Source organism: Lachnospiraceae bacterium (assembly GCA_025758065.1).
Lineage (GTDB): Bacteria > Bacillota > Clostridia > Lachnospirales > Lachnospiraceae > Enterocloster.
This window is the reverse complement of record CP107199.1, coordinates 3629971-3860656: the sequence shown is the minus strand read 5'-3', so window position 1 is coordinate 3860656 and position 230686 is coordinate 3629971. Positions and strand designations below refer to the sequence as shown.

Annotated in this window: 184 protein-coding genes, 2 tRNA genes, 3 rRNA genes, 2 other RNA genes, 7 pseudogenes, 2 riboswitches and 2 other annotated features (2 of these 202 running past the window's edge); of the genes and pseudogenes, 152 read left to right on the top strand and 46 right to left on the bottom strand. The window is 43.4% G+C overall.

Annotated features, from left to right (window positions below; translation table 11 throughout):
• Both OGM16_18000 and OGM16_17995 read right to left on the bottom strand, forming a co-directional pair.
• Positions 1-1293: the 5' portion of a nicotinate phosphoribosyltransferase gene (locus OGM16_18000; protein ID UYJ46634.1), read on the bottom strand. It extends 165 nt beyond the left edge of the window; the window shows 1293 of its 1458 coding nt (coding positions 1-1293); the start codon lies at positions 1291-1293; its stop codon lies beyond the left edge, outside the window.
• A 180-nt stretch (positions 1294-1473) separates the two neighbouring features.
• Positions 1474-2310 carry an RNA methyltransferase gene (locus OGM16_17995; protein UYJ46633.1) on the bottom strand — a complete coding sequence of 279 codons (837 nt, stop codon included), beginning with the start codon at positions 2308-2310 and terminating at the stop codon, positions 1474-1476.
• Positions 2311-2586: 276 nt separating this feature from the next.
• On the opposite strand from OGM16_17995, the gene hcp reads away from it, so the two are divergent.
• The 7 genes from hcp to OGM16_17960 all read left to right on the top strand — a co-directional run bounded on the left by hcp (position 2587) and on the right by OGM16_17960 (position 15245).
• Positions 2587-4218 (top strand): hydroxylamine reductase, encoded by a 1632-nt coding sequence (gene hcp / locus OGM16_17990; protein UYJ46632.1) that lies wholly within the window; start codon positions 2587-2589, stop codon positions 4216-4218.
• 520 nt (positions 4219-4738) lie between these two features.
• The gene (gene ileS, locus OGM16_17985; protein ID UYJ46631.1) at positions 4739-7867 is read left to right on the top strand and encodes an isoleucine--tRNA ligase; all 3129 of its coding nucleotides are present in this window, start codon (positions 4739-4741) and stop codon (positions 7865-7867) included.
• Positions 7868-8089: 222 nt separating this feature from the next.
• Positions 8090-10546 carry a glycogen/starch/alpha-glucan phosphorylase gene (locus tag OGM16_17980; GenBank protein UYJ46630.1) on the top strand — a complete coding sequence of 819 codons (2457 nt, stop codon included), beginning with the start codon at positions 8090-8092 and terminating at the stop codon, positions 10544-10546.
• A gap of 157 nt (positions 10547-10703) precedes the next feature.
• Positions 10704-11564, top strand: a complete 861-nt coding sequence (metF, locus tag OGM16_17975) for a methylenetetrahydrofolate reductase [NAD(P)H] (GenBank protein ID UYJ46629.1) — start codon at positions 10704-10706, stop codon at positions 11562-11564.
• 200 nt (positions 11565-11764) lie between these two features.
• The gene (locus OGM16_17970) at positions 11765-12415 is read left to right on the top strand and encodes a Vitamin B12 dependent methionine synthase activation subunit (protein ID UYJ46628.1); all 651 of its coding nucleotides are present in this window, start codon (positions 11765-11767) and stop codon (positions 12413-12415) included.
• Between the two features lie 27 nt (positions 12416-12442).
• The gene (locus tag OGM16_17965) at positions 12443-14881 is read left to right on the top strand and encodes a homocysteine S-methyltransferase family protein (GenBank protein ID UYJ46627.1); all 2439 of its coding nucleotides are present in this window, start codon (positions 12443-12445) and stop codon (positions 14879-14881) included.
• Between the two features lie 112 nt (positions 14882-14993).
• Positions 14994-15245, top strand: a complete 252-nt coding sequence (locus OGM16_17960) for a hypothetical protein (GenBank protein ID UYJ46626.1) — start codon at positions 14994-14996, stop codon at positions 15243-15245.
• 111 nt (positions 15246-15356) lie between these two features.
• On the opposite strand, the gene OGM16_17955 is transcribed toward OGM16_17960, so the two are convergent.
• Entirely contained in the window at positions 15357-16088 is a 732-nt protein-coding gene (locus OGM16_17955) for a Crp/Fnr family transcriptional regulator (GenBank protein UYJ46625.1), read from the bottom strand.
• Between the two features lie 124 nt (positions 16089-16212).
• Here OGM16_17955 and deoD point away from each other — a divergent pair, with 124 nt between their 5' ends.
• The 12 genes from deoD to OGM16_17895 all read left to right on the top strand — a co-directional run bounded on the left by deoD (position 16213) and on the right by OGM16_17895 (position 30313).
• Positions 16213-16926, top strand: coding sequence for a purine-nucleoside phosphorylase (deoD, locus tag OGM16_17950; GenBank protein ID UYJ46624.1), 714 nt, complete (start codon positions 16213-16215; stop codon positions 16924-16926).
• Between the two features lie 102 nt (positions 16927-17028).
• Complete coding sequence (locus tag OGM16_17945) at positions 17029-17865, top strand: DUF368 domain-containing protein (protein ID UYJ46623.1); 837 nt, start codon at positions 17029-17031, stop codon at positions 17863-17865.
• A gap of 140 nt (positions 17866-18005) precedes the next feature.
• Positions 18006-19760 (top strand): adenine deaminase, encoded by a 1755-nt coding sequence (ade, locus tag OGM16_17940; GenBank protein UYJ46622.1) that lies wholly within the window; start codon positions 18006-18008, stop codon positions 19758-19760.
• Positions 19761-20123: 363 nt separating this feature from the next.
• Positions 20124-21212: a response regulator gene (locus tag OGM16_17935; protein ID UYJ46621.1), complete on the top strand. Its 1089-nt coding sequence runs from the start codon at positions 20124-20126 to the stop codon at positions 21210-21212.
• Positions 21213-21225: 13 nt separating this feature from the next.
• The gene (locus tag OGM16_17930) at positions 21226-23070 is read left to right on the top strand and encodes a histidine kinase (GenBank protein ID UYJ46620.1); all 1845 of its coding nucleotides are present in this window, start codon (positions 21226-21228) and stop codon (positions 23068-23070) included.
• 113 nt (positions 23071-23183) lie between these two features.
• Complete coding sequence (locus OGM16_17925) at positions 23184-24518, top strand: extracellular solute-binding protein (GenBank protein UYJ46619.1); 1335 nt, start codon at positions 23184-23186, stop codon at positions 24516-24518.
• A 113-nt stretch (positions 24519-24631) separates the two neighbouring features.
• A complete protein-coding gene (locus tag OGM16_17920) occupies positions 24632-25537 on the top strand; it encodes a sugar ABC transporter permease (protein UYJ46618.1) in 906 nt (301 codons plus the stop codon).
• Between the two features lie 11 nt (positions 25538-25548).
• Positions 25549-26382, top strand: a complete 834-nt coding sequence (locus OGM16_17915) for a carbohydrate ABC transporter permease (GenBank protein UYJ46617.1) — start codon at positions 25549-25551, stop codon at positions 26380-26382.
• Positions 26383-26398: 16 nt separating this feature from the next.
• Entirely contained in the window at positions 26399-27553 is a 1155-nt protein-coding gene (locus OGM16_17910) for a Gfo/Idh/MocA family oxidoreductase (GenBank protein UYJ46616.1), read from the top strand.
• Complete coding sequence (locus tag OGM16_17905) at positions 27550-28569, top strand: Gfo/Idh/MocA family oxidoreductase (protein UYJ46615.1); 1020 nt, start codon at positions 27550-27552, stop codon at positions 28567-28569. The genes OGM16_17910 and OGM16_17905 overlap by 4 nt, the downstream gene beginning before the upstream one ends.
• Positions 28562-29428: a sugar phosphate isomerase/epimerase gene (locus tag OGM16_17900; protein ID UYJ46614.1), complete on the top strand. Its 867-nt coding sequence runs from the start codon at positions 28562-28564 to the stop codon at positions 29426-29428. The genes OGM16_17905 and OGM16_17900 overlap by 8 nt, the downstream gene beginning before the upstream one ends.
• An 18-nt stretch (positions 29429-29446) precedes the next feature.
• Entirely contained in the window at positions 29447-30313 is an 867-nt protein-coding gene (locus OGM16_17895; protein UYJ46613.1) for a sugar phosphate isomerase/epimerase, read from the top strand.
• 13 nt (positions 30314-30326) lie between these two features.
• Here OGM16_17895 and OGM16_17890 read toward each other — a convergent pair whose 3' ends face one another.
• On the bottom strand, positions 30327-31682 hold the full coding sequence (locus tag OGM16_17890) for an MATE family efflux transporter (protein UYJ46612.1): 1356 nt from the start codon (positions 31680-31682) through the stop codon (positions 30327-30329).
• A gap of 226 nt (positions 31683-31908) precedes the next feature.
• Between OGM16_17890 and OGM16_17885 the strand changes: the two genes are divergently transcribed.
• From OGM16_17885 to OGM16_17835, 11 genes are all read left to right on the top strand, one after another.
• Positions 31909-32586 carry an HAD family hydrolase gene (locus OGM16_17885; GenBank protein UYJ46611.1) on the top strand — a complete coding sequence of 226 codons (678 nt, stop codon included), beginning with the start codon at positions 31909-31911 and terminating at the stop codon, positions 32584-32586.
• A gap of 109 nt (positions 32587-32695) precedes the next feature.
• Positions 32696-33706 carry a metal ABC transporter substrate-binding protein gene (locus OGM16_17880; GenBank protein UYJ46610.1) on the top strand — a complete coding sequence of 337 codons (1011 nt, stop codon included), beginning with the start codon at positions 32696-32698 and terminating at the stop codon, positions 33704-33706.
• A 15-nt stretch (positions 33707-33721) separates the two neighbouring features.
• Positions 33722-34573 (top strand): metal ABC transporter ATP-binding protein, encoded by an 852-nt coding sequence (locus OGM16_17875; GenBank protein UYJ46609.1) that lies wholly within the window; start codon positions 33722-33724, stop codon positions 34571-34573.
• Positions 34560-35378: a metal ABC transporter permease gene (locus tag OGM16_17870; protein ID UYJ46608.1), complete on the top strand. Its 819-nt coding sequence runs from the start codon at positions 34560-34562 to the stop codon at positions 35376-35378. Before OGM16_17875 ends, OGM16_17870 begins: the two co-directional genes overlap by 14 nt.
• A 236-nt stretch (positions 35379-35614) precedes the next feature.
• Positions 35615-36796: a CobW family GTP-binding protein gene (locus tag OGM16_17865; protein ID UYJ46607.1), complete on the top strand. Its 1182-nt coding sequence runs from the start codon at positions 35615-35617 to the stop codon at positions 36794-36796.
• Positions 36797-36808: 12 nt separating this feature from the next.
• Complete coding sequence (locus OGM16_17860) at positions 36809-37768, top strand: GTPase (GenBank protein ID UYJ46606.1); 960 nt, start codon at positions 36809-36811, stop codon at positions 37766-37768.
• A gap of 493 nt (positions 37769-38261) precedes the next feature.
• A complete protein-coding gene (locus tag OGM16_17855; protein UYJ46605.1) occupies positions 38262-39959 on the top strand; it encodes a DEAD/DEAH box helicase in 1698 nt (565 codons plus the stop codon).
• Between the two features lie 120 nt (positions 39960-40079).
• Positions 40080-40529, top strand: a complete 450-nt coding sequence (ybaK, locus tag OGM16_17850) for a Cys-tRNA(Pro) deacylase (GenBank protein UYJ48510.1) — start codon at positions 40080-40082, stop codon at positions 40527-40529.
• Between the two features lie 134 nt (positions 40530-40663).
• Positions 40664-41116: a cytidine deaminase gene (gene cdd, locus OGM16_17845; GenBank protein ID UYJ46604.1), complete on the top strand. Its 453-nt coding sequence runs from the start codon at positions 40664-40666 to the stop codon at positions 41114-41116.
• Positions 41117-41226: 110 nt separating this feature from the next.
• A non-coding RNA gene (gene ssrS / locus OGM16_17840) (6S RNA) lies at positions 41227-41406 on the top strand.
• A 146-nt stretch (positions 41407-41552) separates the two neighbouring features.
• Positions 41553-43877, top strand: a complete 2325-nt coding sequence (locus tag OGM16_17835) for a SpoIID/LytB domain-containing protein (GenBank protein UYJ46603.1) — start codon at positions 41553-41555, stop codon at positions 43875-43877.
• A 371-nt stretch (positions 43878-44248) separates the two neighbouring features.
• Here OGM16_17835 and OGM16_17830 read toward each other — a convergent pair.
• Positions 44249-44551, bottom strand: a pseudogene (locus OGM16_17830) (3D domain-containing protein).
• A gap of 491 nt (positions 44552-45042) precedes the next feature.
• Here OGM16_17830 and hrcA point away from each other — a divergent pair.
• The 5 genes from hrcA to OGM16_17805 all read left to right on the top strand — a co-directional run bounded on the left by hrcA (position 45043) and on the right by OGM16_17805 (position 50628).
• Complete coding sequence (hrcA, locus tag OGM16_17825) at positions 45043-46089, top strand: heat-inducible transcriptional repressor HrcA (GenBank protein ID UYJ46602.1); 1047 nt, start codon at positions 45043-45045, stop codon at positions 46087-46089.
• 50 nt (positions 46090-46139) lie between these two features.
• The gene (gene grpE / locus OGM16_17820) at positions 46140-46688 is read left to right on the top strand and encodes a nucleotide exchange factor GrpE (GenBank protein ID UYJ48509.1); all 549 of its coding nucleotides are present in this window, start codon (positions 46140-46142) and stop codon (positions 46686-46688) included.
• Between the two features lie 144 nt (positions 46689-46832).
• Positions 46833-48704, top strand: a complete 1872-nt coding sequence (gene dnaK, locus OGM16_17815; GenBank protein UYJ46601.1) for a molecular chaperone DnaK — start codon at positions 46833-46835, stop codon at positions 48702-48704.
• Positions 48705-48886: 182 nt separating this feature from the next.
• Complete coding sequence (gene dnaJ, locus OGM16_17810; GenBank protein ID UYJ46600.1) at positions 48887-50029, top strand: molecular chaperone DnaJ; 1143 nt, start codon at positions 48887-48889, stop codon at positions 50027-50029.
• A gap of 35 nt (positions 50030-50064) precedes the next feature.
• On the top strand, positions 50065-50628 hold the full coding sequence (locus OGM16_17805; GenBank protein ID UYJ46599.1) for a hypothetical protein: 564 nt from the start codon (positions 50065-50067) through the stop codon (positions 50626-50628).
• 118 nt (positions 50629-50746) lie between these two features.
• Here OGM16_17805 and OGM16_17800 read toward each other — a convergent pair whose 3' ends face one another.
• Positions 50747-51652, bottom strand: a complete 906-nt coding sequence (locus OGM16_17800) for a 3-methyladenine DNA glycosylase (protein UYJ46598.1) — start codon at positions 51650-51652, stop codon at positions 50747-50749.
• Between the two features lie 203 nt (positions 51653-51855).
• On the opposite strand from OGM16_17800, the gene OGM16_17795 reads away from it, so the two are divergent.
• The 5 genes from OGM16_17795 to OGM16_17775 all read left to right on the top strand — a co-directional run bounded on the left by OGM16_17795 (position 51856) and on the right by OGM16_17775 (position 58480).
• Positions 51856-53928 (top strand): sigma 54-interacting transcriptional regulator, encoded by a 2073-nt coding sequence (locus OGM16_17795; protein ID UYJ46597.1) that lies wholly within the window; start codon positions 51856-51858, stop codon positions 53926-53928.
• Positions 53929-54180: 252 nt separating this feature from the next.
• The gene (locus OGM16_17790; protein UYJ46596.1) at positions 54181-55356 is read left to right on the top strand and encodes a pyridoxal phosphate-dependent aminotransferase; all 1176 of its coding nucleotides are present in this window, start codon (positions 54181-54183) and stop codon (positions 55354-55356) included.
• Positions 55357-55437: 81 nt separating this feature from the next.
• Positions 55438-56673 carry a dicarboxylate/amino acid:cation symporter gene (locus OGM16_17785; GenBank protein UYJ46595.1) on the top strand — a complete coding sequence of 412 codons (1236 nt, stop codon included), beginning with the start codon at positions 55438-55440 and terminating at the stop codon, positions 56671-56673.
• Positions 56674-56779: 106 nt separating this feature from the next.
• Positions 56780-57031, top strand: a complete 252-nt coding sequence (locus OGM16_17780) for a glutaredoxin (GenBank protein UYJ46594.1) — start codon at positions 56780-56782, stop codon at positions 57029-57031.
• Between the two features lie 171 nt (positions 57032-57202).
• Positions 57203-58480 carry an L-serine ammonia-lyase, iron-sulfur-dependent, subunit alpha gene (locus OGM16_17775; GenBank protein UYJ48508.1) on the top strand — a complete coding sequence of 426 codons (1278 nt, stop codon included), beginning with the start codon at positions 57203-57205 and terminating at the stop codon, positions 58478-58480.
• Positions 58481-58751: 271 nt separating this feature from the next.
• Here OGM16_17775 and OGM16_17770 read toward each other — a convergent pair.
• The 4 genes and pseudogenes from OGM16_17770 to OGM16_17755 all read right to left on the bottom strand — a co-directional run bounded on the left by OGM16_17770 (position 58752) and on the right by OGM16_17755 (position 63902).
• Positions 58752-59507 (bottom strand): annotated as a pseudogene (locus OGM16_17770) (hypothetical protein).
• Between the two features lie 36 nt (positions 59508-59543).
• Positions 59544-60656: an anaerobic sulfatase maturase gene (locus OGM16_17765; GenBank protein UYJ46593.1), complete on the bottom strand. Its 1113-nt coding sequence runs from the start codon at positions 60654-60656 to the stop codon at positions 59544-59546.
• An 11-nt stretch (positions 60657-60667) separates the two neighbouring features.
• Complete coding sequence (locus OGM16_17760) at positions 60668-62212, bottom strand: response regulator (protein UYJ46592.1); 1545 nt, start codon at positions 62210-62212, stop codon at positions 60668-60670.
• Entirely contained in the window at positions 62187-63902 is a 1716-nt protein-coding gene (locus OGM16_17755) for a sensor histidine kinase (protein UYJ46591.1), read from the bottom strand. Before OGM16_17755 ends, OGM16_17760 begins: the two co-directional genes overlap by 26 nt.
• A gap of 238 nt (positions 63903-64140) precedes the next feature.
• On the opposite strand from OGM16_17755, the gene OGM16_17750 reads away from it, so the two are divergent.
• From OGM16_17750 to OGM16_17735, 4 genes are all read left to right on the top strand, one after another.
• Positions 64141-65508, top strand: a complete 1368-nt coding sequence (locus OGM16_17750) for a sugar ABC transporter substrate-binding protein (GenBank protein UYJ46590.1) — start codon at positions 64141-64143, stop codon at positions 65506-65508.
• A gap of 15 nt (positions 65509-65523) precedes the next feature.
• Entirely contained in the window at positions 65524-66414 is an 891-nt protein-coding gene (locus OGM16_17745; GenBank protein UYJ46589.1) for a sugar ABC transporter permease, read from the top strand.
• A gap of 143 nt (positions 66415-66557) precedes the next feature.
• The gene (locus tag OGM16_17740; GenBank protein UYJ46588.1) at positions 66558-67259 is read left to right on the top strand and encodes a carbohydrate ABC transporter permease; all 702 of its coding nucleotides are present in this window, start codon (positions 66558-66560) and stop codon (positions 67257-67259) included.
• Positions 67260-67281: 22 nt separating this feature from the next.
• Positions 67282-68757 (top strand): sulfatase-like hydrolase/transferase, encoded by a 1476-nt coding sequence (locus OGM16_17735; GenBank protein ID UYJ46587.1) that lies wholly within the window; start codon positions 67282-67284, stop codon positions 68755-68757.
• Between the two features lie 388 nt (positions 68758-69145).
• On the opposite strand, the gene OGM16_17730 is transcribed toward OGM16_17735, so the two are convergent.
• The gene (locus OGM16_17730) at positions 69146-69949 is read right to left on the bottom strand and encodes an AraC family transcriptional regulator (GenBank protein UYJ46586.1); all 804 of its coding nucleotides are present in this window, start codon (positions 69947-69949) and stop codon (positions 69146-69148) included.
• A gap of 284 nt (positions 69950-70233) precedes the next feature.
• Positions 70234-73275 (bottom strand): DUF4981 domain-containing protein, encoded by a 3042-nt coding sequence (locus OGM16_17725; protein UYJ46585.1) that lies wholly within the window; start codon positions 73273-73275, stop codon positions 70234-70236.
• 164 nt (positions 73276-73439) lie between these two features.
• Here OGM16_17725 and OGM16_17720 point away from each other — a divergent pair, with 164 nt between their 5' ends.
• Together OGM16_17720 and tnpA (OGM16_17715) are read left to right on the top strand one after the other, a co-directional pair.
• Complete coding sequence (locus OGM16_17720; GenBank protein UYJ46584.1) at positions 73440-74306, top strand: AraC family transcriptional regulator; 867 nt, start codon at positions 73440-73442, stop codon at positions 74304-74306.
• 514 nt (positions 74307-74820) lie between these two features.
• Complete coding sequence (tnpA, locus tag OGM16_17715; GenBank protein ID UYJ48507.1) at positions 74821-75237, top strand: IS200/IS605 family transposase; 417 nt, start codon at positions 74821-74823, stop codon at positions 75235-75237.
• A 210-nt stretch (positions 75238-75447) separates the two neighbouring features.
• Here the strand turns inward: tnpA (OGM16_17715) and OGM16_17710 are convergent.
• Positions 75448-75768 (bottom strand): annotated as a pseudogene (locus tag OGM16_17710) (integrase core domain-containing protein).
• Positions 75769-76375: 607 nt separating this feature from the next.
• Between OGM16_17710 and OGM16_17705 the strand changes: the two are divergent.
• From OGM16_17705 to OGM16_17690, 4 genes are all read left to right on the top strand, one after another.
• Positions 76376-77293, top strand: coding sequence for a sensor domain-containing diguanylate cyclase (locus OGM16_17705; GenBank protein UYJ46583.1), 918 nt, complete (start codon positions 76376-76378; stop codon positions 77291-77293).
• Positions 77294-77390: 97 nt separating this feature from the next.
• Positions 77391-78560: a diguanylate cyclase gene (locus OGM16_17700; GenBank protein ID UYJ46582.1), complete on the top strand. Its 1170-nt coding sequence runs from the start codon at positions 77391-77393 to the stop codon at positions 78558-78560.
• Positions 78561-78636: 76 nt separating this feature from the next.
• A complete protein-coding gene (locus OGM16_17695) occupies positions 78637-78978 on the top strand; it encodes a transposase (protein UYJ46581.1) in 342 nt (113 codons plus the stop codon).
• On the top strand, positions 78975-79883 hold the full coding sequence (locus OGM16_17690; protein UYJ46580.1) for an IS3 family transposase: 909 nt from the start codon (positions 78975-78977) through the stop codon (positions 79881-79883). The genes OGM16_17695 and OGM16_17690 overlap by 4 nt, the downstream gene beginning before the upstream one ends.
• A gap of 100 nt (positions 79884-79983) precedes the next feature.
• Here OGM16_17690 and OGM16_17685 read toward each other — a convergent pair whose 3' ends face one another.
• From OGM16_17685 to OGM16_17675, 3 genes are read right to left on the bottom strand one after another with little or no spacing between them, the layout of a single operon-like run.
• Positions 79984-80928, bottom strand: a complete 945-nt coding sequence (locus tag OGM16_17685; protein ID UYJ46579.1) for a TlpA family protein disulfide reductase — start codon at positions 80926-80928, stop codon at positions 79984-79986.
• 52 nt (positions 80929-80980) lie between these two features.
• Entirely contained in the window at positions 80981-81856 is an 876-nt protein-coding gene (locus tag OGM16_17680) for a 4Fe-4S binding protein (GenBank protein UYJ46578.1), read from the bottom strand.
• Positions 81849-81989: a CD1871A family CXXC motif-containing protein gene (locus OGM16_17675; protein UYJ46577.1), complete on the bottom strand. Its 141-nt coding sequence runs from the start codon at positions 81987-81989 to the stop codon at positions 81849-81851. The genes OGM16_17680 and OGM16_17675 overlap by 8 nt, the downstream gene beginning before the upstream one ends.
• Before the next feature lie 77 nt (positions 81990-82066).
• On the opposite strand from OGM16_17675, the gene OGM16_17670 reads away from it, so the two are divergent.
• The 3 genes from OGM16_17670 to OGM16_17660 all read left to right on the top strand — a co-directional run bounded on the left by OGM16_17670 (position 82067) and on the right by OGM16_17660 (position 84514).
• Entirely contained in the window at positions 82067-82807 is a 741-nt protein-coding gene (locus tag OGM16_17670; GenBank protein UYJ46576.1) for a response regulator transcription factor, read from the top strand.
• Positions 82804-83982 (top strand): HAMP domain-containing histidine kinase, encoded by a 1179-nt coding sequence (locus OGM16_17665; protein ID UYJ46575.1) that lies wholly within the window; start codon positions 82804-82806, stop codon positions 83980-83982. Before OGM16_17670 ends, OGM16_17665 begins: the two co-directional genes overlap by 4 nt.
• Positions 83983-84046: 64 nt before the next feature.
• Positions 84047-84514 (top strand): hypothetical protein, encoded by a 468-nt coding sequence (locus OGM16_17660; protein UYJ46574.1) that lies wholly within the window; start codon positions 84047-84049, stop codon positions 84512-84514.
• A 237-nt stretch (positions 84515-84751) separates the two neighbouring features.
• Here OGM16_17660 and nagB read toward each other — a convergent pair whose 3' ends face one another.
• Positions 84752-85480 (bottom strand): glucosamine-6-phosphate deaminase, encoded by a 729-nt coding sequence (gene nagB / locus OGM16_17655; GenBank protein UYJ46573.1) that lies wholly within the window; start codon positions 85478-85480, stop codon positions 84752-84754.
• Positions 85481-85761: 281 nt separating this feature from the next.
• Between nagB and OGM16_17650 the strand changes: the two genes are divergently transcribed.
• The 7 genes from OGM16_17650 to nagA all read left to right on the top strand — a co-directional run bounded on the left by OGM16_17650 (position 85762) and on the right by nagA (position 92512).
• Entirely contained in the window at positions 85762-86451 is a 690-nt protein-coding gene (locus tag OGM16_17650) for an N-acetylmannosamine-6-phosphate 2-epimerase (protein UYJ48506.1), read from the top strand.
• A 41-nt stretch (positions 86452-86492) separates the two neighbouring features.
• The gene (locus OGM16_17645) at positions 86493-87410 is read left to right on the top strand and encodes a dihydrodipicolinate synthase family protein (GenBank protein ID UYJ46572.1); all 918 of its coding nucleotides are present in this window, start codon (positions 86493-86495) and stop codon (positions 87408-87410) included.
• An 82-nt stretch (positions 87411-87492) separates the two neighbouring features.
• Positions 87493-88998, top strand: a complete 1506-nt coding sequence (locus OGM16_17640; GenBank protein UYJ46571.1) for a sodium:solute symporter — start codon at positions 87493-87495, stop codon at positions 88996-88998.
• 16 nt (positions 88999-89014) lie between these two features.
• The gene (locus OGM16_17635) at positions 89015-89467 is read left to right on the top strand and encodes a YhcH/YjgK/YiaL family protein (protein UYJ46570.1); all 453 of its coding nucleotides are present in this window, start codon (positions 89015-89017) and stop codon (positions 89465-89467) included.
• A 133-nt stretch (positions 89468-89600) separates the two neighbouring features.
• On the top strand, positions 89601-90494 hold the full coding sequence (locus tag OGM16_17630; protein UYJ46569.1) for an ROK family protein: 894 nt from the start codon (positions 89601-89603) through the stop codon (positions 90492-90494).
• A gap of 10 nt (positions 90495-90504) precedes the next feature.
• The gene (locus OGM16_17625; protein UYJ46568.1) at positions 90505-91344 is read left to right on the top strand and encodes a MurR/RpiR family transcriptional regulator; all 840 of its coding nucleotides are present in this window, start codon (positions 90505-90507) and stop codon (positions 91342-91344) included.
• Positions 91345-91357: 13 nt separating this feature from the next.
• A complete protein-coding gene (gene nagA / locus OGM16_17620) occupies positions 91358-92512 on the top strand; it encodes an N-acetylglucosamine-6-phosphate deacetylase (GenBank protein UYJ46567.1) in 1155 nt (384 codons plus the stop codon).
• 257 nt (positions 92513-92769) lie between these two features.
• Here nagA and OGM16_17615 read toward each other — a convergent pair whose 3' ends face one another.
• Complete coding sequence (locus OGM16_17615; GenBank protein UYJ46566.1) at positions 92770-93651, bottom strand: AraC family transcriptional regulator; 882 nt, start codon at positions 93649-93651, stop codon at positions 92770-92772.
• A gap of 159 nt (positions 93652-93810) precedes the next feature.
• Between OGM16_17615 and OGM16_17610 the strand changes: the two genes are divergently transcribed.
• The 16 genes and pseudogenes from OGM16_17610 (at position 93811) to OGM16_17535 (ending at position 110404) form a co-directional block, all read left to right on the top strand.
• On the top strand, positions 93811-95337 hold the full coding sequence (locus OGM16_17610; GenBank protein ID UYJ46565.1) for a sulfatase-like hydrolase/transferase: 1527 nt from the start codon (positions 93811-93813) through the stop codon (positions 95335-95337).
• Entirely contained in the window at positions 95318-96265 is a 948-nt protein-coding gene (locus tag OGM16_17605) for a sugar ABC transporter permease (protein UYJ46564.1), read from the top strand. Before OGM16_17610 ends, OGM16_17605 begins: the two co-directional genes overlap by 20 nt.
• A 30-nt stretch (positions 96266-96295) precedes the next feature.
• On the top strand, positions 96296-97120 hold the full coding sequence (locus OGM16_17600) for a carbohydrate ABC transporter permease (GenBank protein ID UYJ48505.1): 825 nt from the start codon (positions 96296-96298) through the stop codon (positions 97118-97120).
• A 44-nt stretch (positions 97121-97164) separates the two neighbouring features.
• Entirely contained in the window at positions 97165-98664 is a 1500-nt protein-coding gene (locus OGM16_17595) for an extracellular solute-binding protein (GenBank protein UYJ46563.1), read from the top strand.
• 115 nt (positions 98665-98779) lie between these two features.
• Entirely contained in the window at positions 98780-99352 is a 573-nt protein-coding gene (locus OGM16_17590) for a chromate transporter (GenBank protein ID UYJ46562.1), read from the top strand.
• Positions 99349-99903 carry a chromate transporter gene (locus OGM16_17585; protein UYJ46561.1) on the top strand — a complete coding sequence of 185 codons (555 nt, stop codon included), beginning with the start codon at positions 99349-99351 and terminating at the stop codon, positions 99901-99903. Before OGM16_17590 ends, OGM16_17585 begins: the two co-directional genes overlap by 4 nt.
• Before the next feature lie 313 nt (positions 99904-100216).
• Entirely contained in the window at positions 100217-101587 is a 1371-nt protein-coding gene (locus tag OGM16_17580) for a glycoside-pentoside-hexuronide (GPH):cation symporter (GenBank protein UYJ46560.1), read from the top strand.
• 58 nt (positions 101588-101645) lie between these two features.
• On the top strand, positions 101646-103547 hold the full coding sequence (locus tag OGM16_17575; GenBank protein ID UYJ46559.1) for a beta-galactosidase: 1902 nt from the start codon (positions 101646-101648) through the stop codon (positions 103545-103547).
• A complete protein-coding gene (locus OGM16_17570; protein ID UYJ46558.1) occupies positions 103531-104484 on the top strand; it encodes a beta-galactosidase small subunit in 954 nt (317 codons plus the stop codon). Before OGM16_17575 ends, OGM16_17570 begins: the two co-directional genes overlap by 17 nt.
• Positions 104485-104560: 76 nt before the next feature.
• A complete protein-coding gene (locus tag OGM16_17565) occupies positions 104561-104716 on the top strand; it encodes a hypothetical protein (GenBank protein ID UYJ46557.1) in 156 nt (51 codons plus the stop codon).
• 103 nt (positions 104717-104819) lie between these two features.
• Positions 104820-105743: pseudogene (gene galE / locus OGM16_17560) on the top strand (UDP-glucose 4-epimerase GalE).
• 15 nt (positions 105744-105758) lie between these two features.
• A complete protein-coding gene (locus tag OGM16_17555; GenBank protein UYJ46556.1) occupies positions 105759-106064 on the top strand; it encodes a hypothetical protein in 306 nt (101 codons plus the stop codon).
• Between the two features lie 522 nt (positions 106065-106586).
• Positions 106587-106670, top strand: a tRNA-Leu gene (locus OGM16_17550).
• Positions 106671-106785: 115 nt separating this feature from the next.
• Positions 106786-107535 (top strand): ATP-binding cassette domain-containing protein, encoded by a 750-nt coding sequence (locus OGM16_17545; protein ID UYJ46555.1) that lies wholly within the window; start codon positions 106786-106788, stop codon positions 107533-107535.
• Complete coding sequence (locus OGM16_17540; protein ID UYJ46554.1) at positions 107535-108455, top strand: SufD family Fe-S cluster assembly protein; 921 nt, start codon at positions 107535-107537, stop codon at positions 108453-108455. Before OGM16_17545 ends, OGM16_17540 begins: the two co-directional genes overlap by 1 nt.
• Positions 108456-108541: 86 nt before the next feature.
• Positions 108542-110404, top strand: coding sequence for a S8 family serine peptidase (locus OGM16_17535; GenBank protein UYJ46553.1), 1863 nt, complete (start codon positions 108542-108544; stop codon positions 110402-110404).
• On the opposite strand, the gene queF is transcribed toward OGM16_17535, so the two are convergent.
• The gene (gene queF / locus OGM16_17530) at positions 110401-110898 is read right to left on the bottom strand and encodes a preQ(1) synthase (GenBank protein ID UYJ46552.1); all 498 of its coding nucleotides are present in this window, start codon (positions 110896-110898) and stop codon (positions 110401-110403) included. The genes OGM16_17535 and queF overlap by 4 nt on opposite strands.
• Positions 110899-110910: 12 nt before the next feature.
• Positions 110911-111411 carry a QueT transporter family protein gene (locus tag OGM16_17525; GenBank protein ID UYJ46551.1) on the bottom strand — a complete coding sequence of 167 codons (501 nt, stop codon included), beginning with the start codon at positions 111409-111411 and terminating at the stop codon, positions 110911-110913.
• A 367-nt stretch (positions 111412-111778) separates the two neighbouring features.
• Here OGM16_17525 and OGM16_17520 point away from each other — a divergent pair, with 367 nt between their 5' ends.
• Positions 111779-113422: a SulP family inorganic anion transporter gene (locus tag OGM16_17520; GenBank protein ID UYJ46550.1), complete on the top strand. Its 1644-nt coding sequence runs from the start codon at positions 111779-111781 to the stop codon at positions 113420-113422.
• A gap of 46 nt (positions 113423-113468) precedes the next feature.
• Here the strand turns inward: OGM16_17520 and OGM16_17515 are convergent, their stop codons facing one another.
• Entirely contained in the window at positions 113469-114779 is a 1311-nt protein-coding gene (locus OGM16_17515) for an MATE family efflux transporter (GenBank protein ID UYJ46549.1), read from the bottom strand.
• A 474-nt stretch (positions 114780-115253) separates the two neighbouring features.
• Between OGM16_17515 and OGM16_17510 the strand changes: the two genes are divergently transcribed.
• Positions 115254-116126, top strand: a complete 873-nt coding sequence (locus OGM16_17510) for a DUF3137 domain-containing protein (protein ID UYJ46548.1) — start codon at positions 115254-115256, stop codon at positions 116124-116126.
• 46 nt (positions 116127-116172) lie between these two features.
• Positions 116173-116709, top strand: coding sequence for a hypothetical protein (locus OGM16_17505; protein ID UYJ46547.1), 537 nt, complete (start codon positions 116173-116175; stop codon positions 116707-116709).
• Positions 116710-116808: 99 nt separating this feature from the next.
• On the opposite strand, the gene OGM16_17500 is transcribed toward OGM16_17505, so the two are convergent.
• Positions 116809-118521 (bottom strand): IS1634 family transposase, encoded by a 1713-nt coding sequence (locus OGM16_17500; GenBank protein ID UYJ46546.1) that lies wholly within the window; start codon positions 118519-118521, stop codon positions 116809-116811.
• A gap of 266 nt (positions 118522-118787) precedes the next feature.
• Positions 118788-118902, top strand: a riboswitch (FMN riboswitch).
• Between the two features lie 326 nt (positions 118903-119228).
• On the opposite strand from OGM16_17500, the gene ribD reads away from it, so the two are divergent.
• The 4 genes from ribD to ribE all read left to right on the top strand — a co-directional run bounded on the left by ribD (position 119229) and on the right by ribE (position 122833).
• Positions 119229-120317 (top strand): bifunctional diaminohydroxyphosphoribosylaminopyrimidine deaminase/5-amino-6-(5-phosphoribosylamino)uracil reductase RibD, encoded by a 1089-nt coding sequence (gene ribD / locus OGM16_17495; GenBank protein ID UYJ48504.1) that lies wholly within the window; start codon positions 119229-119231, stop codon positions 120315-120317.
• Positions 120298-120969: a riboflavin synthase gene (locus OGM16_17490; protein ID UYJ46545.1), complete on the top strand. Its 672-nt coding sequence runs from the start codon at positions 120298-120300 to the stop codon at positions 120967-120969. Before ribD ends, OGM16_17490 begins: the two co-directional genes overlap by 20 nt.
• 80 nt (positions 120970-121049) lie before the next feature.
• On the top strand, positions 121050-122267 hold the full coding sequence (locus OGM16_17485) for a bifunctional 3,4-dihydroxy-2-butanone-4-phosphate synthase/GTP cyclohydrolase II (protein UYJ46544.1): 1218 nt from the start codon (positions 121050-121052) through the stop codon (positions 122265-122267).
• Positions 122268-122365: 98 nt separating this feature from the next.
• A complete protein-coding gene (ribE, locus tag OGM16_17480) occupies positions 122366-122833 on the top strand; it encodes a 6,7-dimethyl-8-ribityllumazine synthase (protein ID UYJ46543.1) in 468 nt (155 codons plus the stop codon).
• Positions 122834-122888: 55 nt separating this feature from the next.
• Here ribE and OGM16_17475 read toward each other — a convergent pair whose 3' ends face one another.
• On the bottom strand, positions 122889-123548 hold the full coding sequence (locus tag OGM16_17475) for a GntR family transcriptional regulator (GenBank protein ID UYJ46542.1): 660 nt from the start codon (positions 123546-123548) through the stop codon (positions 122889-122891).
• Between the two features lie 376 nt (positions 123549-123924).
• Between OGM16_17475 and OGM16_17470 the strand changes: the two genes are divergently transcribed.
• From OGM16_17470 to OGM16_17405, 14 genes are all read left to right on the top strand, one after another.
• Positions 123925-124611: a cyclase family protein gene (locus OGM16_17470; protein ID UYJ46541.1), complete on the top strand. Its 687-nt coding sequence runs from the start codon at positions 123925-123927 to the stop codon at positions 124609-124611.
• A gap of 127 nt (positions 124612-124738) precedes the next feature.
• Positions 124739-125653 carry a ketopantoate reductase family protein gene (locus OGM16_17465; protein UYJ46540.1) on the top strand — a complete coding sequence of 305 codons (915 nt, stop codon included), beginning with the start codon at positions 124739-124741 and terminating at the stop codon, positions 125651-125653.
• Between the two features lie 33 nt (positions 125654-125686).
• Positions 125687-126151, top strand: a complete 465-nt coding sequence (locus tag OGM16_17460; protein ID UYJ46539.1) for a YhcH/YjgK/YiaL family protein — start codon at positions 125687-125689, stop codon at positions 126149-126151.
• A 229-nt stretch (positions 126152-126380) separates the two neighbouring features.
• Positions 126381-127385, top strand: a complete 1005-nt coding sequence (locus OGM16_17455; protein UYJ46538.1) for a TRAP transporter substrate-binding protein — start codon at positions 126381-126383, stop codon at positions 127383-127385.
• Positions 127385-127864: a TRAP transporter small permease gene (locus OGM16_17450; protein UYJ46537.1), complete on the top strand. Its 480-nt coding sequence runs from the start codon at positions 127385-127387 to the stop codon at positions 127862-127864. The genes OGM16_17455 and OGM16_17450 overlap by 1 nt, the downstream gene beginning before the upstream one ends.
• A gap of 3 nt (positions 127865-127867) precedes the next feature.
• Positions 127868-129172 carry a TRAP transporter large permease gene (locus OGM16_17445; protein UYJ46536.1) on the top strand — a complete coding sequence of 435 codons (1305 nt, stop codon included), beginning with the start codon at positions 127868-127870 and terminating at the stop codon, positions 129170-129172.
• 282 nt (positions 129173-129454) lie between these two features.
• Positions 129455-130462, top strand: a complete 1008-nt coding sequence (locus OGM16_17440; protein ID UYJ46535.1) for a deoxyguanosinetriphosphate triphosphohydrolase — start codon at positions 129455-129457, stop codon at positions 130460-130462.
• A 34-nt stretch (positions 130463-130496) separates the two neighbouring features.
• Positions 130497-132386: a DNA primase gene (dnaG, locus tag OGM16_17435; protein ID UYJ46534.1), complete on the top strand. Its 1890-nt coding sequence runs from the start codon at positions 130497-130499 to the stop codon at positions 132384-132386.
• 17 nt (positions 132387-132403) lie between these two features.
• Positions 132404-133513, top strand: coding sequence for an RNA polymerase sigma factor RpoD (gene rpoD, locus OGM16_17430; protein ID UYJ46533.1), 1110 nt, complete (start codon positions 132404-132406; stop codon positions 133511-133513).
• A gap of 62 nt (positions 133514-133575) precedes the next feature.
• On the top strand, positions 133576-134352 hold the full coding sequence (locus OGM16_17425; protein UYJ46532.1) for a class I SAM-dependent methyltransferase: 777 nt from the start codon (positions 133576-133578) through the stop codon (positions 134350-134352).
• On the top strand, positions 134339-135148 hold the full coding sequence (locus tag OGM16_17420) for a Nif3-like dinuclear metal center hexameric protein (protein UYJ46531.1): 810 nt from the start codon (positions 134339-134341) through the stop codon (positions 135146-135148). Before OGM16_17425 ends, OGM16_17420 begins: the two co-directional genes overlap by 14 nt.
• Positions 135149-135358: 210 nt before the next feature.
• A complete protein-coding gene (locus tag OGM16_17415; GenBank protein ID UYJ46530.1) occupies positions 135359-137011 on the top strand; it encodes a nucleoside kinase in 1653 nt (550 codons plus the stop codon).
• Positions 137012-137660: 649 nt separating this feature from the next.
• Positions 137661-138014: RNase P RNA component class A (gene rnpB / locus OGM16_17410), an RNA gene on the top strand.
• 240 nt (positions 138015-138254) lie between these two features.
• On the top strand, positions 138255-138779 hold the full coding sequence (locus OGM16_17405) for a transcription repressor NadR (GenBank protein ID UYJ48503.1): 525 nt from the start codon (positions 138255-138257) through the stop codon (positions 138777-138779).
• Positions 138780-138951: 172 nt separating this feature from the next.
• On the opposite strand, the gene uxaC is transcribed toward OGM16_17405, so the two are convergent.
• Together uxaC and OGM16_17395 are read right to left on the bottom strand one after the other, a co-directional pair.
• Positions 138952-140367: a glucuronate isomerase gene (gene uxaC, locus OGM16_17400; protein ID UYJ46529.1), complete on the bottom strand. Its 1416-nt coding sequence runs from the start codon at positions 140365-140367 to the stop codon at positions 138952-138954.
• Positions 140368-140396: 29 nt separating this feature from the next.
• Entirely contained in the window at positions 140397-141401 is a 1005-nt protein-coding gene (locus OGM16_17395) for a LacI family transcriptional regulator (protein UYJ46528.1), read from the bottom strand.
• Between the two features lie 560 nt (positions 141402-141961).
• Here OGM16_17395 and OGM16_17390 point away from each other — a divergent pair.
• The 6 genes from OGM16_17390 (at position 141962) to OGM16_17365 (ending at position 148673) form a co-directional block, all read left to right on the top strand.
• Complete coding sequence (locus OGM16_17390) at positions 141962-143446, top strand: altronate dehydratase family protein (GenBank protein ID UYJ46527.1); 1485 nt, start codon at positions 141962-141964, stop codon at positions 143444-143446.
• A gap of 182 nt (positions 143447-143628) precedes the next feature.
• Entirely contained in the window at positions 143629-144387 is a 759-nt protein-coding gene (locus tag OGM16_17385; protein UYJ46526.1) for an IclR family transcriptional regulator, read from the top strand.
• Between the two features lie 133 nt (positions 144388-144520).
• On the top strand, positions 144521-145171 hold the full coding sequence (locus OGM16_17380; protein UYJ46525.1) for a bifunctional 2-keto-4-hydroxyglutarate aldolase/2-keto-3-deoxy-6-phosphogluconate aldolase: 651 nt from the start codon (positions 144521-144523) through the stop codon (positions 145169-145171).
• Positions 145172-145245: 74 nt separating this feature from the next.
• Positions 145246-146277 (top strand): sugar kinase, encoded by a 1032-nt coding sequence (locus OGM16_17375; protein ID UYJ46524.1) that lies wholly within the window; start codon positions 145246-145248, stop codon positions 146275-146277.
• Between the two features lie 281 nt (positions 146278-146558).
• Entirely contained in the window at positions 146559-147593 is a 1035-nt protein-coding gene (locus OGM16_17370; GenBank protein UYJ46523.1) for a sugar kinase, read from the top strand.
• A 348-nt stretch (positions 147594-147941) separates the two neighbouring features.
• Complete coding sequence (locus tag OGM16_17365; GenBank protein UYJ46522.1) at positions 147942-148673, top strand: hypothetical protein; 732 nt, start codon at positions 147942-147944, stop codon at positions 148671-148673.
• Between the two features lie 105 nt (positions 148674-148778).
• Here OGM16_17365 and OGM16_17360 read toward each other — a convergent pair whose 3' ends face one another.
• Genes OGM16_17360 through OGM16_17350 form a run of 3 tightly spaced genes read right to left on the bottom strand, consistent with a single transcriptional unit; the run spans position 148779 to position 151605 of the window.
• Positions 148779-149552, bottom strand: coding sequence for an ATP-binding cassette domain-containing protein (locus tag OGM16_17360; protein UYJ46521.1), 774 nt, complete (start codon positions 149550-149552; stop codon positions 148779-148781).
• Positions 149545-150486: an ABC transporter permease gene (locus OGM16_17355; protein ID UYJ46520.1), complete on the bottom strand. Its 942-nt coding sequence runs from the start codon at positions 150484-150486 to the stop codon at positions 149545-149547. Before OGM16_17355 ends, OGM16_17360 begins: the two co-directional genes overlap by 8 nt.
• Before the next feature lie 27 nt (positions 150487-150513).
• Positions 150514-151605 (bottom strand): ABC transporter substrate-binding protein, encoded by a 1092-nt coding sequence (locus tag OGM16_17350; protein ID UYJ46519.1) that lies wholly within the window; start codon positions 151603-151605, stop codon positions 150514-150516.
• A 74-nt stretch (positions 151606-151679) separates the two neighbouring features.
• Positions 151680-151912: a binding site (T-box leader), on the bottom strand.
• Between the two features lie 220 nt (positions 151913-152132).
• Here OGM16_17350 and OGM16_17345 point away from each other — a divergent pair.
• The 4 genes from OGM16_17345 to OGM16_17330 all read left to right on the top strand — a co-directional run bounded on the left by OGM16_17345 (position 152133) and on the right by OGM16_17330 (position 154892).
• Positions 152133-152771 (top strand): cytidylate kinase-like family protein, encoded by a 639-nt coding sequence (locus tag OGM16_17345; protein ID UYJ46518.1) that lies wholly within the window; start codon positions 152133-152135, stop codon positions 152769-152771.
• A 109-nt stretch (positions 152772-152880) separates the two neighbouring features.
• Positions 152881-153654, top strand: a complete 774-nt coding sequence (locus tag OGM16_17340; GenBank protein ID UYJ46517.1) for a ZIP family metal transporter — start codon at positions 152881-152883, stop codon at positions 153652-153654.
• A gap of 354 nt (positions 153655-154008) precedes the next feature.
• A complete protein-coding gene (locus OGM16_17335; protein UYJ46516.1) occupies positions 154009-154542 on the top strand; it encodes a methylated-DNA--[protein]-cysteine S-methyltransferase in 534 nt (177 codons plus the stop codon).
• A gap of 35 nt (positions 154543-154577) precedes the next feature.
• Entirely contained in the window at positions 154578-154892 is a 315-nt protein-coding gene (locus tag OGM16_17330) for a TfoX/Sxy family protein (GenBank protein UYJ46515.1), read from the top strand.
• Between the two features lie 93 nt (positions 154893-154985).
• Here the strand turns inward: OGM16_17330 and aroA are convergent, their stop codons facing one another.
• The 4 genes and pseudogenes from aroA to OGM16_17310 all read right to left on the bottom strand — a co-directional run bounded on the left by aroA (position 154986) and on the right by OGM16_17310 (position 159081).
• The gene (gene aroA / locus OGM16_17325) at positions 154986-156260 is read right to left on the bottom strand and encodes a 3-phosphoshikimate 1-carboxyvinyltransferase (protein ID UYJ46514.1); all 1275 of its coding nucleotides are present in this window, start codon (positions 156258-156260) and stop codon (positions 154986-154988) included.
• A gap of 23 nt (positions 156261-156283) precedes the next feature.
• Entirely contained in the window at positions 156284-157435 is a 1152-nt protein-coding gene (locus OGM16_17320) for a prephenate dehydrogenase (protein UYJ46513.1), read from the bottom strand.
• A gap of 256 nt (positions 157436-157691) precedes the next feature.
• Complete coding sequence (gene aroF / locus OGM16_17315; GenBank protein UYJ46512.1) at positions 157692-158714, bottom strand: 3-deoxy-7-phosphoheptulonate synthase; 1023 nt, start codon at positions 158712-158714, stop codon at positions 157692-157694.
• Positions 158715-158880: 166 nt separating this feature from the next.
• A pseudogene (locus tag OGM16_17310) lies at positions 158881-159081 on the bottom strand (excinuclease ABC subunit A).
• 133 nt (positions 159082-159214) lie between these two features.
• Here OGM16_17310 and OGM16_17305 point away from each other — a divergent pair.
• The 4 genes from OGM16_17305 (at position 159215) to OGM16_17290 (ending at position 163112) form a co-directional block, all read left to right on the top strand.
• Positions 159215-160795, top strand: coding sequence for an acyl CoA:acetate/3-ketoacid CoA transferase (locus tag OGM16_17305; protein ID UYJ46511.1), 1581 nt, complete (start codon positions 159215-159217; stop codon positions 160793-160795).
• 13 nt (positions 160796-160808) lie between these two features.
• Complete coding sequence (locus OGM16_17300) at positions 160809-161255, top strand: MaoC family dehydratase (protein UYJ46510.1); 447 nt, start codon at positions 160809-160811, stop codon at positions 161253-161255.
• A 65-nt stretch (positions 161256-161320) separates the two neighbouring features.
• Entirely contained in the window at positions 161321-162238 is a 918-nt protein-coding gene (locus OGM16_17295) for a hypothetical protein (GenBank protein UYJ46509.1), read from the top strand.
• On the top strand, positions 162228-163112 hold the full coding sequence (locus OGM16_17290; protein ID UYJ46508.1) for a hypothetical protein: 885 nt from the start codon (positions 162228-162230) through the stop codon (positions 163110-163112). Before OGM16_17295 ends, OGM16_17290 begins: the two co-directional genes overlap by 11 nt.
• Before the next feature lie 58 nt (positions 163113-163170).
• On the opposite strand, the gene OGM16_17285 is transcribed toward OGM16_17290, so the two are convergent.
• Both OGM16_17285 and OGM16_17280 read right to left on the bottom strand, forming a co-directional pair.
• Positions 163171-163410 carry a hypothetical protein gene (locus OGM16_17285; GenBank protein UYJ46507.1) on the bottom strand — a complete coding sequence of 80 codons (240 nt, stop codon included), beginning with the start codon at positions 163408-163410 and terminating at the stop codon, positions 163171-163173.
• Positions 163391-163819, bottom strand: coding sequence for a DUF3842 family protein (locus tag OGM16_17280; protein UYJ46506.1), 429 nt, complete (start codon positions 163817-163819; stop codon positions 163391-163393). The genes OGM16_17285 and OGM16_17280 overlap by 20 nt, the downstream gene beginning before the upstream one ends.
• Positions 163820-164000: 181 nt before the next feature.
• Here OGM16_17280 and OGM16_17275 point away from each other — a divergent pair, with 181 nt between their 5' ends.
• Positions 164001-164750, top strand: coding sequence for a FadR family transcriptional regulator (locus OGM16_17275; protein ID UYJ46505.1), 750 nt, complete (start codon positions 164001-164003; stop codon positions 164748-164750).
• A gap of 148 nt (positions 164751-164898) precedes the next feature.
• On the opposite strand, the gene OGM16_17270 is transcribed toward OGM16_17275, so the two are convergent.
• Positions 164899-166611 (bottom strand): IS1634 family transposase, encoded by a 1713-nt coding sequence (locus OGM16_17270; GenBank protein ID UYJ46504.1) that lies wholly within the window; start codon positions 166609-166611, stop codon positions 164899-164901.
• Between the two features lie 408 nt (positions 166612-167019).
• Between OGM16_17270 and OGM16_17265 the strand changes: the two genes are divergently transcribed.
• The 11 genes and pseudogenes from OGM16_17265 (at position 167020) to thrS (ending at position 183032) form a co-directional block, all read left to right on the top strand.
• On the top strand, positions 167020-168228 hold the full coding sequence (locus tag OGM16_17265) for a DUF3798 domain-containing protein (protein UYJ46503.1): 1209 nt from the start codon (positions 167020-167022) through the stop codon (positions 168226-168228).
• 173 nt (positions 168229-168401) lie between these two features.
• Positions 168402-170015 carry a sugar ABC transporter ATP-binding protein gene (locus OGM16_17260; GenBank protein UYJ46502.1) on the top strand — a complete coding sequence of 538 codons (1614 nt, stop codon included), beginning with the start codon at positions 168402-168404 and terminating at the stop codon, positions 170013-170015.
• Positions 170012-171094, top strand: a complete 1083-nt coding sequence (locus OGM16_17255; GenBank protein UYJ46501.1) for an ABC transporter — start codon at positions 170012-170014, stop codon at positions 171092-171094. Before OGM16_17260 ends, OGM16_17255 begins: the two co-directional genes overlap by 4 nt.
• 2 nt (positions 171095-171096) lie before the next feature.
• Entirely contained in the window at positions 171097-172434 is a 1338-nt protein-coding gene (locus OGM16_17250) for an ABC transporter permease (GenBank protein UYJ46500.1), read from the top strand.
• A gap of 70 nt (positions 172435-172504) precedes the next feature.
• Positions 172505-173902 (top strand): Sapep family Mn(2+)-dependent dipeptidase, encoded by a 1398-nt coding sequence (locus tag OGM16_17245; GenBank protein UYJ46499.1) that lies wholly within the window; start codon positions 172505-172507, stop codon positions 173900-173902.
• Positions 173903-173935: 33 nt separating this feature from the next.
• Positions 173936-175012 (top strand): Xaa-Pro peptidase family protein, encoded by a 1077-nt coding sequence (locus OGM16_17240; protein UYJ48502.1) that lies wholly within the window; start codon positions 173936-173938, stop codon positions 175010-175012.
• A gap of 30 nt (positions 175013-175042) precedes the next feature.
• Positions 175043-176452, top strand: a complete 1410-nt coding sequence (locus OGM16_17235; GenBank protein UYJ46498.1) for a Sapep family Mn(2+)-dependent dipeptidase — start codon at positions 175043-175045, stop codon at positions 176450-176452.
• Between the two features lie 155 nt (positions 176453-176607).
• Positions 176608-177600: an ABC transporter ATP-binding protein gene (locus OGM16_17230; GenBank protein UYJ46497.1), complete on the top strand. Its 993-nt coding sequence runs from the start codon at positions 176608-176610 to the stop codon at positions 177598-177600.
• Positions 177584-179677, top strand: coding sequence for a Gldg family protein (locus OGM16_17225; protein ID UYJ46496.1), 2094 nt, complete (start codon positions 177584-177586; stop codon positions 179675-179677). The genes OGM16_17230 and OGM16_17225 overlap by 17 nt, the downstream gene beginning before the upstream one ends.
• Complete coding sequence (locus OGM16_17220) at positions 179674-181047, top strand: DUF4340 domain-containing protein (GenBank protein ID UYJ46495.1); 1374 nt, start codon at positions 179674-179676, stop codon at positions 181045-181047. The genes OGM16_17225 and OGM16_17220 overlap by 4 nt, the downstream gene beginning before the upstream one ends.
• A gap of 374 nt (positions 181048-181421) precedes the next feature.
• Positions 181422-183032: pseudogene (thrS, locus tag OGM16_17215) on the top strand (threonine--tRNA ligase).
• Here thrS and OGM16_17210 read toward each other — a convergent pair.
• Complete coding sequence (locus tag OGM16_17210) at positions 182946-184370, bottom strand: transposase (GenBank protein ID UYJ46494.1); 1425 nt, start codon at positions 184368-184370, stop codon at positions 182946-182948. The pseudogene thrS and the gene OGM16_17210 overlap by 87 nt on opposite strands.
• 572 nt (positions 184371-184942) lie before the next feature.
• Between OGM16_17210 and OGM16_17205 the strand changes: the two genes are divergently transcribed.
• From OGM16_17205 to OGM16_17190, 4 genes are all read left to right on the top strand, one after another.
• A complete protein-coding gene (locus OGM16_17205) occupies positions 184943-187036 on the top strand; it encodes an elongation factor G (GenBank protein UYJ46493.1) in 2094 nt (697 codons plus the stop codon).
• A 368-nt stretch (positions 187037-187404) separates the two neighbouring features.
• Positions 187405-189717 carry a hydratase gene (locus OGM16_17200; protein UYJ46492.1) on the top strand — a complete coding sequence of 771 codons (2313 nt, stop codon included), beginning with the start codon at positions 187405-187407 and terminating at the stop codon, positions 189715-189717.
• A 50-nt stretch (positions 189718-189767) separates the two neighbouring features.
• Positions 189768-191111, top strand: coding sequence for a citrate synthase (locus OGM16_17195; GenBank protein ID UYJ48501.1), 1344 nt, complete (start codon positions 189768-189770; stop codon positions 191109-191111).
• Positions 191112-191113: 2 nt separating this feature from the next.
• Positions 191114-192112 (top strand): isocitrate/isopropylmalate dehydrogenase family protein, encoded by a 999-nt coding sequence (locus OGM16_17190; protein ID UYJ46491.1) that lies wholly within the window; start codon positions 191114-191116, stop codon positions 192110-192112.
• 119 nt (positions 192113-192231) lie between these two features.
• Here OGM16_17190 and OGM16_17185 read toward each other — a convergent pair whose 3' ends face one another.
• Positions 192232-193140, bottom strand: coding sequence for a LysR family transcriptional regulator (locus OGM16_17185; protein ID UYJ46490.1), 909 nt, complete (start codon positions 193138-193140; stop codon positions 192232-192234).
• 203 nt (positions 193141-193343) lie between these two features.
• Here OGM16_17185 and OGM16_17180 point away from each other — a divergent pair, with 203 nt between their 5' ends.
• A complete protein-coding gene (locus OGM16_17180) occupies positions 193344-194504 on the top strand; it encodes a 3-methylitaconate isomerase (protein UYJ46489.1) in 1161 nt (386 codons plus the stop codon).
• Positions 194505-194522: 18 nt separating this feature from the next.
• Here OGM16_17180 and OGM16_17175 read toward each other — a convergent pair.
• Positions 194523-195815 (bottom strand): annotated as a pseudogene (locus OGM16_17175) (endonuclease Q family protein).
• Positions 195816-195933: 118 nt separating this feature from the next.
• On the opposite strand from OGM16_17175, the gene OGM16_17170 reads away from it, so the two are divergent.
• The 4 genes from OGM16_17170 (at position 195934) to tnpA (OGM16_17155) (ending at position 200744) form a co-directional block, all read left to right on the top strand.
• Positions 195934-196281 carry a hypothetical protein gene (locus OGM16_17170; GenBank protein UYJ46488.1) on the top strand — a complete coding sequence of 116 codons (348 nt, stop codon included), beginning with the start codon at positions 195934-195936 and terminating at the stop codon, positions 196279-196281.
• Positions 196282-196303: 22 nt separating this feature from the next.
• Positions 196304-196578, top strand: a binding site (T-box leader).
• A gap of 66 nt (positions 196579-196644) precedes the next feature.
• Positions 196645-199059, top strand: coding sequence for a leucine--tRNA ligase (gene leuS / locus OGM16_17165; GenBank protein ID UYJ46487.1), 2415 nt, complete (start codon positions 196645-196647; stop codon positions 199057-199059).
• A gap of 229 nt (positions 199060-199288) precedes the next feature.
• Entirely contained in the window at positions 199289-200071 is a 783-nt protein-coding gene (locus OGM16_17160) for a hypothetical protein (protein UYJ46486.1), read from the top strand.
• Between the two features lie 217 nt (positions 200072-200288).
• On the top strand, positions 200289-200744 hold the full coding sequence (gene tnpA, locus OGM16_17155) for an IS200/IS605 family transposase (GenBank protein UYJ46485.1): 456 nt from the start codon (positions 200289-200291) through the stop codon (positions 200742-200744).
• Positions 200745-200984: 240 nt separating this feature from the next.
• Here the strand turns inward: tnpA (OGM16_17155) and OGM16_17150 are convergent, their stop codons facing one another.
• The 3 genes from OGM16_17150 to OGM16_17140 all read right to left on the bottom strand — a co-directional run bounded on the left by OGM16_17150 (position 200985) and on the right by OGM16_17140 (position 203367).
• A complete protein-coding gene (locus OGM16_17150) occupies positions 200985-202340 on the bottom strand; it encodes a sodium:alanine symporter family protein (protein ID UYJ46484.1) in 1356 nt (451 codons plus the stop codon).
• 46 nt (positions 202341-202386) lie between these two features.
• Positions 202387-202503: riboswitch (glycine riboswitch) on the bottom strand.
• A 100-nt stretch (positions 202504-202603) separates the two neighbouring features.
• Entirely contained in the window at positions 202604-202891 is a 288-nt protein-coding gene (locus OGM16_17145) for a hypothetical protein (protein ID UYJ46483.1), read from the bottom strand.
• A 47-nt stretch (positions 202892-202938) separates the two neighbouring features.
• Positions 202939-203367 (bottom strand): hypothetical protein, encoded by a 429-nt coding sequence (locus OGM16_17140; GenBank protein ID UYJ46482.1) that lies wholly within the window; start codon positions 203365-203367, stop codon positions 202939-202941.
• A gap of 105 nt (positions 203368-203472) precedes the next feature.
• Between OGM16_17140 and OGM16_17135 the strand changes: the two genes are divergently transcribed.
• The gene (locus tag OGM16_17135; protein ID UYJ46481.1) at positions 203473-203616 is read left to right on the top strand and encodes a hypothetical protein; all 144 of its coding nucleotides are present in this window, start codon (positions 203473-203475) and stop codon (positions 203614-203616) included.
• A gap of 42 nt (positions 203617-203658) precedes the next feature.
• On the opposite strand, the gene OGM16_17130 is transcribed toward OGM16_17135, so the two are convergent.
• Positions 203659-203901 carry a hypothetical protein gene (locus OGM16_17130; GenBank protein UYJ46480.1) on the bottom strand — a complete coding sequence of 81 codons (243 nt, stop codon included), beginning with the start codon at positions 203899-203901 and terminating at the stop codon, positions 203659-203661.
• Between the two features lie 238 nt (positions 203902-204139).
• On the opposite strand from OGM16_17130, the gene OGM16_17125 reads away from it, so the two are divergent.
• The gene (locus OGM16_17125; GenBank protein ID UYJ46479.1) at positions 204140-205318 is read left to right on the top strand and encodes an alanyl-tRNA editing protein; all 1179 of its coding nucleotides are present in this window, start codon (positions 204140-204142) and stop codon (positions 205316-205318) included.
• A 57-nt stretch (positions 205319-205375) separates the two neighbouring features.
• Here the strand turns inward: OGM16_17125 and OGM16_17120 are convergent, their stop codons facing one another.
• Together OGM16_17120 and OGM16_17115 are read right to left on the bottom strand one after the other, a co-directional pair.
• Positions 205376-205612, bottom strand: coding sequence for a polya polymerase (locus tag OGM16_17120; GenBank protein UYJ46478.1), 237 nt, complete (start codon positions 205610-205612; stop codon positions 205376-205378).
• A 201-nt stretch (positions 205613-205813) separates the two neighbouring features.
• Complete coding sequence (locus tag OGM16_17115) at positions 205814-206659, bottom strand: PHP domain-containing protein (protein ID UYJ46477.1); 846 nt, start codon at positions 206657-206659, stop codon at positions 205814-205816.
• A gap of 213 nt (positions 206660-206872) precedes the next feature.
• On the opposite strand from OGM16_17115, the gene OGM16_17110 reads away from it, so the two are divergent.
• From OGM16_17110 to nifJ, 8 genes are all read left to right on the top strand, one after another.
• On the top strand, positions 206873-208669 hold the full coding sequence (locus OGM16_17110) for a VanW family protein (GenBank protein UYJ46476.1): 1797 nt from the start codon (positions 206873-206875) through the stop codon (positions 208667-208669).
• Between the two features lie 515 nt (positions 208670-209184).
• A 16S ribosomal RNA gene (locus tag OGM16_17105) occupies positions 209185-210714 on the top strand.
• Between the two features lie 168 nt (positions 210715-210882).
• Positions 210883-211000, top strand: a 5S ribosomal RNA gene (gene rrf, locus OGM16_17100).
• Between the two features lie 311 nt (positions 211001-211311).
• Positions 211312-211548, top strand: a complete 237-nt coding sequence (locus tag OGM16_17095) for a hypothetical protein (GenBank protein ID UYJ46475.1) — start codon at positions 211312-211314, stop codon at positions 211546-211548.
• Positions 211538-214425, top strand: a 23S ribosomal RNA gene (locus OGM16_17090). The genes OGM16_17095 and OGM16_17090 overlap by 11 nt, the downstream gene beginning before the upstream one ends.
• Together the 16S, 23S and 5S rRNA genes with 1 tRNA gene alongside form the textbook arrangement of a ribosomal RNA operon.
• Positions 214426-214502: 77 nt before the next feature.
• Positions 214503-214576 (top strand) — tRNA-Asp (locus tag OGM16_17085).
• Between the two features lie 532 nt (positions 214577-215108).
• A complete protein-coding gene (locus OGM16_17080; GenBank protein ID UYJ46474.1) occupies positions 215109-215246 on the top strand; it encodes a hypothetical protein in 138 nt (45 codons plus the stop codon).
• 311 nt (positions 215247-215557) lie between these two features.
• The gene (gene nifJ, locus OGM16_17075) at positions 215558-219094 is read left to right on the top strand and encodes a pyruvate:ferredoxin (flavodoxin) oxidoreductase (GenBank protein ID UYJ46473.1); all 3537 of its coding nucleotides are present in this window, start codon (positions 215558-215560) and stop codon (positions 219092-219094) included.
• 375 nt (positions 219095-219469) lie between these two features.
• Here nifJ and OGM16_17070 read toward each other — a convergent pair whose 3' ends face one another.
• Positions 219470-220351: a methionyl aminopeptidase gene (locus OGM16_17070; GenBank protein UYJ46472.1), complete on the bottom strand. Its 882-nt coding sequence runs from the start codon at positions 220349-220351 to the stop codon at positions 219470-219472.
• A gap of 115 nt (positions 220352-220466) precedes the next feature.
• Positions 220467-220724 carry a helix-turn-helix transcriptional regulator gene (locus OGM16_17065; protein ID UYJ46471.1) on the bottom strand — a complete coding sequence of 86 codons (258 nt, stop codon included), beginning with the start codon at positions 220722-220724 and terminating at the stop codon, positions 220467-220469.
• A 191-nt stretch (positions 220725-220915) separates the two neighbouring features.
• Between OGM16_17065 and OGM16_17060 the strand changes: the two genes are divergently transcribed.
• The 10 genes from OGM16_17060 to OGM16_17015 form a co-directional block, all read left to right on the top strand.
• The gene (locus tag OGM16_17060; protein UYJ46470.1) at positions 220916-221056 is read left to right on the top strand and encodes a hypothetical protein; all 141 of its coding nucleotides are present in this window, start codon (positions 220916-220918) and stop codon (positions 221054-221056) included.
• Positions 221057-221446: 390 nt separating this feature from the next.
• Complete coding sequence (locus OGM16_17055; GenBank protein UYJ46469.1) at positions 221447-223066, top strand: mannitol dehydrogenase family protein; 1620 nt, start codon at positions 221447-221449, stop codon at positions 223064-223066.
• A gap of 406 nt (positions 223067-223472) precedes the next feature.
• Positions 223473-224057 (top strand): DUF1653 domain-containing protein, encoded by a 585-nt coding sequence (locus OGM16_17050; protein UYJ46468.1) that lies wholly within the window; start codon positions 223473-223475, stop codon positions 224055-224057.
• Positions 224058-224059: 2 nt separating this feature from the next.
• Complete coding sequence (uvrC, locus tag OGM16_17045) at positions 224060-225979, top strand: excinuclease ABC subunit UvrC (GenBank protein UYJ46467.1); 1920 nt, start codon at positions 224060-224062, stop codon at positions 225977-225979.
• Positions 225980-226069: 90 nt separating this feature from the next.
• The gene (gene hprK / locus OGM16_17040) at positions 226070-227008 is read left to right on the top strand and encodes an HPr(Ser) kinase/phosphatase (GenBank protein ID UYJ46466.1); all 939 of its coding nucleotides are present in this window, start codon (positions 226070-226072) and stop codon (positions 227006-227008) included.
• 245 nt (positions 227009-227253) lie between these two features.
• Complete coding sequence (gene murB / locus OGM16_17035; GenBank protein ID UYJ48500.1) at positions 227254-228159, top strand: UDP-N-acetylmuramate dehydrogenase; 906 nt, start codon at positions 227254-227256, stop codon at positions 228157-228159.
• On the top strand, positions 228156-229025 hold the full coding sequence (rapZ, locus tag OGM16_17030; protein ID UYJ46465.1) for an RNase adapter RapZ: 870 nt from the start codon (positions 228156-228158) through the stop codon (positions 229023-229025). The genes murB and rapZ overlap by 4 nt, the downstream gene beginning before the upstream one ends.
• A 27-nt stretch (positions 229026-229052) precedes the next feature.
• On the top strand, positions 229053-230003 hold the full coding sequence (whiA, locus tag OGM16_17025; protein UYJ46464.1) for a DNA-binding protein WhiA: 951 nt from the start codon (positions 229053-229055) through the stop codon (positions 230001-230003).
• A gap of 53 nt (positions 230004-230056) precedes the next feature.
• The gene (locus OGM16_17020; GenBank protein UYJ46463.1) at positions 230057-230311 is read left to right on the top strand and encodes an HPr family phosphocarrier protein; all 255 of its coding nucleotides are present in this window, start codon (positions 230057-230059) and stop codon (positions 230309-230311) included.
• Positions 230312-230595: 284 nt separating this feature from the next.
• Positions 230596-230686, top strand: the beginning of a protein-coding gene (locus OGM16_17015) for a DNA polymerase III subunit alpha (GenBank protein ID UYJ46462.1). 3389 nt of this gene lie beyond the right edge of the window; 91 of the gene's 3480 nt are visible here — the first part of the coding sequence; the start codon lies at positions 230596-230598; the stop codon falls past the right edge of the window.

The window sequence follows — 230686 nt, the reverse complement described above, 5'->3', positions numbered from 1 at the left end:
ATAAACGCATTCGCCGTTTAAGAAGACTGGTACTAACAGCTCACGCATGGTGTAGCTGCCAGGTGCTAATAAGGTTTTCTTCCATGTTTCCTGTGGGTCGAAGAGGAGGAGAGAATTGTTAGTATCAAACTTCTCACCTACCAGACAGATCAGATCTGCGATGATCTTGCCGTTTTCCTTGTCATAAATACGATAAATGGTCTTGTTTCCTGGATTGGTGATCTTTTCAGCATTTTCAGATAATTTGATCTTTGGAATGAACTCACCGGTGGTCTTGTCCTTTACAGCAGCTAACTTGTAAACACCGCCAAAGGAGGGGCAGTCCTTCGCTGTGATCAGGTTGGTGCCAACGCCCCAGGAATTGATGGTAGCGCCCTGTACCTTTAAGCTGTCGATCAGGTATTCATCCAGGTCATTGGATGCGGAAATAACTGCATCCGGGAATCCTGCTGCATCCAGCATCTTCTTTGCCTTCTTTGATAAATATGCCAGGTCGCCGCTGTCTAAACGGATTCCGTAGAAGGTCAGCGGGATACCGGCTTCTCTCATTTCCTTAAATACTTTGATCGCATTTGGAACACCGGATTTTAAAGTATCATAAGTATCTACTAACAGGATACATGCAGATGGATACAGCTTTGCATAGGTACGGAAAGCAGTCAGTTCATCTGGGAAGCTCATGATCCAGCTGTGTGCATGGGTTCCTTTTACCGGAACATCAAACATTTTTCCGCAGAGTACATTGGAAGTACCAATACAGCCTGCAATCATGGCAGCTCTTGCGCCGTAAGTACCGGCATCAGGGCCCTGGGCACGGCGGAGACCGAATTCCATAACACCGTCACCCTTTGCAGCGTGAACAATACGCTCTGTTTTAGTTGCGATCAGACTCTGGTGGTTGATAATGGTAAGAAGTGCTGTTTCAACCAGCTGTGCCTGCATGATCGGCGCGATTACTTTAATTAAAGACTCTCTTGGGAATACAACGGTACCTTCCGGGATAGCGTAGATATCGCCTGTAAAACGGAAAGTACTAAGATACTCTAAGAAGTCTTCTTCAAATATATTTAAACTTCTTAAATATTCAATATCACTTTCGTCAAAATGGAGTCCTTTAATATATTCAATGGCCTGTTCCAGACCGGCACAAATGGCAAAACCATTTCCATGGGGATTGGTACGGTAGAACATATCGAAGATGACAGTTTCGTTTGCGTCTTTTTCCTTAAAATAGCCCTGCATCATCGTCAGTTCATACAGGTCAGTGAGTAATGTGAGATTTCTGTGATCCATAAGTTGGCTCCCTCCTGGTACACAGTCTTTGGTTTCAAATAAATGGCTGTGTGCGGTTGTTTGTAAAGTTTCCGTAACAATATAGCATATTTATGTAAAAAAGGAAATATATCGTTACAAATTTCACAATACTATATTCACATGACAAGACACCTGTGCTGTTCATATGAACCTAAATGTTTATTTTCTGCGTCCAAGCTGCCAGAAAGCAACAGCGCTGGCAGCTGCCACATTTAGTGAATCTACTCCGTGGAACATAGGGATGAGAACCGTGTAGTCACAGGCTGCAATGGTGGCATTTTTAAGTCCTTCCCCTTCTGTGCCAAGGACGATAGCCAGCTTTTCATAGGAAGCTAAAACCGTATCGTCAATAGATACGGAATCGGTTTTTAATGCCATGGCAGCAGTTTTAAAGCCCATATTTTTAAGTGTATCCAGAGTGGCACAAGGCCAGGAATCCTTAGGCAGAATGGTCCATGGGATCTGGAATACAGTTCCCATGCTCACACGGGAGGCGCGGCGGTATAATGGATCGGCGCAGCCATGGGTGAGGAGCACGGCGTCCATGCCAAGGGCAGCAGCGGAACGGATAATGGCTCCCACATTGGTTGGATTTACTACGTCTTCAAGAATGGCAATGCGGCTGGCATTTTTACATATTTTTTCCACAGAAGGAAGGACAATGCGCTTCATGGCACAGAGCATGCCCCGTGTCAGTGCAAATCCGGTAAGTTTTGTAAGCACATTGTATTCAGCAGTAAAAACCGGGACATCCGGGTATTTTTCAAGAAGCTGTCTGGTTTCACCTGCATCCGCTGTAACCAGGCGTTTCTCAGCCAGAAAAGAAATGGGAACATATCCGGCATGTAATGCCCGTTCAATCACCTTGGGGCTTTCAGCAATAAAAATGCCGGGAGCCGGTTCAAAATAATGGAGAAGCTGGGCCTCATTGCATCGGGCGTAGATGTCAAGCTCCGGGGAGTTAAAATCTGTGATCTCGATTTCATTTAATTTCATAAAATAAAATTCCTTTAATAAATGATAATAATAAACGATAATAATAAACCATAAGTAATATAGTATGGTATTTTTCCTGTAACTGCGGGAAAGCAGTTTTGCAAAAATGTGAAAGCATACCTGTTTCTTAGTATAAAAGAAATATATATTCTTGGCAACCAGTACATCGTTTCGCAAATGATGTACCAGACACCGGTACATGGTTTCAGGAAAAATGGTTATCCTAAATTCATCAAAGAACTATAAAAATTTATTAATGCAAAGGAGACCAGATCCATGGAAAATAAAATGTTCTGTTACCAGTGTCAGGAAACTGCCAACTGTACCGGTTGTACGATCACCGGCGTCTGTGGCAAAAATCCCCAGGTTGCGGCAGCTCAGGATCTTTTGGTGTATGTGACAAAGGGGTATTGTGAGGTAACAACCAAACTGCGTAAGGAAGGCACGAATATCAGTGATGCTGAAAACCGCATGGTGGTAATGAACCTGTTTATGACCATTACGAATGCTAATTTCGATAAGGAGGCTATTGAGAACCGCATTCATGATACTCTCCATGTGAAAAAAGAATTATTAAAGAAAGTAAGAGATACTTCTGGACTTACGGAAGCCGCTTTGTGGGACGGAAGCGGAGACTGGGAGGCAATCGCCAGAAAAGTGGGAGTCCTTTCCAACCCAGATGAGGATATCCGCAGCCTTCAGCAGCTGATCACCTATGGCATTAAGGGGCTTTGCGCTTATACCAAACATGCCAATGCCTTGATGCATACAGATCCCAAGCTGGATGCATTTATACAGGAAGCTCTGGCAAAGACATTGGATAACAGCCTGACGGTAGAGGAATTAGTGGCATTGACACTAAAAACAGGAGAGTACGGCGTAAAAGGAATGGCCATGTTAGATGCTGCCAACACCGGGGCTTATGGAAACCCTGAAATCACGGCGGTGAATATTGGTGTTAGGAAAAATCCGGGGATCCTGGTTTCAGGTCATGACCTGCGGGATCTGGAAATGCTTTTGGAGCAGACAAAGGGCACTGGCGTGGATGTGTATACCCACTCAGAAATGCTTCCCGCCTGCAGTTATCCGGCGTTTAAGAAATATCCTCATTTCGTAGGTAATTATGGCAATGCCTGGTGGCAGCAGAAAGAAGAATTTGAAGCATTTAACGGGCCGATCCTTATGACCACCAACTGTATCGTACCGCCAAAGGTCAGCTATAAAGACCGGCTTTATACTACTGGCGCAGCAGGATATCCAGGCTGTACCTATATTCCAGGAGGATTAGGAGAAAAGAAGGACTTTTCCCGGATCATAGAGCAAGCAAAGAAATGTCCGCCGCCAAAAGAACTGGAATTCGGCACAATCCCAGGTGGTTTTGCCCACGCCCAGGTGATCGCGCTGTCAGATAAAGTAGTGGCAGCGGTAAAGTCCGGGAAAATAAAGAAATTCGTAGTTATGGCGGGCTGCGACGGACGTATGAAGAGCCGTGAATATTATACAGAATTTGCCAAAGCACTGCCAAAAGATACCGTGATCCTCACAGCCGGCTGCGCCAAGTACCGCTACAATAAATTAAAACTGGGAGACATTGACGGCATTCCAAGAGTCCTGGACGCAGGCCAGTGCAACGACTCCTATTCTCTGGCAGTAATCGCCATGAAGCTTCAGGAGATATTTGGCCTGGATGATATCAACGACCTTCCTATTATTTATAACATCGCATGGTATGAGCAGAAAGCCGTGATCGTTTTCCTAGCCTTGTTATCTCTGGGAATCAAAAACATCCACCTGGGCCCAACACTGCCCGCCTTCCTGTCGCCGGCGGTGCTGAAAGTGCTGGTGGAAAAGTTTCATATTGCGGGAATCACGACGGTGGAAGAGGATATGAAGTTGTTTTTTGAATAAAAAAATCAATGGATGTAGGACTACAAATCGGATTATTGACACCTTTGGCGAATATAGCGGAAAAGTTTTAGAAAAAATGCACAGTATGATTTTTCTGCGAAAGAAGGTCTGAGAAAGTATATTAGAGATATTCTTCAATAAGTATCTTACGCATGAAACATCAGTTTAGCCGTTGACATTTCCATTTCCAGTCATTATAATGGAATCGTTGTAATAGAATTTATAAAAGAAAAGCCAAGAAGGAGACAGTATCCTTTTCCAAACATCACAGAGAGCCGGTGCAGGTGGGAATCCGGTATTAGTAGGAGAGAGGAGAAGATCACTCCGGAGCTGCCAGCTGAAGGTTTAAGTAGGCCGGGCCGCATTTCCTGCGTTAAGGGAACTCATATGATGGTATGCAGTAACAGGTGGTTGAACGAATCTAAGCTTTCGTCCTTTTACGGGGATGGAAGCTTTTTTATTTTCTAAAGAATAGTACCTGTGAGACATTCTTCAAAACTAGAAATGGAGGAAAGCAAGGATGTATGACAAAGTCCCCACAGACCTGAAGTTTGTGGAAAGAGAAAAAGAAGTTGAAAAGTTCTGGGAAGACGAACACATTTTTGAAAAGAGTATTAAGATGCGTGAAGGCTGCCAGCCATATGTATTCTATGATGGACCGCCAACCGCAAACGGCAAGCCGCATATCGGCCATGTTGAGACCCGTGTAATTAAGGATATGATCCCAAGATTCCGTGCTATGAAGGGCTATATGGTTCCAAGAAAGGCCGGATGGGATACCCACGGACTTCCAGTAGAACTGGAAGTAGAAAAGAAGTTAGGTCTTGACGGAAAAGACCAGATCGAAAAATACGGTCTGGAGCCATTTATCAAGCAGTGCAAGGAAAGTGTCTGGAAATATAAGGGCATGTGGGAGAATTTCTCCGGCACTGTTGGTTTCTGGGCTGATATGGATAATCCATATGTTACCTATCATAATTCCTTTATTGAGTCAGAATGGTGGGCATTAAAGCAGATCTGGGACAAGGGCCTGTTATACAAGGGCTTTAAGGTAGTTCCTTACTGCCCACGCTGCGGTACCCCTCTTTCCTCTCACGAGGTAGCTCAAGGATATAAAGACGTAAAAGAGCGTTCTGCAGTAGTACGTTTCAAGGTAAAAGGTGAAGATGCTTATATTCTGGCATGGACCACAACTCCATGGACCCTTCCAAGCAACCTGGCACTTTGCGTAAACCCAAATGAAGAATACGTAAAAGTGAAGGCAGCAGACGGCTATACCTATTATATTGCACATGCATTAATGGAAAAGGTATTAGGAGAAGGCTGTGAGGTTCTGGAAACTTATGTAGGCAAGAATCTGGAATTTAAGGAATATGAGCCATTATATGACTGCTCTGTTCCATACTGCGAGAAGCAGCACAAGAAGGCGTTCTATGTTGTATGTGATACCTATGTAACCTTAACAGATGGTACCGGAATCGTACACATTGCTCCTGCATTTGGTGAAGACGATGCCAATGTAGGCCGTAAGTACAACCTGCCTTTCGTCCAGTTAGTTGATGCAAAGGGTGATATGTCAGCAGATACCCCATTTGCAGGCAAGTTTGTAAAGGATGCTGATCCATTAGTATTAAAAGACTTAAAGGAAAAAGGCCTGTTATTTGACGCTCCTGCATTTGAGCACAGCTATCCACACTGCTGGAGATGCGGTACTCCACTGATCTACTATGCAAGAGAATCCTGGTTCATTAAGATGACTGCTGTTAAGGATGACCTGATCCGCAATAACAACACCATTAACTGGGTACCTGAGTCTATTGGTAAAGGCCGTTTCGGTGACTGGCTGGAGAACATCCAGGACTGGGGTATTTCCAGAAACAGATACTGGGGAACTCCATTAAATATCTGGGAATGCGAGTGCGGACATCAGCATTCTATCGGAAGCATTGAAGAATTAAAGAGCATGTCTGATAACTGCCCCGATGATATTGAACTTCACCGCCCATACATTGACGCTGTTACCGTCCGCTGCCCGAAGTGCGGAAAGCAGATGAAGCGTGTACCGGAAGTTATTGACTGCTGGTTTGACTCTGGTGCAATGCCATTTGCACAGCATCATTATCCATTTGAAAATAAGGAACTGTTTGAGTCCCAGTTCCCGGCACAGTTTATTTCTGAGGCTGTAGACCAGACCCGTGGATGGTTCTATTCCCTGTTAGCTGAGTCTACCTTACTGTTTAATAAGGCTCCTTATGAAAATGTAGTTGTAATGGGTCTGGTTCTGGATGAGAACGGACAGAAGATGAGTAAGTCCAAAGGAAATGCAGTTGACCCATTTGATACATTACAGAAGCATGGCGCAGACGCCATCAGATGGTTCTTCTATACCTGCTCTGCTCCATGGATCCCAAAGAGATACCAGGATAAGGCAGTGACTGAAGGACAGAGAAAGTTCATGGGTACTTTATGGAATACCTATGCATTCTGGGTACTGTATGCAAATATCGATAAATTTGACGCTACTAAGTACAGCTTAGAATATGATAAGCTGCCGGTAATGGATAAATGGCTGCTTTCCAAGATGAACTCTATGGTCAAGGCAGTAGATGACAATCTGATGAACTACCGTATCCCTGAGGCTGCAAAGGCTCTTCAGGAATTCGTAGATGATATGAGTAACTGGTATGTGCGCAGAAGCCGTGAGCGTTTCTGGGCAAAGGGCATGGAGCAGGATAAGATCAATGCTTATATGACTCTGTATACCGCTCTTGTAACTGTTGCAAAGGCAGCTGCGCCTATGATCCCATTCATGACAGAGCAGATCTACCAGAACCTGGTAAGAAATATCGACAAGAGTGCTCCTGAAAGCGTACATCTGTGTGACTTCCCTGCAGTAAAGGAAGAGTGGATCGATGAGAAGTTAGAAGCAGATATGGATGAAGTCCTTGATACGGTTGTTATGGGCCGCGCAGCCAGAAATACAGCAAATATCAAGAACCGTCAGCCCATCGCCCAGATGTACGTAAAGGCAGACCATGCATTATCTGATTTCTACGTAAAGATCATTGAAGAAGAGTTAAATGTAAAGAAAGTAACCTTTACAGATGACGTAAGAGCCTTTACTTCTTATACATTTAAGCCACAGTTAAAGACTGTAGGACCAAAATACGGCAAGCTGTTAGGAAAGATCCGTGAAGCATTGACCAACTTAGATGGAAGCGCTGCCATGGATACCTTAAATAACACCGGTGCTTTAACCTTCGACTTTGATGGACAGGAAGTTGTTCTTACAAAGGATGACCTGCTGATTGATGTAGCAAAGAAAGATGGCTATGTAACAGAAGAAGATAATTATGTAACAGTTGTCCTGGATACCAACCTGACTCCAGAGCTGATCGAAGAAGGCTTTGTCCGCGAAGTTATCAGCAAGATCCAGACCATGCGTAAGGAAGCAGGTTTCGAGGTTATGGACCATATTAGTGTATATCAGGCCAATAACGACAAGATCGCTGAGCTGATGAAGAGCAACGCAGATGAGATCAAGAACGAGGTTATGGCTGATCATATCCACTTAGGTGAGATGAAGGGCTTCACTAAGGAATGGAATATCAACGGCGAGACTGTTATGTTAGGTGTGGAAAGACTGTAATGAGACTGTAATAGCGAGGTAAAAACTGGTTTTATCTGGTTTTATATCCGTATTTAAGTTGAAATGGACCAGAAAAAATGGTAATATGAGGGGCAGGACAGAATTGTTACCTGTCCCTTGTGCTTTTTTAGATTTGAATGTGCTTTTGGTGAAGGATGTATGCCTCCGGGTTTTAGTACACCTGCATAAGAGGGAGCACATTGGAAAATGAGGAGGAAGGCTATGAAAAATACAGGCTTTGACAAGGCTTTGTTCAAAAATGCAGTAATCTTTAATGTAAAAAACATGTTCCGCCGTACTATCGACGAAGCAACCCCTCAGCAGATCTTCCAGGCTGTGGCTTATACAGTAAAGGACGATATCATTGACCAGTGGATAACAACCCACAAGGAATATGAGAAAAAAGATGTAAAGACCCTTTATTATCTGTCTATGGAGTTTTTAATGGGTCGTGCCCTTGGAAACAATATGATCAATCTTTGTGAATATAAGGAGATCGCAGAAGCATTAGACGAAATGGGCTTTGATTTAAATGCCATTGAAGACCAGGAACCGGATGCAGCATTAGGAAATGGTGGTTTAGGACGTTTAGCAGCATGCTTCCTTGACTCTTTAGCAACCTTGGGCTATCCGGCATACGGTTGCGGTATCCGTTACCGTTATGGTATGTTTAAACAGAAGATCGAAGATGGTTATCAGGTAGAAGTTCCGGATAACTGGCTGGAAAATGGAAATCCATTTGAGATCCGTCGTCCGGAGTATGCAGTAGAAGTAAAATTCGGCGGCTATGTACGTATTGAAGACCGCAATGGTATGAGCCATTTCGTACAGGAAGGTTATCAGTCTGTAAAAGCTGTTCCATATGACCTGCCAGTTGTAGGCTATGGCAACCACATTGTAAATACACTTCGTATCTGGGATGCAGAACCGGTAAACACCTTTAACCTGGATTCCTTTGACCGCGGTGATTACCAGAAGGCAGTTGAACAGGAAAATCTGGCTAAAAATATTGTTGAAGTTCTTTATCCAAACGATAACCATTATGCAGGTAAAGAACTGCGTTTAAAACAGCAGTATTTCTTTATTTCTGCCAGCGTCCAGAGAGCTGTCCAGAAATTTAAAGAAAAACACGATGATATCCATCAGTTCCCGGAGAAGGTGGTATTCCAGTTAAATGATACACATCCAACTGTAGCAATCCCTGAGTTAATGCGTATCCTTTTAGACGATGAAGGCCTTACCTGGGAAGAGGCATGGGATATTACTACCAGAACCTGTGCATACACCAATCATACTATTATGTCTGAGGCACTGGAGAAGTGGCCGGTAGACTTGTTCTCCCGTCTGCTCCCACGTATTTATCAGATCGTAGAAGAAATCAACCGCCGTTTTGTAAATGAGATCCAGCAGAGATATCCTGGCGATCAGGACAAGATCGCAAAAATGGCAGTTGTATACAACGGTCAGGTTAGAATGGCTTACATGGCGATCGTAGCAGGCTTCTCAGTAAACGGCGTTGCAAGACTGCATACAGAGATCTTAAAGCATGAGGAGTTAAAAGACTTCTATGAGATGATGCCTGAGAAATTCAACAATAAGACTAATGGTATTACCCAGAGACGTTTCTTGCTTCACGGCAATCCGTTATTAGCTGACTGGGTAACAGATAAGATCGGTGATGACTGGATCACAAATCTGCCTCATATTAAAGAACTGGCAGCATTTGCAGGTGATAAGGAATGCCAGAAGGAATTCCTGGATATCAAATATAAGAATAAAGTCCGTCTGGCTAAGTACATTAAGGAGCATAACGGCATTGACGTTGATCCAAATTCTATTTTCGATGTACAGGTAAAGAGACTTCATGAGTATAAACGTCAGCTGATGAACATTCTTCATGTTATGTATCTTTACAACCAGTTAAAGGATGATCCAAACATGGATATGGTTCCAAGAACCTTTATCTTCGGTGCAAAGGCAGCAGCAGGTTACCGCCGCGCAAAACTGACGATTAAGCTGATCAATTCAGTAGCAGATGTGATCAACAATGATATGTCCATTGGCGGTAAGATCAAGGTGGTATTTATTGAAGATTACCGGGTATCCAACGCAGAGATCATCTTTGCGGCAGCGGATGTGAGCGAGCAGATCTCCACAGCCAGCAAAGAGGCTTCCGGTACCGGTAACATGAAGTTTATGTTAAACGGCGCTCTTACATTAGGAACTATGGATGGTGCAAACGTTGAGATCGTAGAAGAAGTTGGACAGGAAAATGCCTTTATCTTTGGCCTTTCTGCAGACGAAGTTATCAATTATGAGAATAACGGCGGCTATAATCCAATGGATATCTTCAACAATGATCCTCAGATCCGCAGAGTGCTGATGCAGCTGACCAATGGATATTATTCACCAAAGGATCCACAGATGTTTAAGGAAATCTATGATTCTCTGTTAAATAACTTTGGAGGCAGCCGTCCGGATACTTACTTTATCCTGAAAGACTTCCGTTCTTATGCAGAGGCTCATGAGAAGATCGACAAGGCTTACAGAGACAGACAGTGGTGGGCAAAAGCAGCTCTTATTAATGTTTCCCATAGCGGTAAGTTTACATCTGATCGTACCATTGAAGAGTATGTAAGAGATATCTGGCATCTGAAAAAGGTGACATTAGAGCAGTAAAATTGGTTCATGCAAGTGCATGAATGATAATGAAAACTGTGATTTAGGGGGTGTTGCAGAAGCTTGTGTTTTTGCGGCATCCCTTTTTTTTCATTTAGGATTATGCCACCCTCAGGTGACATGTCAGTTTATTTACACCAAAGAGAGGAACAATAATATGAAGATAAGAGATATACTGGCAGAGGGAAGACCAACACTTTCATTTGAAGTGTTCCCGCCAAAGACAGCAGATGCGTATGAATCCGTGGAGAAGGCGGCTTCTAAGATCGCTGAGTTAAAGCCGGATTTTATGAGTGTTACTTACGGTGCCGGAGGCGGAACCAGTGAGTATACAGTAAAGATCGCATCTACTATTAAAGAAGAGTATGGTGTAACACCATTGGCACATCTTACCTGTGTTTCTTCAACAAGAGAGAAAGTGCATCATGTATTGGAGGAATTAAAGGCGCATAAGATCGAAAATGTTCTGGCGCTAAGGGGGGATATCCCGCAGGATGGGAAAACACCGGAAGTTTATCACTATGCTTCTGAACTGATCCGTGAGATCAAAGAAGCAGGAGATTTCTGCATTGGTGCAGCCTGCTATCCGGAAGGACATCCGGAATCTTCTAATAAATCTGTGGATATGGACTATTTAAAGCAGAAGGTGGACGCCGGCTGTGATTTTGTCACTACCCAGATGTTTTTTGACAACAGTCTTCTTTACAGCTATTTATACCGCATCCGTGAGAAGGGCATCACCATTCCTGTGATCGCAGGTATCATGCCTGTTACCAGCGGAAGTCAGTTAAAGCGTATTGCACAGATGTCAGGAAGCTATATGCCGGCACGTTTCTTATCATTAGTAGATAAATATGGAGATAACCCGGCAGCTATGAAGCAGGCTGGTATTGCTTATGCTACAGACCAGATCATAGATCTTCTGGCAAATGGCATTAAGGGAATCCACGTATATACCATGAATAAGCCAGATGTGGCTGCACAGATCCAGAGCAATATTTCAGAGTTATTGAAGTAACGTAATGAGTCCAAAAGAAAAACAAGCGGCTGCGTAGCAGACATTTGTTGCCATGCATATCGAGGAGGCGCCAGTGACGCGTCCGCTGATTTTTCTTGGACCATTAACGAAGGTCCAGCCTGCGAATGCAGGCAGTAGAGCACATAAGTGCGAGGACCTGAGTCTGGCGTTTGGTTTGACAGCAGGAGGATATACAGGAAATGGAACTGGCAGATATTAACAGAAGAGAGATTCTGCGTTATCTGGGCTATAAAAACCAGGAAGCAGATGAACATATAAACAGGATCGTGGAAGACTGCCTGGAGCTTTTGTGGAAAAATGTTTCGCCTAAATACCGGGTACGGGAATTTTCACTTACTCTTGGAGAAGATAACATGATCGACGGGGAGGTTTTTCAGGCAAAAAGCAAGAACCTTTCTGTTAATTTAAAAGATTGTGAAAAAATACTGGTTTTTGCTGCTACCCTGGGAGTGGGAGCGGATTACCTGCTCCAGAAGTACAACCGCCTGGAAATGAGCAGGGCAGTGATCTTACAGGCAGCTTCCGCTGCTATGATCGAGGAATATTGTGACCAGGTATGTGAAGGCCTAAAAAGAGAATATGAAGAAAAGGGCCTTTACCTGCGTCCAAGGTTCAGTCCCGGATATGGGGATTTTTCTCTAAACTGCCAGAGGAATGTTTTAAATGCCCTGGATGCAGGAAAGCACCTAGGGATCAAACTGACAGACAGTTTCCTGATGATGCCTTCCAAATCCGTGACAGCAGTGATCGGAGTGAGCAAAAAGCCCCACCGCTGTGATGTGAAGGGCTGTGAAGCATGTGGCAAGACAGACTGCCTTTACAGACGATGATCGATGAAAAATAAAAGAGGTTCACATATGAATGTTTTAGATGCAATGAAAGAACACCGCCTGTTTTGTGACGGCGGTATGGGAAGCCTGCTTCAGGCGGCAGGCCTTGCAGCTGGAGAATTGCCGGAACGCTGGAATCTTTCCCACCCGGAAGTGATCACAAATGTACACAGAAAATATCTGGCAGCAGGTGCAGATATTATGACTACGAATACCTTTGGCGCTAACCGGTTAAAATTTGACAAGGATGGGGAGTTAAAGGCCATTGTAGAGGCGGCTGTTGCCAATGCAAGAAAAGCAGTAGATGAGGCTGGCAGAGGCTATGTAGCCCTGGATCTGGGCCCTACAGGAAAGCTTTTAAAGCCACTGGGGGATCTGCCTTTTGAGGCAGCAGTATCTTTGTATAAAGAAGTAGTTTCTATTGGTGCGGCAGCAGGCGCTGATCTTGTGCTTATCGAGACCATGAGTGACAGCTATGAGTTAAAAGCAGCTGTTTTAGCTGCAAAAGAGGCGGGCATTGATCCAAAAACAGGAGAAAGACTGCCTATTTTTGCTACGGTCATTTATGATGAAAAGGGAAAACTTCTTACAGGCGGTAATGTAGAGTCTACAGTGGCACTGTTAGAAGGTCTTGGAGTAGATGTACTGGGGATCAACTGCGGCCTTGGCCCGGAGCAGATGAAAGATATTCTGGCAGATATCCTGAAAGTTTCCTCTACACCGGTACTGGTAAACCCAAATGCAGGACTTCCAAGAAGTGAAAATGGAAAAACGGTTTATGACGTAGATCCAGAAGATTTTGCTGCTGTTATGGAAGAAATTGTAAAAATGGGTGCTGTGGTAACCGGCGGCTGCTGCGGTACTACCCCAGATCATATCCGGGCAATGGTAGAACTGACAAAGGATATTCCGGTACAGCTGCCGGAAAAGAAGCACCGTACTGTTATTTCTTCTTATTCCCAGGCTGTTGTATTTGATAAAAAGACCATTATTATTGGAGAACGTATTAATCCTACAGGAAAATCCAAGTTTAAACAGGCTTTGCGTGACCATGATCTGGAATACATCCTTCGTGAAGGCGTGACCCAGCAGGATAATGGTGCAGATGTCCTTGATGTTAACGTAGGTCTTCCGGAGATTGATGAGCCTTCTATGATGGAAGATGTAGTAAAAGAACTGCAGGCAGTGATCGACCTGCCATTACAGTTAGATACTTCCAGTGCAGAGGCAATGGAGCGGGGGCTTCGTGTATACAATGGAAAACCGCTGATCAACTCCGTTAATGGTAAAAAAGAGGTTATGGAACAGATATTCCCGCTGGTTGCAAAATACGGTGGAGTAGTTGTAGGACTTTGTCTGGATGAAGACGGTATTCCTGAAACTGCACAGGGAAGAATTGCAGTAGGTAAGAAGATCATTGATACAGCTGCCACTTACGGAATTGGGCCGGAAGATATTATTTTAGATGGTCTTTGCATGACTGTAAGTTCTGACAGCCAGGGAGCTATTGTTACTCTTGAAACCCTTAGAAAGATCAGGGACGAACTGGGCGGAAAGTCTGTTTTAGGTGTATCCAATATTTCCTTTGGACTTCCACAGAGAGAGATCATCAACGGCGCTTTCTTTACCATGGCAATGGAAAGCGGTTTAAGTGCTGCTATTATCAACCCCAATTCTGAGGCTATGATGCGGGCTTATTATAGCTTTAATGCATTGATGAACCTGGATCCCCAGTGCAGTGAATATATCAGCATTTACAGTGGTCAGACGGCAGGTCTGGGACAGACTATTGGAAAAGGCGGAAATGGTGCCGGAGGTTTAGGAACAGCCGGAAATGGCGGGGCAGGTGCCGGAAGCCTAGGAAATGCCATTGAAAGAGGCTTAAAAGAAGTGGCAGTAGAAAGTGTGACTGCTCTTTTAAAAGAGAAAGAAGCACTGGATGTGATCAACGAAGAGATCATTCCGGCACTGGACCATGTAGGAAAAGGCTTTGAAAAAGGGACTGTTTTCCTTCCTCAGCTGTTAATGAGCGCAGAAGCGGCTAAAGCAGCTTTTGAAGTGATCAAAAATGCCATGGCAGGCAGCGGGGAAACCCAGGAAAAGAAGGGAACCATTATTCTTGCAACTGTTAAGGGTGATATTCATGACATTGGAAAGAACATTGTAAAAGTTCTTCTGGAAAACTACAGCTACGATGTGATCGATCTTGGAAAAGATGTTCCACCGGAAACTGTAGTAGAAGAAGCTGTAAGCCGCCATGCGCCATTAGTAGGTTTAAGCGCTTTGATGACCACAACTGTTCCCAGTATGGAAGAAACCATTAAGCAGCTACGTGAAAGCGCACCATGGGTAAAAGTTATGGTTGGCGGGGCAGTACTGACCCAGGAATATGCAGATACCATTGATGCAGATGCTTATTGCAAAGATGCCATGGCATCTGTACACTATGCGGAGACTATCTTCTAACCAGCGACAAACTACCATTTATTACCAGGTGATTTTCCAAAAAAATGTGATAATATAATTTGGTAACAAAAACACAACAAAATTGTAACAAAATGAAAGCGAGGACAAAATTATGTTATCAGTATCCACAATGGCACTTGCAGCAATGCTCGGCTCCGCATGCGTACCAAACGCAAATCAGGCATGCAATGTAAATACCTGTACATACGATCAAGCAAACTGCATCCAGGCAGAGTGTGCAGCCAATGGCGGACAGGACTTAAACTGCCTGTTAAATGGCCTTGGCGCATGCCTTCCAAATGGCTGCCAGGATGGAAATGTAAGACCAGTTGGCGGATTTGGTCAGGGAAGCTGCAGAAGATAAGCACATTGGATCCTATAATACGTAATGTTACAAAAGAAGAATAGATAAAAAATATAAGAAACATAGGAAAAGGCCGTCTGCTGAAAATAAAGAGCAGGCGGTCTTTTCGTTTTATAGCAGTTTTTTTGTCTGTGGTTCACTGATAAAGATTTTCCCCTTATTCAAATAAATCATATTTTCTTCTGCCAGTTCCTGTACTGTCCGGTTTACTGTACGTACTGAGCAGCCAAGGTGTGCGGCAATCTCCGGTCTGGTGAAGGGGATACGGATAGGATAAATAGATTTGGATTTTGCATTGCCTGCGTTGCTTTCAATATGTGTGTTGTCATTTACAGCCTGTGTTACCTGTTCTTTCAGAAAGACCAGCATGCGGGTGCGGTTGTCGGCAAAAAGGTTCTGGCGCTGGAACTGTGCCTGGACTACTAACTGGGAGATGATCATGCGGCTTCTAAGGAAAAGGGCATGGGGATCTTTTCGCAGCCAGGTCATATATTCTATGGCAGGGATCACCAGGCAGAGGGAATCTTCAAGTGTAGCAAGTGTTACCAGACGGGGCTGTTTTTCAGTGAAAAATTCGTAATCACCAACTATGTCCAGAGCACGTATCTCCGTAAAATGATAAGGTATATTTGCCACATGTTCTTCAACTGCTTCCAGACGGCCTTTTAAAAGGATGTACACATGGGCGCAGCTGTCCCCGGCAGCTACCAGGCGGCTGTCTTTTTTATAAGAGCGCAGCATCAGCACCGTCTGTATATAAGGCGGTGCAAATTTAAAGAAATTTTCTAAAAAGCTTTTTTGTTTTAAGGTAAATGGATAATTAAATTTATTGATATTCAACAAAACTGCCACATGTCCTTTTTTTAATTATGATATCATTTTATAATATAAGTGTCAAAAGGTCTTTTTATAGAGGAATATAAAAAGACTCCGGGAGTACATAAAATAAAAAAAGGAGGAGTTTATTATGGGAACACCACACAATCAGGCGGAAAAAGGTGAGATTGCAAAAAAGGTATTGATGCCGGGGGATCCTCTTCGTGCTAAATTCATTGCAGAGAAATTCCTTACAGATGCGAAGCTGGTCAATGAAGTCCGCGGGGCATATGCGTATACAGGTACTTATAAAGGGGAAAAAGTAACTGTTATGGCAAGCGGAATGGGAATGCCATCTATAGGAATTTATTCCTATGAGTTGTTTTCTGTTTATGATGTAGACCAGATCATCCGTATTGGTTCTGCAGGCGCTTATGTACCGGAATTGAATTTAGGCGATGTAGTGCTGGAAGAAAGTGCATGGAGTGAGTCTACTTTTGCGCATACCCAGAACGGCTACGATAAAGACACGATCTATCCAGATCCGGAATTAAATGCCCATATTTTAGAGGCTGCAAAGCGTAATAACATTACTGTAAAGCCTGTAAAAGTACATTCCAGTGATGTATTTTACACAGAGCCAAATGTAGACGGTTACAAAGAGATCAGCGCAAAACATGGTTGTGCCTGTGTGGAAATGGAAAGCTTTGCTCTGCTCCACAATGCAAATGTGCTTCATAAAAAAGCAACCTGTATGCTGACTATTTCTGATTCCATGCCAAAGAAAGAGCATGCCACAGCAGCAGAACGCCAGACTTCCTTTACAGATATGATGACCGTCGCTTTAGAGGCTTGTCTGGATTAAGATTTTGACGTATAAAATCCTGTAATATTTCATAAAATCCCCATAGGAGTAAGATATGCTCTGACAATTTAAAAATGTTGGGGCAAAAGGGGATCATATAAAATGGAAAAAACTGGAAATAAAGAAAAAATCAAAGAATCTGAAAATGGAAAAATTCTGATCAAAGGTCTTGTGATCGGTTCGACCATGACTTTGCCGGGAGTCAGCGGCGGTTCCATGGCTATGGTTCTGGGGATTTATGACCGTCTTTTAAAACATGTTAGTGAAATAACAAAATATCCAAAAGAAAGTCTCACATTTCTGCTCTGGTTTGCAGCCGGAGCAGGAAGCGGGGCTTTTTTGTTTTCCAGAGGGATCAGCTGGCTTTTAACTACAAGAGCTGAGGGCGTTTTGCGTTTTTTCTTTCTGGGAGCGGTAGCAGGTGGAATTCCCATGATCTTAAAAAGCGCCAGTGTAAGGCGTATCAGGGGGAGAGAACTGATATGTATCCTTACAGGAATCCTTACAGCCCTTCTTATTGCCCTGATCCCTCAGGGGATGTTTGCCCCTGAAGTGGAAAATGCCCCTTTAAATATGCTTTTTCAGTTTGCAGGCGGCTTTATCATAGCAGTCGCCTTAGTCCTTCCAGGCATTAGCGCATCCCAGATGTTATATATGCTGGGAATTTACGAAAGCACATTAAAAGCAGTCGGCAGACTGGATTTTTTTGCACTTTTTCCCTTAGCTACTGGCGGGATTCTTGGAACGTTTCTCACAGCCCGCATACTGGAACAGCTGATCAAAAAGCACAGGGAAGCCACATTTTTAATAATATTAGGCTTTATGCTGGCATCATTGCGGTCACTGCTGCCAGGCCGGTTAATACAGGAAAACCTACTGTTTTGCGGCATAGCGCTGGTAGCAGGTTTTGTAAGTCTTTATTTTTTGTCAGCAAAGTGAGCAGTTGAAAAATTGAAAGATATTTTTGCAATAATACGGAAAAAGAGTTGCAACATTCTGGATAAATGGTAAAATAAAAGTAAATTTTCGGGGATAAGTTAACAGTATTAATTTGTAATACAGGAGAAGGAGGGGAATACATGGAAACTTTAAAATCTCTTACAGAGCAGGTGGCAGCAGCCACAGGAAGCAAAAAAGCGGAATTGGTGCTGAAAAATGCACGTATCGTCAATGTATTTACCCAGTCAGTGGAAGAAGGGGATATTGCAATTGAAGAAGGGCGTATTGTGGGGATCGGAACCTATGACGGGGTGATGGAGTCAGACCTGAAAGGGGCTTATGTCTGCCCGGGCTTTTTAGATGGTCATATCCACATAGAAAGTTCTATGACTTCCCCCGGGGAATTTGAACGGGCTGTAGTACCACATGGCACTACGGCTGTGATCACAGATCCCCATGAGATCGCAAATGTGGCAGGAGAAGCGGGGATCCGGTTTATGATGCAGTCGGCAAAGAAGCTGAATCTGGATGTATATTTTATGCTTCCTTCCTGTGTGCCGGCCACAGATCTGGATGAATCCGGGGCAGAGCTTCTGGCAGCAGATCTGGAACCATTTTACATAGAAGAAAAGGTTCTGGGACTGGCAGAGGTAATGAATGCTTACGGCGTGACCCATGGGGATAAAGATTGCCTGGAAAAACTGATACAGGCACGTTCTTTAAGGAAAGCCATTGATGGCCATGCGCCGTCTCTTTCCGGGAAAGAGTTAAATGCCTATGTGACTGCCGGGATCCGCTCTGACCATGAATGCTCTGATTTTGAAGAAGCAAGGGAGAAGTTTGCCAGAGGCCAGTGGATCATGATCCGTCAGGGAACAGCGGCAAAGAATCTAAAAGGCCTTATAGGAATGTTTGAAGATCCTTATTATCAGCGGTGCCTTCTGGTCACAGATGATAAGCATCCGGGAGATCTGATCCGTATCGGTCATATTGATGCCATTATAAGAGAAGCGGTTTCCATGGGCGCTGATCCCATCCGGGCGATCCGCATGGGCACTTTAAATACCGCTATGTATTTTGGACTTTCAGATATGGGGGCAGTAGCGCCGGGATATTTTGCAGATCTGGCTGTTTTTGATAATTTGAAGGATTTTCATGTAAAACAGGTATACAAAGGCGGAAAACTGGTGGCAGAAAACGGAAAAATGCTCCACCAGAAAGAAAAAGCCACAGACTGGTCTGATGAGATTAAAGAACGTGTATTCCATTCCTTCCACAGAGGTCCTATTACAGTGGAAGAACTGCAGTTAAAAGAAAACATAGGAACCCATCAACGGGTCATTGATATGGTAGCCCATGAACTGATCACAAAAGAGCGGATCGAAGAGTGGAAAGAACTGCCAGGTGTTGCTCCCGGCGTAGATATAAGCCGCGACATTGTAAAACTGGCTGCCATTGAACGGCATAAAAATACCAGTCATGTGGGACTGGGCTTTTTAGGAAAATATGGCTTAAAGAGAGGAGCCGTAGCCACCAGCATCGGCCATGATTCCCACAATCTTGTCATCGCCGGAGTTACTGACGAAGACATAGTCATTGCCGGCAACCGTGTGATCGAAAATGGAGGGGGACTTGCCATTGCCCTTGATGGAAAAGTATTAGCAGACCTGCCTTTGCCTATTGGCGGACTTATGGCAGATGAACCGGTAGAAGTGGTAGATGAAAAGCTGGAGCATATGAAAAAGATTTCTACGGAACTGGGCATTTCAAAAGATATCGATGCTTTCATGACACTGGCATTTATCAGTCTTCCGGTGATCCCTAAACTGAGGCTGAATACATATGGAATTGTGGATGTGGAGAAGCATCAGGTGGTAAAAGCCAGGTTTGAGTGAGAATAACAATTTAAAAACAGTTTAAATTGATTAAAAAATCAATCGTAAATTTTTGCGATTGATTTTTTTGTGCTTCTTCAGATGATGATAAGGAGGATGCCTTTTTTGTTTATTTCTGTTATACTTGGTATAGTTATTTCGAAAACGATGTACTAGTATAATCCACGATAATTACCGATCCATTACACGTAGGATAAATTTTCATGTGCAAGGAAGCTGAATGAGGCGATGCCGGTAGCATCGTCGATTGAAGCTGACGCGGCAGATGGAAAATTAGACAAGTGAAAGGGGCGGATAATTATTGTGGATTATACTAGGCATTAAGCTAAGAATATATGAGAGAATAAAAGGGGATATTGGATCATGTATAAAGTGTTGATCGTAGATGATGAGATCATGATACGCCGTGGATTAAGCAAGATCATTCACTGGGAAGAAATAGGATTTGAAATGGCGGGGGCAGTTGGAAATGCGATGGAAGCGCTGGAACTGATCAAAAAGACACCAGTTGATGTCCTTTTAACAGACATCAGCATGCCGGAGATGACAGGACTGGAACTGATCCATCAGGCAAGAAAGATATTGCCGGGGTTAAAGACAGTGGTGATCAGCGGGTACAGCGAGTTTGATTATGCCAGGGAAGCCATTGAACTGAAAGTGGAAAATTATATCTTAAAGCCCCTGGATCCTAAAAAGATCACAGAAACTTTTCAGAAGATCTGCAAAGAGCTGGATCAGGAACAGCGCAGGGAGCGCAGGGAACAGTACCTTCAGTCAGAGTATGAGGTAAGAAGAGGTGCAGACCCGGAAAAGAAAGGCTGTGATGATGAGTGGCAGACTAAAATGATACAGGTTCTGGAAGAAGGACGGTATAAAGAATTGGATGGATTTGTAGATCAGTGGTTTTTGCAGATGGAAAAAATGGACAGCAGGCAGATAAGGGAATACTGCTATAAATCCCTGCGCAAAGCAGCCATGTATTTTCATATGGATACACCGCCATTATTTAAGATTTATCAGTTATCAGATCAAGACCAGGAAAAATTTTCAAAGATATTAAAAGAAGACATGCAGATGCTGGCGTCTTGCCTGAAAGATAATTCAGAGTCATTTACTATTTTGATCAGCAGCAAGGCGAAAAATTATATTGATGTAAATTACAGCAAAAAAGATCTGTCTTTACGGGAGATCGCTGATAAGCTGAATGTAAGCTATGGTTATCTGTCCACGGCATTTACAAAGACATATGGAGAGAACTTTAAATCCTATCTTGTATCTGTGCGTATGGAAAAAGCCAGGGAATTTTTAATGGAACGGAAATATAAAATTTATGAGATCGCTGATAAGACCGGCTATACCAGTTCACGTTATTTTACAGATGCCTTTAAAAAACGGTTCGGGATCTCGCCGGGAGATTATATCCTTCGGTTAAACGGGGAAAGCGAGGTATGATATGAAGCGGGCAATGACATTAAAAACACGTTTTATCCTTACATCTTACTGCTCAATTGTGATTTCCGTTTTTTTGATCTGCATTGTAAGCTATGTTCTTCTGGGAAATCTGTCCCGGAAATTTGCTATACAGGCCAATCAGGAAGCAGTCCGGCAGAAAAATGAAGATATCAGTGGGAGAGTAAATGGTATTGAGGTAACAATACGGGATATTATTTATAATTCAGAGCTTCAGAAGCTTTTAAATGAGCGTAATATGGAAGAAGGACAGGAAAGTAAAGATGTTTATGGAATGCGCATGGCTGTAAACAGCAGTATTGCCCGCGCTTCCAGTTCTTTATATATGATCGATAATATTGCTGTTTTTGCAAAAGATGGAAGTATGATCGGAAGCCTGTATGAGTTTAATACACTTAAAAAGTCTGCAGAATATAGCTGGTTTGAAAAAATGGACCGTTCAAAAGGAGAAACTGTGTGGCTTAGTGATACGATCCATAAATCCAGGGATAATTACGGCTACCATATGACCATTTCGGCAGTAAAAAAGATCCGTTCAATATCCAGTATGGATGGTTCACGTATGGGCGAAGAATTAGGCTGTGTTTATTTTACGGTGAACCTGGATGGATTACTGAATTTTGAACAGGAATATACAGGCAGTGAAGACAGGAAAATGATGGTTGTCAATGAACGTTACCAGATCATAGGGGGAACGGACGATAAGAAAAACGGGACGACTTTTAAAACACGGTTTTTGAAAAATCCTGTGAATAATATGTATATTATAAATGATGATCAAAAAGAATTATTTACATATGGAAAATTATCACAGAATATGAACTGGTATATTATCTGCATGGTCCCGGAGCAGTCGATCTTAAAGAATTTTTACATGTCCATTCTGATCTGTGCCGTGATATCTGTCCTTTTACTGATCGGTTTTCTTCTGGTTTCCCTGCGTAATGCAGAATCCATCAGCCGCCCGGTACGCCTTTTGGAGAAAAAATGTGAGCTGGTAGCAAAAGGCCGCTTTGATATAAGAAATGAAAACAGCGGTATCCTGGAAATAGACCGGTTATTTACCCGGTTTAAGGATATGGCAGAACAGCTGGATAATCTGATCCATAAGGTATATGAAGCGAAGATCAAAGAACAGAGCCTGATCGCTGAATCACGACAGGCACAGATGCAGGCACTCCAGATGCAGATCAATCCCCATTTTTTATACAACACCCTTGATTCTATCAATTGGATGGCATTGATGGCAGGAAATGAAGAGGTTTCTGAAATGATATTGGCTTTAGGCCAGCTGTTCCGCAGCAATATGAATACATCCGGTATTTATGCAAAGGTGAGCAATGCGGTTGAAAATGTAAGACTCTATATGTATTTGCAGCAGGTCCGTTTTGAAGAAGGACTGGAATATCAGATTGAAGTAGAGGATGATGTAAAGGATGCCATGATCTTAAAAAATCTGATCCAGCCATTAGTAGAAAATTCTATTAAGCATGGTATCGAACCCTGGAATATAAAAGGTTCTGTCCATATATCCATTAAAAAATCAGGAGACCTGATCAGTCTGGCAGTCCAGGATAACGGACATGGGATCGCAAAAGAGCAGCTGGATCATTTAAGGCAGCAGTGGAAAGATATTGATAAAGAAGAGGAAGAAGGTAATACAGGAAAGGGGAGCGTGGGACTTCGTAACATTATGCGCAGGCTGTGGCTGTGTTATGGAAGCAAGGCCTCTTTTGTTATAAGCAGCAGTAAAGAAAAAGGTACAAGTACACTTATAAATTTCCCATTAGAATATCAGATTGTTCAGATAAATGAAGATACAATGAAAAAATCTGACTAAAATGAAAACTTTTCACATTGTCCTTTTGTATAAAACTTGTAATAATATACACACGATGAACGTAAAGTGACAACATAAGTCACAAACAAGAAAATTTCAGGAGGACAATACGTATGAAAAAAACAGTTGCTTTTCTCATGTGCCTTTCAGCAGCAGGTCTGCTTGCAGGATGCGGAGCAAAAACCGAGGCTACTACAGCTGCAGCAGATACCACAGGAGCTGCTTCTACAGAAACCAAGGCAGAGGCAAAGGGTGATCCTGTAGTGATCAATTATTATGACTGGGATATCCCGGATCAGAAATTCATTGATGATTTCAATGCTGCAAATCCTGATATCCAGGTAGTAGCACACAGCATTCCTGCTAATGGTGAGCGTCTTACAAAGTTGGACATCCTGGCAATGAGCGGCGGCGATATGGACGTAATGCCTATTTCTGACGGTGATCAGTTTACCCGTTTTGAATCCGGTATGCTGGCTCCACTGGATGATTTTATTGCAAAAGACGGCGTAGATATGGACAAGTCTTTTGGAAAATATGCAATCTGGGGACAGTATGACGGTAAATATTACGGAATCCCATTCCGTGCAACACAGAGCGTTGTTTATTACAACAAAGACATGTTTGACAAGGCCGGAGTTGAGTATCCAAAGGATGACTGGACATTAGACGAATATATCGAAACAGCACGTAAAATGGCTGAATGGGGAAAAGATCAGGGAATCTACGGAACCTATACCCATACTTATGCAAATGAGTGGGCAACCATTGCAGCACAGAAGGGCCAGTGGTATACAGAAGACGGTAAATGTAACATTAAGGATCCAGCATGGCAGAAAGCACTGGAAACACGTAAGATGTTAGACGATGAAGGAATCCAGATGCCTTACGGACAGATCGTAGCAGCAAAGGCAGCTATCAACAGCTCCTTCTTAGGCGGAAAAGAAGCAATGGTAACAGCAGGAAGCTGGCTGGTAAGAGATATGAAGAACAAAGAAAAGTTCCCATTTGATTTCCAGGTAGGTGTTGCTTATATGCCAAGATTTGATGAATCCGTAGAAGGACTGCGCAGCAACTATTCATGTTCTGTACTGGGTATTCCTGAGAATTCAAAGCATAAAGAAGAAGCATGGCGCTTTATCCGTTACTATGTAGAAAATGCATCCAATTACATTGCAGCTTCAGGAAATCTTCCTACTTATCTGCCAGCATACAATGATGATATGGTAAATATCTACTGCGAAGGTTCAGGACTTGATGTTTCCTACGCAAAGAAGTTCTTTGATCCGGCTGTACAGCTTACAACCAACAAGATCATTGGCAATAAGGGTGCTGAATATATGCAGATCGGCAAAGAAGAGATCGAACAGTATTTTAATGGTGAGAAATCCCTGGAAGATACTTTAGACAGTATTGAAAGCCGTGTAAACGAGGCACTTGGTAAATAAAGAAAGTCAGTTGCCAAATGTCTATACGCACTTGCGTGCAGCCACGTAGTTCGTATAGCCGCTTGGCAACGCTTTTATCTTAAATATTTAAAGAGAGGAAGCTGAAAACGGCTATGAAATCGAGACACAAGCTGAACAGGATGGAGTTGAGAGAGGAGAGAGCTGCTTACGGCTTCCTCTTTCTCAGCTTGATTGGAACAACTGTTTTTATTTTAGTACCGATCCTGATGTCCATGTTTTTGGGATTTACTGCCTGGAATCCAATGAAAGGAGTTGCAGGTGTAGAATTTACAGGACTTGAAAATTTTCAAAACATATTAAAAGATGACAGAGTATTATCTGCAATACGCAATAACCTGATATATTCATTTTCTTATGTACCTTTGACCATTTCAATCGCTCTGGTCATGGCATCTCTTCTGAACAAATTTGTGTTCTGTAAGATACCGATCCGTATGATGACCTTTATGCCTTATATTTCTTCCCTGGTTTCCGTAGCAACTGTATGGATGGTGCTGCTGTATCCAGACAAAGGACCGGTAAACTCAATTTTAACCAATGTATTCCACATTGCAAACCCGCCCCAGTGGTTTATCAGTTCAAAATGGGCCCTTAAGGGTATTATCATGATGTCTGTATGGCATGATGTAGGTTATTACTGCATTATCCTTCTTGCAAACATGCAGGGACTTTCCGCAGAAGTTTACGAGTCTGCGGCAGTAGACGGAGCTAATAATATCCAGACATTTTTCCGGATAACCATTCCTATGATGGCATCCAGCATTTTCTTCTGTATCACACTGGCAACTATCAACTCTTTTAAGATCTTTGACCAGGTAAATATCATTACAGAGGGTGGACCGGGATTTTCTACTACGGTTCTGGTACAGGCCATTTACTATTATGCATTTAAGGAATATAAGATCGGTTATGCAGCAGCAGTAGCTATTGTGCTGTTTGTGATTATATTTATCTTTTCTACCGTGCTTCAGAAGCTGGAAGAAAAATTCACATACTAGGAGGCTGTATCATGGGATATCAGAGAAAACGTCTGGTAATACGTATCATTACCACGATCATTGTAGGGATATTTGCCCTTATGTTTATATTTCCATTTTTATGGATGCTTTCCACCTCCTTTAAGTATGAAATTGATGTAATGGAATTTCCGGTGCATCTGATCCCGCAAAGGTGGAATTTTCAAAATTATGTAACTGTATTTACAAAAAGTGACTTCCCTGGATATTACTTAAATTCTATAAAAGTAACTTTCATTACGATCATTGGAGAGCTGTGTATCACCACTATGGCAGCATATGCCTTTGCAAGATTAAAATTCAGGGGAAAGAAAATTTTATTTATGGTGTATCTGTCAACTATGATGGTACCGGGACAGGTTTTGCTGCTTCCAAAGTATATTTATTTTCAAAGTATGCACATTACCAATACCCATCTGGCATTGATCCTTCCAGGTCTGTTTTCAGTATTTGGGGTATTGTTAATGCGTCAGGTATTTATGCAGATTCCCTTTGAGTATACAGAGGCGGCTTATCTGGATGGAGCTTCCCATCCAGCAATTTTCTTAAAGCTGATTTTGCCTCTGGCAAAGCCAGGACTTATGACAGCACTGCTTCTGGCATTTAGCTGGAGCTGGAATGATTATATTAATCCGTTAGTATTCTTATCTAATGATAAGTTGTTTACACTTACAGTTGGTCTTCAGCGTTTTCAGGAAGATGCATCTACAAACTATGCACTGATCATGGCGGGAGCTACTGTTTCATTGATCCCACTGATCATTTTGTTCCTGTTTACACAGAAATATTTTATTGAAAGCTTTGCTTCAGCCGGAGTAAAGGGCTAAGAGAGGAGAATAGTCTATGGAAAAAGTACGTTTTGGTGTGATCGGTATTGGCAATATGGGAACCAGTCATTCTGGCTGGTTGGTTGGAAACCGGATCGAAGGGGCCGAGCTTACAGCTGTTTGCGATATTGATGAAAAAAGAAGAGAATGGGCAAAGGAAAATCTTCCCGGGACAGTAACTGTTTATGATGACTACAAAAAGCTTTTAGACAGTGGAAAAATAGATGCGGTGATCATTGCTGTGCCTCATTATTTACATCCGGAAATAGCGATTGAAGCATTAAAGAGAAATATTCATACAATGGTGGAGAAACCGGCGGGAGTTTATGTATCCCAGATCCGTAAGATGAATGAGGAAGCAGAAAAACACCCGGATGTTAAATTTGCCATGATGTTTAATCAGAGGACCAATCCTTTATATCAGAAGGTAAAAGAGATCCTGGATGCAGGAACCATTGGAAATCTGCGCCGTGTCAGCTGGATCATAACAAGCTGGTGGAGAACACAGAAATACTATGATTCCAGTGCATGGCGTGCTACCTGGGCCGGCGAAGGCGGTGGTGTTCTGGTAAACCAGGCGCCTCATCAGCTGGATCTTTTACAGTGGCTGTGTGGAATGCCATCTCTTATGGAAGCCCATTTAAAATATGGTTCTCACCGCAATATTACAGTAGAAGATGATGTAACTGCTTATTTTGAATATCCAAACGGTGCAACAGGTACTTTTATCACCTGTACTCATGATGCACTGGGAACAGACCGTCTGGAGATCCATGGAGATAACGGAAAAATCATTATTACAGACAGTAAGTCCGTTGTTGTTAAGAAAATGGATAAGCCGGAAGATGTATGGAATCATGAACTGGATTTCAGACAGATGCTTGCACTGGTGAAAGGCCAGACACAGCAGAAGCTGTATACAGAAGAAACTTTTGAATGCCCGGAAAACTGGGATCAGCAGCATATTGATGTTCTTATTAACTTTACTAATGCAATTGCAAAGGGAGAACAGCTGATCGCTCCGGGAGCAGAAGGAATCAAGGCAGTTGAGATTGCAAATTCTATGTTTTTATCTGACTGGTTAGGCCATTCAGTGACTCTTCCTGTGGATGATGATCTTTTCTATGAAAAACTTCAGGAAAAGGTGAAGGAGGAGAAAGAAAACAAATGAGAACAGTGATCATTGGCCTGGGAACCGTATCAAGGACCCATAGAAAAGCTTTGGCTTTAATGGATGACGTAGAGCTGGTCGCAGTAGCAGATGTAAAACCAGAGAAAAAAGAAGAACTGCCGGAAGGTGTCCATTTCTACGAAGATTATAAAGAAATGCTGGACAAAGAAAAGCCGGATGCAGCTCATATCTGCCTTCCACATTATCTTCATCTGGAAGCAGCTACAGAGTGTGCAAAGAGAGGGATAAATATTCTTTGTGAAAAGCCAAGCAATATGAATGGAGAGCAGCTTCGCCAGATGCAGAAACTGGAAGACCAGTATCAGGTTAAACTGGCTATCTGTTTCCAGAACCGTTTAAATCCTACTTTTGTAAAGCTGCAGGAAATGATCGGTTCAGGTGAATATGGAAAGCTTTTAGGAATCAAAGCTGTGGCGATCTGGTCCCGTGATATGAATTATTATCAGGCGTCACCGTGGAGAGCCAGTATGGCACAGGCCGGCGGCGGATGCATGATCAATCAGGCGATCCATACCCTGGATCAGATGCAGCTTCTTGGAGGACCGATCAAAAATATTACAGGTCAGATCTCCAATCTGCTTCACCATGAGATCGAAGTAGAAGATACAGCAGTTGCCCATATTGAATTTGAAAATGGTGTTGCGGGTACATTTTTCGGAACCGTTACTTATGTAAAGAATTCAAGTATCGAACTTCAGGCAGTTTGCGAAAAAGGCAGCTTTACAATCAAAGATTATGGTCTGTGGTATGGGCCAAAGGAAAATGAGAATGAAAAAACACTGCTCATTAAAGATAAACGTCTCCCAGGAGAGAAAACCTATTACGGAAGCGGTCATGTAGACCTGATCCGCCGGTTTTATGATATGCTGGAAGGAAAAACAGACCAGTATTTCAGTGTAAAGGATGATAAAGTAATTCTTTTAATAGAAGGAATCCGTAAGTCCTCTCTTGAGAGCAGGATCGTAGAATGGAAGGAGCTTGATAAAAATGAGTGAAGCAAAGAAAGGATCACCTAAGATCGCGTTAAACATGTCTATGGTCAAGACCATTATGTGGGATAAGGGACCGGATTATACCTTTGAGAGAGTGAAAGCAGCAGGACTTTCTTATTTTGAACTGTCACAGGTAGATATGACAGATGAATATATCGATCAGGTTCTGGAAGCATCTGCAAAACATGGTGTGACTGTAATGTCTACCAGTTTAAACTATAAGCCTTTATTTGGACCAAATGCCAAGGGCTTTGACGTTGAGAAAGATATGGACCGTATTATTGCAGCCAATAAACGTCTGGGAGTTACATATGTAAGAGACTCACTGATCCCATCTATCTGTATCCATAATGAAGAGGGATATTACAAGGCTGCAGAGGATTTAAACCGCTATGGAAAGATCTTAAAGGAAAATGGACTGAAGCTGTATTATCACAACCATCATTTTGAATTTGAAAAATATCATGGAAAAACAGGTTTTGAACTGCTGGTAGAAAATACAGATCCGGAACTGGTTGGCTTTGAGATCGATGTACACTGGATCCAGAGAGCAGGACAGGATCCTGTAAAATGGATCAAACGTTTAGCTGGCAGAGAAGATATGGTACATCTGAAAGATTACCGTATTTATTTCCCAGATGGACAGCCAACTCCTGAGATCTTCCACAAGGAGCAGTGTATCCAGTTTGCTGAGATTGGAGAAGGAAATCTGGATATGAAGGCTATCATTGAAGCTTCTGTAGAAGGTGGAGCTATTTATCTGCCTATTGAGCAGGATCAGACCTATGGAAAAGATCCATTTGACTGTATCAGGACCAGCGTAAAAAATATCTGCGATATGGGATTTGAAAAATATCTGTAAGTCTGGGAGGAATAATACATGGATAAGATAGTCCTTTCCGGCTTTGCAGATGAGATTTCTTCTTCTCTTGACAGACAGATACAGGTGTTAAAAAAATTAGGGATTTCCCACATGGAGATCCGGGGTGTGGAAAAGAAGGGAATCGACACATACACCACAGAAGAAGTAAAAGAGATCAAGGGTAAGCTGGATGATCAGGGGATCGCCATTTCTTCTCTGGCATCACCCATAGGAAAGATCAATATTAAAGATGATTTTACACCTCATCTGGAACATTTTAAACATGTGGCTGAACTGGCCCATGTATTAAATACCAGATATATCCGGATGTTCAGCTTTTTTATGCCTGAGGGTGAAGAACCAGACGGATATAAAGAAACCGTATTTGAACAGCTGGACCAGCTGATACGCGTGGGTAAGGAGCAGGATGTGATCCTGCTGCATGAAAATGAGAAGGATATTTATGGGGACAGCATTATGCGCTGTGAAAAGCTTATGAAGGAGTTTTATGGCGATCATTTTAAGGCAGTATTTGATTTTGCCAACTTTATTCAGTGCGGACAGGATCCATGGGATGCATACAGCGTAATGAAACCATATATTGAATATATCCATGTGAAAGATGCCAGAAAGGCTGATGGTGTGATTGTTCCGGCAGGAAAGGGAGATGGAAACATCCAGGAAATCCTGAAAGATCTGTTTGAACACGGATATAAAGGATTTATTTCCCTGGAACCTCACCTTACTGAATTTGACGGCTTGAAAAATCTGGAAAGAGATGGCGAAAGCTTAAAGGGCATGCAGCAGATGGATGGGGCAGAGGCCTTCACCGTTGCCTGCGAAGCTTTAAGAAAGATCCTTAAAAATCTGGGTCAGGATGTATAAGAAACACAGATTTTTAAATCTTCTTCTTTACATTTAATCCTACTTTCCAATAATAAATAATAAGCAAAATACTGCATAATACCCATCCTAAAGGATATCCAAGGGCAGTAGCGGTAATATTATTGAAGTATTTTGAAATAAAGTAAAGATAGATCTGACGGAAGACAATAAAGCTTCCCATCATAATGACCATAGGGGTGACGGAATTTCCGGCGCCCCTTAATGCGTTTGCAAAAATCTGGTTAAAACTGATCGCCAGATAGAATGGCATCATTAAACGGATAAAATGAACGCCGTAAGAGAGTACATCTGGGTCATTGTTGAAAAGAGATGCCAGAAGTGGGGCGAAAATGATCACAGGAGCCATAAGGATGAGAGCAGTGGCAATAGAAAGAAGAAGAGCAACGTTTGTTCCTTTTCTGGCCCGCTTCATGTTGTCAGCCCCCAGGTTCTGTCCTACAAAGGTGGTGACTGCCAGACCGATACTCTGGATCGGCAGCAGACAGAACTTGTCCAGTTTCCCATAAGTGGTCCAGCCTGCCATGCAGGAAGAACCAAAATGGTTGATATAAGACTGTACAAATACATTGGAAAAAGAGGTGACGGCGATCTGAAGGCCCGCAGGAAAGCCAATGCGAAAGATAGACATGGCAGTTCCTTTGTGGATATGCAGGTCTTTCCATATCAGATGGTATGAGCTTTTTTCCCGAGTAAGGATCGCAAGTACCAGCACAGCGGAGATCCACTGTGAAAGGATGGTAGCGTAGGCAACGCCTTCCACACCTGCATGGAAAACAATCACAAACAGCAGGTCAAAAAAGATATTGCCAAGAGCGCAGATTATAAGTATGTATAAAGGACGTCTGGAATCTCCTACAGCCCGCAGGATACCAGACCCCATATTGTAGAGCATCAAACCTGATACGCCTGCAAAATAAATGCGCAGATACTGGGATGCTTCCGGGAGTACATCATCAGGAGTATCCATTAATTGAAGGAATACAGGAGATAAGACCAGTCCTGCAATGGTAAAGATCACGGATAATACAATGGTCAATGCGATCGTAGTATGTACGGCACGGTGAAGAGATCTATTATTTCCAGCTCCAAAGCTGTGGGCGATCACTACACCCGCACCAGTAGAAAGTCCGGTAAAGAAACCGATAATGGTATTGATGATACAGTCTGTAGAACCAACAGCTGCCAGAGCAGTCTTACTGACAAAATTTCCCACAACAATACTGTCAACAGTATTATAAAACTGCTGGAACAGGTTGCCCACAAAGAGTGGAAGGGCAAACATAACAAGAAGCCTGGTGATATTGCCTTCAGTCATTTTCTGGCTTTTCGATGATGTAGTGGAAGACATGGTAAAGTAATTCCTTTCTGATTTGTTCTGGCGGTGTATACTCACGAACCCCGGGCTTGCACGCCCTACTGCCTGATGACGTAGCCGCTTGTTTTTCCCTACACTCATTATATATCATATTTTTCTATAAATAAATCAGTTCTGGAAAAATCTTTATTTCTATGCTATGATTACCCCGATATGATTTTGAACAAAAAGGGTTAGATAAAAGAAAGGTGTGATCATCATGTATAAATGCTGTATATTTGACCTGGATGGAACGCTGGTGAATTCTATTTATGCCTTAAAGAGGTCTGTAGATCTGACATTGGGGCATTTTGGACTGGGACCGGTCTCTATAAAAGATACGAAACAGTTTGTAGGGGATGGTTATAAAAAGCTGGTGGAACGTTCGCTGATAGCATATGGGGATAAAGAACTGACCCATTATAAGGAAGCGCTGGATATATATAACGAGGTTTTTAAAGACTGCTGTCTTTATAAAGTACAAGCTTATGAGGGCATTCCTGAACTTCTGGACTTTTTAAAGGAACATAAGATCTTAGCGACAGTTCTTTCAAATAAGCCACACCAGAGAACTCTTGATAATGTATCCTATGTTTTTGGAGATAATACGTTTGATAAGGTATACGGAGAAAGAGAAGCGCAGGGCATCAAAAAAAAGCCTGCACCTGACGGTGTAGTGGCTTTGATAAAGGAGCTGGGACTTAAAAAAGAGGAGTGTCTGTATCTGGGAGATACCAACACAGATATGAAAACAGGGCAGGCAGCGCAGGTAGATACAGTAGGTGTGACCTGGGGATTTCGGCCGAGAGAAGAGCTGGAGGCATTTACACCAAAGCTTGTGGCAGATTCTCCCTTCCAGGTGATTGATTATATAAAGGCAGTGAATCATATTGAATAAATTAAAACAGAACCGATCATATAAGAAAAAATGTAGTTTAAGAATACGTATCGTGAGTATTTTTCTCGCAATATGTCTTATGCTTCTTTCTGGGTGCAGCATTTCTGGTGTGGCTAATTATGTTCCCTCAGTTTCATCGGATGAAAAGGATAGCCGTCCTCTGGTAGTGACCACTATTTTCCCATACTATGATTTTGTCCGCCAGATCGCCGGGAACAGAGTAAGACTTAAAATGGTAGTTCCTGCAGGAATGGACAGCCATTCCTTTGAGCCGACGCCTGCAGATATGATCACCATGCAGCAGGCAGACCTGATGGTGTGCAATGGTGGTGAGATGGAGCAGTGGGTAGAAAAAGTAACTGCTTCCCTGGATACAGAAAACATGAATATCCTGACTATGATGGATTATGTGGATGTACTGGAAGAAGAGACCGTAGAAGGCATGGAAGATACAGAACATTCTCATGAAGATCATGATCATGCCCATGGACAGTCAGAAGAAGATCATATCCATGACCGTGATGAGGAAAAAACTCATGAGGATTTATCTCATATAACTTTTAATGATCACGATGGACATGAAATGGACATTGAATATGATGAACATATCTGGACATCACCTGCCAATGCAATGAAGTTAGTAGAAGTGATCACAGAAATATTAAAAGAGGTATCCCCTGAGAATGCCCCCTATTTTGAAGAAAATAAAAACAGCTATGAAAAAGAACTGAAGGAACTGGATGATAAGTTTAAGGACATTGTTTCTAATGGCCGTCATCGTATGATCGTGGTAGCGGACAAATTTCCTTTTCGGTATTTTGCCCAGGAATATGGTCTGTCCTACAGGGCTGCATTTTCCGGCTGCAGTACAGATACAGAGCCAAGTGCAAAGACCATTGCCTATCTTATTGACCGTATAAGGGAAAACCAGATCCAGGCAGTATTTTATCTGGAACTGTCCAGTCACCGCACCGCAGATATCATCAGTGAAGAAACCGGAGCAAAACCACTTCTTCTTCATTCCTGTCATAATGTAACAAGGCGGCAGTTTGATGAAGGGGTCACTTATCTGCAGCTGATGAAGCAGAACGCAAAAAATCTGCAGGAAGCGCTTTTATAGGAGGAATGATCAAAAATGGAACCATTGATCAAATGTGAGCATGTTGATCTTGGATATGAGAATCAGGATGCGGTTATAAATGTAAACATGGAAGTCTGCCCTGGAGATTATCTGTGCATTGTAGGTGAAAATGGATCTGGTAAGAGTACCCTGATCAAAGGATTACTGGGACTTTTAAAGCCATCAGGCGGCAAACTGACTGTAGCAGAAGGGCTGAAAACAACGGGGATCGGTTATCTGCCCCAGCAGACAGCAGCCCAGAAAGATTTTCCGGCTTCTGTAAGAGAAGTAGTTTTAAGCGGCTGTTTAAGCAGAAGAGGAAGGCGTCCCTTCTATTCAAAAACAGAAAAAGATATTGCAGTTGCCAATATGGAAAAACTGGGTATTACCCAGCTGGCCGGCCAGTGCTACAGAGAATTGTCCGGCGGACAGCAGCAGAGAGTGCTGATCGCCAGAGCACTTTGCGCTACCAGGGAGCTTCTTATTTTAGATGAGCCTATTACCGGATTAGATCCAATGGCGATCCAGGATTTTTATTCTATGATCCGGAAGCTGAACAGGGAAGACAAAGTAGCCATTATCATGGTCTCCCATGACCTGAGAAATGCAGTAGAGGAAGCAAATAAGATCCTGCATCTTCAGAAACAGGTACTTTTCTACGGCCCGGCCCATGATTATATGAACAGTAAGGCAGCAGGTCATTTCTTCCATGAAAAGGAACAGGGAGAGTGCCTTCCTACAGCTGCATGCCATATGGCAAAAAATGGGGATGGTCTGGAAAATAACGAGCAGAAATGCTCCTGCGGTCATACCCACGCACATAGTCACCAGAAGATAGAAGGAGGAAATACCCATGAACGTGCTTAGTGAAATGCTGTCTTATCCATTTATGGTGCGGGCATTATTCGGCGGTATGCTTGTATCCTTGTGTGCCTCTCTTTTAGGCGTAAGCCTGGTGTTAAAACGTTATTCTATGATCGGTGACGGACTTTCACATGTATCCTTTGGAGCGCTTTCTATTGCCCTGGCTATGGGGTGGTCGCCTTTAAAGGTATCCATTCCGGTGGTTGTGCTGGCTGCCTTTTTCCTGCTTCGAATTACAGAAAACAGCCGGATCAAAAGTGATGCCGCCATTGCTATGATCTCTGCCAGTTCCCTGGCTATCGGTATTATTGTAACATCCTTAACAACAGGAATGACCACAGATGTAAGCAGCTATATGTTTGGAAGTATTTTAGCAATGACAAAAGAAGATGTGATGCTGTCAGCAGTGCTGTGTATCATTGTGCTAGGACTGTTTGTGCTCTGCTACAACCAGGTATTTGCAGTTACCTTTGATGAAAACTTTGCAAAAGCTACAGGAGTCAATGTAGGTGCCTACAATATGCTTATTTCCGTACTTACAGCTGTTACTATTGTACTGGGCATGCGTATGATGGGAGCCATGCTGATCTCCAGCCTTGTGATTTTCCCGTGCCTTACTTCCATGCGTGTGTTTAAAAGCTTTACCAGCGTGGTGGTATCTTCAGGAATCCTTTCACTGGTATGCTTTTTGCTGGGGATGATGGCTTCTTATCAGTTTTCCATGCCGGCAGGTGCCAGCGTAGTGGTGGTAAATCTCATCGCCTTTGGTCTGTTTTCCATGTGGCAGGCGTTAGGTAAGAAACGGTAAAAAGCGTAAAAATGGTTTGGGATCAACATGAAAACAGGAGTTAATGAGAAAGCTGGGCACTTTACTTGACATTAAGGAAAGGTTGTGCCACAATACTTAATTGACAGATTGAAAAACAGGGGCATCAAAGCCCCATTGCCAAAGGCACGTAACGACTGGCTTTCATTTATGGTGATGCTGCCGTCAGGTAACAAGTCCGTTTTGAAAGCATTCAATGAAGAAAGAAGGAACATACGATGACAAAAATCGATATTATTTCCGGTTTCCTTGGAGCTGGAAAAACTACTTTTATTAAGAAACTTTTACAGGAGGCTATTTCTGGTGAACAGGTAGTCCTCATTGAAAATGAATTTGGTGAGATCGGTATTGACGGCGGATTTTTAAAGGATTCCGGCATTGAGATCCGTGAAATGAACTCCGGCTGCATCTGCTGCTCATTAGTAGGCGATTTCGGAAAGTCTTTATCTGAAGTACTGACTAAGTACAAGCCAGACCGTATCATTATCGAGCCATCAGGTGTTGGCAAGCTTTCTGATGTTATGAAGGCTGTTATTGATGTATCTGCAGATATGGATGTTGCATTAAACAGTGCTGTTACCATTGTAGACGCTGCAAAGTGTAAAATGTATATGAAGAACTTCGGTGAATTCTTTAACAATCAGATTGAGAATGCGGGAACTGTTGTACTCAGCCGTACAGATATCACAGATACTGCAAAGATCCAGAAGGATGTTGAGATGATCCGTGAGAAGAATCCAAAGGCTGCTATTGTTACTACTCCATTAGCAGAACTGGGCGGAAGCCAGCTTCTTGAGATTATCGAGAAGAGAGATACTATGTTAGATGATCTGTTAGAGGAAGTAAGAGAGAGCCATCATCACCATGACGATGATGAGTGCTGCTGCGGCCATGACCATGATCATGAACACCATCACCATGACCATGATGAGGACGAAGAGCATGAACATCACCATCATGACCACGATGATGAGTGCTGCTGCCATGACCACGATCATGAGCACCATCACCATGACCATGATGAGGACGGGGATCATGAACATCACCATCATGACCATGACGATGAGTGTTGCTGCGGTCATGACCATGATCACGAGCATCATCATCACCATCATGCAGACGAAGTATTTACCAGCTGGGGAATGGAGACCATTGTTCCTGTAACAAAGGATCAGCTGGAAGATATCTTAAAACGTCTGGCAGAGACTAAGGAATTTGGTGATGTTTTAAGAGCAAAGGGAATGCTTCCTACAGAAAATCCTGGTGAATGGCTGTATTTTGACCTGGTACCAGAGCAGTATGAGATCCGTGATGGAAAGCCAGATTATACAGGTAAGGTCTGCGTCATCGGTGCAAGCCTGAAGGAAGAGGAATTAAACAAAGTATTCGGAAGAGGCTAATGAGGTTTTAGAATGGGAAATAACGAGATAGATGAAGATGTAATGCCTGTTTTTCTGATCAATGGTTTTCTGGAAGCCGGAAAAACCCAGTTCCTGGAATTTACCATGGATCAGGAATACTTCCAGACAGAGGGAAAAACACTCCTGATCGTCTGTGAAGAAGGGGATACAGAATATGATGAAAAGAAGTTAAAAAAGCATCAGACTGCAGTTGTATATGTAGATGAACTTTCCAAGCTGACTCCAGCTTACTTAAATGAGCTGGAAGTGATCTACCGTCCGGAGCGTGTCCTTTTAGAGTGGAATGGCATGTGGAATCAGGATGAGCTGACATTGCCGGATGACTGGAACATTTACCAGCAGATCACCATTATCGATGGTTCTACCTTTGATCTGTACATCCAGAATATGAAGCCGCTCCTTGGTGCAATGCTTCGTAATTCTGAACTGGTCATTGTAAACCGCTGTGACGGCATTGCAGATGAGAAGCTGACTTCTTACCGCCGTACCATCCGTGCCATGAGCCGCGAAAGCGAGATTGTTCTGGAAGACAAGAATGGCGAGATCGAGCAGGCAACTCTGGAAGAAGACCTTCCATACGATATTAATGCAGATGTGATCCAGATCAAACCGGAAGATTACGGTATCTGGTACATTGACTGCATGGATCAGCCGGAGCGATACAAAGGAAAGACAGTTGAGTTTACTGCCATGGTATTAAAAAGCCCTAAATTCCCAAAGGGGCAGTTTGTTCCGGGGCGTATGGCCATGACCTGCTGCGAGGCAGATATGACATTTTTAGGCTTTATGTGCAAATGGAAAGATGCAGAAAAGTATAAGACCAAAGAATGGGTAAAGGTATGCGCCAAGGTTGGCGTAGAATACCAGAGAGATTATCACGGCGAAGGTCCCGTCCTTTATGCTGAAAATGTGGAAAAAGCTGCTGAAATCAAGGATATCGTGCAGTTTTAACTGACGTTTTTGTGAAAATGCTATTTTCAGGAGGTGTAAGGAAGAACAGTTGTGTAAGTTCTTACATTGACACAAAAAGAAAACTCTGATATAGTTATTGTTCGTACGAAAGTGAGAGGATGAAAGGCCTGCATGTGCGTGCCTGTTTCACCTCTCATTTTCTTGCTATTGCATATTAAAAACATATGGTAACTTCGATTGCACTAAGTTCGTGAAATACCTCACTAAGTGCAACGAAGTGCTTTCGCACGTAAGCGTTCTGGAAGACGAACGCTAAGTGCTCAATGCAGGAATATGGGCCGTTTTCAACATGTCGATTGTCCACATCCTGAGTGCAGATGTACGAATGTGGCGGATGTAATCCGACACAGGCGAACATGTGCAAACCGAAGGTCAGTGGACAATGACATGTTGAAAAGTTAAGGCTCATATTCCTGCGGAACTTAGAGACGATATAGAAAGAAAAGAATAGAAATGAGGATATTAACAATTAATGGATGTTACAAAATTTGAAGAATTACAGTTAGATGACCGTATCATAAGAGCCATTACAGAGATGGGCTTTGAAGAAGCTTCTCCAATTCAGGCCCAGGCGATCCCTGTTGTATTAGAAGGCAGAGATATGATCGGTCAGGCTCAGACGGGAACAGGAAAGACAGCTGCTTTCGGACTTCCTCTGTTGCAGAAGGTTGACCCGAAGGTAAAGAAGCTTCAGGCCGTTGTCCTTCTCCCAACCAGAGAACTTGCAATCCAGGTTGCTGAGGAACTACGCCGTTTTGCCAAATTCATGCACGGCATCAAGGTCCTGCCTGTATACGGCGGCCAGGACATTGTACGCCAGATCCGCGCCTTAAAAGACGGCACCCAGATCGTAGTAGGTACTCCGGGACGTGTTATGGACCATATGCGCCGTAAAACCGTAAAAATGGACCATGTACATACTGTTGTATTAGACGAAGCAGACGAAATGTTAAACATGGGCTTTTTAGAGGATATGGAAACCATCTTAAGCCAGCTGCCGGAAGAACGCCAGACACTGATGTTCTCTGCAACCATGCCTCAGGCCATTGCAGACATTGCAAAGAAATTCCAGAAAGACCCGGTAACCGTCCGCGTGATCAAAAAAGAGCTGACTGTGCCGAAAGTGACCCAGTATTACTATGAAGTAAAGCCAAAAAACAAAGTAGAGGTTATGTGCCGTCTGTTAGACATGTACTCTCCAAAGCTGTCTATTGTATTCTGCAACACCAAGCGCCAGGTAGATGAACTGGTCCAGGCTCTTCAAGGAAGAGGTTATTTTGCAGAAGGTCTTCATGGTGATTTAAAACAGGTGCAGCGTGACCGTGTAATGGAAAGCTTCAGAAACGGACGCACCGATATCCTGATCGCTACAGATGTGGCAGCAAGAGGTATTGATGTAGGAAATGTAGAAGCAGTATTTAACTACGATATCCCACAGGATGATGAATATTATGTACACCGTATTGGACGTACAGGAAGAGCGGGAAGAGAAGGAAAGGCATTCAGCCTGGTAGTTGGAAAGGAAGTTTACAAGCTCCGTGATATCCAGCGTTACTGCAAGACCAAGATCATTCCACAGGCGATCCCATCCTTAAATGATATCACCGAGATCAAGGCAGACAAGATCTTAGACCAGGTTCAGGACATTTTAAATGATACAGATCTGACAAAGATCGTAAATATCATTGAAAAGAAGCTGATGGAAGATGATTATACTTCCTTAGATCTGGCAGCAGCCCTTTTAAAAATGAGCATGGGCGATGATAATGAGGATATCATTGACAATTACATGCCTGCAAGATCCTTAGACGATCTGGACAGCTATGGAAGAAATTCCAGAGGCAGAGACCGTGGCAGGAACAGTGGCCGCCGTAAAGGGGCTACTGACCGTGCAGCTGTTGATTATGTATTAAACGGCGGCGAAGAACGAATGGCAAGACTGTTTATCAATATTGGTAAATCCCAGCGTGTAACACCAGGAGATATTCTGGGAGCAGTTGCCGGTGAATCCGGTATTCCTGGACGTCTGGTAGGAAGTATTGACATGTATGATGGTTATACTTTCGTAGATGTACCGGCTGAATATGCAGAAGATGTATTAAATGCTATGAGCCATGCCCGCATTAAAGGCAAACATATCCATGTAGAAAAAGCAAATTCCAAGAGATAATAGGTAATCATAATAAAAAATATAAAAGACACTCTGAAAAACGCAGGGTGTCTTTCCAATATGCAGGGAGTGATAAGTTTGAAAGGAAAAAAAGCAGAATCAGAAGTAAGGACCAATGTAATGAGGCTGTTGGACGCAGCAGGGATCCATTATGAGACAGGAACATATGAAGTAGATGAAAATGACCTTTCCGGCAGCCATGCTGCCGACCTCATGGGGATCGATCATGACCAGATGTATAAGACCCTTGTGTTAAAAGGGGAGAAAAAGGGATATCTTGTATGCTGTATCCCGGTAGATGAGGAGCTGGACTTAAAGAAGGTGGCAAAAGCAGCCGGAGAAAAGAAAGTTGAGATGATCCATGTAAAGGATATGTTAGGCATTACCGGTTATATCCGTGGCGGCTGTTCTCCTATTGGGATGAAGAAAAAATTTCCAACTTATATTGAAGAAACTGCCCAGTTATATGATACAATTATGGTAAGCGCAGGACAGAGGGGTGTACAGGTCACTGTAAGCCCTGAGGATCTGCGGGAGTATGTGGATGGAATCTTTGTGGGATTAGTGTAGGCGATGGTCACGGTCGCCTCAAAACGTTCTCAAGTGATATAGGTACCTTAATGCAGGCTTGCAAGTGAAAAAAGATGCAAAGAAAGGCCGATCACCGATTTTAATGCGTGAATTGTAGAAAAGGAGAAAGCAATATGGAAAAAAAACAGACTGTTGTTGCCTCAGATGCCCTTACAAAAGATCAGATCAGGGAACTGGCGGTAAAATCCCTTGCAGGTATTAAAAACTCCTATGCCCCCTATTCTCATTTCCACGTATCAGCCGTACTTCTTTGCGGCAATGGTGCTGTCTATACAGGAAATAACATAGAAAACGCCGCTTATACCCCTTCTGTATGTGCAGAGCGCTGCGCCTTTTTTAAGGCAGTCAGTGAAGGAGAACGTGATTTTACAGCCATTGCCCTTTGCGGCGGCTTAAACGGAGTAGTAAAGGATTACTGTGCCCCCTGCGGCGTCTGCCGCCAGGTGATGCGGGAATTCTGTAAGCCGGATTTTAAGATCATCCTGGTAAAGTCAGAAGAAGAGTGGAAGATATATACTTTATCACAACTGCTGCCAGAAGGTTTTGGACCTGAGAATCTTGAATAATATTAAAGGATAAATATTAACAATATATAACAATATTAACTAAAAAAACAGGCTTGAAAAACATAAAATGTTGGGTTATAATAGCACCATAATAAATGAAGCACATATGTGATCACCTGGGATGTGCGAAGTTCTTACCAATTTTGAACCTACATTAGACTAAAGGGATTCCAATATTTTTAAGCGGATGTCATGCCTCCTTTTAAGCGTGGAAGGCAGAAGTTTAAGTGAGGTTGCCCACCTAGCATTGCTAGGCGTCAATAAGTAAGAGACGGCATCTTGGGGTCACAGAAGATAAAAGCAGCGGGGTTCTCGCTGCTTTCTTTCGTTGTGGCATAATGCAGAAATTGAAACAGAAATGCATGCGCTGATCGCATACATATTAAAAAAGAAGATATACCAGTGATATTCGTGCTGATAAGGTGATAAAGACATTATGAAAATGAACTGGAAAATAAATGTAAAGGATCTGAAGATCACTAAAAAGCAGATGACCCTGTGGATGAGCGGGATCCTGGTGGCAGTGATCGCTCTTATGATATTTATTGTAAAAGCAGAGCCGCCGGCAGAGGGGATATCCAGGGCAGAGGCAGCCAAGGCCATGGCACTGATATTTGAGGATCCTGGGAATCTGGAAAATATGGCAGCAGACCGGGAAATTTCCGCATTTACAGATAAAGAAAAAGGCAACTGGTTTGTAAAATATATGGATTATCTCTATGAAAAAGGATATCTGGATCCGAAGGTGACACCGGCTACCCTTATATCGGCCCAGGGAAATCTTACATACGAAGACACAGCTTATATGATGGGGAAAGTTTCCGGCGATTTAGAGAAACAGGTGGGAATGACCCATTGGAACAGGAAAAAAACATTTGCCAGAAATGATTGGTGGGATATTTACAGGGCAGCGGTAGAAAAGACGGATCAGGAAGGCAGCATGAAAGAAATCTCTGCTATTTTGTTCGGTACTCCTTCCAATATGGAACAGGCAGACAGCTGGACAGCTTATACAACAGAAGGCAACTTCGGATTCCAAGGACTGGCTCTTGATGCATACTTGGACAATGAGATACGCTTCTGGGTCAGAGGACAGGAAATAGCGGGCATGACCCAGGTTATAGAAGATAAGCCGGTCTATAAGAATATCTGGATCTCAGATGTAGAAAAAGACCAGTTTACTGTATATATCGGCAAATATTTAAGAACCTTTACAGCAGAAGGAAGGCTGGTTTCCCAGGCGGAGAAAAAAAAGGATGAGTTAAAATCCTGTGTAGCTGATCTGCATATGGAAAAAGGTAAATTAAAAAAGGTTACAGTGAAAAAAGAACGGGTCCGGGGAAAGGTTCTTGCTGTAACAGATGATTCCATTGAACTGGAAGGCTATGGCTGTGTTCCGTTAGATGATAATTTCCATGTATATAAGGCATATGGTGATTTCCAGGTTCTTGGAAAAGGAAGCATCCTGGTAGGTTATGACTTACAGGAGTTTGTGGCAGCAGATGGGAAGCTTAGTGCGGCGATCCTGGAGCAGCCTTTAGATGCAGAAACTATCCGTGTGCTGATCATGGATAATGGGTTTAAGCAGATCTTCCATGATACCATTGAACTTACAGCAAATTGTGATGGAGAAATGATATACGAAAAAGAAAATGGGGATCATGAAAGCAGTTCATTTAAAAAAGGAGATACATTTACCTTTGAAGCAACAGATAAAAAGCTGGAAAAAGGCCGTATGACCTTAAAACCAGAGGACGGTGAAGGTATTATCGTTACTTCCTTAGAACGTGGCCAGGGACAGCCTGTATACAGCGGTTCTATGGAAGTCAAAGCAGAAGAGGGAGGCCTGGTCCTTATTAATGAATTGTATCTGGAAGATTATTTAAAGAAAGTAGTCCCAAGTGAAATGCCTGCTTCTTATGAAAAAGAGGCGTTAAAGGCACAGGCAGTATGCGCCCGTACCTATGCTTATCGCCAGATCCAGGGAAATGCTTATGGTCAGTATGGTGCCCATGTAGATGACAGCACCAGTTTCCAGGTTTATAACAATATCAACACCAGTGAGCGGACGGATCAGGCTGTAAATGAAACCTATGGCCAGATGCTTTTTTATAACAATAAGCCTATAGAAGCTTTTTATTATTCCACTTCCTGCGGTCATGGGGCAGATGGAAGCGTATGGGGCAAAGAAGGAGAAGCATTGCCATATCTGCGTTCTATGCAGATCAAAAAAGGCGCCAGGGAGCTGACGGTGGAAGATAATGATACCTTTGATGAATACATACGTTCTCAGAATATTACTTCTTATGATGCTTCTTATCCAATGTTCCGGTGGCATGTAGATATAAAGGCAGGTATTCTTTCAGAACAGATCACGGATGTGGGAAATGTGACGGATGTAAATGTGGTATCCAGAGGTTTAGGTGGGATTGCCTCCGAAGTAGAAGTAAAAGGAGATGGAGGAAGCTGCAAGATCAAAGGCCAGAGTCAGGTAAGAAGTATGCTTGGAAATACAGAACTTGTAATAAAGAAACAGGACGGAACGGAAATGACAGGAACAGCGTCCCTTCCAAGTGCTTTTATTTCCATTGAAAAGCGTACAGCAGAGGACGGAAGCATTGTATTTCGTGTATACGGTGGCGGCTTTGGGCATGGTGTTGGAATGAGCCAGAACGGTGCCCACAGTATGGCGAAGGCAGGAAAGACATATAAAGATATCCTTGATTTCTTCTACCATGGGGCTAAGATCAGGACGGAATGAGATCCGTTTGACAGAAAGCAGGGCAGAGACCTGACCGGAGCAAACAGAAAATATGTTACAGTTCAGCCATGCGCTGGTTTGAATGAGGGAGTGTGTTGCAAGCTTGCTTGCATAAGCACTTTCTCATCCAAATCAGCATATGGTGGAACCACCAAGCTTCTTGTTTTCATGAATATGGAAACAAGAAGATGTCATGGCTGAACTGTAACCAAAATATGTATAGAAAATATGTATAGAAAAACACGGTTCAGGAAAGAAAAAATGCTTTCTGAACCGTGTTTTTTAGTTGCCATGCATATGGAAGAAGCTGCCGGTGACAGCTTTTGTAAGTATTCCTGCTGTCATTGCCGAAAGTGAGCAGGCTTTTGCACCTATGCAGTTAATAAGAAAACTTCAGCATTCTGTACTCCATGCTGTCTTGTTTCCGTATGTGTGTCAAAAAATATATCAATATGATGTCCACGGACACCGCCGCCTTTATCTTCAGCTGTATATACCACTCCGTTGATCATAACCTGGGTTCCATAAGGGATAACTCTTGGGTCAACGGCAATAGTGTGACGGGAGCTGGCAACAGCACCGGTGCTGGTACTTCTGCCCCAACCTGCAGAACAGTGGCGGCATGGGCAGTAGCCGGTGGTCTTAAAAACACCAAGGGAAACCAGATGGGAAGCTGGTTCTTCAGTGGTTTTGGCGGCTTCTGTTTCCTGCTGCACCTGATCATTTGCAGCTTCTTCTGTCTGCTGTACCGGTTCAGAAAGATCAGTTTCTTCTGCACTGGCAAAAAAAGCAGAACTGATTATAAAAAATGCAGTGATAAAAGTCGTGGTTAATAGTTTCTTCATGTTCATTTCTACCTCCTTTTGCAGTCGGAAAGGACACATGTACTCCGGGAAGCACATAAAGGACTGCTCCGTTCACGATGCTGCATAATATTTGCAATGAATTATTAACACATTATAAATATATGTAACACTTTTGCAATATATGAACGATAATGTGATATTTATCATAGTTTTTTATTTTTGTCAAGAAAAATACAAAAAGCGTCAAAAAGCCCTTGACAAATCCCTTATAAAGGAATATATTATGCAATGTAGATGTTAGCACTCCAATAAGTTGAGTGCTAATAATTACAAAGAAAGCGAACAGGAGGCAGGAACACATGGATGCGCAGTTGGATGAGCGTAAGGTCACTATATTAAAAGCGATCATAAAAACTTATCTGGAAACAGGCGAGCCGGTGGGTTCCCGAACGATTTCCAAGTATTCGGAACTGAAACTCAGTTCTGCCACCATCCGCAATGAGATGTCAGACCTGGAAGAGATGGGCTACATTATCCAGCCACATACTTCCGCAGGACGTATTCCCTCTGATAAGGGATACAGGTTCTATGTTGACCAGATCATGCAGGAGAAAGAGAATGAAGTCACAGAGTTTAAGGATGTAATGGTCCAGAAGGTAGATAAACTGGAACTGGTTCTTAAGAAAATGGCTCAGGCTCTTGCAGCAAATACCAATTATGCAGCGATGATCAGCGGCCCCAGCTACCACAAAACAAAGCTGAAATTCATACAGCTTTCCAGAGTGGAAGCAAATAAGCTTCTGGTAGTAGTAGTAGTTGAGGGAAACATCATCAAGAATACCATGATCGATATTGGCGAAGATCTTGGGGAACAGGAACTTCTCAATCTGAACATCCTCTTAAACAGCAGCTTAAACGGACTGACCATTGAAGAGATCAATCTTGGAATTATCAGCAAGCTGAAAGAAGATGCAGGCATTCACAGCAAGGTGATCGAGCTGGTACTGAATGAAGTCGCCGAAGCAATTAAGGCCGGCGGAGAGGACCTGCAGATCTATACCAGTGGTGCTACCAACATTTTCCGGTATCCGGAACTGGCTGAAGGAGAAAAGGCCAGCAAGCTGATCGGAACATTAGAACAAAAAGAAGTGCTGCAGGAGTTTGTTTCCGATGTGAACGCAGACCAGCAGGGCGAAGGAGGCATCCAGGTATACATTGGTGATGAAACACCGATCCAGTCCATGAAGGACTGCAGCGTGGTCACAGCCAATTATGATCTGGGCGGGGGACTTCGTGGAACCGTAGGTATTATCGGTCCTAAGAGAATGGATTACGAAAAAGTTCTTGGAACTTTGAAAAATCTTATGAACCAGCTGGATGAAGCATTTAAAAAGGATGAAAGGTGATAGCAGTGAGTGAAGAAATGAAGAAAGAAGATCTGAAGGATCCGTCCAATATGGAACAGGAAGTTTCTGAGGAGTCTGCTTCTGAAAACACTGAAGCCAGTGCAGAAGAGGAAACCAAGGAGAAGGCACCTGAGAAAGAGGGCTTCTTTAAAAAGAAAAAAGATCCTAAGGATGAAAAAATAGAAGAACTGACCGACCGGGTAAAACGCCAGATGGCTGAATTTGACAATTTCCGCAAGAGAACGGAAAAAGAAAAATCCACCATGTATGAGATGGGGGCAAAAGACATCATCGAGCGTATGCTTCCGGTAATTGATAATTTTGAAAGAGGCTTAGCTTCTATTCCGGAGAGCGAAAAAAATACAGCTTTTGCTGATGGAATGGAAAAAATATATAAGCAGTTCCAGAAAGTCTTAGAAGACGCCGGTGTGAAAGCTATTGAGGCAGCCGGACAGCCATTCGATCCTAACTTCCATAATGCAGTGATGCATGTGGAAGATGAAAATTTCGGAGAGAATATTGTAGCTGAGGAACTTCAGAAAGGCTATATGTACCGTGACAGCGTTGTAAGACACAGCATGGTAAAAGTAGCAAACTGACATTGAGCACTTAACGAGGTCTTTTCGAGTTTAGTGCGAAAGTCGTTCCCGAAACTAGGCGAGGTCTTTCACGAGCCGTAGGTTGAGTGGAACAATTAAATATTGACAATTTTCATTAAACATATATAACAGGAGGAAAAAACTATGGGTAAGATTATTGGTATCGACTTAGGTACAACTAATAGCTGTGTAGCCGTTATGGAAGGCGGAAAGCCAACCGTTATCGCTAACGCAGAAGGCGTAAGAACCACACCATCTGTTGTGGCATTTACAAAAACAGGAGAGAGACTGGTAGGTGAACCTGCGAAACGTCAGGCAGTTACCAATGCAGACAGAACTATTTCTTCTATCAAGCGTCATATGGGTACTGATTATAAAGTAGACATCGACGGAAAGAAATATACTCCACAGGAGATTTCCGCGATGATCCTTCAGAAGCTGAAAGCAGATGCTGAGAGCTATCTGGGTGAGACAGTTAGCGAAGCAGTTATCACTGTTCCTGCATATTTCAACGATGCACAGCGTCAGGCAACCAAGGATGCTGGTAAGATCGCTGGTCTGGATGTAAAGCGTATCATCAACGAGCCTACAGCAGCAGCATTAGCTTACGGTCTTGATAACGAAAAAGAGCAGAAGATCATGGTATATGACCTTGGTGGTGGTACATTTGATGTATCTATCATTGAGATCGGTGATGGTGTCATTGAGGTTCTTTCTACCAATGGTGATACACGTCTTGGTGGTGATGACTTTGATAATGCAATTACCAACTGGATGATCGCTGAATTTAAGAAGGCTGAAGGTGTAGATCTTTCCAATGATAAAATGGCTCTTCAGAGATTAAAAGAAGCAGCTGAAAAGGCTAAGAAGGAGCTGTCTACAGCTACTACTACCAATATCAACCTGCCATTCATCACAGCTACTGCAGAAGGTCCTAAGCATCTGGATATGAACCTGACAAGAGCTAAATTTGACGAACTGACACATGATCTGATTGAGCGTACAGCTATTCCGGTACAGAACGCATTAAAGGATGCTGGCATTACCGCAGCTGAGCTTGGCAAGGTACTGTTAGTTGGTGGTTCTACACGTATGATCTCCGCACAGGAGAAAGTAAAACAGTTAACCGGCAAAGAGCCTAGCAAATCTCTTAACCCAGATGAGTGTGTTGCAATTGGTGCAGCTATTCAGGGTGGTAAATTAGCAGGCGATGCAGGTGCCGGAGATATCCTTCTTCTGGATGTAACTCCACTGTCCCTGTCAATTGAAACCATGGGTGGCGTAGCAACCAGACTGATCGAGAGAAATACAACCATTCCTACCAAAAAGAGCCAGATCTTCTCTACTGCAGCTGATAATCAGACCGCTGTTGATATCCATGTTGTACAGGGCGAGCGTCAGTTTGCAAGAGATAACAAGACCTTAGGCCAGTTCCGTCTGGATGGTATCCCACCAGCAAGAAGAGGTGTTCCGCAGATCGAAGTTACATTCGATATCGATGCAAACGGTATTGTAAATGTATCTGCTAAGGATCTTGGAACAGGCAAAGAGCAGCATATTACCATTACTTCCGGATCTAACATGTCTGATTCAGATATTGATAAGGCTGTTAAAGAGGCTGCTGAGTATGAGGCTCAGGATAAGAAGCGTAAGGAAGCGATCGATGCAAGAAATGATGCTGATTCTATGGTGTTCCAGACTGAGAAGGCTCTGGAAGAAGTTGGCGACAAGATCGATGCTAACGACAAGGCTGAGGTTGAGGCTGATTTAAATGCACTGAAAGAAGCTATCAACAGAGCACCGGTTGATCAGATGACTGATGCCCAGGTTGAAGATATCAAGTCAGGTAAAGAAAAACTGATGAACAGTGCCCAGAAGCTGTTTGCAAAGGTTTATGAGCAGGCACAGCAGGCTGGTGCAGGTGCAGGTCCAAACATGGGTGGCGCAAATGCAGGCAATGCAGGAAGCTCCAAGCCAGATGATGATGTAGTTGACGCTGACTTCAAAGAAGTGTAAGATTATATAACAGTTCAGACATGCGCCATTTTGGACGGGAAAGTGTATTGCAAGCCAGCATGTCTGAATTAACGGACGGGTCCGAGAGGGGATAAATCCCCTTCCGGGCCTTACCGTCTGTTTAAACAAAGGGCAAATTCAGCCTGATCGAGAAAGAATAGCAGTGATAAGAGGTAAACAACATGGCAGAGAATAAAAGAGATTACTATGAAGTTCTGGGTGTTTCAAAAGACGCTGATGAAGATACCCTGAAAAAAGCATACAGAAAACTTGCCAAGAAATACCATCCTGATGCAAATCCTGGTGATAAGGAGGCAGAGGCAAAGTTTAAGGAAGCTTCAGAGGCATACAGCGTACTGAGCGATCCTCAGAAACGTCAGCAGTACGACCAGTTCGGCCATGCTGCATTTGAGCAGGGCGGTGGTGCCGGTTATGGCGGCGGTTTCGGCGGCTTTGATTTCAATGGCGGAGATATGGGGGATATCTTTGGGGATATTTTCGGTGATATTTTCGGCGGCGGCCGTTCCAGATCAAGAAGCGGTCCTATGAAGGGTGCAAATGTAAGAACAGCAGTCCGCATTACCTTTGAGGAAGCTGTATTTGGCTGCGAAAAAGAGATTGAGATCAACTATAAGGAAGTATGTTCAAGCTGTAACGGGACTGGCGCAAAGCCAGGTACTTCCCCACAGACCTGTACCAAGTGTAATGGTAAAGGTAAGATCATGTATACACAGCAGTCTTTCTTTGGTCAGGTCCAGAATGTGCAGACCTGTCCGGAGTGTAATGGTACAGGTAAAGTCATTAAGGAAAAATGCCCTAACTGTTATGGTACCGGATACAAGACTGTCCGTAAGAAATTTAAAGTTTCTATTCCTGCAGGTATTGACAATGGCCAGTGCATCCGTATGGCTGGCGGCGGTGAGCCGGGAACAAATGGCGGCGAGAGAGGTGACCTGTTAGTAGAGGCAGTTGTATCCCAGCATCCGATCTTCAAACGTCAGGACACCAGTATTTATTCTACTGTACCGATTTCCTTTGCAAAGGCTGCGTTAGGCGGCCCGATCCGTATTAAGACCGTAGACGGCGAAGTAGAGTACGAAGTAAAACCAGGCACTCAGACAGATACCAAGGTACGTTTAAAGGGCAAAGGTGTTCCTTCTCTGCGCAACCGCAATGTGCGCGGCGATCATTATGTAACATTGGTAGTTAAAGTGCCAGAGCGTATGAACCAGGCCCAGAAGGATGCCTTAAAGCGCTATGATGACCTGATGAATGGAATTGAACCGGAAGAAGAGAAGCCAAAGAAAAAAGGACTTTTTAAATAGACTAACAAGGGTTAAAAAAGGAGAACTGCTGCAGGATGCTGATCAAAAAGAGAAAAAATACAGTGCCGCCCTGGAAGATATTCATTCTGACAGTGGTAGGTTTCGGGTTAATGCTTGCTATTGCATCCCACAGCCGGGACGAGGCATTAAACCGCTTAAATCAGGAATATACCATTACAGATGAGGGAAAGCCAAGGCATATTAAGTTTGAGTCTATGCCTGTAGGTGAAGCAGAGCAGGCAGTGGGAATGTATCTGCGCTATAATGCAATGGCCCAGTATGAGGAAAGTGAGAAGCTCCTTTCTGCCGACCAGACAAAAAATGTTCCTTTTGATGTTATGAAGGTTGATTTTGAGAACGGCATTTATCCACTGGATGTTCTGGTACATGGTTTTAAGACTTTATCTGAAGAGGAATATGGGGAAGAAAAATCCCTGTATGACAACCAGGCTACACTTCTTGGTTATACTTCCTATAAAGTAGTCCAGGTTTCCTTAGATGAGCAGTGGCCGGATGAAATAAAGGAAAATGTGACAAGGCAGTATGCAGTGGGGCGGAGCCGGAAAAACTGGAAGATATTTGCGATCACAGAGAAATAAATTATAGATTAAAACGAGAAGCGGATGAGGTATACCGCTTCTCGTTTTTTTGTTGCCATGTACCACTCTGCCAGTGCCATGTACAGGCGTGCTGTTGATGTGTTCACTGGACTGTAAGCTATTTACCATGTATCACATTGCGTTCATAATTAAAGATATACTGCTGCATTACCCCGGCATAGCCCTTATAGCAGCCAAAGGAATCGGTGATCATCTGGTCGTATAGTTTCTTTTTGGGCAGATCCTTGTATTTTACAGCGTTATAATAATGCTCATTTAAGATCTTCTCGATCCAGGTATCCACAGGGAAAGCATTAATGTGATGCAGACCGAAAAGGCATACGCAGTTGGCTACTTTTTTGCCAATGCCGTAAAAGCCGGTAAGATAATCCATGGCAGCTTCATAGTCCAGTGTGCTTAAATAGGCGAGATCCAGATGGCCGTCAGTTGCATCGTGGCAGATGCGGTAGATGTATTTTGCCCGGTAGCCCAGTTTTAAAGCCAGAAGATCCTCGAAAGAGGCCTGACATAACTGCTCAGGAGTAGGAAATGCATAAAGCTGGCGACAATTGGTATCATTTTCTGTATCGCATGTATCGTCAGTAAATAAAAGTTTTGTCCCATACCGGCTGCAAAGTGCTTCCACCAACGCCCGGATGGCAGGAATGGTTTTCTGCTGGGAAATAACAAAGGTAATGATCATCTCCCAGGTATCCTGGCGCAGGATGCGGATGCCTTTTCCTGCCTGGGCAGCTGCTTTCAGGTAAGCATCGTCTGGAGCAACGGATGCTATCATTTGCTCATAATCGGTATCCATGTCAAAATAGTTTTTCCAGAAAACCTCTAAATCTGGATCACATTCCAGAAAAAAGGTATTATTTTCCTGCCGTATAAAAGAAACATGCCCCTGGCTTATGACCACCCAGGTATTTGCACTGTCAGGTGCCGGGATCATTCTGAAAACCTGTCCTGATCTGGCGGTCTGTTCTAAGTCAAAGCAGGGGATCTTATATGTAAATGTCATAAAATGCCTCCAAAATTTTTGCTTCTATAAAACAAAACGGTAAAACAAAAACGTAAAACAGTTGTTTTAAGAATAACATTAATGGTATCATAAATGGAGAAGAAAGAACAGATATGTTTTTGTGAATATGGAAACAAGAATATGTTATGGCTGAATTTTAACAAACAGTTTGAGAGTACATAAAAGGGTTGGTGTAAAATACGATGAAGAAAATTGCAGTTGTGGCGCTGGATCCGTTGGCCGGTGCTTCCTATACAAAAGAAGTAAGAGACCTTTTTGGTGAATATGCGGAAGTAGTGGGTTATAGCGTAAGAGATGGATCAGCTGCCGGAGTTCTTCCAAGAGCGGATCTGTTTGCTATATCTACAGATGCCTATGGTTCTGCAGAAGAAGAGGCCCGCCATGTGCCTATTGATAGTCAGATCATGTCCATTGAGGTTACTTTTTACTGGGAAACCCTAAAAAAACTGTTTGAGATACCACAAGGAACGAAAGTGCTGTTTGTGAATGTTACCAGTAATATGGCAAGAGAGGCTATTACCCAGTTAAGCTCTCTTGGAGTAAACCATCTGCAGTTCATTCCTTATTATCCCGGCGCTGTTTTAGAAGAACCGGTGGATATTGCGGTAACTCCCGGTGAATCCCGTTTTGTGCCGCCTTCTGTAAAAACAGTGATCGACTGTGATCACCGTCCCTGTTCCTATGGAATGATGGTAGAAATAGCTTTGCGTCTGGGACTGGAATATCTGCCGGAAACAGAAAGCTTTATGAATTATGCCAAGGTAGTGGCCTCCAATCACTACAGCTTTGACCTGATGTATGCTAAAAGCCGCAGGCAGGAAAGCCAGATGCATATTCTGGCGGAAAGCCTAGATGAAGGTCTGATCGGTGTGAACGAAACAGGAGATATTTTTGTATGCAATAAAAAGGCATGTCAGATCGCCCGCATTTCTGAAGAACTTACTATGGGGAAAAAGGGGGAAGAGGTTTTTCCTTATATTCCTTTTTATCAGGTCCTTCGTGAGAAAAAAGCGGTTCCTGAGAAGATAATCCGTCTGTTTGGAACCGATATTTCCCTTGCAGTAGTGCCGGTTGTGCGGAAGGAAAACTGCATAGGTGCCTTTGCCATGCTCCAGAAGTTTAATGAGCAGGAGTCCCGTCAGAATGCCCTTCGAAGGCAGATGATGCAGAAAGGCCATTATGCCAGATATACGCTGGATGACGTGATAGGTATTTCCACAGCGATTACAGAAACAAAAAATATTCTGCGGAAAATGGCGGCAACAGACAGCCCGGTCCTTCTTATGGGTGAGACTGGTACAGGAAAAGAACTGATGGCTCATGCGCTCCATCAGGCTTCCAGACGGGCAGATGGACCATTTATCGCCATTAATGTGGCTGCCATGCCGGAAAATCTTCTGGAAAGTGAACTTTTTGGTTATGAGGAAGGCGCTTTTACAGGAGCAAAAAAGGGAGGCCGTCCGGGACTTTTTGAATTTGCCCACCAGGGAACCTTATTTTTAGATGAAGTGGAAGGAATGAGCCTTTCCATGCAGGTAAAACTTCTGCGTGTCCTTCAGGAAGGGGAGATCATGCGTGTAGGCGGCGGCAGCATTATCCGTGTGGATGTGCGTATTGTGGCAGCTACCAATGAATCCCTGGAAGAAAAGATACAGGATGGAAGTTTCAGGAAAGACCTGTATTATCGTTTAAATGCACTGACAGTAGAGATACCGCCTTTAAGAAAGAGAGGGGATGATATTTTTTTGCTGTTGGATTATTTTATGCGGAAAATGGGCGGGGATTTTACTTTGGCAGAAGGTGTTAAGACATTTTTACGCAGGCATCCATGGCCGGGAAATATAAGAGAACTTCAGAATGCAGTAGAGTATTTTAATTATCTGGCAAAGCCGGTGATCGGACTTTCAGATCTGCCGCCTACAATGACCCGGTTTGTGGATGACGGATCAGATGACGGCGAAGGGGAAGTAAATGACAATGCAGCAGATGACAGAGAAGCAGACATGGCCTATCAGGCTGCAGTAGATAAAAAACAGTTTGTATTAAATCAGCTGGCACTAGCCTGGAAAGAAGGAAAAACAGCAGGAAGAGAGAAGATACTGGAGGCAGCTAAAAAGGATCATATCTCTATGACACAGAAACAGGTGCGGGATTTATTAGATGAACTGGCAAAAGAGGGATTGATCCAGGTTGGCAGAGGCAGAGGGGGAAGTAAAATTACAGAAAAAGGGTTAAATAAATTAAAGATTAATTAAAAACAGATTTAAAATGGGTTGAAAACCAATTGACAACCAATTAAAAACCTGAAAAACCTATAAATACAACCAATAAAATGATCAATTACGAAAATCGACCTAATAAAAATACCAGAATTTTTCAGAAAAGCGACATAAAACTAAAGGAAATTATTTTTTTTCAATAAAAAAGCGGAAAAATAAAAGTTGGCACGGGATTTGCTTTATATATAAGCATCAACCGGAAACGGGAAAGAAAGGATAGAAATCGTAATGAAGTACAACTTTGATGAAGTGATCGACAGAAGCAACAACCGTTCTTCTAAGTATGATGAACGACTTAAGAAGTTCGGAACCGAAGATGTGATCCCGTTATGGGTAGCTGATATGGATTTCAAAACTGCCCAGCCGATCATCGATGCATGCAAAAAGAAAGCGGAGGAAGGTATATGGGGATATACATCCAGACCGGCAAGTTACTTTGAGGCAGTACAGGAATGGGAAGAGAAATATTATGGTTGGAAGCCGGAAACTTCGCACATGAGCTGGTGCCTTGGTGTTGTTCAGACCATGGCAGCCCTGATGAAGATCTACACAATGCCAGGAGATAAGATCCTGATCCAGACTCCTGTATATTCTGAGTTTTATGACATTCCAGAGGCAATTGGCCGTGTAGTAGTAGAAAATCCTCTGGTAGAAGAAAATGGAAGCTGGCATGTAGATTACGAGGACTTCGAACGTAAGGTAAAAGAGTGTAAAGTATTTTTGTTGTGTAATCCTCACAACCCATTAGGTCTTGTGTGGGATAAAGAAGACCTGGAAAAAATGGCAAAGATCTGTATGGAAAATGAGGTAATGCTCATTTCTGATGAGATCCATTCTGATCTGATCTTCCACGGAAAGAAGCATACCAGAACTGCTACTATTTCTAAAGAAATCCATGATTATGTAGTAACCTGTGTTTCCGTAACAAAGACCTTCAACCTGGCTGGTCTTCAGGCATCTACCACCATTTTCCCAAATCTGAGAATGAAGGCAGATTTCGACCGTTACTGGAGCTCAATGGATATCCACAGAAATAATGCATTCAGCTCTGTTGCTATTGAAGCTGCTTACAGAGAAGGCCGCGAGTGGTTAGACCAGTTGCTTCCTTATCTGTCTGCAAACTTTGATTTTGTTAAGGAATACTGCGAGAAGAACATTCCTCAGATCAAGCCAAACATCCCGGATGCAACTTACCTTGTATGGTTAGACTGCCGTGATCTGGGAATGAGCAATGAAGAATTAAGAAAGTTTATGATCGAGAAGGCTAAGATCGGATTAAATGAAGGATATACCTTTGGAAGAAGCCTGACTGGATTTATGCGTCTGAATGTAGCATGCCCACGCAGCGTACTGGAAAAAGCTCTGGGACAGTTAAAAGATGCTGTAGATGCACTGGACAAATAAAATACAGTGTAATTTTAAACAGTACAATTTAAAACAATATAATTTAAAACAATGCAAAACGAGATAATTTTGGGGGAAATTATGGACAAGAAGAAAATCTGGGAAAGCTACCGCTTTCCGCTGATCCTTTTAGGAGGAATTATTTTAGGAGCGATCCTTGGAGCAATTTTAGGAGAGAAAGCAACTATACTTGCACCAATTGGTAATGTATTCATCAACCTGCTGTTTATGGTTGTAGTACCTATGGTTTTCGTTTCTATTGTTAATGCAGTAGGAAGTATGTTAAATATGAACCGTCTTGGAAAGATCCTTGGTTCCCTGATCGGTGTATTTATTGTAACCGGACTGATCGCATCTGTTCTGGTACTGGTAGTTGTAAATGTATTCCCACCAGCTGCAAATACTACTATTGAGATGACTAGCGGCGAAATGGGAGAAATGGCAAGTGTTGGTGATATGATCGTTAGTACACTGACTGTAGATGATTTCTCCGGTCTGATGAGCAGAAAGAATATGCTTCCGATCATTGTTGCAGCTATCTTTACCGGTCTTGCAGTAGCAAAGTGCGGCGGACAGGAAAGCCCATTTGGTAAAGTAATGTGCAACTTAAATGACATTATCATGAAGATCGTTGATATGATCATGAAATTTGCTCCTCTTGGTCTTGGCGCATATTTTGCAAACCTGGTAGGTGAATTTGGTCCTCAGCTGATAGGTGATTATGGCCGCTGCATGCTGATCTACTATCCGATGTGTATTGTTTACGGCGTTGTATTCTTCCCGTTATATGCTTACTTTGCAGGCGGAAAGAAAGGCGTAAAAGCCATGGCAAAGAACATCTTCAACCCAGCTATTACTGCATTTGCAACACAGAGTTCATGTGCAACCATCCCTGTAAACCAGGAAGCATGTGATAAGATGGGTGTGCCTCAGGATATCAGTAATATCGTTCTTCCTATGGGTGCTACCATGCATATGGACGGTTCTGTATTATCCGCTATTACAAAGATCGCTTTCCTGTACGGTGTATTCAACATGCAGTTTACAGGTGTTGGAACCTATGCAATGGCAATCGCAGTAGCAGTTTTAAGTGCATTCGTATTATCCGGAGCTCCAGGCGGCGGCCTTGTAGGTGAAATGCTCATTGTCAGCCTGTTCGGTTTCCCAGGAGAAGCATTCCCACTGATCGCAACCATTGGTTTCTTAGTAGACCCAATGGCTACCTGCTTAAATGCATCTGGTGATGCTGTTGCTTCTATGATGATCACACGTGTTGTAGAAGGTAAGGACTGGATCAATAAAAAGATCAATGGTTGATTTATTTAACGGATAAGGCGCCTGCACTGGCATGTAGTGGAGCGCATCAGCACGGGATTTTTGAATATACATACAAAAAACACATAAAAGACGAGGAAAAATCACTATGAAAGTTACAGTAGTTGGAAGTCATCTTTGCCCAGACACTCTTTATGCTTTACATCAGCTTGCTGCAGCAGGGGCTGAAATTGATTTTAAGGATATTTTATCCTGCCATGCAGATCTTAAAGCATACTTAAACCTGCGTGATAACTCTGATCTGTATGCACAGATCCGCGGTACAGAGTGTCTTGGGATCCCGTGCTTCATAAAAGAAGATGGAAATGTCACCTTAGATTTATCAGAAGTTTTAAAGTGATCAGGGAAATTTTCTTTTGTGATCGTTCATTAAGATACAGTATAAAAAAATGTAAGTCATCGCGCAAGCGGTAAGGGAGAATGTAAAGGAGGGTGCTGTGAAATGAGAACAACATTTTGCAGTATCCTTTTTTGCGAAATCTGTTGTATATAGGATTTAGGAGAAAATATGATGCATGCATTAACAGAACTGATAAAAAGTGACATGAAACCAGCTCTTGGTGTTACAGAACCGGGAGCCATTGCTTTTGCTGTATCCACAGCAAAAGCTCATATAAAAGGCACTGTAAAAAGGGTAGGTTTAAGATTAAACAGCGGTATGTATAAAAATGCCTTTACCTGCGGCATTCCGGGAACAAGTGAGGTGGGAAATTATTATGCTGCAGCTTTAGGTGCTGTTGCTGCAGATCCAAAGAAGGGCCTGGAATGTCTGGAAGGTATTGGAAAGGCAGAGGAAGATGCTGCAGGCGAAATGATCAAAGCGGGAATGATATCAGTTTCCATGAGCAGTATTACCAGCCGCATTTTCATTGAAGCAACTGTAACAGGAGAAGACTCAGAGGCAGTTGTTACTATTCAGGATGCCCACACAAATATTACAAAGATCACAGAAAATGGAACTGTAGTATTTGAAAAGGAAGCAAAAGCAGCACAGGAGAGCAAAGAGGACACACCGTTGATCCATCAGTATACCCTGGCGCAGATGGTAGAGTATGTAAATACTGTTTCTGCACAGGAACTGGATTTTATCAAAGAAGCATATAAAGTAAACTATGAGCTGCTTCAGGAAGGCTTAAAGAGTCCAAAGACTACCTACGGACCATATCTGTTAAAGAAGAATGGTGGTTTTCTGGTATCAGAAGATGAAAGAAAGACTGCTTCATTATTCTGCAATGGAGCGATTGAGGCGAGAGTCATCGGTCTTTCAAAACCAGCTATGAGCATCACCGGTTCCGGTGCCCATGGTATTATTGCAACCATGCCGTTATATGCTGTATACAAGATCAATAACTATACAGATGAGCAGCTTCTTCGTGCTACTGCACTAAGCTATCTGGTATGTATGTACATTAAGGAATATTCCGGCAAGCTGTCTGCATTCTGCGGCTGTGCTATTGCAGCAGGAACGGGAATGGCCTGTGCACTGGCATGGTTAAAAGGCGCCTGTGCAGAGACTATGGAAAAAGTTATCAATAATATGGCAAGCAGTATTACAGGTATGATCTGTGACGGCGGCAATCAGGGATGTGCCATGAAAGGCATTGTGGCAGTAGATGCAGCCTTTGACTCTGTAGAACTGGCTATGGACGGCGTATATATTTACAATGCCCACGGCATTAATGGTGCAACTCCAGAAGAGACCATGCACAATATGGGGCTGATCGCATCACCTGGTATGACAGGAACGGAGAAGACTATTGTGGATATTCTTGACGGAAAGAATAAGTAATATTGTGCAAAACCTTTGGAAGGAGGAATTCTATGGAGTTTTGGAAAATGAATGGTGCTGGAAATGATTTTATTATTATACAAAAATTAAAACTTTTCAAAAAATTCAAAATCACTGTTGACAAATGATCTGTTTTACGATAAAATTAAATATTTAACAGTAAAATTTATCAAAACACCGCTGAAAGCCTTATTCTATTTAGTTTTTTCAGCGGTGTAGTTTCGTTTTACTATATAGTCTTTTTTCTGAATCAGATATGGAGAATAGATTTTTATGATTTTTCTCGAGATTGTTTACTACGTTTTTGGATTTCTTTCATTTTCCTTTTGGTAAGAAATTCATAATCCGTTTCGAATCCAGCTACTTCATGTAATGCATCTGTCAGTTTAGTAGATTCATAAATCGGTATGAACCCCTGCCCCTGTACATCTGCAAATTCATAGTCTCTTAATGTCGACAATAACTCTTCACATGTATATTTCCGCTCGAGCTTTTTTTCGAGCAGACGATAAATGAACAGCGCCAGAAAACAGATTAGGAAATGTGCTCGGATCCGGTCGTTTCGCTGGACAAAAACAGGACGGGCAGAAAAATCTGTTTTCATGATCCGAAAGCATGCTTCAATCTGCCAACGGCTTTCACTGTACCCAAACTCCTCAATCACTTTTTTCTCGAGTGGTTTCAAAGATGTCTGTTCATTTTGATTTCCTGGAAATATGCTGAAAGCCAGTGGGATTCCATCTCCGTCGGTAAAGAGTCTCATCTGCACGATAGGGTTTGGACGGTGTTCTTTACTTTTTCCGTATTTTTTATCTCCATCTTCTTGTTCAATCTCAAAGTAGTAGTTGGTACAGTCGTAGTAAAGAACTCCATCGTTACGTTTTAAAACAGACTTTGGATTGCGATATAGCTCTGACTGAATCAGATCACATTCTTCTGAAAGAACATTCAATGCCCGGTAAGTCAGATAAAATACATTAGTAAGTCTGAAATAAAGAAACTCTAAATATTCCATAAATTCTGAAGAGAAAAGGAATATTTAGAGTTTTCTTTTGGGTAACAATCATTGCGCGGCTGCAGCAACTTCTTTCATGAGCGGGAGACAGGCGTCGAAAAACATTTTATAACTTTCGCAGAAATAATTTACATAAAGTCCACTTGCCATATCCAGATCACGGTTTCTCTGGCATCCGCCACGACAGATGGAAAAATATGGACAGGACAGGCAGCTCTTCTTCAGCTTTTTGGAGCGTTCAATAAAACCGATTTCCGCCCGCTTCCTGTCAATCGAATCCAACTGATCTGTATTAAAATTTCCTAGTTTATACTCATCCAGTACATAGAAGTCGCAGGGATACACACTGCCGTCTGCTTCCACGGCATTTTGTATGTTGCAGATACCGCACTGGTCGCAGGCCTCCGGGCGGTATCCCATTAGGATGCCGATGTAGTTTTCAAACTGGCGGATGTACGGCTGGCGGCCCCTTTTCCAGTCTTTATACCATAGGTGGAATAGTGTGATCAGAAACTCCCCATACTGTTTCGGTGAGAGAGCATAAGGATTTTGCCCATGAGGTTCCTCTAAGGGATCCAGACAGGCGATATACTGCTGATATCCTAAGCCATTTTTGCGGTAAAAATCATAGATTTCAGTGATATGTGCCGCGGTATTTCCCGTTACAACGGTAAGAATATTAAAGTCTACGCCATGCTTTTGCAGAAGTCTGGCAGCACCGAAAATGCGCTCAAACACGGATTCATACCCGGCAGCATGGCGGTAAATATCATTGGTCTCCCGGATACCGTCTAAGGAAAGCCCAACTAAAAAGTGGTTTTCCTTGAAAAATGCACACCATTCATCATCCAAAAGATACCCATTTGTCTGAAAAGCATTCTGCACCTTGATGTGATTGCGGTTATACTGTTTTTCATAGGCAACCGCCTTCTTGAAAAAATCGAGTCCCCGAAGGGTAGGTTCGCCACCCTGAAAAGCATAGGAAACAACGCCTTCCGCCCGCAGGATGGTCTTTCGTATTACATTTTTTAGTGTTTCTTCCGACATGAACCCGTAGGATTTCTGCAGGCGTTTCTGGGCCTCATCACAATAAAAGCAATAGTCGCAGTGCATGTTGCACATGCCGGAGGATGGTTTCATAAGTACGCTGATTGGTGGCATGATAAAAACTCCTAACGTTTTTCTTTTTTATATTCTTCCGGGGAGACGCCCCAGTATTTTTTAAAAGCTTTTCCGAAGTATCCGCCATTGGAATATCCCGTCTTTTCAGCAACTTCATAAATGAGCATGTCTGGGGATTTTAAAAGTTTGCCTGCTGCCTGCATCCGCACATCGGTGAGGTAGGAAGAGAAGTTGGTACCGGTCTCTTTCTTAAAAAGATTGCTTAAATGGGATGGAGTGACATTCACGAGACCGGCAACAAGGTTTAAGTCGATATTTTCGCTATAGTGAAGCTGGACATATTCCTTTATCTTCAAAATTTCAGACCTCTCTCCGGAATGCTTATCGCGGACCAATTCTGAAAACTCCATAATAAAATCAGACAGGATTTTCTGGCAGGTCCGTAAGGTATGGGCCTGGCGGATGCGCCTTAGAATGTCATTTTCATCCGCTGTCATCTGGTAAAGGGAAAAATTCAGTTCCCTGGCAACCCGGATGAAAATGTTCAGGATCTCTTCCATATAAGAGTAACACTGAAAAGGATAGAATAGGCCGCTTTTAAGCCATAGTAAAAAGCGCTGGACCAGTTCCGAAGATTTTTCACTGTTTCCGGAGGAAAGGGCAATATAAAGTTCCTGGGCCTGGGAATCCGTAATGAATGGAAAGCCTACGGAGGTAAGCAGAGGATAAGGTAGCGGTTCACTTCGCTCATAAAAAATGCAGGCAGAAAGGGCTTCTTCGGCCTGTTTCATTCCGGCTTTAAAAGAAGTTTCATCCTTTAATAAAGGACTGATACCGAAATATACGGTCTGATTGACGTATTGTTTCATGGCAGCTCCAATCTGGCGGCAGAGGAGAAGATCTTTCTTTGTGTTGGATATAAGAAGGTATCCTTTTTCATCAAGGGAAAACAGTTCCTGTCCTGGGTAACGTACGCAGATCTGGTTTAACAGGTTATAGATTAAGTTTTTGCGATTGGTATCCGTAATCGGAGCAGTATCTGGTTCAAAGGAAAAACGGATCAGGTGATAATCCTGAATGGAAATATCCAGTTTGATGTTATGGAGTACATTCTCCACCTGCTCATGATCCTCAAACCCCTGATTTTGAAGGCGCTTGATAAAAAGATATTTCAGATCGTCTGTATTTAAAGAAAAGGAAGCGTTCTTTTCCGGCTGGTCAGAGATGGCCTCTTTCATTTCCTTTAAGACTTCCAGCAGTTTGGCCGGATCAATAGAAAGCTTTCGGATATAATCATGGGCACCGTACTTCATAGCTTCACGGACCAGTTCAAACTCATCAAAGCAGCTTAGGACTAGAGACTGGATGGATATTTTTTCCTGTTTCAGGTGTTTGAGTAAAGTTATTCCGTCCATTCCCGGCATTTTGATGTCGGTGATCAGAATATCGGGTTTGAGTTTTAAGATTTTTTCGTAAGCTTCTTTGCCATCGGCTGCTTCTGCAATCACATCAAAACCATACATATTCCATGGAAGGACGGTTTTGATGCCGGCCCTTACCAATGGTTCATCATCTGCAATCAGTACCTTTATCATTGTTCTCTCTCCTTTTGGACAGAAGGCTGTCTATCTGTTTATGTTGCGGGAAGCGGATCGTCACGGTTGTAAAAGAGTTGCCGTCACTGTCATATTGTAAGCCGTAATCAGGACCATAAGCCAGCTGTATGCGTTCCTGGACATTGCTCACGCCGAGACCAGAGAAGACATACCCCTTTTTACCATGCTTTTTGGGCTTTAGGATTTCTTTCATAGTATCTGCATCCATGCCTGTTCCATTATCCTGAACCTGCAGGATGATAATGCCGTTTTCACACCGGCCGGAAATATCAATCATGAGAAAATCCCGTGCTTCAATATTGTGGAGAATGGAATTTTCCACCAGGGGCTGTAGAATCAGTTTTAAGGTGTGTTCTTTTAAAATTCCCTTTTCTATGTGGTAGGTCACATCGAAACGGCCAGGATAGCGCACCTGCTGGATCTGGATATAACTTTTGATGTTTTCCAGCTCTTCTTCAATAGGAAGCACGTCATTGACCTTATTCATGCTGATCTCAAGAAGCCGGCCAAGGGCGGTAATGGTGTTGGTGATGTGTTCTGTCCCGGACATTACGGACATCCATTTGATGGAGTTTAGGGTATTAAAGAGAAAATGGGGATTAATCTGGGCCAGAAGCATTTCAAAGCGCAGCTCACTTTCCCGTTTCTGGGTGACCTGTATTTCCTCAATCAGATGGCCAATCTCTGTAACCATGTTGTTGAAGGTTCGGGAAAGACTGCTGATCTCATCTTTGGAATCGGTAGTGGCGATTTCGGCATTCAGGTTCCCAGCCATAACCTGCTGCATCTGTTCTTTCAGCTTAAAAAGTGGACGCAGCTGCGAATAAATAGCGAAAAATGTGGCCAGAAGACATATCATTAATAGTCCCAGGGATACAACAAACATGAAAGTGCGCAGTTCATAGATATCCTGATAGAGAAATTCCGTAGAAATGGTATCCGTCAGGCGCCAGCCTGAAAGATGAATGGAGATTTCTTCCTGGAAATCTTTACTGCCTTTTGGGGTATGGATCCCGCAGATGGTATAGCCGGAAGAATCACATAGTCCCATGGTTCCTGCAGTGGACCCTAACAGGTTGGAAAAGCTGCTGGCAGGAAGGGAGATGACCAGATAAAAGCTTTTCGGTGAAAATGGCGGGAGCTTTCTAATATAGGAAACGAAAGTCTGATTGCTTTCAAAACGGCGGTAACTCTGGTGGGCGTTCGTAAAATATACCGACGGAACTATCTGCTCCGCAAAAAAATCCTCAAAGCGGAATTTCTGTTGGGGAAGCGTGGAGTAGAGCAGTTGGTCATTGGATAAAACACTGATGTCAGCATTGGAACTTAACAGGGAATTATTTACATTCTGGATCTGCTCATTGGCATCCTGCCAGCATTTTAAATAGGAATATCCCTTTGTTGCGGATTCACGGTAAAGAACACCGTAATTATTTAAGGATATCAGATAATCAGAAGCTTGAATCATGTTTAGGCAGAGACTCTCAATGTCATTTTTTGTTTGGTTCAGATTTTCTCGTTCCAGTGACTGAGCCTTGTCTCGGATAATGGTTTCAGCTTTTTTGTACACCCATGAAAATAGGGTCAGATAAGGAACGAGGAACAGAACAATAATAATAAGGAATAAACGGCAGGACAGGTTTAGTTTCATAAAAGTATGTTTTATCATAATAAATCCTCCCTCTTCCTTATATTGTTGAGATTTTAAAGCGGTATCTTGTGTTTAAAGTATACAATAGTGAAAGTTCAAAAAAAAGTATCTTTGAAAATTGCGTAAAAAAGTACCATTTTTCAAAAAATATTACCACAAGCGTAAAAAAATACCAATTTGCCTTTTTATTCTCCGTTCATAAACAAGGGGTATCGGGTCTATAATAAAGCCAACAAGTAAAAAGGAGGAAGCTATTATGAAAACAAGAAGAACACTTGCATTGGGGTTATCAGCAGTGATGGCAGTTTCCGTACTGTCCGGCTGCGGAAGTTCCAGTTCTAGCACGACAGCAGATACAAAGGGGGAAAGCAATGCATCCGCAGAAAGCTCCACAGAGCCGGTCGTACTTCACTGGTGGGGATCCTTTGCAGAGAATATGGGCCCAGAACAGGTATGTGAAGCTTTTAATAAAATAGATCCCAATCTCCAGGTGGAGTACACAAGATATGTCAATGATGATGCCGGAAATACAAAACTGGATATGACACTGATGTCTGATGATTCCATTGATGTGTTTTTAAACATGAATGACGTTCTTTTAATGAAGAGAATCGAGAACGGATATATGTATCCGTTAGACGAACTGTTTGAAGGCGCCGGCTTCAGTCTGGAAGATGATTATGATGAAAATATTACCCAGAAAGAAATAAACGGTCATTATTACAGCCTTCCGGCAAAACGTATCACATCCACGATCCTTTACAACCAGCAGATGTTTGATGATGCAGGGATTCCTTATCCAAGTGATGATTGGACCTATGATGAATTCTTAGATACAGCCAGAAAGCTGACAAAGGGAGAAGGAAACGATAAGGTTTATGGCTGGTTTTTCCCAGGATATGATGCAGGTCAGCCGGCTCTTCGTATGATTGAGAGCAAGCTGGGGCTTGACTGGATGTATGCTCCAGATGGAAAATCCGCAGCCATTGATACAGAAGATGTAAAAGATCTTACCGAGAAGTACTTACAGCGTGTAGAAGAAGGAATTGAGCCAAGTTATGTAGATGTAACCACACAGAAAATGGAGCCTGCAAATATGCTCTTAACTGGCAAGGCTGCCATGGTATTTGGTGACTGGGTCGTAAGAAATGTAAAGGATACAGACAATTATCCTCACGATTTCAAGGTTGGTTTTGCAAGAATGCCAAGACTGTCTGCAGATCAGGAAAATAACTATACCACTTCTTACAGCGATGACTTAAGCATCAATTCCAAATCTCAGCATCCACAGGAAGCTATGAAGTTCATAAAATGGTATCTGGAAGAAGGTATGGATTATGTTGCGCCATATGCAAGAATCCCAGCGTGCAAGAAATATGATGCAGATAAAGTGGCTTCTCTGATCTTTGGAGAGCAGTCTGATCTGTTTGATATGGAAAGTGCTAAAAATATCTATCTGACACCAACTGACTTTTATGTACGTAAGAACATGCCAGTTGCAACAGAGATCAATACTATTCTGACTGAGGAATTTGATAAGGTATTTGCAGGTGCCCAGTCTGTAGAAGAGACCTTACAAAATGCCCAAAAGAGAGCGGATGAGAAAATCGCTCAGGAACAGTAGTGCAGGTGATGACCTATGGATAAACAAAAGCGCAAGAAACTTAAAACTGCCGCAAAGGGCTATGCTTTTATCGGCATCAACCTGATTGGTGTGCTTATATTCTGGACCGTTCCCATGCTTTTCAGCTTTATTATAAGTATCTCGAAGTGGGACTTTTCCAAAGGATTTAAAGGCATTAAGATCGTAGGATTTTCCAACTACATTGAAATATGGAGGGATGCGTGGTTTCGCGCTTCCCTCATCAATAACATTGTGTTCACGGTTAGCTATGTGGTGATTTTAATCGTACTGTCTTTCATTGTGGCTTATCTCTTAAATGAATATGTAGTCGGAAAGAAATTTGTACAGTTGGGACTGTATCTGCCATATATCGTAAATATTGTAGCGATCTCCGCAGTATGGCTGGCTCTTTTTTCTAATAATGGACCGATTTTGAATTTACTTAGAAAACTTGGAATGTCAAATCCGCCGGTCTTTATTTCAGATCTTCACTGGGCATTGCCGACGATTGTGATGATCTGTGTATGGCAGAACATGGGCTATACCGTGATCCTGTTCCTTTCCGGTATGATCAATGTATCTAAAGATCTGTATGAAGCAGCTGCCATTGACGGAGCAAACGGGCTTGCCCGTATCTGGTATGTAACGATCCCCATGCTTTCAGGAACCACCTTTTTTATCGTCATCACATCGGTGATCAACTCTTTCAAGGTGTTTGGACTGATCAACCTGATGACCCACGGTGGACCTGGAACGGCCACAACCATGTTGGTATACAACATTTACCGTACAGCTTTCCAGTTTGGTAAACTGGAATTCGCATCTGCTCAGGGAATCGTCCTGTTAGCGATCATCTTCTTCATTACCTGGCTGCAGTTCCGCATCCAGAAGCGTAATGAAGAGTAAGGGGGCATGATGAAATGAAGAATAATAAAAGAATCGCAAAAATAATATGTAGCCTCTGTCTCTGGTCGCTAGTACTGCTGTGTATTGTTCCTTTTATCTGGATGGTTTCTGCCAGTTTTAAGAGAGAGGCGGATATATTCGCAGTGCCATTCCGACTGATTCCGGATTATCTGAACCTTCAGAATTTCAAAGAAGTCTGGTTTGGTAAATACAGTTATTCATTGATGTTTTTAAACTCAGCGAAGGTAACACTGCTTTCCGTTGGGTTTGCAGTAACAACTTCCATCCTTGCGGGATATGGATTTTCCAAGATAAAGTTTCCGGGAAGGGATAAGATCTTTCTTCTTTATCTGGCGACCATGATGATTCCCCATCAGCTTTTAATGGTGCCCAAAATGTTGATGTTTAAGGAAATGGGCATTTACAATACCCATTGGGCACTGATCCTTCCGGCTGCATTTTCCATTTACGGCGTGTTTATGGTGCGCCAGTACATGCTGCAGATACCGGAGGAACTTTCTGAAGCAGCTCGCATTGACGGGGCGGGAGATATGCGCATCTGTTTCCAGATTATAGCACCCCTTTGCAAGCCGGCGCTGGTAACACTGGTCATTCTGTTCTTTACATGGAGTTGGAATGATTATGATAATGCACTTATCTTCATCAATAATAAAAATCTCTACACCATCAACCTGGGACTGGTAAACTTCATGGATGAAACTGGATTAAAATATAGCCTGATCATGGCTGCCAGCGTTATCTCCATTTTACCGATCTTTGCCATTTTCCTGGCAGCGCAGAAGTATTATATCGGCGGTCTTACAGCAGGTGGTGTGAAAGGATAAAGGAAAGGATAAAGGATTGATTATGAAAAAGAAACCAAATATCATTTTTATCATTACGGATGATCAGGGGGCATGGGCAGTAGAATCGGAGACAAACCATGACATTAAGACTCCGAATTTAACACGGTTGGCAGCGCAGGGAACCACTTTTGATGAGTTTTACTGCACATCTCCGGTGTGTTCACCGGCCAGAGCCAGCATTGTAACTGGAAAAATCCCTTCCTGCCATGGTATCCAGGACTGGCTGAAAAAAGGCAATCTGGATGCATGGAAATACCCCCATATGGCTGTGATGGACGGTTTCGACATGGAAGATAAAGCCATTGATTATTTAAAAGGCCACAAGACTTATATGGAGTATCTGGCTGAAAATGGTTACCATTGTGCGTTAAGTGGAAAATGGCACATGGGTGATAACATCAACAAGAAAAAAGGATTTGAGTACTATTTCACCGTTGGAAGAGGCGGCTGCCATTATTATGATGCAGATATTTTTGAAAACGGAGTGCTTTCCATTTCTCATGAATATATCACTGACACCATTACAAACCATGCTCTTGAGTATCTGGATAAAATGTCCGGTGAAGGCGCACCGTTTTATTTAAGTGTCCATTACACAGCGCCACATAGCCCGTGGGAAGAAAATGAACATCCAAAGGAATTTAGGGATCTTTACAAGGACTGCGAATTTAAGGATACGCCGGATCTGCCGATTCACCCGTGGCAGGCAAATACCTGTCCGATCGGGGATACACCGGAGAAGAGACGGGAATACCTGACCGGCTACTATGCGGCAATTTCTGCCATGGATGCGGGTGTCGGCAAGATCATGGATTGGGTAGAGGGCCATGGCTTGGAGGACGATACGGTGATCATCTTTGCTTCTGACAATGGTATGAACTTAGGACAGCATGGTATCTGGGGTAAAGGAAACGGAACCTATCCACCAAATATGTATGATTCTTCTGTAAAGGTACCGTTCATCATCAAAGTACCTGGCTGCGAGGCACCAGGAAGCACTTGCTCTGCTATGGCAGGACAGTACGATATTTTCCCAACCATTCTGTCCCTGGCCGGCTGTGAATATGAATTGGAGCTGAAGCAACCTGGAAGGAGTCTGCTGGAACAGATCAATCATCCAACTGCTGAATATGAGGATCGTATCGTAGTTTTTGATGAATACAGCAAGACCCGTATGATCAAGAAGGGAAAATTAAAATATATCCACCGCTACGGTGATGGCCCCTGCGAATTTTATGATCTTTCCACGGATCCAGATGAAGAAAATAACCTTTATGGAAACCCAGTCTGGGAAGAGCAGATCCAGCGCTTAAAGTCTGAAATGGAAGAGTGGTTTGATCGTTACACAGACCCTAAGATGGATGCCAGAAAAGGCGGGGCTGTAGGCCGCGGACAGGAAAAAATGTGTTATGAGGAAAATGCATTTGATCAGTCCATAGAGTTATACTATAAAGATAAAGAAAAATGTAGAGTTTGACAAATAGCAGGCACTTTTGGAATCGAAAGTGCCTATCTGCATGTACATGTGAATTTAATGTCATGGACAATATGAAATCAAGTATGAACAAAAAAACCTATGCGACATACCCCCACTTAGCAAACGCTTGAAGTGGGGGATTTTTGTTCGATTGTTTGATAGGGCAAAGAATAAGCGAGCTATCCACTTGTGTCCCACGGTTTTATCATTCACTAGACAATATGTTAATATGGATAGAATTACTTCCGCGAAGATCAGGAAACTTTCTTTTCTGTATCAAGTGATACTCCAGATATTCGAATATCTTCTCTGCATATATTGTCTGGTCATATTAATGTGCTCTGACTTGCCGTCCCATCAGTATATCATAGGATCATGCGCTCGGCAATCATATCATATTCCAATTTCTAACAAATGTTTTCCGGTATTCACTGGGGGAAGTTTTGAACTTTTCCTTAAACGCACGGTTAAAGGTGCGCAAACTTTTAAATCCACTGTCAAGGCAGAGCTCCGTGATTGTATCATTGGTATTTTCAAGTCGCTGACATGCATATCCCAACCGGGCATCATTCAGGTACTGGTTGAAGTTTTTATGGAATGTTTTAGAAAAAATCCTGGACAGAACATACTTGCTGACACCCAGATCTCTGGCCATGCTTTCCAGCGTAATGGAATGCTTAAAATTTCCGGAGACATAAGATACCGTGCGGTAGATCAGGTCCGTGCTTCCGACAGACTTCTTCTCAACCAGCTGAAATTTTGGGATACATCTTGCCAGTATAATCTGCAGATACGCCTGGACCAATGTAATGTCGTCCTTTTGTGCGCCGAGAATGGAATTAAATGCATGATAAACATCAGGTTCTATAGAGGAAGCTTTTATTACGGGTGGCTTTGGCGCTTTGTTTTCCAAAATATCTGTAAACCGGTCAACCAGGAATGGAGAAGCGTTTAAATAAATTGCCTGATTGCGCTGACATGAAAATACTTGATAGTGGTGAATGATATTTGGAAAGATAAAACCAATGTCGCCCTGATCCATATGGAAAAGTTCTTCTCCAACACCGAGTTCAACGCATCCCTCTGTAACATATACAATTTCCAGCGCATTATGTAGATGCGGTGGCCGGTGGACCGGTGTCTTTTTTATTGCAATAATCTCTTCCTTTGTATTTTCGTATACTAAATGCATTTCAAAATTCTCCTAAATTAAGATAAGAAGCGTATCGCCCTGATGCAAGATTTGGCTAATAGTTACTGCGATTTGACAAGCTCGCAAAGTGAAATGGTTTTATAATGAACCTGCAAACCAAAAGAAAGGGGATATTTAGGATGAATAGAATTCATAATTATATCAACGAGCTTTTAATGTTTTATGCAGATTTTTTCAATCATTTATATCGTGCGTAAAAGGGACACTGTTACTGTATCGGTAATCCAAAATAACAATGCCCCATAATCAGAAAATAATCATTTTTAGCCTTTGGAAAATGGAACCAAAGTAAATTCTAGCTGGAAAGAAGTATCATCAAACTGATATTTTTCCAGAAGAGCAGGACCACAGCTGTTGGAGCCAATGCCATTTAATGCATAGTCAAGACAGAATACGATGCTGTCGGATTCCTCCAGTTCATAGTTATGCGCGGTGTCCTCCAACTTCTCCTGTGTGTAGCAGGATGCATTGAAGGAGAATGGCTTTTCTGCTGCTGCAGCAATACCAAACTGGGCTGCTGAGAACACCACATAATCACAATCAAAATGGGATCCATTTTCCTGAGGCCTGATATAATCTTCATGCAAATCGTTTATTTTGGTACGGAATAAGGCATGGTAAGCTCCTTGGTGCTTATCACGATAGCTTTCCTGTGGCCCCATACCATAAAAACTCACATTTTTCAGTCTTTTATCTAAAAACATCCGGATGCCAAACCTTGGCAGTACCGGGAATTCATCATCTTTTTCCGCATACATTACAGAACTGAGCTTTCCATCGTTGTCGATCTTCCAGTTGATCGTGATATCCAGGATTTTTTGAATGGAGTCAGCAACAACAGCAACGTGAGAAACGATAAAGATACCATGCATATTCTGAATGGTTTTTACGGTGTAGGCCCTGGTGTATGCTTTATCATAGCGTGCCTTTTTCCATTTGGACTTCAGGTACATATCATTATCCGTAGGGGCTCTCCAGATATTTAGTTCCATTGGATGGATAAGATAGTTGCGGCCGGAAAACTGCATCTGTTCAAAAAGACCGGTCCTTCTGTCCAGGGTATAAGTGAAATCTTTTGAGTTTATAGTCACTTCTGTGTCTGTTTCATGTACCCGGATCTCTTTTACGTGGTCCGTTTTTTTTAGCCAGCTTAAAGCCATCTGGTTTCTTCCGTCTTCATTTTTAAGCAGGATCTCATCAAATCCAAGAATGAAATTTTTCTTCAGGAAAGGTGTTTCCTTCTTTAAACGGTATATCAGTTTCAAATAGATTTTTCCTTCGCTGGGAATGGTTACGTTTAACTCGGTCACGCCGTCTGTATGTGGCATTACAGAGAATGGAGAAAGTTTTCCTTTTTGTACGGTGGACAGCCCGTCCTTGATTACCTCAAAGCGAATATCCAGATAATCTTTTAGATCATCAAAATCCAGGTAATTATGTAAAACCAGTTTTCCAGTTTCCTGATCATAAGAGACAACCCGCACTGGTCGGTAAACATTTTTGTATTCTAAAATCCCAGTATGAGGAGTACGGTCTGGGAATACCAGGCCATCCATACAAAAATTTCCATCGTGAAGTTCTTCATCGTGGTCGCCACCATAATAATAAATGGTTTTACCACTTTCCGTTTTTCCGTGGGCAATGGCATGATCACACCATTCCCAGACAAATCCTCCGCACATACGGTCGTCTTTCTGGATGAGCTGGAAATAATCCTCTAAATCGCCAGGGCCGTTTCCCATGGCATGGCAGTATTCTACAAGAAGGAATGGTTTGCTTCCGTCTTCTTCAAGATATTCTTCGATTTCGTTCATGGCCGGATACATACGGCTGTACAGGTCCAGATTGGAATAATCGTAGGTCACGTCATAATTGCGGTATCTGGCGCTTTCGTATTGGGTGAGCCGGCATGGATCAAATTTTTTGGTCCACCGCAGCGCTTTTTCAAAATTGCATCCATACGCACTTTCATTACCCATGGACCACATCACGATACAGAAGCGGTTCTTATCGCGCTGGACCATATGCTGAACACGGTCAAGAATTGATTCCTCCCAGATTGGATCATCCGCGATCTTTTCATTCCAACGCTTGAAACGGTTATAATCGGTATCTTCTTTCCGGTACAGCATGTATGGGCCATGTGCTTCGATATCTGCTTCTTCAATGACCATAAAACCATATAGATCGCACATCTGATAGAAGTAAGGGGCATTTGGATAATGGCTGGAGCGTATGGAATTGAAATTGTGCTGCTTCATCAGAGACAGGTCCTTTTTGATCTGTGGCACACTAACGGTAAAACCGGTTTCTGGATCGGAATCGTGGCGGTTTACACCCCGGAATTTGATTTTTTGTCCGTTGAAGTAAATCACTTTATCACGGATTTCAATGGTCCTAAGAGCAATGTAATCGACGATGGTTTCATAGCTGCTTTGTAAGGTGAGAGTGTAAATATATGGATGCTCTGTATTCCACAGAGTAGGATTTGGAATCTTAAATTCTATGGATCCGTCATCTGAGATTGTGTCGGTAGCAACTACGGCTCTGGCCTGGTCTTCAATGGTAACAGAGACCGGGATTGAAAAATCAAAGGTCACATTCAGTTTGATCTTTGCAGTATTTTCCTTGATCTGGGTAGTGATATGATAATCCCAGATGGCCCGCTCTGGGCGTTTTAAGAGGTAAACATCCCGGAAAATGCCGTTCATGCGAAATTTGTCCTGGTCTTCCAGATATGAGCCATCGCACCATTTTAAGACCAGAACTGCAATGGTATTTTCTCCCTCTTTCAGAAATTCTGTAACATCAAATTCTGCGGTTGCATGAGGAACCTGGCTGTAGCCGGTATATTTTCCATTGAGCCAGACAAAAAAGCAGCTGTCAACGCCTTCAAAATTCAGATAAATTTTTGGCGCATCGATATTTTCATGGTAAGTAAATTTTCGGACGTAGGCTCCACAGGGAATATCCTGCGGGAGATAAGGCGGATCAAATGGAAAAGGGTAGCGGATGTTGGTGTACTGGGGTGAATCATATCCGGCAATCTGCCAGACTCCGGGAACAGTAATGTCATCCAAATCTTTTGTATTAAAGCTGGTCCTGTAAAATGCTTCTTTTAGGTCATAAACACTTTTATAATACTGGAATTTCCAGACTCCATTTAATAACTGAAAGCGGTCGGAATCTTCCCGGTGTTCGATCAGCGTGTTCATTTTCTGCGATGCCGGAATATAATAGGACCTCATCGGCATTGTGTTATCATGCAGGATGCTTAAATCTTCATAATAACGCGGTATCATCATGGTTAACCCCTCCTGATGTGCTGTGGGCCTTCTTCAAAAGAAGGCGGATTATATAGTTCTGCAATCGTATAAGGATATTCTACAGAATTATGCTGTGCATGTACATGAATAGAAATAGACGAAATATGCACAAAATGATATACTATTACAAAGGGGGTATGCAAATGTACATGAATACTGGGTATCTGAACCAGTCCCGCCAGGATTTTAAGGATAAACGGCAGCCACTCGTTGTTGGCAGCTGTGGCTGTTACCGCTTATCAACATATCCGAAACTGCCAACGTATCGGCCACGAGGCCGTCTGGATTATCAGATTATTTATATTGCTTCAGGAAAGGGATACTTTCATTTTGATTCTCCAGAAAATGAAACGATTGTCCCGGCCGGCAATATCGTGTTGTTTCGACCGAAGGAACTTCAAAAGTATGAATACTATGGAAAAGATAAGACTGAGGTGTACTGGATCCATTTCACTGGAAGCAATATAAAGAATCTTCTCAGAAGGTATGGATTCGCGGATAAGAAGAGAATCCTTCCTGTAGGAACATCACCAGAATATGAGCGACTTTTTAAGAGGATTATCCTGGAACTGCAAAAGTGCCAGGAAGAGTACGAAGAGACGCTTGTTCATTTGCTGCAGCTTCTTTTGATCGAATTTGAACGGGAACTGACAAGAGAGCATGTCCTGAAGGATGAATATATGGATCGCGAAATGGAAGTGGCTATTTCTTATTTCAGTTCCTCATACAATCTGGAGATTAATGTTAAAGAATATGCATATTCAAAGGGAATGAGCACAAGCTGGTTCATTCGCAACTTTAAAAAATATACAGGGGAAACACCCATACAGTTTATTACATCAGCGCGTATCATGAATGCACAAATTTTATTAGAAACAACGGCTTATTCAGTCAATGAAATTTCGCAGATTGTAGGATACAGCAATCCATCCTATTTCAGCCGTGCATTCCGCAGTAAGAAGGGATACTCCCCACAGCAGTATCGAAACAGAATGCGGGAGATGGAATAAGCTGCAGGAACATAGAAATATGTGGAAGAACATTTCTGATACGATTAAGTACAAAGATGGAACGACAGTAAAACTGAAAGCAGGTCAGTTTTCTGTTATTCGACCCTCTGAGGAGGATCCAACATTCTACGGATATCAGATTCATTATTTCTGTGAAGATGGATACACAAGAACTTTTGGCGCGAGCGACAAAACGTAAAAGGCAAGGCAGGTGCAACAAATGCCCTGCCTTTTTTGGCATGAAAAAATCCCAGAAATAAATCAGAAATTGATTGTATTTTTTTAGGATGCAGGATGATTTTGCCAGATCCTATAACGTGTGTTCCTTTAGGACAATAAGCGGGAATCCTCGGCAATTCAATTACTGAGATGAAAGCTCAGGAGTGTGCATATCTGCACAAAGTAAATAATATAATAATCCTCATTCTTTGGTATTAATGCCGTAACCGGCATACAATAAAAACGAAAATACGTTCGAATAATGATTGTGTATTACAATTCAATATGATATACTATATGTATGAAAGAAAATCTTATACATTATAGGACTTGCGTGTGCAATATCAACTACCATATGGTATGTTCGGTGAAATACAGACGGAAGATATTAACCCCAGAAGTTGAGAAATACCTGCAGGAACTCGTGCAGCAGATAGCTGACGATAAAGGCTTTACCATTCATTTATTTGAATGTGGTGAAGGTGATCATGTTCACTGTTTTGTATCAGCTCCACCAAAACTGTCAATAACAGCCATTATCAAGTATCTGAAGGGGATCACAGGTAGGAAATTATTCGAACGTTTTCCGGAAATAAGAAACCAGTTGTGGAAGGGAGAACTGTGGAACCATTCCTATTATGTGGAAACGATCGGATCTGTATCTGAGGAAAATATTCGCCGTTATATTGAACATCAGAGCAAGTCGTATTAATTCAATGTGAATTGTAAATATTCATATGCATGACTGTCTGAAGGGGGAAGGGGAATGCTGCTGTCACACAGAACATCGGTCAATATCCGGCCGGAATATTCTAATATTATAGGGCATATGTGTTATGCTGCTACCAAACTCTGGAATGTCTGCAACTATGAATGATATTGTCAATATTAGTTGACACATTTTCCTCAAGGATTTTGAATCCTATGCTGCTTCCTTCAGGGAAGCGTAATATTGTTGTCTTTTGATCATTGGGGGAAGACCTCTATTAGTGGAGCAGATCCTCCTGATATTCCAGTAACTGGTGAAATATCTCCAGATGATTGTCTTAAGTTCATCCGTAGTCATTTTCTCTGTATCATAACGATCATATAGCAGTTCTGTTTTCATTCTTGCCCACATGCTCTCACACCGGGCATTATCGTGGCACCTGCCACCTGCGCTGTTCATACTTTGTTGTATGTCATATTTCTGTATCGCTTCCCGGTAAAGCGGGCTGGTATACTGGCTTCCCCTGTCTGAATTATCCCGAATTCGGCATAGTCACTGTGGAACAGCGGATGTGCGTCCGGATTGGCCTTCACAGCAGCTTTGAATGTGTTGAACACAATCGGGTTGTCGTTGCGGTCACCAATAACATACGAAACGATACGTCTGTCATACAGATGCGGGCTTATATTTCTTCAAAATTCTTGCCGCCACAAAGTCGATCTTCTCGTCATCTGTCATGTCGATCAAGGGCGAATTGTCCAAATCGACCAACATATATTTAGGGCGGTTATTTTTGAAAATCACAGCCTATCCATTCGTTTCGGCGATGCGCGTCACGCGGGAAAAATTCTGATTGGCCTCCGTCACGGAAACGATCGTGTTCGTATCAATGGTCATGGGAACACCTCCTTGCAGCACCTATTATATGCAAATTATAGGTAAAAATCAACCTATTTTAAGGCGGACTTTTAGGTCCCCTACTAACGATTTTGCCGCAGTCTACAAGTTTTCCGTTTCCTTGAAAAACAAAGTGATATCATGTATAATACTACGAATACGAATTACCTGAACGGCGGGGGACGGGTTTAGCGACACGCTGAAGTACATACGGATATCAATTTGATGGAGGTTGAAGAAAAAAATGACGCGGGAAGAGTTATATTTGAGCATACTGAATCACATTCAGGATGGTGTGTATTATGTGGATATACACCGAAAGATAGAATTCTGGAACAAAGGCGCGGAACAGATAACCGGTTATAAGGCAGATGAGATAGTAGGACAAGACTGTCCGTCGACGAAACTGAACCATATTGACGAATTTGGCAATCACCTGTGCATCACGGGGTGCCCGCTGTTTGCGACGAACAGTGACGGCATTGTCCGCACGGAAAAAGTGTTCGTAAGGCACAAAGACGGATATCGGATTCCCATTTTGACAACGGTATATCCAATTAAGGAAAATGGGGCGATCATAGGGTCTGTGGAAGTGTTCACCCGCAACTCGCCCAAAGCCTATGGAGACGATCTCATTGAAAACCTGACAGAGAAGGCGATGCACGATTCTCTGACCCATCTGCCCAACCGGTCTTATCTGGAGAGCTTTTTGAACTATAAATTGTCCGAGTATCAGCGCTTTGGGAAGAAGTTTGCTCTGCTTTTTGCCGACATTGACCACTTTAGGGTCTTTAATAATACTTACGGACATGATGTTGGCGATTTGGTTTTGACCGATATCGCGAAGAGCATATCACATACCATTAAGAAGGACGATATGTTTGGAAGATGGGGCGGGGAAGAATTTGTAGGTGTCTTTGCCATCAACAGAGAGTATGAGGCAACCATCGTCGCGGAACGGATCCGGCATCTGGTCGAAAACACAGTGATTACAAATACAGATGGTCAAGAGCTCAAGGTCACGATCAGTGTGGGCATCACCACATCACGGCCGCAGGACACACTTGAAACTATGCTCAAAAGAGCGGACTCCCTCATGTATCAAAGCAAGCGGAATGGCAGAAACAAGGTCATGACCGATATATCCGCCGAGGATATTTGAACGCAAAATCAAGAAAATGTTGACGAAGAAAAGAGTTTTTGATAAAAATAAAAAGAGAGTATCATTGCAATAAAAGAGCAGTGTGGGAGAGAGAGCTATGAGTCAGGATAGATTTACGCTATTTGAAAAAGTGACAACGGGAAAACTGATGGAAGCTATTTCGAAGAGCATGGACGATTTCCTCTATATATTTGACATACAGAATAGTAAATTGGAGCTTTCTGAGGCTGCGGTGGATCGCTTTATGATACCCGGCAGATTTTTGGATGATCCTTTGTCGGCAGTCTATGAGGAAGACCGTGAGATGCTTATGAAGGACCTTTCCGAAGTGGCCGCAGGAAAGGAAAAAACACATGATCTTCATTACAGATGGATTGACAAAGAGGGAAGACCTGTCTGGATCAACTGCCGGGGTGTTGTGGTAGATGACGATGAAGGAAATCCGGCTTATCTGGTCGGCTGCTTGAATGAGACGGGAAATCAGCAGAGAGCGGATAATGTTACCGGGCTTTTGGGTGGGAGCGAGTTCCGTGCGTATCTGTATTCGCAAAAGGAGCCTATTTCAGCAGGCTTTTTAATGCACATAAGCATTGACGATTTTTCGGGGATCAACAGTTCCTGTGGATATGATTATGGTGACTATGTGCTTAAACGCGTGGCAGACTGTATGAAAGAATGTATTTCGGATCAACAGCGCCTGTATCGTCTTGTGGGAGACCAATATATCATTGTAGATTTACGGAGCCATAGCATGGAAGACGCGGCGCAGCTTGAAAAAAAGATCAGCAAAAAAATATATGAGTTTATTGTGTCGGAGCAATATAAAGCAGTCTTTACTGTCTCTGCCGGAGCCATAGATGCACGATTTGCGCTGGAAGGCTATGAAGAATGCAGAAGAAAGTTTGACTTTTCCCTGCGATATGCCAAGGCGATGGGGAAAAATAGTTTTTATTCTTTCCAACAAGAGGACTATAATGCCTTTTTGCGAAAAGAAAAAATCATAAGCGCGCTTCGCTGCTCAATCGCGGAGCAGTATAAGGGATTTAACGTGTATTATCAGCCCATCATGGATTGCGCAACAGAAACGATCACCGGGGCGGAGGCTCTCATGAGATTTACGATGGATTCAGAAGAAGGGCCGGAAGTGATTTCGCCGATAGAATTTATCCCGCTGCTGGAGGAAACCGGTTTGATCATTCCGGCAGGGAAATTTGTCCTAAAAGAAGCAGCAAAGATGTGTCGCGAGATTCGGCGGTTTATTCCATGATGGTGTATAAATAAAGTTGACAGCCTATTCTCAAGGATTTCATAGTATAATCAAGAGAATAAGGAGGTGCCCAACTATGGCACGAAGTCAACGTAAGTACGATCATGAATACAAAGTGCAGGCAGTTAAGCTTGCAAAAGAAATCGGTGGTGCGAAAGCCGCTAAAGAATTAGGAATTCCTGAAGGGACTATCCATACCTGGCTTAAAGCCGTAAGAACCGGACAACTGGATATTGGAGAAGGTGCCCATACTCCAGAATCTGCCATGAGCCTTGCGGAGGAATTAACCATGCTTCGAAAACGCGTGAAAGATCAGGATAAAGAAATTCGTCGTCTGAAAGAAGAAAACGAGTTTCTGGAAGAAGCCAGCGCTTTTTTCGCAGCGAGCCGTCGGAAGTCTCTAAGACCGAAAGAATGAAATTCATTGCGATTAAGACTGACGATGGCACCATCAAGGGAAAACTGGCTTTTTACTGTCGTATGTTACATGTGAGCCGCCAGGGATTTTATAAATATCTGTCCGTAAAAGACCGTCCGTGGAAATACCAGACGCTTGCAGATACCATGCTTGAAATCCATGCTGAGGATGTCTGCAACGACACCTATGGACGTGTACGTATGTTCCAGGCATTAACTCTTAAACGACCTGATGGCATTCCTATCCCCAGTGAGCGTACCGTTTATAGAGTCATGGAAAAAATCGGTCTCAGTCATCGTCCTAAGCGTAATCCGAAAGGAATTACGAAAGCAGACCGTGAGGCTCGTAAATCGGATGATCTTCTTAAGAGAAATTTCACATCAGAAAAGCCTCTTGAAAAATGCGTGACAGATATCACCGAAATCAAAGCAAAAGATGGAAAACTCTATGTTTCGGCAATCTTCGATTGTTTTGATTCAGCAGTACTGGGGCTGGCAATGGAAACCACGATGAAGGCAACGCTTTGCCAGCATACGGTAGAAAACGCTTTTATCGCATATCCTGAAATTCAAGGAGCAGTGCTTCACTCCGATCGAGGTAGCCAATATACCAGTGAGCTTTACCGCAGCACCCTGAGAAAATATGAAATCATCCAAAGTATGAACAGTGCCGGTGGTCGATGCCATGACAATGCCCGTTGTGAAAGCATGTGGGCGCGTCTAAAGACAGAATTATTGTATGACCGATACAACAGTGAAAACCTGACTGTGTCCGAACTGAAGTCTCTAATCTGGAGATACTTTATCAGTTATTGGAACAATCGGAGGATTTGCACCACCAATGGTGGTCTTCCTCCCATGCTCAAGCGACAGAGATACTATGATTCTCTGCGTATAGCAGCATAGTCCATGATGTCCTTGAGAAAAATGTGTCAACCAATCTTGACAACATCAGAATCAAGCATTTATATACAACATAAAAAAGCATAAATCTTCAGTAAATGAATTATTCCTGATCAAGTATGGACTGAATTTGTTTCGTTAATTGCTCGTAGTTTGCTTGATCATCGATTCCGCCCATGAAAGGTTCGCTAATGATATTTCCGCCTTTATCTACGAGAACTGTTGTTGGAAATGCTATAATGTTTCCTGCATATTTTCCAACTGTTGAATCGGAAGCGAAAGTCAAGTTTTTGTAGGAAGCTCCTTGGGACTTGAGGATGTCTTTCGCTTCTTTGATCCCATCCTGATTATCATCTAATGTGTCTGTATTGATACCAACAACTTCGCCGCCCATTTTTTTAATTTTATCATTTAATTCATTCAGTTTAGAAAGTTCTTCAACGCAAGGCTTGCATCCGCTGAACCAGAAGTTTACAACCGTAACTTTATTTTTGGAGAATAGGTTTTCATCTACATCGTTACCATCCAGATCTTTCCCTTTGAAACCGTGGAACACACCAGCAGAGTCAGCTGAGCTGGAGGAACTACTGCTGGAAGAAGCAGATGTGGCAATTTCTTTTTCTAGTTTTGCAATCTCTTCTTCAATGCCACGAATCGTTTTGATGTCTTTACTCAGAGTAACATATTCTTCTTTGGAGAAAGAATCTTTGTGTGATTCTATTGTATTTGCAAGAAAGTCTGCGTAGTCTTCATTCATGGGATCACCGTCAATGTTCTTACTCATAAGGTCAAATGCCTTGTCCCATACATTTTTGTGATTTGCAAAGATCTGGTTTTCCTGTTGAAAAAGGTCATTCAGCTTTTCATTCGGTTCAGCCGACATGTTTGAATCTGTTTTAGAAGGATTTTCCTGCTTTGTGTGTTCAGTTGTTGCCAAACTAGATGAAGTTCCGCAACCTGTGAATGCAAGAAGAATAAAAATGGCAAGAGATGCCACAATTGCTTTTTTCAATTTCATTTTGTTTACTCTACTTGTTTTGTTTTTCATAATTTTTAATCTCCTTTTGAATATTATTTGATTCATTTTAGTTTATCTATTGTCAGCTGTTTCTTCTTGAAAATCCGTAATGATAGCAGATCGCATTCGTTGGACAGGCCTTCACACATGCTCCACACCGGATACATTCCGGGTGATTTGGTGTGTCTACTACATTTACATCCATTTTGCAGGAATGACTACATTTTTGACAGCTAACACATTTTTCAGAATCTACCCTAATCTTAAGAAATGATATGTTGTTAAACAGCGAGTAGGTAGCGCCAAGTGGACAGATCCACTTACAGAATGGACGGTAAAACAGAATACTTAAAATGATTACAAATACAAGGATTATAAACTTGAACATAAATAAGCGCCCAAGTGCCGCACGGATTCCTGGATTAACAAGTGACAGTGGAGCTGCGCCTTCAAGTACGCCTTGTGGACATATGTATTTGCAGAAGAATGGGTCTCCCATACCCAGCGAGTTAGTTACAAATGTCGGAAGTAGTATAACAAAGATGACTAAAACTGCGTATTTCAGATACCGCATGGGTTTTAGTTTTGCAGTAGATAGTTTCTTACTTGGAATTTTATGTAACAGATCTTGAAACCATCCAAACGGACAGAGAAAACCGCAGATAAATCGTCCTAATAGAACTCCTAGTAAGATAAAGAATCCGGTGATGTAGTAGGTGAACTTGAATTTTGATGAACCGACTACAGCTTGGAAAGCTCCAATTGGACAGGCACCTGTGGCAGATGGGCAAGAGTAACAGTTCAGCCCTGGTGCACATATTGTTTTTAGCTTTCCCTGATAAAGTTTTCCTTTAAACAGATTCGGAATATGAAGATTGGTCAGCAGTGTTGCAGTTGCCTGAAAACATCCGCGGAAACCAACCAGATAGTTCTTGTTTGATTTTAATTTTTTATCCAATTCCGACACACTCCATACACAATTTTATTGCTTTACTAAGTACAGTTGCAGCTTCTCCACGGAAAATTCCAACAAGAAAAAAAACGAGACCAACTGCAAGTAAAAAAATTTGTATTGCTTTTTCTGATTTCATTAAGGCATCACTTGTTACTGTAAGCAGTAACTGCTCCTTTCGATATTATTGTTCAAAGGCGGTTTATTGACTGTTCAATGGTTACATTATATAATGTGGGATGTAAATTCCCTGTTAAGGAAATGGAGAAAAGTGAATTGAGATTATTAGTTATTGAAGATGAGAAGAAATTATGTGATATGATTGCGAAAAGTCTGCACATGGCAGGTTATGAGGTGGATATGTGTAATGATGGAGAGCGAGCACTGGATATGATCTATACGGAACTGTATGACCTGATTGTGCTTGATCTTAACCTGCCAGGGTTGGATGGGATGGAGATCCTTCGGGAACTTCGTAAAGAAAATGAAGAGACAAAAGTATTAATTCTGTCTGCAAGGAGTCAGATTGCAGATAAGGTTGAGGGATTGGATTCTGGTGCAAATGATTATATGGAAAAGCCATTTCACCTTCAGGAACTGGAGGCTCGCGTGAGAAGCCTGACAAGAAGAAAATTTGTACAGAAAAATATCTGCCTGGAGTGTGGAAAACTTCGATTTGATACGAGAGAAAGGGTTGCATATGCAGAAAATAACCCGGTTGTATTAACGAGAAAAGAAAATGGGATTTTAGAATATCTCCTTTTAAATCAAGGAAGACCGGTCAGTCAGGAAGAACTGATTGAGCATGTCTGGGATTATTCTGTGGACAGTTTTAGCGCTTCAATCCGAGTGCATATGTCTTCTTTGAGAAAAAAACTGAAAGCAGGACTCGGATATGATCCAATCGTGAACAAAATCGGTGAGGGGTATAAGATATGGGGAGATGGCAAAGCATGAAAAAAATATCACTCCAGTGGGAATTAACACTTCTTACAACAGCGTTGATCACCATATTATGCGGATGCCTTACCTTTTTTTTATATAAAAACGGAGTCTATTATTTCGATACGCTTCAGGCATCTATCACGGATCAGGGCATAGCGCCGGAAGCGGTGTACATTGATATTCCGGATAATGAGTGGGATGACTTTGTGGCACAGTTTTCTATGGAGGTTTATAACTCCAAATCAGATTATAGAAGTAGAAGCCTTCTGATTACTGCTATTGTAGCGCTGTTTGGCGGTGCAGCGACGTATTTTATCAGTGGACGGGCATTGAAACCACTCAGGGAATTTTCGGAGACAGTGGAAAAAGTTCAGGCACAGAATCTGACAGATTATACAATCGAAGAGAATAAGATTGCAGAGCTGGACAGACTTCGTATATCTTACAATAAAATGCTCATGCGGCTTTCAGTATCATTTGAGACGCAGCGTCAGTTTACGGGAAATGCAGCACATGAGTTACGTACGCCACTGGCTTTAATCCAGGCACAACTGGATCTATACCATACAACAGAACATCCAGAGAGTACAACAGCGACAGAAGAGACAATTCAGATGGTAACGGAGCAGAATGAACGTCTTGGCAAGTTGGTCAGAACGCTTTTGGATATGAGCGAATTACAGACAGTAGCGCGAAATGACAGAATTGAAATCCATAGCCTGATTGAGGAAGTGTTGACAGATTTGGAACCGCTGGCACAGGAAAAGAAGGTTGAACTGATACAGAAGTCACAGAAAGTAAAGGAAACGGCAGACGAAGTATTATTTTTGACAGGAAGTGATATTCTGATTTACAGGATGCTATATAATCTTGTGGAAAATGCGATTAAATATAATCGGAAAGATGGAACCGTTATGGTATCAGCACTAAGGGAGAAGAACAAAGTTGTCCTGACGGTTTCGGATACAGGAAATGGAATTGATGAAGCATTCAGGGAACAGATCTTTGAACCGTTCTTCCGGGTAGATAAGTCAAGAAGCCGGGAACTTGGAGGTGTGGGGCTTGGACTTGCGATGGTGCGAGAAGTTGTGCGGGTTCATGACGGGACGATTAAAGTTTATACAAATAAGCATTTGGGGACGACATTTGAAGTGAAAATGAGTATAGAGGCAGAAAAAACAGTATAGCCGTTGAAAACCAACGTGAATCACCATCCTCTTAATTTCTGAAAAATTTGAAGCGATGTCTTCCATGATAAATCCAGATATGAAGGCGGAACTGAATGTATCGGTAAAGGGCAGCATCGGCGCACTTGCAGGAACAAATGGACAGTGTGCGTTCCGGGTAGTATTATCCGGCGGAAGCGGTGAAACGGCATACCGCACCCAAAGCAGTGATCTGGTGATGATCATTACGGCAACCCCGTATATGAGCGATGAGAATGCACAGAATGTACTTACGCTGGAGCTTGCGGCAGACTGCTGGGTACAGAAAGACAGTCACTGGTACTGGTTTAAGACGGATGGTATTATGGCACACAGCGAGTGGGTGTCTTACATGGGCCACTGGTACTACTTAAATGCAGGCGGAGATATGATCACTGGCTGGCTGTTCTGGAATGAACACTGGTATTATCTGAAGCCGGATGGTATCATGGCTGCAGATGAGATGACCCAGAACGGCTATAAAATAGGACCGGATGGAACCTGGATTCAGTAAAAAAAGAAATAAGCAATAAGAATGGGCCTTTGCCTGGCATATGCCGGGTGAAGGCTCCTTTTGTATGGATACGGCACTTTTGTTGCATAAAGGCTGTCGTTGTTTTTATATTGTGCAGAGGTTTTGAGGGGAAATGCCGAAGCAAGTAATAAATGAATATGAAAAAATACCGGTCAGCCGCTTAGCAATATGCCAAATGCCTATCCGGTATTTTATATTGGATCAGATGCAAAGAGCTTACTTAATTTTACTAAGAGCTGCCTCATCTGCAACGATGGTCACATCGTTATGAAGCTGTAAGATGGATGCAGGAACTTGAGGTGTGATGGCACCATAGAGGACCTCTTTTAAAATATCTGCCTTATCCTCTCCGCTTACGACAACCAGGATCTTTTTGGCCTGCATGATGTTCTTAATACCCATGGTGTAAGCCTGTCTCGGGACATCATCTTCTGAAGCGAAGAAGCGCTTATTTGCCTCGATGGTGCTTTCGGTCAGATCCACACAGTGGGTTTCCTTTTCAAATGCAGCACCCGGCTCATTGAAACCGATATGGCCGTTGTGACCAAGGCCCAGAAGCTGCAGATCGATGCCACCCTGCTGCCGGATGATCTCGTTATAAGTATCACATGCCTTTTGGGAATCACTTTCCAGTCCGTCCGGAACAAAGGTACGGGACTTATCGATGTTTACATGATTGAATAGGTTGTAGTTCATAAAGTAACGATAGCTCTGGTCATTTTCCGGGCTTAATCCTTTGTATTCGTCCAGATTAATGCTTGTTACCTTGGAAAAGTCCAGATCTCCTTTGTTATACCATTCAATCAGCTGTTTATAAGTGCCGACTGGAGAGGAACCGGTTGCTAATCCGAGTACACAGTCCGGTTTCATAATAATCTGTGCGGAAATAATATTTGCAGCTTTTCTGCTCATGTCCTGGTAATTCTTTGCCTTATAGATAACCATTTTCTTAATCCCCTTTTCTTTAATTTATTTATTAATCGTTTGTAATTTAGTATATCCAGAAAGAAAAAAAATTCAATAGAAAATCGATCAAAAGAAACTAGTTTCACAGATTGAAAAATAGGCCATGCGTTTGTGCATATTGTTCAAAAAGAAAAATACATTTCTGGAGATAATAAGGTTTTGGACAAAAAACATGAAACTAGTTACAACAAACAGATAATATCTTGAAAATAGTTTTATAAAAGACTATACTACGGACATGAACAGAGGAGGACAGAATGATGAATCAAAAAGTAGAAAACTTGAAAGGAAAATTGATTGTATCATGTCAGGCGTTACCAGATGAACCGTTACATTCATCTTTTATTATGGGAAGAATGGCACTGGCGGCAAAAGTCGGCGGCGCAAGCGGAATCCGGGCGAATACGAAAGAAGATATTAAAGAAATTCAGTCTCAGGTGGATCTCCCAATTATCGGAATTGTAAAAAGAGATTATGCGGACAGCGAAATTTATATTACTCCGACAATGAAAGAGGTAGAAGAGCTGATGGAGGTCAAACCGGAAATTATTGCTATGGATGCAACGATTTCAAAAAGACCTGGAAATAAGAGTTTGGATGAATTTTTCCATGAAGTAAAGGAAAAATATCCGAATCAGCTTTGGATGGCCGATTGCTCGACTGTAGAAGAAGCCCTCCACGCTGATGAGTTAGGATTCGATTTTATTGGAACAACAATGGTTGGATACACTAAGCAGAGCAAGGGTGACAAGATCGAGGCAAATGATTTTGAAATTCTTAGAAAAATTGTAGATAAGGCAAAACACAGAGTGATTGCTGAGGGAAATATCAATACTCCTGAAAAAGCAAGACGTGTGATAGAACTTGGTGCTTACAGTGTGGTTGTTGGCTCTATCATTACAAGGCCTCAGCTGATTACAAAATCATTTGTTGAGGGTATGGAACGTTAAAAGGAACTATTGAAGTTTATATAAAGAAAGGAAGTATAATCATGAGAAATCTTGAAAAGTACAAAGGAGTCATTCCTGCATTTTATGCATGTTATGACAAAGAGGGAAATGTAAGCCCAGAAGGAGTGCAGGCACTGACAAGATACTTTGTAGAGAAAGGTGTAAAGGGAGTTTATGTAAATGGTTCTTCAGGAGAGTGCATTTATCAGAGCGTCGAGGATCGTAAGATCATTCTGGAAAATGTTATGAAGGCCGCAGAGGGTAAGCTTACTGTTATTGCGCATGTTGCATGCAATAATACAAAAGACAGCCAGGAATTGGCAAAGCATGCTGAGAGCTTAGGAGTAGATGCAATTGCAGCAATTCCTCCGATCTATTTCCACTTACCAGAATATGCTATTGCAAAGTACTGGAACGATATCAGTGCTGCAGCACCGCATACTGATTTTGTAATCTATAACATTCCGCAGCTTGCCGGTGTTGCTTTAACACAGAATCTTTTTGCAGAGATGAGAAAAAATCCGAATGTGATCGGTGTGAAAAACTCATCCATGCCAGTTCAGGATATTCAGATGTTCAAACAGGCAGCTGGCCCAGACTACATTATCTTTAATGGCCCGGATGAACAGTTTATGAGTGGCCGCGTGATTGGAGCGGAAGGCGCTATTGGAGGAACCTATGGAGCTATGCCGGAACTGTATCTGAAACTGGATGAATATGTAAAAGCCGGAGAAATGGAAAAAGCAAGAGAGATTCAGTATGCCTGCGATGCAATCATTTACAAAATGTGCTCCGCTCATGGAAATATGTATGCAGTCATTAAGGCAATTCTCAAAATCAATGAGGGCCTTGAACTTGGCGGAGTAAGAGAACCTCTTCCGGCATTAGTCGAAGCAGATATGGACATTGTAAAAGAAGCAGCACAGATGATATGCGACGCAAAGAAAAAATATTTATAAGAGGGTAAAACAATACCCGGCATATGGTGTGCCGGGTATTGTGTAAAAGAGAAGAGTACTGGGGAAATTAGGAGGAAAAAGTATGCAGGGATTTACTTATATCGATCTCATCATTTTGGTCGTGTATCTGGCAGCTGTATTGTTTGCGGGTCTTCATTTTGCCAAAAAGGAAATGAAGGGGAAAGAATATTTTAAAGGAGATGGAACCGTTCCGTGGTGGGTTACATCGGTATCTATCTTCGCAACATTGCTGAGCCCGATTTCATTTTTATCATTAGCAGGTAACTCTTATGCAGGTACCTGGATCATGTGGTTTGCACAGCTTGGTATGCTGCTTGCAATTCCACTTACAATTAAGTTTTTCCTTCCAGTTTACAGCAAACTGGATATTGATACAGCATATCATTATCTGGAATTGCGGTTTGGCAGCAAAGGGCTTCGTGTTCTGGGAGCAGTGATGTTTATCATTTACCAGATTGGCCGTATGTCTATTATTATGTATCTTCCATGTATGGTACTTGGAAGTCTGACTGGTATCAGCGTAAATCTCCTGATTATTATCATGGGCGTGATTGCAATCATCTACTCTTATACGGGTGGATTGAAATCTGTTCTTTGGACAGACTTTATTCAAGGTTCGGTTCTTTTGATTGGTGTAACATTTGCTCTGGTGTTCTTAATTGCACATATTGATGGTGGAATGGGAGCTATTTTCCAGGCATTTTCACTGGAACACAAATTCCTTGCTGTTGATCAGCCGATTTTTAATCCAAATATTTTTAAAGACAGCGTATTCATTTTGATTGTTGGTGCTGGTTTTAATACAATGGGATCTTATGTATCCAGCCAGGATATTGTGCAGCGTTTTACAACAACTACAGATACGAAGAAATTAAATAAAATGATGCTGACAAATGGTGCTTTATCCATTTTTATTGCAACTGTATTTTATTTGATCGGAACAGGTTTATTTGTATTTTACAAGCAGAATGCACTGCCGCCGGCAGCTGCACAGGACCAGATTTTCGCTTCTTATATTGCATTTGAACTGCCGGTTGGTGTGACTGGACTTTTGTTAGCAGCGATTTATGCAGCTGCGCAGTCAACTCTTTCTACAGGTCTTAATTCGGTTGCTTCCAGCTGGGCGCTGGATATTCAATCTAACCTTTCTAAAGAAGAACTTGGATTTGAGAAGGAAACAAAAATTGGTCAGAGAGTTTCTCTTGCTGTTGGTATTTTCTCCATCGTTGTTGCCATGGTGCTTGCAAATGGAGGTGTGAAATCCGCATACGAGTGGTTCAATGGTTTTATGGGCCTGGTACTCGGAATTCTTATCGGAACCTTTATTCTTGGAGCATTTACCAAAGTGGCTAACACATTTGGTGCAACTGCTGCATTTATTGCAGCATCAGCAGTGATGGTATATATTAAATATTTTGTTCCTGCTGGACAGGTAACGATTTGGAGCTATTCCATTATCTCAATTGCAGTTTCACTGGTAGTTGGAATTCCGGCAAGCATCATCTGGAGAAATATAAAAGGTGATAAATCAGAGCCGGCACCGAACACAACGATTTATAAAAACTAATAAGGAGTGTATGGAAATGATTTTTGGAAATATGGATCACGTAGAAGAATTTCCGTATCTTGAAAAGGGAATAAAAGAGTGCTTTGAATATGCAAAGACTCATGATCTTGCTTCTTTTGAAAAAGGAAGTCACGAGATTGATGGAGATCGCCTTTTTGTGAATATTGTGGAGTACACAACCACAACTCCGGAAGAAAGATTCTGGGAAGCACATAAAAAATATCTGGATGTCCATGTGATGCTTCGTGGAACTGAGCAGATTGATCTGAATTTCATTCAGAATATGAAATTGAATGAATTTGTAGAAAAAGATGATTTCCTTCCAATGGATGGAAATAAGAATTCTTCCGTAGTATTAACAGACGGTGATTTTTTGATCTGTTATCCAAATGATGGACACCGGACCGCGGTTCAGGCAGGCGATAAACCGGAGACAATCAAAAAAGCAATTTTTAAAGTGAGAATTTAAGATTTTAGCAGGCCATTTATTCTGCTGAAGAAGAGGGCAAACCAGAGGTTTGCCTTTTTCGCATAAATCATATTAAGCATAACTTGAGAATGCATTTGAAATTATATATAATAGATGAAAGTAGGATTACAAGATGAAAAGGTATATAAGTATTGATATCGGTGGAACTGCTATCAAATATGGAATTATTGGTGAAGATGCTAAGATTATGCTGAAAAAATCCATGCCGACAGAGGCTGGGAAAGGTGGACCGGCTATTCTTGATAAGGTCATCGGCATTGTTAACGAAATGCTTGTGTCGCACTCAGAAATTGCAGGAATATGCATATCTACTGCTGGAATGGTAGATACAGAGACTGGTTCTATATTCTATTCTGCACCGTTGATTCCAAACTATGCTGGTACACAATTCAAAAAAATATTGGAAGAAAAGTTTCAGATCCCATGTGAAGTTGAAAATGATGTAAATTGTGCTGGCCTTGCAGAATATAGAAATGGTGCTGCTAAAGGAAGTAAAGTTGCATTAGTTTTAACCATTGGAACTGGAATTGGTGGATGCATTCTGCTAGAAGGAAAAGTATTTCATGGTTTCAGCAACAGTGCATGTGAGGTTGGATATATGCACATGGATGATAGCGATTTTCAGACATTAGGAGCGGCAAGCATTTTAACAAAAAAAGTTGCTGAAAGAAAAAATGAAATAGAAGATAAATGGGACGGCTACCATATTTTTGAAGAGGCAAAAAAGGGAGATCAGATTTGCATACAGGCAATTGAAGAGATGACGGATACGCTCGGAAAAGGCATTGCAAATATCTGTTATGTGCTAAATCCAGAAATTGTTGTTTTAGGTGGAGGAATTATGGCGCAGGAAACCTTTTTAAAAGATCGAATTAAAGGTGCCGTGAAAAAATATCTTGTATCCAGCATTGAGAAGCATACAAAAATTACATTTGCAGAAAATCAGAATGATGCTGGGATGTTGGGCGCATTTTATCATTTCTGTGGAATGCATTTAAAAGAATAGGAATGAGTTTATGGAATATTATGTGAAATCAGTTGTCCCGATTATTGAATCGAACTATGACAAGTTTACACCTGTTGAAAAACAAATTGCTAATTTTTTTATTCATAATCAGAAAAAAATGGATTTTTCAATAAAACATATTTCGGAACTGCTGTTTACATCAAAGGCGACACTGGTTCGTTTTGCGCAAAAATGTGGGTATCATGGATATAAAGAATTTATTTATCAATATGAAGAAACTTTAATTGAAAAACCAGAAAAGATTACTGATAACACTCGCATGGTATTGAATGCATATCAGGAACTACTGAATAAAGCGTATAGTCTTGTAGATGAAATACAGATTGGAAGAATCATGGGATATCTCAATAAGGCAGACCGAGTTTTGGTTTGTGGTTTGGGGAGCTCAGGGCTCTCGGCAAGAGAGATGGAAATACGTTTTATGAGAATTGGTGTTAATGTAGATTCGCTGCTGGATCCAGATATGATGCGCATGTCATCTGTGTTTCAGAATAAAAATAGCCTTGTGATAGGATTCAGCCTTAGTGGTGAGCGAGAGGAAGTCCTTTATTTACTTAGAGAGTCTAATCGTAAGGGAGCAAAAACAATTCTTTTTACAGAAAACAACAAATCTGAATTTGATGAATATTGTTCAGAAGTAGTGTTGCTGCCGTCATTAAAACATTTGAACCATGGCAATGTGATTTCACCACAATTTCCTATATTGGTCATGCTGGATATTATTTATGGCTATTATGTAGAACAAAATAAATATATCCGAGAGGGTATGCATGATAGTACTCTTCGTGCACTGGAAGAGGGAGAAAAAAGACGTAAGGAATTATATTAGGAGGATAAAAAAGATGATCATTGATAATGTGTATGTGTATACTGCCAATAAGATTTTTGTAAAAGGCGGTATTGTTTTGGACGGAGATAAAATTATGCGGGTTTATGAAGAAGAGGATGCTCCGAAGCTGACGGGGAATGTGATTGACGGTAAAGGAAATTATGCAATCCCGGGACTGATCGATCTGCATTTTCATGGATGTAAGGGAGATGATGTTTGCGATGGTGACAAAGAAGCTCTGGGACGGATTGCTGAATATGAGGCATCCGTAGGCGTTACCGCAATCTCTCCGGCTACCATGACTTTACCAGTAGAAGAGCTGGAACATGTCCTCGAAGTTGCCGCAGAATATAAGAAAGAAACAAATGATTTCCGGAAGGCAGATCTGGTTGGCATTAATATGGAAGGCCCGTTTATCAGCCATGTGAAAAAAGGTGCTCAGGATGAAAAAAATATTCTTCCTTGCAGTGTGGAAATCTGTGACCGGTTCTTGAAAGCATCCAATGGGCTTGTGAAATTTATCGGGCTGGCTCCGGAAGAGAGCAGTAATGCAATTGAATTCATTCAGGAAGTAAAAGACCGGGTGAATGTTTCCCTTGCACATACCAATGCTGATTATGAAACTGCGGCGACTGCATTTGCGGCCGGAGCCAATCATGCGGTTCATCTGTACAACGCAATGCCTGAATTTACGCACCGGAAGCCGGGCGTAGTAGGGGCAGTATTTGACAATAAGCATGTAATGGCAGAAATTATCTGCGATGGGATACACATCCACCCAGCAACGATCCGGGCAACATTCCGGATGATGGGAGCAGACCGTATGCTCTTGATCAGTGACAGCATTCGGGCAACGGGAATGCCGGATGGTCAGTATACTCTCGGCGGGCAGGATGTAAAAGTGGTTGGAAAGAGGGCTACGCTTGGAAATACTGACACAATTGCTGGATCCGCAACAAACCTGATGGATTGTATGAGAACTGCGGTGAAACAGATGGGATTGCCTTTAGAAGTAGCTGTAGGCTGTGCAACTATCAATCCAGCCAGAAGTCTGGATATCGACGATCAGTATGGATCTATTGAAGCAGGAAAGAAGGCACATGTGGTTCTATTGGATAAAGAACTTAACCTGACTGCTGTGATTAAGGATGGAGTAAGAATCTGTTAAATTTCAGGTGCGAATGATCCCAAATAAAAAGGGTGAAAATTCATGTTGGATTGAATTTTCGCCCTTTTTTATGTGGCAGGTAAAACTGGTATTTTAAGAAGGAAATCTGATGGACTGACGGAAGCGAATAAACAGGCAACAAGGCGAATCATTTATCATTCAACCGTCAGAATATCCCTTACAATTAGGCGTGGGATGGAAAAGATGTGAGGGGCCTTTCTATTGGAAGATATTCAAAGATGCTTAATAGGTAAGAATCAGCGGTTTGAAGTATTGCTGAGAAACCACTCGGGTGTATTGAAGTTGCAAGTATTAAGGTAATACATTTGTGGAGATACTCCTGTATATTTTTTAAAAACGCGGCTGAAATATAAGGGATCATCGAATCCCACCAGATGTGCAATATTTGAAATAGTCATGGTATTTGATAATAGAAAATCTTTGGCCTTTTCCATTCGTTGGTTATTTAAATATTGCATAGGAGATAATCCCATACGTTCTTTAAACATATGAGAAAAATAGCTTTCACTTAGTTTGCAGTAATTGGCCATAGAAGAAACAGACCATTTGTTTGCATATTTTGAGTTTAACTCGAGTAATAGTCTGTCAAATGAAAAATCATTATCAAAAGGTTTTGAAAGACTACTAAATGACCTGTGGATAGAACACAGAATAATATAAAAATTATGTAATACAATGTCTTGATATGACACTTTTTTAAGTTGCAATTCAGTGATAATTTCTTGAAAGAGCAATTTTAAATATAATCTTTCACCAATATAACAGGTTTTGATATCGTATGTGTTTAGAATATCCTCGCATTGATTGCCGGTGAAATGTATCCAATAGACTTCGGGTTTTTCATTTGCATAATAAGAGTAAAATTGTGGTATTCCAGGACGATATAAAACAATGTTTCCGGCAGATAATGTAGTCCATTCATTGTTTATATAAAAATGTCCGTTTCCACGATGGATATAGATGATTTGATAATCTAGTCTACCGTCTTTACGATTGCAGAAATAATCTTGCGTTTGAAAGATCTGTTTTCCACAGCAATTTACCATTAGAGGAACATCGTTATCACAATAGCCTGTTATTTTCCTCTCTTCTCTATAATGCCCGCTAATATTTATCATAAATTGTATTCATTCCCATCTTTTTAATTAACTACTATGAGAATAACACATAAAAGCAGAAAAATCCATGCCAAAAGCAATTATGTTGATTGCGGGAAAGTAATAATATAGCTACTATTGATTTATAAAGCAATGAATCCATAAAAGGAGAGAGTCTCATTGAAAAAACAGATTATTCTATTGATGACGGATACAACCAGAAAAGATATGGTGGGGTGTTATGGTAATAAAAAAATGATCACCCCCAATTTGGATGCGTTGGCACAAGAGGGAATCCGATATGAAAATGCGTATACTTGTCAACCTGTTTGTGGTCCGGCGCGAAGTGCAATTTTTACAGGTACATTTCCTCATACAAATGGCATGGTTACGAATGGGGTTCCACTGGGGGCAAATGTAAAAACGATTGGTCAGCGGTTAACAGATAACGGAATCAAATGTGGATATATAGGAAAATGGCATCTAGATGGTGGAGATTATTTTGGTTTAGGCTGTTGCCCAGCAGGATGGGATGTAGATTATTGGTATGATATGAGATGCTATCTAAATGAACTGAATGAAGAGCAACGTAGACGTTCCAGACAGCCAGAGGAATCTTATCAGCCAGATTTTTCTGAAGGTTTTACATATGCCCATAGATGCTCGGATCGAGCAATTAAATTTTTAGAGCAATATAAAGAGGAAGATTTTTTTCTTACGGTATCATATGACGAACCACATGGGCCATCGCTATGTCCGGCACCGTACAATACCATGTACAAGGACTTTAAATTTGAATCTTCTGCTAAATTTACGGATACCTTGGATAATAAGCCATTAATGCAGCGACTTTGGGCAGGGGACAGACTGACAGAGGACGAAAGTCAGATTAATCAGAGTTCTGATGGCTTGGCATTGTTTTTAGGATGCAACAGTTATGTGGATTATGAAATAGGAAGAGTTCTGAATGTGATTAAGGAAAAGCTGCCTAATGCCATGATTATTTATACCTCCGACCATGGGGATATGTTGGGAGCTCACAGATTGTTTTCTAAAAACGCAGCCATTTATGAAGAAGTTGTTAATATTCCGCTGATCATTAAAGGGGGGGAAAGGGGAAAGGTAGTTACAGCACCGGCATCTCATATTGATATTGCGCCGACAGTCATGGAGTATTTTGAACTGCCAATTCCGAAGCTGCTGGAAGGAAAGAGCATGCTTCCACAAATATACGATACAACATTAAAAATAAACAGCGAAGTCTATACAGAATTTACCAGATATGAGATAGACCACGATGGATTTGGAGGGCTTCAAATCATGAGGGGTGTTATTTCAGAAAACTATAAATTGGCAGTTAATTTACTTGATAAAGATGAATTTTACGATTTAAAAAAAGATCCTGATGAAATGGTAAATGAAATTGATAATCCGGAATACCTGGAAATTATCTGCAAATATCATAAAAAACTGGTTACACATATGAATGATACAAGAGATCTGTATCGAGGTTATCAGTGGTCACTTAGAGATTGGAATAAAGGATACATTCCAAGGTGGGATAATGAAGGGTTTACGCGACAGCGGGAAAATGAAGAATACGAACCACGTCAGCTTGACTATGATACAGGATTACCTATGAAAAAAGCAGTCAGAAGCAAGTATCTATATGAAATGGGGGAGAATAATGACAAAGGTAAAGTCTGAAATAAGATTGGAAACGAGGAATATTCGATTTAAACGACAATTAAAATTAAATGCCTGGTGTTGGTTGTTCATGTCATTAGCAGTTGGCTTTTATGTTTTGTTTCAAGGATATCCTATTATATGCAGCATTCAATACTCTTTGTTAGATTGGTCAGGCATGACATCTAATGCGACTTTTGTCGGTTTGCAAAATTATAAAGAACTGATGCATGATGACTTATTCTGGAATGCCTTTATAAACAGTTTTAAATATATGGTGATGATAGTTCCTTTGGAACTGGCGGTATCTTTGTTTCTTGCATATCTTTTAAATGATGAAAAAATGAAAGGCCGTGGATTATATCGTACAATGTATTTTGTCCCTGTAGTCACGACAGCCTCTGTAGTAGGAATTATCATGATATTTATTTTGGGAGTACAAGGACCAGTAAATCATCTTTTGATTTCCTTGCACATTCTGAAAAATCCAATAAATTTTCTTGGAAATGCAAAGTATGCGTTGCCTACGTTAGTGATTATTTCTCTTTGGAAGGACTGTGGTACCTATATGATCTATTGGTTGGCAGGATTGCAGGGAGTTTCCCAGGATGTATATGAAGCTGCGACTATTGACGGTGCAAACAGAAGTCAGACATTTTTACATATCGTATTGCCTCTGATCGCACCAACAGGAGGAATCATTGCAATCCTGTGTGCTATTAATTCATTAAAAGTGTTTGACATTGTTAAGACAATGACAGAGGGCGGACCTTATTATGCAACTGATGTGATTGCGACTTACGTCTACAGAACGGCGTTTTCAAGTGAGGTTGGAATGCCCAGACTTGGTTATGCAAGCGCAGCGGCTTTGTTTTTTGGAGGCGCAGTTATAATAGTCGGATTGCTTCTAAATGTTATTAAAGGCCATCTGCAAAAGAAGGCACAATAGGGGGTGAAGTAATTGAGCAAAGAAAAAAGAATTCATATTGTAAAATCAATTATTAAGCATGCTTTACTGCTCTGCGTGGGGTTTTTCTGGATATATCCGTTTTTGTGGATGATTTCTGCTTCGTTTAAAGGGCAGAATGAATTTTTCCAGAACCGCCTAGGATTGATTCCATTGGTACCAACAATTGATAATTTTATACGCATATGGCAAAAAGCAGATTTTGGAACCTACTTCATTAACACTATTATTGTAACTGTATTTTCGGTCATTATAGTTTTAATTATGACTATGACGGCTGGATACGCCATGGGACGTTACAAATTTGTTGGAAGAAATATTTGTATGGCGGTATTTTTGGGAAGCATTGCAATTCCACTGGTAAGTACAATCATTCCAACCTATGAAGTTGTCAAAGGGATGAATCTGGTAGGTACTAAGCTGGGATTGATCCTATCTCAGGCCGGTGGAGCACATGTTATCTTTCTGTTACTGTTCACCAGTTTTTTCCAATCCGTACCGAAAGAGTTGGAAGAGGCGTCTAAAATAGATGGATGTAATTATTTTCAGACGTTTTATTACATTATGATGAGGCTGTGTAAGCCTGTTGCAACGACAGTTGTTATTATGGAAACTATTTGGGCATGGAACGCTTTTATGATTCCTTTAGTGTTGACACTGAATAACCCATCTTCCAGAACATTGGCAGTTGGCTTATATGCATTTAAAGGGGAAAACACGGTTGATTGGACAGGAATTGCAGCTGGCGGTTCGATTGCTGTAATACCGATCATTATATTATTCATTTTTATGCAAAAGCATTTTGTAGAGGGAATTGCTGGAGCTGTTAAGAGTTGATAAGAACAATCCACCAAATCACATATAAGAGAGGAGAATTAGGAATGAGATTAAAAAAAATGACAGTATCGTTGCTGGCTGCTGCAATGGCAGTGACAACATTGGCAGGATGTGGGGCAATGCCGTCAACCGGGAATGCGAATGGGAACGGCGCCAGTGAAAATACAGGTGTTGCATCAAAAGAGGAAGAGAAAACGGATGGACAGATAACGCTTCAAGTTGTAGATTGGAGTGATGGGTCTGCAGCACAGAGAGAAGAGTTTCATAAGAAATTTGAGGAAACACATCCTAATATTAAAATTGAATACACCATGCTTACGGTAGATCAGTTCAAGAATACTATCGTTACAATGATCAAATCAGGGGAAGGTCCTGACCTGTTTCCCATTCCGGTAGGTCTTACACTAGATACTGCAGTAGAAGAGGGCTGGTTTCAGCCGATTAATGACTATGTAACAGATGATTTTAGAGAAAAATTTGATCCGGCAGCTTTTGCAGAAGGAGTTACGGATATTGGGGATGAATGGTATACTGTTACCGAACAAATGCCGATAATTCAGTGCCTATTTTTCTACAATAAGAGCATCTTGGAGCAGGCAGGCGTAAATGAGATACCTAAAACTTATTCGGAGTTTAGAGAAGCTTGCAAAAAAGTGACCGAGATGGGGAATGGAAACATTTATGGCCTGATCGATGGGGGCAAGCAGATGAACCGCATGGATGTTATGGCAAGATCTCTGGCTGCTGCAGCTGGCGGTAAGGTGGCTGCAACGCAGAAGGTACTGACAGATAATGGAGTGGCACCTTACGATAGTAAGGAAATGAATGAAGCGCTTGGCCTTATTAAAGGATTGGTAGATGATGGAAGTATTCATCCGGATACCATTAACGTGAGTGCACCAGAAGCAAGAGAATTGTTTGCACAGGGACAAGCAGCATTTCTCTGCCAAGGAATGTGGTGTGTATCCCAGTGGGATGCAAATTATCCTGACCTCAAATATGGAGTTATGGCAGTTCCTGTTCCTGATGGGGTAACAAATACTTATGTTCAGGCGGGCGAATTGTCTCCTTGGATGGGCATCTATAAACAATCTAAACATCCCAAGGAAGCGGCTGAATATTTAATGGCATTATATGATGAACGGTATGGATACCAGCAGAGCAATGTAGAAAGCGGAAGTTTTGTTTCTTGTATTCCTGAAATCAACGAAAAATATATGACGAATGAACATATGAAGGAGTATTATACTATTGCTGAAGAAACATCTAGGGTAGTACCTACTTTAGTAAAAAGAGATGAAAAGGCAAATGATTTCTATGCAGAAGTAAAAGACGTGCAGCCTAGCTTAGGTGCAATTGTGCAAGGCATTATTTCCCAGAGTCTTACCGATTATAGTAGCGCATTAAAAACACTGGCAGATGATACAACTACAGAATGGAAACGCGCATCGGAGGCAGTAGGAATGGATTATAGTTCCTTGGAGTTTCCTAACTGGGATGTGACAAAAGACTACACAGATGCAGATTATGCAGCATTAAAGTGATTTAGAAAAAAGAAAATAAGGAAAATGATGCGATGATTTGAGGTTTATAAAATTCGCATCATTTTCTGCTGGTTATATATAAAAGTTAAAGTCTTAAAACTGTTGAGAGAGATTTATGGACGAAAAAAAGCGGAAAACAATATTATGGAAACTGTTCATATCTACGCTATATTTAAGTGCGTTTACTTTCGGTGGTGGATATGTCATTGTTACGCTGATGAAAAATAAATTTGTAGATGAATACCATTGGATAGAAGAAAATGAAATGCTTGATTTAGTGGCAATAGCACAATCCTCCCCCGGGGCCATTGCGGTAAACGGAGCAATCGTTGTAGGTTATAAACTGGCGGGTGTTGTGGGAATATTCATAACAATTCTGGGAACCATTCTGCCACCTTTTATTGTTTTGACAGTAGTATCTATATTTTATAATGCGTTTAAAAGCGATTGGTTGATCAGCCAGTTGCTTGAAGGAATGCAGGCAGGGGTGGGTGCAGTAATAGCATCTGTCACGGTGGATATGGCAGCACCAATTGTTAAAGAGAAGAACCATCTGTCTTTGATCATTATGTGTGTAGCATTTATTGCAGCATGCGTGTTTAGCGTAAATGTAGTGTATATTGTAATAGCATGTGGGGTAATTGGTGTAATACGCACACTTCTATTAAAAAGGAGAAGCGTAAAATGATGTATTTACAATTATTCTTGAGCTTTATTCAGGTCGGAATATTCAGTTTTGGCGGTGGATATGCAGCTATGCCGTTGATTCAGAGTCAGGTAGTTACTAACCATAGGTGGCTTACCATGTCAGAATTTACAGATCTTATTACAATATCGCAGATGACCCCCGGACCTATTGCAGTTAATTCGGCAACTTTTGTAGGACTCAAGATTGCAGGTGTACTCGGGGCAGTGGTCGCTACGTTTGGATGCATTTTGCCGTCCTGTATTATTGTAACCGTGTTAGCAAAATTGTATCTAAAGTATAGAAGCGTGGATATGATGCAGGAGGTATTGCATTCACTTCGCCCTGCAGTAGTAGCAATGATAGCGTCAGCGGGAATTTTGATTCTTATGACGGCTTTTTGGGGAAATGGTACGGTTACCTTTGTTAAAACAAAATGGGTTATGGTTTTAATTTTTATTATATGTGTAGCTTTATTGCGGAAAACAAGAATGAATCCTATTTGGGTCATGGTATTGGCAGGGATAATGAAAGTAATCCTATCGTTTGCATAAATTTTGATATGTTCACAGTGAATTGCCCATTTAATTTCTGATCCTTGCGGAAGAAATTCCATAATATCATAATGTCTAATAAAACTGTGGGACACACGGGGATAACTCGCTTATGCTTTGCCCTATAGGGCAATCGAACGAAAAGCTCACACTTCAAGTGTTGGCTAAGTGGTGGGAGTATGTAACCCCCTATCATTTTGTGCATATTCTGTCTCATAAAAGATATGGAGTTTTCCCACGCATTTTTGTATAGTAGTTACAACGTATTGAAAAGGCAGGATGACAAAGACTATTATATGAAAAGAGGATTAAAATGGAAGAGAAGACATACCTGAAATGGCATAACAAAGTGGGGTACGGAAGCGGTGATATTGCAGGAAACTTAGTTTATGCGTTCCTGTCATCTTTTGTCATGATTTACCTGACAAATACAATTGGCTTAAATTCAGGAATCGTTGGCACATTAATTGCAGTATCCAAATTATTTGATGGTATAACGGATATTTTTTTTGGAACCATGATCGACCGGACAAAGAGCAAAATGGGTAAGGCAAGACCCTGGATGTTTTATGGTTTCTTTGGCTGTGCTATCACGCTCTACGGAGTTTTTGCGATCCCTACTAATATGGGTAAAACTGCGCAGTATGCCTGGTTCTTTATTTGCTATACCCTGTTAAACGCAGTATTCTATACGGCAAATAACATCGCATATGCAGCACTGACTTCTCTGGTAACAAAGAACAGTAAAGAACGAGTGCAGATGGGTTCTTTCCGTTTCATGTTTTCCTTTGGTACAAACCTTGCAATTCAGTCTATTACTGTAGGAGCAGTTGAGCTTCTTGGTAACGGTGCAACAGCATGGAGAATCATTGCGCTCATTTACTGTGTGATCGGTATCATCACCAATACGCTTGCTGTATTTTCCGTAAAAGAACTTCCGGAAGAAGAATTGAAATCTAATGGTTCTATGGGGATTGAGGATGATAAGCTTTCTTTCAAGCAGACTGTAAAGCTGCTGTTTGAGAACAAGTATTTTTCCATGATTTGTGTGATCTACATTCTGCAGCAGCTTCGTGCAGCAATGGTTAATGTGGGAATTTTCTTTATGACCTATGTTCTTTTAAATAAGAATTTATTTGGTGTGTTCTCCTGGGCTAACAATATCCCTCTGATCATTGCTCTGGCGATCACACCAATGCTGGTAGCAAAGACAAATGGAATGTACAAGCTGAACAAATACAGCTATGTATTTGCAAGCTTCTCCCGTCTGTTGGTAGTGTTTGCAGGTTATATGGGAAGTATCCCGTTGATGTTGTTATTTATCGCAATGACCTCCTTAGGTGAAGGTCCGTGGCAGGGAGATATGAGTGCTGTTATTGCACAGTGTTCCGAGTATACCTATTTAAAGAGCGGAAAACGTATTGATGGTTCCATGTTCTCATGCACTTCCATGGGTATAAAACTTGGCGGTGGTATCGGTATTGCTCTTTCCGGATGGCTGCTTGACATCAGTGGATATATCAATATGGACAACGCGGTTCAGCCGGCCAGCTGTATCAAAATGATGTATTTTATGTACCTCTGGCTGCCATTTATCTTTGATATCATCATTACGGTTATCCTTTCTTTCTTGAATGTGGAGGGTGCAAACCGCGAATTAATTGAAAATATGCAGGAATCATAAATCAATAGCCTCTAAAGTTTTCTTTAGGGGCTTATTTTAGAAAAGGAGAAGATAGAACATGAATGCAGATATGAAATGGTTGGATAATCCGGAAGTATTCCGGGTAAATCAGCTGGAAGCGCACAGCGATCATACTTATTATGAAAGCTATGAAGCACTGGAAAAGAAGGAAAATGCACTAATCCAGTCTTTAAATGGACAGTGGGAATTTGCTTTCAGTAAGAATGTTAAGAGCAGACCGGAAAACTTCTATGAAGAGGATTTTGATGCGAAAAACTTTGATAAGATTATGGTGCCGGGCCATATTGAACTGGCTGGATATGATAAGATCCGCTACATCAATACCATGTACCCATGGGAGGGAAAAGAATACCGCAGAGGCGCCTACAGTATGGAGAGCACCGGAGACGGAGCCGGAATGTTCAGCGAAGCTGAGTATAATCCGGTAGGTTCCTATATCAAACGCTTTGATCTGGATCCGGAGCTGTGTTCCAAGAGAGTCCGTATCTGCTTTGAAGGCGTGGAAGAGGCAATGTATCTGTGGCTGAACGGTCAGTTCGTAGGATATGCAGAGGACAGCTTTACTCCTTCCGAGTTTGATCTGACACCATTCATCCGGGAAAAGGGCAATGTACTGGCGGTACAGGTGCATAAGATGAGTACGGCAGCATTTCTGGAAGATCAGGATTTCTTCCGCTTTTTTGGAATTTTCAGAAATGTTACCCTGCGTGCGGTTCCTAAGATTCATCTGGAGGATGTGTGGTTCCGCCCGGAATTGTATAAGGATAATGCGAGCGGCAAATTATCCGTAAATCTGAAAGTATCCGCACCAGAGAACCGGAAGATCAATGCCCGGTTTGTGTTAAAGGATCAGGAAGGCAGTGTTGTGCTGGAAAAATCTGCTGCCCTGCAGGAGAAAAACGGAATCTACACTGAAGAAATTCAGACAGATGATGCGCAGGTAAAAGCCTGGGACAACCATCACCCATATCTGTATCATGCATATGTGGAGCTGACGGATGAAAGCGGAAATCTGGCTGAAGTAGTACCGTATGACATCGGCTTTAGACGGATCGATGTGATCGACAAGGTGATCCATTTAAATGGGAAACGCCTGGTCCTGACCGGTGTGAACCGTCACGAGTGGAGCCCTAAAACAGGCCGCTGCATCAGTATGAACGAAATGAAGTCCGATATTGAATGCATCTTAAGAAATAATATCAATGCCGTGCGCACCTGCCATTATCCGGATCAGATCCCGTGGTATTATATGTGCGACGCAGCAGGAATCTATATGATGGCTGAAAACAACTTAGAAAGCCACGGAACCTTCCAGAAGCTTGGTGCGATCGAACCTTCCTGCAACGTGCCGGGATCAATCCCGCAGTGGAAAGAGGCTGTGGTAGACAGAGCCAGAAGCAACTTTGAAACGTTTAAAAACCATACCGCCATTTTATTCTGGTCCCTGGGAAATGAGTCCTATGCTGGGGATGATATCGAGACCATGAACACCTATTATAAAGAGAAACAAGACGGCCGCCTGATCCATTATGAAAGCTCCTTCTATAACAGAGCTTATGAAGACACAATTTCCGATGTGGAAAGCCGTATGTATGCAAAGCCGTATGAGATCGAAGAATATTTGGACAATGATCCGAAGAAGCCTTACCTCTTATGTGAGTTCATGCATGACATGGGAAACTCCATGGGTGGACTTGGCACCTATATGCACCTGATTGATAAATATGACATGTACCATGGTGGATTTATCTGGGACTTTATTGATCAGGCACTTTATGTGAAGGATGAAGTTACGGGGAAAGAAGTGCTCCGCTATGGTGGAGACTTTGATGACAGACCTTCCGATTATGAATTTTCAGGAGATGGAATTGTATTTGCAAACCGTGTGGAGAAGCCGGCTATGCAGGAAGTGAGGTATTATTATGGTTTATACAGATAATGGGAAATTGAGAGTGGTTTATGGTGACTATGTGCTCGGTGTACACGGAAAAGGGTTCGACTATACGTTCTCTTATGCTCAGGGCGGTCTGGAGTCTATTGTAAAAAACGGCTATGAATGGCTGTACCGTTGCCCGAAGCCGACCTTCTGGAGAGCACTGACAGATAATGACCGGGGAAGCAAATTCCATATTAAAAGCGGCAGCTGGATGGCAGCAGATACGTTTATCGACTGTCAGAATGTCGAAGTCATCATGGACGGTGAAATGCAGAAGCAGTATGCTCCGGACAATAATATCTATGGGGGCGATGTATCTGCAAATGAGATCATTGTAAAATTCACCTATAAGACCATCAGCAATCCTTCCGCGACGGTTCTGGTAAGCTATACTGTGACCGGAAACGGAAAAATCAGGGTGGATGTAGAATACCACGGAGTAAAGGGTCTCCCGGAGCTTCCTGTGTTTGGCATGAGATTCATTATGCCGACACTTGCAGACAGCTACATGTATGAGGGCTTATCCGGAGAAACCTATCCGGACCGGAAAGCAGGCGCTGTAAAAGGGGTATATCAGGTGAGTGATTTAAGCCTTACCCCATACCTTGTTCCGCAGGATTGTGGAATGCATATGGATACGGACTGGCTGGAGGTTGCGAGATATACGAGTCTTGATAACAGCAGAAGGGATTATTCTTTGCAGATCTTAAAAATTGAAAAAACAGACGAGCCGTTTGCTTTTTCCTGCCTGCCATATACAGCAGAAGAGATTGAAAACGCAACACACTATGAAGAACTGCCGCCGGCAAGAAGGACTGTTCTGTGCGTTTGTGGCGCAGTAAGAGGTGTTGGTGGAATTGACAGCTGGGGAAGTGACGTGGAGGAAGCATACCGCATCAATGCAGAAAATGTTATTTCCTATTCCTTTGCCATCTGTTAAGCCTCCGCGCAACCGGAAAAATGACCATCGTGTGAAACGAAATGGAAACATCTGTGTATTGTATGGGGAATGAAAAATGAATCTGGAAGAACGTATAAAAGCAGGCATGCTGTTTTATGAATCCGGGCATGTAGATCCGGTCAATCAGGAGATAGAAGAACGCCTGGAAAATGAGCGGAAAGACTGCAAAGAATTGATGTTTGATTATAATCACTGCAGACCGGGAGATTAGGATCGGCGGCTAAAAATTTTAAAGGAACTGCTTGGTTCTTGTGGGGATCATGTGTATATCGAAGATGGGCTCCATATGTCTTACGGGAAGCATGTATATTTAGGTGATTATTTCTATGCAAATTTTAATCTGACAATCTGGATTTAGGAAAGCTGTTCATCCAGAAGCTAAATTTTACCAGGGTGATATCCGGGACAGAGCTTTTATGGATTCTGTATTTGAAAAAGAAGATATCGACGGTGTCATTCACTTTGCAGCAAGTTCCCAGGTCGGGGAAAGCATGAAGGACCCGCTTAAGTATTACAGTAATAATTTATGCGGTACCGAGGTGCTTTTGGAGAGCATGGTGGCTCATGGAATTGACAAGATCGTCTTTTCGTCCACAGCGGCAACGTATGGAGAGCCTGAGAGCATTCCAATCCTGGAAACCGATCCGACTGTTCCGACCAACTGCTATGGCGAAACGAAGCTGTCCATGGAAAAAATGTTCCACTGGACCTCCATCGCACACAATTTAAGATATGTTTCCCTGCGCTACTTTAATGCCTGTGGCGCGCATCCGAATGGAAAAATTGGTGAGGCTCATAATCCTGAAACACATCTGATCCCGCTGATTCTTCAGGTACCGAACCACCAGAGAGAGTATATTTCCATTTTCGGTACGGATTATGATACAAAAGATGGCACCTGCGTAAGGGATTATATCCATGTCAATGACCTCGCTCAGGCACATATTCTGGCTATGAACTATCTGCGAAACGGCGGAAAGAGCGATATCTTTAACCTTGGAAACGGAGTCGGCTTTACTGTGAAAGAGGTTGTGGAAACTGCCAGAGAAGTAACCGGACATCCGATCCCTGCAAAGGAAGAAGCACGAAGAGCAGGAGATCCATCAACTCTGATTGCTTCCAGTGGAAGAGCAAAAGGTATCCTGGGATGGAAACCGCAGTATGCAGATCTGAGAGTAATCATTGAAACAGCCTGGAAATGGCATCAGGCCCATCCACATGGGTACAAAGCTGATTAAAGGGGGAAGATTGCTATGATCAATACACAGATCAATGAACTTGTGGCTTATGGCTTAAAATGTGGTCTGGTATCAAAGGATGATCAGATTTTTGTGACAAATCAGTTATTAGACCTCTTTCGTCTTTCGGAGTTTCATGAAGAAGAAATCCTGAAAAGCCGGCCATTAGCTGAAATTCTGGAAGATATGGTCTCTTATGCTCATCAGCAGGGAATTCTAGAAGAAGATACCATCGCTTGGAAAAATCTATTTGATACCAGGATCATGGGGCTGTTAACTCCGCTGCCGTCTGTTGTCAGATCCAGGTTTCAAAGCCTTTAAGGGAAGAATTGCTTTCGGACGGTTTATCGAAACTTTGTAAAAGCCGATACGAACTGACCGGTCAGCAGGCGGTTTAAATTTTATATTTTTACAAAACCTTCCTATAATGGCATGTACATAAAATCAATACTTTAGGACTTGACATTATAGAAAGGGGCCTTTACCGGATATATTTCCGGGCAAAGGCTCCTTTTTGCGAGGTCGTTGTTATTTCATTGGATATGAGTAGCCATGGTGAGATTTTTTTGAGAGAAAATACAGAAGATGAACGTCCTGCTATGTCACTTTTCAGGTAGAGACCGGTGATCAGATGTCTTGAGCTGGGGCCTTTAAAATGCTGTGGAAAAATTGGGCTAAATGAAATTGTGTACATTTAACACAATTTTGTATTATTTAATGTGATCGCACATAAACTAAAATGAGTGTATTCGCCTTTTCAAAAAATTCAAAATCACTGTTGACAAACGATCTGTTTTACGATATAATCATCTACGTTGCTTAAGAAAATAGCAACGCAGAGATGCAGAAGTGGCGGAATTGGCAGACGCGCACGGTTCAGGTCCGTGTGGTAGTAATACCTTGAGGGTTCGACTCCCTTCTTCTGCAGGAGATGAGCAGGAGGTCAGGAAACTGGCTTCCTGTTTTTGCTTTCCGGATATTTTGGAGAAGATAAGCGGAAAGCTATTATTTGAAATAATAAAGAAAGGTGGGGGTACAGCAGATGCTGGAATTAAAACATCTCTCCTTTGAAGTAAATGATGACAAGGGAGAAAAAGGAATTATCAAAGATATCAGCCTGAAAGTGAATGACGGCAAATTTGTGGTCATTACAGGACCAAACGGAGGTGGAAAATCCACCACAGCAAAGCTGATCATGGGGATCGAACGTCCGACCGGCGGTCAGATTTTCTTTGACGGAGAAGATATTACAGAGAAGAACATTACGGAAAGAGCAAGAATGGGCATCAGTTTTGCTTTCCAGCAGCCAGTCCGTTTTAAAGGTGTTCAGGTGTTAGACCTTCTGCGTCTGGCATCAGGAAAGAAGCTATCAGCAGCGCAGGCATGCCAGTATTTGTCTGAGGTAGGACTTTGCGCAAAAGATTATATCAACCGTGAGATCAACGCAAGTCTTTCAGGCGGTGAATTAAAGAGAATTGAGATCGCTACTGTTATTGCAAGAAATGCAAAGCTTTCTGTTTTTGATGAACCGGAAGCGGGGATCGATCTTTGGAGCTTCCAGAACCTGATCCAGGTATTTGAGCGTATGAGAAAGAATAATAATGGCTCCATTCTCATTATTTCCCATCAGGAGCGTATTTTAAATATTGCAGATGAGATCGTTGTGATCGCAGATGGCAAGATAATAAAACAGGGAACCAGAGAAGAGATCATGCCTGAAATTATGGGAACCGCAGCAGCAGTAGGCGTTTGTTCCGGTTTTACGGGAAATGACGGAAAGGAGGATCAGTAATGATGGATCAGATCCAGGAGAGACTTCTTGCAGAAGTAGCTGACCTTCACGGAGTACCGGAAGGTGCTTACAATATCCGTGCTAACGGGAAAATGGCTGGAAGAAGTACCACAGCCAACATTGATATTACAACTAAAACAGATAAACCGGGAATTGATATTAAGATCAAGCCGGGAACAAAGCATGAAAGTGTCCATATTCCGGTAGTGGTAAGTGCCAGCGGATTAAAAGAAATGGTTTACAATGATTTCTACATTGGTGAAGACTCTGATGTAGTGATCGTAGCAGGCTGTGGTATCCACAACTGTGGCGATCAGGACTCTGAGCATGACGGCATCCACAGATTTTTCATTGGAAAGAATGCGAAAGTTAAATACGTAGAAAAGCATTACGGTGAAGGTGACGGTACAGGAAAACGTGTTCTAAACCCGGGAACAGAAGTATATATGGAAGAAAACAGCCAGATGGAAATGGAGATGGTCCAGATCAAGGGTGTTGACTCTACCATCCGGACCAATACAGCGAAACTGGCAGCAGGTGCCAGACTGGTAGTAAGAGAGCGTCTTCTCACTCATGGTGCCCAGGTAGCTGAAAGTATCTATGAGGTAGAGTTAAATGGGGAAGGCTCCAGTGCCGATGTAGTATCCCGTTCCGTTGCTAAGGGAACCTCCAAACAGACCTTCCGTGCCAGCATTGCAGGAAATGCAAAATGCAGCGGTCATACAGAATGTGACGCCATTATCATGGATGATGCAAAGATCCTGGCAGTTCCGGGACTGGAAGCAAACGACGTAGATGCAGCTTTGATCCATGAGGCAGCTATCGGAAAGATTGCCGGTGAGCAGCTGATCAAACTGATGACATTGGGACTGACTGAGGAAGAGGCAGAAAATCAGATCATTAATGGATTTTTGAAGTAAGACAGATCCGAAAATGTCATATTAGCTATGTTTTGATGCATAAGTATTTGGGAAAGGGCGTAAGAAAGCAGGAAAATATAACAGATATGGCAATTGCAGCCAATACAGCCAATACAGACCAGAAGAGGGAAAATCTTTTAAACCTGTCTTTAAGCGTATCAGAAGAAGAGCGGATGCGTTCTGAAAGTCTGGAAACCGGCTTTGACCGGGAAGAACGGACATGGGAGCTGATCGTTAAGTATTTTGGTGATCTTAGTGGATTGCGGGAACGGGGCATCCGGGTACGGGAATTGTTAAATGGTTATGGTATACTGAAGGTGCCGGAATATCTGGTGGACTTTGTTACAAACTTACCGGAAATTGAATATATAGAAAAACCTAAGAGGCTGTTCTTTGCTGTAAATCAGGCAAGAGCAGCCTCTTGTTTATTGGACGTGCAGCAGGGGATTGGTGGAGAAACTGCAAATTCAAACCCTTTAGAAAATATATTTGGTATGGACGGGGGCACTGTGACGGAAAGAGTATCAGCAGAGGCTAAGCTGCCAACGGATCTGACTGGAAAAGGCGTTCTCATTGCTATTATCGATTCCGGTATTGATTACCTTCATCCGGATTTTCAAAATTCAGACGGCACCAGCCGCATCTTGTATCTATGGGATCAGAACCGGGATATTGTATACACGAAAGAGGAGATAAATGAGGCTCTGTCAGCATACAGGGAAGGTTCTGGGGGGCGAAACAGGGCTGCGGCACTGCAGATTGTTCCTTCTGCGGATACAAGTGGCCATGGAACGGCAGTATCTGCTATTGCAGCAGGAAATGGCAGAGGAAGCAGCGGGTTATACCGTGGTGTAGCCTATGAAAGTGAGCTAATGGTGGTAAAACTGGGTATCCCCCTTGCAGATAATTTCCCCAAAACTACCCAGTTGATGGAAGCAGTAGATTTCGTCCTTCGCACAGCCAGACAGCTGGGACGGCCGGTGGCAGTGAATTTAAGCTTTGGAAATACCTACGGTTCTCACGACGGAACCAGTCTTTTAGAAACCTTTTTAGATGATATGACAGGATATGGCAGAAATGTGATCATAGCGGGAACCGGAAATGAGGGAGCCGGAGCAGGTCATACAGGCGGTCTGCTGGAAATGGGAAGAGAGCAGGTCATAGAACTGTCTGTATCTGCTTTTGAAAATAGTTTTGGGGTGCAGTTGTGGAAATCTTATGCAGATATATTTTCTATTTCCCTAAGATCGCCTTCAGGTGCTATTATAGGAACCTTACAGGAAAATCTGGAGAAACAGCGTTTTAGAAGTGAAAATACACAGATCCTGAGTTATTATGGAAAACCTTCTCCTTACAGCATGGCGCAGGAGGTATATTTTGATTTTATACCAACAGGAGATTATATAGACAGCGGCATCTGGCAGTTTATCCTGACACCGGAAAGGATCATTACCGGTCAGTTTGATTTGTGGCTTCCTTCCAAAGCTGCATTAAATAATGATACCCGCTTTTTAAAAAGTACCCCGGAAACTACATTGACTATTCCCTCTACAGCCAGAAAAATTATTTCTGCAGGCGCCTATGACTTTCGCACAAGAGCTTATGCTGACTTCTCAGGCCGTGGTTTTACCCGGCAGACCAATCAGGTAAAACCAGATCTGGTGGCTCCGGGGGTGAATATCATCACAGCCGGAAACAGGGGCGGCTACGAAGCTGTCACAGGAACATCTTTCGCAACGCCCTTCGTTACCGGAGCGGCAGCACTTTTGATGCAATGGGGGATCATCAACGGAAACGATCCGTTTCTATACGGTGAAAAAGTAAAAGCCTACCTCATCCGTGGCGCCAGACATTTACCGGGATATGATATCTGGCCAAATGAGCGGGTGGGGTATGGCAGTTTATGTGTATCGGAAAGCCTTCCTTTGGGGAGTGGGAGAGAGGGCTAACGGTTATCGATCTTTTCCGGATACATATCGTGGTGTGTCAGACGGTCAAAAGCCACTTTTTCCCATAATGTATCTTTTTTTCCATAGTTACAGTAGGGATCAATGGATATACCGCCGCGAGGGGTGAATTTTCCCCAGACTTCAATATATTTTGGGTCCATCAGACGGATCAGGTCTTTCATAATAATATTGACACAATCTTCATGAAAGTCACCATGGTTGCGGAAACTGAACAGATACAATTTCAAGGATTTACTCTCTACCATGCGTTCACCCGGAACATATGAAATATAGATCGTAGCAAAATCAGGCTGTCCGGTTTTTAGACAAAGGCTGGTAAATTCAGGACAGTTAAACTTTACAAAATAATCATTTTCAGGGTGTTTATTGGGAAAAGTTTCCAGGACTTCCGGAGCATAGTCTGCTCTGTATACATTGTTTTGGTTTCCTAAAAGGCTGACGCCTTCCAGTTCTTTTTCATTTCTTCCAGTCATTTTCATATCCCCCTATGCGTTGCTTATAGAATGTTTTGGGTAAAATACCTGTTCAAGTGCCTTGGACAGTGCTACGCCGCATACAGCAGGTACTGTTTGTCCGATACACAGGCTAAGTGCCAGTGCCCCATAAGGCATGTGGACCATAGGTGACAGCCATAGTGCGACACCAAGGCCCGGTACAAGCGTGATCGGGAAAAAGATCATAAAACGCGGCAGGTGGAATTTTTTGATCAGCATGACAATACCAGATGTTACAATGCCGACGATAAAACCTCCGACCATGTCAATGATGCCGAAACCTCCAAGCATATTTGCGATGAAATTAGCGAGACCAAGCGGGATAACCAGGAACGGAAAAAGATAAGAAAGGGCATATAAAGAAGTTACAATGCGGATCTGATAAGCCCCAAAAGAAAAACTTTGTGTCATAAATAAAATAATAACATAAAGCGCGATCACAATGCCGGAAGTTGTAAGTTTCCGGACGTTAGTAAAAGTTTGATTTTCCATGTTTGTTCACCTCCAAAATATAATCACAACAACAATTGATCATAGTTAATATTTGTTGTCCCTAGTTTTATTTTGTGACAGGATGGTCTCGAACTGTCAATCGCATCTGGAAGTTACAGACCTGAGTAGTATAGAACAAAATGGAGATGAAAGCAAGGAGTTTTTAATTATCTTCCAGATGAGTATGTGATAAGCATGTGGCATATTTGATGACAGCGGGAGAACTGGCTTTTGCAGATGAGGCGGAGAAAAATGTATTTTAATAAAAACATGGGAAATACCGGTTTATTAACGTTTTCTTTATGTTATAATCAGATTTACGTGTGTAAAAAGCAGAAACAAAGGAAAATGAAAGGAAAAAGGTAAAATGAGCAACTTAAAACCCATGTTACTAACAGCCTTAAAGTCCTATAACAAATCCCAGTTTGTGAAAGATGTGACAGCAGGTATCATTGTGGCGATCATTGCACTTCCACTGTCTATCGCTCTGGCACTGGCATCTGGCGTAGGTCCTGAGGCAGGTATTTTTACAGCTATCGTAGCTGGATTCGTTATCTCCGCATTGGGCGGAAGCAGTGTACAGATTGCCGGACCGACTGCAGCATTTGCAACCATCGTAGCAGGTATCGTGGCAAGAGATGGAATGGACGGTCTTGTGATCGCAACGGTTCTTGCAGGTGTATTCCTGATTCTTATGGGAATCTGCCGTTTCGGAAGCCTGATCAAGTTTATCCCGTACACCATCACAACCGGTTTTACCTCCGGTATTGCTGTTACCATTGTGATCGGGCAGTTAAAGGACTTTTTTGGTGTGACCTATCCGGAAGGTGTCCGTCCGATCGAGACCATGGAAAAGCTGGCAGCATTTCTGGAAAATGTTGGAACTGTTAATCCGGCAGCTCTCATCGTAGGAACTGTAAGCCTGGCAATCCTGATCATTTCCCCTTATATTTTTAAGAAGATACCAGGTTCCCTGATCGCAGTTATCGTTGGTATTTTTATGGTGAAATTCCTTCCGTTAAAGGTTTCTACCATTGGAAATCTGTACACTATCAGCAATGCACTGCCATCTTTCCATCTGCCGGCAGTTAACTTTGAGATCGTGCAGGCAGCTATTCCAAATGCATTTACCATTGCTATCCTGGCAGCCATTGAGTCTTTGCTTTCCTGTGTAGTCGCAGATGGCATGATCAATGGAAAACACCGCTCTGATATGGAATTAGTGGCACAGGGAGCGGGAAATATTGCATCTGCGTTATTTGGCGGCATCCCGGCTACAGGCGCTATTGCACGTACAGCGGCTAACATTAAAAATGGCGGCCGTACACCAGTTGCAGGTATGGTCCATTCCATTACGCTGGTAATCGTACTGGTAGTGCTGATGCCTTATGCAGGTATGATCCCAATGCCTACCATTGCAGCCATCCTGTTTATCGTAGCTTATAATATGTGCCAGTGGCGTACTTTTTTACAGTTGGTAAAAACAGCTCCAAAGAGCGATATACTGGTTCTGGTAGTTACTTTTGTACTGACTGTAGTATTTGACCTGGTGGTTGCGATAGAAATAGGCATGATCCTTGCATGTCTGCTGTTCATTAAGAGAATGAGCGAAGAAACCAAGGCAGAAAGCTGGGTATATACTGATGATGATACAGTAGCAGTTAATGAAAATCTGCGTATGCTTCCGGCAGCCATCCGCGTTTATGAAGTAAGCGGTCCTTTATTCTTCGGTGCTTCTGATGCCATTGAGCACATTGTTGTGGAAGAAAGTGCAAAATGCCTGGTACTGCGTATGAGGGCAGTACCGGCACTGGACAGTACAGCCATGAATGCCCTGACAGCACTTACAAAGACCTGTGAAAGCAAGGGTGTGACCATTGTATTCTCCCATGTAAATGAGCAGCCTATGAAGGCAATGAAAAAAGCCGGATTTACTGAACTGGTGGGAGCAGAGAGTTTCTGCCCGAATATCACAGCTGCGCTGGAAAGAGCAGAAGAGATCATTAAATAAAATAATACATAACACAAAAAAGCCAGAAGGCTGTTGTGAACCGATATCACAGCAGTCTTCTGGTTTTTATAATAAGTGGGATGATCATTAAGATCCACACAATAGGCTCTGCCATAATAATTCCCCAGTACTGGAAGATGCGGGCAAGAAGAAAAGCACAGATCACTTTTCCAATCAGCTCGATCAAACTGGAAAATACAGGAGTAATGTGATCTCCCATTCCCTGAAGGCCATTTCTTAAAACAGAGATGGCAGCAGGGGCAAAATAGAATAAAGAATCTGTTTTTAAGTACCAGGATGCATTGGAAAGAACCACCGGATTTTTAGAACTAGTTACCAGCCATATAAGCCATGGGGAAGCTGTATAGCTTAAAAGGATCATTCCCAATGACCAGATCCAGGTAAGGATCAGTGCCTGGCGGATACCGGTGCGGATGCGGTCTTTCTTACCTGCCCCCATGTTTTGGCCGCAGTAGGTTGCCATGGTCACGCCCATAACAGAAAAAGGAAGCATGAAAAATTCTGTAATCTTGCGGGCGGCTGTATGAGCAACGATAATGTCCTGTCCAAAGGTATTGATGGCACACTGAAGAGACAGTGTCCCGAAAAATACAAGGGACATCATAGCTGCCATGGAAAGTCCGGAAGCATACAGCGCTTTGATCTCACATGGTTTAAGCTTAAAGTCCGGGAGCGAAAAACGGAAAACAGGATACCGTTTAAACATATAGACCAGGCTTATGAGCGCGGAAAGCGACTGGGATAATACAGTGGCCCAGGCAGCGCCTGCTACGCCAAAACCGAATTTTAATATAAAAAGCAGGTCCAGGGCAACATTTAATACTGCTGCAAAAAGCAGGAACAAAAGAGGGGCAGTGGTATCGCCTACAGCCCGAAGGATAGAGGCACAGCCATTGTAAAGCATAGTGGCTAAAAGACCTAAAAGAACAGCACGTATGTAGGCTGTGGACTGGTCCATTAATGCATCCGGCACATTCAGCAGTTTTAAAATAAAGGGCAGACTGCCTACGCAGGCAGCTGTAAGAAGCAGGGCTGTGATCCCGCCTAAAAGGAGACATCCGGCCCCGTATCGGGTTACACCCCGCTTATCTCCGGCTCCAAACTGCCGTGCAATGAGAAGAGCAAAACCATTTGTAAGTCCGGACAAAAATCCGATAAATAAAGTGCTGATAGAAGTAGTAGCGCCTACTGCAGCCAGAGCCGCTTCCCCTAAGGTGCTGCCTACTACACGGGTATCTGCCAGACTGTAACACAACTGGAAAATATTTCCAAGAGCCACAGGAACGGCAAAGGAGATCATTACTTTTGAGGGAGAACCCTTTGTTAAATCTTTCATAAAATCATACTTTCCTGAATTTTTATTACTGTAACGAATTTTTTAATCTGTTTGTAAAGGGGTATGCCGCCTGATGGTGACATTATCATAAATAAAAGTCAGTAGGTATCGTATCATAAAAATGAGAGGGAATCAATGAAAGAAAATAAGTATATTGTGGTATGCAAACATGATTAAGAAGAATCTTGCCAGTATTACCCAATTCCTAACCTTTGGTTAATAGTTATCTTATAGGATCCATCGTACAATAACAATACGGTGGATTTCTTTTATTTCAGAATACATGCGAGGGAGGAATGTATAAAGAAAAAAACAAATAATTCTGTTTCAGCTGAACCTGTCAGGATGACAGATGCTGAACTGGCAAAGAAGTTGGGGCATTATCAGGCGGTAGAAGGCATTGATACATTAGCAGCTTGGAGACTATTTTCACACAGAACTATGGATTCCATGGAATAAGGAGAGGAAAAGATTATGAAAGAGCAGAAAATGACAGATGAGCAGTTATCACAGGAACTGAATAAGAGCAAAGGCGGCAGGATAGGCGGAAAACTTCTTTCGTTACTGGGCGGAGCTGTAATCCTATTTGGCATTATCCTGGGGGGCAATATGGCGTTGATTATTATAGGCGCTGTATTGCTGGGGCTGGGCCAGATGACCCAGGGCAAAGCCGGGGATAAAGCAAACAAACAGGCATATGATACCATTGTGCCGGAAATTGTGGACAATATTTTTACAAACATACAAATGGATCCGCTACCTCATCTTCTGGATGCAAAAGATACGAATATTCCGCTGCCCAGTCATAGTTACTGCAGTGGCAGCGGATACATCAGGGGAACATATCATGGACTGACGTCAGAGCTGTGTACCATTAAGCTGACGGATGTTGATGAATTCCAGCGTGAGGAGACCGGGCTGTGGGAAAAGAATGAACGTGAGATTTATAGGGGACAATGGATGCTGTGCGAACTTGAACAGGAATTTCCGACCTGGTTGACTTTCTGGCCGAGGGATAAAATGGATAAGCTGTTTCATGCCAGGACGATCAAAACCGGAAATGAAGCCTTTGATAAGCGGTTTAATCTGAGCAGTGATAATGAACAGGAAGCTCTTCACATTCTGAAGATCAGCCGGATAGAGCGTATCATGGAACTGGCAGATAATTCTTTTGGAAAATTTGCTGTCAATCTGAACCAGGATGGAAAAATATATATTGCAGTCCACAGTGGGCATGCATTTTTTGATATTGGTAAGGGAAAAGAAGATCCTGGACAGTTGCGCCAGCGTTATATTCGCGAGCTGAACTGGTTTACAGACCTGGTGGACGTGTTCCGTTCTGTGTAAAGGCAGTGAAAGTTTAAGAAAGCACATTAGTGGCAGAAGGAGGCATATGAAAAGGATTACGATCATAGTGTGCGGTTTCAGCCTTGCGATCGCGCTGGTAGCGCTGCCGTTCCAATATATGGAACATATTACATCAGGCCTGGGTTTCAGCCTTGCTGCAGTGCTTTTGGCCTGGATTGGCATTCTTCAAAGAAAAAGCTCACAAGAGACTTATAAGCATGATGTGAGGTTATACTTAGCCAGTACCCTGATGAAAGTTGTAGATGTAGAAGAGTCTGAATTTGAAAGTTGGGAAAATCAGCCTGAGGGAAGTTCACGGCTGCGCCGCGAAAAGATATATCTTCCGACTTACGAATATGCGGTGAATGGTAAAAAATACTGGTATTACAGCCGCAAGTCAGTTTCTGGCAAAGGAGATGTGGGAAAGCAGGTAGTTGGATATTATGCTCCAAACAGGCCGGATATCATCACAGAAAACCGCCCGGGAAAGCCTGTGTTTGGAGGATTCCTGTGTTTTTTCGGTGCTGTGGTTTGCCTGATTTTCAGTATGCTGGTATTTACTGGAATGATGGTCAGCTGTTGATTACAAAAGCAGGAAGATTTCTATTGCAATTTCCGGAAAATAGTATTATAGTTACCTGTCTTTCGGAGTTGAACTGAAGAAATAGTGCTAAGCCATGGACTAAAATCTATGGCTCAGCACTTTTTTAATATCGGTATTACCCATAAAATAAGAGGTTAATGGAAGTCCGGTATGATCGGAAAAAAACTTTATAAAAGAAGAATTCCGTGATAAGTTTATATATTTTCGGTCAGATATTTTTGCAACTCTGAAGTCACGTATGAAATCAAATATCTCTTCGGTACCATACTGGTTTTTTAAGATGTGTATCTGTAAGATCCTGGTCAGCAGTACCGCAAGGTAACAAATGAGGAAATGTCCGGTGATCGTTTCCTGTTTTTGTAAATATACAGGTCTTGCATCAAGCTGGGATTTCATGACACGGAAAGATTCTTCAATGCGCCAGAGATTATGGTAGGCAGCATACACCTTGGACGCAGCCATGTGGATCTCTGAAGTAACGATCATGTTATAACCTGCAAATTTGCGGGCATTCTCAATGGATTTTTCGTTTATTTCAACTTTTACAGCACCCTCTGTTTCTTCTCCCTTTTTATTAGTGGGAATAAAAGAAACATATTTAGAACTATCGCCATATTCGGATCTTTTTGCCTGACTGGCTTTGAGCTTCTTTGCTTTCTCGACCTGCCGGTTTATTTCATATTTCTGTTTTGCGGCAAGTTTTGGATTGAATGTTACGATCCGTTTTTCTGTAAGTTTTACTGTTTTTTTATGTCCAGCGGTATCTGTGTAGGAATAAGAAAAATCATCTACGCATTCCTTGATACGGTACAGTATCTCTCCTCTTTTGTTCTTAACGTCTGCATAGTCATTTTCAAGCAGGACCCATGTTTTTTCCGTCTCAGGAAGAGTTTTTACAGATTTGGAGAAGATGTATCCATCGCCAGCTTTCAATGCGTGTGCGATGTTATTAAAGCAGTTAAGTCCCTTATCCGCGATCTGGATCGTTCTGCCGGATATGTGACTGCGTTTTTTAAGATCATCAATGATGTTGCGTATAACGGGTTTTTCACTTTCATTCCCAGGATACATTTTCATACCGATAGGGATCTGGTTGGCATCCAGGAGCAGGCCCATACCGACGATCGGTTCCCTGCGGTTTTCTTTTGAGGGGCCTTTCAGTCGGAAATCATCTTCTTTATCAATCTCAAAGTAAAAGTTTGTACAATCAAAGTATGTGTGGACCGTATCAAGCGGATATGTCTGATTGATCTGGTGGTTATAGATCTCGATCACCTTTTCGTATTCGGAGCCAATGTACTCCAGACCGGAATACAGCTGGTCCAGTGAAAAATCGTGGTTTTCAAAGAGATTTGGGATAACCTCATCATAAGTTTTTGATTTCGAACAGGGATGGACTGTTCTTGCATAAATTAAAGCAGACATCATATCAAAAATGTTAAATCTGAAATTAGTTGCCGTCTGCATGAGATCAATAAACCGCTTACAGCCGAGAGAGTCATTGATATTTTTTAAAGGAAAATACCCCAGATGTTTTTCGGGAGACACATCGGAGATCTGTTGTTCTTTTTCTGCCTGTTTTTTCTGTTTGCATTTCTGATTAAGTTTCTGGACCTCTTTGGTAAAAACAGCAATCGGATCCTCAATGCCGGTAGCCTGAAGTTCGTGTACATACCCCAGAGGTTTGTAAGAACGATGAGCACCGCATTTTCGAGTAGGATCATAATAACTTTCGTAGATCTGTAAATAAGTACCCTTTTTATTGTTTGTTTTCTTTAAGAAATAAGACATATAAATCACCCTTCTCCATTATAACACTATAGCACTATATATGCAAAGGGTAAAAACAAACTTTGTCAAATATTTTTAGCAACAAAAAAACCAGCAAATATGTCGGTTTATAATAAAAGGGGGATTTTATTATTCCCAAAAGTAATAGTGCTAAATCCTAAAGACGGGTATTTACTGGAATGATGGTCAGCTGTTGATTACAAAAGCAGGAAGATTTCTATTGCAATTTCCGGAAAATAGTATTATAGTTATAACTAACAAGTGCATATGATCTTCAGGGCAGGGTGAGATTCCCTACCGGTGGTATAGCCCACGAGCCGCAAGGTATGATTCGGTGAGATTCCGAGGCCGACAGTATAGTCTGGATGAAAGAAGATAGAGAACGGGATAAAAGATACGGTAGAATGCAGTATCAGATATTTGTTGGATATCAGCTCTGGAACAGTGATTGTTTCAGAGCTTTTTAGTTTTTAAAGAATGTCTGGGCTGGCTGAAAAGTTTTCTGAATTTCCAAATTTTTACAAAAAACGCTCTGGAGAATGAGATAGGCTCCGGGGCGTTTTTTCATTGCCATACATATTAGAATTGCCCCAGCATCTTATGATGTGAACGTGCTAATGGCACATGTGCCGGTTAAACGTTTAGGAGAGCAGCAAGGAGGCGGACGTTTGAAAACTACAGAAAATTACAGTGAAGACGAAAAATATATGGTTTTAGCTATGGAACTGGCAAAGAAAGGATATGGTTATACAGCTCCCAATCCAGTGGTTGGTGCAGTGATCGTAAAAAACGGCTGTATCATTGGCCAGGGATATCATGAGAAATATGGAGAACCCCATGCAGAGCGGAATGCATTAGCTTCCTGTACCCAGTCACCAGAAGGGGCAACCATTTATGTAACATTAGAGCCCTGCTGCCATCATGGCAAACAACCCCCCTGTACAGATGCAATCATAGAAGCAGGTATCGGCCGGGTAGTGACTGGTTCCGGGGATCCAAATCCGTTAGTGGGAGGAAAAGGAATCCAGATTTTGAGGGACCACGGAATACAGGTAACAGAGCATGTACTGAGAGAAGAGTGCGACAGGTTAAATCAGGTATTTTTTCACTATATCCAGACGGGACGCCCTTATGTGACCATGAAGTACGCTATGACAATGGATGGAAAGATCGCTGCTTATACCGGCGCTTCCAGGTGGGTGACCGGGGAAGAAGCCAGACATCATGTACATGAACAGCGAAAGAAAAATACAGCGATCATGGTAGGTATCGGTACAGTGCTTGCAGATGATCCTATGCTTAACTGTCGTATAGAAGGGGGAAGAAATCCTGTCCGCATTATCTGCGATACCCATTTAAAGATGCCTCTTACCTCAAAGATCGTAAAAACGGCAAAAGATATTCCTACCATTATTGCCTGTTGCGTACCAGATGAAGAACTGCAAAAGCCCTATAAAGAAGCTGGCTGCAAAATACTTTTAACAGAGAAAAATATGGGTCACATTAACCTGGATCTTCTTATGGAACAACTGGGAAGGGAGAAGATAGACAGTATCCTGTTAGAAGGAGGAGGCACTCTTAACTGGGCGGCGTTAGAGGCTGGGGTTGTCCAGAAAATACAGGCATATATAGCACCAAAGCTTTTTGGTGGGATAACAGCTAAGACTCCGGTAGAAGGAAGAGGAGTGGAAGAACCGGATCAGGCTTTTTTCCTCAGACATAAAAAGATAAGTGTTCTGGGAGAAGACCTGCTTGTGGAAGGAGAGATAGAGAGAAATGTTTACAGGGATCATTGAAGAAAAAGGTATCATCAGTAAGATCATGAAAACTGACAGCCAGGCAGTCCTTACCATAAAGGCCAGTAAGATCATGAACGATATCCATAAAGGAGACAGCATTGCAGTAAATGGGATCTGTCTTACGGTTACAGCATTTTCTAAGAATGAATTCCAGGCAGATGTAATGCATGAAACATTAAACCGCACTTCTCTTAAAATGTTAAAGCCGGGAAGCAGCGTGAATCTGGAGCGGGCCATGGCAGCGGACGGCAGGTTTGGAGGTCATATTGTATCGGGGCATATTGATGGAACTGGAAAGATCACAGAAATAAAAGAAGACAGTCTGGCAATCTGGTATACCATAGAAGCATCGCCTGAAATACTTCGCTATATTGTGGAAAAGGGGTCAGTTGCTATTGATGGTATCAGCCTTACAGTAGCGAAAGTAACACAGACAACTTTTTCTGTTTCTACGATTCCCCATACACGAAAGATCACCACACTGGGAGAACGTAAAAAAGGTGATATGGTCAATCTGGAAAATGATATTGTAGGAAAATATGTGGAAAAGTTTACAAATGAGATAAAACCTCATGAAACAGCGATAAATACAAGTGAGAAAAAAAATCAGGGGATAACCAGAGAGAAACTGGCACATTATGGGTATTGATTAAAAGTTCCGGGAGTGTGCCTGATAAAAGATCAACCATAAAGATATTGAAATATATTGCAGCAGAGAGGAGAATTATCATGGATCAGACAAAGAATACAGAAAATGGATTTAATACAGTGGAGGAAGCGTTAGAAGATTTAAGACAGGGAAAACTGATCCTTGTTACTGACGACCCAGACAGGGAAAATGAAGGAGATTTTATCTGTGCGGCAGAATATGCAACTACAGAGAATATTAATTTTATGGCAGTACACGGAAAGGGACTGATCTGTATGCCTATGTCAGAAGCTTTTGTGGAAAAATTAAAACTGCCACAGATGGTGACGACAAATACAGATAATCATGAAACTGCATTTACTGTATCGATCGACTGTGTGGATACCACCACTGGAATTTCCGCTGCAGAGCGTTCTGTTACAGCCATGCGGTGTGTGGCAGAAGATGCAAAACCGGAAGATTTCAGAAGACCGGGCCATATGTTCCCGCTTCTTGCAAAGAAAAACGGTGTTTTAGAGCGCAATGGCCATACAGAAGCAACGGTTGATCTGTGCCGGCTGGCTGGTTTAAAGGAATGTGGTCTTTGCTGTGAGATCATGAAAGAAGATGGAACTATGATGCGTACCCCGCAGTTAAAGGAGCTGGCGAAAAAATGGAATATTAAATTTATTACCATTAAAGATCTCCAGGAGTACAGAAAAGTCCATGAACATCTGGTTGAGCAGGTGACTATAACGAAAATGCCTACAAAATATGGAGAATTTACGGCTTATGGATATATAAACCGGTTAAATGGTGAACATCATGTAGCGCTGGTAAAGGGTGACATAGGAAATGGCGAAAACGTGCTTTGCAGAGTCCATTCAGAATGCCTTACAGGTGATGTGTTCGGGTCCCTGCGCTGTGACTGTGGCCAGCAGTTTGCATCAGCCATGACCCAGATTGAAAAAGAAGGCAGAGGCATTGTGCTGTATATGCGTCAGGAAGGCAGAGGCATAGGCCTGATCAATAAATTAAGAGCCTATGAGCTGCAGGAACAGGGAATGGACACATTAGAAGCAAATCTTGCTCTTGGATTTAAAGGGGATGAAAGAGAATATTATATTGGAGCCCAGATATTAAGGGATCTGGGAGTAAGGAGCATGCGTCTGCTGACCAATAACCCGGATAAAGTATATCAGTTATCTGCTTTTGGACTTAAGATCACAGAGCGTGTGCCTATCCAGATGCAGGAAACAGAATATGACCATTTTTATCTTCAGACCAAGAAAATACGTATGGGACATATGCTGCAGTAGATAATAAAGTGCAGTTCAAAATGAAAACAGCCATTTTTGAGGAAAAATGAGCGGATCACACATAAATATATACATAAAATAGAAAGGAAATAAAAAATATGCGTACATTAGAAGGAAAAGTAGTAGCAAAAGAGATTAAAGTAGGAATCGTAGCAGCCAGATTTAATGAATTTATCGTATCTAAATTAGTGGCAGGTGCCAGAGATGGTCTGCTGCGCCATGATGTAAAAGATGAAGATATTGACCTTGCATGGGTTCCAGGTGCATTTGAGATCCCGCTGATCGCATCTAAAATGGCCAAAAGCGGAAAATATGATGCAGTGATCTGCCTTGGAGCTGTTATAAGGGGAGCAACCAGTCATTATGATTATGTTTGCAGTGAGGTTTCAAAAGGAATCGCCAATGTATCTCTTTCAAGCGACATTCCGGTTATGTTTGGAGTGCTGACTACTGATAACATTGAACAGGCTATTGAGCGTGCAGGAACAAAAGCAGGAAACAAGGGCTATGACTGTGCCCTTGGAGCCATTGAGATGGTGAACCTGGTACGCCAGCTGGAAGGCTAAACAGTAAAATTCGGATCATAAACGCATAAAAGCCGCCAGATAGGCGGCTTTTGTATTATTTTCTTTCACTTTTCTTCTCATGTACCTTAAGAGGCATCATCAGATGTTCAATCATGATATTGTAAGCTTTTTGTCCATTTCCTTCTTTTACTGCATTGTAATAAGCCAGATGCTCATCTATGGTTCCCTGGATCCGGCCTTCTGCGGAAAGGGCATCCTGGGATGTTAAGTGGATCAGGTACAGCAGGCGCTGAAAGATCTGGTTAAATTCATCATTATGGAGATAATTAACGATCAGAAGATGGAACTGATGGTCATAATAAATGAAATCCTCTAATAAATCAGAATTTAATGCTTCTTCCATATTATCCAGGATCATTTTCAGGTTGTTCAGCAGCCGTTTGCCCTCTTTTGTATCTGCCTGTGAGGCGATCACAGTAGTACAGAAGCCTTCGATGGCACAGCGGATCTGGATACTGTCTTTCATATCCTTTTCGTTTAACTGACGGATCATAAAACCTTTACTTGGTATGATGGTGATATAACCGTCCTGGCTTAAACACTGGAGGGCTTCACGCATGGGGGTTCGGGAAATTCCTATTTGGGCGGACAGCTTTGTTTCGGAATAGAGCTGGCCCGGTACTAATTCACCGTTTAAAATACCATTTTTTATGGAATCGTAAGCCTGCAGCTGCAGGAAGCTTTTTTCTTTCATTTCTTGTATCCATATCCTTTTTATAATCTGTATGATATAAGGGTCAAAAATCCGACGAGGGCTTGCTTGCGGGAGTGCAAAACATGCAGTAACCCGGTATCAGAGGGGCAAAATATCTTTTACCCTCAACATCATCTGTATACAATCTTAAGGCTAAACGGTTGTGTCTGTCAAGAAGAACCCATGATTTTCCTGGCATGACAGTGGTTTGAGAAAAGGCATTATAACGAATGCATAAAATTATTATTGGAAATTTGTTGATTTTTACTTTTGGGAAAAACTTGACAGCACACCGATATACCGGTATACTGGTATACAGATAGGCAAGAAAAAGTCAGCAAAGAAAATAAAAACCAATTTTAAGGAGGAACCTGAAATGTGTGTTTACGAAATGGGTAACGTAAGAATTGTAGATCTTTCCAAGATCCTGGATCCAAAGACAGAGAGCAGAAGATGCCATCTGTTCCGCTTTAATACCGGTGGTGCTATTCCGGATTTCCACACCAATATGGATCTGATGAGCCATCTGGGAACTCATTGTGAGTGTCCTTACCATCATGATGATAACTGGCCATCTGTAGCAGAGCTGCCATTAACCACTTTCTTAGGCCGTGCAGTATATGTAGACTTTAAGGAGACTGTTGCTAAGCGTGGACATATCACTGCTGCTGATTTAGACCGTGAAGCTGGAAAGGTTAAAGAAGGAGATATCGTTATCATTGATTCTTCCTATAAGCTGTATCCATTTACACCTGATACCAACACAGATAAGGACCAGCGTCTTTTAGTTGGTGCAGAGAGTGCTGAGTGGTTCAAGGCTCACAAGGTAAAAGCAGTTGGTTTTGGTGATGGTGTTTCCATCGAAAACTGCAATGAAGATGTTAAGCCTTTCCATGACATTTTAATGGCAGAGAATATCGTATTCCTGGAAGTGTTAAGAAACTTAGAGCAGCTTAAGAAGGATGTATTCTTCATGAGCTATTCCCCACTTCCAATCCTTGGACTGGATTCCAGCCCTGTTCGTGCATATGCAATTGAAGGACTGGCTGAGTTCTCTGAATAATCAAGGATTACAAAGAGTGGATCTTAAATCAGACTGCGCCCCGGCATAAGAAAACTTTATGCAGGGCGCAATCTGATTTAAGGCATAGTAAAACGCTGAATGTGAGAATAAAAAAGGAGAAAGTAAAATGCGTATTGCAGTGATCGGTGCAGGAGCAATGGGTTCCATCTATGGCGGACATCTCTCCCAGCACAACGATGTTCTCTTAGTAGATACTAATGAAAAAGTAGTAGAGCAGGTTTCAAACAATGGTCTTCTCATTGATGAAGACGGTACCACTCATACTTATCATCCAGGTGCAGTTAGTAATACACAGGGACAAGCGCCTGCAGATTTAGTGATCCTGTTTGTAAAGGCGTTGTTTTCCAGAGCAGCATTAGAAGGGAATCGTGGTCTCATCGGACCAAACACCCGTCTCATGACTTTACAGAATGGTGCAGGACATGAAGATCTGTTAAAGGAATTTGTTGATGAAGATCATATTGTGATTGGTACAACAGAAGACAATGGTGCTGTTCTTGGAATGGGACATGTACGCCGTGGTGGAACAGGTGTTACTAATGTTGGTATGCTTGTAGAAGATAAAGAAGGTTTCCTTCTACAGTTAAAAGAAGCATTTGACCAGTGTGGTTTTAATGTAAAGATCCATGAAAATATCCAGACTCTGATCTGGGATAAACTGTTTACAAATGTTTCCTTAAGTGCCCTTACAGGTGTTCTTCAGGTAGATATGGGCTATATTGCAGCAAATGAGTATGCATGGGATCTGTGCTGCCAGCTGATCCATGAGACTGTAAAGACAGCAGCAGCAGCCGGACTGGACTTTGATGAAGAAAAAGTTCGTGAAAAAGTTAAAAATACTTCTATTAATAATCCAAAGGGATGTACATCTATCCGTGCAGACCTGCGTGATGGCAGAAAAACAGAGGTTGATACTATCAGCGGTGCTGTAGTGCGCGCAGCTCATAAGCATGGAGTTGAAGTTCCTGGTCATGAGTGTATTGTACGTCTTGTACATGCAATGGAAGGCAGAAACAAATAAAGCTAAAAAAGCTTATAATAAAGGAGAGAAAAAATGATTTTTTCATCTATTAAAAATGGTGATTCTTTTGAAAAGTACCCGGCAGCGATTCAGACTGCATTAGAGTATTTAAAGAGCCACGATTTCGCAGCTATGGAACCTGGTGTATATGAGATCCAGGGAAAAGATATCTATGCTCAGGTATTTGATGCCATGACAGAAGATGTTGCAGACAGACGTCCGGAGTCTCATGAGAAATATCTGGATGTACAGTTTTTAGTATCCGGAAGAGAACGTCTTGGATTTACCAAGAATACCGGAAACTACAAAGTAGCAGAGCACATTAAGGAAAGAGACCTGATCTTCTATGAAGCTGTGGAAGATGAAGGATATATTGAGTCCCGTCCGGGATGTTTCTGTGTATTCTTCCCATCTGATATCCATCGCCCACAGGTTATCTCCGGCGAAGCTATGAACCTGCGTAAGGTTGTAGTTAAGGTAAGTGTAGCATTGCTGTAATTAAGAGAGCAGTGTCACTGTATATGTGGAATGCATATATAAAATGAATCTTTAAAAGATAAGCAGCTTAGCATATGGTATTGGCCTGGAATACTATTTTAGGTTAATATGCTGAACTGCTATAATATTGAAAAAACGCAAAAATAAAACGCAAAAAACATGTTGACATAAGTTGACGGTAAGAAAATCTTAATATTAATTTGTAAAACCAGTAGGAGGATTTACCGGTATGTTAAAAAAAATGGCAATAGCTGTGGGGGTTATTTGCCTTATGGGTATGCTTACAGCCTGTGGACGTACTTCTGAACAGAAGGTGACAGAGATTCGCGTAGCTTTTAATCAGAACGAGAATCATCCGCAGTATCGTGCCATGAAAGCATTTGGGGAAAAATTTGAGAAGGAAACAAAGGGACGTTATCATGTAACTATTTATCCTAATGGGGTATTAGGAGAGCAGGGAGCAATGGCTGAATTTATCCGCACAGGAGCTTTACAAATGGCAATCGTGCCATGTTCTGTTCCAGAAGGATATGATCCGGACTTTGCTATTGTAGGAACACCTTATCTGTATGATAATATTGATCATCTTGAAAAAGCAACATTAAACGGGGTATTTGATGATCTGTTTGCATCTACTGAAAAATATAAATTCCGTGTACTGACTGTTTATACGGCAGGTGAGAGAAATGTATATGCAAAGAAACCGATCAATTCTGCAGATGATCTTAAAGGTATGATCATTCGTGTAAATGACAGCCCGACCTATGTAGAAATGGCAAAGCTGATGGGTGGTAATGGAAGCGTTATGGCACAGTCTGAGGTTTATACAGCACTGCAGCAAGGCGTTATTGATGCTGCTGAGAACAGTGAGCTGGTTTACCGTGATTTTAAGCATTATGAGGTTGCGCCTTACTATGCTTATACCCGTCATATTGTACATCCTGACGTAGTGCTTGCAAGTACTGCGTTCTTAAATTCCTTAAGTGACGAAGACAGAGAGATCTTCGACAGACTGATCAAGGAATCCACTGAAGAAGAATTTGAAACATTTAAACAGGATATTGAAGTAGCAAAGAAAGATGCCGAAGAAGCGGGCACCCAGTTCTGCTACCCGGATACCAGTGAACTGCGTGAGCGCTGCATGCCGCTGTTAAACAGGATTGCAAACCAGTCTGATGTGACAAAGCAGATTTATGATGCAGTAGTAGAATTAAGAGAGGAGGACAATAAATAATGAAAACATTAAAAAATGGTTTAGACCGCTTTTTAGCTTTTGTCTGTATTGTTGATTTTATTGTTATGGTCCTTCTTACGGTATATCAGGTGGTAGTACGTTACGTGTTTAAAAGCCCAAGCAGTGTCAGCGAAGTCCTTACCCGTTACTGTTTTGTATGGCTGATCCTGCTTTCAGCAACTTATGTATTCGGACAGCGTGATCATATTTGTATTACCTATTTAAAGGATAAAATGAATGGCAGCGCAAAGAGAATGTTAAATGCTGCTATTGAAGTAGTTGTCATTATCTTCTCAGCATTGATCCTGGTTTATGGTGGTTCTGTTATCACAACCATGAATATGCTGCAGTATGACTCCATCCTCAAGATTCCTACAGGAACTATTTACAGTATTATTCCTGTGTGTGGAGTACTGATCATTTTCTACAGTATCTATAATCTTATTGTAGAACTGAACAAGAAAGAAGGAGGAGAATAAGATATGTCTATTGCAGTTCAGGTTGCCCTGGTAATGGTTGTTCTTCTGGTTTTATTACTGGCAGCAGGTGTGCCGATCGGTGTGGGAATCGGACTCTCTTCCGCAGTTTCAATGATCTGTATGCTGCCATCCAATGTAGCTTTTGCAACATCTGCACAGAGGATTTTTGCAGGCTCTAACTCATTTTCACTGATCGCCATCCCGTTCTTTATTCTTGCAGGAAACATTATGAATAACGGAGGTATTGCATTAAGACTTGTAAATTGTGCAAAGGTCATCGGCGGACGTATGCCTGGTGCATTAGCACAGTCTAACGTGATCGCAAACATGCTGTTTGGTGCTATCAGTGGTTCTGGTGCAGCGGCTGCTGCAGCCATCGGAAGTACCATGGGACCTCTGGAAGAAGCAGAAGGCTATGACAAGAATTATTCTGCGGCAGTAAACGTTGCATCAGCTCCTGTTGGTATGCTGATCCCACCAAGCAATACTATGATCGTTTATTCTACGGTTGCAGGAAGCGTATCTATTTCCGCACTGTTTATGGCTGGTTATGTTCCCGGTCTGATCTGGGGGCTTGGTGTTATCATTCTGGCAACTATTACAGCAAAGAAATTAGGCTACAGAGGCGAAGCAAAGCTGACTGCCGGCATTGTATTAAAGACTTTCTGGCAGGCGATTCCAAGCCTTTTAATGATCGTTATCGTAATTGGAGGTATTCTTTGTGGTGTGTTCACTGCAACGGAAGGTTCCGCAGTAGCAGTTGTATATGCAACCGTTCTTTCCTTATTTTACGGTTCTATTAAAATTAAAGATATCCCAAGAATTGTACTGGACTCTGCGAAAATCACCGGTACTATTACTTTTATGATCGGACTTTCCTCTATTATGTCCTGGGCAATGGCATTTACCGGAATACCGGATATGGTAGCTGCAGCAGTTCTTGGTATTACAAGCAACAAGATTATTATTTTTCTGTTAATTAACATTATCCTTCTGTTTGTAGGTACTTTCATGGATCCGACACCAGCAATCCTGATCTTCACTCCAATCTTTTTGCCGATCTGCACAAGCCTTGGAATGAATGCAGTTCAGTTTGGTATCGTACTTTGCTACAATCTGTCTGTAGGCACCATTACACCTCCGGTAGGAACCATCCTGTTTACAGGCTGTAAGGTAGGCGGTGTTACTATTGAAAGTGTCATCAGCCATTTGCTGCCGTACTTTGCAATGATCATCATTGGTCTGCTGCTAGTGACCTATGTTCCGGTATTGTCACTGGGCCTGCCGTCAATGTTAGGATTACTGTAGGAAAACATGTATAAGCAAAATATCATATAGAATAATGAAACAGGCGTCATCGGAAATGTTTTCGGTGGCGTCTGTTTTTTAAATGTGTTATACTATTAAAAATGATGTTGGGGTCAAAAGGTATTTTGCCCCTCTGATACCGAATTGCTACGTGCTTTGCACTCCTGCAATTCTAAAAATATATATTTGTCATAAAATCACAACTATCGGCATACACATATACATAGCGAAAATGAAAAGATACTGCAAAGTGACTTTTCACCACAAAAGCGGGGTGACTTAGTGAACATCAGAGAATCTCAGGAAGCACTGGAACTTGTAACTTTAAGCCCGTATGCCTCTTTTTCTGCAAAAACAAAAGGCAGAGACAGGCAGGAACCTTTATGTGATATCCGCCCGGAATACCAGAGGGATAGAGACCGCATCTTGCATTGCAAAGCATTTCGACGCATGAAGCATAAAACACAGGTTTTTCTTGCACCGGAGGGAGATCATTACCGCACAAGACTTACGCACACTTTGGAGGTGTCCCAGATAGCCAGGACTATTGCAAAGGCATTACGGTTAAATGAAAGTCTCGCTGAGGCTATTGCTTTGGGACATGATCTGGGGCATACGCCTTTTGGACATTCCGGGGAAGCTGTTTTAAATAAGATCTGTGAAGATGGCTTTACCCATTATGAGCAAAGTGTACGGGTGGTAGAAAAGCTGGAAAAAAATGGAAAAGGATTAAACCTTACCTGGGAAGTGCGGGATGGGATCCGCAATCACCGCACAGCAGGTCATCCCTCTACCTTAGAAGGCGCAGTAGTCCGGCTGTCGGATAAGATCGCCTACATTAACCACGATATAGATGATGCCATCCGGGCAAAGATGTTTGAAGAAAAAGATCTTCCTTTGTGCTATACAGATGTTCTTGGCCACAGTGTCCGGGAACGCTTAAATATCATGATCCATGATATTATTTTAAACAGTCTAAACAAGCCGGGGATCTTTATGTCAGAAGGCATGGAAGAGGCTATGATGGGACTTCGCCAGTGGATGTTTGACCATGTATATAAAAATGAGATACCAAAAGCAGAAGAAGGCAGAGCCCAGCAGATGCTTTCCCAGCTTTATTTCTATTATATGGATCATGTAGATGAGCTGCCCCAGGAGTATTTAAACTTCTTAGATGCAGGAGAAAAAGTCTCCAGGGTAGTGTGCGACTACATAGCAGGCATGAGTGATATTTATGCCATAGACCAGTTTGAAAAATTATTTGTTCCAAAACGCTGGAACGTGTATTAAATGATCACAGTTGTAACAGAAGGGAGAAAAAAGCATGTACTATCCGGATGAAGTCATAGAGGAAGTAAGAATGAAGAATGACATCGTAGATGTGATTTCAGGATATGTAAAGCTGCAGAAAAAAGGAGCTAATTATTTTGGCCTTTGCCCTTTCCATAATGAAAAATCACCTTCCTTTTCCGTTTCTCCGGGAAAACAGATGTATTATTGTTTCGGCTGCGGAGCTGGGGGAAATGTTCTTACCTTTGTAATGGAATATGAAAACTATACTTTTCAGGAGGCCCTGCAGTCTTTAGCTGACCGGGCGGGAGTTACCTTGCCGAAGATGGAATACAGCAAAGAAGCCAGAGAACAGGCAGAGCTTCGCAGCAGGCTGTTAGAGGTAAATAAGCTGGCAGCCAACTATTTTTATTACCAGATGAAGCAGCCGCAGGGAGAAATGGCATACGAATATTTCCATGACAAACGAAAGCTTACTGATGAGACTATGCTGCGTTTCGGACTTGGTTATTCCAATAAGACAAGTGACGATCTGTACCGCTTTCTGAAGGACAAGGGCTATGATGATGCATTTTTAAGCCAGACGGGTCTTGTGACCATTGAAGAGAGAGGTGGGAGAGATAAATTCTGGAACCGTGTCATGTTTCCAATCATGGATGTGAATAACCGCGTCATTGGTTTTGGCGGCCGTGTAATGGGGGATGGAGAGCCAAAATATTTAAACTCTCCGGAAACAAGATTATTTGATAAAAGCCGGAATCTGTATGGACTGAATTATGCAAGGACTACCAGGGAAAAATACATGCTGGTGTGCGAAGGCTATCTGGATGTGATCTCCATGCACCAGGCGGGATTTACCAATGCAGTGGCATCTTTGGGAACTGCATTTACAAGCCAGCATGCAGGGGTTTTAAAACGCTATACAGATCAGGTGATCTTAACTTATGATAGTGATGGCGCCGGTGTAAAAGCTGCGCTGCGGGCTATTCCTATATTAAGGGATGCAGGTATTTCTGCCAGAGTGTTGAACATGAAGCCGTATAAGGATCCGGATGAATTTATTAAAAATATGGGGTCAGAGGCTTTTAAAGAGAGGATCGCCCAGGCAAAAAACAGCTTCTTATTTGAGATAGATGTATTAAAACGAAACTATCAATTAGAAGACCCGGAGCAGAAGACGAGATTTTATCAGGAAACGGCAAAGAAGCTATTACAGTTTGGAGAACCTTTGGAACGGGATAATTATATCCAGGCAGTATCCAGGGAACAGATGATAAAAGAAGAAGAGCTTCGCCAGTTAGTGAACCGTCTGGGAATGCAGATGGGCTTAAAGGCCGGTGACAGCTACAGGGAAGATACTTCCGGAAGAAGTGTTATTTCCAGGGAAAATGAAAATAGCCCAGGCAATAATACTGGACGGTTGGAGCATGGCGGTGATCCATATGTGGGACAGGCAGTGGGGCAGAACCAGATGCCCATAAAGAAAGCCGGAAGAAAGCAGGACCGGGAAGATGGCATACGAAGATCCCAAAGATTATTGCTTACCTGGCTGATCGAGAACCCGGAATTATTTGACAAGATAAATGGCATTATAACGGCTGATGATTTTGTGGAAGACCTGTATCATCAGGTGGCAGCCATGGTATTTGAAGGCCATGAAGCAGGAAATGTAAATCCGGCAGGTATTTTAAGCAGGTTCATCAATGATGAAGACCAGTACAAGGAAGTAGCGGCATTATTTAATGCCAGTTTAAAAGAATCCTTAAACAATGAGGAGCAGAAAAAGGCATTTGCGGAGACTGTGATGAAAGTAAGAAAGAACAGCCTGGACACTGCAAGCCGAAATGCGAAAGATATAGCCCAGCTGCAGGAGATCATAAAGCAGCAGGCAGCGTTAAAGCAGCTGCATATATCTTTGGATTGATTTAAGGAGGAAGCCTGATGAAAAGAACGCACAGAGAGGAATCTTTAAGCTTTAAGGAGAAAATAGCCCGGCTTTTAGCAGATGCCGGTACCGGAAAACGTCAGGTGGAGTACCGTGATGTTTTCCGGTATTTCAAACCAAAAGAGTTGAAAGAGGAGGAGCTGGACCGTGTTCTTGACATACTGGCAGAAAATCAGGTACAGATATTAGATGGGGAAGAAGAGCCGGATGATCCTGAAACAGAGCCAGAAAAGGAACTGGCAGAAAAGATGGCTCAGGCAGAAAGAGGGGCATGGGATCAGGCAGACCCGGTGTGTCTGTATTTAAAAGAAATTGGAAAGATATCTCTTCTGACTCAGGAAGAGGAGCTGGATCTGGCCATACAGATACAGGCCGGGAGCCAAGAGGCAAAGGAAAAGCTGGCAAAGGCTAACCTGCGTCTGGTGGTGAGCATTGCCAAGCATTATGCAGGGCGTGGAGTGGCATTTTTAGATCTGGTCCAGGAAGGAAATCTGGGGCTGATGCGGGCTGTGGAGAAGTTTGACTATGAAAAAGGTTACCGCTTCAGTACATATGCTACCTGGTGGATCCGTCAATCTATTTCAAGGGCAATTGCAGACCAGGCCAGAACTATCCGTATTCCGGTCCATATGGTGGAGATCATTAACCGGGTGATGCGAAGCTCCAGACGGCTTATTCAGGAATTGGGGCGGGAGCCTACAGTTCAGGAGATAGCAGACCAGGTACATATGCCGGTGAAAAGAGTAGAAGAAGTATTAAATATGGCTCAGGAGCCGGTGTCTCTTGAAACACCGGTTGGAGAGGAAGAAGATAGTCATCTGGTGGATTTTATACAGGATGAAAAAATGTCATTTCTTCAGGACGAGGCATCCTTTGTATTTTTGCATGAGCAGCTGGTAGAAGTATTACAAACACTGACACCAAGAGAACAGCAGGTATTATCCCTGCGTTTTGGGTTGTATGACGGTGAGGCAAGAACGCTGGAGGAAGTGGGAAAAAAGTTTCATGTAACCAGAGAACGGATCCGCCAGATCGAGGATAAAGCTCTTCGCAAACTGCGCCATCCAAGCAGGAGCCGGAAATTAAAGGATTATCTGGAAAGCTGATGGGTCAAAATATCGTTTGCCCCCAACATCAATATATACAGTATAGAAAGAACAGGACGGATATGACGGATAAAATTAACAATAGCGAGACAAAAAAGACAAGGCTTCGCCTTTCAGAACGGTTAAAACTGGTGGCTTCTTTTGTACCGGAAGGAAGCCGGGTCGCAGATATTGGAACAGATCATGGATATGTGCCTATTTATCTGGCAGAAACAGGAAAAATAAAAAGTGCACTGGCTATGGATGTGAGAAAAGGACCGTTAGCAAGAGCGGATGAACATATTGAAGAATACAGACGGGATGCAGGAGATGCTGCTATTTCCATAGAGACCCGTTTAAGCAATGGACTGGAAAAATTATATGCCGGAGAAGCTGATACGGTCATTATCGCAGGAATGGGTGGAGAGCTGGAGATCAGCATTTTAGAGAATGGAAAGCAATTATGGGGCAGTATCCCACATTGGATCTTTTCTCCCCAGTCAGATCTGGAGAAGTTCCGCCGTTATCTGAAGAAAAATGGCTTTTTTATTGAAGATGAAGCCATGATACTGGATGAAGGAAAGTTTTATACAGTGCTAAAAGCGGGGGTTGGTACAGAAGGAAAGGATATCGTAAGCTGTGAAACAGTTCCGGAATATCGTTTTGGGGCTGTTCTGATCAGGCGTAGGGATGCTGTTTTGAAGCAGTATCTTTTAAAAGAAGAAAAAAGAGTAGAAGGGATCTTAAAGGGCTTTGCAGGAAAAAAAGAGGAAGAGCTGACTGCAGGACAGACAGCAGCCTGCAGGACTTTAAAAGAAGAACTTTTATGTATCAGGGAGGCGCAAGATGAAATGCAGTGAAGTGATAGAGGTATTAGGCAGACTGGCTCCTGAAAGCTGTGCCTGCGACTGGGACAATCCGGGATTATTAGCAGGACGCAGTGATAAAGAGGTAAAAAAAATCTATATTGCCTTAGATGCCACAGATCAGGTGGTTGAGGCAGCCATTAAAGGGGGAGCAGATATGCTTCTGACCCATCATCCCCTTATTTTTAAAGCAATCAAAAAAGTGAATGACCAGAATTTCATTACCAGACGTCTAGTAAAATTGATCCAGGCAGATATTTCCTATTATGCCATGCACACAAATTTTGATGCAGCTCCCGGTTGTATGGCAGACCTGGCAGCTGAACGGCTTTCTTTAAAGGATACAGAGCCGTTAGAGTGTATGGGAAATATGGAAATAAATGGAAATCCTGTGGCATATGGAATTGGAAAAACAGGAAATCTGGCAGGAAAGCTGACTGTAAAAGCTCTGGCTGAAAAAGTTAAACAGGCTTTTGATCTTCCTTTTGTGCTGGTATATGGAGAAGAACTGATGGACATGGAAATAGAAAAAGTGGCTCTTTGTCCAGGTGCAGGCGGAAGCGTTATCGAAGAAGCTATCCACGCAGGTGCAAAGGCACTGGTAACAGGGGATATCAGTCATCATCAGGGAATTGATGCAGCAGCCAGAGATATAGCAGTGATCGATGCAGGGCACTATGGAATGGAGCACATTTTTATCCAGTATATGGCTGGATATCTGAAAAAAAACCTGCCATCGGATGTGGAGGTCGTTACAGCTCCATCTGCATGGCCAACTGTTCTTTTATAATTGTTGTCTTTGTGCAGCTGATGGACAATGTCCTCCCGGAGTTCAACATGCACCTGTGTTTGTGGCTGAGTTTCTGCCAGTCATGCCTGAATTTCAGAGGCGGATGCAACGCAGTCTCTCAGAAATTCTGGTATAACTGGCAAAAAATCTTCTCATAAATCAGGTATAGAAAGATTCCGGGAGAACATTTCATATAAAAAGGAGGTGTCTATGATCCAGCTGAAGATAGATACACAGATAAAAACATATTCAGAAGATGTTACCTGGCAGGTGGTAGCAGAAGAGTATCAGAAAGAGTACGCGGATGAGATATTATTAGTGCAGGTAAATGGAAAACTCCAGGAACTTCAGGAAAAAATACGGGAAGGAGAAGTTCAGTTTATCACAGCAAGGCAAAAACCGGGAATTTCCGCTTATAAGCGAAGTGCCACCCTTCTGATGCTGAAAGCTTTTTACGCAGTGGCAGGTCCTGAAAATGTGGAGAAAGTTATTGTGGATTTTTCCATTGGAAAAGGTTTTTTTGTAGAAGCAAGAGGAAATTTTACATTAAACCAGGAGCTTCTTGAACAGGTGAAAGCTAAAATGCAGGAATACGTAGATCAGGAGATCCCAATCTTAAAACGCAGTATTTCTACCGATGATGCCATAGAACGCTTTCACAGGCACAGGATGTATGATAAAGAACGTCTCTTCCGCTATCGTCGTGTGTCCAGAGTCAATGTTTACAGTATTGACGGGTTTGAGGACTATTTTTACGGATATATGGTTCCAAATACGAAATACATCCGTTATTTCGATTTAAAGCTGTATGAATATGGCTTTGTACTTATGCTGCCATCGATGCTGGCGCCTACAGTGCTGCCGCAATTTGCCCCTCTTCCAAAGCTGTTTCATACATTGGCAGATTCCTCACTATGGGGACAACGTCTGGATCTGGAGACAGTAGGAGCTTTAAATGACAAGATAGCAGAAGGAGATATGTCTCACCTGATCCTGATCCAGGAGGCTCTTCAGGAGAAGCGTATTGCAGAGATCGCAGCTCAGATCGCAGAACGGAAAACAGCTAAGATCGTTATGATCGCAGGTCCGTCTTCTTCAGGAAAGACTACATTTTCACATAGACTGTCAGTGCAGTTAGAGGCCATCGGATTAAAACCGCACCCTATTGCAGTGGATAACTATTTTGTAAACCGGATAGACAGCCCAAGGGATGAAAATGGCAATTATAATTATGAGATCCTTGAATGTCTGGATGTAGAGCAGTTCAATCAGGATATGCAGGCTCTTTTAAGAGGAGAGCAGGTGGAACTGCCCTATTATAATTTCAAAAAAGGAGAACGGGAGTACAAGGGTGATTTCCTGAAGCTGGGAAAAGAGGATATTCTGGTGATCGAGGGGATCCACTGTTTAAATGACCGTTTATCATATTCTCTTCCAAGAGAGAGTAAGTTTAAGATCTACATAAGTGCTCTTACCCAGTTAAATATTGACGAGCATAATCGTATTCCTACTACAGACGGACGTCTGCTGCGCCGTATGATCCGGGATGCAAGGACAAGGGGAACTTCTGCCCGGGATACCATTCGTATGTGGCCGTCTGTGCGAAAAGGAGAAGAGGAAAACATTTTCCCATATCAGGAAGAGGCAGATGCTATGTTTAATTCAGCTCTGATCTATGAACTGGCTGTGTTAAAGCAGTATGTGGAACCATTGCTTTTTGGTATTCCAAAAAACTGTCCGGAATATACAGAGGCAAAGCGTCTCCTTAAATTCCTGGATTATTTTATCGGTGTCAGCAGCGAAGATATACCGAAAAACTCTATTTTAAGGGAATTTATAGGCGGAAGCTGTCTGGATGTGTAGTTTGTGAGTGTGGAATCTGGAAGACTAACGGCTGCATGGGGTGAAATTGGGACTTAGTTCAATAGGGTCCGAAAGGTCTCCTCCATGTATAAACGCATTCACGGTAATTTTGTCCATTTTGCTCCGCCGCCGATTAGGCAGGTCTCCGGCAAACTCGCTCACTGCGTTCGCTCAAACAGTGCCTCCAACCTGCCAGCTATGCTCACAAAATGGACAAAATTGCCTACCGAATGCTTATTATACATGGAGGAGCCCTTTCTACTGTATGGGATATGTCACATGAAAAATGCCGTACTTAAGCACAATCCCCCTCCCACATAAAAATTGCTTATTGGTTTGTTCCTACATTTTTTATTGCCAATAACATAGAAAGCCGCCGGTGCACATGACAGAATAAGCATTTGTTTGAAAATCCGTGAGTGGGCGCGCATAGCGTTAGAACGGAGAACCACTGTTTGAGCACGCAAAGCGTGCGAGTTTGGTTCGCAGTTCTGACAATAGGCGACGCAAGCCCACGAACAAAGGATTTTCTCCCAAATGCGCATCTGTTATGTGCACCGGCGGCTTTCGGACTTTAGTCAACAATATCGCAATTTTTTAGATCTCCCCATAGACACAGAAAAAAAATTATGCTAAACTAAATAAGTTGTGAGTAAGACAGATGGTCGCTGCTGCGACACCGAGAGGACGCAGGAGAGGAAAGTCCGGGCTTCACAGGGCAGGATGCCAGATAACGTCTGGCGGGGGCGACCCTAGGGACAGTGCAACAGAAATATACCGCCCGCTGCATCTGCAGCAGGTAAGGGTGGAATGGCAGTGTAAGAGACTACCGCCCGGCTGGTAACAGGCGGGGCACATGTAAACCCCATCTGAAGCAAGACCAAACAGAAAGCATATGGCGGCCCGTCAGCTTTCGGGTAGGTTGCTTGATGCTGCTGGTGACAGCAGTACTAGATAGATGACCATCCAACGACATAACCCGGCTTATCGTTTTACTCACAACCTTTGCAGCAATGAAGTGCGTCTCCTTGAATAAAGGGGACGTTTTTTCGCATAAGGGGAAACGTATGCAGTATACAGGGAGTGGATATTATGCTTAAACTGTTTTTTGGCAAAGATCCGGGGAAAAAGTCCATATAATGCTGGAATTAGATGATGAGATCATTGAACACCGGCTTTTGAGGGAGTAGATATTCTTAGTGGAAGCAAAAATTTTAATAGAGAAAAGAGTGTGAATTTTATTATGACAGAAGGCGGAAAAAGAAGGGAAGGCATTCTTTCGCTGTTAGAGGATACAAATATGCCGCTGTCCGGAACGGAGCTGGCAAGGCATTTTAATGTGAGCCGTCAGGTGATCGTTCAGGATATTGCCCTTTTGCGGGCAGAGGACCAGAAGATCCTTTCTACTTACAGAGGATATGTTCTTGAAAAGGATCAGGTAAAAAAGAAAAAATATATCCGGGTATTCTGCGTTTGTCATTCTACAGAAGATACAAGAGATGAATTGCAGACTATTGTAGATTATGGCGGTCATGTTTTAGATGTGGCAGTGGATCATCCGCTATATGGACAGATCCGGGCAGATCTTATTATCAATAACCGACTGGATGTAGAAGAATTTGTAGAGCGCATGGATCGTTATAAAGCTCAGCCTTTAAAGGTTTTGACCGGAGATTATCATTATCATACAGTCACTGCAGAATCTGAAAAAAACCTGGATTTTATTGAGCAGGAGCTGCGTAAAAAGGGATATTTAAAAGAAGAGTAAAGGTAATAAAAAAGAGTACGGATATAGTGCGGATATTAAGAAGGCGCCCGATCTCACATTACATTGTGGGGCGGGCGCCTTTTTTTAATCAGGTGCAGCACAACTGGTCAAACTTAAGAATGTTGTTGACGCACTGAACTGTCTGCCTACGCAGATAATTCAGTGATGTTTATTATTTCACAACATCCAGATCAAATCCGAAATACTGAACTGCGTTGTTGTAGCTGATACCCTTGATAATGGATTCCAGGGATTTCATATCTGCCGGATATTCACCGTTTTCTACCCAGCCGCCAACCAGTGCGCAGAGAACGCGGCGGAAATATTCATGTCTGGTGTAGGATAAGAAGCTTCTGGAATCAGTCAGCATACCGATGAAGTTGCCCAGGCAGCCTAAGTTAGCTAAAGATACCATCTGGTCGGTCATACCTACCTTATGATCATTGAACCACCAAGCGGAACCCTGCTGGATCTTTCCTGGGAATTTCTCCTGGAAGCAGCCGATGATGGTGCCGATGGAAGCGTTGTCATTTGGATTTAAGGAGTAAATGATAGTCTTAGGAATATCATTGGTTGCGCTTAATGCATTTAAGAAGTCTGCCATCTGTGCGCTTGGAGCATAGTTGTTGATGCAGTCATAACCGGTATCTGGTCCTAACTGTTCAAACATGTAAGCGTTGTTGTCACGCTTGCATCCGTAGTGAAGCTGCATAACCCAGTTTCTCTTAGCATATTCTTTTGCAACAAAGAGCATGAACTCGGTTTTGTATTTTAATTCCTCTTCTTTGGAAACTGCTTCGCCCTTTAAGCTCTTAGCGATGATAGCGTTTACTTCATCCTCAGTAGCTGGAGCGTACATAACGTACTCTAATGCGTGGTCAGATACGCAGCATTTCATGGAAGTGAAGAAATCCATACGGTTCTTTAAAGCTTCCTTTAAAGATGCGAAATCTTTTACCTCAATACCGCTGACTTTGGATAACTGAGCCATGTAAGCTGCGAAAGTTGGCTTTTCAACGTTCATAGCCTTGTCTGGACGCCATGCCGGCAGAACCTGTACATCAAAAGTGGTATCTTCAGCCAGTTTCTTATGCCATTCCAGAGAATCAACAGGATCATCTGTGGTACAGATCAGGGTAACATTGGACTGCTTGATCAGGTTGCGTACAGTCATGGAATCTTCCTGTAACTTAGCGTTGCACAGGTTCCATACTTCTTCAGCAGTATCGCCGTTTAAGTAGCCCTCGTATCCGAAGTATCTTCTTAACTCCAGGTGGCTCCAGTGATACAGTGGGTTTCCGATCAGCTTAGGCATTGTTTCAGCCCATGCCTGGAATTTTTCTCTGTCTGTGCCATTACCGGTAATGTATTTCTCATCAACACCGTTAGAACGCATCTGACGCCATTTGTAATGGTCGCCGCCCAGCCATACCTGGGTAATGTTTTCAAACTTACGGTCTTCGCAGATCTCCTGTGGATTGATATGGCAGTGATAGTCTAAGATCGGCATGTTTTCTGCGTAATCATGATAGAGTGTCTTTGCCATTTCTGTGGATAATAAGAAGTCCTTGTCCAAAAACTGTTTCATAGTGATAGATCCTCCTTTAAAATTGAAAATTAAAAGTTTGTGGTTTTTCTTTTTATAAGAGCAGAGGCGATGGTTGTCCGGTTGGGGACATTGGCGCCGCTGAAAACCCCCATAAGGGTATTGACGGTAGTAGTGCAAAGTGCTTCTACTTTACTGTCAATAGATGTGATCTCCGGGTCCGTACAACGGGACAGGATGGAATTATTATATCCGATGATGCTTAAATCTTCCGGAATGGAAATACCAGCTAAATGGGCATATTTTACAGCGCCTACAGCCAGTGAATCATCAGACGCTAAAACTGCGTCAAATACGAGTCCTTCTTCTTTCAGATTTAAAAGCAGGTCTCTTGAAGTTTCAATACTCTTGGAACACTGATGGATCATAGAAGCATCCACAGGCAGATCACTTTCTTTTAATGCAGCCTTGTAGCCTTCCATTTTATTTACACCGCTGTAAGATATGCTGGTATAAAGATAAAGAATACGGCTGTGACCGGAATGAATCAGCTGTAATGTGGCATCATACATAGAGGCATAGTCATCACAGACAGTGCTGTAAATATTTTTTTCCTCCAGATAACCATTTACCAGCATTACCGGTAGCCCGTTTGCAGCTGCTTCTGTAATATAATTATTATCTTTAGAGCGCATTTCCACAAATTTGGAACCTGTCAGTATAATGGCATCTACACGTTTAGAACGCAGCAGATTGAAATATTTCTGTTTTACATCCAGGTCGTAACCGGTACAGCAGAGGATAGAGTCGTAATCATGACTGCGCAGCTCCCGTTCCAGATAATAGATCGCCTCAGCAAGATAGGGATCGGAAGAGTCAGAACACATGATACCAATGGTCTGCATGGTGTCAAGCCCAAGTCCTCTGGCGAACACATTTGGAGTATAACCAAGTTCATCCATCACTGCCAGTACCTTTTTGCGGGTGCGCTCACTTACGTTGGGGTTGCCGTTGAGTACACGGGAAACCGTAGCAATGGAGACCCCTGCATGTCCAGAAACGTCGTATATATTCATTCAATAATCCACCTCACATTCTGTAAGCGCTTACACGCTAAGTCTATTATACATATTACTAATAAAGTTTGCAACAGTTTTCTATTGACTTCTGTGTGGAAAATGGGTAGAATAATTGTAAGTACTTACAAAGTTAAATGCTTTTGTGAAAGTGTTGCCAGGTGGTTAGGTGGATTGTGTATTTGCATGCCAGGAAACATAAACATTTGGCAGCCAGGCCGGTATTAAGTAAGCAGGGCAACAGCCCGGATCATGAATAGTGGCGGCAGTTGTGGGAGTGCCAACGGTACATACAGCTGACTTTCATTACTATAATAACAAGATACCAGGGGCAAAAGGTCATAAATCCGATGCAAGCTTGCTTGCAGGAGGATTTATGACATTGGACCTGCCAAAAACATGAGTAAGAAGCCATTTTTTGAAGAAAAATGAGCGAATTACGAATGTTTTTAGAATTGCGGGAGTGCAAAGCACGTAGCAATTCGGTATCAGAGGGGTCAAAATACCTTTTGACCCCAACATCATAACACTAAACAAAGAAAGATAGGAGATTAAAGACCATGCAGGACATTGTTAAGATCAATCAGAATGATAACGTTGCCGTTGCTCTTCGTCCTTTAAATGAAGGAGAGACCCTGGATGTTGCAGGAGAAAAGGTAACTCTGGTCCAGGATATCCCACAGGGACATAAATTTGCGCTGCGCGCCATTGCCCAGGGAGAGGAAGTAGTAAAATACGGTTTCCGCATCGGCTACGCAAAAGAAGCCATTGAAAAAGGTGCATGGGTACATGTTCATAATGTAAAGACTGCTTTAGGGGATGTTCTCTCTTATGAATATAGGCCAGAAGGAAGTAAGGATGTAGAGCCATCTGAGCATGTATACTTTGACGGCTATCGCAGAGCAGACGGAAAAGCCGGTATCCGTAATGAAATCTGGATCATTCCTACTGTTGGCTGTGTAAACTCCATTGCAAAGGCTCTTGAAACAGCTGCGAAGAAGTTTGTAGGCGGAAATGTAGAAGATGTGATCGCATTCCAGCATCCATATGGATGTTCACAGATGGGGGATGACCAGGAAAATACCAGAAAAGTATTGGCAGATATGATCCATCATCCAAATGCGGCAGGTGTTCTGGTATTAGGACTGGGCTGTGAGAACAGCAACATTCCTGTATTAATGGATTATATTGGCGAGTATGATGAGCAGAGGGTGAAGTTTTTACAGTGCCAGGATGTAGAAGATGAGATGGAGACCGCTATGGGTATCCTGGAAGAACTGGCGGCTTATGCAAATGCATTTTCAAGAGAGAAGATAGATGCAAGTGAGCTGATCATTGGTATGAAGTGTGGTGGTTCTGATGGACTTTCCGGAATTACTGCAAATCCTGTAGTAGGTGCTTTTTCTGATCTGTTAGTAAGCAAGGGCGGAACCACTATTTTAACAGAAGTTCCTGAAATGTTCGGTGCAGAAACTCTGTTAATGAACCGCTGCGCAACACCAGAGCTTTTTGACAAGACGGTTGACCTGATCAACAACTTTAAGAACTACTTTACCAGCCACAACCAGACTATTTATGAGAATCCATCTCCAGGCAACAAGAAGGGTGGTATCTCTACTCTGGAGGACAAATCCTTAGGCTGTACCCAGAAATCAGGAAGTTCCCTGGTAAAGGGTGTATTAGAGTATGCAGAGCCGGTTAAGGTAAAGGGATTAAATCTGCTCAGTGCACCTGGAAACGATCTGGTGGCAGCAACTGCACTGGCGGTATCTGGTGCCCATATGGTACTGTTTACTACCGGTCGTGGAACTCCATTTGCTTCCCCTGTTCCAACCGTAAAGATCTCCAGCAACTCTAAGCTTGCAGGACACAAGTCAAATTGGATCGATTTCAATGCGGGACAGATGGTAGAAGACAAGACAAAAGAAGAACTGGCGCAGGATCTGTTAAATTATGTACTGGAAGTTGCTTCCGGACGCAAGGTTAAATCAGAAGCAGCAGGCTTCCATGATATGGCTATCTTCAAGCAGGGCGTAACTCTGTAGGTATAGTGGCGGAAATTGTTCTGACTGCGCCGGGAAAACAAAAGCACATCTTGTAATCTGTTGCAAGATGCGCTATACTGAAAGAAATCGTATATACGTACAACAAACATATATACGTACAATCTGCTGTACGTACAGATTTATACAAAACGTTTAACAAACCTGATGCAGGAGGAACATAAATGAAATTAAACCGGACAACGCTGCGCACGGTGGATATACTGAAAATGGTTTCCAAAAAGCCGGACGGCATTACACTGGATGAGATCTGCGAGAAGTTAGAGCTTCCAAAGACCAGTGCTTATGATATTATCACAACACTGGCACATACGGGTATGGTCCATGTGGTAAAAGGGCAGAAGCAGCGTTATACCATTGGACTGACTGCTTATCGTGTAGGAATTAATTATACAAATAATCTGGATTTTATCGGCACAATAGATCCTGTATTAAAAGCATTTGCAAAAGAGATGGGAAAGACGGTATTCTTTGGAGTGCGTTCAGATGATTCCATTGTTTATATCTGTAAATTTGAGCCGGAAAATCCTATTATCACAACAGCAACTGTTGGAACCAAGAATCCGTTGTACTGCACCTCTCTTGGAAAGGCTATTATGGCAAATATGGAACAGGAAGAGAGGGATGCCCTGGCAGACCGGATCAACTTCCGTCCCCATACCAGGCGTACCATACAGGATAAAGTTCATTTCCTGGAGGAGTTAGAGCGGGTAAAGGAAATTGGTTATGCCGTTGATGCAAGGGAGTTAGAAGAGCATATGGAGTGCGTGGGAGCCCCGGTATTTGGCCCTGATGGCAATGTGATAGGAGCCATCAGCATGTCCAGTCTTTATAAGCCTACAGAGGATTATGATGCTCTTGGACGCCTGGTTTCTGAAAAGGCAAAACTGCTTTCAAGGCTTTTGGGATTTTTAGGCAAATAAAACAGGATAAAAGATAATAATTTATCTGTTTTGCTGTTGACAAATCCGTTGGTAACTATTAATATTTAAGTATAAATCGTAAATGTGAAAACGATTCGTATTTACGAACCTCATCGAAAGAAGGAGAAGAAAAATGAAAAAAGAACATGTTTTAGCAAGACTGAAAGAAGACTGCCTGGTTGCTGTAATCCGTGCAAAGAATTATGAGCAGGGTGAGAAGGTGGTAGATGCTGTTATCGCAGGTGGCATCAACTTTATCGAGCTGACCATGACCATGGATGACGGAGATCCAGTAGGCTTCATCAAGAAGATGGCTGACAAGTATAAAGACAATGACAAGATCGTGATCGGTGCTGGTACCGTTCTGGATCCAGAGACTGCAAGAGCTTGCATTTTAGCAGGTGCTAACTACATCGTAAGCCCAGGCTTAAATGTAGAGACCATCAAGCTTTGCAACCGTTACAGAGTACCAATGCTGCCAGGCGTTATGACCCCAAGCGAAGCTATTACCGCTATGGAAGCTGGATGCGATGTAATCAAGATCTTCCCAGGAAATATCGTAGGACCTGCAGCTATCAGCTCTTTCAAGGGACCTCTTCCACAGGGTGAGTTTATGCCATCCGGCGGTGTTGACGTAGATAACGTTGATAAGTGGATCCATGCTGGTGCATACGCAGTTGGTACCGGAAGCAGCCTTACAAAGGGCGCTAAGACCGGTGACTTCGCAGCTGTAACTGCAAAGGCTCAGGAATTTGTTAAGGCTGTAGAAGCAGCAAGAGCATAATTATACTAGTTCAGCCATGCGCTGGTTTGAACGGAAATTAATAAATTTTCACATATCTTAAGGAGAATATTAAAATGGCAAAGATTGTTACCATGGGCGAGATCATGTTAAGATTATCTACCCCAAATAATGAAAAATTTATCCAGGCAGATGAGTTTGATGTAAACTACGGCGGCGGCGAAGCTAACGTAGCAGTATCTTTAGCTAACTATGGTCATGATGTACAGTTTGTTACTGCAGTACCAGCTAACCCAATCGGTGAGTGTGCAGTAGCAGCTTTAAGAAAATACAATGTAGGAACAAAGCACATCGCAAGAAGCGGTGAGAGACTGGGAATCTACTTCTTAGAGACCGGTTCTGCAATGAGAGCTTCCAACGTAGTTTATGACCGTGCACACAGCTCTATCTCTACTGCAACTGCAGATGAGTTCAACTTCGATGAAATCTTTGCTGATGCTGACTGGTTCCACTTTACCGGTATTACTCCAGCTGTCAGCGATGCAGCTATCGAACTGACTGAAGCAGCTTTAAAGGCAGCTAAGGCTCACGGTGTAACTGTTTCTGTAGACTTAAACTTCCGTAAGAAACTGTGGTCTTCTGAAAAGGCTCAGAAGGTTATGACCAACCTGATGCAGTATGTTGATGTTTGCATCGGTAACGAAGAGGATGCAGAGAAGGTTCTTGGCTTCAAGCCAGGCAACACTGATGTTACTTCCGGAGAACTGGAATTAGCTGGATACGTTGATATCTTCAACCAGATGGCTGATAAGTTCGGATTCAAGTACATCATCAGCTCCTTACGTGAAAGCCACAGCGCTTCCAACAATGACTGGTCTGCTTGCATCATGGATGGACAGACCCGTGAATTCTATCATTCCAGAAAGTACCACATTGCTCCGATCGTTGACCGTGTAGGCGGCGGCGACTCCTTCGCAGGTGGTCTGATCTGTGGTCTGGCTGATGGCAAGGATATGAAGGCAGCTCTGGAATTTGCAGTAGCAGCTTCCGCATTAAAGCACACAATCCCTGGCGACTTCAACCTGGTAACCCGTGCAGAAGTTGAGACTTTAGCAGGTGGCGATGGCTCAGGTCGTGTACAGAGATAATTACTTTTTTTAAGAGTTAAAAAATAAGAGACCGAAAGGCCTGTTTGGAAATATCGTTCCTGGAATGTATTTTCAGACAGGCTTTTTCTTTAAAATGTTCTTTCGGAGTCTTTCCTGTACCTGCCTTTGTGACCGGTTTTTCGCCAGTTGCACCCGAACTTCATTGATGTACGTACCCCGTATGCCTCAGAAATTTGGGCACAACTGGCAAAAAATCTTCTTACAAAATCAGGCACAGAAAGATTGCGGGAGAACATTAAAAACATCAGGAGGATATGACAATGGGTGAGATAAAAGGAAGAACTTTTGACCTGCTTACATTAGGACAGGTTCTTTTAAGACTGTCACCACCAGATAATGACCGTCTTTCCAGAGGAGATACCTTTGTAAAGCAGGTTGGCGGTGCAGAACTGAACGTAGCAGTAGGTGCATCTCTTTTAGGATTGCGTACAGGCGTTATCTCCAAGCTTCCGTCACATGATATCGGCAGCTTTATGAAAGGTAAGATCCGTTCATTTGGTGTCAGCGATGACTTTTTTATGTATGACCATTCTCCATCAGCCCGTGTGGGAATTTATTACTATGAAAACGGTGCATATCCGAGAAAACCAAAGGTTATTTATGACCGTGTGAACAGTTCCTTCTTTACTCTGGATATTAATGAGATCCCGGAGGAGGTATACACAGCTCCAAAATGTTTCCATACCACAGGTATTACTCTGGCGCTCAGTGAGAAGATCAGAGAGACTGCAATTGAGATGATCAAGCGTTTTAAGGAAGCAGGAACTCTTGTTTCTTTTGATGTAAACTTCCGTGGAAATCTGTGGAGTGGTGATGAAGCAAGAGAATGTATTGAGCGTATTCTTCCTTATGTAGATATTTTCTTCTGCTCAGAAGATACTGCACGACTGACCTTCTTAAAAAATGGCAGTGCGAAAGAGATGATGAAGAGCTTTACAAAAGAATATCCTATCTCTATAGTAGCTTCCACCCAGCGTATCGTACATAGCCCGAAACGCCATACATTCGGTTCTGTGATCTACGATGCTGCAAGAGACACATTCTATGAAGAAGAGCCATATCGTGATATCGAAGTAGTAGATCGTATCGGCAGTGGTGATGCCTATATTTCCGGCGCTCTTTATGGCTTGTTAAGCAGCGGTGGTGACTGCCAGAAGGCAGTTGCTTTCGGAAACGCTACCGCAGCTGTGAAAAACACTATTCCTGGCGATCTCCCATCCTCTAACCTGGATGAGATCGAGACCATTATCAAGGCCCATAACCAGACTGGACCACAGAGTGAGATGGCGAGATAGTAAAAAGCCTGTTGAAAGGTTTTAAAAGCATAAATAAAAAAGGAGTTTTCCTGTAATCATATGGGAAGGCTCTTTTTTGTTGTATATATTATTTAAATAATACTTAAGAAAAGCTTTATTGGATATATGGATAATATAAGATATAATGAGCGTAGTGAAAAACAAGCGGCTGCGTAGCAGACATTTGTTTTTCGCAAGCCATTAACGAACGAATCGCCTGCGTAAGCAGGCAGCAGAGCGCGAATGCGCGGGATTCGTGAGTTTACGATATAATAAGTCCAGAAGAAAACTTTGAATGTGTCAGCACATTAAAAAATAATCTTTGGTATTAGAAAAGGAGAAGTCATATTGAGAAAATATTATTTATATGCAGCAGTATTATGCAGTGCGGCAGTTTTAGGTCTTGGAGGATGTTCCAATAAAGCAGATACAGCAATGACGCTGCCACTTGTAAGTGAGTCAAAACCAGTAGTAAGTGAATCTCAGGAGCCTACATCTTCTCCGGAAGAAACTACTGTTGTAGAGACCGTAAGCGGCACTATTGAAGGTACAGAAGAACAGCCGGAGCAGGCAGAAGACTCTGTACGCCTGTATGGACCGGCTACCCATATGGAAGATGGAAGATTATCCATTGACAGTCAGGCAGATCAGGGATATCAGGGAGAAGTGATCTTAAATGTATCTCAGGAGTCTACTTATGTATTAGATGCTGTTTCCGGTCTGCCAAAAGAGCTATCTGATATTAAGGACGGGGATACCATTTATGCCTATATCGGTCCGGCAATGACCATGAGCCTTCCGCCAATGACAAACGCAACAATGATCTTTACTAATGTCCCGGCAGACTTTAAAGTTCCGGATTATGTAACTGTTAAATCTGTAGTGACAGATGCAGCATCTTCCCAGTCTGTACTGACTGCTATGGACGGTACAAAATATACACTGGCAGATGACTGTGCAATAGTACCATATCTCACCAGAAATATTGTTACATTAGATGACCTTACCCAGGGGAGAAAAGCAGTGGTATGGTCTGATGAAGAAAATACAGCTATGCGGATCATGGTATTTGCAGAATAAAAGAATATATAAATTATATATATAAAATATATAAAAAAGACTGGCATTCCAGATTTTGGAAATTGCCAGCCTTTTTACTTCATTTCTACATTCAATACTGATCTTTTAGTTTCCACACTCAATACTGATCTCATTAAATTTCTTTAGGATATGATCAATAGTAGTAGCTTCCTTTTCTTCACCTGCTTTATCGATCACTGCATGTCCCTGGTGCATCATTAAAAGTCTGTTACCATATTCCACAGCAAAGCGGAGATTGTGAGTGACCATGATCGTAGTCAGGTTCTTTTCACGGACTACTTTATCTGTCAGTTCCATAATGGTTTCTGCTGTTTTCGGGTCCAGAGCAGCGGTGTGTTCATCCAGGATCAGAAACTCAATAGGAGTCATGGTGGACATTAAAAGAGCCATTGCCTGGCGCTGTCCGCCGGAGAGAACACCTACTTTTACATCCATTTTATCTTCCAGTCCAAGGCCAAGAGAGCGGAGAGATTCACGGTAGAATTCCAGGCGCTGTTTGTTGGTTCCGGGACGGAGGTTGAAGGCTTTGCCCTTATTGTCTGCTAAAGCCATGTTTTCCGCAATGGTCATAGAAGGGCAGGTTCCCATGGACGGGTTCTGGTAAACACGGCCAATGCGGCGCTGGCGCTTATATTCAGGCATTTTGGTAATGTCTTCATCGCCGATGATAATACGGCCGTCATCCAGCGGAATACTTCCACAGATGATATTTAAAAGAGAAGTTTTGCCGGAACCATTGCTTCCTACTACAGATACAAATTGATGATCATCAATGGATAAGTTAAAATCATTAAACAGGCACATTTCATTGACAGTACCTGCGTTGTAATATTTATGGATGTGTTTTAATTCAAGCATGGCTCTTTACCTTCTTTCCGCCGGAAGGGCTTACTACAAGGATGATAAGGAATAATACAGAAGTGATCAGCTTCAGATCGGATGCAGTGACTGGAATGGAAATGTCCAGCCCTCCAATGTGCAGGTCGTTTAACAGCAGCGCAATAGAAACGCAAGCTTTGTATACAATGGAACCAATGATAACAGCAGTAGTAGAGCGGATAAAGCCGACTCTCTTTAACAGCTGGGTTCCAATGATAACATTTGCAAGGCCGATGACCATGGTGCCGGTGCCTATGGAGATTTCAAAAAATCCCTTCTGCTGGCAGTAAACGCTTCCTGCAAGTGCTGCAAAGCCGTTTGCAATGGCAAGACCTACGATTTTTACAAGACCTTTATCTTTTGCAAGGGATGTAACAAGTACGTCATTATCACCAACTGCACGAAGCAGATAACCGGAACGTGTCTGTAAGTAGGCATCCAATAACACCTTGCAGACCAAAACGATGACAAAAAGAATGATGGTCACGATAAAGGGTGATGCAGCTTCCGGTACATGGGTGGAAAGGAAGGAATTGGAAAAGATAGTTTCCTTACTAAATATAGGAAGGTTTGCTTTTCCGGTGATCCTTAAATTAATGGAATAGAGGGCCGTCATGACAATGATGCCGGAGAGCAGGTCACGTACCTTTAACTTTACGTGGATGAGACCGGTGATACAGCCGGCTAAGGCACCCACTGCAAAGGAAATGAATAATGCTGCTACAGGTGAAATGGTACCGATGAAAGGAAGCCCGTTTGCAATACCTGCTGCGGTCACAGCAGCGCCAAGAGGGAAGGTGCCGTCTACAGACAGATCCGGGAAATCCAGGATCTTATATGTGATGTAAACGCCCAGGGCCATAATGGCATATACAAGGCCTTCTTCCAGAATACCGAAAATGATCGTTGTCATGATGTTCCTCCAATACCCTAAATATTATTACTCTGCAATGCTGTCAAAGAGCTCAGCAGCAGTTCCTGTTAAAGATTCAGGAAAAGTGATGCCGAGGTTTTCAGCTACTTTGGTGTTGCCGTAGAATGCAGCATCCTTAATGGTCTCAAAGTTTAATTCGCTTGCTTTTGCTTCGCCCTTTAATACCTTTGCAGCCATTTCACCGGTCTGCTTGCCAAGTTCTACATAGTCCAGACCCATAGCAGCCAGGCAGCCGATCTTTACCTGCTCGATCTCGCTTCCGAATACAGGAATGTTCTTTGCGGAAGCCTTGCTTAAGATAACAGGAAGAGATGCTACTACTGTATTATCAGTCAGATTGGTGATACAGTCAACCTTTCCAATTAAAGTATCTGCTGCCAGCGGGATATCTGCTGAAGAGGAGATACCGGAGTCTACGATCTCAAAGTCATAATTTGGAGCCAGTTCCTTATATTCTGCAATGGCAGATTCAGAGTTTACTTCGCTGGTGGTGTACATGATACCGATAGTCTTTGCCTCAGGTAAGATCTCACGGATCATCTTTAACTGTAATTCTACAGGAAGCTTATCGCTTGTACCTGTGATCTCGCCAACCGGGGTTCCGTCTGCGTTTGCCAGTTCAGCTGCAACCGGATCCGTAACTGCTGTGAAAATGACAGGAATGTCGGACTTCATAGCCACGCTGTATTCAGCCTGTGCCATAGGAGTTGCAATACCACACATTAAATCTACGTCCTTTCCTGCAAATGTATTAGCAATCTGTGCAGAAGTACCGCCGTCTGCCTGTGAATTTTCATAAAGAACAGTTAAATTCTTTCCTTCTTCGATGCCTTCTGCTGCAAGACCAGCTAAGAAACCTTCACGGCAGTTGTCAAGAGAGCCGTGTTCAGCAAACTGGCCAATACCAATGGTGTAGGAGCCGTCAGCTTCTGTGTTGTTTTCTGCTTCGCTGGAAGCTGCCTCAGAAGAAGCTGCCTCAGATGCAGGGGCTGCTGTGGTAGTTGCTGCTGTAGTAGCAGTGGAAGAAGAACTGCCGCAGCCTGTTAATAAAGCTGCGCCCATTGCTGCGGTTAAAAGAACTGCCATAGATTTTTTCATAATACTTACCTCCTGAGAATAAAAATTAAAATGGATTTTTTGTAATAAAAAAGTCCCAACCACAATGATATTGTGATTGAGACGAATATAATCCGCGGTGCCACTCAAATTGACTTAAAGTCCACTTTTCACATACTAGCATATGTGCTGCAAATGTAACGGGTGCAGAATCCGTCAGTCCCTACTAAGTATTTCAAGACTGCCCTCAAAAGTCCATTCAGCTGCCTGCTTTATACCGCAATCCCACCACCTGCGGCTCTCTGTGCTAATGCATTGGAAGCTTACTCCTCTTTTTCAACGGTTTAGCTGTTAATCCGTATATTAATACATGGGGCGGGTTTTGTCAACTGTTTTTTTAAAAGTCGCAGATATCATATATGAAATATATTATGAAAAATTTGAAGAAAAATTTCAGTAAAATTCAGATAATACAGTGTCCGGTTAAGTAAAAATGTGGTATACTTGATACATAAGAAGCATGTAAATGTATGATCAGAGTGTATAGCAAAACAAGGGAGGTCGGTCATATGAGCAGTAAACATTATGTGATCACAATCGAGCGTCAGTACGGAAGCGGCGGACGTATTACAGGTATGCGTCTTGCAGAGGAGCTGGGCATTCATTATTATGATGAAGAGATTTTGAAAATGACATCAGAGACCAGTGCTATTGGAGAGCAGTATTTCCGTCTGGCAGATGAAAAGGCAGGAAACAATTTATTATATCGTACTGTTACTAATATGAAGCCGGAGCTTTCTGCACCTGTAAAGGACGGACATAAGCTTACATCACCGGAAAACCTGTTCCGTTTCCAGTCTGAGGTTATCCGAAAACTGGCAGAGTCAGAAAACTGCATCATCATCGGACGATGCGGCAACTATGTGCTTCAGGATCAGTTAGATGACGTGATCCGCATTTTCGTATATGCAGATACCGTTACCAGAGTCCGCAGGATTATGGATGTAGATAAGGTTGATGAAGAAGAAGCACTGCGCCGCATGAGGAAGATTGATAAGGAGCGCACTGAATATCATAAGTATTTTACTGGCAGAAACTGGATGGATATGGAGAATTACGATCTTCCTATTAATGCCAGCCGCATTGATTATGATGAGATGATCATCCTGATCAAGGATTATCTGAAGCTTCGGGGAATGATCGACTGATATTTATAATAATGTGGATGAAGAAACAGAGTATCTGTTTACTGTGATAGGAGAATGTGCTGGTGACGTGTTCGATGTGGGGCAAAAATGTAGCAACATGAGGTAGCAGATGGATATTTTAACAGGAATATTGATCCCTTTTATAGGAACTACAGCAGGCAGTGCCTGCGTGTTCTTTCTGCGGGGAGAATTAAAGCCCGGAGTGCAGAAAGCATTCCTGGGCTTTGCTTCAGGAGTTATGGTGGCTGCTTCTGTTTGGTCTCTTCTGATCCCGGCTATGGAAATGAGTGAAGGACTTGGGAAGCTGGCCTTTCTTCCGGCAGTATGTGGATTCATTTTAGGAATGGCATTTTTATTGTTTCTGGATATGGTAGTTCCACATCTTCATATGGACACAGACCAGCCGGAAGGCGCAAAAAGTAACTGGCAGAAAAGTACCATGCTGGTCCTTGCAGTGACCTTACATAACATACCGGAAGGAATGGCAGTTGGTGTGGCTTTTGCAGGTATGATGGCAAAAAGCCAGTCCATTACACTGGCAGGCGCCATGGCATTATCACTGGGTATTGCAATACAGAATTTCCCGGAAGGAGCAGTTATCTCTCTTCCTTTAAAAGAAGCGGCAGGGCAGAAAAAGGCTTTTATCTATGGTATGCTTTCCGGTATCGTAGAGCCAATTGGCGCCGGGCTTATGCTGTTGCTGGCAGAAAAACTGGAGCCGTTCATGCCATACTTTCTTTCCTTTGCAGCAGGGGCCATGCTTTATGTAGTAGTAGAAGAACTGGTGCCAGAAGCTTCTGAAGGAGAACATTCCAATATAGGCACCATTGGATTTGCAATCGGATTTGCGCTGATGATGGTGCTTGATGTGGCGTTGGGATGATATTTTATTAATTACAGCGGCAATGAAGAAATCTGTCATGGGATTACGTTTTATAAAAAGGAATGCCTTATTAAAAAGTTTGCAGATACAAAGATCATTTCGGCCGCACAGTGAGCCGCCTGATATGTCCGTCAGCTGTCAGCTGTTGTAAGCTGGCAATGGCCACTACATGATAGCCGCCGTAGGATGCAATAAATTCTGCTTGGGATAAATAAAAAATGATCAAAAGAGTGGATCGTTGGTTCTTGCCTGGATCCACTTCTTTTTTGCTGTAATTTTAAAAAGATCATGGTACAATAAATTCAAAAGAATCTGCGTAAGCGCAAAGCTTTAAAGGGAAAGGAAACAGGAAATATGGTCTATACATGTACATATCCGTCACCACTGGGCAATATTTTACTGGCGGCAGATGAGGTTGGACTGACCGGTTTATGGTTTGAGGGACAAAAATACTTTGCAAATACACTTCCAAAAGAAACGGTTTCACAGGAAATCCCGGTCCTGATTAGGGCTAAAAAATGGCTGGATGTTTATTTTTCCGGGAAAGAACCGGACTTTACCCCAGCGCTTCATCCTGCAGGTTCAACCTTTCGTCAGGCTGTGTGGCAGATTCTGCTGCAGATCCCTTATGGACAGACTATGACATATGGGGAGATTGCAAAAAAAATGACCCAGATGCATGATGCGCCCCATATGTCCGCCCAGGCTGTAGGCGGAGCAGTAGGACATAATGAAGTTTCCATTATCATTCCCTGTCATCGTGTTGTAGGGACAAATGGCAGTCTCACAGGATATGCAGGAGGAATGGAAAAGAAGGTCGCGCTGTTAAAACTGGAACATACAGATATGAGTGGTTTCTTTGTTCCAAAAAAGGGAACTGCGCTTTAAGTGAATCTTAAGACCACAGAAATGGAGAAAAGGGAATGGCATCCAGTAAAAGTTATTTGGATTTTGTATTGGAACAATTGTCTGATTTAGAGGAGATCACCTACCGGGCCATGATGGGAGAGTACATTATTTATTACCGGGGGAAGATCGTAGGTGGTATTTACGATGATCGTCTGCTTGTAAAGCCTGTAAAAGCCGCATTTTCTTATATACCCCAGGCTGTTTATGAATTACCTTATGAAGGGACTAAAGAGATGCTGTTGGTAGAGGATGTGGATCAGAAGGAATTTCTTACAGGACTATTTAGGGCAATGTATGAAGAGCTTCCTGCTCCGAAGAAGAGAAAATGATAATTATTTTTCCCAGTATATCTGGAAAACGATCTGAAAATGAAAAAGGCGTATGGATCCCTGGTGTAGACTCATACGCCTTTTTACGGCTGTTTATATTAAATTCTTAAGATCCTGGTAAAACTGGGGATAAGAAATATTTACACATTCTGCCCCATTGATCTGTGTAACGCCTTCTGCGCAGAGACCTGTTACTGCAAAGGTCATGGCAATACGGTGATCTAAGTGGCTTTCAATCACTGCACCGTGAAGCGGTCTGCCGCCGTGGATGATCATGCCGTCCTCTGTTTCCGTTACATCAGCTCCCATGGCACTTAAATTTTCCACCATTACGGCAATCCGGTTGGACTCTTTTACCTTTAATTCCGCTGCGTCACGGATCACGGTAGTTCCCTGTGCAAAGCAGGCCAAGGCTGCGATCATAGGCAGCTCATCAATAAGAGTCGGGATAATGCTTCCGCCGATCTCTGCTGCGTGAAGGGAAGAAGCGCGGACTAAAATATCAGCAACAGGTTCTCCCTCGTCTTCTTTTACATTTAATAAAGTAAGATCTGCTCCCATAGCCTTACATACATGAAGAATGCCGTCTCTGGTAGGATTAATGCCTACGTTTTTGATCAGGATCTCAGAGCCGGGTACCATAAGGCCTGCAGCGATAAAATAGGCAGCAGAAGAAATATCTCCAGGTACATTTATCTTTCTACTGTGCAGCTCACTGGCTGGCTCAATGGTAGCAGTGGTATTTGTGGTGGTTACATGAGCACCGAACAGATTTAACATGATCTCAGAGTGGTTTCTGGATACATAAGGCTCTGTAACGGAAGTTGGGCCATCTGCGTAAAGCCCTGCTAATAAAATAGAGGATTTTACCTGTGCAGAGGCTACTTTAGAGGTGTAATGGATGCCGTGAAGGGCTTTTCCGTGGATAGCTAAAGGTGCGCAGCCATTTCCATTTACACTGACAATATCCGCCCCCATAAGGGACAGCGGTTCCATAATACGCTTCATAGGACGTTTCTGGATAGAAGCGTCACCTGTTAAAGTTACATCAAAGTTCTGTGCAGATAAGATACCGGAGATCAGGCGGGTAGTAGTGCCGCTGTTTCCGCAGTCTAATACAGTTTCCGGCTTTTTAAGGCCGCGAAGACCATTTCCATGTACCAGGACGATATCCTCTTTATTTTCAATAGCAATTCCCATACTTTCAAAACAGGAAATAGTAGACAGACAGTCTGCTCCCTGTAAAAATCCGGTAATTTCGGTAGTTCCCTTTGCAAGAGAGCCAAACATCACAGCGCGGTGGGAAATGGATTTATCTCCCGGAACAGTGATCTCGCCTTTTAATGGGCCTGATTTTCTAAATTCCATATCTTCCTCCCAGACAGTCCGGCTTACAGCCGTACCATTTCGTATTTATAGTATTCCAGCCGTTTCCAGGCTGCGGTCATAGCTGCTTCATCATAAAATTCAATCTTTAAGGTGCCTTCGCCCCGTTCCCTGTTGTTATTGATACCAATATTTTTAATGCTGATGCCCTTGGCAGCCAGAATAACAGCAATAGTGGAGATAGCACCAACCTCATCGGCCATATCCACAGAAAATGCGTAGGATGGTTCTACAGAACCTTTGGCACGGTCAGTAATGGTATTGCGGTAATCCCTGGATTTTTCAAACAGTTTATAAATAGCATTTCCCTGATGACCTTTTATTTCAGAAAGGATATCCTGAAGGGAATCAATGTAGCGCTCCAGCATATCTGCAATAGGCTCTGAATTAGTCATACAGATCTGTTCCCACATTTCCGGGGAAGAAGAGGCAATACGTGTAATGTCCTTAAAACCGCCGGCAGCTACCTGTTTCATGGTTTCAGCAGGTGAATCAGAGTCTTTTACCAGATTTACAAGGCTGGAAGCAACCAGATGAGGCAGATGGCTGATGGCGGCAACTACAGTATCATGTTCCTTATAATCCAGTACCAGGGGGATTGCCCCCACAGTCTGCGCAACGGCGATAATACGTTTGACATTTTCGGAGTATTTCAGGGAAATATCGCCATATCCACAGCCATTCTGCTTAAAACCTTCTGGCGGTGTAACAATATAATAAGCATTTTCAAGGAGATGGTCAGTTGCATTTTCATAGCCTGTTTTTTCAGAACCTGCCATGGGATGTCCGCCTACAAAACAGTCTGTAAGTCCCTGACGCAGGATCTCTTTGTGGATGTCGGTCTTGGTGCTGCCAACATCCGTGATCAAAGCCCCCGGTTTTAAATAGGAGCGGATCTTAGACAGATATTGTGCATTGTATTCTACCGGTGTACATAAAAAGATCAGGTCACATTGTTTTAGCTGCTCATCAATGCCGTCTAAAATAACATCTACAATACCGTCTTTTTTAGCCTGTTCCAGTTTGGAACGGGTGCGCATATAGGCCATGATGCGGATATCCGGACGTGCTTTTTTAATTCCCTTAGCCAAGGAACCACCGATAAGGCCAAGACCAATAAAGGCAATGGTTGTATCATTCATGGTGAATTTTTCCATTTCAAAATTGCTCCTTACAATACAGAATCACCTGAAAACCTTTACAAAAGAAAGGCCTTCAGGTGTTTGGCTGTGGATAATAAGTGGTATGCTAGTACATCGTTTTCGAAATAACTGTACCACTCACTTGTCTGCGAATCTGATTGCACAGGCCTAAAAGCCTCAGCGTAGCCCGCTACGCCTGCGTTTTTAGACCTGCACACTCAACTCCGCATCCTACGTGATTAGTACAGTTATTTACGAAACGATGTATTAGTTATCTGGCTTCAAAAGTTCTGCCAGCCAGATCCACATATGGCTTTAAGTCTGCCATTAATTTATCAAATGCATCAAAAGTAAGAGACTGAGGACCATCAGAAAGTGCTTTGGACGGATCTGGATGAACCTCGATCATCAGTCCGTCAGCGCCAACTGCCACAGCAGCTTTTGCAAGAGGTTCTACATAAGCCCTTACGCCTGTTGCATGGCTTGGATCTACGATCACAGGAAGATGGCTCTTCTGGCGGATCACAGGAACCGCACTGATATCCAGAGTATTTCTGGTGGATGTTTCATAGGTACGGATACCACGTTCGCATAAAACGATATTTGGATTTCCTTCTGAAATAATGTATTCAGCAGCATTCAGCCACTCATCTATGGTAGCACATAAGCCCCGTTTTAACAATACAGGCATTCCTGATTTTCCGGCTTCCTTCAACAGCTCAAAGTTCTGCATATTTCTGGCACCGATCTGAAGCATGTCTACGTATTTAACGGCAGCTTTAATGGCATGGGCACTGGTAACTTCGCAGATCACGTTCAGTCCGGTCGCTTCTCTGGCTTCCTTCATATATTTTAAGCCTTCTTCTTCCAGCCCCTGGAAAGAGTATGGGGAGGTACGGGGTTTGTAAGCACCGCCGCGAAGGAAGGTAGCACCAGCCTTTTTTACAGCGAAAGCAGTAGAGAGCAGCTGCTCCTTTGACTCAATTGCACAGGGACCTGCCATTACAGTCATGGTTCCCGGCCCAATATGGGTATTACCAACAGGAATAACAGAGTCATCAGGGTGGAATTTTTTGTTGACCAGTTTGTAGGACTCTGTGACAGCAACAACTTTGTCAACGCCCTCACTCATTTCAATGTTGCTTCCTGCAAGCTTGGTCTTATCGCCTACAACTCCAACAATAGTGACCTGTGAGCCTTCGGAAAGGTGGACCTGAAGGCCCTTTGATTCAATGAGGGAAGTTACTTTCTGAACGTCTTCTTTGGAAGCCTGTGGTTTCATGATAATGATCATAGTCTGGTACACTCCTTATCTGCATAATGTTATCTGCATTCTTATTTTTATCTGTATAATGGATATCCTGTTTTAAAAGCTTGCAGACAGTTTAATATATAAAAGCATAAAAGTCAACACTTTAATGCTTTAAACTTTAACGCTTTTATGTAAAAGCAACCATGGGTCATAAATAATGACCGGTCTGGCTGAATGGATTTTTCGCCAGCTTTTCTGGTGTCTCGCAGGCAACAATACGGCCACCGTCAGCACCTCCGCCTGGTCCCATGTCAATGATATAGTCAGCATTGCGGATCACATCAAGATCATGTTCGATGACTACAACGGTGGCACCGTTTTCAATAAGGGTCTGGAATACCTTAAGAAGTAGGAAAGAAGTTTGAGCGTGAACTGTTCAGTCTCTGCTTCGCAAATCCAGATCAGGCAGAAGGCATGGATGCGTTTGCCAACAAGAGAAGCCCTGAGTATAAGCATATTCGTTAAAAAATGGAGGTAAAGTGATGAAAGTAATTCCTTCTTCAGAGGTTCCAAAGCTGATAAAGGATGGGGATTCCGTCTTAATGACAGGAATTACCCTGGGCGGATTTGCCGAGGAGAGTGTTATGGAGCTTGAGAAGAGCTTCCTTGAGACCGGCCATCCGAACAACATGACTTTCTACTGGCAGGCAGCCGTAGGTGATATGAATACCAAAGGCTTAAGCCACATCTGTCATGAGGGAATGATGACAAAGGGAATCGGCGGCCACTTAAACGGCTGCGGACGCGCCATGACAGAGTTCAGCCGTGATAACAAGGCGGAAATCTACAACTGGCCTCAGGGCGTATGTGTAGGTATGCTGCATGCAATCGCAGCTCATCAGCCGGGCGTTATCACCAAAATCGGCTTAAAGACATTTATGGATCCAAGATACGGCGGTGGCCGCATGAATGATGCAGCAAAGGATGATTTAATCGAGCTGTTAAACATTGATGGTGAAGAATGGCTGCTTTACAAGGCACCAAAGAAAATTAACGTGGCCATCATCCGCGGTACTGTAGCTGATGAGAACGGAAACATCAGCATGTACAAGGAAGGCTACAAGCTGGGACAGCTTTCTGCGGCAGAGGCAGCAAGAGCGACAGGCGGTATCGTAATCTGCCAGGTAGAGCGTATTGTGAAGGCAGGAACCTTAAATCCGAGACTGGTAGAGGTTCCGGGAATCCTGATTGATTATGTATATGTAGCAAAGCCAGAGTATCACTGGCAGACAGCAGCTTCCATTTACAACCCTGTCTTCTCCGGCGAGTGCAAGGTTCCAATGGATTCCATTCCATCTGTACCTCTGACAGAGAGAAAGCTGATTGCCCGCCGTGCGGCTATGGAGTTAAAGGTAGGCGATATTGTAAACCTGGGCGTAGGAAATCCGACGGTCGTATCCAATGTAGCGGCTGAGGAAGGCTGTTCTTCCATGTTTACACTGACTACAGAGAGTGGCGGAATCGGCGGTGTTCCCGCAGCAGGAAATGACTTTGGCTGTGCATGGAACGGCGATGCCATTATCGAGAGCGGAAGCATTTTTGACATGTACGACGGCGGTTCTCTGGATGTAGGCTGCCTTGGTTTCCTAGAAGTAGGGCCAAACGGTGACTTAAATGCCAGCAAGAGAAACGGGCTGGGAATCGGCGTAGGCGGATTTATGAATATTGCAGGCGGCGCAAGCAAGGTAGTATTCATGGGAACGTTTACAGGCGGAAAAACCAGAGAGAGTACACCAAAGTTTAAAGTAGGCGATGGAAAGCTGACCATTGTGCGCGAAGGCGATATGAAGAAGTTTATTAACCAGGTTGCACAGGTTTCCTTCAGCGGCGAGGTTGCCCTGGATTTAGGAAAGAAGATTCTGTATGTAACCGAGCGTGCGGTATTTGAGCTGGTAAGAGAAGGACTGAAGCTAATCGAGATTGCTCCAGGTATCGATTTACAAAAGGATATTCTGGATCAGATGGAGTTTGCACCGATTATTGCGGATGACTTAAAAGAAATGCCGAAAGAACTGTTCCAGGAAGAGTGGGGCGGTTTGAAGGATATCATGAACGCACAGTAAGGAGTGTGAAAAAATGGCAGAGAAGTATGAGTATGTATTTAAACCATTTTCCAGCTTCAAGGTAGGCGACAGCGTCAGCTTTACCAATGAGTTTTCTGCGGAGGATGTGCGCCAGTTCTCTGAACTGACCGGAGATTTGAACCCAATCCATCTGGACGAGGAATTTGCAAAAACTACATTCTTCGGAACCAGACTGGTTCAGGGCGCATTTGTAGACGCGGTATGCGGCACCATTATTGCGCCGTTCTGCGGAACCGCAAGCATCAACATGGGACAGGAATGGGGATGCCCGGCACCTACCCGTGTAGGTGATTCCGTTACCTATGAGGTAACCGTAAAGGAAATGGTAGAGGAAAAGCATGACCTGATTCTGGAATTAAAGGGAACCAGACAGGATGGAACCGTGGTATTTACAGGAACAAACCGCGTAAAAATCATGGATAAGAAGAAAAACCATTAATTAGCAGCATATGTTCTCCCGGAAAAGACGGGAGAACACAATGAGAAAAAAAGGGGGATACAGGAATGTCAACCGTAAGTTTGCTGTGTATCTGTATTGCGTTAGTAGTATTTATGTATATGAGCTATAAAGGTGTGCCATGTATTTTGGTAGCACCGTTGCTTGCAATTTTTATTCTGATTACCAGTGGTATGGATGTCGCAGAAGGAATGTCCAAAACCTATATGGGAGGCGTAGGCGGATTCTTTACCAACTACTTCCTGACACTGTGCACCGGTGCTGTATTCGGCTGCCTGATGGCAGACAGCGGCGCGGCCCGTTCTATCGGTCTTAAAATGGCACGTCTTGCAAAGCATTTTAAAGGCCATGAGAAGCTGGCAGCTATCTGGTGCGTACCTGCACTGTCTTTCGTACTGAGCTACGGCGGCATCAGCGTATTTGTTATCTTCTTCACTGTAATCGCTATCGCAAAAGAGCTGTTCCAGGAAATGGATGTGCCGTGGAGAATGTATCCGGTCAGCGGACTGGGCGTGGCAGCTATGGCTCTTACCATGGCACCCGGTTCACCATCTGTAAACAACGCCATTGCATCCAAGGTTTTAGGAACAACCGCTATGGCAGGCCCGGTTCTCGGTATTCTGGCATGTATACTTGCAATCATCGGCGGCCAGATTTACTTTACCTGGGAGTTAAAGAGAATTGCAAAGAGAGATGAGCACTTTATGGATACCGGTAAGGAAATCTGCAAGGTTCAGTTCATCGATCCTAATGTGCCATTTGAGGAAATGCCTTTAATCGTAGCAATTCTTCCTTCTATCGTACTGTTTGTAATTCTGAACATTTTAAAGCAGCCTGTATACATTGCTTCCTTTATCGCAATCGTTGTAGGCATCGTTCTTTACTGGAAGAGACTTGGTATGTTACCTGACGGACATTCTCGGAAATCCGGTTACATCGGAGAAGGAAAATACGGTGTCCATTGAGGACCGGGTTTACCAGGTTGACCGTACGGGCCGTATTACGTCGGTAAGGCACGGTTCGGTCACGAAGGACGATGTTATCTACGATACAAAGGGAAGCGGAACCAGCCGCCATATTTATGCAAAATCGGATTCCGGGGAAAAGACCCTGGTAAAAGAGTTATACGGTGTACAAAGCTTCTGTATTGTGGATAACTCCATTTATTTCTGCGCTTATGTGGACAGAGATGACAATGGAAACTGGTACAGTCAGATATACCGGGCGAATCTGAGTGGGGGCGATAAGATGGAAGTCAGCCAGCGATTCGCGGGAACCGTCAGCCAGATGTATTATTTTGAAAATGAAGGAAAAATATACGGAGAGTACCATCCGACACCCTGGAAAAACGCCTATGGACAGGCGATTCTCATCGGAAGGGATGGAGCATTATCTGTTATCAATGATTTCGGCGCCAGAAGCGGAAGAACCACCACAGGAAACGACATGATGCAGATTGTGGCGGCAAAGGGAAGCGGCCTTATTTGTATGTGGAGTGACTGCCTGTGGAATGGCGGCGGGGAGATAAAGGGAGCGCTGTGGAGCAAGGCAGTCAGCCTGGATGCGTCCCATCTGACGCCTCTTACGACCTACGAAAAAGAGGAAAAAACCTCCGAAGCAGAAACGGAAGGGGGGACTGTTGTGGTGAAGCCGATAGAAGGAGAAGCTATACCAAGGGAAACATCTTCGGTTAAGGAGACAATACAGGCGGAGACAGACGCTGTAGTGCGCCCTCTGGCACCGACGCAGTCAGAGCCGGAGGTGGAGACCGCAGCGCCTTCAAAAGCGCCTGCCGGGACAACTGAAGCGGATGAGATACAGATTATTCCTCTGGGATAACCATTAAAAGCGGAGCCTGAAATCACAAGAATCAGGCTCCGTTTTTTATTATAGCAAATTACCGCTCTTCCTCATCAAAATCCACCACAACATAAAAGCCTCTGGAATTTTCCCGGATATCTTTTACGATGCCGTACTCGGAGCGGATGCGGTCTCTGGCGGCAAAGCAGCCTGACATGGCCACCGCGGGGTCAATAATATAGCTGTAGCTGCTGGTTCCTTCCCGCTCAATGATTTTTACCTTATCGCCCACATTTACAAGGCCCTGGCGTTCCATCTTAAATTCTACGGTTCTCATATTCGGCCATTCTCCTCTCTACCTCATCACAGACCAGATTGATGTACTCGGTCAGCGTTGTATCCTTGCAGCCCACAATCATGTGGTTGCAGCGGTTTACGGGAATAAAAATTTTATAGGCACTGCTGGAACCGATGGCCACAGACATAGCCGGAGTGATTTCACCCAACAGGGAATTTGCAATGACAATACCCATGGGGCCGATAATGATGTCAGCATCCCTGGAATTGACAATGGCGGGATTTTCACCGGTGGCGCCGTAAGAGGCGCCGGCCTTCATCATGGCGGCAGTAGCGGTGCTGTTTGTGCCGATGGCGTAGGTCTCAAGAGAAGGACACCTTTTTTTGAGCTGTTCAATGACTGCCTTGCCCATCCGGCCTCCTTGACCGTCGATAATTACAATCTTCATTTTTTCACCTTCCAAATCTGTTGGAGTATCTATTACGACATTACGATTTTAACAGAAATGCTGCGGAAAGTAAATCTTATCCACAAAACAACAGGAAAACAGTGGAAAAAACAAAAATAAATTGTCAAAATTATCTAATTTGTGTTAGAATACTCATAATAAGCAGATATGCCGCCTGACGATGGCATTAAGATTATTTAATGGGGAAGGAAATATAAAAATGCTGACTGCGTTAAACTCAGAAGAAAAGACTCTGCCGGAGCGGGCCGCAGACAAAATTATTGATATGATTGTGGAGAATGCTTTGAAGCCGGGCGACCGCCTTCCGACGGAGCTGGAATTGCTTCAGTACCTGAATGTGGGGCGCAGTACGGTGCGTGAGGCAATTAAGCTTCTGGTAAGCCAGAATATTATCGAGGTGCGGAGAGGCAGCGGCACCTTCGTGAGAGAGCAGACGGGGGTTATGGACGATCCGCTGGGGTTTCGTTTTGTTCAGGATAAGCTGAAGCTGGGCCTTGATTTATGTGAAATCCGTATTATGATAGAACCGGACATGGCGGCGCTGGCGGCGGAACGGGCCACAAGAGAAGATTTGGAGCAGCTAAGGGAAGCCTGCCTTAAGGTGGAAGAGCTGATTTTACAGGGAAAGGATTATGCCCAGTGGGATATCCGGTTTCATACTGTCCTTGCCCAGTGTACAGGAAACAGCGTGGTTCATGCCCTGGTGCCTATTTTTACTCAGGCGGTTCCATTTTTTATCGACATTACCAGAAAAGGTCTCCTTAAGCAGACCATTGACAGTCACAGGGATATTCTGGAGGCTGTGTGCGCAGGTGACGGACAATCTGCAGCCCAAGCGATGCTGCATCATCTGGAGGACAACCGGCGCAACATGCTGGACATTAGCGCCAAGTTGGCAAAACGACGATAAACCTTGTATAAAAATCACAAAAATTGGAAAATATTGCAATAGTATTGACAATAAATATAAAAAATGTTAGTTTATATACATAAGACATCAGACATATTTAGAACCTGTCTTTCGGAGTTGAACTGAAGAAATAGTGCTAAGCCATGGACTAAAATCTATGGCTCAGCACTTTTTTAATATCGGTATTACCCATAAAATAAGAGGTTAATGGAAGTCCGGTATGATCGGAAAAAAACTTTATAAAAGAAGAATTCCGTGATAAGTTTATATATTTTCGGTCAGATATTTTTGCAACTCTGAAGTCACGTATGAAATCAAATATCTCTTCGGTACCATACTGGTTTTTTAAGATGTGTATCTGTAAGATCCTGGTCAGCAGTACCGCAAGGTAACAAATGAGGAAATGTCCGGTGATCGTTTCCTGTTTTTGTAAATATACAGGTCTTGCATCAAGCTGGGATTTCATGACACGGAAAGATTCTTCAATGCGCCAGAGATTATGGTAGGCAGCATACACCTTGGACGCAGCCATGTGGATCTCTGAAGTAACGATCATGTTATAACCTGCAAATTTGCGGGCATTCTCAATGGATTTTTCGTTTATTTCAACTTTTACAGCACCCTCTGTTTCTTCTCCCTTTTTATTAGTGGGAATAAAAGAAACATATTTAGAACTATCGCCATATTCGGATCTTTTTGCCTGACTGGCTTTGAGCTTCTTTGCTTTCTCGACCTGCCGGTTTATTTCATATTTCTGTTTTGCGGCAAGTTTTGGATTGAATGTTACGATCCGTTTTTCTGTAAGTTTTACTGTTTTTTTATGTCCAGCGGTATCTGTGCAGGAATAAGAAAAATCATCTACGCATTCCTTGATACGGTACAGTATCTCTCCTCTTTTGTTCATAACGTCTGCATAGTCATTTTCAAGCAGGACCCATGTTTTTTCCGTCTCAGGAAGAGTTTTTACAGATTTGGAGAAGATGTATCCATCGCCAGCTTTCAATGCGTGTGCGATGTTATTAAAGCAGTTAAGTCCCTTATCCGCGATCTGGATCGTTCTGCCGGATATGTGACTGCGTTTTTTAAGATCATCAATGATGTTACGTATAACGGGTTTTTCACTTTCATTCCCAGGATACATTTTCATACCGATAGGGATCTGGTTGGCATCCAGGAGCAGGCCCATACCGATGATCGGTTCCCTGCGGTTTTCTTTTGAGGGGCCTTTCAGGCGGAAATCATCTTCTTTATCAATCTCAAAGTAAAAGTTTGTACAATCAAAGTATGTGTGGGCCGTATCAAGCGGATATGTCTGATTGATCTGGTGGTTATAGATCTCGATCACCTTTTCGTATTCGGAGCCAATGTACTCCAGACCGGAATACAGCTGGTCCAGTGAAAAATCGTGGTTTTCAAAGAGATTTGGGATAACCTCATCATAAGTTTTTGATTTCGAACAGGGCTGGACTGTTCTTGCATAAATTAAAGCAGACATCATATCAAAAATGTTAAATCTGAAATTAGTTGCCGTCTGCATGAGATCAATAAACCGCTTACAGCCGAGAGAGTCATTGATATTTTTTAAAGGAAAATACCCCAGATGTTTTTCGGGAGACACATCGGAGATCTGTTGTTCTTTTTCTGCCTGTTTTTTCTGTTTGCATTTCTGATTAAGTTTCTGGACCTCTTTGGTAAAAACAGCAATCGGATCCTCGATGCCGGTAGCCTGAAGTTCGTGTACATACCCCAGAGGTTTGTAAGAACGATGAGCACCGCATTTTCGAGTAGGATCATAATAACTTTCGTAGATCTGTAAATAAGTACCCTTTTTATTGTTTGTTTTCTTTAAGAAATAAGACATATAAATCACCCTTCTCCATTATAACACTATAGCACTATATATGTAAAGGATAAAAACAAACTTTGTCAAATATTTTTAGCAACAAAATAACCAGCAAATATGCCGGTTTATAATAAAAGGGGGATTTTATTACTCCCAAAAGTAATAGTGCTAAATCCTAAAGACGGGGACATTAGCGCCAAGTTGGCAAAACGACGATAAACCTTGTATAAAAATCACAAAAATTGGAAAATATTGCAATAGTATTGACAATAAATATAAAAAATGTTAGTTTATATACATAAGACATCAGACATATTTAGAACGGTCAGGCTTTTTGAAAGCAGGGGTCGGAACGCGAAGATTATGTATAAAGGTCGAAAGGCCAGCCAAGCGCGAGTGAGGCGAAAGAAAAAAGGAGGAAAAAAGATGAAAAAGAAATTTTTAGCAGTAGCATTGGCAGCATCTATGACAGCAAGCCTTTGCGCATGCGGCGGCTCCAAACCAGCTGAGACCACAGCAGCTCCAGCAGCAGCTGAGACTACCGCAGCAGCAGCCGGAGAGTCCAAAGCAGAAGAAACTACCGCAGCAGCTGGTGACTACAAGATTGGTATTATGACAGGGACAGTAACTCAGGGTGAGGAGAGCTACCGTGCAGCAGAGATGCTGGAGAAGCAGCATCCAGGCAAGATTGTTCTGGCTACATTCCCAGATAAGTTTGCTACCGAGCAGGAGACAACCATCTCCACAGCACTGAGCCTTGCTTCTGACCCAGACGTTAAGGCAATCGTCTTCAGCCAGGCTGTACAGGGAACTGCAGCTGCCTGCCAGAAGATTCGTGAAGTACGTCCTGACATTCTGTTAATCGCAGCTGGTTACCAGGATGATGCAGCTACTACTGCTGCAAACTGTGATATCTTCTATCACACCAACGTTCCGGAGATGGGAATCCAGATGGTAGATGAGTTAAGCGATATGGGTGCTAAGACATTCGTTCACTATTCCTTCCCACGTCACCTGGCATGGCAGCCAACCGCTGACCGTCTTCAGAATATGAAGGATCGTTGTGCAGAGCTTGGTCTTACACTGGTTGAGACCACAACTCCTGACCCGGTGTCCGATGCAGGTGTTTCCGGTACACAGCAGTTCGTTCTTGAGGATGTTCCGCGTTCCGTTGACAAGTACGGTGTCGAGACCGCTTTCTTTGGTACAAACACTGCTCAGCAGGAGCCAATGATCAAGTGTGTTGTTGATACAAAGTCCTACTTTACATATCCTTCTGACCCATCCCCATTCGTAGGTTTCCCATCTGCACTGGGTATTGAGGTTCCGGATGACAAGCTGTATGATACAGAGTATATGATGAACGCTATTAAAGAGAAGCTGGCATCTGTTGACATGACCGGACATATGGGTACATGGACTGCTCCTATTATGACACTGTTTATGACCGGTAGCTACGCATATGCAGAAGCATTCTGCGAGGGCAAGACCAACGGCGAGAAGCTGGATGCAGATGTATTTAAGACAGTTCTTGGCGAGGCAGCTGGTGCAGATGTAGACGTAGAGAACATCGTAGATGGCGGAACTACTTATGACAATGGTTTCTTCATTATGTGTTCTTACGAGAGATTCTAATGGAATCGTTTAAATCAATCTAAATAACGAGGGAATACAACTTCCCTAATGCTTTCAAAAAGGATGGGGTGCAAGTCGTTCGCATCCCTCTCTTTTTTACGGGGGAGAAATGTGGTACCTCATTAATAAATACACCGGGTGCCTGTATGAGGGACACTGGAAAGGAGAAAAGATTGAGCAGCAAGTATGTATTGGAAATGAATCACATCGAAAAAGATTTCTTTGGAAACAAAGTATTAAAGGATGTGAGCATTAAAGTAAAACCGGGAGAAATCGTTGCTCTTATCGGAGAGAACGGAGCCGGAAAATCCACCATCATGAATGTACTGTTCGGAATGCCGGCCATTCACCAGACCGGAGGTTTTAAAGGAGAGGTATTAATTGATGGAGAAAAAGTAAACATCAAATCTCCCATTGAGGCGATGCAATACGGCATTGGCATGGTGCACCAGGAATTCATGCTGATTGATGGTTATGATGTAGCGGAGAATATCAAGTTAAACCGCGAGAATGTGAAGAAAAACCCACTGAGTATGATTTTTGGAAAACGCCTGAATCTGGTGGACCGCGCATCTATGCACAAGGAATCAAGAGCAACTCTGGATTCTCTGGGAATCGAGTTAAGCGAGAAAACCCGTGTGGGAAGTCTTCCTGTGGGCTACAAGCAGTTTGTCGAGATTGCCCGTGAGCTGGATAAGAAAAATATTAAGTTAATCGTTCTGGACGAGCCGACAGCCGTTCTGACAGAGAAAGAGGCGGAGCAGTTCCTGGAGTGCGTGAAGGAAGTTTCAGAGAGGGGAATCGCCTTTATCTTTATCAGCCACAAGCTGGATGAGATAAAGCGCTATACACATCACACCTTCGTATTGCGAGACGGTGAGATGGTGGGCGATTATGATACCGATGAGCTCAGCACCATTAAAATGTCCGAGCTGATGGTAGGACGTAAGGTTGAAATTCTGAACCGTGACATTACGGATGAAAAAGAGAATGAAAATCAGGAAGTATGTCTGGAGCTTGAGCACTTCAGAGTCAGCATGCCCGGTGAAGTGGCCAGAGATATTTCACTGCAGATAAAGAAGGGCGAAATCTTCGGTATCGGAGGTTTGGCCGGACACGGAAAAATCAGTATCGCAAACGGAATCATGGGTCTGTACCCATCCAGAGGTACCGTTAAAATCCGAGGAAAAGAGATTGACGTAACAAAGACCAGCGAAACCTTAAATGACGGAGTTGCTTTCGTATCAGAGGATCGCCGGGGTGTGGGACTGATGCTTGACGAGTCCATTGAATTAAACATTTCCATTGCAGCATTAAAGACAAAGAATCGTTTTGTGGTAAAGAAATGCGGTATCCCATTCTACGACAAGAAGAGTGCGGTAGAGTACGCAAAGCAGATGATTAAGGAGCTGGATATCCGCTGTACAGGATATACGCAGCCGGTAAGAAGCCTGTCAGGCGGAAACCAGCAGAAGGTATGTATTGCAAGAGCGCTGACTTTGGAACCGGATATCCTGTTTGTATCAGAGCCTACACGAGGCATTGATATCGGTGCCAAGAAGATGATTCTGGACTCTCTGTTAAAGTTAAACAAGGAGAAGGGCGTTACGGTTATTATCACCTCCAGTGAGCTGGCAGAGCTCCGTTCCGTGTGTAACCGTATTGCCATCGTCACAGAAGGAAAGATTGCCGGTATTCTCCGTTCCAATGAGGATGACTACAAGTTCGGTCTTCGGATGAGCGGATCTAAGATTGAAGATGCGAAAGAGGAGGCGAAAGAGGCATGAATAAGTTAAAAAATCTGGCAGATTACATCGGCATATCCCGCCTGGTGGTAATCGGATTTCTGCTTTTGCTTATGATATCAGTATTTCCGCTGGGAATTAACCCTGGTATGATTTACTCCGACTGTCTGGTTCGCGTGGGAATGAACGGTTTCCTGGTGTTAGCCATGATGATTTCCATCGTGTGCGGCGCAGGTCTGAACTTTGGTCTCCCAATCGGAATCCTGTGCGGACTGTTTGGCGGCTCCATTGCAGTGCAGTTTAACTGGAGCGGTCTGGGCGGTTTCTGGGGGGCATGCCTTGTATCGGTACCGGTTGCTATTGTTGTCGGATTCCTGTACGCAGCTCTTTTGAACAATGTAAAAGGCTCCGAGATGACCGTCGGCAACTACATGGCATTTTCCATTGTATCCCTGATGTCCATCGCATGGCTGGTACTTCCCTACAGCAACCCGAAAATTGTATGGCCAATCACCGGTGTAGGACTTCGTACAACCATGACACTGGAAGAGAACTATGACAAGGTACTGGATAACTTCTTAAAGATTGACTTTAGAAAAATGGGAATTTTGCAGGATAATCCAAATTGGAAGGATTTGTCCATTTCAACTGGACTTCTGCTTACCTTTGCAGTTGGCTGTCTTTTAATGTGGCTGTTTATGAAAACAAAGGCCGGCGTTATTATGCGTTGCAGCGGCGGCAATCCGGGCTTTTCCAGAATGCTGGGCATAAACAACAACAAAATCCGCACCATCGGTATTGTAGCTTCCACCGTTATTGCAGCAATCGGAATTAACATTTACTCCCAGAGCTATGGTTTCTATCAGTTCTATTCCGCACCTTTAATGATGGCATTTCCGGCGATGGCGGCTATCTTAATCGGAGGAGCTACACCGAAGAAGGCGACAGTGTTCAACGTGGTGCTGGGTGTTGTCCTGTTCCAGAGCCTTTTAACTCTGGCGACACCTGTAGCAAATGCCCTGATCAATGCAGGAAGTATCTCCGAGGTTGTGAGAATTATCGTTCAGAACGGTATTATTCTGTATGCGTTGACTAAGATTAAGAGTAATGGAGGAAAGTAAACATGGAAAATAAGAAACGCAATAAAGTGTTGGAAATCCTTCAGGGAAATATGGTTCCCATTTTGTTTACAGTGCTTTGTCTTGTGAGCATTAAAATATCCGGTCAGACGGCAGGCTATGTAATTACTGAGACTATCTCCCGTGTAGGCCGTAATGCGATTCTGATTGTATCCCTGATTCTTCCGGTTATGTGCGGAATGGGTCTGAACTTCAGTATTGTACTGGGAGCAATGGCCGGTGAGATTGGTCTGATTCTCATTACCCACTGGAGCATTGATGGTCTTCCGGGAATCGTAGTTGCCACTTTAATCGGTACGGTTCTGGCAATCATCCTTGGAACACTCACCGGTATCCTGTTTAACAAGGTAAAGGGACAGGAAATGATTACCGGTATGATTCTGGGCTTCTTCGCAGTTGGTATCTACGACCTGATATTCATCTTCATGGTAGGAAGCGTGATTCCTATGGTAAACCCGGAAATCATGCTGAATTCCCAGAATGCAGCAGGCGAGACCGTTTATGTAGGACTTAGAAACACCATCGATTTCCACGCTGCAACCAAATATGCAATTGATAATGCATGGAAGGTAATGTTTGTGAAGCTGCTTCCGATTCTGCTTGCAATTTTTGCAGTTGTGACGGTTCTTGTGGTTGCATGGAATATGGGAAAGAAGAAGCTGGATGTTAAGAACTCCCTGTTTGCGGCAAAGGGCTTTCTGATCACAACGGTGCTTCTGGCAATTCTTCAGATTCTTATGAAGACCTCCAAGGCAGTCCAGAAGGCATTCTTTATCGTACAGGTTCCGGTGCTGACAGCAATTCTTATCGCGCTGGTATGTATGCTGATTGTATTTATCACAAAAACAAAGCTGGGCCAGGATATTAAGACCGTCGGTATGAATATGCAGGTTGCTACAGCAGCAGGCATCAACGTAGACAAAACCCGTATTGTGGCTACGGTGCTTTCTACCGTAATCGCTTCCTGGGGACAGATTATCTTCTTACAGAACATTGGTAACGTACAGACTTTCAACAGCCATGAGCAGGTAGGTACTTACGCTGTTGCAGCTCTTCTGGTAGGCGGCGCGTCCATTGACAAAGCAACGATGGGACAGGTATTTACAGGAACCATTCTGTTCCACATCCTGTTCTTTATCACACCTCTTGCAGGCAAAGTTCTGTTCAGCGACCCGCAGTTAGGTGAGTATTTCCGTGTATTCCTGTGCTACGGAATCATTGCAGTATCCCTGGTTCTCTACGCATGGAAGAAGATTGCGGCGGACAGAAGAAGAATTGAAGAGGAAAACCGTCAGCAGATGGCAGAGCTGGAGAGCAAGTAAACGAATATGGCAGTTCAGGTCTTTACAGACTTGAACTGTTGTAATTTAAAAGTATTTCAGGAGGAGAACAATGATGACAGAGCAGGAACTTTTACAGAAAGCGGATGCCTTTATTGATGCGAATATGGATGGCATTATAAAGGACATTAAGGCCGTTGTGGACATTCCAAGCGTAAACGCGCCGGCAGAGGAGGGGGCTCCCTACGGAAAGGAAATCAAGAGAGCACTTTTGGAGGCTTTAAAAATTGCAGACCGTATGGGATATAAGACTGTAAACTGCGAGAATTATATGGGTTATGCCCAGTTAGACGGAGAGCAGGAGAAGTACATCGGAACCATTGCCCATCTGGACGTTGTACCGGCAGGAAACGGCTGGCACACAGACCCCTATAACATGACCGTGAAGAACGGTTATCTTATGGGCCGCGGCGTAATCGACAACAAGGGGCCGTTTATTCTCACACTTTATATGGCAAAATTCTTCAAGGAGCTGGGCGAAAAGCTTCCATACACACTGCGCATGATGTGCGGCTGTGATGAAGAGTGCGGTATGTCAGATGTAGAATATTACGTTCACCACTATGAGGAGCCTGTATTCCTGTTTACACCAGACTCCGAGTTCCCTCTGTGCAATGGTGAGAAGGGACATCTGGGCGGCAATATTACCAGCAAAAAGTTTGAGAATGGAGCTATTCTGGACTTTAAGGGCGGTATGGCTAAGAATGCGGTTCCTGACGAGGCTTATGCCATTGTAAAGGGCGATATTGCAAAGTTTCCGGCGGCTGACCGCATTACACTGACTGCAGTTCCCGAGGGTATACGCATTGATTCCACAGGTATCGGCGGCCATGCATCCCACGCAGAGAACACCATCAACGCCATTGGTGTTATTGCAAATTATCTGAGAGACAATGATCTGGTAACAGAGGGCGAGAAGGACTATCTGAAGATGGTTTGCCTGCTGTGCGAGGATCATCAGGGCCATGGTCTGGGAATTGAGTGCGACGACGGCAAGTTCCCGCCATTAAGCATTATTGGCGGCCTTATGCGCATGAAGGACGGAGTCATGAAACAGAACTTCGATTCCCGTTATCCAACCAACACCACTCCGGATGAGCTGGTGGCAAAGATGGCAAAGCTGGGCGAACAGTACGGCGCAACCATTACGGATGTAACAGCTACAAAGCCATTCTACATTGAGGCAGATAGGCCAGAAATCAAGGCATGCCTGGATTCCTACAATGATGTGCGCGGCTTAAACGGAAAGCCATTTACCATGGGCGGCGGAACCTATGCACGTCACTTTAAGAACGCAATCAGCTTCGGAACCGAGATTCCGGCTGAGCCGCTTCCTGATTTTGTGGGAAAAATTCACACAGCAGATGAGGGAATCGGAATTGAGCGTCTGAAAATGTCTCTGAAGGTTTATATTTTGGCGCTTCACAGACTGATGCAGATTGAGTTCTAATTACGCAGGTATATTCAAGAGGAAAATTCCATGCTGAAAAAAAGCCGTTTAAACGCGGTTCTTGGCCGTATGGAGAAGATGGGGCTGGAGCAGATGGTGGTAACAGACGCCATCTCCATCCTCTATCTGACCGAGGTCTGGGTGGACGCCTGCGAGCGCCTGGTGGCCTTGTATATCAACAAAAACGGCGAGAACCGGTTCTTTGTAAACGATATGTTCCATGTGCCTGAAAATGTAGGGGTACAGGTGGTTCGCTTTACCGATACGGATCCCTATCTTAAGATGCTGGCAGACTGCACCGATCACACAAAGCCTCTGGGTGTGGACAAGAACATTCCTGCAAGATTTCTGCTTCCTTTGATGGAAATAGGAGCGGGAACCTCCTACGTCAATGCCTCCATCTGTGTGGATGAGACGAGAGCTTTTAAGGATGAGGAGGAGTGTCAGGCCATGCGCCTGGCTTCCGCCATCAACGACAAGGCGATGGAGAGGTTTAAGGCCCTGTTAAAGCCCGGAATTACCGAGCGTGAGGTGGCAAACCAGTTTAAGGAGATTTACCAGAGCCTTGGAGCTGATGATGTGTCGTTTCCGCCTTCTGTGTGCTTTGGGCCGGATGCGGCAGTGGGACATTACCGTTGCGGCGATGTGGCCTTAAAGGAGGGCGACTGTATCCTTATTGACACAGGCTGCATTAAGGACAACTACTGCGCGGACATGACCAGAACCTTCTTCTGCGGGAAGGTGAAGGACGAGGAGCACAAAAAGGTTTATGAGCTGGTGCTGGCAGCCAACCGGGCGGCAGAGGCCATGATAAAGCCGGGTGTGCGCTTCTGCGACATTGACGCGGCGGCCAGAAAGGTGATTGCGGACGCGGGCTACGGCGATAAGTTTACACACCGTCTGGGCCACTTTATCGGTATGGAGGTTCACGATTTCGGCGACGTGTCCAGCGCCAATGAGGCAGTTGCCCAGCCGGGAAACATTTTCTCCATTGAACCGGGAATTTACCTGGAGGGAAACATGGGCGTCCGCATTGAGGATCTGGTTCTGGTGACAGAGGATGGATGCGAGATATTAAATTCATTTGACAAGGAACTCCAGATAGTGTAAGTATAAAGCTGCGAAAGGAAGGATTTTATCATGGTAGAAGCATTAAATAAGCGCATTGAGGAAAATGCAGATAAAATGGTTCAGTCTTTAAGTGAAATCGTACAGATTCCAAGTGTATACGGCGAACCGCAGGAAGGCGCTCCCTACGGAAAAGAGTCCCGCCGGGCATTGCAGTATGCTATGGATTTAGGTAAAAAGCTGGGATTTGAGACCGTTGTCAATGTAGATGACAGGGTTTGCTATATCGAATACGGCACAGGAAGCAAGCTGGTAGGTGTATTTGCTCATCTGGATATAGTCCCTGAGGGCAAGGGCTGGACCTATCCACCATTTGGCGGCGAGATTCACAATCACCGTGTTTACGGACGCGGAACCGTAGATAATAAGGGGCCGTTCATCGCTTCTCTCTACGCTCTCTACGCAATCAAAGAGCTGGGACTTCCTCTGGGAGACTGGAGAATCCGTATTGTAGGCGGAACCAACGAGGAAAAGGGAATGGAGGACATGAGGTATTATGTATCCAAGTGCGGTGCTCCGGATGCAGGCTTTACACCGGACGGACTGTTCCCTATGTCCTTTACTGAGCGTGTGATCAACTACTATTTTATGTCCTATGCACTTACTGAAGCAGCAACCGGAAAGGTAAAGGTTGTAAGCTTAAAGGGCGGAAACATTCTGAACATGGTTCCGGACGAGGCAGAGGCCGTTTTGGAGGCAGTTGACGAGGCAGAGGCAAAGAAGGTTGCTGAGGCTGTTGCAAAGTACAGCGCAGAGAACGGAAAAGAGCTGACCGCAGAGGTTGACGGAAAGCAGATTAAGATTCATTCCAAGGGACTGTGCGCACATTCCTGCACACCGTTTAACGGAAAGAATGCAATCGTGGCAATCCTCATGTTCCTTGCAGAGCAGAATATGGGCGGTTCCATGGGCAAGTTCCTTGACTTCTTCAAGGAGAAAATCGGCTATACAACCGACGGAAGCCTGATGGGAATGGCAAGAGCTGACGAGTGCGGCAAGCTGACCTTCAGTCTTTCCAAGATGGAAGTTGACGAGAACATGTTAAAGTGGGTTGTAAACATCCGTCTGCCATTTACATACAAGGATGAGGTGACAGCAGACTGGAAGGCACAGGTTGAGCCGGTTGGCATCAAGATTGACGATATGAATCTTCACAAGTCCTACCGCTTCCCCTTAGACCATCCGCTGATTACAACACTGCGCACCGTATATGAGGAGCTGACCGGAAAGGATTCCACACCAAGCTTTGAGGGCGGAACCTACGCACAGGCAGTACCGAACATTGTTCCATTCGGATCCATTTTCCCAGGAACACCGGATCTGTGCCACAGACCGGACGAGTGCATCGAAATCGACGAGTACATTCTGGACGCAAAGCTGTTCGGAAACGCTATGTATGCGCTGACACAGACTGATAAATAATCAGACATCAGACACAAATAGACCAGAAAAGCTGCTGCATGGCCGGTAAAAGGGCGTGCAGCGGCTTTGCGCGTTTTGCGCGGGCGGTCGCTGCGGCAGCGGGTTAAACCTGCGGCGCAGGCTGCTCCCCGCGGCAGCGCAAGGGAGGAAATTTTTTGATAGAGGTAAGAAATCTGGTAAAGCAGTACGGCGATTTCCGTGCCGTGGATGATGTAAGCTTTACCATCGAAAAAGGAAAAATTTATGGATTTTTAGGGCCAAACGGTGCCGGAAAATCCACAACCATGAACATGATAACAGGATATCTGTCAGCCACCTCCGGAACGGTTCTGGTGGACGGACACGATATTTCAATGGAGCCGGAGGAGGCAAAGCGCCACATTGGCTATCTTCCGGAGATACCGCCGGTGTACCCGGATATGACGCCGGAGGAATATCTGGCCTTTGCCGGGGAGTTAAAGGGCGTTCCAAAACGGGAATTAAAGGCAGAGGTGGAGCGGGTGATGGAGCTTACAGGCATTACCCATATGAGAAAGCGCCTCATAAAGAATCTGTCCAAGGGCTACCGCCAGAGAGTGGGCTTTTCCTGCGCTCTTTTGGGAAATCCGGAGGTCATTATTCTGGACGAGCCTACGGTGGGACTTGACCCGCGGCAGATCATTGACATCCGCAGACTGATACAGTCACTTCGGGAAAAACATACGGTTATTCTCAGCAGTCACATTCTGTCGGAGGTCAGCGCCGTGTGTGACCATATATTGATTATTTCAAAGGGAAAGCTGGTTGCCAGCGACAGCGCCGAAAACTTAAGCAAGCTTATGCGCCGGGCAAACACCTACGACATGCTGATTCAGGGTGAGCCGGAGAAAATCCGGGAAGCTCTGGAAAAAATCCACGATTTGTTAAAGCAGATTCGGGTAGAGGCGTCTCCAAACGGGTTTACGGCGGTTCATCTGGAAACCGACGAGACCGTTGACCCAAGAGCAGCAGTGTTCCGGCTTCTGGCACAGGCGGACTGCCCCATTATGGAGCTGACCAGCGCCAGCTTAAGCCTTGAGGATGTATTTATGGAGCTGACCGGACAGGACGAGCAGGCAAATCTGAAGGCGGACGGTAAGGAGGAAGCAGACCATGTGGGCAATTTATAAAAAAGAGATTGGTTCGTTTTACCGTTCCATGATGGGATATCTATACACCGCGTTTTTCCTGCTGATTGCAGGGGTTTTCTTTACGGCCTTTAACCTTCAAGGCGGCGTGGCGGAGTTCGGATATGTGCTGGGAAACACCATGATGGTGCTTCTGGTTGTGATTCCGGTGCTGACCATGCGTACTTTGGGAGGCGAGCAGCGGCAGAAAACCGACCAGCTTCTTTTTACGGCTCCGGTGAAAATCAGCAGCATTGTGCTTGGCAAGTTTTTTGCAGTTCTGACTGTATTTGCCATTCCGCTGCTGGTTCTGACACTGTGTCCCCTGGTTCTTTCCAGGTACGGAACCATTCCGTTGGCGCAGTCCTATTCCAGCTTTCTGGCCTTTCTGTTTATGGGAGCCGCGTGCATTTCCATCGGCATTTTTGTTTCCAGTCTCACGGAAAACCAGATTGCGGCGGCAGTTGTCACTTTTGCACTGCTGCTTCTCAGCTACCTGATAAACGGCATTGGAGGCATTATAAAGGGCAATGTCATCGGAAGCGCGATTTCCCCGTACATTGGCTGGCTGTCCCTGTTCCAGAGGTATTATGACTTCGTGGACGGCCTTTTTGATGTGGGCCATCTGGTTTATTACGCTGGAGTGGCGGTGCTGTTCTTGTTTTTTACGGTGCAGTCCGTGGAGAAGCGTTTCCGGAAAAATTCCGTTTATACAGCTGTTATGTGTGTGCTGGTGGCTGTGATTGTGGTTTTAGCCAATGCAATCGCCGGAAAGGTTCCCACGCAGTACACCCGGTTTGATACCTCCGCATCAAGGCTTTACAGTCTGTCGGAGCAGACAAAGAACATGGTAAGCGGTTTAAATGAGCAGGTGGAGCTGTATCTTATCGCCCCCCAGGGCAAAGAGGATGAGAAGCTGACCCGCCTTCTGGAAAAATATGAGAGCGCAGGCAATAACATTAAGGTAGAATATGTTGACCCAATTTTGTCTCCCACTTTTGTGCAGAATTATACTTCAGACAAGGTAAGCGACAACAGCATTATCGCAGTGGGGTCGGAGCGTTCCAAGGTAATCCGCAACTCCGATCTGTATCCGTCCAATTATGATTATAATACAGGAAAGGTCACCAATGACTTCGACGGGGAAGGACAGATTACCAGCGCCATCCATTTTGTCACCAGCGACAAGCTGTCAAAGATTTACGTTGTGACCGGACACGGGGAGACCGAAATTTCAGAGCAGTTTGGATCGGCTCTTGAAAAAGAGGGCGTTGAACAGGCCTCCTTAAATCTGACCACGGTAAGTGCAGTTCCGGAGGATGCAGGCTGCCTTCTGTTCCATGTTCCGGTATCGGACATTACAAAGGCAGAGGAGGAGGTTCTCACCTCCTATCTGGAAAACGGCGGCCGGATGATTTTAATTACCGGCATTTCCGCTGCGGAGACGCCAAACTTAAGCGAGGTGATGTCGGGCTACGGCCTGGCGGCGGTTCAGGGACTGGTGGTGGAAGGCGATGCGAACCGCAGTATTCCATCTTATCCAAACTTCCTTCTGCCGGAAATCAAGAGCAGCACCATTACAGCCCCATTTATCGCAAACGACGGCCTGCTTCTGCTGCCAAATGCCCATGCAATCACCCTTCTGCCGGATGTGCGCAGTACCGTGGAGACACAGGTGCTTTTGACAACCAGCAGCAATTCCTGGTTGAAAACAGATACCTCCAACTTAAATTATAAGGCGGGAGATGCGGCCGGGCCATTTGCGGTGGGAGTGACTGCGGCAGAGTCCGCAGGAGACGGACAGACCAGAATTGCATGGTTCTCCAGCAGCAGTCTGCTGACCGACGACATTGACCAGATGGTAAGCGGAAACAACACCAATCTGGTGCTCAACTCCATTGGCTGGATGACGGAGCAGGAGGACAGTATTACCATCCGTCCAAAGTCCACAGAATCCACAACCCTGCGTCTCACCTCCGGACAGGCAATGCAGTGGGCACTGCTGTTTGTGGCAGTAATACCGCTTGCAGTGCTGGCAGCGGGAATCGCAGTTTGTGTGAGAAGGAGGCGCCAGCAGTGAGAAAAGAGCAGAAACGGAATCTGATTGTGACATTTATCATTGCTGCGGTGCTGCTTGCAGTGTATGTATTTCTGGTGCAGGCGGAGAAAAAGCAGAGCGGCAATGACAATACAGTCGTGTATACAATGGAGGCGGATGCCGTTACGGCTCTGTCCTATAAAAGCGGCGATGAAAACGTAAGCCTTGTGAAAAAGGACGGAACCTGGTATGACGCGGAGGACGAGAGCTTCCCGTTAAACCAGAAGTTTCTGGAAACCATGGTAAATAAGACCGCCCAGTTAAAGGCACAGCGTTATGTGGGAAACGGAGATAAGGCCTTCAGCCAGTATGGACTGGAAAATCCTTCCAATGTCATTACCGTTACCACGGCGGACAAGGAAGTAAAAATCCTTTTAGGTGACACAAACGGCGCTACAGGCGACTGTTATATGGCAGTGGAAGGCGCGGGAAAGGTTTACACCGTGGATGCCACCTTCCAGACGCTGTTTTCCAACGGCCTTACGGCCATGGCGGCCAGAGAGAGCCTGCCGGAGATGAAGCTGGAGGGAATTATGTCCGTCCAGGTGGAAAATAACGGGGAAAGCATTGCTTTTGAAAAGCAGGAAAATGATGTCTGGGCCATGGCGGACGGCGCAGAGGCAGACAGCGGCCTTGTGACGGAGCTTATTGGAAAAATTATGAAGCTCCGCTATGAGGCAATGGTGGTCTACAGGCCGGAGAAGGGCAAACTGGCGGAATACGGGTTAGATAAGCCCCAGGCCCGCATTGCCGTAACTTATAAGGATGCAGACGGCAATGAAAAAACCTATGAGCTGCTTGTCAGCAGCCAGGGGCCGTTGGGGGAAGGTGCGGACAAAGCAACCCGCTATGTGTGCGCCCAGGACGGACAGGCTATTTATACCATGCGGGAGAGCAATCTGGACAGCTTTTTCCAGCTGACGCCGGAGGCGTTTTTATCCCTGAATGTAGCGCCTGTAAAGAAGGAGCAGTTTGACACCCTTACAGTTACCACCGCAGCGGGAAATGCGGAGTTTTCCATTAAGCGGGATGCGGGAAGAAATGCGGAAACCTACGCATTGAACGGAACGGAAATCACGGAGGCGGAATTTAACTCCGTTTATTACCAGCTCTATGCATTTTCCGCGGAGCGCAGAGTTTCGGACATTGCCGGCCAGCTTACAAAGGATCCGGTTCTTACCTGCATATACAGCGACAGCACGGGAAACAATGAGACTGTGCAGGCGGAGCTGATTCCCTACGATCAGAACTATTACGGGGCAAAGGTAAACGGAAAAGCCTTCCTGCTGGTAAACCGCCAGAGAGTCAACGAAATTTTGAGTGAAATTTCAAAGTATATTGTTGACAAATAAAAGTCAGATGCTATAATCATCAGTGAAGCGATGAAGGAACCAGTAGCTTGTTTTCAGCCCATCCAGAGAGCGGCGGTCAGGTGGAAAGCCGTATGTGCGAAGCAGGTGAAGATCAGTCCGGAGCTGCAGCAGGGAAGTTGAACCGATGGAAATGCTGCCGTGTACCCGCGTTAAGGGATAAATGAGTGAAAAAGCAAGGTGGAACCGTGTATATGCACCCTTGGACATAGGAATATGTCCAGGGGTTTTTCTTATTCTGGCGGCCATGCTTCTGCAGTTTTTGGAGGTATCCAGCCGGAATGGAAAAATCCCGGGCGTATTCAGGAAACACACACAGGCGGAAAAAGATTTTTCGCGCAGGAAAGGAGTTTACCATGAAGATTATTTTACCAGACGGAAGCGTACAGGAAGCAGAGGACGAGTTAAGAGCTATCCGCCACACCGCATCCCATGTGCTGGCTCAGGCAGTAAAGAGACTGTATCCTGAGACAAAGCTGGCTATCGGACCGGCTATCGACGACGGCTTCTACTATGACTTTGACAGAGAGGGCGGATTTACCCCCGAGGATCTGGAAAAGCTGGAAGCGGAGATGAAGAAGATTGTAAAGGAAAATCTTCCGTTGAAGCCATTTACATTGCCCAGAGCAGAGGCAATCAAATTTATGCAGGAAAAGGGCGAACCTTACAAGGTAGAGCTTATTGAGGACTTACCGGAGGACTCCGTTATCAGCTTCTATCAGCAGGGCGAGTTTACCGACCTGTGCGCAGGTCCGCACATTATGTATACCAAGGGCGTAAAGGCATTTAAGCTTACAAGCATTGCAGGCGCATACTGGAGAGGCAGCGAGAAGAACAAGATGCTTACCAGAATCTACGGAACGGCCTTCTCCAATAAGGAGGATCTGGAAGCCTATCTGACTATGATGGAAGAGGCTAAAAAGCGTGACCACAGAAAACTTGGAAAAGAGCTTGGCCTGTTTATGTTTGCTGAGGAGGGACCGGGCTTCCCATTCTTCCTGCCAAAGGGCATGATTTTAAAGAATACCCTGATTGATTACTGGAGACAGATTCACCAGAGAGAGGGATATCAGGAGGTTTCCACTCCGATTATCTTAAGCCGTAAGCTTTGGGAAAATTCCGGACACTGGGATCACTACAAGGACAATATGTATACCACCGTTATTGACGACGAGGACTACGCTGTAAAGCCAATGAACTGTCCGGGCGGCATGCTGGTATACAAGAATACACCTCATTCCTACCGCGACCTGCCATTAAGAGTTGGCGAGCTGGGACTGGTTCACCGCCATGAAAAGAGCGGACAGCTTCATGGACTGATGCGTGTGCGCTGCTTCACGCAGGATGATGCCCATATCTTTATGAGAGACGACCAGATCGAGGATGAAATCAAGGGCGTAACAAAGCTGATTGACGAGGTTTACAGCCAGTTCGGCTTCAAGTATTTCGTAGAGCTGTCCACCAGACCGGAGGATTCCATGGGTTCCGACGAGGATTGGGAGATGGCAACAAACGGTCTGAAGAAGGCCCTTGAGGACATGGGAATGGATTACATCGTCAATGAAGGCGACGGCGCATTCTACGGCCCCAAGATTGACTTCCACCTGAGAGACTCCCTGGGAAGAACCTGGCAGTGCGGTACCATCCAGCTTGACTTCCAGATGCCTCAGAGATTTGACCTGGAGTACACCGCAGAGGACGGCAGCAAGAAGCGTCCGATTATGATTCACCGCGTATGCTTCGGCTCCATTGAGCGTTTCATCGGTATCCTTATCGAGCACTTTGCAGGCAAGTTCCCGTTATGGCTGTCTCCGGTTCAGGTAAAGGTAATCCCCGTATCCGAGAAGTCCATGGACTACGCAAATGGCGTTTACGAGAAGTTAAAGGCAGCCGGAATCCGCACCGAGCTTGACCACAAGGATGAGAAGGTTGGCTATAAGATTCGCCAGGCACAGCTTGAGAAGGTGAGTCCGGCGCCCTGCAAGACACAGATTATCCTTGATGTGATTGATATCTCTTTCCACTACAGTCCTGATTTTATAGGTATCATCCCATTCTTCGGTTCCACGGATTGTCCCGGGATAAGTACGAAGGTTCTTTTCAGGATATATGTATACCATGCGACCGCATTTGGAAGAAGTACACGGGTTTTCACAAAAACATTGGCGATGTGCTTTTCGAGTCGTCTTGTCATAGACCCATTTCATTTTTGGACAGACAAACTTGAACGTTGGTATACCGCTTCGTAAGTTTGATTTACTGCCCTCGGGTTTCATAGGCAGAGAAGGGTCGTGAGGGCAACAGGGAACCCCATTTTCATTAATGGAATAATCCTTATTTTCAAGACCCGATCTTGCATTCAGAGGGATATAAGCTTTCGAGAAATGTTTATGGTCACCGGTAAGGAGGCTCTTATAAAGCTCAACGGTATCAAAAGCCGCATCTGCGAGGAAGGTTTTCGGATTAATTAGCGGATGTTTGGAAAAGAAGTCTTTCAGTGTTGGAATCAAAAGCTTTGAATCATGAACACATTTATCTTCGTCAGGGGAATCGGATTTCTTTTCGACAACGATATCCGGATGAGACAGCATAAATTCTTTGTTATAAAAAGAGATATGTCGGATAATGCCCAGCCCGTTGGTGACAATACCAAATTTGAAGACATAGCAAAAATGCCCATTGATATATAGCTGTTTGATCTCAGGATTAGCAGAGGCATGGGAAGGCATGGAGCCATAGGCAGCCTTGTAGGAATCATAAGATTTATCAAAGCCATGAGCTTTCGCATGCGCCTTAAGCTGCTTGATGATCCTGTTCGCATACTTCGGATTATTTTCGGTAACAAATGCTTCAATACCGGAAGAATCAAAGCTGGTCATATCTGCTTTCGCAGAGTCAATTGCCTGGCAGATAGGTTCGGTAACATCAACAAGCTTATCGAATACGAACTGTAAGTCATCTAAAAAGTCCTGTTTGAAACGAGTGATTTTGGAAGTGTCAGGGACTTTGGTAAAGCCGCAGAACTCACGAAGCGGTTTTGAATAAGCGAGAAAAGTCAAGAGAAGCTGATCTGTAGGGATAGAGAAAATACGTTGTATAATCAAAGCCCACAGGAAAGCTTGCAAAGGGTATTTACGGGTTCTGCCCGTCGATGCATAGAAATGATTTCTGAAAGAAATCGGAATAAACTCATCAATATCGATATGGGTTTCCAATAGAGAAAGAAACGCAGGTTTGTCATGTTCAAATTTTTCTTGGCAATCTGTAAAAATATCTTTCAAAGAAAGCTGTTTATATGGTATCATAGGTATCAGAATAACTCCTTTCTTGGATAGTGGATTTTAGTTTTTAGCAACTTTATTATACCATATCCGGTGAGGAGTTATTTGTTTTTAGGTAACAAAAAATGCCGTATTTATGCGGCTTGTGTCGTTTCGCAAACGCCTATCTGTGCATACAATTGCAAGGAGAGCAGGCAGAACGGTGGCTCTGCTGAAATATAAAGGCAAAATGACAGTGAAAAATGAGAAAAAACATGGATGCATGGTAACTTAAATCAAATTATCTGGAATGTTTTGGAAAAATGTTGTGTAGAATTTAACAAAAAACTTGAAAATTTCAGAAAAATATAGTAGAATGTACACATGGCAAAGACGAAGCACAATATCATTGCTGTTTCGCATAAATAAAATGTACTCTCGGAATCTTTTTGTACTTGATTTTGTGAGAAGATTTTTTGTCAGTTGTGCCCAAATTTTTGAGGCGTACGCGGTGCGTACGGTGATAAAATTCGGGTGCGACTGGCGGAAAATCGGCCGCAAAGGCAAGTGCATGAAAGACTCCGAGAGTACATATAAAGTGTACAGGAGGGAAGTTTATGAACGTATATGGTACTGAACAGATCCGCAACGTTGTATTGCTTGGTCATGGAGGCGCTGGTAAGACAACAGTTGCGGAGGCAATGGCTTTGATCACAGGTGTTACCAAGCGTATGGGCAAGGTTGCTGACGGAAATACCATTAGTGATTACGACAAAGAAGAGATCAAGAGACAGTTTTCCATTTCCACCACACTGATTCCTCTGGAATACCAGGGAGAGAACGGACCGGTTAAGATCAACTTACTGGATACTCCCGGATTTTTTGACTTCGTAGGTGAAGTAGAAGAAGCTATCAGCGTTGCTGATGCAGCCATTATCGTTGTAAACTGTAAAGCAGGTATTGAGCCTGGTACAGAAAGAGCATGGGAGATGTGCGAAAAGTACAATCTGCCAAGATTGATCTTCGTTACCAATATGGATGATGATCATGCCAGCTATCGTGAGCTGGTTGTAAAGCTGGAGAAAAAGTTCGGAAGAAAGATCGCTCCTTTCCAGCTTCCAATCCGTGAAAATGAAAAATTCGTAGGTTTCGTAAACGTAGTAAAGATGGCAGGCCGCCGCTTTACAAATCTCAGTGATTATGTTGAGTGTGAGATCCCTGATTATGTTCAGAAGAACTTAACCATCGCAAGAGATGCTCTCATTGAGGCAGTTGCAGAAACCAGTGAAGAATATATGGAACGTTATTTCCTGGGAGAAGAATTTACACAGGAAGAAATATCCGGTGCATTAAGAGCACATGTTATCGAAGGCGACATCGTACCTGTTATGATGGGCTCCGGAATCAACTGCCAGGGATTTAAGGTTCTACTTCAGGTTATTGATAAATACTTCCCGGCACCAAATCACTTTGAGTGTATCGGTGTAGACGTTTCCACAGGTGAGCGTTTCACCGCTAAATATAATGATGATGTATCTCTTTCTGCAAGAGTATTTAAGACCATCGTAGATCCATTTATTGGAAAATATTCTCTGATGAAGATCTGTACAGGTACCTTAAAAGGTGATACTGTTGTATACAATGTAAACAAAGATGCAGAAGAGAAGATCGGTAAAGTTTATATAATGCGCGGTAAGGAAGTCATTGAAGTTCCGGAGTTAAAAGCCGGTGATATCGGCGCAGTTGCAAAACTTACTGTAACAGGAACCGGGGATACCATGGCAGTCCGTACAGCACCGATCGTTTACCACAAACCACAGATCTCCACACCATATACATACATGGCTTACAAGGCAGCCAATAAGGGTGAAGATGACAAGGTTTCCACCGCATTAGCACGTATGATGGAAGAAGATCTGACCTTACAGGTTAAAAATGATCCTGAAAACCGCCAGTCTCTGATTTATGGTATTGGCGATCAGCAGTTAGATGTTGTGATCAGCAAGCTGCAGACCCGCTACAAAGTAGATGTAGTTCTGTCAAAGCCTAAATTTGCTTTCCGTGAGACCTTAAGAAAGAAAGTTAAAGTACAGGGCAAACATAAGAAACAGTCCGGTGGACATGGCCAGTACGGTGATGTTATCATGGAATTTGAGCCATCAGGCGATTTAGAGACACCATACATCTTTGAAGAGAAGGTGTTCGGCGGCTCCGTACCGAAGAACTACTTCCCGGCAGTTGAAAAGGGATTGCAGGAATGCGTTCTTAAGGGACCGCTGGCTGGATATCCGGTTGTTGGCTTAAAAGCTACTCTGTTAGATGGTTCCTACCATCCGGTAGACTCTTCAGAAATGGCATTTAAGATGGCTACCATCCTGGCATTTAAGCAGGGCTTCATGGATGCAAATCCAGTGCTCTTAGAGCCGATCGCTTCCTTAAAGGTTGTTGCTCCTGACCGCTTTACCGGCGATATTATGGGTGACTTAAACCGCAGAAGAGGACGCGTATTAGGTATGGAATCCGATCATCATGGCAAACAGGTCATCGAAGCAGATGTTCCAATGTCTGAGCTGTTTGGCTACAACACCGATCTTCGTTCCATGACTGGTGGTTTAGGAGACTATTCCTATGAATTCAGCCGCTACGAGCAGGCTCCTGGAGATGTACAGAAGCGCGAAGTAGAAGCAAGGGCTGCTGCGAAGGAAGAATAATTAAAGTTACAGTTCATCCAAATCAGTATATGTTGGCTGAACTATAACTAATCCAAGAAAGATCTGTTTAAAGAAAAAAGCAGATAATATATGGGAAATCCCGCTTTCTGGAATTTCTGAAGGGTGAACCTTTGGAAACCAGAAAGTGGGATTTTTTTAATTATCACACATTAAAGCGATACAATACAACAGCAAAAATCCCCTTCTTATACCTCGTGCCACAATCAAAAAGCTGTTGCGATTACAATATATAGACTGGACAAATCAAAATAATTGGTTTATAGTAAGAACCAACGACGAAATGAGCCATAAAGAAGGCAGATGAGAATGACAAAGCCCCTTTGTGAGCGGAAATCAGGAGGTAAAAAATGGTATCATTATATGATGGTGGGATTTATCTTGTAAATGGAAAAGAAATCATCCCAGAGCAGGAAAGCGCAAAGGTAGAATCCCTTACAGGAAAGAAAGCAGATAAAGAAGCCGCTAAAAAGGGAACGATTGCTTATTCTATTTTAAGTGCCCACAATACAGCTGATAACATGGAACATTTAAAGCTCCGTTTTGACAGCATGACATCCCATGATATTACATTTGTAGGGATTGTCCAGACTGCTAAGGCATCCGGTATGGAAAAGTTCCCGATCCCCTATGTCCTGACTAACTGCCACAATACACTTTGTGCAGTAGGCGGAACCATCAATGAAGATGATCACATGTTTGGTCTTTCCGCTGCAAAGAAATACGGCGGCATCTACGTTCCGCCACATATCGCAGTGATCCATCAGTATATGAGAGAAATGATGGCAGGCTGCGGAAAGATGATACTTGGATCTGACAGCCACACCAGATACGGTGCATTAGGAACCATGGCTATTGGTGAAGGCGGCGGAGAACTGGTAAAACAGCTGCTTCGTGATACATATGATGTAGCTTATCCGGGAGTTATTGCAGTTTACTTAGACGGATGTCCGAAACCTGGTACCGGCCCTCAGGATATTGCCCTGGCGATCATTCGCGCGGTATTTAAAAATGGCTATGTAAAGAATAAGGTAATGGAATTTGTTGGTCCTGGTGTTGCTTCTATGACTACTGATTACAGAAACGGCGTAGATGTAATGACAACAGAGACTACCTGTTTAACATCTATCTGGAGAACAGATGAGGATACCAGAAAATACCTGGCAGAGCATCACAGAGAAGAAGATTACAAGAAACTGGATCCTGCAGATGTAGCTTACTATGATGGCTGTGTCTATGTAGATTTAAGCACAGTAAAACCAATGATCGCTCTTCCGTTCCATCCAAGCAATGCCTTTGAAATTGATGAATTAAAGGCAAATATGAAGGATATCCTTCATATGGTAGAAAAGGATGCTGAAAGAGTATCCGGAGGAAAAGCGCATTTTACACTCCTTGATAAAATAGCTGGAAATGACCTAATGGTACAGCAGGGGATCATCGCAGGCTGTGCAGGCGGAACTTACACCAATGTGATGGAAGCAGCACATGCACTTCGCGGAAAAAACTGTGGCTGTGATGAATTTTCACTGGCTGTTTATCCTTCTTCCCAGCCTGTATTCTCAGACCTGGTTAAGAAGGGGGCTATTTCGGATCTTATGGATGCAGGTGCGATCATCCGTACTGCTTTCTGCGGACCTTGCTTTGGTGCAGGAGATACACCTTGCAACAACGGTTTAAGTATCCGTCATACCACCAGAAACTTCCCTAACCGTGAAGGAAGCAAGCCAGGAAACGGACAGATGGCAGCCGTAGCATTAATGGATGCACGTTCTATTGCAGCAACAGCGGCAAATGGCGGAAAGCTTACTTCTGCATGGGAGTTAGACTGCTGGAATGATATTCCGGAATATAACTTTGATGATAAGTCTTATAAGAACCGTGTATACCAGGGATTTGGAAAAGCAGAAGAGGAGAAATCCCTTGTATATGGTCCAAATATTAAAGACTGGCCGGAAATGAGCCCGTTAACAGATAATATCCTCTTAAAGGTATGCTCCAAGATCATGGATCCGGTAACTACTACGGATGAACTGATCCCGTCTGGTGAAACATCTTCCTACCGTTCCAATCCACTGGGACTGGCAGAATTTACTTTATCCAGAAGAGATCCAGAGTATGTAGGGCGGACAAAAGAAGTAGATAAGTTAGAAAAAGCAAGAGTTGCTGATGGCGAAGAAAAAGAACTGGCATTAGAACCGGATCTTGCAAATGTATTTGCAGCTATCAGAACGATTGCAGGAAATGATAATATTTCTGTAAAAGATACGGAAGTAGGAAGCATGGTATATGCAGTAAAGCCTGGTGACGGTTCTGCAAGAGAGCAGGCAGCCAGCTGCCAGAGAGTGATCGGCGGACTTGCAAATATCTGTAAAGAATATGCCACCAAGAGATATCGTTCCAATGTAATGAACTGGGGCATGCTGCCATTCCAGATGGAAGCAGAACCTGATTTTGAAGTAGGCGATTATATCTACGTTCCAGGCGTGAGAAAAGCACTGGACGGTGATTTAAATTCTATTAAGGCCTATGTTCTTGGAAACGGAAAAGATGTAAAGGCCCAGATCAAAGAATTAGACCTTTATATTACAGATATGACACCGGAAGAAAGAGCCATTGTTAAGGCGGGATGCCTGATCAATTACAACAGAAACAGACATTAAGCTGACGGCGAAGATTAGCAGCACGAAGAATATGCCAGAGAGGAGAGCAGATCATGAAAGACAGTTATCTTGCACAATTTTATGGAAAATCCCAGAATTATACAGATATCCCTAATAAGTGGTATAAAGAATATAATGTAAAAAAAGGTCTTCGAAATGAAGACGGCACTGGCGTAAGAGTAGGACTTACCCGGGTGGCAGATGTTGTAGGTTATGAGGAGACCCCGGAAGGTGGAATCAAAGCTATTCCAGGAAAGCTGTATTATAGAGGTTATGATGTGGAAGACCTGGTAAAGGGCAAACAAGACAGTCATTTTGGTTATGAGGAAATTTGTTTCCTTCTGCTCTTTGGCTACCTGCCAAAGAAAGCAGAACTGGAGCATTTCCGGAATATCCTGACTGACTGTTATGAGATCCCGGATGAGTTCGTGGAAATGAACCTGCTGCGTATGCCGGGTAAAAACCTGATGAACAAGCTTCAGGATGCAGTTCTTACTTTATATAATTACGATGATGACCCGGATAACATTGATGTGTATGAAACTCTGGTAAAGGGTATTAACTTAATGGCAAAGCTTCCATCTATTGCCTGCTATGCATATCAGAGCAAGGTACATTATTACAACAGGGACAGCCTGTTTATCCATTATGCAAACCCGAATTATTCCATTGCAGAAAATTTCTTAAGCCTTTTAAGAAAGGACCAGAAGTTTTCTGATAAAGAGGCAAGACTGTTAGATACAATCCTCATCCTTCATGCAGATCATGGCGGCGGCAACAACTCTACATTTACTAATGTAGTGATCGCTTCTACAGGTACTGATATTTATTCTACAGTTTCCGGAAGCATTGGTTCCATGAAGGGACCAAGGCACGGCGGTGCAAACATTAAGGTTGCTGAAATGATGGATGCAGTATTAGAAGAGACTGGCGGATATGCAGCAGATGACAAGAAGATAAAGGCTGCAGTAAACAAGCTGATGGATGGTGAGTTATATGACCGTTCCGGTCTTGTGTATGGATTTGGCCATGCAGTTTATACCATTTCCGATCCTCGTGCAGAAATGTTAAGAGCACGCTGCTTAGAGGTAGCAAAGGAAAAGAAGATGATGACGGAATTTGATTTCCGTCAGAGGTTTGAACGTATTGCTTTAGAGACTATGAAAGAGCGCAAAGGAGTTGCCCTTCCTACTAATGTAGATTATTACAGCGGTTTCGCTTATGAAATGTTAGGCATCCCAAGAGACCTTTATACACCATTGTTCGTGTGCAGCCGTCTGGTTGGCTGGGTTGCCCACAATATTGAAAATAAGCTTTATGATGGAAGAATCATGCGTCCTGCAACTAAGTATGTAGGAGATAATAAAGAATACACAGTAATGGAGGAAAGATAGAGATGACAGATACAATTACAGTATTTAAAGGTGATGGAATCGGACCGGAGATCACAGATTGCGTTTTAAGGATCTTAGACGCAGCTGGGGCAGATTTAAACTATGAGGTATTTAATGTAGGTGCTGCAGAATACGAAGCGCATGGTGAATTGATCCCGAAAGAGGGCTATGCTTCTATGAAAAAGACCCACATTTTATTAAAGTCCCCTATTACAACTCCTTTAGGAAAGGGCTTCCGTTCTTTAAATGTTACTTTAAGAAAGAAGTATGATCTTTACGCAAATATTCGTCCAGCAAAGACAAACTCTGCTGTAAAGACTGCATTTGAAAATGTAGATATTGTTATCTTCCGCGAAAATACAGAGGATCTGTATGCAGGCGTAGAAGAGATGATCGATAAGGATACGGTTCATTCTATTAAGATCATTACCAGAAAATGCTGTGAGCGTATCATCCGCGCTGCTTTTGACTATGCAGTAAGCCATAACCGTAAGAAAGTGACTTGCGTTCATAAGGCCAATATCATGAAAATGGCAGACGGAATGTTCCGCGATATCTTCTATGATATCAGCAAGGAATATCCGGGTATTGAAGCAGATGATAAGATCGTAGACAATGTGGCTATGCAGCTGGTTATGCATCCTGAAAAATTTGATATTATCGTAACAGAAAACCTGTATGGCGATGTTTTATCTGATCTGGTCAGCGGCCTCATCGGAGGTCTGGGACTTCTTCCATCCAGCAACCTGGGTAAAGATTTCGCCATGTTCGAGGCAGTTCACGGCAGTGCCCCTGATATTGCAGGACAGGGAATTGCAAACCCAACTGCGTTCTTATGGTCTGCATGTATGCTGTTAGAGCATATCGGAAAGAAAGACGTTGCTGCCAAGATCCGCAAGGCAGTAGACCTGGTGCTGGAGGACGGAAGCGTTCTTACACCAGATATCGGCGGAACTGCTACAACCATTGAATATGAGAAGGCTATTATTGCACATCTGTAAACAGAAGCGGTGTGTTGCCCTTTTAGAATTTTCCCCCTGCGAACACAGGGGGATTTTTTGCTTACATGAAAGATCATTTATGGTGCCAGTTGAATAAAAAATGAGCCGGTGAAGATTTTTTATGTAAAATCCCGGACAATTTTGATATATTCCTGTGCATGATAAGACAGATAACTTCCTTTCCTGAAGGCTGCAACAAAATCTACAGTTGTATTTGGGGTGCCTACAGAAAAAAGAACAGGTTTTTTCTTGAAAGGAATATGTTTTAAATGGGTTTCCGTTACAAAGCAGGCTCCGTATCCCTGGGAGGCAAGCTCCGCAGCAGCGGGAATATTGCTGGTCTGAAGGCATATTTTCGGGTGGATATGACAGGATTTAAATAATTGATCCACTGTCTGCCGGGTTCTTTGATCGGGCGGCTGCAGGATAAAAGATTCATTTTCTAAAAGATCCAGATCAAGCCAGGGATATTTGCAGCCTTCTTTTTTTATACCTTTATTTTTTAAAGGGTGGTCATTGCCAAGAACGAGAACAACTTCTTCATGGCTGATGATCTGATAGTCAATATCCGGGCTTTTTACAGGCAGGTTAAAAAATGCAAGGTCAGCGTCTCCGTTTAAAAGCATTCCTTCTAAAAGACTGGAGTGTGCTTCCCGGATCTCCAGGCGTACATTGGGATACAGACTACGGAAAATAGGAAGTGTACAGGGAAGCATATAGGTTCCACGCATGGTTGGAAAAGCGATTTTTAAAAGACCGGCACTCTGTCGTATAATATCTCCCATTTCCTGGTCTAATTCTTTCTTTAAATTCAATATTTCGGTTGCTTTTGCCACATAACGCTCTCCGGCATATGTTAAAACAAAGCGGTTCCCTAATTTTTTAAATAATTTCTGCCCCATCTCCCGTTCAAGATTTTGAAGGAATTTGGTAAGAGTCGGCTGAGTCACATAAAGCATATCAGCGGCTTTTGTAATATTTTGTGTTTTTGCAATGGCTATTACATAGGACAGATCTTTAAAATCCATATGTTATCTGTTCCTTTCTGTGTTGTCTGGGTTTTCTTACTTTCTTATCATACCAAAAACTATTGATAAAATGAATAGTTTTAATGAAAATAATGAATTTCAATTCCTGGACGCGGTGTGATATGCTGAAATCATCAAAAGGTACGGTACCAGAAATAGCAGTAAGGCCAGCTGTTTAATATTACTGGGTATAAGGAGATTGAATGATGCAGGAGAAGGAAAATCATATTTTAAAGCTTCCCGTAACGATTATGAGAGGCGGAACAAGTAAAGGTGTATATATTCTGGAAGAAGATCTTCCAAAAGACCATAGTGAATGGGATAAGATATTACTGCGTTTAATGGGAAGTCCGGATCAGAAACAAATTGATGGATTAGGCGGTTCACAATCTGTTACCAGTAAAGTAGCAATCATAAAGAAATCAGAACGGGCAGATGCAGATGTAGATTATACCTTTGCCCAGGTGTCTGTGGATAAACCGGTGGTAAGCTATAAAGGAAATTGCGGAAATATTTCTTCAGGAGTAGGCCCCTTTGCTATTGAAAAAGGTTTGGTAACTGTAAAGGAAGGTATGACTACAGTCAGGATCTATAATACAAATACAGATAAAGTCATTGCTGCTGATGTAAAAACAGAGGAAGGAAGAGTTATATACCAGGGGGATTTTAAGATCGCAGGAGTACCGACACCAGCTTCACCTATAAAGTTAAAATTTATAGATCCGGCAGGAACCCTTAAAATGGGACTTCTTCCAACAGGAAAAGCAGTAGATGTTTTGGAAGTACCTGGAATGGGATCCATAGAAGTGTCCATTATTGACGCAGCGAATCCGCTTGTATTTGTAAAGGCAGAGGATCTGGGGCTTAGCGGAAAGGAACTTCCTGAAGAAATAAATGCAAATGAGGAAAAGCTGGAACTTTTAGAAACAGTAAGAGGTCTTGCTGCTGTTAAGCTGGGACTGATCAGTGACTATAAAAAATCTGCATGGGAAACGCCGGGGATCCCTAAGATGACTTTCGTAGCTGAGGCAGATGATTATATTACTTCCGATGGGAAAATGATAAAAAAAGAGGAGGTCGATCTTCTTTCCCGTATGATGTCTATGCAGAAAGCACATCCAAGTTATGCTATGACTGGTGCCATGTGTACAGCTGCAGCGGCAGTAGTGCCGGGAAGTATAGTGGAACAGGTTTTGAGAAAAGAAGCAGATACACAGTATCTGCGTATTGGTCATGCAGGCGGAACCCTTGAATGTGGCGTGGATTACAGAGAAGAAAGTGGCAAAACATTAGTGATCGAAGACACATTTGGGTTCCGCACGGCAAATCTTTTACTGGATGGCGTGGCGTTAGTCAGAATTTAACTGGCGAAAAGGATGTACCAGCTCCATAGTGCCAAACTGCCCGTCAAAGCCGGGATTCCAGTGGACTTTTCCATCACGCAGGCAGGCAATAGCATCTGCAATATTTTCAGATGAAACAGCTGCAATGTCGGAGATTTTTGCTTCTCTTAATAAGAAAAATTCATTTCCAAGTTCGTTTAATAGTGTTTCATAAATCCTGGAAACCTTTACGCTGGAAGATGAGAGGCCTTTGGCAGCGGCAATCAGCTCCGGCAGCGGGGAGATGCTTTCAAAGGGGCGGCGGATGGCAGGAATGCTGACAGTTGTTTTTGAAGTTGAAAAAGCATTTTCAAACTGCAATTTTCCAGAGGATATCTGGATATTGCCAGACGGGTCAGGTACAGAAAGTGCCGCCAGATCCTGTACCCGGTGCAATACTCCAGTGGTAAGCTTTTTGCCGCAGACCGGACAGATCCCTTTTAATTTCACAGCTTCCTCTGGTGTTAAACATACCCCGCATTTTCTGTGACCGTCCATGAAATATTTCCCCTCCTGGGGGAAGAATTCCAGTGTACCGGCAAGTCCGTTTCCAGTCTGGATGGCAGTGTAAATATCTTTATAAGAAAGCTCGGTATTAAGCAAGGTAGCTTCCCGTCCCAGTTTTGAGGGAGAGTGGGCATCTGAGTTGGAGATCAGCTGATACCGGCTTAAAGATGGCACACTCCAGTTCATAGGCGGGTCAGAGGAAAGGCCGGTCTCTACAGCATGGATATGAGGCGTTAATTCCTCAAAGCATTCTTCCATACTGTCAAATCCGGAAAATGCCCCGAATACAGAAAAATGGGGAGTCCAGATGTGGGCTGGAATGTACATGGCTTCCGGGCATATAGTGAGAGCCATATCTAACAGGTCATGGCAGTCCAGTCCTAAAATAGGGCGGCCGTCAGAATGGATATTTCCGATTTTTTCCAATTCTTCGGAAAGACGATCTGCAACGTCAAGACCTGGAAGAAGGATCAGGCTGTGCACTTTCCGTGTACGGCCATTTTTCTTATAAATGGTACTGATCTCTCCGCTGACTATAAAACGGGGATCAAAGGAACCGGAAGGAATCTCAGAAAGGCGTAATTCTGGTTTCAGCTTGTAAAGCCCAGGTTCAGCCGGTTCTAATTTTTCTTTTAATTCTTCTCTCCATAATGGGTGTGTAAAATCCCCGGTCCCCAGAATATGGATGCCCTTTTTTCTGGCCCACAGATCCAGGTATTCCGGTGTGAGGAACTTGCTGGTAGCCATGGAGTAACGGGAATGTATGTGAAGGTCTGCGATGTACATGATAAAAATCCTCCTGTTTTTCTTTTGGACCAATACATTATACCATTGCCTTTCAAAGTGGAATAGGTTAAAATAATTTTCGAAAGTATTATGGTGTATTTTACAGGAGGATGAGAACATGACACTTTATAATAAAAAGGGAAAAGCAGCTGCCTATATTGAAAACGATGTGATCTGGACCTTTGATGGAAGAGCTGTCGCTTATCTGTTCCAGGAGGCAGTATACAATTTTCCGGGAAAACAATTAGGCTGGTTTGAAAAGGGATGGCTTCGCGACATGGCTGGTTATTGCGTTTTATTCACCCCTCAGGCATTTGCCGGTCCTGCAAGACCATCTATGGAAACAACTCCTGCAAAGTATGCAAAAAAGGCTCTTCCATCTAAGGGTTCAAGGGAAATGAGGAAGGCGAAAATGGCTTACCAGGCTCATTGGAGCGAAAAAGAGGGTATTGACACTGATGTGTAAATATGCTAAATTATGGTTTAGTGCAAATGCATTGATATGGAAGTAGTAAACACTTTTTAAGCCCCACAGAGAGCCGGGAAAAGATGAGAACCGGTGACTGGGAAGCGTTGAACTGATCCATGAGCAGCTTTTCCGAACAGTATGGAAAAACATGAAACTTCAGAAAATTCTTTTTTCATGTATTTTATTATCCAGTAAGAAAAGACGGAGACCTTACCGTTATAAGAGGAATTGAGTGCATGCGACTTTGCATGAATCAGAGTGGTACCGCGTGGAAATGATATCTGCGTCTCTTGGAAACAGGAGACGCAGTTTTTTTATTTTATTGCGTCACCCACGGTAATATTTACGGAGGAATGAATTATGGCATCACAGTATAATCACTCCGCCATTGAGAAAAAATGGCGTGAGAACTGGGAAAAGAACCCCATCAATGTAAATGATGGAAAGAAAGAGAAATATTACTGCCTGGATATGTTCCCATATCCGTCAGGAAATGGTCTTCATGTAGGACATTGGAGAGGCTATGTTATCTCTGATGTATGGAGCAGATATCAGCTGTTAAAGGGCAAATATGTGATCCATCCAATGGGCTGGGACGCATTTGGTCTGCCTGCAGAAAATTACGCTATTAAGATGGGCGTACATCCTGCAAAATCTACAGCAGCAAATATTGCAAATATCAAGCGTCAGATCAAGCAGATCGCTGCTATCTATGACTGGGATATGGAAGTAAATACTACTGATCCGGAATTTTACAAGTGGACCCAGTGGATCTTCGTTCAGATGTTTAAGAAGGGTCTTGCATATGAGAAGGAATTCCCAATCAACTGGTGTCCTTCCTGTAAGACAGGTCTGGCTAACGAGGAAGTTGTAAACGGCTGCTGCGAGCGCTGCGGAACTCCTGTTACAAAGAAGAACCTGCGCCAGTGGATGTTAAAGATCACTGCATATGCAGAGAGACTGTTAAATGACCTAGATAAGCTTGACTGGCCTGAAAAGGTTAAGAAGATGCAGACTGACTGGATCGGAAAATCCTACGGTGCAGAGGTTGAGTTCCCGATCGAAGGCAGAGATGAAAAAATCACTGTTTACACCACAAGACCTGATACTCTGTATGGCGCAACCTTTATGGTACTGGCTCCAGAGCATAAGCTGGCTAAGAGCCTTGCTACAGATGAGACCAGGGAAGAAGTTGAAAAATACATTTTCGATGCTTCCATGCGTTCCAATGTAGACCGTATGCAGGCAAAGGAAAAGACAGGCGTATTTACCGGAAGCTATGCCATCAACCCGTTAAACGGTGCAAAAACACCGATCTGGCTGTCTGATTATGTATTAGCTGATTATGGTACCGGTGCTATCATGTGCGTACCTGCCCATGATGACAGAGACTTTGAATTTGCTAAGAAATTTAATCTTCCGATCATCCAGGTTATTGCCAAGGATGGTAAGGAAATCGAAAATATGACAGAAGCTTATACAGAAGCAAGCGGAACCATGATCAACTCCGGTGACTGGAATGGCATGGAATCTTCTGTATTAAAGAAGGAAGCTCCACATATTATTGAAGAAAAAGGCTTTGGACGCAAGACTGTTAATTACAAGCTGCGTGACTGGGTATTCTCCCGCCAGCGTTACTGGGGTGAGCCGATCCCGATCATCCACTGCCCGAAGTGCGGCTGTGTACCGGTACCGGAAGATCAGCTTCCATTAAAGCTGCCTGAGGTAGAAAGCTATCAGCCTACAGGTACCGGCGAATCACCACTGGCTGCTATTGACGAGTGGGTAAATACCACCTGTCCAGTCTGCGGTGCTCCTTCTAAGAGAGAGACCAACACCATGCCTCAGTGGGCTGGTTCATCCTGGTACTTCCTGCGTTATGTGGACAGCCACAACAGCGAAGCTCTGGTTTCCAGAGAGAAAGCTGACAAGTATCTGCCGGTTGATATGTACATCGGTGGTGTAGAGCATGCAGTTCTTCACTTACTGTATTCCCGTTTCTATACCAAGTTCCTGTGCGATATTGGTGTAATTGACTTTGATGAGCCGTTTAAGAAGCTGTTTAATCAGGGTATGATCACTGGTAAGAATGGTATTAAGATGAGTAAGTCCAAGGGCAACGTTGTTTCTCCTGATGATCTGGTAAGAGATTATGGCTGCGATTCCTTAAGACTTTACGAACTGTTCGTAGGACCGCCAGAGCAGGATGCAGAGTGGGATGACAGAGGTATTGAAGGTGTATCCCGTTTCCTGAACCGTTTCTGGAATCTGGTTATGGACAGCAAGGACAAAGATGTGAAAGAAACCAAGGAAATGATCAAGCTGCGTCATAAACTGGTTTACGACATCGAACAGAGATTTAACCAGTTCAGTTTAAATACTGTTATTTCCGGTTTCATGGAATACAACAACAAGTTAATGGATCTGTCTAAGAAGGAAGGCGGAATCGATAAGGAGACCTTAAAGACTTTCGTTATCTTGTTAGCTCCATTTGCACCACATATTGGTGAAGAACTGTGGAGTCAGTTAGGTGGAACTGGCAGTGTGTTCCATTCCCAGTGGCCAGAGTGTGATGCTGAGGCTATGAAGGATGATGAAGTAGAAGTAGCTGTTCAGGTAAATGGCAAGACCCGTGCTGTTATCAGCGTACCTGCTGATATCTCCAAGGAAGATGCTATTGCCCAGGGCAAGGAAGCAGTAAAGGATAAGATGAGCGGAAATGTAGTAAAAGAAATCTACGTTCCGGGAAAGATCATTAACATTGTTTGCAAATAATTATAATTCATGGATTATTTGAAAAATGGAATAGTTTAAATTGCAGATACAAAAAGGGCATCGGTGCATAACCGGTGCCTTTTCTGTATAGTGGTGTCCAGTGGCATGGATTTTTGCTGTTTTTTATTTTTGATCAGGGTAAGAAAAATGTAAGAGAAAGGAAGGAGCAGATGTGGTAAGATAAAGGATAGAAAATAGAAATAGCAAATAGAGGGGAGTGTATATACATTTGAAGATACAGAAGAAAAAATGGATGATATTTGCAGCGGCATTGATTACTACAGGAGTATTAGGCATGACTTCCTTTGCAGCAGGAAGAGCAGACTTAAATGCAAAGACAGGAGGACCGGGTGAAGCTTCCGTTTCAGATTCAAGTGTTTCAACTGGAGAAAAGCCGGGTGACAGTCAGCAGGATCAGCAGATAGTGCCTGTTAGCCAGATTCTCACAGTAGCAGGAACCGGTGACTGTAATGCAGATATTTCTTATTATAAGAAGGAAAACGGAAACTGGGAATTAAAGTGGACAGAAAAAGGCTATGTAGGAAGAAATGGTATTACGGACAATAAAAAAGAAGGAGATGGAGCAACTCCTTCCGGTGTGTATTCCTTTGATCTGGCCTTTGGCCTTTTAGATGATCCGGGAAGTGTACTGCCATATCATAAGATCGTGAAGGGTGATTTCTGGGTAGATGATCCAGCCAGTCCTCATTATAATCAGCTGGTTAATGATAAGACCACAGCAAAAGACTGGAATTCCGGTGAAAATCTGATCAAAGCCACTCCTTATTATAATTACGCTTTAAATCTGGATTATAATAAAGAAAGAACACCAGGCGCAGGTTCAGCTATTTTCCTTCACTGTTTTATGGCAACCTCGTATAAAGGTTCTTCAGGCTGCATCTGCCTGCCGGAAAGCCGGATGAAAGAACTGATCGGATCTGCAGATGCCGGTACCAGGATCATGATCGCAAAAGATGCAAAACATCTGGATCTAAGTGAGTATATGAAATAAGAAATGCATAAAAAAAGGGCGCCTTGGCTGGCGCCCTTTTAAGTTATGGACTTTAGTCTGTTGAGCCCATTGGAGTTTTTCGTTGTTCCGAAAAATGGAGATGGGCGAAACAATAAACCACCCGCTATGCGGGTGCGCGTCGATTGTTATACAAAAAATCACCTTTCCGTTTACAATAGAGTTGTTCAGGCTGTATTGCAGAAAGGAAAGGTAATTTATGGCGAAGAAAGAAAATTCACTTGCGCATATGAAATGGATGTGCAAATATCATATCGTCTTCACACCTAAGTATAGACGAAAAATAATTTACAATCAATACAAAGCGGATATAAGAGATATTATAAAACAATTGTGTAGTTATAAAGGTGTTGAAATTATTGAGGGTCATCTAATGCCAGATCATATCCATATGTTAGTAAGTATTCCGCCAAAGATAAGTGTATCATCATTCATGGGATATTTAAAAGGGAAAAGTGCGCTTATGATATTCGATAAACACGCAAATTTAAAGTATAAATTTGGAAATCGTCATTTCTGGGCAGAAGGATATTATGTTAGCACAGTAGGATTAAATGAGGCTACAATAAAAAAATATATCCAAGAGCAGGAAAAGCATGATATAGCAATGGATAAGCTAAGTGTAAAGGAATATGAAGACCCTTTTAAGGGTTAATGCCAAGTAGTAACAATACCCTTTAAGGGGTAGCGACGAGTCAAGAGCAATATGGCTTGAACGGAGCTGTGGGAAGGCTGTGTAAACAGAATTCCCACAGTCTAAAGAGAAAGCCAGCGCCTTGAGACGCTGGCCTAGTAACAAGGGCTTATAGCCCTAGTGCAAACCACCCGTTGGACGGGTGGTTATGATTTAATCTAGTACATCGTTTCGCAAATAACTATATTAGTTATCAGATCCTTAGGAACTATATTTTTTACAGATAGAAGCCACGACTCCGGTTAAAGCCAACAGTGCCAGGGCATTAGGAATGACCATAAGGCCGTTAAAGAAGTCGGCTAAAGTCCAGACCAGATCCACCTTTAACATAGAACCAACGATGATAAAGACTGCAACCAGAACAGAATAAGGGATCATGCCCTTTTTGCCGAATAAATGCTTTACATTGATGGAACCGAAAAAGTGCCAGCCGAGGATGGTGGAAAAGGCAAAGAACAGAAGGCATACAGCAATGAAAATATCGCCGAAAGAGCCGAAAACAGTAGAAAATGCGTACTGGGTCAGCATAATGCCGGCTTTGCCGCTATTTAAAGAGTCGGTAGTAAGGATACTGAATACAGTTAAATTTAATACGATAAAGGTATCAATAAATACGCTGATCATGGCTGCCAGGCCCTGACAGTGAGGATTTTTCACAACTGCTCTTGCATGTGCGTGAGGTGTAGAACCCATACCGGCTTCATTGGAGAAAAGACCTCTGGCAACACCATAACGGATAGCTTCTTTTACGGTTACGCCAGCTACGCCGCCTAAAACAGCAGATGGCTTAAAGGCGCCTAACAGGATCTGGGCAAAAGCAGAAGGTAAGCGGGTGATGTTGCAGAGGATAACGATCAGACTTCCGGCAATGTATACAAGTGCCATAAATGGAACCAGCTTTTCCACAACTGCAGCCAGACGGTTGGTGCCGCCGATAAATACGAACAGGGAAATAACAGCCAGAAAAAGGCCAACTGTAAAAGGCGGGATCGAGATATTTCGTGAGGTAAATACCTGGCTGAAGGCAGTGCTGATAGAGTTTGACTGTACCATATTGCCCATGAATCCCAGTGCCAGGATCAAAAAGATGGCGAAAACAACACCAAGGACCTTACCAAAAAGTCCTTTAAATGCAGCATGGATGTAATAAACAGGACCGCCTGTTACTTCTCCGTGCTGTACTGTTTTATAATTCTGTGCAAGAGTAGCTTCTGCATAAATGGTTGCCATGCCAAAGAAAGCAGACATCCACATCCAGAAGATAGCGCCCGGTCCGCCGCCAATCAGGGCAGTAGCAGCACCCGTCAGGTTTCCGGTACCAACCTGGGCAGCAATAGCAGTTGCAACAGATTGAAAGGAAGTCATCTCTCCTTCTTTTTTCTCGTGTTTTTTTCCAATACCGCCGAATACCTGCTTTAAGCCCTGTTTAAATTCGCGGATCTGAACGAATTTAAGGCGGAGCGTATAATAGATACCAGTACCGCACAGTAAAAGGATCAGGATTACATTCCATAAAAAAGTGTTGGCAGAATTGACCATTTTCACAAACATGTCCATAATAATAGATAGTCTCCCTTTGTATGTTCTACGTCTGTGGATCGTCTTATTCCGCCCTGTCCTTTTGCCTGAGAGATTGGCAGGAAATATTTTGCATATATTCCTGCTGTACACCTTCGGCGCTCATTTCAGATATTGAAAGAGACTCTCCAGAGTAGTATATCGTAACGGCTTTTTGCCGCATGGGGAGAATATAGCATATATAAAATAAAAATGCAACAATTAAAAGCGATTTAGGGCATACAAGAGGCTGAAAAAATAATCTACCGGTTAATTCCGCCTGCGATCTTTCCTGCTGCCAGCTTCAGAAACTGAAGCTTTTTTCGGTCTTTTTCTGGCATATGGCAGCTTAAGATCTCTACCAGCAGTGCAGTTTCAGAATCTGTAAAATGCAGCCCCTTTGAATTGGCCTCCTGACAGATCTGAAGGAAGCTGCTCATAAAATGGGACTGGTCTGTATGAGATATTTTTTCAGCAAATCCGGTCAATAATGTTACCTTTTCGGGATCCATGGCCTTAAGGCGGGGATCCTGTTTCCAGTTATTATCCATAATAACTCCTTTCCGAGAGAACATTAAAAGACAGAAAATTGTCAGGATCAGTTCATGGCCTGTAAAGCCGCAATAACCATCTGCAAAGTCTCAAAACGAGCCTGCTGGCTGGGGGTCAGAAAACGACGAATCTGTTCTAAGGGAGTCTGGCCTTCCAGTAATGAATTTGCCGCGTCTATAAGATTTTGTTCCCCCGGATTTCCATAAGGCTTTAAGGCTTTTAAAAGTTCCCTGGGAGAAGCCTGCTTCCCAGGAGGAGAATCCAGGGAACAGATGCCCATTGCTGCAGTTTCCCCATTTTCGAAAAGCTGAAAGGTATTTTTCAGTTCCTGGAGCTTTACAAACATGGAAAGAGCCCGCTGCTGGGGAACATTTAAGAAAGGAAGGGCCGCTTTCATCATTTGAAGATGATGGTCACCAGTAAGATAATCCAGATCAGTGAGTTTATAATCTATATGTTCATTAGAAGGATTCATATTTTTACCAACCTTGCTGCTTTGGTTTAAACTTATGCGGCAGCCTGTTATTTCATGCATATATTGTAGTAGGGGGTATGTACTCTCAAAAAGGAGGTAAGCTGTATGTATAGCAGACTGGTGATCGATGGGAATGCAGTATATGAAATAGATGAGGAATGTATACAGAAAAAGAAAAACAGAGGTTTTAAAGAAAGAAAAAGTAGAGAAGAAAATAGAAAAGGGGAGAAGAATGATCCCATAAGATGAAAACAGGGGGGGCGTTTACACGCCCCGCTTGTTTACGAAGGATCAGCAAAAGCCGCCGTTGTTGCCGCCACAGCAGCATAAGAGCAGCAGGATCCAGATAATATCGTATCCGCATCCGTTGCCGCATCCATTGCCGCAGCCGTTATTTCCGAAACAGCCGCCAAACCCATTGCCGCCACAGCAGCATAAGATCAGGATGAGCCAGATGATATTGCATCCATTTCCTCCGCTCTGGCATCCGCACCCGCAGTCACATCCGCAGTTTGTTGCTGCTACATCACTCATGTTAGTTCCTCCGAAATATGTTTGATTACAATCCTATGATATGTAGGGCAGCTTGCTCATGTTTCTTCTTTTTTGAAAAAAATAAAAAAACAGAGCAAAATCATGTGCATTTGTACTATAATAATAGCTGTTAGTTTTTTGACGATTATATGATAAAGAGCATGAATGAAAAAATATGCTGCGGAAAAGACTTCGAGAGAACATTAAGAGAACATTATTAGTACGAGGAGGAATAGAGATGGATCAGAACCGTTTATATTATGTAACCCCATATGTAAAAAATTTTATGTGCACTGTTATTTCCTGTACACAAAATAAAAAAGGCACCTGGGATGCTATCTTGAACCAGACTGCTTTTTATCCAGAAGGGGGCGGACAACCCAGTGATACGGGTACTTTAAATGGAGTGAAGGTTCTCCATGTCTGTGAAAAAGGAGAAGAGATCATTCATGAGCTGGAAACTCCGTTAGAAGAAGGTACTTTGGCAGAGGGAATCATTGACTGGCAGAAGCGTTATGATAATATGCAGCAGCATACAGGAGAACATATTTTCTCCGGTCTTGTACATAAGCACTTTGGTTATGACAATGTGGGCTTTCATATGGGCACAGATGAAGTGACTGTGGATTTTAATGGTATTATTACTCAGGAACAGTTAGATGCCCTGGAAGATGAGGCAAACCAGCTGATTTATGACAATGTACCTGTTCATGTATTTTATCCGTCCAAAGAAGAACTGGAACAGTTAGATTACAGAAGCAAAAAAGAACTGACGGGCGTAGTGCGTATTGTGGAGATACCAGGGGGAGATATCTGCGCCTGCTGCGGTACCCATGTAGAGACAACAGGAGAAGTAGGCATTATTAAGCTGCGTACTATGATCAATTACAAGGGCGGCGTGCGTATTTCCATGCTCTGTGGTCGCCGGGCACTGATAGATTACAGAGAGCGCTTAAAAGATGAGATCCGCATTTCTAACCTGCTGTCTGCTAAATTGGCACTGGTTCCGGAAGCGGTTGAAAAGCTGAAAAATGAGAGTCAGGAAAAGGATATGGTAAATGGACGTCTTTGCCAGCAGCTTTTAGAGAAAAAAGTAGAAAGCTATCCGGAAAGTGGAGAGGTACTGGCTGTGTTTGAGGAAGGATTATCTCCGGTACAGCTGCGTCAGCTGTCCACTATGCTGTATGAAAAAGGTAAAGGAAAGATCGTGGGAGTTTTCTCCGGAAAGGAAGAAGAGCAGGTATATCAGTATGCCTTAGGCAGCAGCCAGGCAGACATGCGCAAATTAAGTAAGGCTATGAACAGTGAACTGAACGGAAGAGGCGGCGGAAGCGAGCTTATGGCTCAGGGAACATTTAAGGCTGGTGAAAAAGAGATCAGGGAAGTACTGATCCGGGAAGCGGGAAAACTGGAATAAAAAGCTGCGGGAGACTGAAAATGATGTACTCCCGCAGTTTTTTAAATACTTAGCTGTTTACTCGCCCTGATACATATATTTGATCAGGCGTTCAATATCCTCTTTATCATGTGCAACCAGATCCAGTTCCTTAATATAGCCATTGGAAAAAATAGTAGCCATAGAAAGGTACTGAGCCAGTTTGGATTTTAAGTTAATGCGGTCGCCTTCCGGTGAAACCAGTTCTACAGTGCCCTTGCACTGATCGACCACTTTGAAAAATTTCTCTACATCGGTAATGTTCTGGATCTTCATAGTAATTCCTCCTTCTCTATGATATGTTCTCCCGGAGTTTTTCCTGCAAGATCAGGTACAAAAAGACTTCAAGAGTACATGGGATTACATCATTTATCATTTGCGTGGTTAATCTTTTAACGACTGCATTATAGCAAAGAAGAATACTGGATACAAGGGTAAAATTTTACGATTTAATAAAAAATGCTGTGCAGAAGCAGGTTAATTTCCTCTTGCCCGCTTTATATCATCTAAAAGCAGGGAGGAAACACGAAGTCCGCCCCGGCCTGTACCAATAGAAATATCCGGCTTATTACCGCCATGGAAATCAGAGCCGCCGGTAGGAAGCAGGTGGTGTCTGGATGCCATTTCACGCAGCTTCATACTCTCCAGTTTGTTATTGGATGAGTGATAGACTTCCAGCCCTTTCATGCCAAGCTCTGCCATATAAGCGATCAGTTCTTCCGTCTTTTTATCACCGAATTTATATTGGAATGGATGAGCCAGAGCCACAAATGCACCATTTTTTGTCAAGGTTTTCACGACTTCTTCAGGAGTAAGATGCTCTTTTTGCGGGCAGTAGCGGCCGCCGTACTGGAGATATTTTTTAAAAGCCTGATCTGTATTGGAACAGATACCTTTGACGATCAGGGCATGTGCAATATGAGCTCTTGTGATAATGGTGTCCGGATTGTTTCCGCAAAGTTCCTCTTTTGTAAAAATAATGCCGTCTGCAGCCAGGTTTTCAAGCATTTTTTCATTGCGCCGGTCACGGCTGAACAGCATTTTTTCAAGCATGGCAGCAAGTACGGGATCCTTCTGGTCAACAAAAAGTCCCAGAATATGGATCTCTGTTCCATCGAAACTGCTGGATACTTCAATTCCGGGGATTACTTCTATATTCAAATGATGTGCGGCTTCTAATGCTTCATCTACTCCTGCTGTTGTGTCGTGATCTGTTAATGCAATGGCATCCAGACCGGCATTTTTTGCCAGTTCTACAACCTGGGTAGGTGTAAAGGTGCCATCAGAAGCATCGGAATGAACGTGCAGGTCAACAAAACCCATGGTCAAAACCTCCTTGGTGTTTTTATGTTCTTTCTATAATAATAACACGAATGAAATACTTTGGTAATACTTTTAACAGGAATGTTAGAAACGAAAAAAGAGAGCAAAGAATTACTCTGAAAAAAGTTTAAAAACCAGTTCCATTTTAAATAAAGTATGCTATACTACAAGCTGTAATTAAAAATTTGCAGGAAATGTAACAGGTGAAAAGACATGAATCAGTTAGAAAACAGCAGAAGTCGGAACTCCTCTACAGGCAGAAGCCGGGCCAGAGGTACAAATAAAGGCAGTGCATCGGGAAGAAGCACATCGTCTGGTTATTCTTCACGCTCTGGAGGAAGTTATTCCACCAGACGCAGCAGCGGATACCACAGAAAGAAAGGACCAAATTACAAGATCATTGCTATTGCAGGTGTAGTCCTGATTGTATTTATCACAGGAATCTCTCTTGCACTGAAGGGAAAAGGTTCTAATACAGATATTGCAGGAACGGAAACAGTGATCGAAAGCGAATCTGAGACTGAAATGCAGAAAGAAGTCCAAGTTGATGGGATTTCCATTACCGGAATGTCTAAAAGTGAAGCAAAAGCAGCAATCTTAAAAGAGTTTCCATGGAGCATGACGGTTGAATACGATTCTGACCAGTATAAGGTAACTGACCTGATGGCAGAAAAAGTAGATGCTCTCTTAGATGAAATCTATAAAGATGGCAGCGATCCACAGGAGAGTTATACATTAGATACCTCAGGACTGGATGAGAAGGTAAAAGCAGAAGCAGCAGCCTGCGGGGCAAAATGGGATAAAAAAGCAAAGAACGGTTCTATTGATAAATTTGATGCAGCAAGCGGAAAATTTGTATTTGCAGGAGAGGAAAATGGTTTTGCCATTGATCAGGACAAGCTGGCAGCCGATATTTCCCAGGCATTAAAGGATAAGAAGTTTGATGCAAAGATCACTGCAACCGGAAGTGATGTAGCACCTGAGATATCAGCAGCAAGCGCAAAAGAAAAATATAAGACCATCAGTTCTTTTACAACCAATACCACAGCAAACCAGAACCGTAATACCAACGTTCGCCTGGCAGCAGAGGCTATTAATGGTACAGTTATTAAACCGGGACAGGAATTTTCCTTTAACGGTACAGTAGGACAGCGTACAGAGGCAAAGGGATATAAGGGTGCAGCTGCCTATAATAACGGAGAAGTAGTACAGGAGATCGGCGGCGGTGTATGCCAGGTTTCTACTACTTTATATAATGCAGTATTTAAAGCTGGTTTAAAGATCAGCTCCCGCCGCTCCCATACATTTGAGCCAAGTTATGTTACACCGGGCCGTGATGCAACCGTCAGCTGGGATCAGCCAGACTTTAAGTTTATTAATAATTCCAGCACAGCCATTGGTTTAAGGGCAAGTTATGCAGATCAGAAAGTAACAGTATCTGTTTATGGTATCCCGATCCTGGAAGATGGTATTACATGGGATCTGGATTCCAAGAAGGTAGAAGACCTTGGCACACCAAATCCTACTTATGAGGAAGATCAGACACTTCAGCCGGGAGAAGAAGTGATAAAATCCAAGGGAAGCGCCGGAAGCAGATGGGAAACCTATAAGGTTGTTTATAAGAATGGAAAAGAAATATCCAGAGAGCTGGATCATAAAACCACCTATAAGGGTCATACGCCGGTGGTTCGCCGGAATTCCACTGGTGTTGTATTAAATCCATCTGAAACTACCACACAGGCAACAACTGTTCCGTCTGCAGTAGACGGAATGCCAGATGGCTATGTTCCAGGCGAAACAACTTCTGCGGGTACAACGGTTGTATCTCCAAATGAAACAACGGCTGCAAGTCATACCACAGCAGCACCGGAGCATTCAACGGCAGCAACTACAGCACCGGCAGCAGCTTCTCCGGCACCAGCACCGACCAGTGCAGCAACTACAACAGCAGCTGAAAATAGAGGCCCTGGAGCTACAGGCGATGTGGTAATACCGGTGAAACCAGAATAAGAATAAATAGTAAAAAATAGTGACAATAGAGATATAAGCTTTATAAAAATCCTCTGCCACAGGTTCAAATGCCTGATGACAGGGGATTTTTGCATTATCATATATTTAAAATGAAATTGTGGTTCCAAGATCTAAAACAGACCGTCTAATTTTTTGGCCGAAGCTGATAAAAAAAGAAAAAAGTTGTTGACAAATGGTTTGGGATTTGCTAATATAATTTTCGCGCTTGAGAGAGCGGCAGATGTTTCGAAAAAAATAAAAAATAAATTTAAAAAGTTGTTGACAAACGAAAGACAACCGGTTATAATAAATAACCGTTGCAGCAAACAAGTCTGACAACAAAATAAGAACCTTGATAATTGAAGATTAAACAGTGTGTAAAACCCTGAAAATTCAGAAAATAAAAGGTCTGGTTTAGACCTTTGGATTTTTGAGAAAATTCAGAACAAAAACCAAGTAATGAAGGTTTAGGATAAATTAGCCAAGCTAAGTAATCCGGACCTGGAATCAACTTTTAACATGAGAGTTTGATCCTGGCTCAGGATGAACGCTGGCGGCGTGCTTAACACATGCAAGTCGAGCGAAGCGGTTTAAGTGAAGTTTTCGGATGGAACTTGGATTGACTGAGCGGCGGACGGGTGAGTAACGCGTGGATAACCTGCCTCACACAGGGGGATAACAGTTAGAAATGACTGCTAATACCGTATAAGCGCACGGCATCGCATGATGCAGTGTGAAAAACTCCGGTGGTGTGAGATGGATCCGCGTCTGATTAGGTAGTTGGTGGGGTAACGGCCCACCAAGCCGACGATCAGTAGCCGACCTGAGAGGGTGACCGGCCACATTGGGACTGAGACACGGCCCAAACTCCTACGGGAGGCAGCAGTGGGGAATATTGCACAATGGGCGAAAGCCTGATGCAGCGACGCCGCGTGAGTGAAGAAGTATCTCGGTATGTAAAGCTCTATCAGCAGGGAAGAAAATGACGGTACCTGACTAAGAAGCCCCGGCTAACTACGTGCCAGCAGCCGCGGTAATACGTAGGGGGCAAGCGTTATCCGGATTTACTGGGTGTAAAGGGAGCGCAGACGGCGATGCAAGTCTGGAGTGAAAGCCCGGGGCTCAACCCCGGGATTGCTTTGGAAACTGTATGGCTAGAGTGCTGGAGAGGCAAGCGGAATTCCTAGTGTAGCGGTGAAATGCGTAGATATTAGGAAGAACACCAGTGGCGAAGGCGGCTTGCTGGACAGTAACTGACGTTCAGGCTCGAAAGCGTGGGGAGCAAACAGGATTAGATACCCTGGTAGTCCACGCCGTAAACGATGAATACTAGGTGTTGGTGGGCAAAGCCCATCGGTGCCGCCGCAAACGCAATAAGTATTCCACCTGGGGAGTACGTTCGCAAGAATGAAACTCAAAGGAATTGACGGGGACCCGCACAAGCGGTGGAGCATGTGGTTTAATTCGAAGCAACGCGAAGAACCTTACCAAGTCTTGACATCGTAGCGACCGGAACTTAACCGTTCCTTCCCTTCGGGGCGCTATAGACAGGTGGTGCATGGTTGTCGTCAGCTCGTGTCGTGAGATGTTGGGTTAAGTCCCGCAACGAGCGCAACCCTTATCCTCAGTAGCCAGCAGTAAGATGGGCACTCTGAGGAGACTGCCAGGGATAACCTGGAGGAAGGTGGGGATGACGTCAAATCATCATGCCCCTTATGATTTGGGCTACACACGTGCTACAATGGCGTAAACAAAGGGAAGCGAGAGGGTGACCTGGAGCAAATCCCAAAAATAACGTCCCAGTTCGGACTGTAGTCTGCAACCCGACTACACGAAGCTGGAATCGCTAGTAATCGCAGATCAGAATGCTGCGGTGAATACGTTCCCGGGTCTTGTACACACCGCCCGTCACACCATGGGAGTCAGCAACGCCCGAAGTCAGTGACTCAACCGCAAGGAGAGAGCTGCCGAAGGCGGGGCAGGTAACTGGGGTGAAGTCGTAACAAGGTAGCCGTATCGGAAGGTGCGGCTGGATCACCTCCTTTCTAAGGAATGAAGAAGTAGGCATTGAACACTTAATGAGGTCTTTCCGAATTTAGTGTGAAAGCCCACCCGAACACTTGATGAGGTCTTATCGAATCTAGTGTGAGTGGTGAGGGTTTTATATACTGTTTAGTTTTCAAATCGAGGAAACTTGAAGAAAACAAAAAATTTCCGGTGGCGATGCGCTTAGGGGACACACCCGTTCCCATCCCGAACACGATGGTTAAGACCTAAGCGGCCGATGGTACTATACTGGAGACGGTATGGGAGAGCAGGTGGCTGCCGGATCTAAAAAAAATAAAGATCACTCAAAAGAGTGTTTTATATAGAACGGACATGTTCCAATGGGCCTAGATAAAGGCGAAGCCTGTGATGCGAGAGCGGAAAGAATGTGTTAACCTGAGTCAGCAGGGAAGTGCTGTTCCATATAACTGGTTTTTACCAGTGATCCGTGGGTTTAAAGAGGTTTGAACCTGCAGATGACTGATAAAAATGTCAGTCAGATACGTACCTTGAAAACCGCATATTGAATAGAAATGAATTGATAATTCAATTGAATATCAAGACATCCGAGGCCATGTGGTCAAGCGATTGATCATATGGAAAACAATACAACAAATTTTGTAAACAACCCAGACCAAAAGATGCAACGCTATGCATCTGGGGATGAGAAAGCAACCCGCGCGAGTCCAAGCGGTCACTTCGAAGCTGAAGCTTCTCAGTGCCATTTGCTCCGCAAATGCCATGAAATCCGCAAAAATGTCCTTATGAAAGCAAGCTTTCAACGGCCATTTTCTCAGATTTCAGCCGCTTTCAAATCTATTTGGTCAAGCTAATAAGAGCGCAGGGTGGATGCCTTGGCACTAAGAGCCGATGAAAGACGTGATAAGCTGCGAAAAGCTTCGGGGAGGAGCAAATATCCATTGATCCGGAGATATCTGAATGGGGAAACCCGGCTGAGAAGCCCTCAGCCACTGTATGGTGAATCCATAGCCATACAGAGGGAACCCGGTGAACTGAAACATCTAAGTAGCCGGAGGAAGAGAAAGAAACATCGATTCCGGAAGTAGCGGCGAGCGAACCCGGAAGAGCCCAAACCAGCGTGCGTGCATGCTGGGGTTAAGGACTGCATAAGTGAGCTGATTCGTTAGTGGAACTGCCTGGGAAGGCGGGCCGGAGAGGGTGAAAGCCCCGTACATGAAAACGATAGGCAGCGGCAGGATCCAGAGTACCGCGAGACACGAGAAACCTTGCGGGAAGTCGGAGGGACCACCCTCCAAGGCTAAATACTCCTTAGTGACCGATAGCGCATAGTACTGTGAAGGAAAGGTGAAAAGGACCCCGGGAGGGGAGTGAAAGAGAACCTGAAACCCTGTGTTTACAAACTGTGGGAGCACGTTAAGGTGCGACCGCGTACTTTTTGTAGAACGGTCCGGCGAGTTGCCGGTGCTGGCGAGGTTAAATGGTAGAGCCATGGAGCCGAAGGGAGACCAAGTCTCAAATGGGCGTAAAGTCAGCACAGGCAGACCCGAAACCGGGTGACCTATCCATGTCCAGGATGAAGCGGAAGTAAAATTCCGTGGAGGTCCGGATCCACATCCGTTGAAAAGGGTGGGAATGAGGTGTGGATAGGGGAGAAATTCCAATCGAACCCGGAGATAGCTGGTTCTCCTCGAAATAGCTTTAGGGCTAGCCCCGTATTAGTTTAGCGGAGGTAGAGCACTGAATTCCTAAGGGGGCGTCAAAGCTTACCAAGGGATATCAAACTCCGAATGCCGCATAAATGATGTACGGGAGTCAGACTGCACGAGATAAGTTGGGCAGTCAAAAGGGAAAGAGCCCAGACCTACAGCTAAGGTCCCAAAGTGTGTGTTAAGTGGAAAAGGATGTGGGATTTCAGAGACAACTAGGATGTTGGCTTAGAAGCAGCCACACATTCAAAGAGTGCGTAATAGCTCACTAGTCGAGAGGTCCTGCGCCGAAAATGTCCGGGGCTGAAACACAACACCGAAGCTTAGGAATGTAGTGATACATTGGTAGAGGAGCATTCTTAAAGGGAAGAAGCAGTACCGACAAGGAGCTGTGGACATTTAAGAAGAGAGAATGCCGGAATGAGTAGCGAGATGGAGGTGGGAATCCTCCAGGCCGAATATCCAAGGTTTCCAGAGTAAAGCTGATCTGCTCTGGGTAAGTCGGGGCCTAAGGTAAGGCTGAGAAGCGTAGCCGATGGACAACAGGTTGAGATTCCTGTACCGCGTATCATCAGAACTGTGGGGACACAGAAGGACAGCACATCCCGGGAATGGAAAGACCGGGGCAAGCAGGGTAGGAGTCAAGCTGGCAAATCCGCTTGACGATCCGAAGCTGTGATGCGGAGCGAATATAAGTAGCGAAGTGTGTGATTCCGGCTGTCAAGAAAAGCCGCTATCGTGTGATACGTGCCCGTACCGTAAACCGACACAGGTAGATGAGGAGAGAATCCTAAGGCCGGCGGGAGAAGCATTGTTAAGGAACTCGGCAAAATGACCCTGTAACTTCGGGAGAAAGGGTGCCTGGGAAACCAGGCCGCAGAGAATAGGCTCAAGCAACTGTTTAGCAAAAACACAGGTCTATGCAAAACCGTAAGGTGAGGTATATGGGCTGACGCCTGCCCGGTGCTGGAAGGTTAAGAGGAGGGGTTAGCGCAAGCGAAGCTCTGAATTGAAGCCCCAGTAAACGGCGGCCGTAACTATAACGGTCCTAAGGTAGCGAAATTCCTTGTCGGGTAAGTTCCGACCCGCACGAAAGGCGTAATGATTTGAGCGCTGTCTCGACAATGCACCCGGTGAAATTGAAATACCAGTGAAGATGCTGGTTACCCGCGCCAGGACGGAAAGACCCCATGGAGCTTTACTCCAGCTTGATACTGGGATTCGGTACTGCATGTACAGGATAGGTGGGAGACTGAGAAACTTGGACGCCAGTCTGAGATGAGTCGCTGTTGGGATACCACCCCTGCGGTATTGGATTTCTAACCTGCAGCCGTGATCCGGCTGGGGGACAATGTCAGGCGGGGAGTTTGACTGGGGCGGTCGCCTCCGAAAGGGTATCGGAGGCGCTCAAAGGTTCCCTCATAATGGTTGGAAACCATTAGAAGAGTGCAAAGGCATAAGGGAGCTTGACTGCGACACCGACGGGTGGAGCAGGTAGGAAACTAGGACTTAGTGATCCGGTGGTATGAAAGTGGGATTGCCATCGCTCAACGGATAAAAGCTACCCTGGGGATAACAGGCTTATCACTCCCAAGAGTTCACATCGACGGAGTGGTTTGGCACCTCGATGTCGGCTCATCGCATCCTGGGGCTGTAGCAGGTCCCAAGGGTTGGGCTGTTCGCCCATTAAAGCGGTACGCGAGCTGGGTTCAGAACGTCGTGAGACAGTTCGGTCCCTATCCGGCGTGGGCGTAGGATATTTGAGAGGAGCTGTCCTTAGTACGAGAGGACCGGGATGGACGGGCCGCTGGTGTACCTGTTGGAGTGCCAACTCCATGGCAGGGTAGCCAAGCCCGGACGGGATAAACGCTGAAGGCATCTAAGCGTGAAGCCCCCCTCAAGATGAGATATCCCATACGCAGGTAGTAAGACCCCTTGAAGACGACAAGGTAGATAGGTCAGAGGTGGAAGTGTGGTGACACATGGAGCTGACTGATACTAATCGGTCGAGGGCTTGACCAAAAGGTAAGGGAAACAAAAAGTTGCAGGTATTCGGTAGTTCAATATGTGGTTTTGAAGGTATGTAAAATGCCTTTAATGGCCCGGTGGCTCAGCTGGTTAGAGCGCCGCCCTGTCACGGCGGAGGTCGACGGTTCGAACCCGTTCCGGGTCGTTTTTACGAATGAAAATAATAATAAGCAATGGGAAAATCGCTGAGGAGGCGATTTTTTTGTTGCTTATTTTATTGGGTGGATTGAAAAATTGACTTCCAGTTTGCAAAAGTAAATCCCTGTTCTTAAAAGTTCTTTCAAGACTAAATTCCGGTATATTGGTTATCATGGTCTTGTGAATAGACACAGGGTTACCTGTGTGTGAGCAGTAGCAGGCCAGACTTTTCCAGGATGAGGCCTACTATTTTTATGTAGCAATTATTATGATAACATAAAAGGCACGGCATAAAGCAATCTTATGTAAAATCTATTAGAATAATTTATGCCATGCCTCTTTTTAATTTGATCGAATGTGGGATGGTTTAGGACCAGATAAAATGCGAGATAACATGGTGAACTGGCAGAAGATGTAAATAAAAGAATCATATCAGGAAATGTTCAACAGGGGCTTTGGAATGGGGCTGTTGACTGGAGCTTTGAAAGGGCAGTGTAACAGAAACATTTCCGGTTAATTTTACAAATGGAAAATGGGTTGTGATCGGCACCGAAGATGATGACAATGGATATCGTTATATTGTATGCGAAAATGGTACGCCAGATGGAGTTGGTACGATGTCTGTACATGATGGCGAACTTGATGAACAAGAAAGAATAGAGGGATTTGTACAGTAAAAAGGCATAAAATGATAAAACTGCCAGATAAAAAATCACCAAAAACCACCTGCCGGTTTATTGAGTATATATATAATAGTTTGACAAGACTAACTCGTGTTCAAACCATGAACACCTGAACAAATGCACAAATTATACTGTATACATTGTATTTTTTGCAGTAATACGAATTAAACATTTGCAATTTAATGAATAATTGATATAATAAGCATAGGCCAGTCTGTGAGGGTTTATTTCCCACGCAGACCCACATGTATTTTATATAACTATAATATACATATTTCATTCACTAATTGCAGGAGGAAATCAAAATGGCAAGAAAAATGAAAACCATGGATGGTAACCATGCAGCAGCTCATGCATCATATGCATTTACTGATGTAGCGGCTATTTATCCGATTACCCCATCTTCACCTATGGCTGAAGCTACAGATGAGTGGGCAACAGACGGAAGAACCAATATTTTTGGTCATGAAGTTCAGATCACAGAGATGCAGTCTGAGGCTGGTGCAGCAGGTGCTGTACACGGTTCTCTGGCAGCAGGTGCTTTAACCACCACCTACACCGCTTCCCAGGGTCTGTTACTGATGATCCCTAACCTTTATAAGATCGCTGGTGAGCAGCTGCCAGGCGTATTTAACGTATCTGCCCGTGCACTTGCCAGCCATGCCTTATCTATTTTCGGTGACCACTCCGACGTTTATGCCTGTCGTCAGACTGGATGCGCAATGCTGTGCGAGTCCAGTGTACAGGAAGTTATGGACTTAACCCCAGTTGCTCATCTGGCAGCTATCAAGGGCAAAGTTCCTTTCATCAACTTCTTCGACGGTTTCCGTACATCTCATGAGATCCAGAAGATCGAGACCTGGGATTACGAAGATCTGAAGGATATGGCTGATATGGATGCGATTGCTGAATTCCGTAAGCATGCATTAAATCCAAATCATCCATGCCAGAGAGGTTCTGCTCAGAACCCAGATATCTTCTTCCAGGCAAGAGAAGCTTGTAACCCATACTATGATGCTCTTCCAGCAATCGTTCAGGAGTACATGGACAAGGTTAACGCTAAGCTTGGTACAGATTATAAGCTGTTCAACTACTATGGTGCAGCAGACGCAGAGCATGTTATCATCGCTATGGGTTCTGTAAATGATACCATTGAAGAGACCATCGACTACTTAACAAAGCAGGGCAAGAAGGTCGGCGTTGTTAAGGTTCGTCTGTACAGACCATTCTGTGCACAGGCTCTGATCGATGCTATTCCAGAAACTGTTAAGACTATCTCCGTATTAGACAGAACAAAAGAGCCAGGCGCTATTGGCGAGCCTCTGTACCTGGATGTTGTTGCTGCTCTTAAGGGAAGCAAGTTTGATCAGGTTAAGATTTTAACCGGACGTTACGGTTTAGGTTCCAAGGATACCACACCTGCTCAGATCGTAGCAGTATATGAGAATGAAGCTAAGACTCCATTCACCATCGGTATCGTTGATGATGTTACCAATCTGTCTCTTGAGATCGGTGCTCCATTAGTCACTACTCCAGAAGGAACTACTAACTGTAAGTTCTGGGGTCTGGGTGCTGACGGTACCGTAGGTGCTAACAAGAACTCCATCAAGATCATTGGTGATAATACAGATATGTATGCTCAGGCATACTTTGATTATGACTCTAAGAAGTCCGGCGGTGTTACAATGTCTCACCTGCGTTTCGGACACAGCCCGATTAAGTCTACCTACTTAATCCACAAGGCTAATTTCGTAGCATGTCATAATCCATCCTATGTACGTAAGTACAACATGGTACAGGAGCTGGTTGACGGCGGTACTTTCCTGTTAAACTGCGCATGGGATATGGAAGGCCTTGAGAAGCACTTACCAGGCCAGGTTAAGAAGTTCATTGCTGATCACAAGATTAACTTCTACACCATCGATGGTGTTAAGATCGGTATTGAGACCGGTATGGGACCAACACGTATCAACACAATCTTACAGTCCGCATTCTTCGAGCTGACCGGAATCATCCCAGCTGAAAAGGCTAACGAGCTGATGAAGGCTGCTGCAAAGGCAACTTACGGACGTAAGGGTGAAGACGTTGTTATGAAGAACTGGGCAGCTATCGATGCTGGTGCCAAGGGCGTTCACAAAGTAGAAGTTCCAGCAAGCTGGGCTAACTGCGAAGATGAAGGTCTTGATTATAAGGTAGTTACCGAGGGAAGAAAGGAAGTTGTAGACTTCGTAAACAACATCCAGACCAAGGTAAGCGCTCAGGAAGGTAACACACTGCCTGTATCTGCATTCAAGGATTACGTTGATGGTTCTACACCATCCGGTTCTTCTGCATACGAGAAGCGTGGTATCGCTGTTAAGGTTCCTGTATGGAACGTTGATAACTGTATCCAGTGTAACTTCTGTTCTTATGTCTGCCCACACGCTGTTATCCGTCCAGTAGCTATGACTGCTGAGGAAGCTGCTAAGGCTCCTGCAGATATGAAGATGAAGGATATGACTGGTATGCCAGGATACAAGTTCTCCATGGCTATCTCTGCTCTGGATTGTACCGGATGCGGTTCCTGTGCTAACGTTTGCCCAGGCATGAAGGGTAACAAGGCTCTGGAAATGAAGCCATTAGAGGCTAGTCTGTCTGAGCAGGCTAACTACGACTTCGCTGAGACTCTGCCAGTTAAGGAAGAAGTTGTTGCTAAGTTCAAAGAGAACACTGTTAAGGGAAGCCAGTTCAAGAAACCTCTCCTTGAGTTCTCTGGTGCATGTGCAGGTTGTGGTGAAACTCCATACGCCAAGCTGATCACCCAGCTGTTTGGTGACAGAATGTACATTGCAAACGCAACTGGATGCTCCTCTATCTGGGGTAACTCTTCACCATCTACACCTTACACCATGAACGCTAAGGGTCAGGGTCCTGCATGGGATAACTCCCTGTTCGAGGACAACGCTGAGTTTGGTTACGGTATGTTACTGGCTCAGAACGCTATCAGAGATGGCTTAAAGTCCAAGGTTGAGTCTGTAATGGCTAACGAGAACGCTTCTGAAGAAGTTAAGGCTGCTTGCAAGGAATGGTTAGATACCTACGCTGTAGGCGCATTAAACGGAACTGCAACTGACAAGTTAGTTGCTGCATTAGACGGCATTGACTGCCCAACCTGCAAAGAGATCGTAGCTAACAAGGACTTCTTAGCTAAGAAATCCCAGTGGATCTTCGGTGGTGACGGATGGGCTTACGATATCGGTTTCGGCGGTGTAGACCATGTTCTGGCTTCCGGAAAAGATATCAACATCATGGTTTACGATACCGAGGTTTACTCCAATACAGGTGGTCAGGCTTCCAAGTCTACTAAGACCGGTGCTGTAGCTCAGTTTGCTGCAGGCGGTAAAGAGACCAAGAAGAAAGACCTTGCTGGTATTGCAATGAGCTATGGTTATGTATATGTTGCTCAGATCTGTATGGGTGGCGATATGGCTCAGACTGTTAAGGCTCTGGCTGAAGCAGAAGCATATCCAGGACCATCCCTGATCATCGCTTATGCTCCATGTATCAACCATGGTATCAAGAAGGGCATGGACAAGGCTATGACCGAAGAGAAGCTGGCTCTTGAGTGCGGATACTGGAACAACTTCCGTTACAACCCAGCTGCTGAGAAGAAGTTCACCTTAGATTCTAAGGCTCCTAAGATGGAAGGATATCAGGACTTCTTAAAGGGCGAGGTTCGTTACCTGTCCTTAACCATGAAGAACCCAGACAGAGCAGCTACTCTGTTCGCACGTAACGAGAAAGAAGCTAAAGAGCGTTACGAGCATCTGTCTAAGCTGGTTGCACTTTATGGAAACGACTAATTCATCCTGCAAAGTGAGTTAGAATAGATTTGGTTAAATTAACCCCGGAGAGCGTAAAAACTCTCCGGGGTTTTGTCTTTGGTAAGGTATCTAGTACATCGTTTCGTAAATAACTGTACTAATCACGTAGGATGCGGATTTGAGTGTGCAGGTCTAAAAACGCAGACGTAGCGGGCTACGCTGAGGCTTTTAGGCCTGTGCAATCAGATTCGCAGACAAGTGAGTGGTATAGTTATTTCGAAAACGATGTACTAGAATAAGTAAAAAATAAAAACTCCCAAAGAAGCAGGAGACATTAAATAAAACAGCTTCCTGTGCTTTGGGAGTTTTTGAACATCTCAAATATATAGCGTACAGACTTAATGGCTTATCGCATTACCAGGACAGAATCTCATATCCGTCTTCTGTGATCAGAACCTGGATTTCCCACTGGGCAGAAGGCATACCATCATCTGTATAAACGGTCCAGTCATTTTCCGCATCAACAAAAATATCTGCTTTTCCCATATTGATCATAGGTTCAATGGTAAAGATCATACCTGGGACCATAAGCATCTCAGTTCCCTTTTTGGAAACGAAGCTTACCCATGGATCTTCATGAAATTCCAGTCCAATGCCGTGACCTCCGATCTCACGGACAACTGTATAACCGTTTGCAGTGGCGTAGTCATGGATGGCTTGTCCCATATCACCTAAATGGCCCCATGGTTTTACATGTTTTAAGCCTTCATCAATACTTTGTTTTGTCACTTCTACCAGACGTTTTTTTTCAGGGGAAACTTCACCGATACAGAACATTCTGGAAGAATCAGAAAAATATCCATTATAAATAGTAGAAACATCTACATTGATGATATCGCCATCTTTTAAGATAACATCAGCAGAAGGGATACCGTGGCACACCTGATCATTAACAGAGGTGCATACGCTTTTGGGGAAACCTTCATAATTTAATGGAGCCGGGATGCCGCCTCTATGAGTAGTCTGTTCATATACCCAAAGGTCGATCTGTTCTGTTGTGATACCGGCGTGGATATGCTCTGCCACATAATCCAGGACTGCCACATTGATCTTTGCGCTTTCGCGGATCGCTGCGATCTGCTCTGGATTCTTGATCATGGCATGAGTGGGAATCTTGGAGCCTTTGCGGCGGTATTCTGACAGTTTCGCGTCAAAATCCAGATGACAATCTTTATATTTATGACCGCTGCCGCACCAGCAGGGATCGTTTCTTCCTATTTTCTGCACTTTCTGCATTTTATCCTCCTTCTGGTTTTCCGGCAGATAAAACAGGTTTAGGACCTGAGACCGGAAAACGCTGCCTATTCAGTATAACACAGCAGAAGGGGCAAATCCATAGGTGGATTGAGAATTATTCCCGGGACATAGATCTGGGCTTGGCAGATATATTGCGTATCATCTGATCCGGACCAGATGGTGTAAAGGCAAGGATATCGCCTGGGGTACAGTTCAGGATAATGCACAGGTCATTGATCGTACTGGTGCTGACTGGCTGGTTCTGTCTCAGCCGGTTGATAGTAGCACTTGAAATAGAATGGTTGTGGATCAGGGAATAGGTGGATTCTTTGCTGTTTTTTAATGTTTCCCAGAATGGCTGGTATGTGATCATAAATAGATACCTCTTTTGTTCTTTCATATGTTTTATTATTCTCTCTATAATAGTAAGCGTCTGAAAATGGAAAATTCCCCGTTTTCTCAGAAAAAAATTAAAAATAAATGGAAAAACTGTAATATTTAAATATCCCCTCTCTTGCATTTTTGTAAAAGTCATGTATAATGGGGGAACGGAGGAAGAGTACCATGAAATTGAGAAAAGTTTTAGGTAGTTTTGCCTGGGTGGTTCTGGCAGCTGCGCTGATCCTTGTAAATGCAGCTGCAGCTAATGCACAGGATAAGGCCACAGATAATGGACAGACTGTTCAGACTATGACCGTAAAATAAGAAGGGGCAGTATCCCACACAGAGTCGCGCTGCGGCTCTTTTTTAATTTGCCGGCTGTCAAAAGACTATAAGTGGCGGTGTGGTTGTACGCGAGAATGTACAGACAGCAACTTTTGCAATGATATTAACAAAATCTTATATGGATTTTAATTGCGAAATATAGTAGAATAAATTTCAGATAGTAATATATTAGTGTATAAGATATGTTCTCTCGGAGTCTTTCATGCACTTGCTTTTGCGGCCGATTTTCTGCCAGTCGCACCCGAATTTCATCAACGTATGCACCGCGTACACCTCTGAAATTTGGGCACAACTGACAAAAAATCTTCTCACAAAATCAAGTACAAAAAGATTCCGAGAGAACATAGATCAAAACAGGAGGAGATCATTATGCGTTTATTAGACAGTGAACTGAACAACAAGGAGCAGTGGAAGAAGGCCGAGATCAAACTTCCGCAGTTTGACCGTCAGGCTATGAAGGAAGCAACAAAGAAAACCCCACAGTGGGTACATTTTGGGGCAGGAAACATTTTCCGTGCATTTCCGGCAGCTTTACAGCAGAAGCTGTTAAATGAAGGAATTGAAAAGACCGGTATCATCGTAGCAGAAGGCTATGACTATGAGATCATCAAAAAGGCATACCGCCCACAGGATGACCTGAGCCTTTTAGTTACTTTAAAGGCAAATGGAACCATTGAAAAGACTGTGATCGGAAGCCTTGCTGAGTCACTGACTGTAGACCGTCATGACGCAGATGACTGGGGACGTTTAAAAGAGATCTTTGCAAGCGATACTCTTCAGATGGTAAGCTTTACCATTACAGAAAAGGGCTACAGCATCACTTCTCCTGATGGCGCATTCCGCGCTGATGTAAAGGCTGATTTTGAGGCAGGTCCTGAAAATGCAGACAGCTACATTGGCAAGCTGGCAGCATTATGTTACTGGAGATATACCAATGGTGCAGCACCACTGGCACTGGTAAGTATGGATAACTGCTCCCACAACGGAGACAAGCTGTTTGCAGCAGTGGATGCTTATGCAAAGGCATGGACAGAGAACGGAAAGGCAGAAAAGGGCTTCTTAGAGTATATTGAAAATCCTGCAAAGGTTTCTTTCCCATGGAGCATGATCGACAAGATCACCCCACGCCCTGATGCAAGTGTAAAGAAAATGCTGGAAGACTGTGGATTTACTGATACAGAGAGCATTGTTACCACCAAGAATACTTATGTAGCACCTTTTGTAAACGCAGAAGAGGCACAGTATCTTGTAATTGAAAATGCATTTCCAAATGGCCGTCCGGCATTAGAGAATGCAGGCGTTATGTTCACTTCCAGAGAGACAGTAGAGAAGGTAGAGCGCATGAAAGTGTGTACCTGCTTAAATCCTCTGCATACTGCACTGGCTGTATATGGCTGCCTGTTAGGTTACACCAAGATCAGTGATGAAATGAAAGACGCTGACCTGGTAAAGCTTGTTGAGATCATTGGATATAAAGAGGGACTTCCTGTTGTTACAGATCCTGGTATCCTTTCCCCAAAGAAGTTTATTGATGAGGTACTTCAGATCCGTGTACCAAACCCATTTATGCCTGATACCCCACAGAGAATTGCCTGCGATACTTCACAGAAGCTGTCTATCCGCTTTGGTGAGACCATTAAGGAGTACATGGCAAGTCCTGACCTTGACGTAAAGTCCCTGAAATTCATCCCAATGGTTCAGGCAGGCTGGTGCCGTTATCTGTTAGGTGTAGATGATGAACTGAACGCTTTCACTGTAAGCCCGGATCCGGTGTATGAGGAACTGGCTGGCAAGCTGGCAGGTGTAAAGGTAGGAGAGTCCTGTGACGTACACGCAGTATTAGCCCCGATTTTAAGCAATGCAAAGATTTTCGGCGTAGACTTATATGAGGCAGGTCTTGGGAAGTATGTAGAAAGCATCTTCGCAGAACTGATCGCTGGAAAGGGTGCTGTAAGAGAGACTTTAAAGAAGCATCTGGCTGAGGCATGATCGCAGATCCTGTAGTCAGACTGCTAGTACATCGTTTTGTAAATAACTGTACTAGAAATAAGTTTATATAGAAATCTGGCCGTGGCAGAAATGCTGCGGCCTTTTTTGCGCCTTTTATAATCTGCAGACATGTGTTATACTGTGAAAGAAACATATGTACGAAGATTTAGCCTGTGCCAGTGACTAGTACATCGTTTTCAAAATAACTATACCACTCACTTGTCTGCGAATCTGATTGCACAGGCCTAAAAGCCTCAGCGTAGCCCGCTACGCCTGCGTTTTTAGACCTGCACACTCAAATCCGCATCCTACGTGATTCGTACAGTTATTTACGAAACGATGTACTAGCAAAGCGCTTTAGCACGGGAGAATTTGAGTATAGACAAAAGGAGTATATTGCATAACTATGAACAGAATCCCGCAGCCTGGAACCTTTTACAGGCATTTTAAAAATAAATTATATCAGGTCATAGCAGTGGCCACTCATTCAGAAACAGGAGAAAAAATGGTAGTTTATCAGGCGCTTTATGGGGATTACCAGGTGTATGTAAGACCATTGGAAATGTTTATAAGCCCGGTGGACCAGAAAAAATATCCAGATGCTGTACAGGAATACCGTTTTGAACAGGTGTTTCCGGGACAGATGGATAAACTGGAAAAAAATGGGAATGAACCGGCTGCAGAAAACAGTGAAGATCGTGGATATGCAGCAGCTGTTGAAAATAATGCAGAATATGATAATAAGAACCAGCCGGAGGAAGAACCTATGGGACATGAATGGCTGGAACATTTTTTGGATGCTGACCGCCTGGAAGACCGGCTGGCAGTATTAAAACAGATGGAAGGACATGTGACCCAGAGAGAGCTGGACTGCATTTTCCTGTCATTAGATCTGCAGCCGGAAACAGGAAAGACAAAAACAGAGCAGATTTCAGCCCTGCGCCGTCACATACAGCTGCTGCGCCGTTATGACGGAGGAAGATTGAGGTAAAAATGTTTTTTGATCTGGAAGAAGAATTAAAAAAACTGCCTGCAAGCCCCGGCGTATATCTGATGCACAATCACAGGGATGAGATCATTTATGTAGGAAAGGCTGTCAGCTTAAAGAACCGTGTGCGCCAGTATTTTCAGAGCAGCCGCAATAAAACAGCCAAGATCCAGCAGATGGTTTCCCATATTGCGTGGTTTGAATATATCCTGACAGACTCTGAATTAGAGGCCCTGGTGTTAGAGTGTAATCTGATCAAAGAGCATCGTCCAAGATATAATACCATGTTAAAGGATGACAAGACTTATCCTTATATCAAGGCTACTGTCTGGGAAGATTTTCCAAGGCTTTTGTTTTCGAGAGATATGAAGAAAGACGGCAGAAGCCGTTATTTTGGTCCTTATACCAGTGCGGGGGCCGTAAAAGACAGCCTGGAACTGATCCACAAGCTGTATCGCATCCGCACCTGCAGCCGCAGCCTGCCAAAGGATACAGGAAAAGAGAGACCTTGTTTAAATTATCATATCCATCAGTGCGATGCTCCCTGTCAGGGCTATATTTCAAAGGAAGAGTACCAGGAGTCATTTAAGGGGGCTATGGACTTTTTAGGAGGTCATTATGAGCCTTTGCTAAAGTCTCTGGAAGATAAGATGTATGACGCTTCTGAAAAAATGGAATTTGAAAAGGCTATTGAGTACCGGGAACTGTTAAACAGCGTAAAACAGATAGCCCAGAAGCAAAAGATCACCAGCAGCGGACGGGAAGACCGGGATATTGTTGCCATGGCAAGAGACATGGAAGATGTGGTAGTCCAGGTGTTCTTTATCCGGGAAGGAAAGATGATCGGAAGAGACCATTTCCACATCCAGGCGGGAATGGCAGAGAGCAGAGGAGAGATATTAGACGGTTTTGTAAAACAGTTTTATGCAGGAACTCCGTTTATACCAAGAGAAGTGTGGCTTCAGTATCCAATTGAGGAGGAAGAGATCATCTGTCAGTGGCTGTCACAGAAAAAGGGTCAGAAGGTAAAGATCGTAGTGCCGAAAAAGGGAGAAAAAGAACGGCTGGTAGAGCTGGCAGCCAGAAATGCGGATCTGATCCTGACTCAGGACCGTGAAAAGGTAAAACGGGAAGAATTGCGCACGATTGGTGCGATTGATCAGGTGGGGCAGTGGATCGGCATAGGAGGTATCCGCCGGGTGGAAGCTTATGATATTTCCAATACCAGTGGTGTGGAATCTGTAGGTTCCATGGTGGTCTATGAAGATGGAAAACCGAAACGCAGCGATTACCGTAAATTCAAGATCCGTACAGTCCAGGGGCCAAACGATTATGCGTCTATGGAAGAGGTGCTTACACGCCGGTTTTCCCATGGAATACAGGAAAGTAAGGACCTGCAGGAAGAAGGAAAGGATATTTCCTATGGAAGCTTCACACGTTTTCCGGATCTGATCATGATGGATGGAGGACGTGGACAGGTAAATATTGCGTTGTCAGTCCTTGAACGTCTGGGGCTTTCTATTCCTGTATGCGGTATGGTAAAAGATGACAATCACAGGACCAGAGGACTGTATTATAATAACGTAGAGATACCTATTGACCGTCACAGCGAAGGATTCCGCCTGATCACCCGTATCCAGGATGAGGCCCATCGCTTTGCTATTGAATATCACAGAAGCCTGCGTGGCAAAGATCAGGTAAAATCTATACTGGATGACATTGAAGGCATCGGACCGGCCAGAAGAAAGGCGCTGATGCGTTATTTTAAGGATATTGACGCAATAAGAAATGCCAGTGCAGAAGATCTGGAGCAGGTGCCTCAGATGAACAGGAAGGCAGCAGAAGCAGTTTACCTTTTTTTCCATAAGCCTGCAGTGAACCAGGGGGATGATGGGAGCGGTGCTGACCAAAACGAAAATACATGACAATAGAAGCAAAATATGGTAGTATAAGGATAAATAACAGGTTAATATTGGAAAATATTGGAAACCAAATGATATAAGGGGGAAACCATTATGCATGGAGTAACTATTACAGAGCTGATCGAGAAAATGCATCTGCGAAATTCTACACCGCAGATCGACACAGACAAGATCGTGCTGACCCATCCGGATGTAAACCGTCCGGCCCTGCAGCTAACAGGATTTTTTGATCATTTTGACAGAGAACGTGTGCAGATCATCGGATATGTTGAGCAGGCATATATTAAGACCATGGAGCGTGAGGTAAAACGCCAGATGTTTGATAAGCTTACTTCCAGCCAGATCCCATGTCTGGTATTTAGCAGAGGCCAGGAGCCGGATGATGATCTCCTTGAGTATTGTAATTACTACGGTGTTCCATGTCTTGTTTCTGATAAGACCACATCTTCACTGATGGCAGAGGTGATCCGCTGGTTAAATGTAAAACTGGCACCGTGCATCAGTATCCACGGTGTACTTCTTGATGTATTTGGTGAAGGCGTGCTGATCATGGGTGAAAGCGGGATCGGTAAAAGTGAGGCGGCGCTGGAACTGATCAAGCGGGGACACCGTCTTGTTACCGATGACGTAGTAGAGATCCGCAAGGTCAGCGATGATACATTGATCGGAAGCGCACCGGATATCACCAGACATTTTATCGAACTGCGCGGTATTGGTATTATTGACGTAAAGACGCTGTATGGTGTTGAAAGTGTTAAAGATACCCAGTCTATTGATATGGTCATTAAATTAGAGGACTGGAACAAGGATAAAGAGTACGACCGGCTGGGACTGGAAGACCAGTACACTGAATTTTTAGGCAATAAGGTAGTCTGCCATACGATCCCCATCCGTCCAGGACGTAATCTTGCCATTATCGTAGAGTCTGCAGCAGTAAACTACCGTCAGAAGAAGATGGGGTACAATGCGGCACAGGAGCTGTACAACCGAGTACAGGCCAATTTAAAGGGAATGTCCCCGTCAAATAAGTAAAGGGATTAAACCTGCCCTCTCGGAGCCTTTCGTGCACCTGCCTTTGCGGTCGGTTTTCTGCCAGTCTCACCCGAATTTTATCAACGTACGCACCGCGTACGCCTCAAAAATTTGGGCACAACTGACAAAAAATCTTCTCGCAAAATCAAGTACAAAAAGATCCTGGGAGAACATAAACATTAAGGGAGGAATAAGACCCCATGCCAGAGCTGAGTGAAAAGCTGGAGGAAAAGCTGAATAAGATCATGACTTCAGATAGAGGAAGCTTCCGCTTTATGGAGCCTATGAAACGCCATACCACATTCCGGATTGGAGGACCGGCTGCTGTTTATATCAGCCCTGGGTCTGAAGAAGAGTTAAAAGAGGTGCTGAACCTGTTAAAAGAGGAAAATATCCCATGGATCATCCTGGGAAATGGGAGCAACCTGTTAGTCAGTGATGAGGGCTACCGGGGAGCTGTGATCTCCATGTCCGGAGGATGGGCCTATTCCGGCGTATTAAAAGAGTATGAAAAAACGGGAAAGACCCTTATAAGAGCAGGGGCAGGAGAGCTTTTAAGCCGTACCGCAAGGCTGGCCATGGAATGCGCTCTGACGGGAATGGAGTTTGCTTCCGGTATTCCGGGAACCATTGGCGGTGCTCTTGTAATGAACGCAGGTGCTTATGGCTCAGAAATCTGCAATATTTTATCCAGGGCGAAAGTGATGACACCAGAAGGAGAATTTCTGGAACTTTCTGCAGAAGAACTGGAATTAGGCTACCGTACCAGCTGCATTCCAGAACGAAATTATATTGTTTTAGAGGCAGTATTTGAATTAACCAAGGGAAGCAAAGAAGCTATTAGCAGCCAGATGCGGGAATTAGCAAAGAAGCGCAGGGAAAAGCAGCCTTTGGAATATCCAAGTGCAGGCAGTACCTTTAAAAGACCGGAAGGCAATTTTGCGGCAAAGCTGATAGAGGATGCCGGTTTAAAAGGATTTTCAGTAGGTGGAGCCATGATCTCTGAAAAGCACAGTGGTTTTGTGGTCAATTACAATGATGCTACAGCAGAGGATGTAATGGAACTTTGCAGACAGGTAAGAGAAAAAGTCAAAGCCTTAAACGGGATCGAACTTGAAATGGAAGTAAAAAGGCTGGGAGAATTCAAATGAAACTTGTGATCGTAACCGGAATGAGTGGCGCAGGAAAAACAGTTGCATTAAAAATGCTGGAGGACATAGGATTTTATTGTGTGGACAACCTGCCTATCTCTCTGGTGGATAAATTTGTACAGCTTGTTTCCGGGGGTACGGATATAAAAAAGACGGCCCTGGGGCTGGATATACGAAGCGGTGAAGAACTGGAAAATCTGGATGAGATCCTGGAAAACTGGCGGGGCAGTGATGTAGATGTCCAGGTGCTGTTTTTAGATGCCAATGATGCTGTTTTGATCAAACGTTATAAAGAAACCAGACGGGTCCATCCCCTTGCAGGAGCGGGAAGGCTGGAAAATGGCATTGAAAAAGAGCGGGAAAAGCTGGCTTTCTTAAAAAATGAGGCAGATTATATCATTGATACCAGCATGCTCCTTACCAGGGAATTGCGAAAAGAACTGGAAAAGATCTTCTTACAGGATGCCAGATATAAAAACATGTATGTTACGGTTTTATCCTTTGGATTCAAATACGGAGTACCGGAAGATGCAGATCTGGTATTTGATGTGCGCTTTCTTCCTAATCCGTATTATGATGAACATCTGCGGCCTCTTACTGGACAGGTACAGGCAGTGCGGGATTATGTGATGCGGGGCACAACGGCGGAGATCTTTTTAAAGAAATTGTATGACATGATCGATTTCCTTCTGCCTAATTACATAAATGAAGGAAAAAACCAGCTGGTCATTGCCGTGGGCTGTACAGGAGGAAAACACCGTTCAGTTACTATTGCAAGGGCACTTTATGAGCATCTGGAGGCAGTGGGAGAGTACGGTATCCGCATTGACCACAGAGATATTGAGAAAGATAATAAAAAGGCATAAAGCATTTAATACAGCAGTGAGGTGAAAATGTCATTTTCTTCTACAGTAAAAGAGGAACTGTCCAGGCAGCTTACACCGGCCAGACATTGCCAGATCGCAGAGATGGCGGCTATCTTAAGCCTTTGCGGACGGGTGAAAATATCTGCATCTGACCATTTTGCCATTGGGATCCACACAGAAAATCTGGCAGTTGCAAGAAAATACTTTACATTATTGAAAAAAACATTTAATATAAAGACTGATGTTTTAATCCGTCGGGGCCTGTTACCGGCCCGGAGTATGACCTATGTTGTAGCAGTGCGGGAGCATGCAGATGCCCTCCGTGTTTTACAGGCAGCGAAATTACTGGATGCAAAAGGTGAGATCGCAGAAGATCTGTCTTTAGTCCACAATGTGATCGTACAGAATGCCTGCTGCAGACGGGCATTTATCCGGGGAGCATTTCTTGCAGCGGGCTCTATCAGTGATCCGGAGAAGTTTTATCACTTTGAGATCACCTGCGCGTCTATGGGGAAGGCGAAGCAGCTTCAGGGACTTATGGCGTCATTTATGATCGACGCCAGGATCGTACTGCGCAAGCGGTATTTTGTGGTATACGTAAAGGAAGGCAGTCAGATCGTTGACCTTTTAAATATCATGGAAGCACCGGTTGCTTTGATGGAACTGGAGAATATACGGATTGTAAAAGACATGCGTAACACAGTGAACCGGAAGGTAAACTGTGAGACTGCAAATATCAACAAAACAGTTTCTGCGGCGGTGAAGCAGATAGAAGATATACGCTATATCTGTGATACAGTGGGGCTTGAGTCTCTTCCGGACAATTTAAAGGAAATGGCAAAGCTGCGCCTTGAGCGGCCTGAAGCCACTTTGAAGGAGCTGGGAGAAGCATTGGAACCGCCGGTAGGAAAATCCGGTGTTAATCACAGACTGAGAAAATTAAGTCTGATGGCACAGGATATCCGTGAAAGATCTTAAACAAGGTACCTGGATGGGAAGAGATACCATCGCTAGGAATGAGGAGGATAATTATGGTTAAGAAATCTATTAAAATTGAGTTGTCTTCAGGTCTGGAAGCACGTCCGGCAGCCATGCTGGTACAGGTTGCAAGTCAGTATGACAGCAAGATTTACCTGGAGGCTGATTCTAAGCGTGTAAATGCAAAGAGTATTATGGGTATGATGACTCTTGGTCTGGTAACTGGTGAGTCCATTACCGTAGAGGCAGATGGTGCTGACGAAGAGCAGGCAGTTGCTGAGATCGAGAAGTACCTGCAGAATCAGTAAAAACAGGATTTCCGGGACACAATTTGATTTAGTGTGATATAAACAGGCAAAAGAGGCTGCTGTAAACGGGCGGTCTCTTTTTGAATTGTAGAATATTTATTATGTCTTCTCGGAGTCTTTCCTGCACTTGCTTTTGTGGCCGATTTTCCGTCAGTTGCACTCAAATTTCATCAACGTACGCACCGCGTACGCCTCAGAAATTTGGGCACAACTGACAAAAAATCTTCTCACAAAATCAAGCACAGAAAGATTTCGAGAGAACATTATTTCACAAAGGAGGGTTTATGGCATTTACGCATTTACATGTCCATACAGAATACAGCCTTTTGGATGGCTCTTCCAAGATTAAGGAGCTGACTGCAAGGGCGAAAGAGC

Coding starts and splice junctions, on each gene's coding strand:
- OGM16_17995 (UYJ46633.1), bottom strand. CDS start 2,310: ATGAAATTAAATGAAATCGAGATCACAGATTTTAACTCCCCGGAGCTT.
- hcp (UYJ46632.1), top strand. CDS start 2,587: ATGGAAAATAAAATGTTCTGTTACCAGTGTCAGGAAACTGCCAACTGT.
- ileS (UYJ46631.1), top strand. CDS start 4,739: ATGTATGACAAAGTCCCCACAGACCTGAAGTTTGTGGAAAGAGAAAAA.
- OGM16_17980 (UYJ46630.1), top strand. CDS start 8,090: ATGAAAAATACAGGCTTTGACAAGGCTTTGTTCAAAAATGCAGTAATC.
- metF (UYJ46629.1), top strand. CDS start 10,704: ATGAAGATAAGAGATATACTGGCAGAGGGAAGACCAACACTTTCATTT.
- OGM16_17970 (UYJ46628.1), top strand. CDS start 11,765: ATGGAACTGGCAGATATTAACAGAAGAGAGATTCTGCGTTATCTGGGC.
- OGM16_17965 (UYJ46627.1), top strand. CDS start 12,443: ATGAATGTTTTAGATGCAATGAAAGAACACCGCCTGTTTTGTGACGGC.
- OGM16_17960 (UYJ46626.1), top strand. CDS start 14,994: ATGTTATCAGTATCCACAATGGCACTTGCAGCAATGCTCGGCTCCGCA.
- deoD (UYJ46624.1), top strand. CDS start 16,213: ATGGGAACACCACACAATCAGGCGGAAAAAGGTGAGATTGCAAAAAAG.
- OGM16_17945 (UYJ46623.1), top strand. CDS start 17,029: ATGGAAAAAACTGGAAATAAAGAAAAAATCAAAGAATCTGAAAATGGA.
- ade (UYJ46622.1), top strand. CDS start 18,006: ATGGAAACTTTAAAATCTCTTACAGAGCAGGTGGCAGCAGCCACAGGA.
- OGM16_17935 (UYJ46621.1), top strand. CDS start 20,124: ATGTATAAAGTGTTGATCGTAGATGATGAGATCATGATACGCCGTGGA.
- OGM16_17930 (UYJ46620.1), top strand. CDS start 21,226: ATGACATTAAAAACACGTTTTATCCTTACATCTTACTGCTCAATTGTG.
- OGM16_17925 (UYJ46619.1), top strand. CDS start 23,184: ATGAAAAAAACAGTTGCTTTTCTCATGTGCCTTTCAGCAGCAGGTCTG.
- OGM16_17920 (UYJ46618.1), top strand. CDS start 24,632: ATGAAATCGAGACACAAGCTGAACAGGATGGAGTTGAGAGAGGAGAGA.
- OGM16_17915 (UYJ46617.1), top strand. CDS start 25,549: ATGGGATATCAGAGAAAACGTCTGGTAATACGTATCATTACCACGATC.
- OGM16_17910 (UYJ46616.1), top strand. CDS start 26,399: ATGGAAAAAGTACGTTTTGGTGTGATCGGTATTGGCAATATGGGAACC.
- OGM16_17905 (UYJ46615.1), top strand. CDS start 27,550: ATGAGAACAGTGATCATTGGCCTGGGAACCGTATCAAGGACCCATAGA.
- OGM16_17900 (UYJ46614.1), top strand. CDS start 28,562: ATGAGTGAAGCAAAGAAAGGATCACCTAAGATCGCGTTAAACATGTCT.
- OGM16_17895 (UYJ46613.1), top strand. CDS start 29,447: ATGGATAAGATAGTCCTTTCCGGCTTTGCAGATGAGATTTCTTCTTCT.
- OGM16_17890 (UYJ46612.1), bottom strand. CDS start 31,682: ATGTCTTCCACTACATCATCGAAAAGCCAGAAAATGACTGAAGGCAAT.
- OGM16_17885 (UYJ46611.1), top strand. CDS start 31,909: ATGTATAAATGCTGTATATTTGACCTGGATGGAACGCTGGTGAATTCT.
- OGM16_17875 (UYJ46609.1), top strand. CDS start 33,722: ATGGAACCATTGATCAAATGTGAGCATGTTGATCTTGGATATGAGAAT.
- OGM16_17870 (UYJ46608.1), top strand. CDS start 34,560: ATGAACGTGCTTAGTGAAATGCTGTCTTATCCATTTATGGTGCGGGCA.
- OGM16_17865 (UYJ46607.1), top strand. CDS start 35,615: ATGACAAAAATCGATATTATTTCCGGTTTCCTTGGAGCTGGAAAAACT.
- OGM16_17860 (UYJ46606.1), top strand. CDS start 36,809: ATGGGAAATAACGAGATAGATGAAGATGTAATGCCTGTTTTTCTGATC.
- OGM16_17855 (UYJ46605.1), top strand. CDS start 38,262: ATGGATGTTACAAAATTTGAAGAATTACAGTTAGATGACCGTATCATA.
- ybaK (UYJ48510.1), top strand. CDS start 40,080: ATGAGGCTGTTGGACGCAGCAGGGATCCATTATGAGACAGGAACATAT.
- cdd (UYJ46604.1), top strand. CDS start 40,664: ATGGAAAAAAAACAGACTGTTGTTGCCTCAGATGCCCTTACAAAAGAT.
- OGM16_17835 (UYJ46603.1), top strand. CDS start 41,553: ATGAAAATGAACTGGAAAATAAATGTAAAGGATCTGAAGATCACTAAA.
- hrcA (UYJ46602.1), top strand. CDS start 45,043: ATGGATGCGCAGTTGGATGAGCGTAAGGTCACTATATTAAAAGCGATC.
- grpE (UYJ48509.1), top strand. CDS start 46,140: ATGGAACAGGAAGTTTCTGAGGAGTCTGCTTCTGAAAACACTGAAGCC.
- dnaK (UYJ46601.1), top strand. CDS start 46,833: ATGGGTAAGATTATTGGTATCGACTTAGGTACAACTAATAGCTGTGTA.
- dnaJ (UYJ46600.1), top strand. CDS start 48,887: ATGGCAGAGAATAAAAGAGATTACTATGAAGTTCTGGGTGTTTCAAAA.
- OGM16_17805 (UYJ46599.1), top strand. CDS start 50,065: ATGCTGATCAAAAAGAGAAAAAATACAGTGCCGCCCTGGAAGATATTC.
- OGM16_17800 (UYJ46598.1), bottom strand. CDS start 51,652: ATGACATTTACATATAAGATCCCCTGCTTTGACTTAGAACAGACCGCC.
- OGM16_17795 (UYJ46597.1), top strand. CDS start 51,856: ATGAAGAAAATTGCAGTTGTGGCGCTGGATCCGTTGGCCGGTGCTTCC.
- OGM16_17790 (UYJ46596.1), top strand. CDS start 54,181: ATGAAGTACAACTTTGATGAAGTGATCGACAGAAGCAACAACCGTTCT.
- OGM16_17785 (UYJ46595.1), top strand. CDS start 55,438: ATGGACAAGAAGAAAATCTGGGAAAGCTACCGCTTTCCGCTGATCCTT.
- OGM16_17780 (UYJ46594.1), top strand. CDS start 56,780: ATGAAAGTTACAGTAGTTGGAAGTCATCTTTGCCCAGACACTCTTTAT.
- OGM16_17775 (UYJ48508.1), top strand. CDS start 57,203: ATGCATGCATTAACAGAACTGATAAAAAGTGACATGAAACCAGCTCTT.
- OGM16_17765 (UYJ46593.1), bottom strand. CDS start 60,656: ATGCCACCAATCAGCGTACTTATGAAACCATCCTCCGGCATGTGCAAC.
- OGM16_17760 (UYJ46592.1), bottom strand. CDS start 62,212: ATGATAAAGGTACTGATTGCAGATGATGAACCATTGGTAAGGGCCGGC.
- OGM16_17755 (UYJ46591.1), bottom strand. CDS start 63,902: ATGATAAAACATACTTTTATGAAACTAAACCTGTCCTGCCGTTTATTC.
- OGM16_17750 (UYJ46590.1), top strand. CDS start 64,141: ATGAAAACAAGAAGAACACTTGCATTGGGGTTATCAGCAGTGATGGCA.
- OGM16_17745 (UYJ46589.1), top strand. CDS start 65,524: ATGGATAAACAAAAGCGCAAGAAACTTAAAACTGCCGCAAAGGGCTAT.
- OGM16_17735 (UYJ46587.1), top strand. CDS start 67,282: ATGAAAAAGAAACCAAATATCATTTTTATCATTACGGATGATCAGGGG.
- OGM16_17730 (UYJ46586.1), bottom strand. CDS start 69,949: ATGCATTTAGTATACGAAAATACAAAGGAAGAGATTATTGCAATAAAA.
- OGM16_17725 (UYJ46585.1), bottom strand. CDS start 73,275: ATGATGATACCGCGTTATTATGAAGATTTAAGCATCCTGCATGATAAC.
- OGM16_17720 (UYJ46584.1), top strand. CDS start 73,440: ATGTACATGAATACTGGGTATCTGAACCAGTCCCGCCAGGATTTTAAG.
- OGM16_17705 (UYJ46583.1), top strand. CDS start 76,376: ATGACGCGGGAAGAGTTATATTTGAGCATACTGAATCACATTCAGGAT.
- OGM16_17700 (UYJ46582.1), top strand. CDS start 77,391: ATGAGTCAGGATAGATTTACGCTATTTGAAAAAGTGACAACGGGAAAA.
- OGM16_17695 (UYJ46581.1), top strand. CDS start 78,637: ATGGCACGAAGTCAACGTAAGTACGATCATGAATACAAAGTGCAGGCA.
- OGM16_17690 (UYJ46580.1), top strand. CDS start 78,975: ATGAAATTCATTGCGATTAAGACTGACGATGGCACCATCAAGGGAAAA.
- OGM16_17685 (UYJ46579.1), bottom strand. CDS start 80,928: ATGAAAAACAAAACAAGTAGAGTAAACAAAATGAAATTGAAAAAAGCA.
- OGM16_17675 (UYJ46577.1), bottom strand. CDS start 81,989: ATGAAATCAGAAAAAGCAATACAAATTTTTTTACTTGCAGTTGGTCTC.
- OGM16_17670 (UYJ46576.1), top strand. CDS start 82,067: ATGGTTACATTATATAATGTGGGATGTAAATTCCCTGTTAAGGAAATG.
- OGM16_17665 (UYJ46575.1), top strand. CDS start 82,804: ATGAAAAAAATATCACTCCAGTGGGAATTAACACTTCTTACAACAGCG.
- OGM16_17660 (UYJ46574.1), top strand. CDS start 84,047: ATGATAAATCCAGATATGAAGGCGGAACTGAATGTATCGGTAAAGGGC.
- nagB (UYJ46573.1), bottom strand. CDS start 85,480: ATGGTTATCTATAAGGCAAAGAATTACCAGGACATGAGCAGAAAAGCT.
- OGM16_17650 (UYJ48506.1), top strand. CDS start 85,762: ATGAATCAAAAAGTAGAAAACTTGAAAGGAAAATTGATTGTATCATGT.
- OGM16_17645 (UYJ46572.1), top strand. CDS start 86,493: ATGAGAAATCTTGAAAAGTACAAAGGAGTCATTCCTGCATTTTATGCA.
- OGM16_17640 (UYJ46571.1), top strand. CDS start 87,493: ATGCAGGGATTTACTTATATCGATCTCATCATTTTGGTCGTGTATCTG.
- OGM16_17635 (UYJ46570.1), top strand. CDS start 89,015: ATGATTTTTGGAAATATGGATCACGTAGAAGAATTTCCGTATCTTGAA.
- OGM16_17630 (UYJ46569.1), top strand. CDS start 89,601: ATGAAAAGGTATATAAGTATTGATATCGGTGGAACTGCTATCAAATAT.
- OGM16_17625 (UYJ46568.1), top strand. CDS start 90,505: ATGGAATATTATGTGAAATCAGTTGTCCCGATTATTGAATCGAACTAT.
- nagA (UYJ46567.1), top strand. CDS start 91,358: ATGATCATTGATAATGTGTATGTGTATACTGCCAATAAGATTTTTGTA.
- OGM16_17615 (UYJ46566.1), bottom strand. CDS start 93,651: ATGATAAATATTAGCGGGCATTATAGAGAAGAGAGGAAAATAACAGGC.
- OGM16_17605 (UYJ46564.1), top strand. CDS start 95,318: ATGACAAAGGTAAAGTCTGAAATAAGATTGGAAACGAGGAATATTCGA.
- OGM16_17595 (UYJ46563.1), top strand. CDS start 97,165: ATGAGATTAAAAAAAATGACAGTATCGTTGCTGGCTGCTGCAATGGCA.
- OGM16_17590 (UYJ46562.1), top strand. CDS start 98,780: ATGGACGAAAAAAAGCGGAAAACAATATTATGGAAACTGTTCATATCT.
- OGM16_17585 (UYJ46561.1), top strand. CDS start 99,349: ATGATGTATTTACAATTATTCTTGAGCTTTATTCAGGTCGGAATATTC.
- OGM16_17580 (UYJ46560.1), top strand. CDS start 100,217: ATGGAAGAGAAGACATACCTGAAATGGCATAACAAAGTGGGGTACGGA.
- OGM16_17575 (UYJ46559.1), top strand. CDS start 101,646: ATGAATGCAGATATGAAATGGTTGGATAATCCGGAAGTATTCCGGGTA.
- OGM16_17570 (UYJ46558.1), top strand. CDS start 103,531: ATGGTTTATACAGATAATGGGAAATTGAGAGTGGTTTATGGTGACTAT.
- OGM16_17565 (UYJ46557.1), top strand. CDS start 104,561: ATGAATCTGGAAGAACGTATAAAAGCAGGCATGCTGTTTTATGAATCC.
- OGM16_17555 (UYJ46556.1), top strand. CDS start 105,759: ATGATCAATACACAGATCAATGAACTTGTGGCTTATGGCTTAAAATGT.
- OGM16_17545 (UYJ46555.1), top strand. CDS start 106,786: ATGCTGGAATTAAAACATCTCTCCTTTGAAGTAAATGATGACAAGGGA.
- OGM16_17540 (UYJ46554.1), top strand. CDS start 107,535: ATGATGGATCAGATCCAGGAGAGACTTCTTGCAGAAGTAGCTGACCTT.
- OGM16_17535 (UYJ46553.1), top strand. CDS start 108,542: ATGGCAATTGCAGCCAATACAGCCAATACAGACCAGAAGAGGGAAAAT.
- queF (UYJ46552.1), bottom strand. CDS start 110,898: ATGACTGGAAGAAATGAAAAAGAACTGGAAGGCGTCAGCCTTTTAGGA.
- OGM16_17525 (UYJ46551.1), bottom strand. CDS start 111,411: ATGGAAAATCAAACTTTTACTAACGTCCGGAAACTTACAACTTCCGGC.
- OGM16_17520 (UYJ46550.1), top strand. CDS start 111,779: ATGAGCAACTTAAAACCCATGTTACTAACAGCCTTAAAGTCCTATAAC.
- OGM16_17515 (UYJ46549.1), bottom strand. CDS start 114,779: ATGAAAGATTTAACAAAGGGTTCTCCCTCAAAAGTAATGATCTCCTTT.
- OGM16_17510 (UYJ46548.1), top strand. CDS start 115,254: ATGAAAGAGCAGAAAATGACAGATGAGCAGTTATCACAGGAACTGAAT.
- OGM16_17505 (UYJ46547.1), top strand. CDS start 116,173: ATGAAAAGGATTACGATCATAGTGTGCGGTTTCAGCCTTGCGATCGCG.
- OGM16_17500 (UYJ46546.1), bottom strand. CDS start 118,521: ATGTCTTATTTCTTAAAGAAAACAAACAATAAAAAGGGTACTTATTTA.
- ribD (UYJ48504.1), top strand. CDS start 119,229: ATGGTTTTAGCTATGGAACTGGCAAAGAAAGGATATGGTTATACAGCT.
- OGM16_17490 (UYJ46545.1), top strand. CDS start 120,298: ATGTTTACAGGGATCATTGAAGAAAAAGGTATCATCAGTAAGATCATG.
- OGM16_17485 (UYJ46544.1), top strand. CDS start 121,050: ATGGATCAGACAAAGAATACAGAAAATGGATTTAATACAGTGGAGGAA.
- ribE (UYJ46543.1), top strand. CDS start 122,366: ATGCGTACATTAGAAGGAAAAGTAGTAGCAAAAGAGATTAAAGTAGGA.
- OGM16_17475 (UYJ46542.1), bottom strand. CDS start 123,548: ATGAAAGAAAAAAGCTTCCTGCAGCTGCAGGCTTACGATTCCATAAAA.
- OGM16_17470 (UYJ46541.1), top strand. CDS start 123,925: ATGTGTGTTTACGAAATGGGTAACGTAAGAATTGTAGATCTTTCCAAG.
- OGM16_17465 (UYJ46540.1), top strand. CDS start 124,739: ATGCGTATTGCAGTGATCGGTGCAGGAGCAATGGGTTCCATCTATGGC.
- OGM16_17460 (UYJ46539.1), top strand. CDS start 125,687: ATGATTTTTTCATCTATTAAAAATGGTGATTCTTTTGAAAAGTACCCG.
- OGM16_17455 (UYJ46538.1), top strand. CDS start 126,381: ATGTTAAAAAAAATGGCAATAGCTGTGGGGGTTATTTGCCTTATGGGT.
- OGM16_17450 (UYJ46537.1), top strand. CDS start 127,385: ATGAAAACATTAAAAAATGGTTTAGACCGCTTTTTAGCTTTTGTCTGT.
- OGM16_17445 (UYJ46536.1), top strand. CDS start 127,868: ATGTCTATTGCAGTTCAGGTTGCCCTGGTAATGGTTGTTCTTCTGGTT.
- dnaG (UYJ46534.1), top strand. CDS start 130,497: ATGTACTATCCGGATGAAGTCATAGAGGAAGTAAGAATGAAGAATGAC.
- rpoD (UYJ46533.1), top strand. CDS start 132,404: ATGAAAAGAACGCACAGAGAGGAATCTTTAAGCTTTAAGGAGAAAATA.
- OGM16_17425 (UYJ46532.1), top strand. CDS start 133,576: ATGACGGATAAAATTAACAATAGCGAGACAAAAAAGACAAGGCTTCGC.
- OGM16_17420 (UYJ46531.1), top strand. CDS start 134,339: ATGAAATGCAGTGAAGTGATAGAGGTATTAGGCAGACTGGCTCCTGAA.
- OGM16_17415 (UYJ46530.1), top strand. CDS start 135,359: ATGATCCAGCTGAAGATAGATACACAGATAAAAACATATTCAGAAGAT.
- OGM16_17405 (UYJ48503.1), top strand. CDS start 138,255: ATGACAGAAGGCGGAAAAAGAAGGGAAGGCATTCTTTCGCTGTTAGAG.
- uxaC (UYJ46529.1), bottom strand. CDS start 140,367: ATGAAACAGTTTTTGGACAAGGACTTCTTATTATCCACAGAAATGGCA.
- OGM16_17395 (UYJ46528.1), bottom strand. CDS start 141,401: ATGAATATATACGACGTTTCTGGACATGCAGGGGTCTCCATTGCTACG.
- OGM16_17390 (UYJ46527.1), top strand. CDS start 141,962: ATGCAGGACATTGTTAAGATCAATCAGAATGATAACGTTGCCGTTGCT.
- OGM16_17385 (UYJ46526.1), top strand. CDS start 143,629: ATGAAATTAAACCGGACAACGCTGCGCACGGTGGATATACTGAAAATG.
- OGM16_17380 (UYJ46525.1), top strand. CDS start 144,521: ATGAAAAAAGAACATGTTTTAGCAAGACTGAAAGAAGACTGCCTGGTT.
- OGM16_17375 (UYJ46524.1), top strand. CDS start 145,246: ATGGCAAAGATTGTTACCATGGGCGAGATCATGTTAAGATTATCTACC.
- OGM16_17370 (UYJ46523.1), top strand. CDS start 146,559: ATGGGTGAGATAAAAGGAAGAACTTTTGACCTGCTTACATTAGGACAG.
- OGM16_17360 (UYJ46521.1), bottom strand. CDS start 149,552: ATGCTTGAATTAAAACACATCCATAAATATTACAACGCAGGTACTGTC.
- OGM16_17355 (UYJ46520.1), bottom strand. CDS start 150,486: ATGACAACGATCATTTTCGGTATTCTGGAAGAAGGCCTTGTATATGCC.
- OGM16_17350 (UYJ46519.1), bottom strand. CDS start 151,605: ATGAAAAAATCTATGGCAGTTCTTTTAACCGCAGCAATGGGCGCAGCT.
- OGM16_17345 (UYJ46518.1), top strand. CDS start 152,133: ATGAGCAGTAAACATTATGTGATCACAATCGAGCGTCAGTACGGAAGC.
- OGM16_17340 (UYJ46517.1), top strand. CDS start 152,881: ATGGATATTTTAACAGGAATATTGATCCCTTTTATAGGAACTACAGCA.
- OGM16_17335 (UYJ46516.1), top strand. CDS start 154,009: ATGGTCTATACATGTACATATCCGTCACCACTGGGCAATATTTTACTG.
- OGM16_17330 (UYJ46515.1), top strand. CDS start 154,578: ATGGCATCCAGTAAAAGTTATTTGGATTTTGTATTGGAACAATTGTCT.
- aroA (UYJ46514.1), bottom strand. CDS start 156,260: ATGGAATTTAGAAAATCAGGCCCATTAAAAGGCGAGATCACTGTTCCG.
- OGM16_17320 (UYJ46513.1), bottom strand. CDS start 157,435: ATGGAAAAATTCACCATGAATGATACAACCATTGCCTTTATTGGTCTT.
- aroF (UYJ46512.1), bottom strand. CDS start 158,714: ATGATCATTATCATGAAACCACAGGCTTCCAAAGAAGACGTTCAGAAA.
- OGM16_17305 (UYJ46511.1), top strand. CDS start 159,215: ATGAAAGTAATTCCTTCTTCAGAGGTTCCAAAGCTGATAAAGGATGGG.
- OGM16_17300 (UYJ46510.1), top strand. CDS start 160,809: ATGGCAGAGAAGTATGAGTATGTATTTAAACCATTTTCCAGCTTCAAG.
- OGM16_17295 (UYJ46509.1), top strand. CDS start 161,321: ATGTCAACCGTAAGTTTGCTGTGTATCTGTATTGCGTTAGTAGTATTT.
- OGM16_17285 (UYJ46507.1), bottom strand. CDS start 163,410: ATGAGAACCGTAGAATTTAAGATGGAACGCCAGGGCCTTGTAAATGTG.
- OGM16_17280 (UYJ46506.1), bottom strand. CDS start 163,819: ATGAAGATTGTAATTATCGACGGTCAAGGAGGCCGGATGGGCAAGGCA.
- OGM16_17275 (UYJ46505.1), top strand. CDS start 164,001: ATGGCATTAAGATTATTTAATGGGGAAGGAAATATAAAAATGCTGACT.
- OGM16_17270 (UYJ46504.1), bottom strand. CDS start 166,611: ATGTCTTATTTCTTAAAGAAAACAAACAATAAAAAGGGTACTTATTTA.
- OGM16_17265 (UYJ46503.1), top strand. CDS start 167,020: ATGAAAAAGAAATTTTTAGCAGTAGCATTGGCAGCATCTATGACAGCA.
- OGM16_17255 (UYJ46501.1), top strand. CDS start 170,012: ATGAATAAGTTAAAAAATCTGGCAGATTACATCGGCATATCCCGCCTG.
- OGM16_17250 (UYJ46500.1), top strand. CDS start 171,097: ATGGAAAATAAGAAACGCAATAAAGTGTTGGAAATCCTTCAGGGAAAT.
- OGM16_17245 (UYJ46499.1), top strand. CDS start 172,505: ATGATGACAGAGCAGGAACTTTTACAGAAAGCGGATGCCTTTATTGAT.
- OGM16_17235 (UYJ46498.1), top strand. CDS start 175,043: ATGGTAGAAGCATTAAATAAGCGCATTGAGGAAAATGCAGATAAAATG.
- OGM16_17225 (UYJ46496.1), top strand. CDS start 177,584: ATGTGGGCAATTTATAAAAAAGAGATTGGTTCGTTTTACCGTTCCATG.
- OGM16_17210 (UYJ46494.1), bottom strand. CDS start 184,370: ATGATACCATATAAACAGCTTTCTTTGAAAGATATTTTTACAGATTGC.
- OGM16_17205 (UYJ46493.1), top strand. CDS start 184,943: ATGAACGTATATGGTACTGAACAGATCCGCAACGTTGTATTGCTTGGT.
- OGM16_17200 (UYJ46492.1), top strand. CDS start 187,405: ATGGTATCATTATATGATGGTGGGATTTATCTTGTAAATGGAAAAGAA.
- OGM16_17190 (UYJ46491.1), top strand. CDS start 191,114: ATGACAGATACAATTACAGTATTTAAAGGTGATGGAATCGGACCGGAG.
- OGM16_17185 (UYJ46490.1), bottom strand. CDS start 193,140: ATGGATTTTAAAGATCTGTCCTATGTAATAGCCATTGCAAAAACACAA.
- OGM16_17180 (UYJ46489.1), top strand. CDS start 193,344: ATGATGCAGGAGAAGGAAAATCATATTTTAAAGCTTCCCGTAACGATT.
- OGM16_17170 (UYJ46488.1), top strand. CDS start 195,934: ATGACACTTTATAATAAAAAGGGAAAAGCAGCTGCCTATATTGAAAAC.
- leuS (UYJ46487.1), top strand. CDS start 196,645: ATGGCATCACAGTATAATCACTCCGCCATTGAGAAAAAATGGCGTGAG.
- tnpA (UYJ46485.1), top strand. CDS start 200,289: ATGGCGAAGAAAGAAAATTCACTTGCGCATATGAAATGGATGTGCAAA.
- OGM16_17150 (UYJ46484.1), bottom strand. CDS start 202,340: ATGGACATGTTTGTGAAAATGGTCAATTCTGCCAACACTTTTTTATGG.
- OGM16_17145 (UYJ46483.1), bottom strand. CDS start 202,891: ATGGATAATAACTGGAAACAGGATCCCCGCCTTAAGGCCATGGATCCC.
- OGM16_17140 (UYJ46482.1), bottom strand. CDS start 203,367: ATGAATCCTTCTAATGAACATATAGATTATAAACTCACTGATCTGGAT.
- OGM16_17135 (UYJ46481.1), top strand. CDS start 203,473: ATGTATAGCAGACTGGTGATCGATGGGAATGCAGTATATGAAATAGAT.
- OGM16_17130 (UYJ46480.1), bottom strand. CDS start 203,901: ATGAGTGATGTAGCAGCAACAAACTGCGGATGTGACTGCGGGTGCGGA.
- OGM16_17125 (UYJ46479.1), top strand. CDS start 204,140: ATGGATCAGAACCGTTTATATTATGTAACCCCATATGTAAAAAATTTT.
- OGM16_17120 (UYJ46478.1), bottom strand. CDS start 205,612: ATGAAGATCCAGAACATTACCGATGTAGAGAAATTTTTCAAAGTGGTC.
- OGM16_17115 (UYJ46477.1), bottom strand. CDS start 206,659: ATGGGTTTTGTTGACCTGCACGTTCATTCCGATGCTTCTGATGGCACC.
- OGM16_17110 (UYJ46476.1), top strand. CDS start 206,873: ATGAATCAGTTAGAAAACAGCAGAAGTCGGAACTCCTCTACAGGCAGA.
- OGM16_17095 (UYJ46475.1), top strand. CDS start 211,312: ATGGAAAACAATACAACAAATTTTGTAAACAACCCAGACCAAAAGATG.
- nifJ (UYJ46473.1), top strand. CDS start 215,558: ATGGCAAGAAAAATGAAAACCATGGATGGTAACCATGCAGCAGCTCAT.
- OGM16_17070 (UYJ46472.1), bottom strand. CDS start 220,351: ATGCAGAAAGTGCAGAAAATAGGAAGAAACGATCCCTGCTGGTGCGGC.
- OGM16_17065 (UYJ46471.1), bottom strand. CDS start 220,724: ATGATCACATACCAGCCATTCTGGGAAACATTAAAAAACAGCAAAGAA.
- OGM16_17060 (UYJ46470.1), top strand. CDS start 220,916: ATGAAATTGAGAAAAGTTTTAGGTAGTTTTGCCTGGGTGGTTCTGGCA.
- OGM16_17055 (UYJ46469.1), top strand. CDS start 221,447: ATGCGTTTATTAGACAGTGAACTGAACAACAAGGAGCAGTGGAAGAAG.
- OGM16_17050 (UYJ46468.1), top strand. CDS start 223,473: ATGAACAGAATCCCGCAGCCTGGAACCTTTTACAGGCATTTTAAAAAT.
- uvrC (UYJ46467.1), top strand. CDS start 224,060: ATGTTTTTTGATCTGGAAGAAGAATTAAAAAAACTGCCTGCAAGCCCC.
- hprK (UYJ46466.1), top strand. CDS start 226,070: ATGCATGGAGTAACTATTACAGAGCTGATCGAGAAAATGCATCTGCGA.
- murB (UYJ48500.1), top strand. CDS start 227,254: ATGACTTCAGATAGAGGAAGCTTCCGCTTTATGGAGCCTATGAAACGC.
- rapZ (UYJ46465.1), top strand. CDS start 228,156: ATGAAACTTGTGATCGTAACCGGAATGAGTGGCGCAGGAAAAACAGTT.
- whiA (UYJ46464.1), top strand. CDS start 229,053: ATGTCATTTTCTTCTACAGTAAAAGAGGAACTGTCCAGGCAGCTTACA.
- OGM16_17020 (UYJ46463.1), top strand. CDS start 230,057: ATGGTTAAGAAATCTATTAAAATTGAGTTGTCTTCAGGTCTGGAAGCA.